The sequence below is a fragment of the Pedobacter jejuensis genome, from assembly GCF_003725795.1.
Taxonomy (GTDB): domain Bacteria; phylum Bacteroidota; class Bacteroidia; order Sphingobacteriales; family Sphingobacteriaceae; genus Pedobacter; species Pedobacter jejuensis.
In genome coordinates, this window is the sequence record NZ_RBEE01000012.1 from 57,672 (window position 1) to 288,357 (window position 230,686).

At 35.2% G+C, this 230,686-nt stretch carries 216 protein-coding genes and 5 tRNA genes (2 of these 221 only partly in view); 84 read left to right on the forward strand and 137 right to left on the reverse strand.

Annotated features, from left to right (window positions below):
• The 19 genes from D7004_RS07775 to D7004_RS07855 form a co-directional block, all read right to left on the reverse strand.
• Positions 1–226, reverse strand: partial view of a sensor histidine kinase gene (locus tag D7004_RS07775; protein ID WP_123205313.1) — the beginning only. Its footprint begins 1,127 nt before the window's first position; only the first 226 of its 1,353 coding nucleotides appear in the window; its start codon is at positions 224–226; its stop codon lies beyond the left edge, outside the window.
• Between the two features lie 293 nt (positions 227–519).
• Positions 520–810 (reverse strand): DUF3817 domain-containing protein, encoded by a 291-nt coding sequence (locus D7004_RS07780; protein WP_123205314.1) that lies wholly within the window; start codon positions 808–810, stop codon positions 520–522.
• A gap of 239 nt (positions 811–1,049) precedes the next feature.
• Entirely contained in the window at positions 1,050–1,589 is a 540-nt protein-coding gene (hscB, locus tag D7004_RS07785; RefSeq protein ID WP_123205315.1) for a Fe-S protein assembly co-chaperone HscB, read from the reverse strand.
• Positions 1,590–1,663: 74 nt separating this feature from the next.
• Positions 1,664–2,980, reverse strand: a complete 1,317-nt coding sequence (rseP, locus tag D7004_RS07790) for an RIP metalloprotease RseP (RefSeq protein ID WP_123205316.1) — start codon at positions 2,978–2,980, stop codon at positions 1,664–1,666.
• Between the two features lie 30 nt (positions 2,981–3,010).
• Positions 3,011–4,171 (reverse strand): 1-deoxy-D-xylulose-5-phosphate reductoisomerase, encoded by a 1,161-nt coding sequence (locus D7004_RS07795; RefSeq protein ID WP_123205626.1) that lies wholly within the window; start codon positions 4,169–4,171, stop codon positions 3,011–3,013.
• A 261-nt stretch (positions 4,172–4,432) separates the two neighbouring features.
• The gene (locus D7004_RS07800; RefSeq protein WP_123205317.1) at positions 4,433–4,819 is read right to left on the reverse strand and encodes a DUF6122 family protein; all 387 of its coding nucleotides are present in this window, start codon (positions 4,817–4,819) and stop codon (positions 4,433–4,435) included.
• Between the two features lie 103 nt (positions 4,820–4,922).
• A complete protein-coding gene (locus tag D7004_RS07805; RefSeq protein ID WP_123205318.1) occupies positions 4,923–6,422 on the reverse strand; it encodes a GH3 auxin-responsive promoter family protein in 1,500 nt (499 codons plus the stop codon).
• A 110-nt stretch (positions 6,423–6,532) separates the two neighbouring features.
• A complete protein-coding gene (locus tag D7004_RS07810) occupies positions 6,533–7,321 on the reverse strand; it encodes a hypothetical protein (protein ID WP_123205319.1) in 789 nt (262 codons plus the stop codon).
• Positions 7,318–8,286, reverse strand: coding sequence for a glycosyltransferase (locus D7004_RS07815; protein ID WP_123205320.1), 969 nt, complete (start codon positions 8,284–8,286; stop codon positions 7,318–7,320). Before D7004_RS07815 ends, D7004_RS07810 begins: the two co-directional genes overlap by 4 nt.
• A gap of 68 nt (positions 8,287–8,354) precedes the next feature.
• The gene (locus D7004_RS07820; RefSeq protein ID WP_123205321.1) at positions 8,355–9,308 is read right to left on the reverse strand and encodes a glycosyltransferase family 2 protein; all 954 of its coding nucleotides are present in this window, start codon (positions 9,306–9,308) and stop codon (positions 8,355–8,357) included.
• A gap of 153 nt (positions 9,309–9,461) precedes the next feature.
• Positions 9,462–9,617, reverse strand: coding sequence for a hypothetical protein (locus D7004_RS20620; RefSeq protein WP_167459445.1), 156 nt, complete (start codon positions 9,615–9,617; stop codon positions 9,462–9,464).
• Positions 9,607–10,182, reverse strand: a complete 576-nt coding sequence (locus tag D7004_RS07825; protein WP_123205322.1) for a zeta toxin family protein — start codon at positions 10,180–10,182, stop codon at positions 9,607–9,609. The genes D7004_RS20620 and D7004_RS07825 overlap by 11 nt, the downstream gene beginning before the upstream one ends.
• A 64-nt stretch (positions 10,183–10,246) precedes the next feature.
• The gene (locus D7004_RS07830) at positions 10,247–10,783 is read right to left on the reverse strand and encodes a DUF4199 domain-containing protein (protein ID WP_123205323.1); all 537 of its coding nucleotides are present in this window, start codon (positions 10,781–10,783) and stop codon (positions 10,247–10,249) included.
• 8 nt (positions 10,784–10,791) lie between these two features.
• Entirely contained in the window at positions 10,792–11,460 is a 669-nt protein-coding gene (locus D7004_RS07835) for a hypothetical protein (RefSeq protein ID WP_123205324.1), read from the reverse strand.
• 125 nt (positions 11,461–11,585) lie between these two features.
• Positions 11,586–12,842: a dihydroorotase gene (locus D7004_RS07840; RefSeq protein WP_123205325.1), complete on the reverse strand. Its 1,257-nt coding sequence runs from the start codon at positions 12,840–12,842 to the stop codon at positions 11,586–11,588.
• The gene (locus D7004_RS07845) at positions 12,839–14,878 is read right to left on the reverse strand and encodes a vWA domain-containing protein (protein WP_123205326.1); all 2,040 of its coding nucleotides are present in this window, start codon (positions 14,876–14,878) and stop codon (positions 12,839–12,841) included. The genes D7004_RS07840 and D7004_RS07845 overlap by 4 nt, the downstream gene beginning before the upstream one ends.
• Before the next feature lie 50 nt (positions 14,879–14,928).
• Complete coding sequence (locus D7004_RS20625; protein ID WP_167459446.1) at positions 14,929–15,090, reverse strand: hypothetical protein; 162 nt, start codon at positions 15,088–15,090, stop codon at positions 14,929–14,931.
• Positions 15,091–15,138: 48 nt separating this feature from the next.
• On the reverse strand, positions 15,139–15,543 hold the full coding sequence (locus tag D7004_RS07850; RefSeq protein ID WP_123205327.1) for a hypothetical protein: 405 nt from the start codon (positions 15,541–15,543) through the stop codon (positions 15,139–15,141).
• 18 nt (positions 15,544–15,561) lie between these two features.
• On the reverse strand, positions 15,562–17,034 hold the full coding sequence (locus tag D7004_RS07855; RefSeq protein WP_244214275.1) for a L,D-transpeptidase family protein: 1,473 nt from the start codon (positions 17,032–17,034) through the stop codon (positions 15,562–15,564).
• A gap of 361 nt (positions 17,035–17,395) precedes the next feature.
• Between D7004_RS07855 and hisG the strand changes: the two genes are divergently transcribed.
• The 9 genes from hisG (at position 17,396) to D7004_RS07900 (ending at position 26,009) form a co-directional block, all read left to right on the forward strand.
• A complete protein-coding gene (gene hisG / locus D7004_RS07860) occupies positions 17,396–18,247 on the forward strand; it encodes an ATP phosphoribosyltransferase (RefSeq protein ID WP_123205329.1) in 852 nt (283 codons plus the stop codon).
• A gap of 59 nt (positions 18,248–18,306) precedes the next feature.
• Complete coding sequence (hisD, locus tag D7004_RS07865; RefSeq protein ID WP_123205330.1) at positions 18,307–19,602, forward strand: histidinol dehydrogenase; 1,296 nt, start codon at positions 18,307–18,309, stop codon at positions 19,600–19,602.
• A gap of 60 nt (positions 19,603–19,662) precedes the next feature.
• Positions 19,663–20,703, forward strand: coding sequence for a histidinol-phosphate transaminase (hisC, locus tag D7004_RS07870; protein ID WP_123205331.1), 1,041 nt, complete (start codon positions 19,663–19,665; stop codon positions 20,701–20,703).
• 4 nt (positions 20,704–20,707) lie between these two features.
• Positions 20,708–21,841 carry a bifunctional histidinol-phosphatase/imidazoleglycerol-phosphate dehydratase HisB gene (hisB, locus tag D7004_RS07875; RefSeq protein WP_123205332.1) on the forward strand — a complete coding sequence of 378 codons (1,134 nt, stop codon included), beginning with the start codon at positions 20,708–20,710 and terminating at the stop codon, positions 21,839–21,841.
• 77 nt (positions 21,842–21,918) lie between these two features.
• Entirely contained in the window at positions 21,919–22,509 is a 591-nt protein-coding gene (gene hisH / locus D7004_RS07880) for an imidazole glycerol phosphate synthase subunit HisH (protein WP_123205333.1), read from the forward strand.
• A 57-nt stretch (positions 22,510–22,566) separates the two neighbouring features.
• On the forward strand, positions 22,567–23,316 hold the full coding sequence (gene hisA, locus D7004_RS07885) for a 1-(5-phosphoribosyl)-5-[(5-phosphoribosylamino)methylideneamino]imidazole-4-carboxamide isomerase (RefSeq protein ID WP_123205334.1): 750 nt from the start codon (positions 22,567–22,569) through the stop codon (positions 23,314–23,316).
• Positions 23,317–23,478: 162 nt separating this feature from the next.
• On the forward strand, positions 23,479–24,234 hold the full coding sequence (gene hisF / locus D7004_RS07890; RefSeq protein ID WP_123205335.1) for an imidazole glycerol phosphate synthase subunit HisF: 756 nt from the start codon (positions 23,479–23,481) through the stop codon (positions 24,232–24,234).
• An 89-nt stretch (positions 24,235–24,323) separates the two neighbouring features.
• Complete coding sequence (gene hisIE / locus D7004_RS07895) at positions 24,324–24,926, forward strand: bifunctional phosphoribosyl-AMP cyclohydrolase/phosphoribosyl-ATP diphosphatase HisIE (RefSeq protein ID WP_123205336.1); 603 nt, start codon at positions 24,324–24,326, stop codon at positions 24,924–24,926.
• Between the two features lie 183 nt (positions 24,927–25,109).
• Complete coding sequence (locus tag D7004_RS07900; protein WP_123205337.1) at positions 25,110–26,009, forward strand: WD40 repeat domain-containing protein; 900 nt, start codon at positions 25,110–25,112, stop codon at positions 26,007–26,009.
• Between the two features lie 96 nt (positions 26,010–26,105).
• Here D7004_RS07900 and D7004_RS07905 read toward each other — a convergent pair whose 3' ends face one another.
• The 3 genes from D7004_RS07905 to D7004_RS07915 all read right to left on the reverse strand — a co-directional run bounded on the left by D7004_RS07905 (position 26,106) and on the right by D7004_RS07915 (position 33,677).
• A complete protein-coding gene (locus D7004_RS07905) occupies positions 26,106–32,015 on the reverse strand; it encodes an alpha-2-macroglobulin family protein (RefSeq protein ID WP_167459447.1) in 5,910 nt (1,969 codons plus the stop codon).
• Positions 32,016–32,139: 124 nt separating this feature from the next.
• Positions 32,140–32,622, reverse strand: a complete 483-nt coding sequence (locus D7004_RS07910; protein ID WP_167459448.1) for a carboxypeptidase-like regulatory domain-containing protein — start codon at positions 32,620–32,622, stop codon at positions 32,140–32,142.
• A gap of 269 nt (positions 32,623–32,891) precedes the next feature.
• A complete protein-coding gene (locus tag D7004_RS07915; RefSeq protein WP_123205340.1) occupies positions 32,892–33,677 on the reverse strand; it encodes a C40 family peptidase in 786 nt (261 codons plus the stop codon).
• Positions 33,678–33,787: 110 nt separating this feature from the next.
• On the opposite strand from D7004_RS07915, the gene D7004_RS07920 reads away from it, so the two are divergent.
• Complete coding sequence (locus tag D7004_RS07920) at positions 33,788–34,240, forward strand: universal stress protein (protein ID WP_123205341.1); 453 nt, start codon at positions 33,788–33,790, stop codon at positions 34,238–34,240.
• A gap of 12 nt (positions 34,241–34,252) precedes the next feature.
• Positions 34,253–35,500: a serine hydrolase domain-containing protein gene (locus tag D7004_RS07925; RefSeq protein WP_123205342.1), complete on the forward strand. Its 1,248-nt coding sequence runs from the start codon at positions 34,253–34,255 to the stop codon at positions 35,498–35,500.
• Positions 35,501–35,566: 66 nt separating this feature from the next.
• On the opposite strand, the gene D7004_RS07930 is transcribed toward D7004_RS07925, so the two are convergent.
• A complete protein-coding gene (locus D7004_RS07930; protein WP_123205343.1) occupies positions 35,567–35,917 on the reverse strand; it encodes a 4Fe-4S dicluster domain-containing protein in 351 nt (116 codons plus the stop codon).
• A 78-nt stretch (positions 35,918–35,995) separates the two neighbouring features.
• On the opposite strand from D7004_RS07930, the gene D7004_RS07935 reads away from it, so the two are divergent.
• The 9 genes from D7004_RS07935 (at position 35,996) to D7004_RS07975 (ending at position 45,526) form a co-directional block, all read left to right on the forward strand.
• Positions 35,996–37,012 carry an acyl-CoA reductase gene (locus tag D7004_RS07935; protein WP_123205344.1) on the forward strand — a complete coding sequence of 339 codons (1,017 nt, stop codon included), beginning with the start codon at positions 35,996–35,998 and terminating at the stop codon, positions 37,010–37,012.
• An 806-nt stretch (positions 37,013–37,818) separates the two neighbouring features.
• A complete protein-coding gene (locus D7004_RS07940) occupies positions 37,819–38,022 on the forward strand; it encodes a fructose-6-phosphate aldolase (RefSeq protein WP_123205345.1) in 204 nt (67 codons plus the stop codon).
• Between the two features lies 1 nt (position 38,023).
• A complete protein-coding gene (locus D7004_RS07945) occupies positions 38,024–38,707 on the forward strand; it encodes a cell division ATP-binding protein FtsE (RefSeq protein WP_123205346.1) in 684 nt (227 codons plus the stop codon).
• Positions 38,708–38,936: 229 nt separating this feature from the next.
• The gene (locus D7004_RS07950; protein ID WP_123205627.1) at positions 38,937–39,518 is read left to right on the forward strand and encodes a nucleotide exchange factor GrpE; all 582 of its coding nucleotides are present in this window, start codon (positions 38,937–38,939) and stop codon (positions 39,516–39,518) included.
• A 157-nt stretch (positions 39,519–39,675) separates the two neighbouring features.
• On the forward strand, positions 39,676–40,839 hold the full coding sequence (gene dnaJ, locus D7004_RS07955) for a molecular chaperone DnaJ (protein WP_123205347.1): 1,164 nt from the start codon (positions 39,676–39,678) through the stop codon (positions 40,837–40,839).
• A gap of 703 nt (positions 40,840–41,542) precedes the next feature.
• Positions 41,543–42,439, forward strand: coding sequence for an ABC transporter ATP-binding protein (locus D7004_RS07960; RefSeq protein ID WP_123205348.1), 897 nt, complete (start codon positions 41,543–41,545; stop codon positions 42,437–42,439).
• Between the two features lie 3 nt (positions 42,440–42,442).
• Positions 42,443–43,783, forward strand: a complete 1,341-nt coding sequence (locus D7004_RS07965) for an ABC transporter permease (RefSeq protein ID WP_123205349.1) — start codon at positions 42,443–42,445, stop codon at positions 43,781–43,783.
• Positions 43,784–43,892: 109 nt separating this feature from the next.
• Complete coding sequence (locus tag D7004_RS07970) at positions 43,893–44,609, forward strand: SDR family NAD(P)-dependent oxidoreductase (RefSeq protein WP_123205350.1); 717 nt, start codon at positions 43,893–43,895, stop codon at positions 44,607–44,609.
• A 2-nt stretch (positions 44,610–44,611) separates the two neighbouring features.
• Positions 44,612–45,526 (forward strand): Ppx/GppA phosphatase family protein, encoded by a 915-nt coding sequence (locus D7004_RS07975; protein WP_123205351.1) that lies wholly within the window; start codon positions 44,612–44,614, stop codon positions 45,524–45,526.
• 6 nt (positions 45,527–45,532) lie between these two features.
• Here D7004_RS07975 and D7004_RS07980 read toward each other — a convergent pair whose 3' ends face one another.
• The 9 genes from D7004_RS07980 to D7004_RS08020 all read right to left on the reverse strand — a co-directional run bounded on the left by D7004_RS07980 (position 45,533) and on the right by D7004_RS08020 (position 52,634).
• Positions 45,533–46,213: a hypothetical protein gene (locus D7004_RS07980; protein WP_123205352.1), complete on the reverse strand. Its 681-nt coding sequence runs from the start codon at positions 46,211–46,213 to the stop codon at positions 45,533–45,535.
• A 57-nt stretch (positions 46,214–46,270) separates the two neighbouring features.
• Positions 46,271–46,834, reverse strand: coding sequence for a Maf family protein (locus D7004_RS07985; RefSeq protein WP_123205353.1), 564 nt, complete (start codon positions 46,832–46,834; stop codon positions 46,271–46,273).
• Positions 46,835–46,912: 78 nt separating this feature from the next.
• Positions 46,913–47,299: a hypothetical protein gene (locus tag D7004_RS07990; RefSeq protein WP_123205354.1), complete on the reverse strand. Its 387-nt coding sequence runs from the start codon at positions 47,297–47,299 to the stop codon at positions 46,913–46,915.
• Between the two features lie 172 nt (positions 47,300–47,471).
• Positions 47,472–47,999 carry a KdsC family phosphatase gene (locus tag D7004_RS07995; protein ID WP_123205355.1) on the reverse strand — a complete coding sequence of 176 codons (528 nt, stop codon included), beginning with the start codon at positions 47,997–47,999 and terminating at the stop codon, positions 47,472–47,474.
• 261 nt (positions 48,000–48,260) lie between these two features.
• Positions 48,261–48,506: a Fe-S cluster assembly protein IscX gene (gene iscX / locus D7004_RS08000; RefSeq protein ID WP_123205356.1), complete on the reverse strand. Its 246-nt coding sequence runs from the start codon at positions 48,504–48,506 to the stop codon at positions 48,261–48,263.
• A gap of 79 nt (positions 48,507–48,585) precedes the next feature.
• Positions 48,586–48,918 carry a 2Fe-2S iron-sulfur cluster-binding protein gene (locus D7004_RS08005; RefSeq protein ID WP_123205357.1) on the reverse strand — a complete coding sequence of 111 codons (333 nt, stop codon included), beginning with the start codon at positions 48,916–48,918 and terminating at the stop codon, positions 48,586–48,588.
• Positions 48,919–48,952: 34 nt separating this feature from the next.
• Positions 48,953–49,723: a Rossmann-like and DUF2520 domain-containing protein gene (locus D7004_RS08010; RefSeq protein WP_123205358.1), complete on the reverse strand. Its 771-nt coding sequence runs from the start codon at positions 49,721–49,723 to the stop codon at positions 48,953–48,955.
• A gap of 5 nt (positions 49,724–49,728) precedes the next feature.
• A complete protein-coding gene (locus D7004_RS08015) occupies positions 49,729–52,194 on the reverse strand; it encodes a heme lyase CcmF/NrfE family subunit (protein WP_123205359.1) in 2,466 nt (821 codons plus the stop codon).
• A gap of 5 nt (positions 52,195–52,199) precedes the next feature.
• Positions 52,200–52,634, reverse strand: coding sequence for a cytochrome c maturation protein CcmE domain-containing protein (locus D7004_RS08020; RefSeq protein ID WP_123205360.1), 435 nt, complete (start codon positions 52,632–52,634; stop codon positions 52,200–52,202).
• 270 nt (positions 52,635–52,904) lie between these two features.
• Between D7004_RS08020 and D7004_RS08025 the strand changes: the two genes are divergently transcribed.
• The 4 genes from D7004_RS08025 (at position 52,905) to D7004_RS08040 (ending at position 59,042) form a co-directional block, all read left to right on the forward strand.
• Complete coding sequence (locus tag D7004_RS08025) at positions 52,905–53,585, forward strand: hypothetical protein (protein WP_123205361.1); 681 nt, start codon at positions 52,905–52,907, stop codon at positions 53,583–53,585.
• Position 53,586: 1 nt separating this feature from the next.
• Positions 53,587–55,629, forward strand: a complete 2,043-nt coding sequence (locus D7004_RS08030) for a hypothetical protein (RefSeq protein ID WP_148042773.1) — start codon at positions 53,587–53,589, stop codon at positions 55,627–55,629.
• Positions 55,630–55,983: 354 nt separating this feature from the next.
• Positions 55,984–57,324, forward strand: a complete 1,341-nt coding sequence (locus tag D7004_RS08035) for a hypothetical protein (protein WP_123205363.1) — start codon at positions 55,984–55,986, stop codon at positions 57,322–57,324.
• Positions 57,325–57,431: 107 nt separating this feature from the next.
• On the forward strand, positions 57,432–59,042 hold the full coding sequence (locus D7004_RS08040; protein ID WP_123205364.1) for a Na+/H+ antiporter: 1,611 nt from the start codon (positions 57,432–57,434) through the stop codon (positions 59,040–59,042).
• 382 nt (positions 59,043–59,424) lie between these two features.
• On the opposite strand, the gene D7004_RS08045 is transcribed toward D7004_RS08040, so the two are convergent.
• The 4 genes from D7004_RS08045 to D7004_RS08060 form a co-directional block, all read right to left on the reverse strand.
• Positions 59,425–60,846, reverse strand: coding sequence for a Glu/Leu/Phe/Val family dehydrogenase (locus D7004_RS08045; RefSeq protein WP_123205365.1), 1,422 nt, complete (start codon positions 60,844–60,846; stop codon positions 59,425–59,427).
• A 133-nt stretch (positions 60,847–60,979) separates the two neighbouring features.
• A complete protein-coding gene (locus tag D7004_RS08050; protein WP_123205366.1) occupies positions 60,980–61,198 on the reverse strand; it encodes a CcmD family protein in 219 nt (72 codons plus the stop codon).
• Between the two features lie 95 nt (positions 61,199–61,293).
• The gene (ccsA, locus tag D7004_RS08055) at positions 61,294–61,962 is read right to left on the reverse strand and encodes a cytochrome c biogenesis protein CcsA (RefSeq protein WP_123205367.1); all 669 of its coding nucleotides are present in this window, start codon (positions 61,960–61,962) and stop codon (positions 61,294–61,296) included.
• Between the two features lie 485 nt (positions 61,963–62,447).
• Positions 62,448–63,113 (reverse strand): heme exporter protein CcmB, encoded by a 666-nt coding sequence (locus D7004_RS08060; RefSeq protein WP_123205368.1) that lies wholly within the window; start codon positions 63,111–63,113, stop codon positions 62,448–62,450.
• A 743-nt stretch (positions 63,114–63,856) separates the two neighbouring features.
• Between D7004_RS08060 and D7004_RS08065 the strand changes: the two genes are divergently transcribed.
• The 9 genes from D7004_RS08065 (at position 63,857) to D7004_RS08105 (ending at position 71,619) form a co-directional block, all read left to right on the forward strand.
• On the forward strand, positions 63,857–64,336 hold the full coding sequence (locus tag D7004_RS08065) for a methylated-DNA--[protein]-cysteine S-methyltransferase (RefSeq protein WP_123205369.1): 480 nt from the start codon (positions 63,857–63,859) through the stop codon (positions 64,334–64,336).
• A 1-nt stretch (position 64,337) separates the two neighbouring features.
• Entirely contained in the window at positions 64,338–64,736 is a 399-nt protein-coding gene (locus D7004_RS08070) for a cupin domain-containing protein (protein ID WP_123205370.1), read from the forward strand.
• Positions 64,737–64,802: 66 nt separating this feature from the next.
• Entirely contained in the window at positions 64,803–65,156 is a 354-nt protein-coding gene (locus D7004_RS08075; protein WP_123205371.1) for an S-adenosylmethionine decarboxylase family protein, read from the forward strand.
• Positions 65,156–66,463, forward strand: coding sequence for a DUF4178 domain-containing protein (locus D7004_RS08080; RefSeq protein ID WP_123205372.1), 1,308 nt, complete (start codon positions 65,156–65,158; stop codon positions 66,461–66,463). The genes D7004_RS08075 and D7004_RS08080 overlap by 1 nt, the downstream gene beginning before the upstream one ends.
• A gap of 182 nt (positions 66,464–66,645) precedes the next feature.
• Positions 66,646–66,870 (forward strand): DUF350 domain-containing protein, encoded by a 225-nt coding sequence (locus D7004_RS08085; protein ID WP_123205373.1) that lies wholly within the window; start codon positions 66,646–66,648, stop codon positions 66,868–66,870.
• Position 66,871: 1 nt separating this feature from the next.
• On the forward strand, positions 66,872–68,383 hold the full coding sequence (locus tag D7004_RS08090) for a polyamine aminopropyltransferase (protein ID WP_123205374.1): 1,512 nt from the start codon (positions 66,872–66,874) through the stop codon (positions 68,381–68,383).
• Positions 68,361–70,013 (forward strand): NAD(P)-binding protein, encoded by a 1,653-nt coding sequence (locus D7004_RS08095; RefSeq protein WP_123205375.1) that lies wholly within the window; start codon positions 68,361–68,363, stop codon positions 70,011–70,013. The genes D7004_RS08090 and D7004_RS08095 overlap by 23 nt, the downstream gene beginning before the upstream one ends.
• Entirely contained in the window at positions 70,000–71,064 is a 1,065-nt protein-coding gene (locus tag D7004_RS08100) for a hypothetical protein (protein WP_123205376.1), read from the forward strand. The genes D7004_RS08095 and D7004_RS08100 overlap by 14 nt, the downstream gene beginning before the upstream one ends.
• 51 nt (positions 71,065–71,115) lie before the next feature.
• Positions 71,116–71,619, forward strand: a complete 504-nt coding sequence (locus D7004_RS08105) for a lipocalin family protein (RefSeq protein WP_123205377.1) — start codon at positions 71,116–71,118, stop codon at positions 71,617–71,619.
• Here D7004_RS08105 and D7004_RS08110 read toward each other — a convergent pair.
• From D7004_RS08110 to D7004_RS08125, 4 genes are all read right to left on the reverse strand, one after another.
• Complete coding sequence (locus tag D7004_RS08110; RefSeq protein ID WP_123205378.1) at positions 71,597–72,019, reverse strand: hypothetical protein; 423 nt, start codon at positions 72,017–72,019, stop codon at positions 71,597–71,599. The genes D7004_RS08105 and D7004_RS08110 overlap by 23 nt on opposite strands.
• Before the next feature lie 197 nt (positions 72,020–72,216).
• Complete coding sequence (gene gldC, locus D7004_RS08115; protein WP_123205379.1) at positions 72,217–72,552, reverse strand: gliding motility protein GldC; 336 nt, start codon at positions 72,550–72,552, stop codon at positions 72,217–72,219.
• Positions 72,553–72,680: 128 nt separating this feature from the next.
• Positions 72,681–72,953, reverse strand: a complete 273-nt coding sequence (locus D7004_RS08120; protein WP_123205380.1) for a hypothetical protein — start codon at positions 72,951–72,953, stop codon at positions 72,681–72,683.
• Entirely contained in the window at positions 72,953–74,299 is a 1,347-nt protein-coding gene (locus tag D7004_RS08125; protein ID WP_123205381.1) for a DEAD/DEAH box helicase, read from the reverse strand. The genes D7004_RS08120 and D7004_RS08125 overlap by 1 nt, the downstream gene beginning before the upstream one ends.
• A gap of 329 nt (positions 74,300–74,628) precedes the next feature.
• Here D7004_RS08125 and D7004_RS08130 point away from each other — a divergent pair, with 329 nt between their 5' ends.
• From D7004_RS08130 to D7004_RS08145, 4 genes are read left to right on the forward strand one after another with little or no spacing between them, the layout of a single operon-like run.
• The gene (locus D7004_RS08130) at positions 74,629–75,963 is read left to right on the forward strand and encodes a dihydroorotase (protein ID WP_123205382.1); all 1,335 of its coding nucleotides are present in this window, start codon (positions 74,629–74,631) and stop codon (positions 75,961–75,963) included.
• A 32-nt stretch (positions 75,964–75,995) separates the two neighbouring features.
• Positions 75,996–76,196: a DUF2683 family protein gene (locus D7004_RS08135; protein ID WP_123205383.1), complete on the forward strand. Its 201-nt coding sequence runs from the start codon at positions 75,996–75,998 to the stop codon at positions 76,194–76,196.
• Between the two features lie 51 nt (positions 76,197–76,247).
• Positions 76,248–76,511 carry a Txe/YoeB family addiction module toxin gene (locus D7004_RS08140; protein ID WP_123205384.1) on the forward strand — a complete coding sequence of 88 codons (264 nt, stop codon included), beginning with the start codon at positions 76,248–76,250 and terminating at the stop codon, positions 76,509–76,511.
• Complete coding sequence (locus D7004_RS08145) at positions 76,511–77,584, forward strand: DUF3810 domain-containing protein (protein WP_123205385.1); 1,074 nt, start codon at positions 76,511–76,513, stop codon at positions 77,582–77,584. Before D7004_RS08140 ends, D7004_RS08145 begins: the two co-directional genes overlap by 1 nt.
• 57 nt (positions 77,585–77,641) lie before the next feature.
• Here D7004_RS08145 and miaE read toward each other — a convergent pair whose 3' ends face one another.
• Positions 77,642–78,223 carry a tRNA-(ms[2]io[6]A)-hydroxylase gene (miaE, locus tag D7004_RS08150; RefSeq protein WP_123205386.1) on the reverse strand — a complete coding sequence of 194 codons (582 nt, stop codon included), beginning with the start codon at positions 78,221–78,223 and terminating at the stop codon, positions 77,642–77,644.
• Positions 78,224–78,316: 93 nt separating this feature from the next.
• Between miaE and D7004_RS08155 the strand changes: the two genes are divergently transcribed.
• The 4 genes from D7004_RS08155 to D7004_RS08165 all read left to right on the forward strand — a co-directional run bounded on the left by D7004_RS08155 (position 78,317) and on the right by D7004_RS08165 (position 83,788).
• Positions 78,317–79,540 carry a glycosyltransferase gene (locus D7004_RS08155; protein ID WP_123205387.1) on the forward strand — a complete coding sequence of 408 codons (1,224 nt, stop codon included), beginning with the start codon at positions 78,317–78,319 and terminating at the stop codon, positions 79,538–79,540.
• A 288-nt stretch (positions 79,541–79,828) separates the two neighbouring features.
• Positions 79,829–80,083 carry a hypothetical protein gene (locus D7004_RS20485; RefSeq protein WP_167459449.1) on the forward strand — a complete coding sequence of 85 codons (255 nt, stop codon included), beginning with the start codon at positions 79,829–79,831 and terminating at the stop codon, positions 80,081–80,083.
• 421 nt (positions 80,084–80,504) lie between these two features.
• Positions 80,505–82,361, forward strand: a complete 1,857-nt coding sequence (hscA, locus tag D7004_RS08160) for a Fe-S protein assembly chaperone HscA (RefSeq protein ID WP_123205388.1) — start codon at positions 80,505–80,507, stop codon at positions 82,359–82,361.
• Between the two features lie 395 nt (positions 82,362–82,756).
• Positions 82,757–83,788 carry an LLM class flavin-dependent oxidoreductase gene (locus D7004_RS08165; protein ID WP_123205389.1) on the forward strand — a complete coding sequence of 344 codons (1,032 nt, stop codon included), beginning with the start codon at positions 82,757–82,759 and terminating at the stop codon, positions 83,786–83,788.
• A 112-nt stretch (positions 83,789–83,900) separates the two neighbouring features.
• Here D7004_RS08165 and D7004_RS08170 read toward each other — a convergent pair whose 3' ends face one another.
• A complete protein-coding gene (locus D7004_RS08170) occupies positions 83,901–84,341 on the reverse strand; it encodes a DUF4395 domain-containing protein (protein ID WP_123205390.1) in 441 nt (146 codons plus the stop codon).
• 111 nt (positions 84,342–84,452) lie between these two features.
• Here D7004_RS08170 and D7004_RS08175 point away from each other — a divergent pair, with 111 nt between their 5' ends.
• Genes D7004_RS08175 through D7004_RS08190 form a run of 4 tightly spaced genes read left to right on the forward strand, consistent with a single transcriptional unit; the run spans position 84,453 to position 89,489 of the window.
• The gene (locus D7004_RS08175) at positions 84,453–86,828 is read left to right on the forward strand and encodes a DUF2339 domain-containing protein (RefSeq protein WP_123205391.1); all 2,376 of its coding nucleotides are present in this window, start codon (positions 84,453–84,455) and stop codon (positions 86,826–86,828) included.
• Positions 86,806–88,038 carry a DUF3999 domain-containing protein gene (locus tag D7004_RS08180; RefSeq protein WP_167459450.1) on the forward strand — a complete coding sequence of 411 codons (1,233 nt, stop codon included), beginning with the start codon at positions 86,806–86,808 and terminating at the stop codon, positions 88,036–88,038. The genes D7004_RS08175 and D7004_RS08180 overlap by 23 nt, the downstream gene beginning before the upstream one ends.
• Positions 88,039–88,055: 17 nt before the next feature.
• Positions 88,056–88,508 carry a DUF1569 domain-containing protein gene (locus D7004_RS08185; protein WP_123205393.1) on the forward strand — a complete coding sequence of 151 codons (453 nt, stop codon included), beginning with the start codon at positions 88,056–88,058 and terminating at the stop codon, positions 88,506–88,508.
• A gap of 24 nt (positions 88,509–88,532) precedes the next feature.
• Positions 88,533–89,489, forward strand: a complete 957-nt coding sequence (locus D7004_RS08190) for a zinc dependent phospholipase C family protein (RefSeq protein WP_123205394.1) — start codon at positions 88,533–88,535, stop codon at positions 89,487–89,489.
• 150 nt (positions 89,490–89,639) lie between these two features.
• Here the strand turns inward: D7004_RS08190 and D7004_RS08195 are convergent, their stop codons facing one another.
• The 8 genes from D7004_RS08195 to D7004_RS08230 all read right to left on the reverse strand — a co-directional run bounded on the left by D7004_RS08195 (position 89,640) and on the right by D7004_RS08230 (position 97,292).
• Positions 89,640–90,320 (reverse strand): DedA family protein, encoded by a 681-nt coding sequence (locus D7004_RS08195; protein WP_123205395.1) that lies wholly within the window; start codon positions 90,318–90,320, stop codon positions 89,640–89,642.
• A 74-nt stretch (positions 90,321–90,394) separates the two neighbouring features.
• Entirely contained in the window at positions 90,395–91,075 is a 681-nt protein-coding gene (locus D7004_RS08200; protein ID WP_123205396.1) for a DUF4397 domain-containing protein, read from the reverse strand.
• Positions 91,076–91,141: 66 nt separating this feature from the next.
• The gene (locus tag D7004_RS08205) at positions 91,142–91,822 is read right to left on the reverse strand and encodes a DUF4397 domain-containing protein (protein ID WP_123205397.1); all 681 of its coding nucleotides are present in this window, start codon (positions 91,820–91,822) and stop codon (positions 91,142–91,144) included.
• An 81-nt stretch (positions 91,823–91,903) separates the two neighbouring features.
• Positions 91,904–93,028, reverse strand: a complete 1,125-nt coding sequence (gene dnaN / locus D7004_RS08210; RefSeq protein WP_123205398.1) for a DNA polymerase III subunit beta — start codon at positions 93,026–93,028, stop codon at positions 91,904–91,906.
• 33 nt (positions 93,029–93,061) lie between these two features.
• The gene (gldG, locus tag D7004_RS08215) at positions 93,062–94,735 is read right to left on the reverse strand and encodes a gliding motility-associated ABC transporter substrate-binding protein GldG (protein ID WP_123205399.1); all 1,674 of its coding nucleotides are present in this window, start codon (positions 94,733–94,735) and stop codon (positions 93,062–93,064) included.
• Positions 94,735–95,460, reverse strand: coding sequence for a gliding motility-associated ABC transporter permease subunit GldF (gene gldF, locus D7004_RS08220; protein ID WP_123205400.1), 726 nt, complete (start codon positions 95,458–95,460; stop codon positions 94,735–94,737). The genes gldG and gldF overlap by 1 nt, the downstream gene beginning before the upstream one ends.
• A 77-nt stretch (positions 95,461–95,537) precedes the next feature.
• Complete coding sequence (locus tag D7004_RS08225) at positions 95,538–96,245, reverse strand: ATP-binding cassette domain-containing protein (protein WP_123205401.1); 708 nt, start codon at positions 96,243–96,245, stop codon at positions 95,538–95,540.
• 126 nt (positions 96,246–96,371) lie between these two features.
• The gene (locus D7004_RS08230) at positions 96,372–97,292 is read right to left on the reverse strand and encodes a glycerophosphodiester phosphodiesterase family protein (RefSeq protein ID WP_123205402.1); all 921 of its coding nucleotides are present in this window, start codon (positions 97,290–97,292) and stop codon (positions 96,372–96,374) included.
• A 150-nt stretch (positions 97,293–97,442) separates the two neighbouring features.
• Between D7004_RS08230 and D7004_RS08235 the strand changes: the two genes are divergently transcribed.
• Positions 97,443–98,354 (forward strand): DUF58 domain-containing protein, encoded by a 912-nt coding sequence (locus tag D7004_RS08235; RefSeq protein WP_123205403.1) that lies wholly within the window; start codon positions 97,443–97,445, stop codon positions 98,352–98,354.
• Positions 98,355–98,726: 372 nt separating this feature from the next.
• Positions 98,727–100,463, forward strand: a complete 1,737-nt coding sequence (locus D7004_RS08240; RefSeq protein ID WP_123205404.1) for a thiamine pyrophosphate-dependent enzyme — start codon at positions 98,727–98,729, stop codon at positions 100,461–100,463.
• Positions 100,464–100,650: 187 nt separating this feature from the next.
• Here the strand turns inward: D7004_RS08240 and hppD are convergent, their stop codons facing one another.
• Both hppD and D7004_RS08250 read right to left on the reverse strand, forming a co-directional pair.
• Positions 100,651–101,781 carry a 4-hydroxyphenylpyruvate dioxygenase gene (gene hppD / locus D7004_RS08245; RefSeq protein WP_123205405.1) on the reverse strand — a complete coding sequence of 377 codons (1,131 nt, stop codon included), beginning with the start codon at positions 101,779–101,781 and terminating at the stop codon, positions 100,651–100,653.
• A 230-nt stretch (positions 101,782–102,011) separates the two neighbouring features.
• Positions 102,012–103,178 carry a homogentisate 1,2-dioxygenase gene (locus D7004_RS08250; RefSeq protein ID WP_123205406.1) on the reverse strand — a complete coding sequence of 389 codons (1,167 nt, stop codon included), beginning with the start codon at positions 103,176–103,178 and terminating at the stop codon, positions 102,012–102,014.
• A 380-nt stretch (positions 103,179–103,558) separates the two neighbouring features.
• On the opposite strand from D7004_RS08250, the gene D7004_RS08255 reads away from it, so the two are divergent.
• From D7004_RS08255 to D7004_RS08265, 3 genes are read left to right on the forward strand one after another with little or no spacing between them, the layout of a single operon-like run.
• Positions 103,559–104,557, forward strand: coding sequence for a fumarylacetoacetate hydrolase family protein (locus D7004_RS08255; RefSeq protein ID WP_123205407.1), 999 nt, complete (start codon positions 103,559–103,561; stop codon positions 104,555–104,557).
• Positions 104,557–105,444 (forward strand): flavin reductase family protein, encoded by an 888-nt coding sequence (locus D7004_RS08260; protein WP_123205408.1) that lies wholly within the window; start codon positions 104,557–104,559, stop codon positions 105,442–105,444. Before D7004_RS08255 ends, D7004_RS08260 begins: the two co-directional genes overlap by 1 nt.
• Positions 105,445–105,465: 21 nt before the next feature.
• Positions 105,466–106,068, forward strand: coding sequence for a YdeI/OmpD-associated family protein (locus tag D7004_RS08265; RefSeq protein WP_123205409.1), 603 nt, complete (start codon positions 105,466–105,468; stop codon positions 106,066–106,068).
• 2 nt (positions 106,069–106,070) lie between these two features.
• Here the strand turns inward: D7004_RS08265 and D7004_RS08270 are convergent, their stop codons facing one another.
• From D7004_RS08270 to dnaE, 14 genes are all read right to left on the reverse strand, one after another.
• Positions 106,071–106,619, reverse strand: coding sequence for a C40 family peptidase (locus tag D7004_RS08270; protein ID WP_123205410.1), 549 nt, complete (start codon positions 106,617–106,619; stop codon positions 106,071–106,073).
• Positions 106,620–106,741: 122 nt separating this feature from the next.
• A complete protein-coding gene (locus D7004_RS08275; RefSeq protein WP_123205411.1) occupies positions 106,742–107,116 on the reverse strand; it encodes a DUF4870 domain-containing protein in 375 nt (124 codons plus the stop codon).
• A gap of 75 nt (positions 107,117–107,191) precedes the next feature.
• On the reverse strand, positions 107,192–107,893 hold the full coding sequence (locus tag D7004_RS08280) for an SDR family oxidoreductase (protein ID WP_123205412.1): 702 nt from the start codon (positions 107,891–107,893) through the stop codon (positions 107,192–107,194).
• Between the two features lie 37 nt (positions 107,894–107,930).
• The gene (locus tag D7004_RS08285) at positions 107,931–108,293 is read right to left on the reverse strand and encodes a type II toxin-antitoxin system VapC family toxin (protein WP_123205413.1); all 363 of its coding nucleotides are present in this window, start codon (positions 108,291–108,293) and stop codon (positions 107,931–107,933) included.
• The gene (locus D7004_RS20630) at positions 108,280–108,447 is read right to left on the reverse strand and encodes a hypothetical protein (RefSeq protein ID WP_167459451.1); all 168 of its coding nucleotides are present in this window, start codon (positions 108,445–108,447) and stop codon (positions 108,280–108,282) included. Before D7004_RS20630 ends, D7004_RS08285 begins: the two co-directional genes overlap by 14 nt.
• Before the next feature lie 33 nt (positions 108,448–108,480).
• Positions 108,481–110,259, reverse strand: a complete 1,779-nt coding sequence (locus tag D7004_RS08290) for an aromatic amino acid hydroxylase (RefSeq protein WP_123205414.1) — start codon at positions 110,257–110,259, stop codon at positions 108,481–108,483.
• Positions 110,260–110,415: 156 nt separating this feature from the next.
• A complete protein-coding gene (locus tag D7004_RS08295) occupies positions 110,416–110,898 on the reverse strand; it encodes a GtrA family protein (protein WP_123205415.1) in 483 nt (160 codons plus the stop codon).
• Positions 110,899–111,046: 148 nt separating this feature from the next.
• Positions 111,047–111,736 (reverse strand): CAP domain-containing protein, encoded by a 690-nt coding sequence (locus D7004_RS08300; protein WP_123205416.1) that lies wholly within the window; start codon positions 111,734–111,736, stop codon positions 111,047–111,049.
• A 361-nt stretch (positions 111,737–112,097) separates the two neighbouring features.
• The gene (locus D7004_RS08305; protein ID WP_123205417.1) at positions 112,098–112,862 is read right to left on the reverse strand and encodes an SDR family NAD(P)-dependent oxidoreductase; all 765 of its coding nucleotides are present in this window, start codon (positions 112,860–112,862) and stop codon (positions 112,098–112,100) included.
• 87 nt (positions 112,863–112,949) lie between these two features.
• The gene (locus D7004_RS08310; RefSeq protein ID WP_123205418.1) at positions 112,950–113,357 is read right to left on the reverse strand and encodes a helix-turn-helix domain-containing protein; all 408 of its coding nucleotides are present in this window, start codon (positions 113,355–113,357) and stop codon (positions 112,950–112,952) included.
• 184 nt (positions 113,358–113,541) lie between these two features.
• A complete protein-coding gene (locus tag D7004_RS08315; protein ID WP_123205419.1) occupies positions 113,542–115,185 on the reverse strand; it encodes a glycine--tRNA ligase in 1,644 nt (547 codons plus the stop codon).
• A 192-nt stretch (positions 115,186–115,377) separates the two neighbouring features.
• Positions 115,378–116,580, reverse strand: a complete 1,203-nt coding sequence (locus D7004_RS08320) for a PQQ-dependent sugar dehydrogenase (RefSeq protein WP_123205420.1) — start codon at positions 116,578–116,580, stop codon at positions 115,378–115,380.
• A 184-nt stretch (positions 116,581–116,764) separates the two neighbouring features.
• Complete coding sequence (gene trxA / locus D7004_RS08325; RefSeq protein WP_109923776.1) at positions 116,765–117,085, reverse strand: thioredoxin; 321 nt, start codon at positions 117,083–117,085, stop codon at positions 116,765–116,767.
• 178 nt (positions 117,086–117,263) lie between these two features.
• Entirely contained in the window at positions 117,264–121,697 is a 4,434-nt protein-coding gene (gene dnaE, locus D7004_RS08330; protein ID WP_123205421.1) for a DNA polymerase III subunit alpha, read from the reverse strand.
• Positions 121,698–121,934: 237 nt separating this feature from the next.
• Here dnaE and D7004_RS08335 point away from each other — a divergent pair, with 237 nt between their 5' ends.
• On the forward strand, positions 121,935–122,969 hold the full coding sequence (locus D7004_RS08335; RefSeq protein WP_123205422.1) for a S41 family peptidase: 1,035 nt from the start codon (positions 121,935–121,937) through the stop codon (positions 122,967–122,969).
• 42 nt (positions 122,970–123,011) lie between these two features.
• Here D7004_RS08335 and D7004_RS08340 read toward each other — a convergent pair whose 3' ends face one another.
• Together D7004_RS08340 and D7004_RS08345 are read right to left on the reverse strand one after the other, a co-directional pair.
• Positions 123,012–123,464: a lipocalin family protein gene (locus tag D7004_RS08340; protein WP_123205423.1), complete on the reverse strand. Its 453-nt coding sequence runs from the start codon at positions 123,462–123,464 to the stop codon at positions 123,012–123,014.
• A gap of 24 nt (positions 123,465–123,488) precedes the next feature.
• Positions 123,489–124,034, reverse strand: coding sequence for a lipocalin family protein (locus D7004_RS08345; RefSeq protein WP_244214276.1), 546 nt, complete (start codon positions 124,032–124,034; stop codon positions 123,489–123,491).
• Between the two features lie 120 nt (positions 124,035–124,154).
• Here D7004_RS08345 and mdh point away from each other — a divergent pair, with 120 nt between their 5' ends.
• The 7 genes from mdh to D7004_RS08380 all read left to right on the forward strand — a co-directional run bounded on the left by mdh (position 124,155) and on the right by D7004_RS08380 (position 130,180).
• Entirely contained in the window at positions 124,155–125,093 is a 939-nt protein-coding gene (gene mdh / locus D7004_RS08350; RefSeq protein ID WP_123205424.1) for a malate dehydrogenase, read from the forward strand.
• Positions 125,094–125,202: 109 nt separating this feature from the next.
• Positions 125,203–125,628 (forward strand): aspartyl protease family protein, encoded by a 426-nt coding sequence (locus D7004_RS08355; protein WP_123205425.1) that lies wholly within the window; start codon positions 125,203–125,205, stop codon positions 125,626–125,628.
• 79 nt (positions 125,629–125,707) lie between these two features.
• On the forward strand, positions 125,708–126,247 hold the full coding sequence (locus D7004_RS08360; RefSeq protein ID WP_123205426.1) for an SRPBCC family protein: 540 nt from the start codon (positions 125,708–125,710) through the stop codon (positions 126,245–126,247).
• Between the two features lie 171 nt (positions 126,248–126,418).
• Positions 126,419–127,096, forward strand: coding sequence for a response regulator transcription factor (locus tag D7004_RS08365; RefSeq protein WP_123205427.1), 678 nt, complete (start codon positions 126,419–126,421; stop codon positions 127,094–127,096).
• A complete protein-coding gene (locus D7004_RS08370) occupies positions 127,096–128,448 on the forward strand; it encodes a sensor histidine kinase (RefSeq protein ID WP_123205428.1) in 1,353 nt (450 codons plus the stop codon). Before D7004_RS08365 ends, D7004_RS08370 begins: the two co-directional genes overlap by 1 nt.
• A gap of 282 nt (positions 128,449–128,730) precedes the next feature.
• Positions 128,731–129,228, forward strand: a complete 498-nt coding sequence (locus D7004_RS08375; RefSeq protein ID WP_123205429.1) for a hypothetical protein — start codon at positions 128,731–128,733, stop codon at positions 129,226–129,228.
• 25 nt (positions 129,229–129,253) lie between these two features.
• Positions 129,254–130,180, forward strand: a complete 927-nt coding sequence (locus tag D7004_RS08380; protein ID WP_123205430.1) for a bestrophin family protein — start codon at positions 129,254–129,256, stop codon at positions 130,178–130,180.
• A gap of 180 nt (positions 130,181–130,360) precedes the next feature.
• On the opposite strand, the gene D7004_RS08385 is transcribed toward D7004_RS08380, so the two are convergent.
• The 4 genes from D7004_RS08385 to gyrB all read right to left on the reverse strand — a co-directional run bounded on the left by D7004_RS08385 (position 130,361) and on the right by gyrB (position 134,140).
• Positions 130,361–131,044 (reverse strand): hypothetical protein, encoded by a 684-nt coding sequence (locus tag D7004_RS08385; protein WP_123205431.1) that lies wholly within the window; start codon positions 131,042–131,044, stop codon positions 130,361–130,363.
• Between the two features lies 1 nt (position 131,045).
• Positions 131,046–131,696: a hypothetical protein gene (locus D7004_RS08390; protein ID WP_167459452.1), complete on the reverse strand. Its 651-nt coding sequence runs from the start codon at positions 131,694–131,696 to the stop codon at positions 131,046–131,048.
• An 11-nt stretch (positions 131,697–131,707) separates the two neighbouring features.
• Entirely contained in the window at positions 131,708–132,046 is a 339-nt protein-coding gene (locus D7004_RS08395; protein WP_123205433.1) for a PadR family transcriptional regulator, read from the reverse strand.
• A gap of 135 nt (positions 132,047–132,181) precedes the next feature.
• Positions 132,182–134,140 carry a DNA topoisomerase (ATP-hydrolyzing) subunit B gene (gene gyrB, locus D7004_RS08400; protein WP_123205434.1) on the reverse strand — a complete coding sequence of 653 codons (1,959 nt, stop codon included), beginning with the start codon at positions 134,138–134,140 and terminating at the stop codon, positions 132,182–132,184.
• A 529-nt stretch (positions 134,141–134,669) separates the two neighbouring features.
• Between gyrB and D7004_RS08405 the strand changes: the two genes are divergently transcribed.
• The 3 genes from D7004_RS08405 (at position 134,670) to D7004_RS08415 (ending at position 136,646) form a co-directional block, all read left to right on the forward strand.
• Positions 134,670–135,266 carry an OmpH family outer membrane protein gene (locus D7004_RS08405; RefSeq protein ID WP_123205435.1) on the forward strand — a complete coding sequence of 199 codons (597 nt, stop codon included), beginning with the start codon at positions 134,670–134,672 and terminating at the stop codon, positions 135,264–135,266.
• Between the two features lie 68 nt (positions 135,267–135,334).
• Entirely contained in the window at positions 135,335–135,817 is a 483-nt protein-coding gene (locus tag D7004_RS08410) for a nucleoside deaminase (RefSeq protein WP_123205436.1), read from the forward strand.
• Between the two features lie 55 nt (positions 135,818–135,872).
• Entirely contained in the window at positions 135,873–136,646 is a 774-nt protein-coding gene (locus D7004_RS08415; protein ID WP_123205437.1) for an EcsC family protein, read from the forward strand.
• A gap of 28 nt (positions 136,647–136,674) precedes the next feature.
• Here D7004_RS08415 and D7004_RS08420 read toward each other — a convergent pair whose 3' ends face one another.
• Entirely contained in the window at positions 136,675–137,079 is a 405-nt protein-coding gene (locus D7004_RS08420; protein ID WP_123205438.1) for an RNA-binding S4 domain-containing protein, read from the reverse strand.
• A 175-nt stretch (positions 137,080–137,254) separates the two neighbouring features.
• On the opposite strand from D7004_RS08420, the gene D7004_RS08425 reads away from it, so the two are divergent.
• Both D7004_RS08425 and D7004_RS08430 read left to right on the forward strand, forming a co-directional pair.
• Positions 137,255–138,073, forward strand: a complete 819-nt coding sequence (locus D7004_RS08425) for a 2,3,4,5-tetrahydropyridine-2,6-dicarboxylate N-succinyltransferase (protein ID WP_123205439.1) — start codon at positions 137,255–137,257, stop codon at positions 138,071–138,073.
• Between the two features lie 15 nt (positions 138,074–138,088).
• Entirely contained in the window at positions 138,089–139,294 is a 1,206-nt protein-coding gene (locus D7004_RS08430) for a glycosyltransferase family 4 protein (RefSeq protein ID WP_123205440.1), read from the forward strand.
• Positions 139,295–139,305: 11 nt separating this feature from the next.
• On the opposite strand, the gene D7004_RS08435 is transcribed toward D7004_RS08430, so the two are convergent.
• Entirely contained in the window at positions 139,306–139,866 is a 561-nt protein-coding gene (locus D7004_RS08435; protein ID WP_123205441.1) for a DUF4136 domain-containing protein, read from the reverse strand.
• A gap of 194 nt (positions 139,867–140,060) precedes the next feature.
• Here D7004_RS08435 and D7004_RS08440 point away from each other — a divergent pair, with 194 nt between their 5' ends.
• The 4 genes from D7004_RS08440 (at position 140,061) to miaA (ending at position 143,854) form a co-directional block, all read left to right on the forward strand.
• The gene (locus tag D7004_RS08440; RefSeq protein WP_123205442.1) at positions 140,061–140,627 is read left to right on the forward strand and encodes an L-threonylcarbamoyladenylate synthase; all 567 of its coding nucleotides are present in this window, start codon (positions 140,061–140,063) and stop codon (positions 140,625–140,627) included.
• Positions 140,628–140,733: 106 nt separating this feature from the next.
• Positions 140,734–142,140 carry a CCA tRNA nucleotidyltransferase gene (locus tag D7004_RS08445; protein WP_123205443.1) on the forward strand — a complete coding sequence of 469 codons (1,407 nt, stop codon included), beginning with the start codon at positions 140,734–140,736 and terminating at the stop codon, positions 142,138–142,140.
• Between the two features lie 85 nt (positions 142,141–142,225).
• Positions 142,226–142,867, forward strand: a complete 642-nt coding sequence (locus D7004_RS08450; RefSeq protein ID WP_123205444.1) for an IS1096 element passenger TnpR family protein — start codon at positions 142,226–142,228, stop codon at positions 142,865–142,867.
• Between the two features lie 72 nt (positions 142,868–142,939).
• Complete coding sequence (miaA, locus tag D7004_RS08455; RefSeq protein WP_123205445.1) at positions 142,940–143,854, forward strand: tRNA (adenosine(37)-N6)-dimethylallyltransferase MiaA; 915 nt, start codon at positions 142,940–142,942, stop codon at positions 143,852–143,854.
• Positions 143,855–143,905: 51 nt separating this feature from the next.
• Here miaA and D7004_RS08460 read toward each other — a convergent pair whose 3' ends face one another.
• The 23 genes from D7004_RS08460 to D7004_RS08570 form a co-directional block, all read right to left on the reverse strand.
• On the reverse strand, positions 143,906–145,192 hold the full coding sequence (locus D7004_RS08460; RefSeq protein ID WP_123205629.1) for an SGNH/GDSL hydrolase family protein: 1,287 nt from the start codon (positions 145,190–145,192) through the stop codon (positions 143,906–143,908).
• Between the two features lie 11 nt (positions 145,193–145,203).
• Entirely contained in the window at positions 145,204–146,427 is a 1,224-nt protein-coding gene (locus tag D7004_RS08465) for an OmpP1/FadL family transporter (protein ID WP_123205446.1), read from the reverse strand.
• 78 nt (positions 146,428–146,505) lie between these two features.
• Entirely contained in the window at positions 146,506–146,817 is a 312-nt protein-coding gene (locus D7004_RS08470; protein ID WP_123205447.1) for a DUF3467 domain-containing protein, read from the reverse strand.
• Positions 146,818–147,090: 273 nt separating this feature from the next.
• Positions 147,091–147,354, reverse strand: coding sequence for a hypothetical protein (locus tag D7004_RS08475; protein WP_123205448.1), 264 nt, complete (start codon positions 147,352–147,354; stop codon positions 147,091–147,093).
• A gap of 93 nt (positions 147,355–147,447) precedes the next feature.
• Positions 147,448–151,734: a DNA-directed RNA polymerase subunit beta' gene (gene rpoC, locus D7004_RS08480; RefSeq protein ID WP_123205449.1), complete on the reverse strand. Its 4,287-nt coding sequence runs from the start codon at positions 151,732–151,734 to the stop codon at positions 147,448–147,450.
• A gap of 102 nt (positions 151,735–151,836) precedes the next feature.
• Entirely contained in the window at positions 151,837–155,640 is a 3,804-nt protein-coding gene (rpoB, locus tag D7004_RS08485; protein ID WP_123205450.1) for a DNA-directed RNA polymerase subunit beta, read from the reverse strand.
• Between the two features lie 157 nt (positions 155,641–155,797).
• Entirely contained in the window at positions 155,798–156,175 is a 378-nt protein-coding gene (rplL, locus tag D7004_RS08490) for a 50S ribosomal protein L7/L12 (protein ID WP_123205451.1), read from the reverse strand.
• A 63-nt stretch (positions 156,176–156,238) separates the two neighbouring features.
• The gene (gene rplJ, locus D7004_RS08495; RefSeq protein ID WP_123205452.1) at positions 156,239–156,760 is read right to left on the reverse strand and encodes a 50S ribosomal protein L10; all 522 of its coding nucleotides are present in this window, start codon (positions 156,758–156,760) and stop codon (positions 156,239–156,241) included.
• A gap of 2 nt (positions 156,761–156,762) precedes the next feature.
• On the reverse strand, positions 156,763–157,461 hold the full coding sequence (gene rplA, locus D7004_RS08500; RefSeq protein WP_123205453.1) for a 50S ribosomal protein L1: 699 nt from the start codon (positions 157,459–157,461) through the stop codon (positions 156,763–156,765).
• Positions 157,462–157,480: 19 nt separating this feature from the next.
• Complete coding sequence (rplK, locus tag D7004_RS08505) at positions 157,481–157,924, reverse strand: 50S ribosomal protein L11 (RefSeq protein ID WP_010601094.1); 444 nt, start codon at positions 157,922–157,924, stop codon at positions 157,481–157,483.
• A gap of 146 nt (positions 157,925–158,070) precedes the next feature.
• Positions 158,071–158,613: a transcription termination/antitermination protein NusG gene (gene nusG, locus D7004_RS08510; RefSeq protein ID WP_056092813.1), complete on the reverse strand. Its 543-nt coding sequence runs from the start codon at positions 158,611–158,613 to the stop codon at positions 158,071–158,073.
• 7 nt (positions 158,614–158,620) lie between these two features.
• A complete protein-coding gene (secE, locus tag D7004_RS08515; protein WP_056092816.1) occupies positions 158,621–158,818 on the reverse strand; it encodes a preprotein translocase subunit SecE in 198 nt (65 codons plus the stop codon).
• Positions 158,819–158,926: 108 nt separating this feature from the next.
• Positions 158,927–158,997, reverse strand: a tRNA-Trp gene (locus D7004_RS08520).
• Between the two features lie 102 nt (positions 158,998–159,099).
• Positions 159,100–160,287, reverse strand: coding sequence for an elongation factor Tu (tuf, locus tag D7004_RS08525; protein ID WP_123205454.1), 1,188 nt, complete (start codon positions 160,285–160,287; stop codon positions 159,100–159,102).
• Positions 160,288–160,410: 123 nt separating this feature from the next.
• A tRNA-Thr gene (locus D7004_RS08530) sits at positions 160,411–160,482 on the reverse strand.
• Positions 160,483–160,561: 79 nt separating this feature from the next.
• A tRNA-Gly gene (locus tag D7004_RS08535) sits at positions 160,562–160,634 on the reverse strand.
• Positions 160,635–160,720: 86 nt separating this feature from the next.
• Positions 160,721–160,803: transfer RNA gene (locus D7004_RS08540), tRNA-Tyr, on the reverse strand.
• Positions 160,804–160,885: 82 nt separating this feature from the next.
• Positions 160,886–160,958, reverse strand: a tRNA-Thr gene (locus D7004_RS08545).
• A gap of 230 nt (positions 160,959–161,188) precedes the next feature.
• Positions 161,189–161,536, reverse strand: coding sequence for a ribosome hibernation-promoting factor, HPF/YfiA family (gene hpf, locus D7004_RS08550; protein ID WP_123205455.1), 348 nt, complete (start codon positions 161,534–161,536; stop codon positions 161,189–161,191).
• Between the two features lie 14 nt (positions 161,537–161,550).
• Complete coding sequence (locus D7004_RS08555; protein ID WP_123205456.1) at positions 161,551–162,435, reverse strand: tyrosine-type recombinase/integrase; 885 nt, start codon at positions 162,433–162,435, stop codon at positions 161,551–161,553.
• A 140-nt stretch (positions 162,436–162,575) separates the two neighbouring features.
• Positions 162,576–162,770, reverse strand: a complete 195-nt coding sequence (gene rpsU, locus D7004_RS08560; protein ID WP_123205457.1) for a 30S ribosomal protein S21 — start codon at positions 162,768–162,770, stop codon at positions 162,576–162,578.
• Positions 162,771–162,955: 185 nt separating this feature from the next.
• On the reverse strand, positions 162,956–164,404 hold the full coding sequence (locus D7004_RS08565; protein WP_123205458.1) for a RagB/SusD family nutrient uptake outer membrane protein: 1,449 nt from the start codon (positions 164,402–164,404) through the stop codon (positions 162,956–162,958).
• A gap of 10 nt (positions 164,405–164,414) precedes the next feature.
• The gene (locus tag D7004_RS08570; RefSeq protein WP_123205630.1) at positions 164,415–167,570 is read right to left on the reverse strand and encodes a SusC/RagA family TonB-linked outer membrane protein; all 3,156 of its coding nucleotides are present in this window, start codon (positions 167,568–167,570) and stop codon (positions 164,415–164,417) included.
• A 590-nt stretch (positions 167,571–168,160) separates the two neighbouring features.
• On the opposite strand from D7004_RS08570, the gene D7004_RS08575 reads away from it, so the two are divergent.
• A complete protein-coding gene (locus D7004_RS08575) occupies positions 168,161–168,547 on the forward strand; it encodes a hypothetical protein (protein ID WP_123205459.1) in 387 nt (128 codons plus the stop codon).
• Positions 168,548–168,722: 175 nt separating this feature from the next.
• On the opposite strand, the gene D7004_RS08580 is transcribed toward D7004_RS08575, so the two are convergent.
• Together D7004_RS08580 and D7004_RS08585 are read right to left on the reverse strand one after the other, a co-directional pair.
• Positions 168,723–169,877, reverse strand: coding sequence for an acyl-CoA dehydrogenase family protein (locus D7004_RS08580; RefSeq protein WP_123205460.1), 1,155 nt, complete (start codon positions 169,875–169,877; stop codon positions 168,723–168,725).
• 248 nt (positions 169,878–170,125) lie between these two features.
• The gene (locus D7004_RS08585) at positions 170,126–171,028 is read right to left on the reverse strand and encodes a ComEA family DNA-binding protein (RefSeq protein WP_123205461.1); all 903 of its coding nucleotides are present in this window, start codon (positions 171,026–171,028) and stop codon (positions 170,126–170,128) included.
• 93 nt (positions 171,029–171,121) lie between these two features.
• Between D7004_RS08585 and D7004_RS08590 the strand changes: the two genes are divergently transcribed.
• The 3 genes from D7004_RS08590 (at position 171,122) to D7004_RS08600 (ending at position 174,999) form a co-directional block, all read left to right on the forward strand.
• Positions 171,122–172,873: a lysophospholipid acyltransferase family protein gene (locus D7004_RS08590; RefSeq protein WP_123205462.1), complete on the forward strand. Its 1,752-nt coding sequence runs from the start codon at positions 171,122–171,124 to the stop codon at positions 172,871–172,873.
• 466 nt (positions 172,874–173,339) lie between these two features.
• Positions 173,340–174,494, forward strand: coding sequence for a hypothetical protein (locus tag D7004_RS08595; protein WP_123205463.1), 1,155 nt, complete (start codon positions 173,340–173,342; stop codon positions 174,492–174,494).
• A 229-nt stretch (positions 174,495–174,723) separates the two neighbouring features.
• Positions 174,724–174,999 carry a hypothetical protein gene (locus D7004_RS08600; RefSeq protein ID WP_123205464.1) on the forward strand — a complete coding sequence of 92 codons (276 nt, stop codon included), beginning with the start codon at positions 174,724–174,726 and terminating at the stop codon, positions 174,997–174,999.
• Positions 175,000–175,009: 10 nt separating this feature from the next.
• On the opposite strand, the gene D7004_RS20635 is transcribed toward D7004_RS08600, so the two are convergent.
• Positions 175,010–175,168, reverse strand: a complete 159-nt coding sequence (locus D7004_RS20635) for a hypothetical protein (RefSeq protein WP_167459453.1) — start codon at positions 175,166–175,168, stop codon at positions 175,010–175,012.
• A 134-nt stretch (positions 175,169–175,302) separates the two neighbouring features.
• On the opposite strand from D7004_RS20635, the gene D7004_RS08605 reads away from it, so the two are divergent.
• Positions 175,303–175,608, forward strand: a complete 306-nt coding sequence (locus D7004_RS08605; protein WP_123205465.1) for a hypothetical protein — start codon at positions 175,303–175,305, stop codon at positions 175,606–175,608.
• Between the two features lie 58 nt (positions 175,609–175,666).
• On the opposite strand, the gene D7004_RS08610 is transcribed toward D7004_RS08605, so the two are convergent.
• From D7004_RS08610 to rpsT, 16 genes are all read right to left on the reverse strand, one after another.
• Positions 175,667–177,178: an Ig-like domain repeat protein gene (locus D7004_RS08610; RefSeq protein WP_123205466.1), complete on the reverse strand. Its 1,512-nt coding sequence runs from the start codon at positions 177,176–177,178 to the stop codon at positions 175,667–175,669.
• 33 nt (positions 177,179–177,211) lie between these two features.
• Positions 177,212–180,019: a TonB-dependent receptor gene (locus D7004_RS08615; protein ID WP_123205467.1), complete on the reverse strand. Its 2,808-nt coding sequence runs from the start codon at positions 180,017–180,019 to the stop codon at positions 177,212–177,214.
• Between the two features lie 111 nt (positions 180,020–180,130).
• Positions 180,131–180,646: an Mpo1 family 2-hydroxy fatty acid dioxygenase gene (locus tag D7004_RS08620; protein ID WP_123205468.1), complete on the reverse strand. Its 516-nt coding sequence runs from the start codon at positions 180,644–180,646 to the stop codon at positions 180,131–180,133.
• A 165-nt stretch (positions 180,647–180,811) separates the two neighbouring features.
• Complete coding sequence (locus D7004_RS08625) at positions 180,812–181,342, reverse strand: hypothetical protein (RefSeq protein WP_123205469.1); 531 nt, start codon at positions 181,340–181,342, stop codon at positions 180,812–180,814.
• Between the two features lie 208 nt (positions 181,343–181,550).
• Positions 181,551–183,122 carry a ribonuclease Y gene (gene rny, locus D7004_RS08630; RefSeq protein ID WP_123205470.1) on the reverse strand — a complete coding sequence of 524 codons (1,572 nt, stop codon included), beginning with the start codon at positions 183,120–183,122 and terminating at the stop codon, positions 181,551–181,553.
• Positions 183,123–183,421: 299 nt separating this feature from the next.
• Positions 183,422–183,712 (reverse strand): cell division protein ZapA, encoded by a 291-nt coding sequence (locus tag D7004_RS08635; protein ID WP_123205471.1) that lies wholly within the window; start codon positions 183,710–183,712, stop codon positions 183,422–183,424.
• Positions 183,713–183,745: 33 nt separating this feature from the next.
• The gene (locus tag D7004_RS08640) at positions 183,746–184,036 is read right to left on the reverse strand and encodes a hypothetical protein (RefSeq protein ID WP_123205472.1); all 291 of its coding nucleotides are present in this window, start codon (positions 184,034–184,036) and stop codon (positions 183,746–183,748) included.
• A 31-nt stretch (positions 184,037–184,067) separates the two neighbouring features.
• Positions 184,068–186,467 carry a phenylalanine--tRNA ligase subunit beta gene (gene pheT / locus D7004_RS08645; protein ID WP_123205473.1) on the reverse strand — a complete coding sequence of 800 codons (2,400 nt, stop codon included), beginning with the start codon at positions 186,465–186,467 and terminating at the stop codon, positions 184,068–184,070.
• Between the two features lie 584 nt (positions 186,468–187,051).
• Positions 187,052–187,246, reverse strand: a complete 195-nt coding sequence (locus D7004_RS08650) for a hypothetical protein (protein WP_123205474.1) — start codon at positions 187,244–187,246, stop codon at positions 187,052–187,054.
• A gap of 2 nt (positions 187,247–187,248) precedes the next feature.
• On the reverse strand, positions 187,249–187,434 hold the full coding sequence (locus tag D7004_RS08655; protein WP_123205475.1) for a hypothetical protein: 186 nt from the start codon (positions 187,432–187,434) through the stop codon (positions 187,249–187,251).
• Between the two features lies 1 nt (position 187,435).
• Complete coding sequence (locus tag D7004_RS08660; protein ID WP_244214277.1) at positions 187,436–188,683, reverse strand: radical SAM protein; 1,248 nt, start codon at positions 188,681–188,683, stop codon at positions 187,436–187,438.
• Entirely contained in the window at positions 188,680–188,829 is a 150-nt protein-coding gene (locus tag D7004_RS20990) for a hypothetical protein (RefSeq protein WP_244214278.1), read from the reverse strand. Before D7004_RS20990 ends, D7004_RS08660 begins: the two co-directional genes overlap by 4 nt.
• Positions 188,822–189,595: a prolipoprotein diacylglyceryl transferase gene (locus tag D7004_RS08665; RefSeq protein WP_123205476.1), complete on the reverse strand. Its 774-nt coding sequence runs from the start codon at positions 189,593–189,595 to the stop codon at positions 188,822–188,824. Before D7004_RS08665 ends, D7004_RS20990 begins: the two co-directional genes overlap by 8 nt.
• Before the next feature lie 4 nt (positions 189,596–189,599).
• Entirely contained in the window at positions 189,600–190,439 is an 840-nt protein-coding gene (locus D7004_RS08670; protein WP_123205477.1) for an endonuclease/exonuclease/phosphatase family protein, read from the reverse strand.
• A 74-nt stretch (positions 190,440–190,513) separates the two neighbouring features.
• Complete coding sequence (gene radC / locus D7004_RS08675; protein ID WP_123205478.1) at positions 190,514–191,212, reverse strand: RadC family protein; 699 nt, start codon at positions 191,210–191,212, stop codon at positions 190,514–190,516.
• Positions 191,213–191,278: 66 nt separating this feature from the next.
• Complete coding sequence (gene rpsT / locus D7004_RS08680) at positions 191,279–191,533, reverse strand: 30S ribosomal protein S20 (protein WP_123205479.1); 255 nt, start codon at positions 191,531–191,533, stop codon at positions 191,279–191,281.
• Between the two features lie 239 nt (positions 191,534–191,772).
• Here rpsT and purN point away from each other — a divergent pair, with 239 nt between their 5' ends.
• A complete protein-coding gene (gene purN, locus D7004_RS08685) occupies positions 191,773–192,351 on the forward strand; it encodes a phosphoribosylglycinamide formyltransferase (RefSeq protein ID WP_123205480.1) in 579 nt (192 codons plus the stop codon).
• A gap of 239 nt (positions 192,352–192,590) precedes the next feature.
• Here the strand turns inward: purN and D7004_RS08690 are convergent, their stop codons facing one another.
• The 13 genes from D7004_RS08690 to D7004_RS21245 all read right to left on the reverse strand — a co-directional run bounded on the left by D7004_RS08690 (position 192,591) and on the right by D7004_RS21245 (position 206,901).
• Positions 192,591–194,021 (reverse strand): P-loop NTPase fold protein, encoded by a 1,431-nt coding sequence (locus D7004_RS08690; RefSeq protein WP_123205481.1) that lies wholly within the window; start codon positions 194,019–194,021, stop codon positions 192,591–192,593.
• 587 nt (positions 194,022–194,608) lie between these two features.
• Complete coding sequence (locus D7004_RS08695; RefSeq protein ID WP_123205482.1) at positions 194,609–195,061, reverse strand: hypothetical protein; 453 nt, start codon at positions 195,059–195,061, stop codon at positions 194,609–194,611.
• Positions 195,062–195,066: 5 nt separating this feature from the next.
• Positions 195,067–195,579 (reverse strand): helix-turn-helix domain-containing protein, encoded by a 513-nt coding sequence (locus D7004_RS08700; protein WP_208646808.1) that lies wholly within the window; start codon positions 195,577–195,579, stop codon positions 195,067–195,069.
• Between the two features lie 19 nt (positions 195,580–195,598).
• Entirely contained in the window at positions 195,599–196,075 is a 477-nt protein-coding gene (locus D7004_RS08705) for a hypothetical protein (RefSeq protein ID WP_123205483.1), read from the reverse strand.
• A gap of 232 nt (positions 196,076–196,307) precedes the next feature.
• Positions 196,308–197,621, reverse strand: coding sequence for a hypothetical protein (locus tag D7004_RS08710; RefSeq protein WP_123205484.1), 1,314 nt, complete (start codon positions 197,619–197,621; stop codon positions 196,308–196,310).
• A 162-nt stretch (positions 197,622–197,783) separates the two neighbouring features.
• Positions 197,784–198,431 (reverse strand): hypothetical protein, encoded by a 648-nt coding sequence (locus D7004_RS08715; protein WP_123205485.1) that lies wholly within the window; start codon positions 198,429–198,431, stop codon positions 197,784–197,786.
• 166 nt (positions 198,432–198,597) lie between these two features.
• Positions 198,598–199,248 (reverse strand): DUF4468 domain-containing protein, encoded by a 651-nt coding sequence (locus D7004_RS08720; RefSeq protein WP_123205486.1) that lies wholly within the window; start codon positions 199,246–199,248, stop codon positions 198,598–198,600.
• Positions 199,249–199,278: 30 nt separating this feature from the next.
• Positions 199,279–200,610 carry a restriction endonuclease subunit S gene (locus tag D7004_RS20815; RefSeq protein WP_208646809.1) on the reverse strand — a complete coding sequence of 444 codons (1,332 nt, stop codon included), beginning with the start codon at positions 200,608–200,610 and terminating at the stop codon, positions 199,279–199,281.
• A complete protein-coding gene (locus D7004_RS08730) occupies positions 200,607–202,031 on the reverse strand; it encodes a class I SAM-dependent DNA methyltransferase (RefSeq protein ID WP_123205487.1) in 1,425 nt (474 codons plus the stop codon). The genes D7004_RS20815 and D7004_RS08730 overlap by 4 nt, the downstream gene beginning before the upstream one ends.
• The gene (locus D7004_RS08735) at positions 202,028–202,435 is read right to left on the reverse strand and encodes a hypothetical protein (RefSeq protein WP_123205488.1); all 408 of its coding nucleotides are present in this window, start codon (positions 202,433–202,435) and stop codon (positions 202,028–202,030) included. The genes D7004_RS08730 and D7004_RS08735 overlap by 4 nt, the downstream gene beginning before the upstream one ends.
• Before the next feature lie 8 nt (positions 202,436–202,443).
• The gene (locus tag D7004_RS08740; protein ID WP_123205489.1) at positions 202,444–204,147 is read right to left on the reverse strand and encodes a DUF262 domain-containing protein; all 1,704 of its coding nucleotides are present in this window, start codon (positions 204,145–204,147) and stop codon (positions 202,444–202,446) included.
• Between the two features lie 20 nt (positions 204,148–204,167).
• Positions 204,168–206,561, reverse strand: coding sequence for an EcoAI/FtnUII family type I restriction enzme subunit R (gene hsdR / locus D7004_RS08745; protein ID WP_123205490.1), 2,394 nt, complete (start codon positions 206,559–206,561; stop codon positions 204,168–204,170).
• Between the two features lie 199 nt (positions 206,562–206,760).
• The gene (locus D7004_RS21245) at positions 206,761–206,901 is read right to left on the reverse strand and encodes a DUF5763 domain-containing protein (RefSeq protein WP_407946538.1); all 141 of its coding nucleotides are present in this window, start codon (positions 206,899–206,901) and stop codon (positions 206,761–206,763) included.
• Between the two features lie 1,028 nt (positions 206,902–207,929).
• Here D7004_RS21245 and D7004_RS08750 point away from each other — a divergent pair.
• Positions 207,930–208,667, forward strand: a complete 738-nt coding sequence (locus D7004_RS08750; RefSeq protein ID WP_123205491.1) for a LytR/AlgR family response regulator transcription factor — start codon at positions 207,930–207,932, stop codon at positions 208,665–208,667.
• A gap of 16 nt (positions 208,668–208,683) precedes the next feature.
• Here the strand turns inward: D7004_RS08750 and D7004_RS20640 are convergent, their stop codons facing one another.
• On the reverse strand, positions 208,684–208,821 hold the full coding sequence (locus tag D7004_RS20640; RefSeq protein ID WP_167459454.1) for a hypothetical protein: 138 nt from the start codon (positions 208,819–208,821) through the stop codon (positions 208,684–208,686).
• Positions 208,822–208,898: 77 nt separating this feature from the next.
• Here D7004_RS20640 and D7004_RS08755 point away from each other — a divergent pair, with 77 nt between their 5' ends.
• On the forward strand, positions 208,899–209,627 hold the full coding sequence (locus D7004_RS08755; protein WP_123205492.1) for a histidine kinase: 729 nt from the start codon (positions 208,899–208,901) through the stop codon (positions 209,625–209,627).
• 29 nt (positions 209,628–209,656) lie between these two features.
• Complete coding sequence (locus D7004_RS08760; RefSeq protein WP_123205493.1) at positions 209,657–210,037, forward strand: LytS family sensor histidine kinase; 381 nt, start codon at positions 209,657–209,659, stop codon at positions 210,035–210,037.
• A 1,708-nt stretch (positions 210,038–211,745) separates the two neighbouring features.
• Here the strand turns inward: D7004_RS08760 and D7004_RS20645 are convergent.
• The 3 genes from D7004_RS20645 to D7004_RS21135 form a co-directional block, all read right to left on the reverse strand.
• Positions 211,746–211,901 carry a hypothetical protein gene (locus D7004_RS20645; RefSeq protein WP_167459455.1) on the reverse strand — a complete coding sequence of 52 codons (156 nt, stop codon included), beginning with the start codon at positions 211,899–211,901 and terminating at the stop codon, positions 211,746–211,748.
• Positions 211,902–211,930: 29 nt separating this feature from the next.
• Entirely contained in the window at positions 211,931–212,749 is an 819-nt protein-coding gene (locus tag D7004_RS08765) for a hypothetical protein (protein ID WP_123205494.1), read from the reverse strand.
• 919 nt (positions 212,750–213,668) lie between these two features.
• A complete protein-coding gene (locus D7004_RS21135; protein ID WP_279634738.1) occupies positions 213,669–213,800 on the reverse strand; it encodes a hypothetical protein in 132 nt (43 codons plus the stop codon).
• A gap of 913 nt (positions 213,801–214,713) precedes the next feature.
• Here D7004_RS21135 and purH point away from each other — a divergent pair.
• The 6 genes from purH to rodA all read left to right on the forward strand — a co-directional run bounded on the left by purH (position 214,714) and on the right by rodA (position 222,418).
• Positions 214,714–216,240, forward strand: coding sequence for a bifunctional phosphoribosylaminoimidazolecarboxamide formyltransferase/IMP cyclohydrolase (gene purH / locus D7004_RS08770; RefSeq protein WP_123205495.1), 1,527 nt, complete (start codon positions 214,714–214,716; stop codon positions 216,238–216,240).
• Between the two features lie 463 nt (positions 216,241–216,703).
• Complete coding sequence (locus D7004_RS08780; RefSeq protein ID WP_056092903.1) at positions 216,704–217,726, forward strand: rod shape-determining protein; 1,023 nt, start codon at positions 216,704–216,706, stop codon at positions 217,724–217,726.
• A gap of 120 nt (positions 217,727–217,846) precedes the next feature.
• Positions 217,847–218,638 (forward strand): rod shape-determining protein MreC, encoded by a 792-nt coding sequence (gene mreC / locus D7004_RS08785; protein ID WP_244214279.1) that lies wholly within the window; start codon positions 217,847–217,849, stop codon positions 218,636–218,638.
• Positions 218,635–219,150 (forward strand): rod shape-determining protein MreD, encoded by a 516-nt coding sequence (locus D7004_RS08790; RefSeq protein ID WP_123205498.1) that lies wholly within the window; start codon positions 218,635–218,637, stop codon positions 219,148–219,150. The genes mreC and D7004_RS08790 overlap by 4 nt, the downstream gene beginning before the upstream one ends.
• Positions 219,150–221,156, forward strand: coding sequence for a penicillin-binding protein 2 (mrdA, locus tag D7004_RS08795; protein ID WP_123205499.1), 2,007 nt, complete (start codon positions 219,150–219,152; stop codon positions 221,154–221,156). The genes D7004_RS08790 and mrdA overlap by 1 nt, the downstream gene beginning before the upstream one ends.
• Positions 221,153–222,418, forward strand: coding sequence for a rod shape-determining protein RodA (rodA, locus tag D7004_RS08800; protein ID WP_123205500.1), 1,266 nt, complete (start codon positions 221,153–221,155; stop codon positions 222,416–222,418). Before mrdA ends, rodA begins: the two co-directional genes overlap by 4 nt.
• 301 nt (positions 222,419–222,719) lie before the next feature.
• On the opposite strand, the gene D7004_RS08805 is transcribed toward rodA, so the two are convergent.
• Together D7004_RS08805 and D7004_RS08810 are read right to left on the reverse strand one after the other, a co-directional pair.
• On the reverse strand, positions 222,720–223,514 hold the full coding sequence (locus D7004_RS08805; RefSeq protein WP_123205501.1) for an SDR family NAD(P)-dependent oxidoreductase: 795 nt from the start codon (positions 223,512–223,514) through the stop codon (positions 222,720–222,722).
• 12 nt (positions 223,515–223,526) lie between these two features.
• Positions 223,527–224,684 (reverse strand): hypothetical protein, encoded by a 1,158-nt coding sequence (locus tag D7004_RS08810; RefSeq protein ID WP_123205502.1) that lies wholly within the window; start codon positions 224,682–224,684, stop codon positions 223,527–223,529.
• Between the two features lie 121 nt (positions 224,685–224,805).
• On the opposite strand from D7004_RS08810, the gene D7004_RS08815 reads away from it, so the two are divergent.
• Positions 224,806–225,387 (forward strand): thymidine kinase, encoded by a 582-nt coding sequence (locus tag D7004_RS08815; protein ID WP_123205503.1) that lies wholly within the window; start codon positions 224,806–224,808, stop codon positions 225,385–225,387.
• Positions 225,388–225,402: 15 nt separating this feature from the next.
• Entirely contained in the window at positions 225,403–226,209 is an 807-nt protein-coding gene (locus tag D7004_RS08820; protein WP_123205504.1) for an SDR family oxidoreductase, read from the forward strand.
• 907 nt (positions 226,210–227,116) lie between these two features.
• On the opposite strand, the gene D7004_RS08825 is transcribed toward D7004_RS08820, so the two are convergent.
• The gene (locus D7004_RS08825; protein ID WP_123205505.1) at positions 227,117–230,500 is read right to left on the reverse strand and encodes a DEAD/DEAH box helicase; all 3,384 of its coding nucleotides are present in this window, start codon (positions 230,498–230,500) and stop codon (positions 227,117–227,119) included.
• 35 nt (positions 230,501–230,535) lie between these two features.
• A protein-coding gene (locus D7004_RS08830; RefSeq protein WP_123205506.1) for an alpha/beta fold hydrolase crosses the window boundary here: on the reverse strand, positions 230,536–230,686 show its 3' portion. It continues 710 nt past the right edge of the window; the window shows 151 of its 861 coding nt (coding positions 711–861); its start codon lies beyond the right edge, outside the window — the gene reads right to left on this strand; the stop codon is at positions 230,536–230,538.

Here is a 230,686-nt window from a genome sequence, read left to right on the forward strand (position 1 = left end):
GGATGAAAAATGCACATAAAAACAATGCAGATAAAGAGCCTACATACAAACCTGCATATAAATTGTAAGGGAAGTAAATGGCTGAAAGAAAAATTAATCCTGCACTAATGGAATGGAAAATTCGGCTTTCTAATGGAAATGAATCTCTGCTGCCGATTAGATCGCTCCAAATGGTTTTATTATTTACAGACTTGAAACCGAGTACAATTGGAATAGATTTAAACATGGTTATTCTTCAAAGCCCCAACGAATTGGTGGTGGTGTAAAAATAGCTTTCTCTTTTAATACACTGCCATAAATAGAGAAAATAAATATATACAATTGTTTAGTAAATTAATTGAAAACCTTTCTTATTATTTCAACAGGTGCTATACCGAAAAATGAAACTGTTCACTCCTCCCCAAGTTTTTTAGAACAGCACGGTTTTAAGAAATATATCAGACAGATTTACATTAACCCTAACCGAAGAGATAGATCACAAAAGTATTTTAAAATAGATTTCAACCCGTTGTGATTGAGTTATAAGGAACGCTCATCTTTAAGTTTTCTATCTACAACGAAAGGCATAAATGGTAATAAGGAAGCCAAAAAGATTAAAACAGCTTTACCAAATTTCCATTTTTGCTCCTGCCATGCCATGATTAAAAACATCCCATACAATACAAAGAGTAGTCCGTGCGCCCAACCAGTATATTTAACATATAATGGTAAACCAGCCCAATATTTTAAAGGCATGGCCACAAATAATAAAAGCAGGTAGGATATACCTTCGGCAACGGCAACCTTGCGAAAAATAGAAAGAGAACTCATGTATCTGATTGTTTGTTTCGAAAGTACCTTTAACAAGCGACTCATCAAAAACTAAAAAATGATTTGACAATTGGCTGTTGGAGGATAGCGAATAAGCCAAAAATTATGGATAAACCATAGCATCCTTAGCTATAGTTGCGCCCAGTCCTAAGGCATGATGATCGCCTTTTAAGGGCTATGTTATGCTAGCATAGCTTTTAATGTAAACCTACAATTAATTTGAGCCCGAAGACATAAAGCTAAACCTTTGGAAGTCGCTCTCTAATTCTGTTAATATATTTCTGACGATAGAAAATGTCTTTAATAGAGCCAAGCAAACTTTCAGATTCAGCAGGATTTTCATCAAACTGCTTAGTAAGTTCATTTAGTTCATCATTCAATTGCTGCTCTATACCATTCACATCTTCTTTCACCTTTGCTAGTTTCTCGGCATCAGGCTCAAACTCCAAATCCATAAGTGCCTCATTTACATCCATCATCTCCATTAAAAAGGATTGAGGTAATTGATAACCTTCATCAGTTTCTACGATGCCTTTCAATTCTAAAACGTACTTTAATCTTTTTGTAGGATGGCTTAGAACCTGGTAAGCTTTATTATTTAAGGTTGATAAATCTAAAACCTCCTGTTGCTTATCATCACTTTCATTTGCATAAAAATCGGGGTGAAACTTTTTACTTAAAGCATAAAACTTTGCTTTAACCGCATTCAAATCTGGATGAAATTGAACAGGCAATTCGTAAAACTCAAAATAATCAGGAAATGATTTTTGATCAGGCATGGTGCATAAATTAAAAAGCCGCAGATGGTAGAAAGTTTATTCCATCATCTACGGCAATACTATAAAATTGATTTCTACTTACCGAATATTTTTAAAATATCGTTACCGAAAGCAAATACCATCAAGCTGATTAAAATAACAAAGCCAGCTATTTGTGCTTTTTCTAATACTTTTTCGCTTACAGGCTTACGTTGTACCATTTCAATTAAAAGGAACACCACATGTCCGCCATCTAAACCTGGTATAGGTAATAAATTCATAAAAGCTAAAGCCATAGAAATTAGTCCGGTTAAAGTCCAGAATTTAACCCAGTCAAATGTACTACCATAAACTTTTGCAATACCAATCGGACTGCTGATGTTACGGGCACTCACTTTACCGGTAATCATTTTACCAATGCCTTTCGCATTATCCATAAAAGTGCTCCAGGCCATGTTTGCACCAATTGGCAATGCAGCAAAAAATCCATAATTAATGGTTTTGCGTTTCACTTCATCAAAGTTTGGATAGTAGCCAATTGCACCAGTGGTATCAACTTGAACATTTATTAGAAGTGGTTTGCCAGCCCTTTCGATTGATAAGGCTACCATTTTACCTTTCTTTTTCATTACTAAAGGCTTAGCTTCATCTTGAAAATTAACAGGTACACCATCTATGGCTTTAATTTTATCGCCAGGTTTTACACCTGCCTTAATAGCGCCATAACCCTCCATTAAACTATCGGCAGTTGCAGTATATCTTGGCTCTACAAAAAGGCTTTTACCATCTGCAACCTTATTTAAAAAATCATCAGGTACCCTTATTTCAATGGTTTTATCTCCACGGATAACCGTTAACAAAGAATTACCCATTAAAACTTTAGAGCTTTTTAACTCTTCGAAACGAATAACCTTATTACCATTAATCGCTAAAATTTTATCACCGTTTTTTAAACCGATATCCGAAGCAACTTTACCAACCTGAATACCGTTTACCACAGCACTATTTGGGGTAAAGGTTTCGCCATATTTAAACGTTAATATCCAGAAAATGAAAATACCAACAATTATGTTCACGATAATACCACCTAACATGACGATTAAACGTTGCCAAGCTGGTTTAGAGCGGAATTCCCAAGGTTGCGCAGGCTGAGCCAATTGCTCCGTATCCATGCTCTCATCAATCATTCCGGCAATTTTAACATAGCCACCCAATGGTAACCAACCTACACCATATTCAACATCACCTTTCTTAAAACTAAAAAGTTTAAAACCCCACGCATCAAAAAACAAATAAAATTTTTCTACTTTAATTCCAAATGCCCTGGCTGCCAAAAAATGCCCCAATTCGTGTAAAATCACCAATAAAGACAATCCAAGCAGCAGTTGCCCCGCCATAATCAAACCATTCATACGCTATTATTAATATTTTTATGTTAGATGTTAAATTTTATTTTTTGTTACTAATTCGGCCGCTAAGATACGGGTATGTTTGTCAGTTTCTAAATAATCAGACAATTGTGGTTTTTCTATGAATTTAATTTCCTCCATACATTGTTCAATTACTTCACTCATTTGCAAGAAACCGATTTCATCTTTCAAAAACGATTCTACTACAATTTCATTGGCCGCATTTAAAATACAGGGCATGTTTCCACCCTTTTTTAAGGATGTAAACGCCAAATCTAAATTTCTGAAAGTTTCTAAATCTGCCTTTTGAAAGCTAAAACTTGGGTATTCCAGAAAGTTAAAACGCTTAAAATTGTTTTTTAGCCTATCGGGATAATTCAAAGCATACTGAATAGGCAATTTCATATCCGGAACACCCATTTGCGCTTTCATAGAGCCATCTGTAAACTGCACTATGGAATGAATTATAGATTGTGGGTGAACGATGACATCAATCTGATCTACAGATAAATTGAACAACCATTTTGCTTCGATAACCTCCAAACCTTTGTTCATTAAAGAAGCCGAATCAATGGTAATTTTGGCACCCATAACCCAATTTGGATGCTTTAATGCTTGTTCTTTTTTAACGTTTGCCAAGAAATTTTTATCCTTTCCAAGAAATGGTCCGCCCGAGGCCGTAAGATAAATCTTTTCAATTTCATTCTGCTCCTCGCCCACCAAACATTGAAAAATTGCAGAATGTTCAGAATCTACAGGTAAAATTTTAACCTGATGTTCTTTAGCCAACTGAGTAACCAGTTCGCCGGCCACTACCAATGTTTCTTTATTTGCCAGGGCAATATCTTTACCTGCCTTTATTGCAGCAATTGTTGGTTTTAAACCTACCGAACCCATTATAGCCGTTAAAACTATATCAATTTCTGGGTAAGCTGCAACTTCTGCTAAGGCATCTTCTCCGGCTAAAACTTTAATATTTAAGTTTGATAGCGATTCTTTAACGTATAAATATCGCGTTTCATCGCAAATCACTACATATTCAGGCTTAAATTCTTTAGCTTGTTTGATTAGTAAATCAGAATTTTTTAACGCAGATAAAACAAAAACTTTAAAAATTGATGGATTATCTCGAATTACCTCCAGTGCCTGCGTACCTATACTTCCGGTAGAACCTAAAATGGTTATGTTTTTTATAGACTGCTTTATTAATATATTGTTCAATTGATGTTCTTCCTCTCCTATTAAAAGAATTGTTAAATTGAACAATTCTATGTTATGTTTTTTTTGACTTGGCGCTATTTGATATTTATTTAACCCAGATTTCGATAGAATTCAAATGTTAAATTTTGCATTTATGTTTTACAGAAGCCATTCAGCCTCAACCTTACCAAACCAATATTTGCAGATAGCGTTTTATATTTTATTTATTAATCGTATATCTATTAATCTATTCCTTTAAATCCCTAAAGCATTTGAAACTTTAGTAAGAAGTTCAATTGCTGGTGAGTTAGAAAAGCATTGTTTACAACTAGTAAACATCATCATACAGTCTGTAAAATCTGTAAGCATGTGAAATAAAAGTCCTGCACCAATAATATTGAACGGTTTACGAAAAAACAGCAATATCACATAAATAATCATTGCATAGCATGTATGTAAAGGATGAAAATTTATACTGCATCTATTTGCTTGGAAAACTGAATTTGAAACCAGATGGTCTAAATCAACCAACATGGTAGCAATTAGTATTAAATAAACTTTCTTCCAATCCTTTCTAAAAAACCCATAAGCGATAAAAAATGGAAATCCAAAATGCAAAAAATAGTGTATAAATGTTTGCATATTATTTATTCTCAAATATTTTCCAAATCGTTTATATGCTGCGATTAATTATCGTTTTTAAGTTGCTTCAGGGAATCATGCAAACAATATAACAATAAATCAATCAAACAATATAATCTCCTAACCTATCTGCCAATTTCCTATCATTACTTAACCTTGGCACCTTATTTTGCCCACCTAGTTTCCCCTCACTTTTCATGTAATTAACAAAAGCATCTTTTTGCAAAGTACGGATAATAAGCGGTTGTAAAATGCCACCTTTTATCAAATCAAAATAGTAAATATTCTTCTTTTGCAATGCTAAATCAACCTTTTTGCTAAATGCATCCATATCTTCAGGTGGCGATGAAAATTCTACAAACCATTCATGGTAAGGTAATTTTTCTTGAAGCGGATTAACCTGAGGTGCAACTGTAAATTCCGTAATCTTTACACCTTCTTCATTAGCAACAGTTAGAAGTGCGTGCTCCACTTCTTCTCCAATAACATGTTCTCCAAAAGCAGAAATAAAGTGTTTAATTCTGCCGGTTACTACAATTTTATACGGATTTTTTGAGGTGAATTTTATGGTATCGCCAATGCTGTAACCCCATAGGCCTGCATTAGTGTTTAGTATCAGTACGTAATTCACATTTAATTCTACCTCTGCTAATGATAACCGAATAGGGTTTTCATTGTGGTATTCATCAGCCGGAATGAACTCGTAAAAAATCCCCGCATTTGCCAGTAGCAAAAGTCCTTTATCTTTTTGTGAATCCTGATAAGCAATGAATCCTTCTGAAGCGGGATAAGTCTCAATAGAATCGATTTTCTTGCCAATACTTTGCTCAATTTTCGCCCTGTATGGTTCAAAATTTACACCACCGTAAATAAATAAATTAAAGTTTTTAAAGATTTCGGCAATCTTCTTTCCTCCAGATTTTTCTGATAGTTTATCAAAATACATCTGCACCCAGGGTGGAATACCAGAAATTAATGTCATGTCTTGATGAATCGTTTCCTCAACTATTGCATCAACTTTTTCTTCCCAATCATCAATAATGTTTGTTTGGTAAGATGGCAATCTATTTTTTTGAAGATAGTTGGGTACGTGGTGTGCAACAATGCCAGACAACCGCCCTACATTAATTCCATTTTTAGTATTTAAAACTGGGCTTCCCTGTAAAAAAATCATTTTCCCGTTTACGAAATCGGCTTTACCGGTTTCGTTTATATAAGTTAAGATTGCATTTCGGGCAGCTTTAATATGCTCTGGCATCGATTCTTTCGAGAGTGGAATGTATTTTACACCCGACGTTGTACCAGAGGTTTTAGCAAAATACAACGGTTTTCCTTTCCAAAGTACATCAGCCTCGCCTGCAACAACTCTATCTACATAAGGCTTTAATCCTTCGTAATCCTGAACAGGAACATGCTTTTTAAAATCCGAATAATTTCTTATCTCTGAAAAATGATGGTCTTTTCCAAATGCGGTTTGCGCTGCATCATTAACAAGTTTTAAAAGAATTTTTTGCTGCGCCGCAACGGCATTATTCTTCCACTTGCTTATCTGCCAAACAGCAAAGGCAGCAAAAGGTTTACTTAATATAGCTTTTAAACCCATAAATAAATCCCTAAAGGATTTTTTCCTTTCTAATGTTAATGTTTAATTCTTTATTTATTGGATGCATAATATTAAACAATGTTTGAAATCCATTTTAAGCGTTTAAGCTGTTAAACGATATTATGCAAGATATCAGGATGTTCGTCTCCTTGATATTCCCCAGAAATTTTACGATAAGCTACGGTTAAAGCAACGCTTGATAATGGTACGATAATAAAAGAGCTCAAAATATTTACAATAAATGCAACTATAGGCCATTGCAAATAGTTTAGCAAAAGATAAATTAGATAACCACCACCCAAAATAACCAAAAGCAATAAAATTTTTGTGAAATTTCCTTTAGTGGTTGCTAAGCTTAACTTTATGGATTCAAAAGGCTTGCTATTTTTATCGATGATAAAGAACGGGAAAAAAGAAATCCTAAGCCAAGTGATGAAAATTGCAATAATACCAACTGAAATGGCAACATTTTTAACAATTGTAACATCCAATCCTGTGTAAATCAGCGGAAACGCTATAAGTATTACAACTAGGTAAACGCCGAAAATACATCCAACAAAATATAGCGTTGCTATTAAGAAGCGAATAATTTGTTGTCTGGTTGGTAAAGTATCTACAATTTTAACATCGTTTAATTCATCATCCATCAAATGAAAAATGTATTTAAATAGCGAAAGATTTATCGTGAAATAAAGCATGATAAAAATAAACACCATTGCAATGCTTAGAAACTTGCTAACATCTTTAATAAAAAAAGCCATTAAACTTGATGCGCTTGCTGTAATAAACATTAAAAAACACAGCGTAGCTATGGAGAAATAATGTTTTTTAGTGATGTTCCAGGCTTTCTGGATTACATCGTTAACCGCAAATGTGCTTTCTTTTAAATAGTTTATCATTGTTGCTTAAATACCACTCTTTTAAATAAATCCTGTATAAAACCTAAACCATAAGCGGTTAGTTGGATAAATGAAGAAATAATGCTCAAAAATGCAACTTTTATAGATTTATTTACCGCCCATGAATGAAAAAATATTAACAAAAAGAACAATAACAATATAAAATTACCAACAATAGCCAAAGGTTGATAAAATATATTGCAAAGTATTGTACAGATAAAGCCAATTGTAAATACGGCAGGAAAGAAATGTACCAGCTTTAATTCTTTTGGAAAGTGTTTGTAAATGTTAACTCTTGCCCGACCGAAGAAATGAAGTTGCTTGTAAAACTGACTAAAACTCGTACGCCTTTTGTGGTAAACTTTTGCTTCGGGAATTAAACCAATTCTAAAACCACTTTCGTGAATACGTATGCTGTATTCGATATCCTCTCCTAATCTGGTTAAGATGAAACCACCAACTTTTTCCCAAACCTCACGGGAAACACCCATATTAAAACTACGTGGATGAAACTGACCAACATGTTTTTTATTACCTCGAATTCCTCCAGTTGTAAATGGAGAAGTCATGGCGTAACTAATCGCCTTTTGAACAGGTGTAAAACTTTCATGTGCAGCGTCAGGACCACCGTAAGCGTCTAAATCATGTTCGTAAAGATAATTTTTAACAATTTCTAAGTAATCTGCAGGTATTAAACAATCAGAATCAAAAATTACAAAATAATCTCCTTTAGCTCTTTCAAAACCATAATTTCGAGTAAAACCTTGCCCTTCATTTGGTTTGTAGAAGTATTTTATATCAAGTTTATTTGAATAACTTTCTACTATCGATTTAGCATTATCTGTAGAACCATCTTCTATAACCAATACTTCAAACTGTAAATACGTTTGCTTTGTTAAGGTGAATAAGAGCTCATCAATTTCTTGCGGGCGATTGTAAAGCGGAATTATTATGGAGAAAAACATGGCTTGGAGCTGAAAGCGGAAAGACTAAAGACCAAAGCGCTTTTTGCTTTAAGCTTTAATCTTTAAGCTTATTTAAGTTCTTTTTCGATTAAATACTGATTTCTTTCTGGTGCGTTACGTGTAACTAATTCGGCAACAAAACCTGTTAAAAACATTTGCGAACCAACCACAATGGCAACTAAAGCGATGTAAAACAAAGGCTGATCTGTGATTTCTCTTTTGTAAGGGATGTGTGCTGCGATATGATAGAGCTTAACGCCAATCATCCACAAGGCCATAAAAGTTCCGATTAAAAAACTTAAAACCCCTAATGAACCAAAAAAGTGCATTGGTCGTTTACCAAATTTACCCACAAAAAATATAGAAAGTAAATCTAAAAAGCCATTTATAAACCTACTAAAGCCAAATTTTGTGGTGCCATACTTACGAGCTCTATGCTCTACAACCTGTTCTTCAATTTTAGTAAAACCAGCCCATTTTGCAATTACAGGAATATAACGATGCATTTCACCATAAACCTCTATTGTTTTAACCACATCGCTTCTGTAAGCTTTTAATCCACAATTGAAATCATTTAATTCGATTCCGCTCATTTTTCGGGTTGCAGCATTAAATAATTTTGTAGGTATAGTTTTGGTAATTGGGTCGTAACGTTTCTTTTTCCAGCCAGAAATTAAATCAAGCTTTTCCTCTTTAATACGACGGTATAATTCAGGTATTTCGTCAGGACTGTCTTGTAAATCGGCATCCATGGTAATGATAACATCGCCCTGAGTGACCTCGAAACCAACATTTAACGCTGCAGATTTACCGTAATTTCTTCTGAATTTAATGCCTTTAATAGCATCATTTTGAAGCTTTAAAGATTCAATAACCGTCCAGGAGTTATCCGTACTGCCATCATCAACCAAAACAATTTCATAGCTGAAGTTATGCTCTGCCATTACTTTCGCAATCCATGCGGTTAATTCTGGCAATGATTCATCTTCATTAAATAAAGGTACTACAACTGATATATCCATTTATGAGTATCAAGATTTGAGTATTGAGATTAGTATCGAGATTCAAGCATCAATACCAAATTACATCTGCTTTTAAATTAAAACGTGCAAATTTCATCAAATTAAATGATAAAACTTGCACGTTCGAAATATTTGTAAGGTATTAGTTTTTACTTAAAGTTTTATGTTTTTAGCTAGCACCTTAATAATTTTTCCCTCATCAGAAAAAACCAAGATTCCATCGTTTTTAGCTTTATAAGCTACTAGCTTTTTGAATGTTAATTTTAAGCCTGCACGTATTTTTTCGCGAAGTTCAGTATTATCTATCATTTGCTATAAGATTAAATTTTTTCCATTCAACTTGATCAAAGATAGTAATTTCATCATTTAAATTACCTTCAGCAACAAATTGCAAATTTTCTTTTGAGTTGTTAATTAATAACCAATAGTTTGAAATAGAGCTAAAATCTTTTAGATTCCTTATTCCTTTAAAATATCTTCGTTCTATAACATCAGTAGGAATATTGTGCCCACCTTCAGCAACTCTGGTTTTAACGCGTTCTATTGCCAGTTTCACATCATCCAACCAAAAAAACAAGAGCGTTACCTGATAACCTAATTCTTTCGCTCTTTTTATTGTTTGCAAGTAAGATTTTGTAGTTAGCGTTGTTTCTATAGCAAAATCCAAATTTCTACTTAATAACTCTTCAATTCTGTTTACCATAATTTTGCCGGCCTGGATTGCTACACTTTCCGGTTTAAAAGGTGATAATCCGCGGGCAATTTCATCTGCGTTTACGAATTCTTTGCAATTTAACATTTCCGGTAACACCGTAAATGATGCAGTTGTTTTTCCTGCACCATTACATCCGGAAATGATATACAAGCTTGGCATGCAGATTTATTATTAAAAAAAAACTTGAAGGGGTTTAATTAACAAACTATTTTGTGATAACAGTTTAAAATGAACGTTCCTTTTTTAGAATTGCGGCGGTGATTAAACTAATTACTAATCCAAATAATGTATATGTTATTGCAGAGCCAAAAGCTATCATGTATATCATATATTTACTCATCATCTCTATCCCTTTTACCGCTTGTTCATTATCCCCTGCGGCTTTCATTTGTGCATCAAGAATATCTTGTAATGCGCCTTTATCAACGATTCCGTAATAAAGCATCATTAATAAACCAATAAATAAACCTGAATAGGCAGCAACCTTAAAACCTGTAGAGAATGCTCTGCCATAAGTTATAAACCCTCCTAAATCCTGCTTGTGTTTATTTTGAGCGTAGTAAATTGCTAAAATGAAAGTTCCATAGGATAATATTACGGATATGCTCTTTTGCCAGATGGGTGTCTCTTCTATTTGCGCACTCATCCCTAAAAGATTCATCACAAATATTAAAGCAAAAGTATAAAGTGCAAAGGTTATTGCAACTTGAAAAGCTAAAGCATTAGGCTTTTTTTGCTCTTGTAAAATTTCTTGTTCCATGTTTAGTTTTAGTTATTTATTGTAGTTATCAATATATAAGTAGCAGAATCGAATGATTTGTTACGGCTAAACTGAATTAATTCTTTTGAAGTTTCGGCACTTCCCTCCGTATCCAGGAAAAATGCCATAAACGGAACGAATAAATCTTTCATTTCTTCGCTGATATTTAAAGTTGGGGCGGCTTTACAAATTTCTTCTACACCACCCTCAGCCAATTGCTGGTTGCTTATTAATTCTTCATAAATTTCAAACTCATCTTGAAACTCATCATCTTCCACCAATAAAAATTCCTTTAAGAAATCGCCCAATTCGGGGTCTAAATCTTCATCCTTACATTCTTTAATATAAAGTAGCAAGTTTAATAATTCTGTTCCCCTGTCAATTGTTTCTTCTTCAATATTTGCCCATTCATCACTTTCTAAATAATCTTCTTCTAGTTTTTGAACATCGCTACTGAAGAAATTTACCATCAGTAAATCGAAGAAAATTTCTCTTAACTCTTCAAACTTTGGATGCGAATCAAAAACTGCATCGAAAGCAGTGGCCTTGTCTAAAAAATTTGCGTCCAATTCAAAGGCAGCAAATAACTCAGTTTCAAAACCCTCAACATTGATGTCTGAAACTTCAGCGTATTTATTAATCGATGCGCTAAGCGCTTTTTTTACTCTATTATCCATATTTTAAAATTTAAATGAGCAAAGATAAATGAGCAAAGATGAAAGAACTTAAACCCAAATTTATCTCCAATCTTTAATAATTAGCTTTTTATATAATACGTTCTTTACTCCTTAATCCTTGTTCTTTAGTCCCTGAAGTATTGATTATTATTGTAAACCAGCGTAACTTTTCCGGTAAGTTCTTTCCCTAATAATGGACTATTTGATGATTTTGAATGATTGCTATCCGAATTGTATATCCATTTTGTATCTGCTGAGAATATAGTAAAATTAGCTGCTTGTCCTTCCTCAATCACCGGAATAATTAAATTTAGCAATTTCCTTGGGTTGACGCTTAATTTTTCTGCAATAAGATTGGCATCTAAACCTGCTTTTAACAATAATGGAAGTACTGTTTGTAGCGCAATAATGCCGTAGTGTGCAATTTCAAACTCCACATTTTTAAATTCAATTTCTTCGGGACGATGTTGCGAAGTAATGGCATCAATTGTTCCATCTTTTAGGCCGGCAATTAAAGCTTTTACATCCGTTTTACCACGTAAAGGGGGTTTAACTTTGTAATTGCTGTCAAAATCTACTAGCAAATCTTCTGTAAAAACCAAATGGTGCGCCGTAACATCACATGAAATTTGGACACCATCCTTTTTAGCTTTGCGGATTAGTGCAACTGAACCAGCTGTAGAAATATTACTGATGTGAATTTTAGTTTCATTGTATTGCGCCAGAAAAATATCTCGGGCGATATGCATTTCTTCGGCCAAGGCTGGTAAACCTTTCATTCCTAAAAGAACAGAATTTTTACTCTCATTGATTTGAGATTTTCCTGCAATGGATTTATTTTCTGGATAAACCATCAACAATGCATCAAATCCTTTTGCGTATTGCAAAGCACGACTCATAAAGCCATCATCCTGCAAAGCCCGGTCGCCATCTGAAAAAGCCACCGCCCCCGCTTGTTGCATATCAAATAATTCGGCAAGTTCTTTCGCCTCTCTATTTTGGCTAATGGCACCAACCGGATAAACATCAACTAAATTATTTTTAGCCTTATTGATGATGTATTCTACCTGCGATTTAGATTGAACCACTGGATTTGCCTGCGGTAAAAGTGCCAATCCGGTAAAACCACCAGCTTTTGCGGTTTTGGTTAAAGTGAAAATATCTTCCTTGGTTTCGTAACCTGGGTCGCCAGCTACGCAATTTAAATCGAAAAAACCTGGCGTTAAGAAAGCACCTGTTGCATCAAAAACCGTTTCATCTTTTTCGGCGGTTAATTTACCCAGGCTATTAATTATTCCATCAACTACCCTAACATCGCATTGTTGATGGTTAAATTTACTTTGCGGGTCGGCAATAGTTACGTTCTTAACAAGGAGATTCATATTGTTTTTTTAGTATTGTTAAAAAATCGGATGAGTAGAATTTCTGCTGCAATAAAAATCAGCGACAAAATTAGGCAAAGTTTCCATAAAGTTTGTCCGATTTTGTTGGCACCAGCAATTAATTTTACGGCATCTTTATCTGTATCGTAAACTTTTAAATTATTTGTTTCGGCAACATTATCAAGTTCAGCTTTGCTTAAATAATGCATATCTGATTCTGCCCTGCCGTTATCAAAACTATACACTGCTAGAAGTGAATCGGCTAGTAACAAATTGTAAAAGCCTGGTTTTTTAATTTGGTCGGCGGTATAAATTAGTGTTTTGCCGTCAACTTGTCTTACTTCGGGGATGGTTTCAAAGCTATTTGCAGTAAGCTTTAGGCTTTGGTTTTTACCCAAACTAATGCGTTTGCTTGCTAAAGTATTATCGTTACCTATGGTATAATACAGTGCGTTTTCTACACCGCTATTTAATGTTAGGCGAAACATCAAAGGTACAAAAACCGGGTGACGAGCTAAATTGCCATCGTTTGCGTTTAAGCCTGTTGATGATAAATAAACTTGCCCGTTACCTACGCCATATTTGGAGAAATACAATTTGCCGCCAGGAAGCGACAAGATGCTTTCTTTATTGGCATTATTGGTTTCTACAAAATTAAAATATCGATTTACAGTTGGCAAATCGAGATTTCTCGGAATTTCTTCGAAAACGGTTTTAAAAATTGGATGCTGTAAGTCTATCTTATCTACTCTTGCTGCCGTAGTATTTAAGCTTTGTATTTGCGGCAGCGATAATCCGCTTAAAAAGGAATTGTAAACCTGAATATCAGAATCCAAATCGGGAAATATTACGATTGAACCGCCAGTTTTTAAATATGTTTTTAGCTGTTGTGCTAAACCAGAAGATGGATTTTTTAATCCATTTAAAACGATTAAACCAAAATCGGCAAAATTACTGTAGTTAATATTGCTTTCAGCATTTTCGGTAAGTTTATAATAACTATCAGCGGCGAAAAGTGCTTTGATGTAATTCCCTGCGGTGACTCCATTGATACTCAAAACAGGCAAACTTGCATCAACTTTAAAGCTAAAAGAAAGCGAATCATCGAAAGTGACTGGGAAATCTTTTATGCTGATAACCCCCTTCTGCCATCCAGCTTTTAACCCCGAAAAATTTAAAGTATCTTTTTTAGTTTTTCCTGCCAGGATGGTTACCGAACTTAAGCCCTTTTGTTGGTTATTAATACTCAATTTTAAAGGAATATTTGTTGCTTCCTCCTCCGAATAATTTTTGAGCTGAACCACCAGTTTTTCATTAGCTCCAGGCTGGTGGTTGGGCGAAAGCATCCAAACGCTATCTACAGCAACATTTGACAAAGCTGTGGCGTTTAGTTTCAGGAAAGAATATTGAATATCGGGTTTGGTTTCTAATTTTTTAATGGGTGCAATGTTTTTCTGGAAATCGCTAATCAGAAAACTATACTGACTTGCATTACCTGATAATACATTGGCTTGTCGGTTTAAAATTTGCTGCAAATTCCTGTTTGAGGCTGAAATTTTAACATCATCCAAAGCTTTCAGAAATTCTTCTTCGTTTAATAAGCGTTGATGCTTTCCCTCAAAATCGTTTGTTAACAGCTGAAATCTATCGTTAATTCCAAATCCTTTAATTAGTTCTTTAGCCCTGCGTTTTGCCTCATCTAGTAAATTTCCATCTTTGTTAACAGCCTCCATGCTATAAGAATTATCGATGTAAACACTTACGGCATTATTTAAAGCTGTTGTTTTTTGATTGTTTAAAGGAATGTATGGTTGTGCAAAGGCGAGTACCAGGAAGATTATCGCTAAAATTCGAGCGAAAAGAATGAGTAGATTTTTTAATTTTTCTTTTGAAGAGTTTTGTTGCTCAACCTCTTTTAAAAGCTGAACATTAGAGAAATAAACCTTTTTAAATTTTCGGAAATTGAATAAATGAATAATAATCGGGATGGCAACCGATAATAGTGCGAAAAGAAAGCCTGGATACAGGAAATTCATTAAAAACCAAAGATAGAAAAAAATCAGAAGTATGGTTAAAAAAATTCTTGTTAATGTTTAACCTCTACTATCTCAATTGCTGGCTTAACATTGTTCCAAAATTTGTAAAGTGCCTCATTATCAACTAACAATTGACGTAGTCTCTCACTTGGCGTTTTAGCCAACCAAATTTTTAATTGCAAATCATTTATTTCATCGGTGGTATCTTTCACTTTTTCAATAAGTTAAATGTTCCCAATTTTAATTTGTTTATCCACTTATTAATAAGCAAAACCCGGAAATTCTATATTTACAATTTTCCAACTACCGTTTTGTAAAGCGAAATATAGCTTAAAAGGTCCGCTAATTATTTTTGATCGTTTTTCAACCACTGCCCTAAACCCAGCAACACCTTCCACAAAACCCATTCCCTTCCCACCATTTAGCAATTCAAAATTAGCATCGATGATATCATATCTACCACCAACATATTCATCGGATTTACCAAAAATTCCTTTTAATCTAGCTATAATTACATTTTTACCAACCACCTTTCCGCCGGGAAGAATAAAGAAATCGCTCAGTTCTTCGGTTATAGATTTTGATTGCTTAAACCACGAAGTGATAAACCTAATGGCACTATTTACAATATCAGCCTGGTGATTAAAGGTTGGAGTATCCTGCATGCCGCAAAGCTACATCTTCTATCTAAATTTCTTCATAGCCGTCCAAAGTTTCTCATCCATACCATAAACATCCGGGCGATATTCAATTTTATCGTTTTGAGCCCAAGCCGTAATGTAAGTGATAATCAATGGCACTTGTTTTTTCGGACCAAACCAGGCTGGTTTTAGCTGGAAAGATTTAGTCGTATCAGCCTTAGCAGCCATACGTTTTTTATACCATTTTACGTGTGTACTATCAATCGGCGGCAAATCAACTTCGGCACGTAATTTATCGTAAGTGTAACTATCGCCAACTAACTTTTCGGCAAACTCTAAAGGTTTCTCTACCCGCACACAACCATGACTAATCGCCCGGTTCGCTAAGTTAAAACCATTCTTATTGTTGGTATCATGAAGATAGATACTCGAACTATTATCGAAAATGAATTTGAACTTTCCTAATGCATTTCCTCCGCCAGAGCCTTGCTTAAATTTGAATGGTAATTTATCGCGAGAATATTTGTTCCAGTTAATGGTATTTGGCTCGTTGATTAACTTGCCTTTATAATACACATTGATATTACTGTTGGATAAATAATAACGGTCCTTTCTAGCCATCCAATAAATCTCACTTTGTGCAATACTTACCGGAATATTCCATACCGGATTGGCTTGTATAGAGTTAATTTTACTGTATAATAATGGCGTTTCGTGATTTTTAGGCTTATCATCTAAATTACCAGATTTTGCAAAGGCTTTTAACTTCTCTTCATAACCGCTTTCTCGCTTTCCACCAACGCAAACCTTCATGCTAATTACGGTGTCGGCATTATCAAACCAGGTGAGTTTAAAATCAGGAATATTTACTTGCACATAATTCTCTCCCATTTCTGGCGTTTTCCAGCGAAAACGCTCCATATTTAATAGCAAAATTCGTTTTTCAGTTTCGTTATTAGAGTTTAAATATGCAGCCTGCAAAGCTTTGTATTGTTCAGACTTTGGCTGAACGGCTTTTAAGGTATCCAATATGTTTTCGGAACTTAATAGACCAACCATTCCTGCACTATCTGGTCTACGCACTTTGATATAATATCTCGAAAAAATATTTCGGGGATTTATTACCCCATATTTTAAGTAGTTATTGTAATTTATATATGCATTTGCAGAGAGCAATTCTAATTGCGCAATGATGGGATAACTCTCGTCAACATGCTTAAATTGATTAGCTGAAAGCTGATTTAAAAGAGATTTTATTTTTTCAGTTTTAAAAATCTTAGGATTAAAACCGTGCATTTCGCTGCGTTGTAGAAATACTGTAAGGGAATCCAATTCCCCAGTGGTGTAGAATTTTGTCACCAATTTTGGCTGGTTCTTATTACTTTCATAAAAGGCCTTTATCGTTTTTGGATTGGTAAAACCAATAGATAAACTATCCATTGTTTTAGCAAAGACGCTATCATAAGCTACGGTATCAAAATCTTTGTAAATCTTGTTTTTAAAATGTTCAGACAATACTTTACCTATTTCTGGGGGAGATTTAAACCAGTTACAAGCCGAGACACAAACTATAAAAGGTATAATTAGAAAGCGAAGATTTTTCAACACGTGTAAGTTAATGCAATTAGATATAATTCTTAATTAGCAGTTATTGGCAAATTAAGTGCCATTATTTTTTGTTTTACGGTTTCAAACGCTATATTTGCCACCGCTAGTCAGCTAAAGCATTGATATTGGCAGAAATAAAGATATGAAATTAACTTTGAACCATCACTTACATTTACATCATCGCCGATAGGCGATATGATATGTTTGTTTTGTACTTCAAAACTTTTTTTCCGAAAAATTATTTCTTGTTCATTCTATATTCAATACTTTGAAAACACTAAAAATTGCTATCCAGAAATCGGGTAGGTTAAACGAAAAATCCGTAGAAATATTAAAAAATTGTGGTCTTTCTTTCGAAAACTATAAGAGTTCTTTAATATCAACCGTTCAAAATTTTCCATTAGAAATTCTTTTTCTTAGGGATGATGATATCCCAGAATACGTTCAGGATGGCATTGCCGATTTAGGAATTGTAGGAGAAAATGTGATTACCGAAACTAAAGCCAATGTCGAATATTTACAACGTTTAGGCTTTGGAAAATGCACCCTAAAAATTGCCGTTCAAACCGGTAGTGATATCCAAAAATTAGAGGATTTAAATGGTAAAGCTATTGCCACTTCTTACCCGGTAATTCTAGAAAAATTCTTAGATGAAAAAGGTATAAAATCCGATATCAGAACCATCTCCGGTTCGGTAGAAATTGGTCCGGGTTTAGGTTTAAGTGATGCGATTTTCGACATCGTTTCTACGGGCGGAACTTTAAAAAGTAATGGGCTTAAACCCTTCGCAGATGTGATGCAATCGGAGGCTGTTTTAATCGGAAATAAATCAATAATAGACAACCCTGAAGTTGCAGAATTATTGCAAAGAATTCGTTCGGTGCTCAGTGCAAAATCAAACAAATATGTAGTACTAAATGTATCGAAAGATAACCTACAAAAAGTTGTTGACTTGTTGCCTGGAGTTAAAAGTCCAACGGTAGTTCCGCTCTTCGAACCGAACTGGGTTGCTGTACATTCTGTAATTGCTGAAGAAGATTTTTGGGATAAAATTAACAGTCTTAAAGCGGCAGGTGCAGAAGGTATTTTGGTGATGCCAATAGAGAAAATCATCACCTAAATTAGGTGAAAATTGCATAAACTCATATTAACTATTAGTTAATTTAAAATTATAAAACATTGAAAGTCTATAACTATACAGGTTTATCTAAACAAAAAGTACAAGAACTCTGTTCTCGGCAAATTGAAGACGATAAATTGGTTGAAGAACGTGTTGCAGAAATCATAAATTCTGTAAAAAAAGATGGTGATAAAGCACTTTATAATTTTGCAAAAAACTTTGATAAAGTTGAATTAGAAAAACTTTATTTAGATGCAGCAGAATTAAAAGCCATTGCTGCTACCATCCCTGTTGATGCAAAAAATGCTATCGATACGGCTTATCAAAACATTAAAACTTTTCATCAGTCTCAATATAAGGTTGAAGATAAGGTAGAAACCATGCCTGGTGTGGTTTGCTGGCGAGAATCGAGAGCAATTGAGAAGGTAGGATTGTATATACCAGGCGGAACAGCAGTTTTACCAAGCACGTTTTTAATGTTAGCAACACCTGCTCTTATTGCAGGTTGTAAAGAAATAGTGGTTTGTTCACCCCCACAAAGTGATGGTAGAACTAACTGTTATTTGGCTTATTGCGCTGTTCTTTTAGGTATAGAGAAAATTTATTTGGTAGGTGGCGCACAAGCTGTTGCAGCAATGGCATTTGGTACCGAAACTGTGCCTCAAGTATATAAAATTTTTGGCCCTGGCAATCGCTACGTTACTACCGCAAAAACGATGGTACAAAATAAGGTGGCAATTGATATGCCGGCTGGTCCATCAGAGGTTTTAGTGGTAGCAGATGACACTGCCAATCCGTCATTCGTAGCTGCCGACTTACTCGCACAAGCTGAACATGGAATTGATAGTCAGGCTGTTTTGGTTTCTACTTCAAACAAAATAATATCTGAAACGTTAAAAGAAATTGACATTCAGCTTGCTAATTTGTCAAGAAGGGAAATCGCGGCTAAAGCCATCAACAATTCGTATGCTGTTTTAGTTGATGATTTAGATACTGCAATGGAATTTTCTAATGAATATGCTCCTGAACATTTGATTTTAGCAACTGAAAAATTTGAAAGTCTAATACCACTGATAATCAATGCCGGGTCGGTTTTCTTGGGAAATTTAACCCCAGAAAGCGTAGGTGATTATGCATCAGGAACAAATCATACATTACCTACAAGTGGCTTTGCTAAAGCATATTCGGGTGTTTCACTTGATGCTTTTGTTAAGAAAATAACATTTCAACATTTATCACCCAACGGCTTAAAAAATATTGGACCAACAGTAGAAGTAATAGCCGCAGCTGAAGGTTTAGATGCGCATAAAAATGCGGTTACGATTAGATTGAACAAAGTGGAAGGAATAAAGTAAAAGTTTAAGGCGCCATGCCTATCCTTTTACCTTTTACCTTTTACCTTTTACCTTTAAAAAATGGATATTAACGAATTAGTAAGAGAAAATATAAGAAACCTTAAACCATACTCAACCGCCAGAGATGAGTTTAAAGGTCAGGCATCAATATTTTTAGATGCCAATGAGAACAGTTACGGTTCTCCCCTACCCGCAAATTACAATCGCTACCCAGACCCTTTGCAACTGGATTTAAAGGATGCCATTAGTAAAATTAAAGGCGTTCCAATTGAAAATACTTTCTTGGGAAATGGTAGCGACGAAGCCATCGATTTATTATATCGTGCCTTTTGTAATCCGGGAAAAGACAATGTTATTATTTTGCCACCAACTTATGGCATGTATGAAGTTTCTGCAAACATAAATGATGTAGAAATCCGTAAAGTAAATCTGCTTCCAAACTTTCAATTAGACCTCGAAAAAATTGCAGAAACAATTGATAAAAACACTAAAATAATTTTCATTTGTTCGCCAAATAATCCGACCGGAAATTCGATAAATAGAACAGATATTGAAACCATTTTAGCCAACTTTAAAGGCATCGTTGTTATCGATGAAGCTTACATAAATTATGCTAAACAAAAGACCTTTATTCAGGAGTTAACCGAGTATGGAAACCTGGTTGTTTTGCAAACTTTTTCTAAGGCTTGGGGACTCGCCGCACTCCGTTTGGGTATGGCATTTTCATCAACAAAAGTTATCGATGTTTTGAATAAAATTAAGCCACCTTACAACATCAATCAGGCTACTCAAGACTTAGCTTTTGAGGCACTAAAAAACATCACTCAAGTAAACGAATGGATTAAAGAATCTGTATCGGAAAGAGAGCGACTTGCTGACCAGTTAAGCAACTTAAATATCGTTACAAAAGTTTATCCTTCGGATGCGAATTTTATTTTAGTTGCAGTAACCGATGCAACAAAAATTTACGATACTTTAGTGGAAGAGGGAATCATTGTTCGCGACCGCTCGAAAGTTATTTTGTGCGAGGGTTGTTTGAGGATAACGGTAGGAACCATTGAAGAAAATGATAAATTGATAACCATTCTGAAAAATTTCTAAATAGATGAAGAAAGTATTATTTATTGACCGTGACGGAACTTTAAATATCGAACCAGATGATGAACAAGTTGATAGTTTTGCTAAGCTCAAATTTTATCCACGCTCGTTATATTATCTTTCTAAAATTGCGGCAGAAATGGATTACGAATTGGTAATGGTTACCAATCAGGATGGATTAGGAACATTATCAAATCCGGAGGAAAATTTTTGGCCCATCCATAATTTTATGTTGGATACTTTTGCTGGCGAAGGTGTAAACTTTAGTGAAATTGTTATTGACAGAACTTTTGCGAGAAATAATGCTCCTACCCGCAAACCGGGCACAGCTTTGCTAACAAAATATTTTAGTAGCGACTACGATTTAAAAAATTCATACGTTATTGGAGATAGATTAAACGACGTTGTCTTGGCGAAAAACTTAGGTGCAAAAGCTATTTTCCTTCGTCAGAATGATGCGTTGGGTTCTACCGAAGCGCTAGATAAACATGAAACCTTACTTGATGTTATCGTTTTAGAAACTAAAAAATGGGAAGATATTTATAACCTGCTGAAGGCTGGAAGTAGAAAAATTAACCATGTGCGCAAAACCAATGAAACCGATATTACCATAAATTTAGATTTAGACGGAACCGGCAAAGCTAAAATCGAAACGGGCTTAAACTTTTTCGACCACATGTTAGACCAAATTGCCAGACATGGAAGTGTTGATTTAGAAATCATAGCCAAAGGAGATTTACACATTGATGAGCACCATACAATAGAAGACACCGGAATTGCCCTTGGCGAGGCTTTTGCTAAAGGCTTAGGCAATAAACTAGGCATTGAACGCTATGGTTTTTGCTTGCCAATGGATGATTGTTTAGCACAAGTTGCGATAGATTTCGGCGGAAGAAACTGGATTGTGTGGGATGCAGAATTTAAACGCGAAAAAGTTGGCGATGTGCCTACAGAGATGTTCTATCACTTCTTTAAATCTTTTAGTGATGCAGCAAAATGCAATCTAAACATAAAGGCTGAAGGTGATAATGAACATCATAAAATTGAGGCTATCTTTAAGGCTTTCGCAAAAGCAATTAAAATGGCGATTAAGCGTGATGCGGAAAAAATGGTTTTGCCAAGCACAAAAGGGCTTTTGTAAATGAACAAGGATAAATGAGCAAAGAACAATGACTAATGGTCTTTATTCTTTGTTCTTTAATCTTTAATCTTAGAAAAATGATTGGAATAATAAATTACGGAGCAGGTAACATTTTCTCTTTAACAGCCGCTTTAGATCGTTTGAAAGTCGAATATGGCATGGTAAACACAAAAGCTGACCTGGAAAAATATAGCCACATCATCATTCCGGGAGTTGGTCATGCCGGTGCTGCGATGGAAAAATTGAAAGGCACAGGATTAATTGAGGCGATTAAAAAACTTAGCAAACCTGTGCTGGGCATTTGTGTGGGCATGCAATTAATTACCGAGCACTCGGAAGAAGGAGATGCAGCGCTTCTGAGTATCGTGCCTGTGAGAACGAAAAAATTCAATAAGTCGCTGAATATCAAAATCCCACACATGGGCTGGAACGCTGTTCATCCGAAAAACAATTCGCTGTTTGAAGGTGTTGAAGATAATACACAATTTTACTTTGTGCATTCGTACTTTATTGAATATAACCCTACTTTTGATATCGCATCTGCTAATTACGGATTAAAGTTTTCGGCGGCAGTGCAAAAAGATAACTTTTATGGCGTTCAGTTCCACCCAGAAAAATCGGGCAAAGCTGGCGAACAGATACTGAAAAATTTTTCAAACCTCAATTGAGCTTTAGAAATTAAACAACGACTTTTAACTTTCAACCTTTAACTTATAACTTAAGAAATGTACATAATTCCTGCTATTGATATTTTGGATGGAAAAGTTGTTCGCCTGCGTGAGGGCGATTACAATCAGAAAACAGAATACGATGTTTCTATTGCCGAGATGATTGAAAAATATCGTTCAAATGGGACAGATTTCATCCATATTATTGATTTAAACGGTGCAAAAGGCGATTTCAGCAACCAAAAATCCTTGTTCGAAATCATCAAAAAAACCGAAATGAAGGTTCAATATGGTGGCGGAATTCGTACGATAGAGCAAGTTACTAATCTGCTTGATGCTGGCATTCACCGTGTTATTGTTGGTACACAAGCCATCACAAACCCCGATTTCCTGGCATCTTTAAGTAATGCTTTTGCCAAAAAAGAAGACTATGCAAATCGTATTGTAATTGCCATCGATGTGCTAGACGAGGTAATTAAATACTCAGGTTGGATGGAAAGTTCGCCAATCAAACTAATGGACTACGTTGATAAATGCCTTTCATTAGGTTTTTTCCGTTTCTTATGTACAGATATCAGCAAAGATGGAAAATTAGGTGGCGCTGCTGTAGATTTATATAAAAAACTACTTGAACACTCTCCAATGATAAAATTGATTGCATCAGGTGGCGTAAGTTCTATGGATGATATCTACGAATTGGCTAAATATCCAATTAGAAGTGTAGTTGTTGGAAAAGCAATTTACGAAGATAGAATTACCATCGAAGAGATAAAAGAGTGGAATTTGAGGATGCTAAGTTCGATTTAACCCAACAATTTGAATAATAATTGAAGTATTGTTAATCGGTCGTCATGCTGAATTCATTTCAGCATCTTGAATACATAAAGACTCTGAAATAAATTCAGGGTGACGATGCGCCTAGCGAACTATTAGGATAATCGTTCCTTGCAATAACGAAACCCCAAACAAATGCTGAGTAAAAGAATAATCCCCTGCCTCGATGTTAAAGACGGTCGCACGGTAAAAGGTGTAAATTTTGTTGATTTACGCGATGCGGGCGACCCGGTAGAATTAGCTGCTCAATATGCGCAGCAAGGCGCAGATGAACTGGTGTTTTTAGACATCACGGCTACACATGAGCGACGTAAAACGATGATTGAAATGGTAAAATCAGTTGCCCGGCAGTTGAATATTCCGTTTACCATTGGCGGTGGAATTACCGAACTTGCTGATGCTGAAGCTTTACTAAATGCAGGTGCAGATAAAATCAGCATCAATTCGGCCGCTGTTCGTAACCCAAAATTGATTGAAGAACTAGCAAAGGCTTTTGGTGTTCAGTTTGTAGTTTTAGCGGTTGATACTAAATTTGTTGATGGCAGAAACATGGTTCACTTAAATGGTGGCCGATTAATTACCGAACTGGAAACCGAAAACTGGATTAAACAAGCGGAAGATTTAGGAGCAGGAGAAATTTTATTAACCTCTATGGACCATGATGGGACTAAAGCTGGTTTTGATTGCGGTTTGCTTCACAAAGTAAACCAAATGATAAATATTCCAATTATTGCATCTGGTGGTGCAGGAAATATGGACCATTTTACAGAAGTATTTCAAAAAGCAAATGTTGATGCCGCGTTAGCAGCATCAGTATTTCACTACGGTGAAATTCTCATACCGGATTTGAAACAGGAATTAAAAAGAAATCAAATTCCTGTTAGGATTTAAATTTACACTCGTTTTTGCGAAGCACGAAGCAATCTATTTTGCAGGGAAGATTGGCCCATACCTCGCAGTAACTGAAAAGATTAAAATAAATGAATATCAATACATCATCTCTTGATTGGGATAAAACAGCTGGCTTATTGCCTGTAATCATCCAGGATTATAAAACTTTAGAAGTTTTAATGCTGGGTTATATGAATGCCGAAGCTTTAGAAAAAACGCAATCGGAGGGCAAAGTAACCTTCTTTTCCCGCTCGAAAAACAGACTTTGGACTAAAGGAGAAACCAGTAATAACTTCTTGTATGTGAAAGAAATTTTTGTTGATTGCGATAACGACACCATATTAATTAAAGCCGATGCTGTCGGACCAACTTGCCATACCGGTAGCCGCAGCTGTTTCAAAACAGAATTTAATCAAAACTTCATTTTTGAATTGGAGAACATCATTGATGATAGATATGCAAATCCTGTTGAAGGTTCCTACATCAACAAAATGCGTAAAAAAGGTTTGAATAAAATTGCACAAAAAGTTGGCGAAGAAGGCGTAGAAACCGTAATTGCAGCACTGGCTGAAAGCGAAGAAGAATTAATTGGAGAGGCATCAGACCTTGTTTTTCATTTATTATTTTTATTGAAAGAGAAAGGTTTATCCATTCAAGACATTGCAAAAAATTTAGAGAAAAGACATAAGTAGGCTGAGGCTAAGGTTGAGGTTAAGGCTAAGTTGAGATTGAGACAGTTTGCTTACATCTTAATCTTGGCCGTAATCTTACTATAATTCGAGTACAATATCCGTATTAGGCTCAAATCTTGATCTCAGTCTCATCCTCAACCTCAGTCTCAGCCTTAACCTCGCTCTCAACCTCAACCTTAAACCATGCTCAAACACTTAAAAACCCTTTCTGGTCATCAAAATCCTGTTTATGCTTTAGCCAATTCTGAGAGCGGCGAAACATTCTACAGCGCCGGAAATGATAAGGGTGTGGTCGAATGGTCGTTAGCGGATATGGCTTTTTTGAAGGTTAAAATGCCCGTTCAAAGTTCTGTGTATTGCTTACACCATTTTGATAATCTTTTATTTGTTGGGGAACGCAGTGGTGCATTTAGCGTTTACGATTTACATAAAGAAGAAATGGTTATTCGTGTAAATGCACACCTAAAGCCAATTTTCGACATCAAAACCGTGAAATCAAAAAACGAGTTGATTACAACTGGCGAAGATGGTACGGTTGCAGTTTGGTCGTTAACTGATTTTACAGAAATTTACCGTTTTCAGGCTGCATACGATACCGTAAGAACGATAGCAATTTCTCCAGATGAACAAGAAATTGCGCTTGGTTGCAAAGACCATCTAATTAGAATTTACAATTTAAACGATTATAGTTTAAAGCAAACGTTAGAAAGTCATTCTTTGCCTGTAACTTCTTTAGCTTATCACCCAACAGGAAAATATTTACTTTCTGGCAGTCGCGATGCACAATTAAAAATATGGAGTTTGCCGAATTACGAATTACAGCAGTCCATCACAGCACACATGTTTACGGTTTATGATATTGCATTTCATCCAGCACTCCCCTATTTTGCCACAAGTAGTCAAGATAAAAGCATTAAACTTTGGGATGCAGAAAATTTTAAGTTGTATAAAACCTTAAGTATAGAAAAATCTGGCGTCGGTCACGCCCATTCCATCAACAAAATTATTTGGAGCAATGATGGAAAGTATTTAATCTCTACAGGTGATGATAGGCAAGTGATGGTTTGGGAGATGGAAATCTAATTCCCTATTATTCTCGTCATTGCGATCTTACTAAGCAATCTCATTTTTTTATACTAGTGCAATAAGATTGCTTAGTGCCTCGCAATGACCAAATTTCTAATTTATCCCAACCATCTTCATCCCTTCTCTTCCATAAAAAACAGGGAAATACATCATTTCTGCTCTTGCTGGATTTAAAACATACGAACCAGAATACCTCGGCATTAAATCTATTTCAAAAGTATATTTTCCCTGTTTTAGTTTTGAGCAGAAGATTGATGTTTTGTTTTTAAAATACTCTCTATGTGTTTCTATACCCCAAAAATTTTGCACTTTGTTTTCGTAAGAACATCCTGCTGGAATAGGAATTTCAATCATCACATAATCTGCATCAGCTTTAACTTCTACTTCGACTTTCAGTTTTGTTAAAGTTCCTGCTTTTAATTTAGTTACAAAGCTTCCATTTTGTATTAAACTAGAATTAACTTTAAAATCCTTATCTATTTTTTGTGGTTTAGCATTTTGAAATTGCTGATAAGCGGTAAAATAAACAGCCATTTTTCCTGATTTGGCAACCTTTAAATCCGTAGGATTATTAATGGTTTTATCAAAAGGAAATTGATTTACCGTTTGTTCGTTAATTTTGATTGAGGCAGGTTCATCCTTTTTAGTTCCGGAAATTAATTCTGGCAAAATGGTTTCTAAAATCAACGAAGCTTCATAAGTATTTCGCCATTGCCCATCTTTACGCTGCTCCAAAAAGTATAATGTAATTTTCTCCAATTCATTTTCGTAACCACCAGCATTCCTCAATATTTTATATGCCAGCAATGTATTTTCAATACTGTTATCCCAAAAACGGATATTTTCTTCGCCCCAATAAATACTGCCAAACATGGTCTGCTTTTTCAGTTTAAGTAAATCTGTTAAATCGATTTGAATTCCTGCATTTTGTTTAAGCAACATCATTTCTAATATAGAATAAGTGCTTTTGTAGGATATTCTGTTTTTCACGGTCAAAAGTTCTGGAGAAATACTCTCTTCTCGTTTCCGTTCTTTTTCTAATTCCTGTTTTTCGAAAGCCAATAGCCAAGCTTTAAAATCATATTTATCATCAAGTAGTTTTAAAAGCTTTATGGTTTGCAGCTGACTATAATTAGGACTTTCTTGCATTTTAGAAATCAAGTAGCTCCGTAAAACATCTTTGTTAAGCTCTATTTTATATCCTTGTTTTTCGGCTAGCAAAAGTGCTTCAACAACATGTAAACTAATCCAGATTTCTTCGTTACTATTTTGCCACCAACCCCATGTGCCTTGCGGATTTTTAGTTTGATAGAGTTTCTTTAAAATAAAATTGATATCCTTTTCGTGGGCAAAAGTTTGGTTTAAATACTTTCTAAGCTGTTTTTCTAGCAGTAACGATTTCAATTTCGACGCCAATTGCTCATTACATAAATATTCATAATTACGCACCTTGGTCATTTCATCCAACAATGTTGGAAAAATAGAAGCTTCTGCTCTAATCGTAATTTTTCCAAGTTGCTTATCGAAACCAAAATTGATCGTGGTATCTTTAAGCAAAGCTGAAAAGTAACCTTTCGTTTCTTTCACGCCGGCTTCAAATACCGGTATTTTTCTTCGCTCGCCGTCAAAATATCCATTCTCTTGTGCCAAAGTATATTCAAAATTTAAGCTATCTTTCGAGGTCACGTTGATGCCAACCGTATCAATGTGAGAATTTTTGAACTTTACTATGCTATTCTTAAACTCTTTGCCGTTGTACAAAAATTTTCGAACTCCGCTCTCTTCTATTGGTGTATAGTTCATCAATTTGCCAATTACTTTAATGCTATCCCCAATAGTTGCAAAAAGCGGCGAAACAAAATTTGCACTTAGCGATTTAAAAGATTTAATGTTTCCTTCCGTGTAGCCTGTCTGCCTGTTTCCATTCATAGCCATAACCCGTGTTGTCCATTTGGTAATATCATCCGGAAACTTTACGGTAAACTTAGCCACACCGTTTTCATCAGTAATTAATTTTGATTGCCAAAAGCCTTCATCATTAAAATTGCTGCGCATAGTTTGTTGTTGTGCAACTGGCTCACCGGCAAGGTTGGTTGCTAAATTCCCTTTTTTGCTTTTAATGATGATTACCCCATTTGCAGCTCTAGCACCATAAATTGCAGTTGCGCTGGCATCTTTAAGGATAGTAATATCTTTTACTAAATCTTTATCCAAAACATTAATATCGCCATCAAAAGGCAATCCATCTAAAATAATTAATGGTTTTTTGTTGGGAGATAATGTTGACGAACCTCTTATTGAAATCATTGAAACTTCTTGAAGTTCTAGGCCAGCAGATTTACCTTGCAAGGCATAATTTAGCTCATCGTTAGAACTTATAGACATCGTTGCACTAGCAGTCATATTTTGTTTTCTAACCGCTCCATAACCAACTATTTCAACGCCTTTCAAATTGTTATCAATTGTATCAAGTAAAATATCTCCAACTGAGCCATTTACTATATCAAATACTTTATCGTAATATCTTGTGGTAGATATTTTTATAGCTCCCTTTTCTGGTGTTTTAAAACTAAAAAATCCTTTAGCATCGCTGATGGTTTTTATATCTAAACCTACAACCTCTACGACAATACCTGATATTGGTTTATTAGTTAGGCTAGATAAAACTCTTCCTTGCAATGTGTTTTTGAGCTCATTTTTATCAAATAAATAACTATTAAAAAAGGTTTGGATTTTTTCTGAAACATAGGTTCCACCTTCGCTACTGTAATTCCCTATTTTAGGCGTAGATTTTATAATACTATCCATTTTTGTGCTGAAAGCATCGGCTGCTGCAATTTTTAAGAAATTCCATTTGTAATAATTTGCACCATTTGCTTTTATATTGATACCATCTGCAATAAAATAGCTGTTATCCTTTAATAAAAACAGGATTTTGTATTTGCCGCTATCCAATACATCTGTATTTATTTCACCTTTATGAATGCGCAAATAGTTGGCTTGGTTAGTTTTATAAATGAATAGATTTTTAACGTATGGGATGTGGTTTGTAAAGGCAGTATCAATGTCATACCTCAACTTGCCTGTACCTTTGTGTCCGATTAAACTTGCATTGTAGAAAAGTTGTGTTGTTCTACTTCTCAAATCCATAAAATCTAACCAAATTTTATCAATTTCATTCTTTTTTACAGCATATTCATCGGCAAATTTTGTATTGCCATTGCCTGTATATGCAGATAGTTTAGTATCAAAAGCATATTTTGTGGCATTTGATTTTTGTTTGATTAATCCTGGTTCAAAAGTATAGGTGTAACTCGTTTCTTTGGTAAAAGATTGTTTGAATTTTTCATTATCGAAAACTAGGGCATTTTCTCTTATTGGGCCAATTAACAATGGATTTTCTGGGCGATTATTAGGGTTAATCAGTAACCGAGTTTCAGAAGTGGCAGCCGAGATAGTAGGTTTTTGGAGCGCAAAATTATTGGTAACCTTAAGCATGTAATTATCCAATTCCTGGCTTTCGGATGCACTAAGAATAGTTGGCTTGCTTACCGTAACCAAAGCATTAGTGGTATCTGCCAACACGCTGAAAATTGTTTTTTTACCGGCGGTGATGTTGTAATTTTTTAATGTTATCAGTTTATCCGCAGTGCGGATTTTAAAATCGTGAAAACCTGGTTTTACCACAAAAGAGTAACGCTGTAATTGTTGCGCCTGATTAAAAAACACAGGAATATTATCAATATAAACAATGTTAGCAGGTAAAATGGCACCATCAAAAACCACAAAAGGCGCAACCTGTGTGGTGGTATCATTAGCGCTTTCAATTACATTATAAATTGGTTCGGGATGCATAAACCTAAAATACTCAATGGTATCTAACCCTAAGTTTTTGCTCCATTTAGTCCAAGCCATCTGGTCTAAAATGGTACTAACACTGCCGTTGGCTTCGTCAGCCTCAACCTTTATTTTATTGGATTTGTGCACCAAATATTTCCTTCCCATGTACGGCAATCTAACATTCGGAATATCCTTAAATTTGGATGTGAAAGCTTGTGCCGTTACATCTGTTTCGGGTACAGGTTTGCGGTTAATATCTGTAACCTTGACTAACATATTCACCTTTTGCCCAGGATAAACCATATCCGGCGCAATCAATTTTAAATTTAACTGGTAAGGATTGTAAAATGTGCTTACTTCCCTTGTTTCTTCATCTCCATCCCAAAAATAATTGATGCGTATATGGCTAGCTTTTCGGCTATCGTTTTTTATCAGCGTATCTAAATTATTAGTGTAACCTCTTAAAAAGACTTTATTATCTGCAAAAATAGTGTACCAAAAAGGCACTTTATATTCGTTAATAACCACCACACGCAAACTATCTTTATTTTGTACGGCGTTAATTTGCAGTTCGGGTTTTAATGATGTGATATAAATGGTTGCAGTATCTTTTGGGGTTTGTATTTCGATGTATTCGGCTCTATAATCGGTCTTTGCCATATAAGGCAAGGTAATATTTTGCGAATTGATCACTACATCATCTTCTGCATAGCTAATTATTTTAGCTAGTTGACTTTCGCTTTTACCATTTACCAAATAGTTGATAACCAAACTGTCTTTTCTAAATTCAGATTTTATTTCAATTGGTTTAACGGCCTTCTTCGAACTCTTCCAATCGTTATAGGTTAGAGATTTAGAAGCCGTTCTCACTTCGTTGTTACTGTTTAAGAATTTCGCATCTAAATTAAACCTAAGGTTCGCTTTGGGAAAAATATCAGTAGGAAGAACAAGTTTAGTTTCGCCAACAGGATCTAGCGTGATAGTCTTTTGCCAAAGTGTATCAGGTACAAAAACCTTTTTATCGGTATAATAACTTATATCACCAGTAGTTAATGTAAGTTCTACTCTACCATCAGGCACTGCCAATTCATTTTCGTCGGTTGCTTTAAAATAAACAGTAATTAAACTATCTTTTGTTTGCTCATTTCTATCTGTTCGTAGCGAAAAATCAAGTGATTTAAGTTCATAATCTTCATAACGGAAATTATTGCTGATGCGAAGCGCTTTCCTCGGCTTTTTAGACTTTTCTTCCAAACTAACACCATAATTTCTATCCAGCTTTAGGCTTAAACTATCTGCAAGCACGAAACTATATTCGTAACCCCCATTTTTGTATGGGTTGATGGTAGCTAATATTTTTTTAGCACCATCAGTTTGTAAAATCACATCTGCCGCTCTGTTTTTGATGTTTCCGCCGTTGGCATTAATAATAAAAGCTTTAAATTTTACAGTATCGAGCGGCTTATACATCGGTTTGCTAAAAACCATGTAGCCCGAAAACAATGGTTTAACACTTCTTTTCTTTTTAAAAACCGATTTAAACGGTTGCCAAAAATATTTTGTCGGGAACGAATAAGCTACTTTTTTAAAGAAAGACCAGTCTTCCCTATCATCATCATAGTAATTGTTATCAGCAACATCGTACTCAAAGAAATTACTTATCCCATCGTGCACCACTTTAATAACACCTTCTTCTTTTGGTTTGCCAGCTTCTTTGGTATACGTACTTCTATATAGTTTCGCTTTAGCATCATATTGAGCTCGTTTTTTACCGTCAATTTCTACAAAAGCACTAGTAATTAGGTTTCCTTTTACATCTGTTATGTAAAACTGAAAATCCTTTTCGTTATTAATAAATTGTAGTAAAACATTGTTTTCGCAATGTAAACTCGAATTGATAGCACCTCCGCTGGCATTTACAAGCAGGTAATTTCCGTAAGGTAAATCGGTCTTTTTGTAATCTTTGTAATAATCAGGGCTGATTAAAGTGTGGTAAAAACTATCATTAGCTTTTTTCTTATTTAAAACGCTAACAACCTCGTTGTCATTAATTTTATAAACAAATGTAGCATCGCTGGCTTGTTTGCTTTTAGATAATTTGTTTTGACTGAAACCTTTATAAGTGAAAACAAAAAGAGTGATGAGCATTAAAAGTATCTTCATTATTATAAACTGATTTGGAATTTGTTCTAAATACTCCATTCATAAATGAGTGGAGCAATGGCGGGATGTTTATCTTATCAGGGATGATAAGCAAATAATGATTTTGGAGATGGATTATAATGTTTTAAGCATTAAGAAAGCGACTAACCCTATTTAAAAAAGTTGGTGTCTTTATCACCCCGAAACCACCTAAAATACTATATTTCATTTTCATGGTGATGGTAAGGGGTTCAGTTTTTTTTAGATTTATTTTAAAATTCTGGCTTTCAAATCCTATATAAATACATTCTAGCATCAGTCCATTTTTGAAGCGGTTTTTGTTTACTCTGATTTCGAAATTTCCATCCTTATCGGTAACTGTAGCAACGGTTGTTCCCTTTATTCTCACACGTCCACCAATTATTGGCAAACTTTCATCACTATCAATAACTTTTCCTTTTATGGTGATAGAATCATTTTCGAGTGGCGAAACACTTTTTTCGATTGCAAACTTCTTTGCATCGGTTTGATGTGTTGGATAAGATTTATTGATTGCGCCACTTAACTTCGGAATACTTAAAAAGGCAACTAATGAGGCAGCAATTAAACTTGGCTTAAATCTATCCATCGAAAAGATGGGTTTTATCTCAATTAACCGATTAATTTGTTCGGGTTTAAACCTTCCGCAGCTAAGGCCTTGATTTTTAGTTAGCCAAATTTTTAAATCGTGATCAGAAAATTGGGTAAAATCAATAACAGACTTTTGGCATGAACTGCAAAATCGGCCGATCTCATTAGCTTGCATGTTTAACCATTTTTTATTACAAGGATTGTTAATTGAAATTTTAACGGAGGTTGCCATAGAATCAGTTTTATACCATGATGCAACTTTAATGCTTATTCCACAAAACGCTTTATAATTCTAAGTTTATGGCTGTAAACGCCCAATTCTCTATTAAAAATCCCTTGGTCATCAATAGGGTCGATTTTTACTTTTGCTGAAGAATGAATAATCTCATTCGGACCTAGCATAATACCAACATGGGTGATTTTTCCCTCGGCATTATCAAAAAATGCTACATCGCCAGGTTTACATTCAGCTAAAAAACCTACTAATTCTCCTTGCTCCGCTTGCTGAGATGCATCTCTGTTTAATTTAATGTTAAGCATTTTAAAAACAGCTTGTACAAAGCCAGAACAATCTAAACCGAATAAGTTTCTACCTCCCCACAGGTACGGAATATTTTGAAAAAATTTAGCTGTTGATTCAACTTCTGCTTTGAAATTGGCTTTTGAACTATCGTGAGGTATAAAATTTAATTTGAACTTTTCCTTACCAGCATAACAATATCCATCGGCTAAATATGGCAAATTGCTGGCCGGGCTTAAATGATACAAGCTTCCATCAGTTGCTGTTAAAGTATTATCGAAATTTAAAGGTGATAGGAATTTGCAATCTTGCATTTCAATAAATTCCTGCTGTGTTATAGGGGCCAGCTGCCTAAAATCCATCCAACCTTCGTAACCGTCATAACCATTCTGTATTAGCCACCATCGCTCTTCTTTCTGAATAATTTCAACATGTTCGCCAAAAAGTAGCTGCGAAACAATTTCTGCTTTATCAGATGCGCTTGCCCTTAAAGGTGCGACTGCAACTCTGCAAATACCGTATTGATTTTCCATTTTGATTATTGGCACAATTCTGAGGTAAACTTAAGAAATTCCAGTAAGCGACTAACATTTTGATTGCAATTTTGTTAATTTTATGAAGATAAAAACTAAATCTCCTTACCATGAACTTTAAGAAAATACTAATAGCCGTTGATAATAGCACTTGCTCTGAAAAAGCGGCTAAAGCAGGTTACGAAATTGCAGTCAAATTTGATGCAGAAGTTGCACTGGTTAACATCATTGAGCCTATACCAGCAAACGTTAATCCTGATTTAACCCTTGCTCCTGTTTTTTTAGAGACTTATGATAATAGCGATGAAAACAGTCACGTACTATTAAAGGAAATGGAAAACAAATTTTCTGGCGGAATTAAAACTACCTACCTATGTGTAGTTGATACTGCAGCTCATGGTATAATTCAACAATCTGATGAATGGGGTTCTGATTTAATTGTAATCGGCACTTATGGCAGAACAGGTTTATACCACTTTTTAATGGGCAGTGTTGCGGAGCATGTGGCCAGAAAATCGGCTTGCCCGGTGCTAATTATTCCAAACAAAAGCGATATCGATTAATCAATATCGTTCATGAAAAAGATTATATATTCAAATATCCTTATTGCTTTCCTTATTTGGAGTTCAGCAGTTGCGCAAACTACTCAACAAAAAGTTTCAATTGTTGAGCTTTCAAAAATAGATGCTTTATTTAAAGAGTATTTAAGCAAAGGATGGATTAAAGGCATTACCGCGAACATTGCTGTTGATGGTAAAACTGTGTATAATAAAGCCTTCGGTAATAATTTGAACAGACCGTTGAAAACCGATGATATTTTAAGAATTGCCTCGCAAACTAAAGCTGTTACTTGTACTGCTGTGATGATTTTATTTGATGAAGGTAAATTTAAATTGGATGATCCGATTTCGAATTACATTCCAGCTTTTAAAAATCCAAAAGTATTAGATAAGTTTAATCCTTCTGATTCGAGCTATACTACAAAACCAGCAAATCACGAAGTTACCATCAGAGAATTACTCACCCATACTTCCGGGCTTGGCTATGCCCAAATTGGATCTCCGGAGATGAATGCGATATATGCAAAAGCGGGCATCGAAGCCGGTTTTGTTATTCATAAAAAACTTTTAGAAACAGAAATCAATAAATTGGGAGCCTTACCGCTTGCAAATCAACCTGGAGAAAGCTGGCATTATAGCCTAAGCATGGATGTTTTAGGTAGATTGGTTGAAGTAGCTTCAGGTTTAAGCTTAGATAGTTTTTTTAAGCAAAGAATTTTTGTGCCACTTAATATGGTTGATACGTATTTCGCACTTCCTAAAAGTAAACAGAATAGATTAGCCACTGTTTATACAGAAGACGAAAAAACACATCAGGTAAAAGTTTGGAAAGATGGTACTTTTCCAGGAGCAACAATTAATTATCCAATTAATGAAAACGGTTATTTCGCTGGCGGAGCGGGCTTGGTTTCCACCTCAAAAGATTATGGAGTTTTTCTGCAAATGTTACTGAATGGTGGCACGTATAATGGGAAAAGAATACTTTCGGAAAACAGCGTTAATTTAATGACTACCAACCAAATAGGAAGCATTCCTTTCGGAGATAATACATTTGGTTTAGGATTTGAAGTTGTGACTGCAAAAGGAGCGAAAAATTCTAATAAAAGCGTTGGCTCCTACAGTTGGGGAGGTTTCTTTGGTTCCAATTTCTGGGTAGATCCAAAAAAGAAAATTGTTGCTCAAATTTATGTTCAGCAGTGGCCATTTTCTCACGGCGAAATTGCCGGAAAATTTCACTCGATAATTTACAAAGCCATTAATTAGCTGTAAAAAATAAAGTCCCGATTTGCATCGGGACTTAAATATTATAAAAATTGTTATTCTAAAAGTTTAATTTTCTTGATGTAACCAGGCTTTTTTCGCTAACAATTCTTCTTCTGTTTCACGGATATCTTCATCATCTACACAACAATCTACCGGGCAAACCGCGGCACATTGAGGTTCATCATGAAATCCCTTACATTCTGTACATTTATCCGATACGATATAATAAACCTCATCAGAAACTGCTTCTTGCGATGCATCAGCTTCAATTTGTTGATTACCAAAATCAATAATTCCGTTTAAATTGGTACCGTCAGAAAAACGCCAAGCTGTACCGGCATCATATATTGCGTTGTTAGGACATTCTGGTTCGCAAGCCCCACAATTTATACATTCGTCTGTTATTTTAATCGCCATGTTTTCGTCTAATTCTTTTGCTTAGTTTACCTTTGCGCTGCAAATATAGCACTTAATCATTTAATAATAATTCTAAATATGTCAGTTTTAAATATAGATAAAGTAATTATTGCCTATAAACGTTTGGGCAAAGCGCTTTCCAATCCTACTGATATTTTAGAAAATTCTATCATTTCTGCTCAAAACAGTAACGCCTGGTTCACGGAAGAAAATGTAAGAAAATCAGTTTCATCTTTCGCAGAAATGCTTAACGATAATGATATTGACGAGTGGTTTAAATCGATTAAATTTAGTAATTCGCCAAAAAAAATTGGGTTAATCCTTGCGGGTAACATCCCCATGGTTGGGCTACACGATGTTTTGACCGTTCTGGCAACTGGAAATATTGCACTAATAAAGCTTTCTTCATCAGATGATAAATTAATCAAAACCATCATCTCAGAACTTATAAATACAGAAACTGGTTTCGAAGATAGAATAGAATACGTAGAACGATTAAAAGATTTTGATGCCGTTATTGCTACAGGAAGCAATAATTCATCCCGATATTTTGATTACTATTTTGGTAAAGTTCCAAACATCATCAGGAAAAACAGAAATAGTGTGGCTGTATTAAATGGAGATGAATCATTTGATGATATCCAGAATTTAGGTGCTGATATATTTGATTACTTTGGATTAGGCTGCAGAAATGTTTCTAAAATTTATTATCCAAAAGGTTACGATATTGCAAAATTTTATGAAGGCATAGAAAGCTTTCAGCCTACAATAAATCACTTTAAATACAACAACAATTACGATTACAACAAATCTATATATCTAGTAAATACCGCAAAACATTTTGATAATGGCTTTTTATTACTAAAAGAAGATGAAAGTTTGGCTTCACCATTGGCTGTTTTATTTTATGAAGAATATAACGAATTAAAGGAGGTTGAGGAAAAACTTAAAGATAAATCTGCACAAATTCAATGCGTAATCACAAATTCTCCATTGAATTTGAAAACATATGGTTTTGGGCAAAGTCAACACCCTAAGCTTTGGGATTATGCTGATGATGTAAATACCGTTGAGTTTTTGAATGAGTTGATTTAAGTAGTACTAACTCTTAGAAACCTAAGTTTGATTTGAACTTAATATTTTGCTGTGTTTATCGCCGTATTGCTTGTAAGACACGTCTTGCTGAATTTAATTCGGCATCTTTCCTGCAAAATAGACCCTGAAATGAATTCAGGGTAACGTTATATAAAAAAGCAGCTTATTACTAATGTGATGGATAATTAACAATCCAAATCAGGTTTAAAGGATGTTTTAATTGCACTATCCTTTCATTCTAAACCTGGCAGGAGCGGCAGCCCCGAATTTCTTCAATGAGGGCTACAGCGAATGACAGGACTGCTATTCCCGATGAAAAACCGTACGTTCATTTCCAAAAAAAACCTACTCTTTTAGATTTATAATTATTTAAACGACATTAAAAGTTGAGAATCACTTATTAATAATCTAAAAAAAATTTTTGGAAATTTAGGGTTATATGCGCTTGGAGGTTTTCAGCCCCGCTCACGCTTCTGCTCCCGATGAAAAATCGGTAGCATCTCGCTTCGATCGGGTTTAGATACAAAGCTTTGACGCCGTTGGAAACAATTTAAATAGCTTATAGAACCTGAATTTGATTCTTAAACTTAACAGGCCTGCTATTTTATCGCCGTATTGGTGAATATATTTCAACATATTTCCTGCAAAATTGACCCTGAAATGAATTCAAGGTGACGTTAACTAAAAAAGCAGCTTCAATAATATGAAAGAAAATAAAAATCGAACTAACAAGCAACTCACATTGCATCTACGCTTTGGCTTTTTTACCTTTCAGCTTTCAGCTTAAATAGCTATTTTTGGACACAATGTATATCATTAAAGTTAAAGGCATAGCCAAAATTCCCGATTATGTTCAGCTTAGAGACGATAAGTTTACGCTACTAGCTTACTTTAGAGTAGATAGACCCGATAAATCGCTTGTTAAACTTGGTTTAGGCGATAAGCAAGAATATATAATGGAAATGGTTAAAGATTTGCCCTTCGGACAAATCGCAAAATTAGAAATATAACATGGCAGAAAACGCAGTAATTCATTTAAGCAATGTTGATGTTTTTCAACAAAAACACTTAGTATTATCAAACGTAAATTTACATATAGAAAAAGGTGAATTCGTGTTCTTAATTGGTCAAACCGGTTCTGGTAAAAGTAGTTTGCTTAAAATTTTATACGGCGATTTGCACATTGGTAACGGAAACGGAGATATTGTAGGTTTCGATTTAAAAAACTTAAAAGAGAATCAGGTTCCGTTTTTACGACGTAAATTGGGTGTTGTTTTTCAGGATTTCCAGTTACTAACCGACCGTACAATAGAAAAAAACTTAGAATTTGTTTTGAAAGCCACAGGCTGGAAAGATGCAAATCTAATTAATGAGCGCATAAAAGATGTTTTAGATAAAGTTGGTTTACGCTCTAAAATTAAAAAAATGCCTCACGAAATTTCAGGTGGAGAGCAACAACGTATTGTAATTGCCCGGGCTTTACTAAACGACCCTGAAATCATTCTTGCAGATGAACCTACTGGAAATCTCGATCCTGAAACATCAGAAGGAATTGTTACGCTTTTAAAACAGATAAGCCAAAACGGTACGGCCGTTTTAATGGCTACACACGATTATCAAATCATAAGAACTTATCCTTCACGAATTATTAAATGCGAAAATGGAATCGTGATTGAAGATGCTCAAATAGCTTAATAGAATTACGATTTTAGATTGACATTATACCAAATCTATAAATCTAAAATCGTAATTACTCTTCTATTAATCAAAATTCCCCTTTCCTGCCAAAATCGTAAATCAACAATCGGCAATTGTACGTCTGCTGTCAAACTGATCAGTTAAATGATTACAATTCTGCCAGCTTGGCTGATTTCTGTTTATGGCAAAATTGTTGCGATTACCACAAAAAATTCAGCTTAATATTATGTTCAATAAGAAGAAAAATAACGATACAGAAGAAAATATAATGAATACTGAAAATTCAGCAGAAAATACTGAGGCTCAAAACTTAGAAAATTCTGAAGCTCCTGAAACTGTAGAACAAGTAGAAGAGCAAACTGCTGAAGAAAAATTACAAGCTGAAGTTCAACAACTTAACGATAAATATTTACGTTTATATGCCGAATTCGATAACTACAAACGCCGTACTCAAAAAGAACGTGTAGAGTTGTTACAAACAGCAGGCAAAGATGTTATTGTATCCCTTTTGCCTGTATTGGATGATTTTGACAGGGCTTTGAAAGCAATGGATACAGCTGCAGATGTTGCTCCAGTTAAAGAAGGTATTTTGTTGGTGAGCACAAAACTAAAAAATACACTAGCCCAAAAGGGTCTTAAAGATGTAGAAAGCATCAATAAAGATTTCAATACTGATTTTCACGAAGCTATAACCAATATCCCTGCACCAAATGATGCATTAAAAGGAAAAGTTATTGACGAGGTTGAAAAAGGCTACACATTAAATGATAATGTCATCCGCTTTGCGAAAGTTGTAGTAGGAGCATAACTAATTTTGAATGTGAAAATGAGTGATTGATTAGTTCATTCTCTAATTCAATCCTTCAAAATTCAATCATTAAAACAATTAGTAAATAAAAAGATACAGAATGATGAAATTCGAAAATTCATCAATCATTCAAAATTCAATCATTCTATAAATAGAGATGAGTAAAAGAGACTATTATGATGTATTAGGCGTAAATAAAAGCGCCCCGGCAGATGAGATTAAAAAAGCTTATCGTAAAATGGCCATTAAATATCACCCTGATAAAAACCCTGGTGATAAGGCTGCAGAAGATATGTTTAAGGAAGCTGCCGAAGCTTATGAAGTGCTAAGTAATCCAGAGAAAAAACAGCGTTACGATCAATTTGGTCATGCTGGTGTGGGAAGCAGTGCTTCTGGCGGTTATGGCGGCGGAAATATGAACATGGATGATATCTTCAGTAATTTCGGAGATATTTTTGGTGGTCATAATCCATTCGAAAGCTTTTTTGGTGGCGGAGGCGGAGGTCAGCAACGTGGTGGTCGCCGTGTAGCTAAAGGCTCTAATTTGCGCATAAAAGTTAAATTAACTTTAGAAGAAATTGCTCACGGTGCTGAAAAGAAAATAAAAGTAAATAAACTAATTGCCTGCAAAACATGTGATGGAACCGGTGCAAAAGATAAATCATCAGTAAGCACTTGTGGTACATGTGGCGGAAGCGGTCAGGTTCGAAGAGTTACAAACACCATTTTAGGGCAAATGCAAACTGCATCTACATGCCCTACTTGTAATGGTAGTGGACAACAAATTACGGCTAAATGTAATGTTTGTCATGGTGATGGCGTTGTTCGTGGCGAAGAAACCATAACCATAAATATACCTGCAGGTGTTAGCGAAGGCATGCAATTGAGCATGAGTGGTAAAGGAAATGCAGCACCAAATGGTGGCATTCCGGGAGATTTAATTATTTTAATTGAAGAAACTGTCCACGAAACTTTAAAACGCGAAGGAAATAATATTGTTTACGATTTACATTTAAGCTTTGCAGATGCAGCTTTAGGTATAAGCATTGAAGTACCAACCATTGATGGTAAAGCAAAAATTAAAATCGACCCAGGAACACAAAGCGGAAAATTATTGCGCTTAAAAGGTAAAGGTTTACCTGAAGTTAATTCGTACCAAAGAGGTGATGAAATTATTCACATCAACGTTTGGACACCAAAAGCTTTAAGCAGCGAAGAACGCAGTATTTTAGAAAAACTACGCGATTCTGCTAATTTCAAACCACAACCTGGTAAAAATGAAAAAAGCTTTTTTGATAGAATGAAAGAGTATTTTGAATAAAAAAATATCAATATAATAAATGAAAACCGATGCTTTGGCATCGGTTTTTTTATTGGAATCTATTTTAAACTTTAGACTATAAGAACAAAATGCTTTTAAAATTCAAATCACATTTCCCATTTTTATTCTTAATGCCTTAATGGTCTACAGAAATAAATATCCCTTATAATCACATTTCCCGAGTTACTCTTAATGCCTTAATGGTCTGAAAGAAATAAATATCCTGATAACCACATTTCCCGATTTACTCTTAATGCCTTAATGGTCTGAAAGAAATAAATATCCTTATAATCACATTTCCCGATTTACTCTTAATGCCTTAATGGTCTAAAAGAAATAAATATCCACTATAATTACATTTCCCGATTTATTCTTAATGCCTTAATGGTCTAAAATAAGTAAATATCCCTTATAATTACATTTTCCAATTTATTCTTAATGCCTTAATGGTCTGAAAGAAATAAATATCAGTTATAATCACATTTCCCGATTTATTCTTATGCCTCATGGTCTAAAAGAAATAAATATCACTTATAATCACATTTCCCGAGTTACTCTTAATGCCTTAATGGTCTAAAAGAAAAACAAAAAATTATCAATTTATCAAACTATGTAGTCAACAAAATCAAAAGAATAAAATTTATAAATTTATCACTGTAACCTTTAGTCCTTTTTAACGACTAATAAACAAACGAAATTAACTATGCTTAGCGTCAAAAATATTGTTAAACAATATGCAAACCATCGTGCACTCGATGATGTAAGTTTAGAAGTAGAACGCGGTAAAATCTTCGGGCTTTTGGGTCCAAACGGTGCAGGAAAAACATCATTAATAAGAATTATAACTCAAATAACTGCGCCCGATAGTGGTGAAGTTATCTTCAATGGAAAAAAACTAAACTCCAATCACATCAACCAAATTGGTTACTTACCAGAAGAACGTGGTTTGTACAAAAAAATGGAAATCGGAGAGCAAATTCTTTATCTCTCTAAACTTAAAGGATTGAGTACAGCCGAAGCAACAACCAGAATAAAATTTTGGTTCGAAAAGTTTGATATGGGCGGTTGGTGGAATAAAAAAGTTGAAGACTTGAGCAAAGGCATGCAGCAGAAGGTTCAGTTTGTTGCCACAATCTTGCACAACCCCGAATTAATTATACTCGATGAACCTTTTTCTGGTTTCGACCCGGTAAATGCAGATTTAATTAAAAACGAAATACTGGAATTAAATGCAAAGGGTACAACATTTATCTTTTCTACCCATAGAATGGAAAGCGTTGAAGAACTGTGCGATAATATTGCCTTAATCGATAAATCAAAGAAAATTTTAGATGGTTCCGTTGATGATATCAAAGCAAGTTATAGAAACAATACCTATCAAATTGAATATAGCGGAGCAGCAGATTTAGTGAACTTAGAGTTGTTTGATGTTATTGAACACAATGATATAAAAGAGGGGAAATGCCTAAAATTTAAGCTCAAAGGTGACGCATCTGTTAATCAAGTTTTAGCATTTTTGCTTCCGCAGGTTCGCATAAATCATTTAAAAGAAGTGATACCAAGTATGAATGATATTTTTATTGAACGTGTTAAAAAGTAAGCCATGAATAAAATTTTACTGATTATAAAGAGAGAATATTTATCAAGGGTTAAGAAAAAATCGTTCATTATTATGACGTTTTTAACACCACTGATTATTGCAGGCTTTTATGGATTAATTATCTATTTTTCGATAAAAGGAATAAATGATAAAACAGATACCATTGCCGTTGTTAACCAGAATAAAACATTAACAGAAAAACTAACTTCTAATAAAAACGTAACGTTCGAATATGTAGATCAATCGTTTGAAAGTCTCAAAAAAAATCTAAGCAAAAGCAAATTTGATTACGTTTTATTACTTCCTGATTTTAATGTAGATAATCCAAAAGGAATTCAGCTAATTGGGAAAAAACAAGCAGGCTTATCATTAGATGGCAAAATTTCAGATTCTATTGAAGATTTAATTAGAGATTATAAATTAAAAAAATCAGGAATTTCACAAGCCGATTTGGATAACCTGAAAAGCAAAGTAACCATCGATACAAAAAAGATTGGTGATACCGGCGAAGAAGAAAATAGCAGTGCCGGTGCAAGTACAATCATCGCATTTGTTGCCGGTGTATTGATGTTTATGTTTATTATGCTTTATGGTGTACAAGTTATGCGTGGAGTTATCGAAGAAAAAACAAGCAGAATCATTGAAATTATGATTTCTTCAGTAAAGCCTTTTCAATTGATGATGGGTAAAATTATAGGCATTGCAATGGTTGGATTAACGCAATTTTTACTTTGGATTGTACTCACATTTTCTATCTCTGCATTGGTTGTTGGTGTTTTTGTAAGTAAAGATGATGCTAAAAAAATCGTTGCTTCGAGTTCAAAAGTCTCTACTGGTAATCCTGCTGCACAGCAAATACAAGCAGCTGCAATAAACGATGGTCCACTTGGTAACGTTAAAAAAAGTATAGAAAACCTCGATTTCGGAAAAATTATAACCGTATTTATTTTCTACTTTTTAGGCGGCTATCTCTTCTACAGCGCACTATATGCAGCAATTGGCTCAGCTGTTGATAGTGAAACCGAAACCCAACAATTTATGATGCCGGTAATGATGCCACTCCTTTTAGGTTATGCACTATCGTTAAGCGTAGTTACGAATGATCCCTATGGAAGTGTTGCCTTTTGGCTTTCAATGATACCTTTTACCTCTCCTATTGCAATGGTTGTGCGCTTGCCTTATGGCGTGCCTGGTTGGGAATTAGCTTTATCAATGGGTATTTTGATAATAGGTTTTATTGGTACAGTTTGGTTTGCGGCAAGAATTTACCGAGTTGGTATTTTATTGTATGGAAAAAAAGCTAGCTTTAAAGAAATGATAAAATGGTTTTGGTATAAAAACTGAGCTTTGCAGTAGAATTAATGATTTCTCTTATCTGTGTTAAGCTTAATTTATCATTCGAACCATCGTAAATCTACTTTTTAATTAGTATAACAACCTCATCCCTCTTATTTTGAAAAAGGTTTTAATCATTGGTGCAACTTCTGGCATGGGCAAGTCGCTTGCAATTCAAATGTCGGCTAAGGGCTATACGGTTGGTATAACCGGCAAACGCCAAACCTTGCTTAATGAGATAGAAAATTTAAATCCCACAAAGATATTTGGTTCTTGTTTCGATGTGAATGATGAATTTGAATTGGTTGAAAATCTAAATGATTTAATTTACAGACTTGGCGGATTAGATATATTAATTTACAGCGCAGGATATGGCGAAATAAATGAAAATCTTGATAATTTAATAGAGCAGGATACTATAAGAACAAATGTCCGATCATTTACAAATGTGATAACCTTTGCGTTCGATTATTTCCAGTTACAAGGTTCCGGACAAATTGCTGCAATTACATCTGTAGCTGGTTTACGAGGAAATGATAAAGCCCCTGCCTACAGTGCTTCAAAAGCTTACCAAATTAATTATCTGGAAGGCTTAGCAATGAAAGCCAGGAAAATGAAAATTCCTATTAACATTCTGGATATCAGACCAGGCTATGTAGATACAGCTATGGCAAAAGGCGATAACCTGTTTTGGGTTACTACTGTAAAAAAAGCTGCGAAACAGATTATTGATGGAATAGAACATAAGAAGGAAGTAATTTATGTAAGCAAAAGGTGGCGGATATTTGCGTGGATATTTAAAATTATACCTCGATATTTGGGTGAAAAACTATAAATATGCGCTTTGCTATCATCGACTTAGGAACAAACACTTTCCATTTGCTTATTGCAGAATCAACTGATAAAAATTTTAAAGTTCTATTTAAAACCAATATGCCTGTTAAACTTGGCGAAGGTAAAATAAATGATAATCAAATTATTCCCGCAGCATTTGAACGAGGCATAAATGCTTTGAAAGATTTTCGAAAAATTATTACAGAATACAATGTTGATAAGGTAAGAGCCACTGCTACATCTGCAGTGAGAAGTGCCGAAAATGGAAAAAAATTTGTTTTGGCAGCTCGAGAAGAAGCCAATATTGCTATAGAAATTATATCTGGCGATGAAGAAGCTACTCTAATTTATGAAGGTGTAAAATTAAGTGGCGCAATTAAAGATTGTTCTTTAATTATGGATATTGGAGGAGGTAGCGTAGAGTTTATCCTTTGCGATAGCGAAAAATTAATCTGGAAAAAAAGTTATAACATTGGTGCAGCACGGCTAATGCAACAATATTTTAAGTCAGACCCAATTAGCGATGAAGAGAAAAACTTAATTCTCGCAAAAGTTCAAAATGAGCTTCTCGATTTGTTCGAGGTTTGCGAAAAACATCAACCCAAAGTGCTTATCGGTTCGGCAGGTGCATTCGAAACATTTGCCGAATTGATAATAAAAAAATATAATTATCCAGTTAATGTTAGCGAAGCAAAAACTTATGACTTTAACTTTGATGAATATATCTCAATTACTTTAAAGCTAATAAATTCTACCCACGCAGAAAGAGCAGCTATGCCTGGAATGATTTCTTTACGAGTTGACATGTGCGTTGTTGCAGCACTTTTGGCAAATTATACCATGGGCAGATTGAAAATCAATCAATTAACTTTATCTACCTATGATTTAAAAATGGGTGTATTGGCTAGTTTGTTGTAAAATGTATTAAGATTTTTTTGGCACATACATCATCCTCCCTAAAATCATCGATTGCATCTTTGCTGGATAATAATTTTGCTGCTTTGAGGTATTGAAATTCAATTTTAGTTCCGTAACATAATCAGATTCCTTGATGATTACAACATTTGATTTACGATCAAAGTTGTCATCCAGTTTAAACTCATAGCGACCATTTTTATCAGTTACTGCTGTATAGTTTGTGTTCTTAATCTGCAATTTTAATCCTGCAGCAGGTTTATTATCTCCAAAAAAAACATATCCATAAAACACACGATTGAGTGATGGTTTTTCGTCTTTTAAATTGGGTTTTACATCAGATAATGAAATTGAATTAGGATACTTTACAGGTACAGCAGCATTAACATCCTGTATAAAAATACTCGCCCCAATGGCCAGAACACCTAAATACTTCATCCAATTTCTATTTGAAGGAACAGCAATCAAATAGTAGTTTAATTGATTAAGTTGATTTTGAGACAATCTTCCGCAAATTTCGGTTTTTGAATTGGCTAGCGTGCTAATAATTTCAGCATTGCTGTAGTTTGAAAAATCTATCACACATTTATTGCAAGAAACACAAAACTTATCCTGGTTTTGGCTTTCCATTTCATCCCAGTTTTGCAAACATGGTTCCTGTATTGTAACTTCAAATTGTGTGGTTTTCATAATTTTTATTTTAAATCATGATGAAGCAATTAGGGAAATTCCACAAAGTGATGAAGATTAAATAAATTTTTGTAACTCTTTATATAGCTTTTCCGTAGGTAAGCCCATTACATTTGTGTAAGAACCATTAATTTTTTCGACAACAACATTGCCCCACCAATCCTGTACACCATAGCTTCCAGCTTTATCGTATGGCTTAAAATTATCTATGTAGAAATCAATTTCTTCACTGGTTACTACTCTGCAAATGACTTCCGTTACATCATAAAAAGAATATAATTTGCTGCCCTTTACAATGGTTACACCTGTATAAACCTCATGTGCCGAGCCAGACAACTTCTGCAACATCTGTTGCGCATGTAATCTATCATTTGGCTTACCCAAAATTTCTCCATCGATTGCAACTATTGTATCGGCAGTTATAACAATTTCATTTTCAGCCTTAAACGCTTTAGCCTTTTTTTCTGAAATGTAAACCGAAATTTCTGCTGGATTTAAACCTTCTGGATAACTTTCATCAACATCTTTCAATTCGACTTTGAAGTTCAAGCCCATTAATTTTAAAAGTTCTTGCCTTCGTGGAGATTTAGAAGCAAGTATAATTGGTGTATTAAATAGCATTTTTAAAAATTTCTGCTAAAATAACAAAAGCGACATAAAGCCGCTTTTGTTATTAAAAATATTATTGTATAAAATCAATTATTGGCCGCCACCATTCATACGGGCTTCCATTGCTTTTTTACGTTCTTCTAACATGGTTTTAAATGCTGGTTTTTGCTCGTCGGTTAACACGGCTTCAATTTTTGTATTGGTTTCAGCATTCATTTTTGTCATTTTTTCTCTCATGCCAGACATATCATCTCCAGCTGCTTCTCTAGCTTTGGTCATTTCTGCATTTTGAGCAGTATAAATCGCCATTACTTTTGTTTTTTGATCTTCAGTAAGCTTTAACTTTTCTACCAATTGATCAGTACTTCTTTTTGCTCTTTCTTCTGGTGTTCCGCCCATACGACCGCCACCTTGTTGTGCACTTGCGTAAGTTATTACAGAGAATAACAACGCACAAATCATCATTAATTTTTTCATGTTTTTGTTTTTTTTTGATAGATAGACATTAATCTATATATCTGTTTTTAGGGTAAATTTTTTGAAGTATTGGAATGAAGAATAATCATAAAGTTTAATTACGAAACGTAACTTAACTGTTGCAATTATCATCAATTGCATTCTACTCAACCCAGAAAAAATTTATTGTGATTTATTTACCCGAATCGGCAGCAATTGGATTTTCATCAAGCCACTTACCCTGCACTTTCATTACTTTTTCAATAATATCTCGAGCAGCGGTTTTACCACCATTAAACGGCGATATGAACTCTGAAATTTCTTTTATCTCTTCTACAGCATCAGCAGGGCATGTTGGTAACCCAACTAGTTTCATAACCTTTAAATCAGGAATATCATCTCCCATGTAAAGAACTTCTGAAGCATCAATATTCCTATCCGCAATATATTGATTGAATATTTCTACTTTATCGCCAGCAGCTAAAAAAACGTCGGTGATACCTAAATTATGAAAGCGTTTAGCCATCGCAATTCCATCGCCGCCAGAAATGATACAAACATGATAACCTCGTTTGACAGCCAATTGCATTGCATAGCCATCTTTGATGTTAAAAGTGCGCAACGATTGTCCGTTATCCATAACCTGAACAGAACCATCTGTTAAAACGCCATCAACATCGAAAATAAAAGTTGTTATGTTTTTTAGCTTTTGGAGAAACATGTGTGTTGCAAGATATATATTATGGGGTTGTGTTTTAGGCGTTGTCAGTTATACGAGGTGAGTTATGTGTAAAATTTATCGATTAAAGATTATAAAATTCTTATTCAAAGTAAACCAAATGTTATATGTCTATGCCTTATCTTCAACAAATCGCGATCAACCTCGACCCCAATCTTAGCCTCGATCCCAATCTTAGCCTCAATCTCAATCTCAATCTCAACCTCAACCTTGACCTCAATCTCAGCCTTTATCTACCTCAACCTAATCCTGATTATCTCTCCACTCGTAGCACCATGCGGTTTGAATTTGTTCCAAGTGACCTTCATTACTTTCTTCGCGGGTGCCTTTAAAGTTTGGCAATTGTAATACCCACTCTAATAAATCTGTAAAACGGATTCTGTATATTTTAGTTTCACCAAATTCATCACCAAATTTCTCATATAAAGACATCGCAATATCTTCGTAATCATTCCAGTAAATTGGTAAATCAAATTTATCGTTGTTCATGTTTTGTTAGTGTTGTTGATTTGTTAAAAATTGAAATTTCAAATGGTTCTCTGATTTCAGATTAAAGATTTCTGAATTTTTAGTGTCCCATAAAATCAGATTGGTCAGGAATGGTAACTTCAATATCGCCATCAATAACCACACATTGGCAACCTAAACGAGAAGTAATTCTTGGTCTAACCGCTCTATCTATAAAATCTTCTTCCTTATCCGAAATTTCTTCAAGGCTATCCATACCTTTAGTTACGTAAACATGGCAAGTACTACAGCCGCAAACACCACCGCAGTTGTGCTGCAACTCAATTCCATTATCCAGACAAACATCCAAAACAGATTCTCCCGCAGCAATAGGTAATTCTATTGATTGATGATCTGCTTCTTCAAAATTTATTTTAAGTTTAAAAATGCTCATAATTATTGTGCAAAAGTAATAAGCAAACCGACAATTATACTATTTTGTGAGATAATTTAATGCTATTGCTTAAGGTTATGTAAATTTCCTGCAGTTTAGGCAGGTCTGCAAGCATGTTTAAATGCTTATTAATTGTGTTATCATCATTCCTTACAGCCGGACCAGTTTGTACATTTTCTGGTAAATCATTTAAAATTTTATCGGCAGTTTCGGTAATTAATGGTTTAATAATATCGAAATCTATGTTATTATTTAATAAAATTTGGTTTGCCATGGCATACATGTGGTTTGTAAAATTACATGCAAAAACTGCCGCCAAATGCAACACTCTCCTTTGCTCGCTATCAATTGTATAAACCCTAGAACTGAGTTTATGAGCGATATTTTTTAGGATGTCGAGCTGCTTTGCATCTGTAGCTTCTATACAAACAGGGATATTAGCGAAATCAACATCTTTAGTTTTAGAGAAAGTTTGCAGCGGATAAAAAACACCGACATGCTTTAATTCAGATGACAGAACTTTAATATCTGTGCTACCAGAGGTATGAACAACTAAACCATCAATATCATTAAATTCTTTTGCAATTTCACTTATTGCATCATCTTTAACACAGATAATATACAAATCCGCCAATCGATTGATCTTTGATATATTGCTAATCGGTTCTGCTTGAATTCTTTTAGCTAATGTTTCTGCGTTATTTAAGTTTAAACTAAAAACCTGTACAATTTCTTCACCTGCAGCTTTTAATGCCAAAGAAAGATGGGTAGCAACATTACCAGAACCTATTATAACAATCTTCATCAGATTTAAGCCGTTTTAGCTTCCTTTTGTCGTCTAAAAATCGACAATAAGAAACCTATAACCATTATAATTGTACCGGCCCAATATAAGTTGATGTAAGGAAATTCAATTGCTTTAAAAACTATCCAATCTTTTGCCTGCTGTGGTTTTTCAAAGATTTGCAACTCTACTTTCTTTTCATCAGGCAAAACCCTTGAAAAACGGAATTTCAAATCCAACTCATCAACTTTACGTACAAAATCAAATGTGTTGTTTCCTTTAATTAGAAAAATAGGTTCGGTATTGTAAATTTTACCACTAGCATTAATTTCCAAAGGCAATCCAACTGCAAAATCTCCTTTTCCTAATGCTAAATCTTTAGCAGTGGGTTTGTTATTCAATGCTTTAACCGTTACAATTCCACTCGAAGTATGAATGGTATCTCCCGTAGATACTTTAACAATTCGCGGCGCTTTATAATTTTCATCATCAGAATGACCTTCATGATCATCATGAGCTGTTTGTTTAATCGCAGCACTGGTGATGTGGGTATAAACATCGTATGTTAAATAATGCTTAGTATCGGGAGAAGCAATTAATCCCATCTTTTCATTATCCTGAACGTGTGGATGTAGATTAAAATCTTCTTTCAGCTTTCCTTCTTTATCGTAAACTTTAAAGTTTAGCGCATAAATCGTATTTGGTGCCTCCACCGTATCGCTAACATAAGTTACTGTGTACTTACCCATTTTTTTAGGTTCGTTTTTATACAGCATAATGTTTTCTCCAGGCTTTTCGGTTTTCTCGAAATCTTTTACCGGGATAAAGTTATTTGCATTGATAGATAAAGGCTTATTAGTGGCTGCAGAGATTAATGCACCCAAAATTAAAAATGCAAAACCAATGTGCGCAATGGCAGAACCTGCTAATTTTACTTTACCACCAAATGCCTGATATAAAATATTTGCGTTTGATATCACTGCAAAAATGCAACTAAACGTCATTAAAATATACATGGTATTGGTGTAAATACCAGTAATGTAAACCAAACCACCAGTTAATACAATGGCGAATAAAATTGCCGAAATCAAACTGCTGTAAAACTTACGAGGATCAGTTCGTTTGTATTTTAAATATTGAGAAAAACCTGATATTAAAGTAATTAGGACAGCAAATGGCGCTTGCCATTGATTATAATACCTTACAGCATCAATTGGTGGAGAAAATTTTGTACCAAAAGCCTTATTAAATACCGGAACAGAAGTAGAAAATATCACCTGAATACATGCTACGGTTACAACTAATGCACCAATAAACATCCAAAATTCACGAGAGTAAGTTTCTTCATCTTTAGTTGTAATAGGCAATTCTTTCCATCTTTTTACAATTAGGTAAATTGCTAAAACTGCGAATACAACATTGTAAAGGATAAGGTGCCCAAACATTCCCATATCGGTAAACGAGTGAACTGATGTATCGCCTAAAATTCCACTTCGGGTTAAAAATGATGCATAAAGCACAAGTAGAAAGCTTAAAAAAACCAAGGCAATAGCTGTGAAATAAGCATGACCGGTATTTTTATATGCAATCATTACGTGTACGGCACCAATTAATGTTAACCACGGAATTAATGAAGCATTTTCTACTGGATCCCATGCCCAAAAGCCACCGAAGTTTAATGCTTCATAAGCCCAAAACGAACCCATTATAATTCCTGTACCTAAAACCATTACCGCAAAAAGCGTCCACGGCATAGCAGGCTTAATCCATTCTTTATAACGTTTTTGCCATAAACCAGCAATACCGTAAGCAAACGGAACTACCATACTGGCAAAGCCCAAAAATAATGTAGGTGGGTGAATTACCATCCAGTAGTTTTGTAATAATGGGTTTAATCCCCTACCATCAGTAATAAATTTAAGGTAATTTTTGAAGTTTTCCGGGTTTGCGAAAACAACAGGAGCCATTGATTTTAAGTCAAGTGATTCTCTTAATAAGATGAAAGGAGAACTTCCTATACGTTCACCGAAAATTTCGACGCCTAAAATCATTGAGGTTAAAAACACTTGCGAAAAAGCCACAACGGTCATAACCGGGCGCTCCCAAGTTTTAGCCTTCCAAATAAGTAAAGCCCCTAAAAACGATTGCCAAAAAGCCCAAAGCCAGAAACTTCCCTCCTGACCTTCCCAAAAAGCTGAGATAATATAATAAATAGGTAGTTCTTTAGAAGAGTGCCAGTAAACATAGCTGTATTCATTATAGTGGCCTAGTACAAGGTAAAATAATGTAACGCCAATACCAATTATGCTAAACCAATTTACAAGAAATCCAATTCTACCAAGGTTTCTCCAAGATTTATCTTCTAAATTTTCTTTGCGACTAGCATAAAAATATGCAATTGTTGATAGTAACGAAGCACAAAACGCCAACACAATAAAAAACTGCCCGATTTTACCCGGCAACAGGTTTTCCCCTACAAATTGAATATCCATTAAAATTAATTATATTTTTTCTCGCCGTTTACACCAACTTCATCAACCTTACCATCTTTGTTAATTTCAACTAAATTATCGTTGTATTTAGATGGGCATTTCATTAAAATTTTAGACGCGTAGAATTTATCATTATTCATTTTACCGATTAGAACCAACTTTTCAGATTTTTCAAAATCCTGAGGTTTGGTGCCGCTGTAAATTACTTCACGGATTTCGCCTTTTTCATCTTTCATAAAGAAAGAAAAGTGATTAGCATCTTTAAAAGCATCATAATAAGTACCTTTAGATTTATCCCAATAACCCATTACATGCTCTTCCTTTTCTGAAGCTGAAGCCTCTTTAAAATTTGAATACGTATCGGTATTAGCATTTAAGCTGAATAAAATTCCAATTGAAATTGCAATTGTGATTAGTCCGATTATTGCACTTTTTTTCATATCCTGTATTATTGTAAAAGCTGGCAACAAAGATAGAAAAATAGGCTTAGCGAACGCTCGTTTACATTTTTCTTGTCTTTATATTGACAATTAGCTGATAGCTTTATAGATGTGAAATTTATTTGATTGTTATAAGAATAGGTTCTAAAAATTTTCATCAATAAATTCTTCACTTTATAAAAATCGAAGTTTAATTCTTAAGTTTGAGCCTTCAACAAGTCAATCCTTTTTTTATTACATCTCCAAGTAAACCAATTAAATTGGATTAATATGAACCTTAAGCAGTTCTACAAGCTTTTATTATTTGCATTTTTAGTACCTGTTTTCAGTTCTTGTTTCGAAGTTGTGGAGGAAATTTCCATGCGCAATAACGGAACGGGCGATGTTGTACTTACTATAAATTTAAGCCAGAGTAAAACTAAAGTTGCTTCGGTAATGCTGTTGGATAGTGTGCAAGGTTATAAAGTGCCTAGTAAACAGAAAATACAGCAAGAGTTGGCTGAAGCTGTTGCCTATCTTAAAAAATCGGAAGGAATAAGCAATGTTAAAAGCACTGCCGATTTTAATAATTACATCGCAACCATAAGTTTTACCTTTAAGGATGTTTCGAATATCAATAACATTACTAAAAACATTTTAACGCAGCAAAAAATTAAAGCTACCAATACTTCATCCTACAGCTTCAACAAAACCACCAAAACATTTAGCAGGAAATATCAGGCTGTTGGAACTGCAAAAACAGAATTTAATAAATTAAAAAGTAAAGATAAGGCCGTTTTTAATGGCGCAACTTACACCAGCATTTATCGCTTCGAATCGCCTGTGGCAAGTACAAGCAATCCATCGTCAAAGCTTTCAAAATCGAGCAAAGCAGTAATGTTAAAAAGTAATATAACCGATTTAATCAACGGAAAAATGAATGTTTCCAATCAAATACAACTATCAAAATAAAATGAAAAACATCTTAATTGCAATCTCTCTACTATTTCTTGCCAAATTTACATACGCTCAAGATTTAGTCAAAAAAATTCCGGCAAATGCATTTACCGTGGCCACTATAAAAGGTGATAATGTTTTCAAATTAATGTTTGTTAAAGATTTTAACGAATCGTTTGTAGTCAAAAAGTTGTTAACTGAAACATCAAAATCGCTGGATAAAGAATTTACGAGCATAGAAGACTTCGGAATTAATCTGGAGAAAAACATGTACTATTTTAATCAGTTAAGCGACAGTATAACCTACAACTGTTTCTTGATTCCGTTAAAAAACGCAGCAAAATTCGAAAGCCTGATTAACGATAAGGACAAGAAATTTAAAACCGAGGGTGCAATTAAAACTATGATTTTGCCTGATAGTACAAGCATCATCAAATGGAATAATGACATGATGTATTTTATTACCGGCAGCATCAGGAGTTCATTTTTTGCTGATTCAACTAATTCTGCCAGGTATGGAATTAAAGAAATTAGATACCAAAATAACTATGATGATGTTGCTATAGCTGATAGCGCAATGGTTGCAGTAGATTCTACTATGGTTGTAACAGCTGAGCCTGCTATTGAGGAAGTGATTGCTCCGCCGGTAGTAAAAGCTAAAACATATAAAAATGCATCGGCTAAAAAAACTTCTGCTAAAAACAAGAATAAAAAGCAACCCGCAAAGAAAAAGGCTGCTGTAAAACCAAAAAGAAATAAAGTAGTAGAAGAAATTGAAATTGGAGATTTGCCTATAACCGGAGAACGTAATGACGTGGATAGTGCTGTTGCAGCTATTCAAAATGCAAATGGTGACGAACAATACGATGATTATCAAAAAAAGAGGACCGAACAAGATGCTAAAAAGAAACAGCTGGTCTTTGTATGGATGACTGCACAAGCGGATAAAATCTTCAATACCAGTTACGAATCGATAGAAAATAACAAATCATACGCTGCAAGTTTAGATGATAAGGCCATTGCAGAAGTTTGGGTTTCGAGTCTACAAGACGTTTATAATTCAATCGTACCAGAATTTGGCACTTATGGCAAAACTGGTTTAATGCAAGGTTACGGCAGCTTAAATGCCAAACTTTTTATGGATAAAACAAGTTTCCGCATCTCCACCGGATTGGAGTTGGCGAAAGACCAAGCAGATGCCTACAAAAAAATCATGAACAGAAAGTTGAATAAAAACTTTTTGAAATACATTGATAGCGAAAAAGCAATTGGTTTTATGGGCTATTCTATCGATACCAAAGCTTATCTAGAAGAATTCCCTAAACTAATGAAACAAACTTATGGTGCTTTTCTTGGCGCTAGAATGGACGAAGAAATAGAATTAGGAACGGATTTATTTTCACTTTTATTGGATGAAGAAGCTGTTAGCAAGGTAGTTAAGGGCGACGCATTATTTGTTATAAATGGTTTGAACACAAAAGAAGTTACCTTTACAAGCTACGAGTATGATGATGATTACAACCGAAAAGAAGTAACCAAAACTAAAAATGAAACTCTGCCCGATTTCCTGTTTATGTTTTCTTCTGAAGACAACCGCCTGATGAATAAATTGATTAAATACGGCATAAATAAAAATTATGTGAGTGTTAACGAAAACATTTACAAAATTGAAGAGAAGAAAAGTCCGATTGATATTTACTTTATGATAAAAGACGGCATTGTATTTTTCGGAAATTCATTAGCTGAAATGCAAGGCATTAGCAATAATACTTACAAGGCATCTATTAGTAAAACACACAAAAATTTGCTTGCGAAAAATAACTTCAGCTTTTTGTTTAACGCTAAAAATTTAGTTGGTAAAGTACCAAATGATGAAATTGGTGGCGAGGAAACTGCGAAAAAATTTAATGAAACCTTGGGCAAGATGGGCAATGTTTACATGAAATCTAACCCAATTAAAGGCAATCTGGTATCGGCAGATATTAGTGCAGAAATACCAAATGGCCATGAAAACGCATTGAAGTATCTATTTTCGTTGATTGAAAATGCAGCTAAATAGTTTTGCTTTTAACTAAAGCGATTTGCCGCGGAAACACTAATAAACTATTTAAAATATATTTACTTATGAGATTGCTTCGTACCTCGCAATGACGACCGCCATACCGTCATTGCGAGGTACGAAGCAATCTCAGACAAATATAATTTCATTAAATTTAAACTGCTTCTAACTTCAGAAAAAAGACTCAAGATTTATTGTGATTTTCTGCTATTCTGTGGCAAAAAAACTCTCTGGAATTATAACTAAAGAAACGCAAAATAAATATTTGCCACGGAAACACGGAATTCACGGAGTTATGAGCAGGGTTTTTATTCTGCGATTCTGCGGCAAAAAATATCTGTGACAACATTAACTATGAAGAGATTTTTAAAAATAATAGTACTAATCATAATTCTGCTGCTGGTTTTCTTTGTTGGGACATTTAAATACAGGCAATACAAAGCCAATCAGGTAGCTATTCCAAAAAATGCGACGGCATTAATAAAAATCAGTGTGGATGAAATTTATAAAAGCCTGGCATTGAACATGATTTCTAACGCCGGTTATTATTTAAAAACTGACACCACATTAAAAAAAAATAAAGCAAATAAATTTGATTTTGGATTAAAAATACCTGCAAGTATTTATTTATACACCATAGAAAATCAAACACAAACAACTGTTTTTTCGCGATTTGAAATTGATGATTTTCAAGAATTTTCTAATTTCATTAAGCAAACTTTAAAACTTAACATCACTAAAACTTCTGACTATTATCTAGCTAAAAACAGCTTTGCTAAATTCAATATACTTTTTAATAAGCAATATGCAGCCATAGCATTGTCTACACAAACAGATAATCTTGAACCCATTTTGAGAGATATTTTAAACCAAAAAGAATTCATACAAATTGGAGATAGCAAATTTAACTCGCTAAAAAATGCTACAAATCATATTGCTTACGCGGCAAAAGAATTAACGGGTTCGGTTGATTTTGAAGATGGCGCAATAAATTTTGCACATGAGTTTTCATCGAATGGAATTGTGCCAACTGCTACATCAACGCATAAGCCATTTAATGAAACCAGTGCAATCAAATTTTATTTAAATGCCGATTTTAAAGCGGATAATGAGAAAACTTTAAAGCTAAAAAATTTCAATTTACAGCGAGATAGTTTATTGAAGTATTATAAAGGAAGTTTAGATTTTGAGTGGATAAACTCTACCCAACAAACTGATTCGGTGATAACTTACGAATACAACGATGATTTTGAAAAGGTTGAAAAAGTAACCATGCAGAAACGAGATGTTCCGAATATTCTTTTGAGTATTGATGCCGATGCAAACGGATTAAAAAAATATTTAAGCCAGCAAAACATCATTAACACAGATAGTGGATTGGTGAACAAAGCAATCTTTCCACTCTATAAAGTATTTATTGGTGGCGATGATAAACAACTCGTTTTCGCTACGAAAAAAACTGAATCAATCAACACCAAAAAAATTGCTACAGATAATTTCGCGTCATTAATGGTCGATTTTACTAAATTGAATAAGCAAATTAACATTCCGGTTTTCAGCAGTTATACCAAAAATTTAACTCGATTGAATGCTAATGGAAAATTTACAGGTAATGATAAAATAAAGGTAGATGGTAAACTTGAATTGGTTAACAAGAACATCAATGCGCTTTATCAATTATTAAAAAACTTTTAGGGCTATTTTTAAATCACGATTGCAAGTTCTCCGCACATAACAATCCATCTAATTTTTATAAATTTAATTTGTTAAAATAATACCATTTCACCAAACATATTGATTTAATGCTACACGATAACCTTATTTTAATCCTCATTTTACTACTTGGCGTAACGCTTTTGGTTATGGTTGGTCAGAAATTGAAGATTTCTTACCCTATATTTTTAGTAATTGCTGGTTTAATTATTGGTTTCATTCCGGGAATTCCGCATATAAAAATCGACCCAGAAATTGTCTTTTTGCTGTTTTTACCACCCTTGCTTTATGAGTCTGCATGGTTTACCTCTTGGAAAAACTTTTGGGAATACAAAGGTGCCATCTTTTTAATGGCCGTTGGTTTAGTGTTTATTACCTCGGTTGCGGTTGCCTATGCCTCAGTAGCTTTTATTCCCGGTTTTACTCTAGCACTGGGATTTTTGTTAGGCGGGATTATTTCACCACCTGATGCAGTAGCAGCCGCAGCAGTGCTTAAAGGCGTAAAAATACCTAAAATGGTTACGGCACTTTTAGAAGGTGAAAGTTTAGTTAATGATGCATCCAGTTTAATTGTATTTAAGTTTGCTTTGGCAACTGTTGTTACCGGAACCTTCGTAATGCATGTTGCTGTGGTAGATTTTCTGACGGTTGCAATAGGTGGTATTATAGTTGGTTTGGCAATCGGTGCGATATTTTATGTCATTCATCGTTGGTTGCCTACAACCGAAAATATTGATACTGTTTTGACACTGCTTACCCCCTATTTCATGTATATCGTTGCCGAACATTTTAAAACATCGGGGGTTATGGCGGTGGTTTCTGGTGGATTATTGCTATCCAGTCAATCGCACATTATTTTAACTTCCAACTCCAGGGTAAAAGCAGTTTCGGTATGGTCGGCTGTGACTTTTATGCTTAACGGCGTGGTGTTTATTTTAATTGGTTTGGCTTTACCAGATATTGTAAATGGTTTGGGCGATGAATATCCAATTGCAAAAGCGATTGGCTATGGTGTGGGAATTACGTTCCTGGCATTGCTTGTACGCTTTTTGTGGTTGTTTTCGACTGCAAGAATTACCATGTTGTTTAATAAAAGAACCAGAGTCCGATACCAAGGTATGACTTGGCATTCTTCGATGGTGATAGTTTATGCCGGTATGCGGGGTGTGGTTTCTCTAGCTGCAGCGCTTTCCATTCCGGTGATGATTTCTGAACAGATTCCATTTCCACTAAGAAACCTTATTCTTTTTATCACTTTTGTTGTCATATTTATCACGCTTGTGCTTCAGGGATTAACCTTGCCATTGGTTGTGAAATTATTGAAAATACCTGAAATGAAACACAAGCTTAGCGAGCAGGAACAGACCAATCAAATTAAGCTGAAACTTATCGACATTTCATTAGATAAATTAAAAGCCGACTATCAATATCAATGTACGCACAATGAATTGATGGTTAACTTAAAATCCGAGCTTCAACATTCGCTTGCCGAGAAAAAAGACACCATACAAGCATTTAAAAAAGGTGATATTGACAAGCGGGATTTAAAAGCTTACCATGAAATTATGGTTGATTTAATTAAAGTTCAGCGTGATGAACTACACCATTTAAAAAGTAATAAAGATTTTGATGATGACATTATTAGAAAAGAAGAATGGCGCCTCGATTTAGAGGAATTAAGCATTACATCTTCAGATTAACTTAGCTCATCAACTTTCACTCATTTACTTTGACTTAGTGAACATGCTAAACAAACCCTTGTACCTAAACCCGATTGAAATGAAAAGCCCCAATATTTCATTGGGCTTGTAATGAAAAGCGGGGCCAACCCACTACTATTAAAACAGGACCGTTCATTTCCAAAAAAAAATCCTTGCATCTAAAATTAAGTGATTGTAATTTTCTGTTTAGATTGCTTCGTGCCTCGCAATGACGATGAAGTGAATAATTTGCCTTTTAGTAAATGAAACAAACGAAAATCCCAAAAAAAAATCCTTGCAAACTTTACATCTACAAGGATTTTATTATTTATCTATTGAGGGGAAAAGCCTTAAACCTTTCACCTTTATTCCTTCAACCTTATTAAGGCCAAACACCTAAATTCATATAAGAAACGGCTATTTTATCAATTGAATTGACAAAAGCAGCAGTTCTTAAAGTCTGAGTTGCAGGCTTATTCTTCAAGGTTTCACGAATTTCGTGATAAGAATGAATCATAGTATCTTCTAAACCAGAGTTTACCAATTCCATTTCTGATGCACCTTTAACAATCATTAAGCGATGCTCTGGAAGGATAGTTTTTCCAGTTAAATTTTCTAAAGTAGCAATTAAATTTGCGTTTGAATTGGCCGCATAACGGTTTTCCATACGTCCGAATGCTACGTGAGAAAGGTTTTTTAACCATTCGAAATAGGAAACGGTAACACCACCAGCATTGCAGTACATATCTGGAATAATGATACCACCCATTTCTGTAAAAATAGCCTCAGCCTCTGGCGTTGTTGGTCCGTTTGCACCTTCAGCAATAATTTTTGCTTTAATGTTGCGGATGTTAAGTTCGGTAAACTGGTTTTCTAGAGCGGCCGGAACAAGAATATCGCAATCTTGCTCTAAACCTTCCATCGAGTTTTTAAAATCAGTAGCACCAGGGAAACCTAAAATTGAACCCGTATTTTTACGGTGAGCAAAAACCTCATCAACATTTAAGCCGTTTGGATTGTAAATTGCGCCTTCATATTCGCATAAACCAACGATTGTTGCTCCGAATTCTGCAAGGAATTTAGCCGAGTGGTAGCCCACGTTACCTAAACCTTGAACAATAACGCGTTTATCGCCTAAACCAGCTTTTAAACCAATTTTAGCCATATCTTCGGCAACATCCACACATTCGCGTACAGAATAAGCAACACCGCGACCAGTAGCTTCTTTTCTACCACGAATACCGTGTAAAGCAATTGGTTTACCGGTTACACAGCCTAGCGCATCTAGCTGACCAGGATTCATGGTCATATAAGTATCTGCAATCCAGCTCATTTCACGTTCGCCCGAGCCATAATCTGGTGCAGGAACATCAATACCAGGACCGATAAAATTTTTCTTGATTAATTCTGTGGTGTAACGACGGGTAATCGTTTCAAGCTCAGCTACACTATATTGTTTGGTGTTGATTTTGATACCGCCTTTTGCACCGCCGAATGGCACGTTTACGATAGCACATTTGTATGTCATTAGGGCTGCAAGTGCCATTACTTCATCTTCGTTAACCATTTCGCTGTAACGAATACCGCCTTTGGTTGGACTCATGTGATGCGAATGCTCTACACGCCATGCATCAATAACTTCAAAACCGTTTCCTCTGCGAATTGGAAATTGAAAACGATACACACTATTACATGCTTTAATCTGGTTCAATAAACCCTCCGGATGATTGGTGAATTGAGCCGCACTGTCAAAGTTCTTGCATACATCAGCAAAAAACTTGTTCTCGTCTGCTAGATTAGCCATTATTTATTTTTTATGAATTTAGTATGCCGCAAAATTGCCTAAAAAAACTGCATATATCCAAATGAAAAAATACTTAGTGTATGGCCAACACTACTTGATTTAGTAAAGAAAAACAGCTTTAAACTGTTTAAACTTAGTTTTTAGTCGGGTTTTCTTTTTCTATTTTTTTTAATCTTTTATCGATAGAAAATAGATATGCCAGCAAACCGAACAAAATGATGACAATACAGGCTACAACAACATAGATTTTGCCATCGGTACGCATTTTATCGGCCATTTCTACACCATTGTCTTGTGCAAATAATTGTACCGTTACAAGTGTTAAAATTAGTGAGAAAAGTATTTTTTTCATGTTGTTTTTTTGTTTGTTAGGTGTTTGGTTTTTTGGATGCCTTAGATAGAATAACGAAATTCAATCTTTGCTCTTTGTTCCTTAATCTTTGTTCTTTAATCCTTGTTTGCTTGCACTTTGTTTTCTAGTGAACGTAATCTGAAACGGATGGTGTAAACCCAGTAACCGATTAATATCCATCCTAAACAAGCCGGATAAAATACCATACGCATGCGGCTATCTAAATCGTAACTATTAAAACCTGGATTGCCGCCATTGCCTGGATGCAAAGAATCTTTTAATCGTGGTAAAACGAAAAGTAAAACCACCATCATTGGAAAAGCGAAGATGTTATAAATAGCCGAAATTTTAGCTCTTTTTTGTTCTTCATCTATCGAGTTGCGAAGAATTAAATAAGCGAAATAAAGTAAAACGGATATGGCCGCAAAATTCTGTTTCGGGTCGAAACTCCAAAAATCGCCCCAGGTAAATTTTGCCCAAATGGCTCCGGTTACCAAACCTAAAAGTCCGAAAATGATGCCGGCATTTACACTTTCTACTGCTTTCATATCATCAATTTCACTTTTAGAGCTCAGCGTTTTAATGCTGTAAAAAACAGAGATAGAAAACAATACAATCATTGCAAACCACATGGGTACATGGAAATACAAATTCCTGATAGATTCATTTAAAATAGGCAAACGCGGAACACCAAGCAATAATCCTGCAATTGCAGTATAAATTACAAGAACTGAACCTAAGATTTTCCACCAAGTTTTATTCATACGTATATAATTTTGAATGAGTGATTTTTGAATGAGTGAATGTTTACCCTCAATTCCAATAACCAACCGTTTTATATTTTAATTTTGAATGAGTGAGTTTTGAATGAGTGAATGTTTACCCTCAATTCCAATAACCAACCGTTTTATATTTTAATTTTGAATGAGTGAGTTTTAAATGAGTGAATGTTTACCCTCAATTCCAATAACCAACCATTTTATATTTTAATTTTGAATGAGTGAGTTTTGAATGAGTGAATGTTTACTCTCAATTCCAATAACCAATCATTTTATACTTTAATTTTGAATGAGTGAATTTTGAATGAGTGAATGTTTACCCTCAATTCCAATAACCAATCATTTTATATTTTAATTTTGAATGAGTGAATTTTGATTGATTGCATTCCATTCAATCCTTCACTAATTCAAAATTCAATCATTTCTCAAGCTATATCAATTCACTCATTCTATAATTCAATCATTCCAATTTAATCCCGCCAAAGGTAAGGAAATAACAATAAAGAGGTTGCAACGGTAAGTACATTTACCAAAAGTAACATCCCAATTTCATCGTAGCTATTCTCCCAGGGCAAGCCGTCGACCGCATTTTTAGCCAGTTTGATTAATAATATCAGTACAGGAATGATGATGGGAAAACTTAAAATCGCCATAAGCATACCACCATTTCCAGCCTTACTTGCAATAGCTGAAACCATAGTAAAAACCGTTGAAAAACTGATACTGCCAATAATTACCGCAACATAATAAAGCAACAAATCTGGTGGTGTAAAAGAATCAAAAACTAATGTATAAAAACCTAATGCAATGGTGGTTAAAGCCAGCATCAATAAAATATTATAAACAGTTTTTGAAATTAATATTGCCGCCGGACTAGCCAAAATATAATTGTAAAGCTGCTGACCTTTAGTTTCTTGCAAAAAACTTTTTGATACTCCGTTTATAGATGCAAAAAGCATGATTACCCAAAATAAGGCGTTCCAGGTTAATTTATCGCCAAGACTTACAAAAGATAAATAGCAGGTAAAAATGGTAGAAACTACATACAACAATATCCCGTTGATGGTATATTTTGAGCGCCACTCTAACAGTACTTCCTTGTGGATTAAATATTTAACCTCTTTGGCCAGTTGCATAACCGCAAAGATACTTTTATTGATAAATAATTGAAGTTAAAATTGTTGGATTGTTGTAATATTGTTTAGTAGTAATGGTTTGCCACATAGATAATTTAACCACAGATAAACAAGGATGCTGATGAAAAATTTTGTCTCCGAAGATAATAAATCACAGATAAAAAGGATAAACACAGATGCTGGTGAAAAATTTTGTCTCCGAAGATGATTAACCACAGATAAAAAGGATAAACACGGATGCTGGTGAAAAATTTTGTCTCCGAAGATAATTCACCACAGATGAAAAGGATAACACAGGTGCTGATGAAAAATTTTGTCTCCGAAGATAATAAATCACAGATAAAAAGGATAAACACAGATGCTGGTGAAAAATTTAGTCTCCGAAGATAATTTAACCACAGATAAAAAGGATAAACACGGATGCTGGTGAAAAAATTTTGTCTCCGAAGATAATTCACCACAGATAAAAAAGATAAACACGGATGCTGGTGAAAAATTTGTCTCCGAAGATAATTAACCACAGATAAAAAAGATAAACACAGATGCTGATGAAAAATTTTGCTACGGAACACAGATGTCGTTGAAAAATAGATTATAAAAATATTTAGCATCCAAATTCCGTGGATTCTGTGTTTCTGTGGCAAAAACTATAAGTAACCATGAATATTTCAAGAATCAATTATATAAATAGCTCAACAATATCAAGCCGTGGATAAAATATTTCTGTGGCAAAAAATAATTTCATGAATTACGCATCATCTATAATATCGCCAATTGGAAAAATTACTGTCTTTGCAGAAGATGATTTCATCACGGAAATTACTTTTTCCGAAAAAGCTATCGATAAAATCGAAGAAAGTGCTTTAACCAAAACGGTGGCAACTCAATTAGAAGATTATTTCAGAGGCGATTTAAAGGATTTCGATTTTCCAATAAAACAGAAAGGAACGCAATTTCAGCAAGAAGTCTGGCAAAATTTACTAACCATTCCTTATGGCGAAACCACTTCTTACGCCAAGTTTTCTGCGCATCATCCATTAGCCATTCGGGCGATAGCAGCAGCAAATGGCAAAAACAACATTGCCATTGTGGTTCCTTGTCACCGGGTTATTGGTAGTGGCGGTAAATTAGTTGGTTATGCTGGTGGTTTATGGCGAAAACAATGGTTATTGCAACATGAAAGAGAAATTTCTCAAAAAGGACAAACAGAATTAAAATTTTAATATGAATACTTCAACAGAAAAAGCCGATACACCTAGCTATTTAAAAGCTATCCATTTATTTAATACAAAAAACGGCGATTGTGATTTTGAAACTGGCAAAATCCCTGTAAAACAACACATTAAAGCCAGCTATTTTTTCTCAAAAACGGATGTTTCGACACTCGAAAACATTTCTCACCCGGCTCCAAGAAGACAATTCGTGATTACCATAAAAGGAAAACTGAAATTTACAGTTAGCAGCGGAAAAACGTTCATCATCGAGCCTGGGACAATTTTAATAGCCAATGATACGAAAGGCATTGGTCACACCTGGGAAATTGTAGATGGTGATGAATGGGAAAGAATTTACATTCCTTTGGAAGAAAATGATGAAGATTATTTTACGGCCGACGAATTATAAATTTATTTTCTCAAGCCTTTTACGGGTTAAAAAAATTTATAATTTTGAATTATACTAAACGCTCAAATGAACTATAATCCGGGGTTACATATTTTATCAGAATTTACAACTGATAACAACGAACAACTCTCTTCCTTTGATGATTGTAAAAGTCTATTCAACCAGTTAATAGCTGAAAATGGCTTAGAAAAGGTTGGAGAAGTTTATCATGATTTTCCCAATGGCGGTTTTACTGCAGTTATTTGCTTAACCGAATCTCATTTATCAATCCATACATGGCCGGAATTTAAACTGGCAACATTTGATATTTTTTTATCAAACTACCAAAAAGACAATACTAAAAAAGTTAAAGCCATTTATAGTGCCGTATTAAGTTTTTTTGATGGTGAAGAAATAAAGAAAACTGAAATTGTTCGCTAATGGAAAAACCGACAAAATCATTTTTCAAATTATCAGCAACTATTGATTGCCCTGTTTGCAAGCAGAGTATCGTTGTATATGATTTGCCAAAAAGCGAGTACATTGTATGTGATTCCTGTTTCTCTTACCTAAACATTATTGACGAACATACTTCGCGTTTAAACAAACAACTTACTAAACCCGAAAAAACTCCTATTCTAAAACTTGGCAGCACCGCCAACATCCAAGACACTGATTTCAAGTTAATTGCTTATCTCGAAAAAAGGGAGGCTGGAACAATTTACCACTGGCGGGAGTACATTTTAACAAGTTTAGATAAAGGCTATATCACTATATCAGAATTTGATGGTCATTGGAATTTAATAGGTGGTAAAGATTTTATTGTCGATTTTAAGGAGCCAATTTCGCATGGAACAACCGTAGGCTATAAAGATGTAGAGTATACACTGTTTAACAAGTACACGCCAATGGTTACTGCCATGCTTGGCGAAGTTGATTGGGATGTTGTTAACGAAAAAGTTAAAGCAACTGAATATATTGCACCACCTTATATGGTTGTTGCAGAAAATATTGATAACGCTAAAGATTACTATATCGCTGAATATTTAGAGCCTGAAACGATAGCAGAAATATTTGGCATTGACAAGAATCTACTACCAGAGAGAATTGGCATTGGAGCTAACCAGCCATCTAAATACTATGACAGATGGACATCATCATTACAAATGACAGGAATTGCGATTGTACTCGTTCTGCTTATACATTTGTTGCTAGGATTACTAAAACCTGAAAAAGAACTCTTAAATAATGATTTCTTAATCAGCCACAATAACACGCAAGATGTTAATGAATTTAAATCTTTTATTACCCCATCATTCGCGGTAGAGGACGAGTCATCTAACATATCATTCGAAATTGCATCGGCTGTTGATAATAATTGGCTGGAAACCACAATTGTTTTGGTTAACGAAAATGATAACCGAACTTGGGAAGTAAGCAAGGGCATCGAATATTACCATGGTTATGAAGAAGGCGAAAGTTGGAGTGAAGGCTCGACTAAAGAGTCTATCCTTTTATCAGAAATACCCAAAGGGAAATACCACTTGAATGTTTATCCATCATCAGGAGATATAAACAGAAACAACCTTTATATTAAAGCTACAAGTAATGTTACCATGTGGCGTAACACCCTCATAACAATCTTCCTGCTATGCATTTACCCTGCTATTTGCTGGTACATAATGCGAAACTTTGAAAAACGCAGATGGAATAACAGCGACTATTCACCTTTTGTAAATGAAGAATAAATGAATCTAAAACCTATTAAATATTATCTTTTTGTCATCCTGATACTAATCGGTTTTTACGGCTATAGTGGCTTAACCGGCCTGGCATTTTATAAAGATAGCGTAGAGAAAAACACAGAGTTCAATGGTAACAGGACTAACTCCGGTCACATAAATAGATTTTATCATAAATAAGAAACAATATGACTTTAAATGAATTAATCAGCATGAAGTACATCGTCGCCTCTTTGGTTTATTCCATAATAGGAATAATTGTACTTTTTTTAGCTTTCTGGATTATAGAAAAAATTACGCCTGAAAATATTTGGAAAGAAATTTTAGAAAAGCAAAATATGGCATTAGCGGTAGTTTTTGCAGCTTTTATTATTGCTATAGCGCTTATCATAAGCTCGGCCATACACAGTTAACATGAATAAAAAGCTTCCGGCACTTTTATTAATTTCTGTATTCGTTGTAGCAACTTGTGGATTAATTTACGAGCTGATTGCTGGTACACTTGCCAGTTATTTACTTGGCGATTCGGTAACCCAATTCTCTACAATAATTGGCGTATATCTTTTCTCAATGGGAATAGGCTCTTGGATTTCCAAGTATTTTGAAAAAAATATTCTTTCATGGTTCATTCAGATTGAAATTTTGGTCGGTTTAGTTGGAGGTTTTAGTTCAACAGTTCTATTCTTAGTTTTTGAAAGCATTGCGTCCTTTCGGATTGTGCTATACGGTTTTGTAAGCTTAACCGGTATTTTGGTTGGGTTAGAAATTCCATTGCTTATGCGGATTTTGAAAGACCGCTACGAGTTTAAAGATTTGGTTTCAAAAGTATTTACATTTGATTATATCGGTGCGCTGCTTGCGTCTCTAATTTTCCCGTTACTATTAATTCCGCATTTAGGTTTGGTAAAAACAGCGTACATGTTCGGCATGTTAAATGTTGCGGTAGCACTAATCGTTTGCGTAAGTTTCAAAAAAGAGATAAGAGCCTCAAAATACCTGCAAAGCACTTCAATTTTAAGTATTATTATTCTCCTAATTGGTTTTGTTTATGCAGATAAAATAACAAGTTTTTCGGAAAGCCAAACCTATAGTGATACCATTATTTACTCGAAAAGCACACCTTATCAACGAATAATTTTGACGAAGAAAAACAAGGTTTTAAGGCTTTTCTTAAATGGGAATCTGCAATTTAGTTCTGATGATGAATACAGATATCATGAGGCCTTAGTTCACCCAGGGCTTCAGGCATTACCTTATGCAAAACATGTTTTGGTAATGGGTGGCGGTGATGGACTCGCCGTTCGGGAAATCCTTAAATACCCCAACATCGATTCTATAACCCTTGTAGATTTGGATAAAGGCATGACTGGTCTATTTCAATCTAATAAAATGCTTTTGGATATAAATAAAAATGCGCTATTATCGAAAAAAGTAAAAGTAATTAACGCTGATGCATTTAGCTGGATTAAAGCACAGCACAAAAAGTTTGATTTTATCGTAATCGATTTTCCGGACCCGTCAAATTATGCCGTTGGCAAATTATACACAAATTCCTTTTATAAACTGGTCAAAGGTATTTTATCACCCAGGGGCTTAATGGTTGTTCAATCAACTTCACCATATGTCGCACCAAAATCTTTCTGGACAGTTAATAAAACATTAGAAAGTGTTGGTTTAAAAACCATTCCATACCACAATTATGTTCCGTCCTTCGGAGAATGGGGTTATATCATAGCGACCGAACCTGAAAATCCGTACAAAAAACCTCAAAATTATATTCCGGGACTAAAATTTGTTTCAAAAGAAAGTGTAGATCTGATGCTTTTTTTTCCAAAGGATATGGCAAAAGTTGAAACAGAGGTGAATAAATTAAATAACCAAATTCTAGTAAAATACTTCGAAGATGAGTGGGCAAACGTCTTATAAAGCTGATTTATCTACTTATTTAAAAAGACGCTCGTTTTTATTAAGCGTCGGTTTAATCACGGGAGGGATTTTCTTAAACGGTTGCTTATCGAAAATCAAATCCAAATACAATATTAAGGGAAGCCTGAACGGACCCAATGCAAAAGCTGGTCATATACTGCGTGATAAGGTTAAATTACCCGAAGCCACAGTTTTTAGGAAAGTAAAAATTTTAATCGTTGGTAGTGGGATTTCAGGCTTATCGGCTGCAAGGTGGCTTCAAAAGAATGGCGAAAAAGATTTCGAAGTTCTTGAACTGGAAAACCATCCGGGTGGAAATTCGCATTATGGAACCAACAAAACATCCTCCTATCCGGTCGGTGCCCATTACATCACAGTGGCCAACAATGATGATGATTTGCTTATTGATTTTTTGAAAGAGATAAACGTAATCACTCATTTTGAAAACAATATACCCTATTACAACGATTACTTTTTAACGTTCGAGCCGGAAGAAAGATTATTGATAAATGGTGAATGGCAAGATGGGTTAATACCTGATTTTGGTGTACCAGAGGAAGATAAACATCAAATTAAAGAATTTTTGGCATTTGTAAACAAACTGAAAAACACAAAGGGAAATGACGGAAAATTTCTATTCAATATCCCGATAAGTTCTTCTTCCACAGACAAAATCTACCGGGAACTAGACAAAATAACATTTAAAAAGTATCTTGAAGAAAAAGGTTACACTTCAAAATACTTGCTTTGGTACTTAAATTATGCTTGTAAAGATGATTATGGTCAAAAGTTAGATAAAATTTCTGCCTGGGCCGGATTACACTACTTTGCATCGAGAAGAGGAAATGCTGCAAATGCAGAACAAAATGCCATTTTAACCTGGCCGGAGGGAAACGGATGGATAATGAAACAACTTGCCGGCAAGCTTAAGGAACATATCAAAACATCTACTTTATGCTACAATATTAACCTGATGGAAAATGGAAATATTCTGGCAACAGTTTATAATCCTGATACCAATATTACCGAAAATATTGAAGCCGAAAAAATCATTTTATCATCACCTCAATTCATAAATAACCGCTTGCTAAAAAATTTGCAAAGGCTTATTGATTATAGCACTTTCAGCTATTCTCCATGGCTAATTGCAAATATTACCATTAATGAATTGCCACAATCTAAGGGCAGAGCTTTGTGCTGGGATAACGTAGCATATAATACAGCTTCAGTTGGTTATGTAAATTCAGCACAGCAGCATTTAAAAATTTCGGAGGATAAAAAAGTTATTACCTATTACTTACCATTGTGTGATTTTGAACCAACCGTGGCCAGACTTGCTGCATATTCAAGAAACTATGAGCAGTGGCTGGATATTGTAATTCCTGAACTGGAAGTCATACATCCTGAAATAACACAGGCGATTGAAAACATAGATTTTTGGGTGTGGGGACATGGGATGATTGCGCCAACAAAAAACTTTATATGGAGTGAGAACTTAGAAAAAGCAAGAGCTCCAATCGAGAATAAAATTTTCTTCGCACACAGTGATTTGAGCGGAATATCAATCTTTGAGGAAGCCTTTCATCAAGGAATAAAAGCAGCAAAACAAATTTTAGATGGAGGAAAATAGAGAGAATCAACCTTGGTTAAATTCTGCGCTTAGCGACATTATTTTTATTTTATCGCCGGCATTTTTTTCTTTATTGTTAGTACTTATTTTCCCGGAAAAATTTCAAAACTCCAAAAATTTCCCACTAGCATATTGGGTGTTTTTAATTGTTTTTATTGATGTTGCCCATGTTTACAGTACCCTTTACAGAACATATTTTAATGCTGAAAACTTGAGAAAACAAAGTGCATTACTCATCACCATTCCAATACTTTGTTATATTATCGGCGTTATTATTTATCAATTCAACGGCCAATGGTTCTGGCGGATATTGGCGTATCTAGCTGTGTATCATTTCATAAGGCAACAATATGGATTTATGCGCCTGTATTCGAGAAAAGAAAAACACAACCAGCTAATAACTTTGATAGATAAAGTCGCAATTTACACCGCAACATTATACCCTTTAATTTATTGGCACCTCAGCAGTACAAGAAATTTCAATTGGTTTGTAGATGGTGATTTTTTCACATTCCAGAACGACAGCATCCTTAAAATATCTGGCTATGCATATATTTCAATAATTACCATTTATATTTTTAAAGAATTGACGATAATCGTCCGTGAGAGAAAGTTAAATATCCCTAGAAATCTAATTATTCTTGGAACTTTTTTGTCTTGGTACTTTGGTATTGTTTACTTCAATGGTGATATGGCTTTTACAACATTAAACGTCATTTCTCATGGAATTCCTTATATGGCTCTTATATGGTTTTTCGAGAAAAAGAAACTCAAAAAAGTTGGTTTTAAAAGTAAACTGATGCAACTATGTTTTGGCAACTTTGGAATATTTTATTTTATTGTCATACTAATTACATTGGCTTACCTTGAAGAAGGACTTTGGGACGGTTTGATATGGAAGGAGCATCAATCTGTTTTTAAACCGTTTTCATCACTACCTAAAGTTACAGGAAATGAATTATTATCTTTATTAGTGCCACTTTTAGCATTGCCACAAGCTACACACTATGTTCTTGACGGTTTTATCTGGAGAACAAAAAACCAATTCTAAAAAAACTATTTATTTAATCGTATCGTAAATAACATCAAACCCATTGATGTTATGAAAACGATTTGCTCCATCCTATTGGTTCTTTTTAGCTTTATTCCGGCAGATAAAAATTTGCCTGTTAGCAAGTTAGACTTAAAAAAATATTCTGGAACCTGGTATTCATTATATTCTATACCAACAATTTTTGACAAAGGTAGCAGAGAAACTACTACAAAATATACCTTAAATAAAGATGGCTATTACAGTGTTTTGACCACTTATAAAAAACCTAAAGATGAAAAGGTGTACTCCAGAAATTCAAAAATGTTTCCATCAGAAGAAGGAAATAACGGTGAACTTCAAGCGCAGTTTGTTTGGCCAATTAAGGTAGATTATTGGATTATAGAACTGGCTGAAGATTATTCTTATGTTGTAGTTGGCCATCCAGACCATAAATTTTTATTCATCATGAGTCGCAGTAAAAGCATGCCAAAGAAAACCCATGATGAAATCGTTGCCCGTTGCAAGGCAAAGGGATATGAGGTAAATAAGCTTACTTCACAATTTGGCCAATAGTTTGGTTGGTGATTTTTTCGCCTCGCTTTGTACTAAAGAGCATAAATAACACACCAACTAAAAACACAATCCACCCCCACTGAAAATGAACAACCTTGCCGATTAATTTATTGGCAAAGCCATATTTGGTATAATTATTTGCTGTAAAATATACCGCAATAACCGCTAGAATATACCAAATAGCCATTACAAAACTGATAAATCTAAATGCTCCTGCTTTTCTAATAAATAAAAAGAGCACAGCGATTGCAATTATTGCATAGGTTATGATAAATAAACGGGCATCAGATTGATAGAGGTTCCAATTGCCTTTAATCGGCACTTTCAACATTGGGCAAAAGCTTGCGATGATACAAAGTAAAACACCCAAAAAGGCTCTGAATTTATTTAAGATTAACATTTTGATTTACGATTTTTCCTGCGATTTGATTACACTAATTTCAAGATTACACAGATTTTGATTAATAATATTTCTGAATTGACAATAGTTTATAGCTAACTTACCTAACCACATTTTTTCGGACTTCGGACTTCGGACTTCGGACTTCGGACTTCGGACTTCGGACTTCGGACAAATGACTAATGACTAATGAACCACTACTGTCCCTCAACAATCCCCATTTTATCGGCGAAATGAGCGCAATAATCGCGTAAATCTTCAACAATTAAGGTTTCGTTTGTTGCTTTTAAAAAGCTATCGGCCATGGTTTGTAAAGTTTCGTAGAAGAAACGTTTCATTTCATCAACCGGCATATCTTTTGTCCAAAGGTCTATTTTTAAAGTGTTTTTATAGTTATGGTCCCAAACCGATAAAAACATTGCTTTTGCTGGCACTTTATCTGCATTTCCAGAATCTGTACTTTCCCAAAGAATGTTATCGGGATTATTGCCCTCATCTAACTCAACTGTTATTTTTATTTCTGCTTTTTTCATTTTTCAAAATTGACTCTACCAACAAATTTGATTAAGATTTATCGATTTATTTTTACGATTGCAAAGATGCTTAATTTTTAAATTGATTATACCACTGAAATGATTACTCCAGTTTTTTTACCTGTCGATTACGCTAGCTTTTGAATGATTACCATCAAAATTGCCGTGAGCACTATAAAAATCGATTCTATCATCCAAATCCTTTTTAAATCTTTCAGCGTAAAACGAAAAATTAAATCGGTAATAAAAGTAACCAAAATTAAACAGCCTAGAATCATGAGGTAAAAACCACTCATATCAATTTGTCGTGGTGCGCTAACTTTTTCGGCAAATAAATTTACCACCACCAAACCGAGCGCTATTGCCCCAACAATATTTAAAGGCGTAATCCTTAACCTCATTACTTTTTCTTATCGAATTTCTTCCCTTTTTTAAACGATTTAATTTCTTTTCCAGCCTTTGCTTTTGCCTTTTCTCTGGCTTTTTTATCTATCGCAGCCGCATGTTTTTTCTCGTGGAAAGCACCTAAAAACGTTGGGTCATCTTTACGTTTCTGTAAATCTATTTCCTTGGCTATATGCTGGCGTTCTTCGTAAGGTGTTTCATCAATATAAACGCCCTCCGGAATTTCTGCAACCGGAATATATTGGCGAATTAGTTTCTCAATTTTACGGATGTAATATTTTTCTGCATCGGTGGCAAAAGTAATGGCATCGCCTTTGGCAAAAGCCCTACCCGTACGCCCGATTCTGTGCACATAATCCTCAATAATTATTGGTACATCGAAGTTAATTACGTGGCTCACATCACTCACGTCGATGCCTCTGCTGGCCACATCCGTAGCCACCAAAACACGGATATTACCTTCCTTAAAGCTATTTATAGAGTTAATTCTGGTATTTTGTCCCTTATTTGCGTGTATCACACGAACATTATCTGCACCGTATCTACGCTCAATAAAACTGAAAATATTATCGGCAACCGTTTTGGTTTTACAGAAAATAATCAGGCGACTAAAAGTCTCATCATTTTTCAATAAATGCTGTAATAAATTAATCTTCGTTTTAAAATTCGGAACGTAATACAACGCTTGCGTAACATTTGCAGCAGGTGTAGCTTGTGCCGATGCCTCAATCACCAACGGATTATTTAAGAAATCGCCAGCAATTTTTTGCACCAATTCACTCATCGTTGCCGAGAAGAGTAAGTTTTGGCGTTTCCGCGGCACAATTTCTAAAATTCTATGGATAGACCCAATAAAGCCCATATCCATCATTTTATCGGCCTCATCCAACACCAAAAACTTTAAACTTTGAGTGTTGATATCACCATCTAAATACAAATCGAGGAATCTGCCGGGCGTTGCGATTAAAATATCTACTCCTTTTGCAATTTGTTCTTTCTGTGTTTTCGGACCAATGCCACCAAAAATTACCAGCGAGCGTAAATCGGTATAAGTAGAAAATAATTTTACTTGCTCGGCAATTTGCATCGCCAATTCGCGTGTTGGCGATAAAATCAAAGCTCTCGGATTATCGCCTTGAGCGTATTTCAATTGCATTAAAATTGGCAAAACAAAAGCCGCAGTTTTACCGGTCCCTGTTTCTGCGATACCGAAAATATCTTGTCCAGATAACACTGGTGCAATTGCTTTTTCCTGTATTGGCGTGGCAACGGTGTAACCTGCATCGGCAACTGCATTTAAAATTTGCCTATTTAACTTAAATTCTTCAAACGATTTTGCCATAGCGCACAAAGATAGGTTTTTTAAGCTGAAGGCTAAAAGCTTAAAGACCAAAGCTAAAGCGCTGAAAACTTAAATGCTCTTAAGTTTCTTATATGGTTTCTCTTTTTTTGAAAAGCAATTCCAGTAATTCTTGGGTTACAGCAGCCCTGCCATCCGCTTTACTCCGATGATAACCGAAAGGGTTACCTCTACGTGCTCGCTCCTGTCAGGTTTATTTAACATAAAACAGTACAATAAACATCCTTTCCACCTTTTATCTGCCTAAAACTAATCTGTTATTTCTCAAATCTCATATCTAACTTCTCAAATCTATTTTTAACTTTGAAACCATGAATTCTTACCTGATAAAAGCCGCCACAATTGTAAACGAGGGACAACAAATTGTTGCTGATATATTAATTAAAGATGGATTTATAGCAAAGATTGGTCAAAATCTTTCTGCTCCCGATGCTACTGAAATTAACGCCGAAGGGCAATACCTTTTACCAGGAATGATAGATGACCAGGTGCATTTTCGCGAGCCGGGTTTAACACATAAAGCTGATATTTTTACCGAAAGCATGGCCGCTGTTGCTGGTGGGATTACTTCTTTTATGGAAATGCCCAACACCGTTCCAAATACTTTAACGCAAGCATTATTAGCCGATAAATATAAAATAGCAGCAGAAACTTCACTAGCCAATTACTCGTTTTATATGGGTGCCAGCAACGATAATATCGACGAGGTTTTAAAAACTGACCCAAAAAACGTTTGCGGAATTAAGGTTTTCATGGGTTCATCAACGGGAAATATGTTGGTTGATAATGAAAAAACTTTAGAAAATATTTTCAGTAAAGCACCAATCTTGGTTGCAACACACTGCGAAGACGAGGCAACCATTCGCCATAACCTTGCAGAATTTAAAGCAAAATACAATGACGAGTTAACAATCGATATGCATCCATTAATTCGTAGCGCAGAAGCTTGTTATAAATCCTCATCATTAGCGGTTGAGTTGGCTAAACGTTACCAAACCCGATTACATATTTTACACATTTCTACCGCAAAAGAAATTGCTTTGTTTGATAATTCTATACCTCTTAAAGATAAAAAAATTACAGCCGAGGCTTGTATTCATCACCTCTGGTTTAATGATAAAGATTATGCTGCTAAAGGAAATTTCATCAAATGGAATCCGGCTGTTAAAACAGAAGATGACCAGAAAGGTGTTCTCGCCGGTGTGTTAAATGATAATATTGATGTTATCGCTACCGACCATGCGCCACATACATTAGAGGAAAAAAATCAGCCTTATTCGCAAGCACCATCCGGCGGTCCATTGGTTCAACACGCTTTACCTGCCTTACTGGAAATGCATTTGCAAGGCAAAATTTCACTCGAAAAAATAGTTGAAAAAACTGCCCATAACGTAGTCATTTGCTTTGATATCGAAAAACGTGGTTTCATTCGCGAGGGTTATTGGGCAGATTTAGTTTTGGTTGATTTAAAAGATTCATGGAAAGTAACCAAGCTTAACAATTTTTACAAATGCGGATGGAGTCCTTTTGATGGCGATACCTTCCAGGCAAGCATAACCCACACTTTTGTATCGGGAAATTTGGCCTACCAAAAAGGCAGATTCACAACCGACCAGATTGGCAAACGACTAACTTTTGCAAGATAGAATTGTTATATTTGTTTATTAAGCAATATCACATGGAAACATTAATCATACATCCAAAAAACGAAGAACAAGCTACAGCTTTAAAAGCTGTTATGAAAGCTTTGGAAATTGATTTTGAAACAGAAGAAAGTCCTTATAATCCAGAATTTGTCAATAAGGTGCTTAAGGGAGTAAATGCAAGAAAGGCTGGCAAACCTGGTCAAAAAATCGAAATTCAAGACATTTGGAAATAGTAAAATAAATATCCCTAATTTATTGCATCCCGATTTAAACCAGTTATCGGCATGCATATAGAATTACATGAACAAGCAATTGTTGATTTTGAATTTTGGAAAAAATCTGGGAATAAAGCAATTCTTAAAAAGATTGAACAATTACTTTTTGCCATTCAAGAAAAACCTTTTGCTGGCATTGGAAAGCCAGAACAATTAAAATACCAGTTATCTGGTCAATGGTCAAGAAGAATAAATGATGAGCATAGGATAATTTATGATATTGTCGATGGTATATTACATATTTATTCATTAAGAGGTCATTATAAATATTAATGATAACTCGTCCCACATTCCTCAAATCTACCATTCTAATCAGTATTTCTATTCTGATTTACATCTTAGGTTTATTGCCCTCCCTCATTCAAAAATATTATTCGACGGGTATTTATCCATATATATCTTCTTCTCTACGATTCATTTCCTCCATCTTCCCTTTTGCCATTGGCGATATGGTTTATGCGCTTCTAATCGGATTCGTACTTTATAAAACCTTCAGATTTTACAAAAACAGAAAATCGCTACATAGAAAACACAGGATACTTATTCCATTACAAATTTTAAACTTCTTTTTGATTTTATACATCATCTTCAAAATGGTTTGGGGTTTAAATTACAGTCGACCAAGTGTAAGTGAAGAATTAGGTATTGGAAATGAAAAATATACGGTTAAAGAATTGGTTTTGCTTGGCGATTACTTTGTTAAAAAGACCAATGCTTTAAAGTTAAAACTTCCAAAAACACCAATATACAGTATTAACGATTTAGAAGTCAATTCGACAAAAGCTTATAATTTGATGGAGCAAAAAAATGCTTTATTCACTTATAAAAATCCATGTTTAAAAGCGGTCTTAAATTCATGGATAATCAGTAAAGTTGGCATTGAGGGTTATTATGCACCCTTAACAGGCGAGGCAAACATGAATATGAATCTTCCTGATTTTGTTAAACCCTATGTTTCTTGCCATGAAATTGCACACCAATTGGGTATTTCTTATGAAGATGAAGCCAATCTTTTGGGTTATTTAACTGCTAGAAATAGTCCTGATTTGAATTACCAATATTCTGCCAATTACGAAATGTTAAGGTACATTTTGTTCGAAATTAGAATGAAATCTCCTGACGATTACAAAATACTTCATGATAAATTATCCGCCGGTGTTTTAGCAGATTTTAAAACAGAAAAAGAATTTTGGCGGAAATACAATGGAGAAATGTTCGGCTATATGGATGCCGCATTTGACAGCTTTTTAAAATTGAATAACCAGAAAAAAGGAATCGACAGCTATCAGGATATTGTGATTTGGTTGTGGAATATACATAAGAAAGAGTTGGCAGCTTTCAATTAACAGTTTTCAGTTTGCTATCGCCTAATGCAAGCTGAAAATTATCAACTGAAAACTGACTTACCCATGTATCGCCTCTCGCTTGCCGAAACTCTGTATGAGCTCGCCTTCAAAATCTAACCATTCTTTCCATCGTTTATCTACATCAACATCAACCGAATATTTTCGGGCAAAATTTAAAAACGTAGTGTAGTGACCAGCTTCTGAAACCATTAATTCGTGGTAAAATTTCGCCAATGCTTCATCTTTAATATTCAGTGATAACACGCGGAAGCGTTCACAACTTCTAGCCTCAATCATTGCAGCAAACAAAAGCCTATCAATAAAAGCTTGGTTACGGCTACCATCCTTCTTGCTAAATTTAACCAGGCGACCAACATAATCGTCTTTTCGCTCTCTGCTCAAAGTATAACCACGTTGCTTAATGATATCAATTACCATTTGAAAATGTTGCATTTCTTCAATTGCAATGGCGGTTAATTCTTCCACCAAATCCTGATGTTCAGAGTTTTGAGTGATTAAAGTAATTGCATTTGTAGCCGCTTTTTGTTCGCACCAGGCATGGTCTGATAAAATTTCTTCTAAGTTCGATTCCGCAATATCTGCCCAACGTGGGTCGGTTAATAGTTTTAATCCTAACATCTGGTAATTCCTAATGATTGCAAAATTAAGAATTTCTTGCACAGCCCGCGATTTAAATCATGGCTTATGTTTATTTTGCAGAAATTTTAAACGATGAATGCAAAAAAGTTATTGATTATTGGATTAGTTTGGCCTGAGCCTACCTCTTCGGCGGCGGGCACACGAATGATTCAATTGGTTGATTTGTTTTTGCAAAAGGGATATCAAATTACTTTTGCCTCAGCTGCATCGAAAAGCGTTTTTAGCTTTGATTTTGCTGGTAGAAACGTAGCTGAACAAGAAATCAAACTCAATGATGAAAGTTTCAATTCATTTTTAAAAGTTTGCAATCCGGATATTGTGCTTTTCGACCGTTTTATGGTTGAAGAACAATACGGTTGGCGTGTGCAACAGGAATGCCCAAATGCTTTACGAATTTTAGATACCGAAGATTTACACTTTCTACGTGTTGCCCGCCAACAAAGTGATAAAAAAAGCCAAGGTTTAAATTTATTTTCAGATACCGCAAAGCGGGAAATTGCGTCAATTTTACGTTGTGATTTATCACTAATCATTTCAGAAGTAGAAATGGAAATCCTGAAAGAAAAGTTTAACATCAATCATTCGTTGCTTTATTATTTGCCTTTTTTGGAAAGAGAAATCACTCTAGAACTAGTTAATAACTGGGTTTCCTTCGAAGAGCGGGCTGATTTTATTTTTATCGGCAATTTTCTTCACAAACCGAATTGGAACACTGTTCAAACTTTAAAAACTAAAATCTGGCCAGCGCTCAGGAAAAAACTTCCGAATGCGAGTATGCATATTTATGGTTCTTATGTATCGCAAAAAGTTCTGCAATTGGAAAATAAAAATGAAAAATTCTTTATTCGCGGTAGGGCTAAAAATGCACAAGAAACCATTGCGAAACATAGGATTTTACTTGCTCCTATTCAGTTTGGCGCTGGTGTAAAGGGAAAATTTATTGATGCTATGCAAACAGGTACGCCATCTGTAACCACAGAAATTGGCGCTGAGGCAATGAAAGGCGCTTTAGATTGGAATGGTTTTATTGAAGATGATTTGGAAGCATTCGTTAACAAAGCTGCAATTTTATATGAGGATAAAACTGAATGGCTTTTTGCTCAAAAAAATGGAATTCAAATCATTAACCAACGATATTCTGCTCAGCACTTTATAGATGATTTTATTACAATTATTGAAAATCTTGATTTAACAATTCATCGCCAAAAGAATTTTTATGGGCAAATTTTAAATCATCATACGGTCCAAAGCACCAAATATATGTCGTTGTGGATTGAGGAGAAGAATAGGAAATAGTCCGAAGTATTTATACCGAAGCCAGAGGATATAGTTTGTCTTGGCCAGACGGGCCTTTTTCTTTTTCTTAATAAAAAGAAACAAAAATCAAGCCTTGCATCTGATTTTGTAAAAATTCGCCAAATCGTTATTACAATAATTTGAGGCCTGCCCCAACACTCTTTCCATCTCGGCTGCAAATTATTTGGTTAAGTGGTTTATTGAAAATTTGTGGAAACGATTTAACGCTTTTTCCTAAAATCATATGTTATGCCCTTACGTACTTCGCAAAGTTTTTGCAAATCATTAATGGCAATATTCCCCTCAATTATCAATAACAGCATCTATTTCAAGTGCTGGTTTATCCCCAAAAGCATCTCCACTTCATTAATAAACCTGATTGTCGGGGAAAGCCCAGACTTTTTCTGTTTGGCTTGTACCAAAAGCAGGACTACAGGTACCGAAGAATTACCGAAGCGCTCATTTTCTGACCAGGATTTTAGGATTTTCAGGATAAGGCAGGATTTACAGGGATTATTAGATTTTTGGATTAGAAAGGATTAAAAACTATTCGCTAACGATTCTGGTCATCCGACTTACCGAAGTTCTCCAATTAGCCTATATTGTCTTCCGACTTCGGTCATCCGACTTTCCGACTTTCTCCAATTAGCCTATATTGTCTTCCGACTTCGGTCATCCGACTTTCCGACTTTCTCCAACTTGCCTATATTATCTTCCGACTTCGGTCATCCGACTTTCCGACTTTCTCCAACTTGCCTATATTATCTTCCGACTTCGGTCATCTGACTTTCCGACTCTCTCCAATTAGCCTATATTGTCTTCCAACTTCGGTCATCCGACTTTCCGACTTTCTCCAACTTGCCTTTATTATCTTCCGACTTCGATCATCCGACTTTCCGACTTTCTTTACAACATTAAAACATTTCAACCTAAAACATTGCAACAATCTCCGTAAATTCGCCGCATGGCAAAAATATCAATTAACCTTGCTACAGGTTCGTTTCAAAAGGAAGAAATTATAGTCGGAATAGATTTAGGTACCACAAACAGTTTGGTTGCTTTCATTAATCCCGATAAAAATCCACAGGTTATAAACGATGCCGGGAAGGGATTATTGGTGCCATCAGTGGTGTATTTTAATAAGCAAAACGAAGCCATTGTGGGCAACGAGGCGAAAGAATTCTTAACTACCGACCCTGCAAATACGATTTTTTCGGTTAAAAGATTACTTGGGCGCTCTTACAAAGATGTGGCCGACCATGCAGCTATTTTTTCCTACAAAATTATTGATGATGATACCGATGCCTTAGTCAAAATTCAGGCTGGCGACCGCTTTTACACGCCCATTGAGCTATCTGCAGAGATTTTAAAAGAGCTAAAAGCGAGAGCCGAACACGCTTTGAAAACACCTGTAAACCGTGCTGTAATTACGGTTCCGGCATATTTTAACGATAGCCAGCGGCAAGCAACACGCGATGCAGGTAAGCTTGCAGGCTTAGATGTAATGCGAATTGTGAACGAACCAACCGCTGCAAGTCTGGCTTATGGCATTGGCTTAGACCCATCACAACAAAAAACCATTGCTGTTTACGATTTGGGCGGCGGTACTTTTGATGTGTCGATTCTGCAAATTCAGAATGGAATTTTTGAGGTTTTGGCAACCAATGGCAATACATATTTGGGTGGAGATGATTTCGACCGTGCCATTTTAAACTATTGGCTGGAGAAAAATAATCTGGATATTAATACCGTTGCGCAAGATAATATTTTGATGCAAACCTTGCGCTTAAAAGCCGAGGCAGCCAAAAAAGCCTTATCAACGCAAAATTTATACAACGAAAAAGTTGGTGAAATTTGGTGCACACTGGATAAACAAACTTTCGAACAACTGATTGCTGCCAAGGTCGAAGAAACCATTACCGCCTGCAAAAACGCAATGAAAGATGCCGATTTAACCGCTACAGATATTGATGAGGTAATTTTGGTTGGCGGCTCTACACGCACACCTTTTGTTAAGCAACAGGTCGAAAATTTCTTCGGCAAAACACCACAAGATAATATCAATCCCGATGAGGTTGTAGCACTTGGTGCTGCCATTCAGGCGGATATTTTAGCAGGAAACCGCTCTGATATTTTGCTTCTTGATGTAACGCCACTTTCACTGGGCATCGAAACTATGGGTGGTTTAATGGATGTAATTATTGCCCGCAACAGCAAAGTTCCGACAAAAGCTGGTCGCCAATATACCACTTCGATTGATGGGCAGGTTAACATGAAAATTTCTGTTTATCAGGGCGAACGCGATTTGGTTAAAGAGAATCGTAAGCTTGCCGAGTTCGATTTGAAGGGAATTCCGGCCATGCCTGCGGGTTTACCGAAAGTAGATATAAATTTCTTGCTTAACGCCGATGGAATTTTAACGGTTCAGGCCATTGAATTACGTTCTGGCGTGAAACAGGAAATCGAAATTACACCAAGTTATGGTTTAAGCGATGAAACGGTAGAGAAAATGTTGATTGACAGCATTACCAACGCCAAAAGTGATGTAGAACAACGCATGCTTATTGAAGCACGTAGCGAAGGCGAACAGCTGCTTTACACCGCTGAGCGTTTCATCGAAAAACATGCTGAACATTTAACTACTGAAGAAATTGCAGAAACTAAAATTCATATCGAGGCTTTAAAAACTGCTTTAACAACGCAAGAAAAAGACACAATTTTGAAGAAAGCAGATGAGTTAAATGAGTTTACTCGCCCATTTGCCGAGCGTGTGATGGATGCTGCGATATCGACAGCGATGAAGGGGAAAAAGATAGAGTAAGGAGGTTGAGATTGAGGCTGAGGCTGAGGTTAAGATTGAGGCTGAGATATTAGTTATATTTATGCTATTGAGCTTATATGAACTTATATTCCTTATATGGTGAAAATTAAATAAAAATATTTGGAAAGCACTGTCACAGCTAATCGGTTCCAATAGCCCCGCTTTTGTTTCTGCCGATAGAAAAAATCGGCATCCACGGCAATCGGGTTTATTTTACTCTGGTACACCTAAAAAACTTAAGCTGTATGATGCAAATTACAATTTGCAATTACCTGCAAACTTGTTTTGTAATTGACCATTAATTCAGGTAATCTAATTACAAACTCATTTCTTACCATACATCAAAAATTCTGTTCTGCTAACCGCTTACCTTTGATTTATAAATTTTAATAATTATGGAACTAGGCATTGGCATGTTCGGCGATTTGCAAATCAACGCAAAAGGAGAAATTCAATCCGCCCAACAAAGACTTCAGGAAATTATCGAAGAAATTAAATTGATGGACGAAGTGGGCTTAGATTTTTATGGAATCGGTGAACACCACCGTCCAGATTATGCAGTTTCAAGTCCTGAAATCATTTTAGCCGCAGCAGCTACAGTTACCAAAAACATTAAACTAAGCAGCGCTGTCTCGGTTTTGAGTTCATCAGACCCGGTTAAACTTTATCAAAATTTTGCAACCATCGATTTAATTTCCAACGGCAGAGCCGAATTAATGGCTGGTCGCGGAAGCTTTATAGAGTCATTTCCATTATTTGGTTATAACTTACAAGACTACGATGAACTTTACGAAGAAAAATTAGCGTTACTTTTAAAAATCAATAAAGAACCAAAACTAAATTGGAAAGGTAAATTCCGACCAGAATTGGTTAATCAGGAAGTTTTACCACGAGCCGTTAACGATAATTTAAAAATTTGGGTTGCTGTTGGTGGCACACCTGAATCAGTAGAACGAGCAGGAAGATTAGGTTTGCCGGTTATGTTCGCCATCATTGGCGGGCAACCCATTCAATTTAAACCACTTTTTGATTATTATAAAAAGGTTTATCAGGCTTATGGTCATGATATGAATAAATTTGAAGTTGGTGTACACATGCATTCGCTATTTGGAGAAAGCAATCAGGAAATTGCCGATTACTACTACCCACTTTATTCAGCACAAATGAATAGAATTGGTCGTTCGCGTGGTTGGGCGCCTTACCAGCGCAGTCAATTTGATGCCGGGATTGATAAAAATGGTGCCTTAATTATCGGCGACACAAATCAATCAGTAGATAAAATTTTAGCTATGCAAGAAACGTTTGGTTTAACCCGCTTTTCGGCACATATGGATGTTGGCGGACCATCGCACGCTGCAATGATGAAGTCGATTGAGATTTTTGGAACTCAGATTGCCCCAAAAGTTAGAGTAGCTTTGAAGAAATAATTTTTAGTTTTCATGTTGAGCTTCCCGAAGATTCGGGACAAATCGTCGAAACATTATCTTCAAGGTCTTCGAAAAAGTCAGACTGATAATTGAATTAAAAAAACCAAAACACTTAAGCTTTATTCCTTTTCAACACTTGCAAAAAGGTATAAACATAGCAGCCAACACAGATGGCGAAAAGACTTTCCAGCAAGGCAAAAACAGTCATGATTAGCGTTAACATCATAGCCAATTTGTAGAAACTTAACAAGAACATTGCGGTAATCAACAAGCAAAATACAAAGCCTAAAGTTGCAGCAAACTTTTTGGGAGCTAAATCTTTCATTTGAGGTTTTAAAGATAAAGCGTTAGAAATTCGGATGGCTACAAATTTCAGCAAACTATATTTTCCTGAACCAAATGCTCTTGCAGCAAAATCAAAAGACAATAATACAATTGCCCAATAATTTGAAAATGAGATACTACAAATTGCCAATATTGCAACCATAAAGGCTACAATTCTCACAACATTTTCATTCACTCTTTCTGCTGATATTGGGCAAGATAATTCCATAATTTATTTTTGTAAAGATATTGAATTGTTGCCATCAATAAAATATTTTCCTTAACCTTGTAGAATTCATTCCTATATTTAATATCATAAATTACGCATCAACAATATAGAATGGATAATTCCGAACAGTTAAACCTGCTTTTAATTAAGCTGGAGAATTTATTACTTAGACAACAAGGTTTCGAAGCTGAAATTGAAGCTTTAAAACAGCAAGTTAGAGCGCTCCAATCTGGAACAACTCACATTATTGAAGCGCAAAAAGTGCCTCCGGTAGTAATTGCACCGCCACCTAGAAATACGCCTCCTAATGCTGTTGCTCAAAACTCGGCAGCGCCAAATTCTGTTCCAAGTCCATTTCAACCACGAGTAAACCAACCGCAAAGCAATTTTGCAGATACGTTTAAACGTGAAAACATGGTTAAATCCGATTTCGAAAAATTTATCGGAGAAAATTTAATTAGTAAAATCGGAATCCTGATTTTAATTCTTGGTGTGTGCATTGGTGCAAAATACGCTATCGACCATGATATGATTAGTCCGCTGACTAGGATAGTTTTAGGCTATGCAGTTGGTGCGGGTTTAATGGCTTTTGCCATCAAATTAAAAGAGAAATATGAAAATTTTTCGGCGGTTTTAGTCAGCGGTGCAATTGCCATAATGTACTTTATTACCTATGCAGCCTACGATTTTTATTCGCTCATTCCCCAGGCCTTAGCATTTATTTTGATGGTCGTTTTTACATCGTTTACCGTTGTAGCAGCTATAAAATACAATAAACAGGTTATCGCTCATATCGGTTTAGTTGGTGCGTATGCAGTTCCATTTTTACTAAGCGATGGCTCGGGAAAAGTTGGAGTGCTATTTTCTTATATGGCCATTATTAACATAGGGATTTTAATTTTAAGTTTCAAGAAATACTGGAAACCTTTGTTTTATGCATCCTTTGGTTTAACCTGGGTAATTTTTGTTTCATGGCGAATGGACTTGGGTTCAGACAATAAATTCTTTGGATTATCATTACTATTTTCGACCATATTCTTCCTCACATTTTACATTACCAACCTCGCTTATAAGGTAACCCGAAAAGAAATTTTTGGCTTCAGCGATGTGGTTATTCTACTTTTAAATTCATTCATTTACTACGGAATCGGTTATTTCATCCTTGCAGAAAACAAGAATAGCGTAGAATTATTAGGCTTGTTTACACTAGCCAATGCCATTATCCACTTTGTGGTAAGTTTAATTATCTATAAAAAAGAACTAGCCGATAAAAACCTGTTCTACCTGATTTTGGCTATGGTATTAACATTTATCACTATCGCTATACCTGTGCAACTTAATGGCGGTTGGGTAACCATATTTTGGACGGTTGAGGCCGCTGTGTTGTTTTATTTGGCTCGAATTAAAAACATTACGATTTATGAGAAGCTATCTTTTCCATTGATTTTTCTGGCATTTTTTAGTCTGCTACAAGATTGGACCAGCTACTTTGATTACTATGGCAATGATTCAGCTATCACACCAATATTAAATGTTGGTTTTTTAAGCTCTTGTATTTTCATCGGATGTTTTATCTGGATGTTTAGCGTGAGCAAAAACAAAACCGAAAAACCTGCCGAGTGGCCATGGATGAGGCAGATTTTGAGTTACGCTATTCCATCAATCTTGCTTTTAACGGTTTATGTAACCTTTAGATTAGAGATTTCTAAATACTTCGATAACCTGATACAATCGACAAGAGTTACGCTGCATCAAAGAATTGGTACTGATGAACCAAACTACGAGTTCAACTACAATTACGAAACACTTAAAACTGCCTGGATTTACATATATACACTATTTTTTGCTTCAATATTAACCTATTTCAATATTAAAAAATTGAAGAATAGCGAACTTGCAATTGCAAATTTGACCATCAATTTATTAGTTGTGGTGCTATTCTTAACCCACGGACTTTATACTTTAAGCGAGCTTAGAGATAATTACTTATTTCCAGATAGCAGATATTTCACAATCAGTGCTTTCAATATTGGCATCAGATATATCTCAATGGTCTTTTTTGCATTGCTGATTGTTCAATGTTATCAACTACAAAAATCCGCATTACTTAAAAAGGATTTTAAAACCATGTTCGATTATCTACTTTATATTTCCATTTTGTGGATTATCAGTAGTGAATTGATTAACGTTTTAGAATTATCAGGCACCCAAGAAAGTTATAAATTAGGTTTGAGCATCCTTTGGGGTAGTTATTCTTTATTCTTAATTGGTATAGGTTTAGCAAAAAACAAAAAACACTTACGTATTGGTGCAATGGTATTGTTTGGCATTACTTTAATTAAGCTCTTCTTTTACGATATCTATTCTTTAGGTACAATTGCCAAAACCATCGTTTTTGTATCGTTAGGTGTGCTTTTGCTCATCATTTCATTCCTTTATAACAAGTATAAACATTTAATTATTGATGATGTTAAAGTTGAAGATTAACCTGCTTTTATTGCTTTTACTAATTATTATTGCCGCAAAAGCACAAACTAATACTTACAAATTTAAACGGGATATAGCCGGCGTAAATTCTGTTTGGCATAGCATGAAACTGCCCGACCAATTGTATAAAAATGCGAATGCTGGTTTTGAAGATTTAAGAATTTTCGGTATCAACGGGAAAGATACCATTGAGGTTCCCTACCTTCTAAAGCAACGAGGTGATAAGACTGATAATAAAGAGATTGCCTTTAAACAAATTAATCAGAGTTCAAATCCAAACGGATATTATTACACTTTTCAATCTGACGCAGCTATCACGATTAACCAAATTAATTTGTCTTTCAAACAAGATAATTTCGATTGGCAAATAACACTCGATGGAAGTAACGATAATCTAACATGGTTTTCAATCTTAAAAGATTACCGTATTCTTTCTATCAAAAATAATGATACGAATTATCAGTTTACCAAGTTGAGTTTCCCAAATTCTAACTATAAGTATTTCAGAGTTGCCTTGAAAAGCCCTGTTCAGCCTGAATTATTGGAAGCAAAAATTTCGAAAACCGATACCATAAAAGGAATCTATCAAGATGTAAAATATAAAACTTTTGTAGTCAAAAACGATGCGGTTAACAAAGAAACAGTTATTGATGTTACTTTAGAAAATGCTGTTCCAATAGCTTATCTGAAATTAAATGCCCAAAGTGATTTTGATTTCTATCGTTCGATTAAAATTGAGTATGCAACCGATAGTTTCAAAACCGATAAAGGCATACAATACAATTATGCCAATCTTTTTGAAGGCACAATTAGTTCATTGGAGAAACCCGAATATCATTTCGAAAATACCATCACATCAAGATTAAAAATTACCATTCAGAATAACGATAACAAACCACTCCGCTTAAGCGGGTTGGAACTTAAAGGGAATGTTTATGAAATCATCGTACGTTTCGATAATCCGACATATAATTACGCCTTATATTATGGAAATGAAAAAGTAACATCGCCAAGTTACGAAATTGAGAAATTCGAAAATGAAATTCCTGCCATTTTAACTTCTGTAGCTATTGGCCAAGAACAACAAAATCCTGCATACTCTATCAAAACCGAAAAACCATTATTCGAAAATAAAACTTGGCTTTGGGTTTTAATGGCTGTAATTATAGCATTGTTAGGTTGGTTTTCATTTAAAATGTTGAGGAATTAGAATTAAATTAAAAAAACATGAAAAATATTTTTCAAGCCGAAATAACCAGTGAAGTTATTGATAGAATCAATAAACTTACACCTACCACAACTCCATTGTGGGGCAAAATGAGTGTTTCACAAATGCTGGCTCATTGCAATGTGAGCTACGAATTGGTTTACGATAATATTTATCCAAAGCCAGGAGCATTTATGAAATTCATTTTAAAAAACTTAGTAAAAAGCAAAGTTGTTAGTGAAAAACCTTATCCTGAAAGCAGTCAAACTGCACCTCAATTTATTATCAAGGATGAAAAAGAATTTGAAAAAGAGAAACAACGATTAATAGAATACATCAATAAAACACAACAGTTAGGCGAAAATCATTTTGATGGCAAAGAATCGCATTCATTTGGCAAGCTTACAAAATCAGAGTGGAACAATATGTTTTATAAACACTTAGACCACCATTTAAATCAATTTGGAGTTTAAAAACTCAAGAATAAATTCTCAATCATGAAAAGATTAACGATGTTCATTGCGTTAATCATCCCACTTTTTGTTTGTACTTCTTGGGGATTCTTTGCACATCAGAGAATCAATAACCTGGCGATATTTACTTTGCCATCGGGCATGATAGGTTTCTACAAAAAGAACATTAAATACATCACCGAACACGCTGTCGACCCGGACAAACGAAGGTATGCAGATACATTAGAAGCTCCTCGTCATTATTTAGATGTAGAAAATTATGAAAATTCCATAGATAGCATCCCTGAAAAATACAATGATGCTTTATCTAAATACGGGCAAAAACATTTAAATGCGAATGGCATTGTTCCCTGGCAAATTCAGCGGACTTACTATAGTTTAGTAAAGGCATTTACAAACAGAGATTCAATTAAAATTTTAAAGTATTCTGCAGATTTAGGTCATTACATTGGCGACGCACACGTTCCATTGCACACCACCGCCAACCATAACGGACAACTAACAAACCAGGTTGGCATCCATGCATTTTGGGAAAGTCGTTTACCTGAATTATTTTCTACCGGTTATAATTTCATTGTTGGTAAAGCTAATTATATTGAAAACCCATTGAAAGAGGCTTGGAAGATTGTTAAACACACAAATGGCTTGGTTGACACAGTCATTACTTTTGAGGCACAGCTGTCAAAATCTTTTCCATCAGATAAAAAATATAGTTTTTCCGAAAGAAATAACACCGTTTTAAAGCAATACTCTTTGGCTTACGCTACAGCTTATCACAATAAAATGGAGAAAATGGTTGAAAGGCAAATGCGTTCTGCCATATTAGAAATTGGTTCTTTCTGGTATTCTGCCTGGGTTGATGCAGGGCAACCTGAACTTAAAAATCTAATACGAATCGAACCAGATGAAACTGAAAAGAAACTAGAAACTGATGTGGAAATGAAATATCAAAACGGAAAACCTATAGGAAGAGAGTTGTAAAGAGCCAAAATTTTCATTATTGCACTGTAACCCAGAGCTTCCACAAGTAGTTTTAGGAATAACAGTGGAACGTTTCGACAACTTGTCCCGAATCTTCGCGAAGCTCAATGAACCAACACAAAAAAATCTTATAAGATCATTTATTAAATCCTATTTAGAATCTTCGCTTTCTATAATTTCTTCTATCTTTTTTGGTTCCATTCTGCTTTTAACTGCTGCCCAAATTGCGGGCACGAAAGTTACAACAGCAATAAAAAGTATAACCAATTCAAAGTTATTTTTGATGATAGGAATTTGTCCTAAAAGATAACCTCCTAGCAATAATGCAACAATCCATGCCACACCACCAATGATATTGTAATAGGTAAATTTACCGAATGGCATTTTCGCTATACCCGCTACAAAAGGTGCAATGGTTCTAAAAATTGGGAGAAACCTACTTAGCATAATCGCTTTACCACCGTGTTTCTCAAAAAATTCGTGAGATTGATGATAATATTTCAGCTTTAAAATTTTATTATCTTCTTTAAATACACCAGAACCCAAAACAGTACCCAGCTTATAATTTAGCGTATTCCCGGCGATGGCAGCAACAATTAATATGAGCAGCATTAACCAAATGTTTAAGCCTGTATTGCCACCAGCAATTAGTGCGCCTGCTGCGAAAAGCAAAGAATCTCCAGGTAAAAAAGGGGTTACAACGAAGCCTGTTTCAGCAAATATGATTAAGAATAAAATGAGGTAAGTCCAAGTCTGATAATCGCGAATGATTTCTGCTAAGTGAACATCTATGTGGGCTATAAAATCCCAAAGTTGTTGTAGTAATTCCAATGTTTTTAATTTTATGCAAAAGTAGGAATATCAAACTGATAAAAAGACTATTCCAGATTTATAAGTTATTTAATTTAGTTGTTAACAATCAAACGAGTCTTAAGTTTTCCAACATCATTCCCTTTGTTTACACCATCGATAACAATTGTGTACGTTTTGCCTTTATAAAAATTTGTAGAGGGAATGGTATCAACATCAGATGAACCAACCAGATTAAGATACAGTTCTGAATTTTCCCCCGTTGGCATTTTAATATACCCATTTGTTTCGCCATTGCCCAATGTGATGGAAAAACTGGATGATTTATTTGTTATCGCCACTTTCGAGGGTAATGTAAAACCAGCATTAATAAAAAATAATCTAGATGCCGAAGTATCAGGTGTTAAATCATCTTCCAAAACTTTCAAAACTGAATCCTTTGCCGTTGTTTTTGAATAGAATACCGAATAGTTTTTCCCTACTTCTAAAGTTTTTTTTACTGTATCGTTACTTAACTGGGTTGCAGTGTTCTTAGAAATAATGGTATATTCCTTATTACCAAATGTTACAATATAATCACTATTAGCATCATAATTAATACCAGTTGATACACGAACGCCATTCAAATAAAAATCCTGCGCAACTCCATCTACTACATTAAAGAACCGAACTTTTGTATCTAATTCAAAATTATCATTTTTTACGCATGCCATCATTAAACAAATAGCGCCCATAAAAATGAATATCTTGAAAAACTGAGATGGTTTAATTTTCATACATTTTATAATAACTACCGGCAAAGATAAACTTTGTAAGTTAATGATAAACGAATATCTGCTTTACTAATTATCTAAAATAATATGAGGTTCTAACGTTGCCGCTGTAAGTCCGCTGAACCAAATGGTATAAATTTTCCCTGGCAATAAATCAGATGCTGAAACGGTTTTTACCGAACCCGAGCCAACTACATTGCACCTTAAAGCAGCACCCGAATCAACATTAAAATAATTTGAATCTTCTTTAAATAATAATGCATTTATAAATGGAGAACCTGCCTGTATGCTAACGTTTATACCAGCAGCGAAAAATGGGGTTAAGTTAATAAACCTAACCTTTGCGGTTGATAAATCTGCGTTGCTCAGGTTATCTTCATAATTTATAATTTGCTTATTACCATTTCTATCTGCCACTAAAAAGGCACTATATGTGATGGATGGCGTAAAATTTAAGCTGGTATTTGTATTTATATTGTTGCTCCCAACATAACTTAAATTTCTGTTGCCTGAAGGAATTTTAATGTATCCGCTAGTTTCTCCAAATGCCAATGGAGCGGTTGTTAGCTTTTCATTATCCATAAAAACTTCTTGCTTTATTTCGGGTTCAACGGCATTAATAAGCTTAATCTTGGCTTGGCCCTGCACAATAACATCGGGTTCGTTCTTGCTACAAGAAATTAGAGTTAGGCTAAAAATAAATAGAATAGGCAGGAAAGTGTTTGAGACACGTTTTGTAAAGATTTTCATAGGTAGTTGTATTTGGCAATAAACAAAATGGCTTGGTCAAAAACCAAGCCATTGTTCTATGAAAACTAAAATAATAGTAGTTTAATAACTGTTGTTAAGCATTACCGGCATTACCAACATTAAAACGTCTTCATTTTCGTCATTTGTTTGAGGAATTAACAATCCGGCTCTGTTTGGTGTAGAAAGTTCTAAAGTAACTTCATCGCCGCTTAAATTGCTAAGCATTTCTATTAAAAAACGGGCATTAAAACCTATTTCCAAATCTTCACCATCGTATTGGCAACTCAAGCGCTCGTGTGCTTCGTTAGCAAAATCTAAATCTTCTGATGAAATATTTAATTCACTACCATTTATTTTTAAACGAACCTGATGCGTAGTTTTATTTGCAAAAATTACAACTCTACGAAGGGTATTTAAAAATAAGCTTCTATCGATTACCAATTTATTTGGATTGTTTTGAGGAATAACTGCCTCATAATCAGGATAGCGCTCGTCTATTAAACGACACACTAGGTTTATATTTTCAAATTTAAAAAATGCACTTGTAGCATTATAATCTACAGAAACATTAATATCGGTTGAAGGCAAAGCGGCTTTCAAAAGCGTTAAAGCTTTCTTTGGCAAAATGAATGAAGTTGCTTTATCAGCTTTGCTATCCATGCGGCGATAACGCACCAATTTATGTGCATCAGTTGCAACAAAAGTAATGTGCTGAGGCGATAATTGGCAATACACACCTGTCATTGCCGGGCGAAGTTCATCATTACTTACAGCAAAAATTGTTTTGGTAATGGCTTCTGTTAAAACCGAAGCAGGCAAACTTACTGAAGATGCGTTTTCTACAACAGGAATTTTAGGAAAATCATCACCGTTTTCACCACTTAATTTATATTTACCATCTCCTGCGCTTATTTCTATTGCAAATGTGGTATCATCAATATTAAAAGCGATTGGTTGGTCGGGTAATGTTTTAAGCGTATCTAATAAAATTTTAGATGGAACCGCAACTTTGCCTTCCTCTTTCGATTCAACGGCTAAAGCAGTAGTCATACTGGTTTGTAAATCAGTAGCTGAAATGGTTAAATTACCATCTTTTATTTCGAAAAGAAAATTCTCTAATATGGGTAAAACTGTACTGCTGCTAGATGCACCATTTACAGTTTGCAAATGTTTTAATAAAGTTGATGTGGATACAATAAATCTCATAATATCAATTAGTCTTCTTCAAAAATATAAAAATTATTTCGCGTACCTGTGCTTACGGTAATAATGTTGAAAAATCGCGAAGGATATCAACAATAGCAAGGGTACAACAATATTTATGATTTGCCACTTTGTTTTTTCAATTTTAACCTTTGCCTTATCTAATAATCTGATTTTAACCTCTTTATTACGCAATACAATTAAATTATCATCATCAGCAAAGTAATCGGCAATGTTTAATAACAACGCCTTGTTACCATAGGTACGTTGGGTAAATCTATCAAAACCTAATGGAAGCGGTGAATTATCTTTCGGTACCACCTGATTTTTAAAAATATCGCCATCACCTATTACCACCATTTTACTGGGTTTATTTACGGTTGCAGTTGTAAATGCTGTGGTTATTCCAGATGGCAAAGGCCTGGCTGCAAATACTGAAGGGAAGCTACCTTCGAGCAATATACCTGCACTTTGCAATGGATTTTGCATAGTTGCCGGATCAGGTTGTTCGGCTACCATTTGCAATGAAAACAATTTAGGCACGTTAAAAACTTTGTTAAATCCTGATGTTGTTAAAATATATGTTTTCTTTACACCCTTAGAGCCGATGGTATCAACAGTACTTGGAAATTCTGATTTTATTCCATCTAAGTTTTTAACCAGACTGGCCGAAGTATCTGGCAATAAAATTGGATAATAGATCCACGGCACTAAATTAATTTGTGGCTGACCACCAACATTGCCAGTTGATACCGGAATTTCTGCAGCATTTTTATCGGCAATAACGTTGTAATTAATTCTGGCACCGTACATAAAAAGCATGTCATCAAGGTTGAGGTTTTTATTGATAACCATCTGTTTACCACTTCCTCGTAAGCTATCTAATTCTGCTGAAACCTGATCTATACTCCACAATACCCTTCCTCCATTCATTACAAAATAGTTTATTTTATACTTTTCTGTTTCTGAAAATGCTGTTTGCGGCTTAACCACAACCATTATTTTGAGCTTATCTAAACCAGCTTTATCGATGGTATTTAAATCTACACGACCAACTTCATAGCTGTTTGCCAAACTATGCATTGCATCATAAAGTTGTAAATCATTAGGTTCTCCATTAGCTTCTGTAAAACCAATCCGCGGATTACTGCCATTAATTACTTTTTTAATGCTTGAGGTGAAGGTATACTCCAGGTTTTCAATTGAATGATTAATGTTATCTTCATAACTTCCACCAACATCCATATTTTGAAGCAACTTTACAGGCATCTGCCTACCATTGCTTTCAATCATTGCCATCGGATAAACCAATTTCTGCGTTAAGCCACTTTCGGATTTCACCGTTAAATTTGTTGCCTCTATTCCTTGCTGATAAAGATTATTGATTACCGTATCCTGGTCTGCAGCATTTAATCCTTCCAAAGGATCTACAAATACAATTTTCAAATCCGACTTTGAGTATGCTTTATAATCGCTTAATATATCTTTAACAGAACTTTGCAACCTTTTAAATGCAGCTGGCAACTCGCCATTTAAAAATACCGTAATTACTATTGGCTTTTCTGTACGTTTAAGCAGATTTTTGGTTTTATCACTCAGGGTAAATCGCTTATCTGCAGTAAAATCAAAGCGATGGAAAAGGTATTTACCACCAACATTCAGGAGTAGCAGAGCCAAAACAAAAAATAAAATTTTAATCCACCTATTCATTATCGCTTCCCTCCCATTGCTAGTTTTGTAAATAATAAAAACAGGGTTGCAAAACTTACGAAATAGATTAAGTCGCGGGTATCTAAAACGCCTCTGCTAATCGATTGATAATGTTGATTGATGCCAAATGAAGAAATTGTGGTTTCGAAATTTTGCATAGCAAAGATCTGACTTGAATAATCAAATCCTAAGTAAGCAAACGCACATAAGGCAGCTGAAATTGCGAAAGCAATAACTTGGTTTTTGGTTAATGCTGATGCAAAAATGCCAATGGATGTGTATGCAGCACCCAATAAAAACAAACCTAAATATGAGCCAATTACTGCTCCAGAATCTATGTTTCCTTCGGGATAGCCCAATTTCGAAATTGAATAATAATAAATTGTAGTTGGAATTAAAGCGAAGAGCACCAAAACCAAACATGCCAAATATTTAGCTGTTACAATTTGCCAAAGCGTAATGGGTTTTGTTATTAAAAGCTCGTAAGTTCCTTCACGCCTTTCTTCGGCAAAAGAACGCATGGTAATGGCCGGAATTAAAAACATAAATAAATACGGAACCAGGCTGAAGAAACCGCTAAGTTCTGCATAACCATAATCCAGCAAAGAGGTATCAGGAAAAAACCAAAGCAACAGACCTGAAACCAATATAAATACACCAATGGTTATATAAGCAACCATTGAACTTAAAAAACTAAATAATTCGCGTTTAAATACTGCGTACATAGGATATTAAATGCCGAAGATAACTAAATATTGATGCATATAATTGAGTTTGTAAAGCGATTGATTAGTAGCTTAAATTATGCAGTCAGCTTTCTAAAAATATTTTCTAATGAATCTTGATTATTATTCAACTTAATCCCTTCAATTGTATCATTTGCCACAATTTTACCTTTATTAATGATGATGATATCATCACAGATGGCCTCAACTTCTTGCATAATATGTGTAGAAATGATAACGGTTTTATTTTTGCCCAACTCTTTTATTAAAGCCCGAATATCTACCAGTTGATTTGGATCCAACCCAGACGTTGGTTCATCTAAAATTAAAACCTCAGGATTGTGAATAATCGCCTGAGCTAAACCAACTCTCTGACGATAACCTTTTGAAAGCATGCCGATTTTTTTATGCTGCTCGGGCGTTAAGCCTACCATTTTTATTACTTCATCAACGCGATATGATAAATTTTTTAGCTGATAAGTTTGTCCTACAAAGTTTAAAAACTCCTTCACATACATTTCTGTGTAAAGTGGCGTGTTTTCAGGAAGATAGCCAATATGTTTTTTTGCCTCCATGGATTGCGTTGAAATATCATAGTTTGAAATTTCAGCATTACCAGATGTTGGCGCTAAATAACCTGTTAGCATACGCATGGTTGTTGATTTCCCTGCACCGTTCGGACCTAAGAAACCTAAAATCCGTCCAGGTTTAGCTTCAAAACTAATAGCATCTACTGCTTTTTGCTTATCGTAATGTTTGGAGAGATTTTTAACAGAAATACTCATTGTGTAATTTATAACTATGTCGTTATTGTGTCGTATCAAACAATCCTATCACAATCGATATTATCGTCGAGCATCAATATTGCTTTTACATCGCAATTGCATGATGGTAAAGTTAAGTCTGCTAATCTAATTAATGTACGCTGAACTTATCTTTTTATTATACCTAAATTTATCGAGCTGTTCAGCGGCTTGCCCAATATTATCTGATGATAAAATATCGGCGCCATTGTTCACCAAATGATAGTAAACGTTTTTAGCAGGATTTGTGATTGAACTCTTATCAATGTTACCCATTGTCCCTAAAATAGTTGTAATTCCTTTGTTGTGAAGATACTCGTATAACTCCTTATCAGGTGCAGCAACACCGACAAAAGCCACAATTCGATTATTCGGAATGCCCAAACCATTTAGTCTCTTTAACTCTGCCTTTTTTTGCACAGATGCAGAAATCATTAAATCTGGAGCCAAACGATGAACTTCTTGAGCTTGATTTGCCGAATAGGTAATGATGATGGAATTGCTTTCTACTTTATATTGTTTTACTTTTTCAATCACTTTTGCATAAGAAACACCCTTTTTTAAATCGATGGTTAAAAGCACTTTACCTTTGCTCCAGCTCAAAACACTATCCAAAGTTGGTATTTTAAAATTAGTTTCTTTACCATCATTGTCTTTTAAGTTAAAGGCTTTCAATTCTTCATAAGTGTAATTGCCAATTGGTCCTGTGCCGGTTGAAGTTCTATCCAGCTTATCATCATGCATTATTACCAAAACCGAATCTTTACTGTAAGCAATATCAAACTCGATTACCATTGGGTTATAGGTAGTTGCATTATCAAATGTTTCAATACAGTTTTCAGGAAAACCAGGCATTGGTCCGCCGCGATGTGCGCTTACTAACGGAAAACGATTATCTGGCGACCACTTTAAGAACTGATATAATTCTCCGGTTTTGTTAAATTTAATATAGTGATGAACTTTTTCTTCTTGCTTACACGAGGTAAAAATGATTACAAAACCGAGAAAAAGTAAATGATAAAATTTCATGGTTCAAAAATAGGAAAAATGGATGATGTAAGATGGAATTCTAGGGAAGAAACTTCTAATTTTTCACCATCAAAAATTACCTAACGGTACATCAAGCAATAATTAAATCGCCATTTTTTAACAGTTAATGTTTTTTATTAGCTTTACAGTATGCAGGCAATTAATTATGAAAACGAAACCAGTTACGGCAATTTAGAATTACTAGCTCAGCAGGTGGTAGAAGGTTTTATAACAGGTTTGCATAAAAGCCCTTTTCATGGTTTTTCTGTCGAATTTGCTGAGCATCGCCAATACAATACCGGAGATAACGTTAAAAATATCGATTGGAAATTATTTGCCAAAACGGATAAACTTTACAGTAAAAGATTTGAAGAAGAAACAAACTTGCGTTGTCAATTTGTGATAGATGTTTCATCTTCAATGTATTTTCCTGAGCCTAAAAATAACAAACTCACTTTTTCCATTCAGGCTTCAGCATCTTTAATGTATTTGCTAAAGAAACAAAGAGATGCCTTCGGCTTAAGTTTATTTGCCGAAGAAATTTTGATGAATTCGCCTGCAAAATCAACAACTGTTCATCAAAAATATTTATTCAGCCAGCTTGAAAACTTACTGCAAAAACCGAAAGTAAATGCTAAAACCAATTTAAGTGAAGCTTTGCACCAGGTTTCTGAATTTATTCATAAACGTTCGCTAGTAATAATTTTTAGCGATTTGTTCAACGCACAAAGCAATAACACTGATGATTTTTTTGATGCTTTGCAACATCTAAAGTTTAATAAGCATGAAGTTGTAGTTTTCAATGTGGTTGATAAATCAAAAGAAGTAGATTTTAATTTCGACAATCGCCCACATCAATTTATAGATATGGAGACTGGAGAAATGATTAAAGTTCACACCAATCAGGTAAAGGAAACTTACAAAGCCGCTGTATCTAATTACCGACAACAGATTGCGTTAAAATGTGCTCAATATAAAATTGATTTAATTGATGCAGACATTAATGAAGGCTTTTATCCGATTTTGCAGGCATATTTAATTAAACGGCAAAAGTTGGGTTAGTTTGATTTATATTGGTTATGATCAATTAATGATTGGCACAAAAAAACCTCATGTATTTTGCAATACATGAGGTATCAGATAAGGGTAACCGGAAAACTAAAAAACTAATTATGAGTTTTTAGAATTTAACAAAACGGAAATCGCTTCTTGTGTTTTGTTATTTCAAAGGTGCGTTTCAATTATGAAGTTTTAGTGAAGAAGTGTGTTGTACAATTTATTGTTTAAACCTTTCAAGACTATTCGTCTGATGTAAGTCAGGATTTTAATTAAGTGTTCTAATAATCCAATCCCGCAAAACAATAAACTCTGTTTTTCTATTTATAAATTAAGGTTTAATCATATTGTTTAGGCCCTAATTTTAAACTTATTGTTATGGGTAAAAATGTTGCAGAGCAATTGGTGGAAATGCTGGTTGAAGTTGGCGTAAAAAGAATATACGCTGTTACTGGCGATAGCCTTAATTATTTTAATGATGCTGTAAGAAGAAATGGCAACATTAAATGGATTCATGTTCGTAACGAAGAAGCAGGTGCATTTGCTGCAGCTGCAGAAAGTGAGCTTGATGGAATTGCCTGCTGTGCAGGTAGTTGCGGTCCAGGGCATGTACATTTAATTAATGGGTTGTATGATGCACACCGTTCTCATGTACCAGTAATTGCCATCGCTTCTACCATACCAACAACTGAGTTTGGTACAGATTTCTTCCAGGAAACCAATACCATAAAGTTATTTGATGATTGTAGTTATTACAATCAGGTTGCTACAACGGCAGAACAAGCTCCAAGAATGTTTCAAACGGCTATGCAGCATGCTATCCATAAAAAAGGTGTGGCCGTGTTTGGTTTACCTGGAGATGTTGCAGAACTGGATGCCGTAGAAAGTACAACCTCCATGCAGCTTTTCAGAAATAATCCGGTAATCCGCCCGGCTGATGATGAATTGGTAGAATTGTCTAAAATTCTTAATTCAGAAAAGAAGGTAATGCTGTATTGCGGAATCGGTGCCGCCGATGCACATGATGAAGTTGTGGCGTTAGCTGCTAAATTAAAAGCACCTGTAGGATTTTCTTTCCGTGGAAAAATGGGCATTCAGTATAGCAATCCTTATGAAGTAGGAATGACTGGGCTTTTAGGTCAACCATCAGGTTATCATGCCATGCATGAAGCAGATGTTATCCTGCTGTTGGGAACGGATTTTCCCTATGTTAATTTTATGCCGGTAAAAAATAAGATTATCCAAATTGATGAAAAACCTGAACGGTTAGGCAGAAGAGCAAAACTTACAATGGGTTTATGTGGCAATATTTCTGATTCGATACAAGCATTATTACCGTTGCTAGATGAAAAACAGGATAGTAGTTATTTAAATGCACAACTTGATTTTTATAAAAAGGTAAAAGAGAATCAACAGGTTTATGTTAAAGATAATGGGGAGGAAGATAAAATTCAACCAGAATTTGTTGCTGAAACCATAAATAGATTAGCCAATAAAGATGCAATTTTTACGGTTGATACCGGAATGTGCTGTGTTTGGGGTGCTCGATTTATAGAGGCAACAGGCGAGCGAAAAATGCTAGGTTCTTTTAATCATGGCTCTATGGCTAACGCAATGCCTATGGCTATTGGTGCAGCATTATCTCATCCAGAAAAGCAAGTAATTGCACTTTGTGGCGATGGTGGATTATCAATGCTTTTGGGCGATTTAGCAACCATTAAACAATACAATTTACCCATAAAATTAATTGTTTTCAATAATAGAGCATTAGGAATGGTGAAATTAGAAATGGAAGTAGATGGTTTACCTGATAGCGAAACAGATATGGTAAACCCTGATTTTGCTTTGGTTGCGCAAGCAATGGGTTTTAAAGGATTAACCATATCAAACCCTGATGATGTAGAAAATGCAATTGCAAATGCTTTTGCAGATAATGGTCCGGTATTGCTGAATATTATGACAAACCCTAACGCCTTGGCAATGCCCCCAAAAATTGAATGGGCTCAAATTAAAGGCATGACAGAATCTATGGCTAAATTGATGCTTGGTGGAAAAATGAATGAAGTGTTTGATACAATTAAATCAAACTATAAACATTTGGGAGAAGTTTTATAAACTACCTATTTTAGCGAATATAAATTTTGCCACAAAAACAAAGATTCCAGGATGAAAATGCTCCGTGAAAATCTGCGTTTCTGTGGCATATTTTTTTTACAGGTACATCTTTTGCCAAAGAAACACTGAAAACACAGAAGAAAAATTTGATTTACATGAAAATCTGCGTTTCTATAGCAAAATTAATTTATAAATTTCCTCTCAGCTCTTGCTCGCGTTCTAAAGATTCAAATAACGCTTTAAAATTTCCTGCTCCAAAACTTTGTGCACCTTTTCGTTGAATAATTTCGAAGAACAATGTAGGTCTGTCTTCAATTGGTTTAGTAAAGATTTGCAATAAATAACCTTCCTCATCGCAATCAACCAAAATACCTAAATCTTCTAAAATTTTAATTTCTTCATCAATCTTACCAACACGTTGCGGCATCATATCGTAATAAGCTTCTGGTGGCGCACTTAAAAATTCAACTCCTCTAGATTTTAATTCTTTAACGGTTTGAACTATATCTTTTGTTGCAACTGCAATATGCTGAACGCCTTCACCTTCATAATATTCTAAATACTCTTCAATTTGCGATTTCTTCTTGCCTTCAGCAGGTTCATTAATCGGGAATTTAGAAAATCCGTTTCCATTACTCATCACCTTACTCATTAATGCAGAATATTCGGTATTAATTTGTTTATCATCAAACGATAAAATATTTACGAAACCCATCACATCTTCGTACCATTTCACGGCTTCATTCATACGGTTCCATCCAACATTCCCTACACAATGATCTACGTATAACAAACCTGCATCACTTGGCTGATAATCACTTTCCCAAACCCGATAACCTGGTAAAAATGCACCAGAGTAATTTTTTCGCTCAACAAACATGTGAACGGTTTCACCATAAGTGTAAATTCCACTTAACTTAACTTCACCAAATTCATCGGTTAATGTTTGTGGCTCTTGGTAAGGTTTAGCACCTCTTTTTGTGGTTTCTTCAAAAGCACTATAAGCGTCATCAACCCAAAGTGCCAAAACTTTAACACCATCACCATGTTTTTTAACATGCTCAGAAATAGGATGCTCTGATTTTAATGCTGTTGTTAAAATCAATCTGATTTTTCCTTGTTGCAAAACATAAGATGCCCTATCTCTAACACCAGTTTCCGGACCTGCATAAGCTAAGCTTTGAAAGCCAAAAGCAGTTTTATAATAGTGAGCCGCCTGCTTAGCATTGCCAACATAAAATTCTATATAATCTGTTCCATTTATTGGCAGAAAATCTTGTGCCTTCGATATTTTTTCTGCAAATGTTAGTGTTTCCATTTTGTATTTGTTGTAAAGTTTGAATGTTTAAAATTGAAATGTTTTAACACTTCAATTCTATAAATGCTTAATTCAATTAATCTGATAATTTGTTTTATTACCTCAACCTATAAATCCTTGAATCGATTTAATCCTAATAGCACTGTTTTATCACCTTAATCTTATAATCCTAAAATCTTATTTATCCTTGTACTACCCCATATAATCCTAAAATCTTATTAATCCTGGTACTATTCCACATTAACCTGCCAACTTTTATGATAGTTTTCATCCTCGATATCCAAAGCATCTTGCGTTAGCATTAATGGTTTAAATGGATCAATCATTACAGCAAGTTCATCTGTTTTTTCTTTACCGATAGATTTCTCTACTGTACCCGGATGCGGTCCGTGAGGAATACCTCCAGGATGGAGCGTAATCTGACCTTTTACTACGCTTTTTCTACTCATAAAATCACCATCAACATAATAAAGCACCTCATCACTATCCACATTGCTGTGGTTGTATGGCGCAGGGATAGAATCTGGATGGTAATCGTACTTGCGGGGAACAAAAGAACATACTACGAAATTATGTCCTTCAAAGGTTTGATGAACTGGTGGCGGTTGGTGTAAGCGGCCAGTTATTGGTTCAAAATCGTGTATCGAAAATGCGTATGGATAGTGATAACCATCCCAACCTACATAATCAAATGGGTGTGTACCATAAGTATAGGGATAAATTAGTCCTTGTTTTTTAATGAGTACCTTAAAATCTCCATACTCATCATGCGTTTGAAGATTTTCTGGCAATCTTAAATCACGTTCGCAATATGGCGAATGTTCCATCAACTGACCAAACTGATTTAAATATCTTTTAGGTGGCCTTAGCGGACTAAAACTTTCTACAATAAACAATCGGTTTTCTTCTGTATCAAACTCCAATTGATAAATAGTACCTCTGGGGATGATAAGATAATCGCCATAAGCAAATTTTATTTCTCCAAAACCCGTTTTTAGTTTACCGGAGCCTTCATGCACAAAAATCATTTCATCAGCCTGACTATTTTTATAGAAATAATCCGTCATTGATTTTCTTGGTGCAGCCAAAACGATGTGTAAATCGCTGTTCACCAAAACTGGTTTACGGCTTTGCAAATAATCATCCTCAGGCTTAATTTTAAAACCAATTAAGCTGGTATGTTTTAAATGTTTTTCTCTGGCAATTTTAGGCTCAACGCTATACGGTTCACCCAGATGCTTTACAATTGTTGGCGGATGGCAGTGATAAACAAGTGAATAAAGGCTAGAAAAACCTTCCGTTGAAACCAATTCCTCGGCGTATAAATTTCCATCGGGTTTACGAAAAACCGTATGTCGCTTTGCAGGAATTTGCCCCAATTTATGATAAACAGGCATAATTATTTATGTTACGGTTAGAAGAAAATCTTTAAGAAAGAACAATTAAAACGGCAATGCGTTTCAATTAATAGAAATTACAGAGAATATTGAGCCATGATTAATTTCGATAGCATTTTATAACGACGTGCAGCAATTGCATCGTTTACAAGATTGATATGTAATGCTTTTAAAATCATGGATTTGATGTTGCTAAAGTAAGCAATTTATTTAAAAGATGATTTTAGATTTTTAAAAAAAAATAATTCATAGTTTTAATATAATGCTATTGATTAGCTTTACAGCGTATTTTAACCAAATTATACGAACCCGAAATAATCAGAATTTTTATTTTAATTATTTCGGCTCCATCTGAATACTAAAAATAAAATTTAAAAAAGATGAAATTAGTATCATACAAAACCGAAGACCGCGAGCATCTTGGCGTTTATATAAACGGCCACATTTATAACTTAAATAGCTGCGATAAATTACTTCCCGACAACATGAATGAATTTTTACAGGGAGGTGATGTGTTAATGGAAAGAGCTAAAAAAGTTGATACCCAAATAAAAGATGGAAGTTTGGAAGCGAAGGAAGAAATTTTTTATGAAATTTTGGCTCCGGTTCCACATCCTACTAGCTGTAGAGATGGTTACGCTTTCAGCCAGCATGTAGCAGCCGCCCGCAGAAATAGAAAAGTAGATATGATTCCGCAGTTTGATGAATATCCAATATTTTATTTTACTAATCATAACGCCATTCAAGGTACAGGAGATATTGAATGCATGCCTGACCATTTTGAAAAACTAGATTTTGAACTCGAACTTGCCATAGTAATTGGTAAAAAAGGCAGAAACATCACCGCTGCAGAAGCTGATGAATATATTGCCGGGTTTATGGTTATGAATGATATGAGTGCAAGGACACTGCAAATGGAAGAAATGCTGTTAAATCTTGGTCCGGCAAAAGGAAAAGATTTTTCTACAGTTATTGGGCCGTGGTTGGTTACGCCAGATGAACTTGAACAATATAAAGTAGCCCCAAAAGATGGACACACAGGCAATGCTTATAATTTAAAGATGACTTGTCGTGTAAATGGAATAGAAGTGTCAAAAGGAAATGCTGCTGATATGGATTGGACTTTTGCCGAAATTATTGAACGTTGTGCTTATGGAGTTGATATTTTACCGGGCGATGTAATCGGTTCAGGAACTGTTGGAACAGGTTGCTTTCTGGAGTTAAATGGTACTGGCATGCTAAACGACCCGAATTATAAAAGCCAATGGTTACAACCAGATGATGTTGTAGAAATGGAAATTACAGGCTTAGGTGCGCTAACAAATACCATTATAAAAGCAAATACAGAATTTTCGATTTTAGGTTTGAAGAAGAAATAATGTTAACCTTAAAAACGTCCGATTTATCTGCTGTTCAATTGCAAGATTATTTACAATACGCTATTGCTCCTCGCCCAATATGCTTTGCTTCTACAATTGATAGTGAAGGCCACGTTAATTTAAGCCCTTTTAGCTTTTTTAACATGTTTAGTACCAAACCACCGATTTGCATTTTTTCTCCGGCTAGGCGTGTTCGCGATAATACCACAAAGCATACACTCGAGAATGTTCTTCAAGTAAAAGAATGCGTAATTAATATTGTGAATTACGACATGGTTCAGCAAATGAGTTTGGCTAGCACTGAATATGCAAAGGGTGTGAATGAATTTGAAAAGGCAGGTTTTACGATGTTAAAATCGGAAATTGTTAGTCCGCCAAGAGTAGCCGAAGCACCTGTACAATTTGAATGCGTTATTAATGAGGTTATCCCTTTGGGTGAAAATCATGGTGCCGGCAATTTAGTTCTGGCCGAAATTAAACTCATTCATATTAACGAACAAATCTTGGATGAAAACGGAAAAATAGATCAGCAAAAGATAGATTTAGTTGCCCGTTTAGGAGGAGATTGGTATTGCCGTGTTACTTCAGAAAATTTATTTAAAGTTGCAAAACCACTAACTACGCTGGGTATTGGAATAGATAGTTTACCAAAATCCGTCCGATTATCTACCGTATTAACAGGTAATGATTTGGGCAAATTAGGAAACGTAGAGAAGTTGCCAAATATTGAAGAAGTTGATTCAATAATCAATTTGCCAGCTGTAAAAGAAGTTTTAGACGCCACGATAGGTGATGCTTTTAACCGAGAGCGAGAACTGCATGAATTGGCAAAGGTTTATTTAAGTAGCGGCGATATAGAGCTTGCTTTAAAAATAGTTTTAATTTAAGTTTAGGTATAACAACCCAAAATGAATACAACTGCTGCCGTAGATCAATACATCTCGAATTCAAAAGAATTTGCTATTCCTATTTTAGAACATTTAAGGAAACTGATACATCAAGCCGATACCAGAATTGAAGAAAAAATAAAATGGAGCATGCCTTTTTTTGAATATAAAGGAACTGTTTGCCATTTTGCAGCCTTTAAAAATCACTGTGTTATGGGCTTTTGGAAGGCTTCATTAATGAATGATGACTATCATATATTCCAAAAAAGTTCAGATGCTATGGGCTGGTTAGGAGAAATTAAATCATTTGCAGATTTACCCGATGATGATATCATAATTGCCTACGTACAACAAGCCATTGAGCTAAATGAAGCGGGAATAAAATTGCCGACCAAAGAAAAATCCGCATCGAAGGAATTAGAAGTTCCACAATATTTTATAGATGCACTTCAAGAAGATCCAGCAGCGATGGCAACCTTCCAAAATTTTAGTTATTCGAATAAAAAAGAATATGTAGAATGGTTGTTAGATGCAAAAACCGAAGCTACCAGACTAAAGCGCCTTGATACAGCTGTAGAATGGATTTCGGAAGGTAAAACTAGAATGTGGAAGTATAAAAAGTAAGATTACAGAATACTCACAATCTTCATAAAACGGCTTTTATAATGACCGTTAAATTCTGTTATGGTTACACTATGAGCCTTACCTGAAGAAGCGTGAATGAACTTTATCCCTGAATCATCAATTGAATAAACGATACCGACATGACCGATTCTCCTCACTTTAGAGTTGCTTCCGGTAAAAATTAAAACATCTCCAACTTTAGCGTTTTCAATGCTTGTTTCGGTTCCTGTTGCGCTAAATTCTCTTGAAGAACGTGGTACTTTAAATCCAAAATTACTAAAAACATAACTCACAAAACCAGAACAATCAAACCCAACTTTTGGATTGCTTGTTGCATATCGGTAAGGAATACCTAACATACTTTTTGCAAAATCGATAAGGCTCGTAGAATTGGTTGAATTAGAAATTTTTAGAGGTTTCTCAGAGGTTTTAGGAAGATTAGCAACTAAAGTTTTTACTAATTCTTGGTATTGAATGGGTAGTGTTGTTTGTGCTTTTCCTGCAGTAGCAGACAAAATGAAAAACGAAATTACGATTAATATTTTCTTCATATGTTGATGCCAAAGATAGAAATTTTTCTTTAAAACGGGTTGATTGTTGAAAAATCGTATAAAAGTAAAGCCCAAAAACCGTTTAAGTTTTTGGGCAATAAGTTTACAATAGACTATAATTTTTAAATATTCGGGAACATAGCTTCGGCTTTTTCTCCTATAAATGGGATTGGTTTTTTTTGCCCTTGAATAGCGCCAATTAAACCAATTAGCCATAATATAAATAAAACTACATATAGAATGGAGAACAGATAGTACAATGTAGGTGACGCCGTAGCAAATAATACAATCCTTTGAATGATGTTCAACCCAACATAAATTAAATTGATTAAAAGAGATTGCTTAAGGTGAAAACTTCCTAACGAAGTTTTTTTGTCTTTGTGCAATGCAAAATAGGCAATTAACCATCCAATAATTGTAATGTAGCTGACTATACTTGCCGTTTTACCATCTTCAACTTGGATTGGATTTGTTTGATAGGGATTGTTTGTTTCCATAGGGTTTGATTATTTGATTGATTATCAATACCCTAAATAACGAAGAATTTATAGAAATTTATAATTTTTATTCAATTATGGAGTAGTAACTGCTACAGGCAAAATCTTGCCATTAAAAAATTTATGACCAGTTTTTGCAAAATCTGCTACATATTTACCCATTTCAAAAGCCATAACCGGACTTTGGTATCCAGGAAAAGCAGTTTCGAGCATTTCTGTTTGTGCCGAGCCTAATGCCAAACAATTTACTTTTATCCCTGTATCAGCCAACTCAAATGCTAAACATTCGGTTAAAGTATGCAGAGCTGCCTTACTCGCAGAATAGGCAGATAGACCTGGAAATTTTACGCTACCTTGAAAACCACCCATACTACCAATATTAACAATATGGCTCCCTGCTTGCATTAAAGGAATTGCATTTTGTATCATTCGGAAATGCGAAATCACATTGCTTTGTAGCATCTCACCCAAATCCTCTTCTGTAGTTTCTAAAAATGGTTTGTTTATGAGCGAGCCTGCATTGTTTATCAAAATATCAATGCTGCCCAATCGTTCTTTTAAGAAAGGAATCAATGCGGCATAGTCATCGTTTACAATATCAAATTCTACTGGTAAAAGTGTACAGTCTGGATTGATACTTCTAGCAATTTCTAAAAGTTTGCGAAGTTTTTCAGCAGACCGGGCAATAGCTACTATTTTATTATCGTTATGTAAGCTAAACTCTAAAGCGGTTTCAAAACCTATACCGCTGCTAGCGCCAGTAATTATAATGTTCATCTGTTTGGGGTTAGTATTTAGTCGCTAAGAAATTAGATTAAATCAATATTAATTCTATATCAGCTACTGAAGCAAAACCTTTATCGGAAGTGACTAAAGGCATTTGTAGGAACTTTGCGGTTGCAGCTATGATAGCGTCAGGTGTTTTTATTTTATAATTTTGCCTTAGAGTTATTGCGATATTTTTTATTTCTGAGTTTAGTTCAATAATTACACAATCAGCTAAAAGGGCTTCTAGGCTTAACTTATCTTTTTTATTAAGTAAGTGCCAACCTAATAATTCAATCTCTGAAATTACTGAAACGATTGCAGTGCCATCTAAAAACGGTTCTGTCTTTTCTAAACCCTCATGTACATTGATAAGAAAATTAGTATCAGCAACAAAACTAAATAAACTCATTTCTTATTTCTTTCTGATAACTTAATCCGTCCAAGCCGCGTTGAAGCTTGCCAAAATGTTTGCGCAAAGTTTTTTTTGAAGAACCTTCCGATATTTTTTTTATTGCAGCTTGTACCTTTTCTTTGGTAACAGGTGTTTGAATTTCTATTATCATAATCAAATTTAATCAATTAAAATTAATTTCTAATTAATCTATTATCAGTTGCGAAACAGGATTTTTAATAACATGTAACCCATCATTAATTAATTTAGTGTGTTCGGGTTCTCGTCCGGCTTTCATTTCCAAATAAATTAATAATTCCTTTTCGAATTGATGGTAGATTTTTTTATGATAAACAAGTTCTAAAATTTCTAATGCGCATAGCCAATCCTGCCTATGGCTGGTTTTTAATTGCTCAAAAATTTGATTTAACTTCTCCATTCCTTGGCTACCCGCTCTAATTTCTCTAACGGTTTTATATAGATTGTGTAGTTCAAGCGTTTTCTTATCGTATGAAATTTTATGTGTTTTGGCATTACTTATTAAAGTGATTTCTTCATACGCATCTTTATCAGCTGCCCCATTAAAAACCGAAATTATTTTCTCACCAATCGCCATATCATATACACCCCAATCTGGCTGAAATAATATATTCCCATTACTTTCCTTTACTGTACAATCTGTAAAAGCAATTAAAATCAGTTTATCATTTTTAATTAAAATATCTTTTACGATACCTTTAACATTAATGCCGCTTTCAAATGTTAAATCTGCAATTTCGCCTATAAAAATACCGATGGTTTTAAGTTCTTCCAAGGAATAATCTTCAAACGGTTTATTACCACTTTTTAATTTACCTACTGGCGATGAAAAACCATCTTTATGATAATCCTTGCCATGCCCTTCTAATTGTTTTCCTTCAAACGCCAAAGCCGACGGACCTGTAGTTTTGATAAAAGTTACATCATCATTTGCACTAACACCAACATCTGTAAAAACACCACTCACTTGTAAACCAGAACTGTAAACGGCAGTTGCAACATTTTTACAACTAATCGCTTTCATAATGCTTTCTGTTCCACCTCTCCTAAATGCCATAGTATCAGCAAATTGCTCTAATACATCGATAAGGTTTTGAAAGGTTTCGGTAACAAAAAGCTGTGGCTGTGTTTTAGTTATATCATAAGGGTAATTAACTGTGTACATATTATACCACAGTTTTTTTACATCATTTTGCATACATGATGCACTTTCTCCAATGGAAGAAAGTAAACCGGCACCGTATATTTTTGGGTTCTCCAAGGTTCCTATCAAGCCATATTCTACTGTCCACCAATGTAAGCGACCCAATAATGCCATTTCTGAAGGCTCGCCCATATTTTCGCTAATGTACCGAAGTTCCTTTTCTGCTTTTGCAATTTGAACTTCATCAGAATCTATCGCCTCTTTTAAAATAGATAATTTTCTAATGGCTTCATAAAGCTCAAAATCCTTTGCCGAGAACATTGCTTTTGCACCAATTGAGCCGAAATAACTTAAGTAATTGTTGTAATCGGTATCTGCGATAATGGGTGCATGACCGGCACTTTCATGAATGATATCTGGCGCTGGAGTGTATTCAATATGATTGATTTGGCGTATATCTGCAGCAATTACTAAAACCCGATATGCCTGGTATTCCATAAAAGCTGCAGGTGGTATAAAACCGTCAACAGTTACAGCACCCCACCCTATTCTACCAAGATTATCATTCATGGTTTGCAAATCGGGTATGTATTCTATACTTAAACCAGCACTTTGTAAGCCCTTAATGTATGGATAGTACGCTACATTTTTCAAGTAACTATAATTCTGGCGCATAACATAACGCCACACGGCCTGATCTACAGGTGTATATTTCTCGTAATTTTGGGCAACGATGAATTGCTTTAAATGCCTAGGTAATTTTGCTACCTGCGCATTATTAAAATCATTAAAATTGCTCATTCAGTATTATAAAAAGTTAGATGCGTGCTAAGTTAGGTGGTTGAATTTACCTAAACAAGAAAGCCCTTCTATAAATTAACAGGGTGAAGTAAATATAGTTTTGAGAACTAAAGTTTTCCTGCCACAGAAATAAAATACCTATGTAATGTTGCGTAACTATTTTTTGATTTTTTTTACGCTAAATGTAAAATAATGCTGATATAAATAGCTAAAACCCGCAATCAATACCGATACAACTACCTTAGAAACAGTTGGATAGATACCTAATATTTCGATGAAGAATTTCTGCATAGCAAAAGTCAACAAGATATTAACGAGATTTAAATTTAAAAATCGGAGCAACTGGATGTGTGCCTTAACCTCACTATGTGTAAAAATAACATACCTGTTTAATAAAAAACTGTAAGGTATTACAACCAAAAAATCTACTGCTAAAGCGGCAGTTTCTCTCTTTAATGAGAAAAGGTTAAAATCAATATCTTCAGCATGAAAAAGATAATGGAAAGCAAGATAATAAACTACGTTTCCTAACAACCAGGTACTCCCACCAGTTGCTAAATACCTGAAGTTGTGTTGAGAAATAAATCCTTTAAATGGTGGGTAAAAAAAATCTATAAAGGCTAAAATCGCTTTGCGCATTTGCGTACTAATTTTTTGGGCAGTTGGATGAAGTTAATATGCTCTACGCTTAGTGTCTGTAAAGTTTATCGGCAAAGATAATTTTTTGACCTAACAAATAAGTGTGTATTTACAAAATGTTTCTTAAACAACTTTAATAGAAATCATTTTATGGAATACGATTGGCTGAAAACATGGGTTGCGCAACAAAATCGATAACGGCACACCACGAATAAGATGGATGACGCTGAATACTTACACCAACTGTATTGAATTTATATTTTTGGTCGAGTAGGTTTAACCTGTGACCAAGAGCAGGAACCCCACAATCTAGCAACAGGTGACAAACAATATCCAGACTATTTGAATATCCAAAATCTATATTCTCACTCATTGGCTTATTTGGGAAATATTTAGCTAAACGTTGACTAAACTTAGTACCGTTACTACTTTCATGCGTATCTAAATTATTTTTGTTTAAGTCTGTTGCATGCGCTCGGCTTAATGAAGCTAATTGTTCATCAGGATAAAATAGCGGGAGATTTTTAACTTTAATTTGTTTAAGCAGTGATAGATAATATGAATTGGTTTTGGTAAGCTTTAGGTCATTGTAGTTGCGGTATTTTTTAACTTTTTCGTTGTAATTATCAATATAATCTTGCAGAAAAGTATAATAGAATTTCTCTCCATCAATGCGAATTAAATTCATGTAGAGAATGATGTTTTTTTCTTCGTTGGTTAAATAATTAGCGTTCCCTGCTGTGTTGGCCTTTTTAAATTCGGAATCTGTCCAGCTTTGCGCACAAACTGCAAGATTAACAACAATTAAGAAAAGAAAACAAATAGCAAAACGATTCATTAACAAGTTTTAATGGATAACGCCGATTAAAATGTTTTATTTCCTAATTCCAATGATATAGATAGTTTGTTTCATAACCTGATTTCGATTATTAATTACCCTTCACATTATTAATAAGCTGCTTTTTTTTTAGTTTACGTCACCTTGAATTTATTTCAGGGTCTTATTTGCAGGAAAGATGCTGAAATAAATTCAGCAAGACGTATCGTACAAGCAATACGCCGATAAAACAGCAAAATATTAAGCTTAAGAATCGAATGCCGATTAATAGATAGAAAATTGAAAATTTATATTGCCACACCAAGTTTATTGAAAATTCATTTCGACAATCTCAATGTGGCAATACAGGTAGCCAGGAAAACTAGATAAACATTCCGCCGGAAGCCTCAATGCGTTGTGCGTTAATCCATCTGGCTTCTTCTGTACAAAGAAATGCCACAACCGGGCCAATATCATCAGGTAAACCTACGCGACCTAATGACGTTTGTGATGCAATCATTTTATTTAAACCTTCATTATCTCTCACTGCTCCTCCCCCAAAATCGGTTTCAATTGCACCTGGTGCAACAATATTTACATTAATACCTCTTGCGCCAAGTTCTTTTGCCTGGTATTTGGTTAACGTTTCCATAGCACCTTTCATTGATGCATAAGCTGCATAACCTGGTAAAGCAAAACGAGCCAACCCGCTTGAAACGTTTACAATTCCGCCACCATCATTCATCAATGGCAATGCTTTTTGGGTTAAAAAGAATGGACCTTTATATTGAATATTTACTAAAGTATCGAATTGCTCTTCGCTAGTTTCGGCAAAAGATGCATGGATGCCAATACCTGCATTATTAACCAGATAATCAAATTTATCAGCATTGAAAACTGATTTTAGAAGGGATTCAACTTCACTAAAAAAGGCATCGAATGTTTTGCTGTTCGCCACATCCAACTGTAAAGCGGCTGCATTTACGCCAATTTCTTGCAGTTCTTTAACGGTCTCATCTGCATCAGTTTTTTTAGATTGATAGGTAAGTATAACATTTAGGCCTTTTTTGGCTAAATGAATCGCGGCATTTTTTCCTAATCCACGGCTGCCACCGGTTACCAGAACAATTTTATTTTGTGTTTCCATTTTTGTTTTTATTTGATAAACAAAGTTATGTGGAAACCCGATGTAAAAATGGTGATAGCTTAAGTAAAAATGGTGAGTACTTAAGTTTTATATGGTGACAATTTCCTTTTTTTGGACTAACGACTGGAAATAGGCCTCCCGATATTGTTTCGGTGTTTGACCGGAAAAATGTTTAAAAAACTTGGTGAAGTTGGATGGGTCGTACGTTAAGGTTCTGGCAATTTCTGCAATCGGCGTACTCACATTTTGCAACATTGATTTCGAAATTTCCATCAGCCGCTCTTCAAAAAAGTAACAAGGTGAATGGCCGGTTGCTGATTTTATAGTGTTGCTGAAATGTGTAGGATGGACATGTAATAATGCAGCGAAATCTCTAACCTCAAACATTTCAGTTGCCCTGCCAGATACAATGTCATCAAGATGTTTATCCAGTTCTTTTAAATAATCTGCAGCAATTTCATGTTGGCGAGCAAAGAATTTTTGAGGAATGTTCATATTGATGGTTTGAAATTTAATCAAATGTAAGGATTAAGAAATTTTATTTTTGTTAATAATTAAATGTTCTAGGTGTCTAAGGTGGTAAATTATATTTAATCACAAAAAAAAGCCGCTGGCTATAAACCCGCGGCTAAATAATATTATTAATAGATGCTGAACCAATTTCAGCATGACGAATTTTTTAAGTTAAAAGCGTTTTCCAGCTAACAGCTTTACCAATAATATCGCCTAAATCGGCAATGGCAACACGTTCCTGTTCCATGCTATCGCGATGGCGGATGGTAACTGTATTATCTTCCAAACTTTGGTGGTCAATTGTTAAACAGAAAGGTGTTCCAATTGCATCCTGACGGCGATAGCGTTTACCAATTGCATCTTTCTCTTCATAAATACAATTGAAATCGAATTTCAAAGTATCAATAATTTCTCGAGCCTTTTCTGGCAAACCATCCTTTTTAGTTAAAGGGAAAACGGCTACTTTGTAAGGAGCTAAAGCCGGGTGTAAACGCAATAACGTACGGCTATCCTGTTTATCCTCGGTGCTTAAATCTTGTTCCTCAAATGCATTAATCATTGTAAGCAAAAACATACGGTCTAACCCAATTGAAGTTTCAATAACGTATGGCACATAGTTGCCGTAAGGCTTGCCATCTTCGTTTAAATCGTTATCGAAATACTGTAATTTCTTACCAGAAAACTCCTGATGTTGTGTTAAATCGAAATCGGTTCTGCTGTGAATACCTTCAACTTCTTTAAATCCGAACGGGAATTCGAACTCAATGTCTGTTGCAGCGTTAGCGTAATGCGCTAATTTAACATGGTCGTGGTAACGGTATTTTTCTGGAGCAGTGCCCAAAGCTTTATGCCATTTCAAACGAGCTTCTTTCCAGTACTCAAACCATTTTTTATCCTCACCCGGGCGAACGAAAAATTGCATTTCCATTTGTTCAAATTCACGCATACGCATGATAAACTGGCGGGCTATTACTTCGTTTCTAAATGCTTTACCAATCTGTGCAATACCGAAAGGAATTTTCATTCTTCCCGATTTTTGAACATTTAAAAAGTTTACAAAAATACCTTGTGCCGTCTCCGGACGAAGATAAACTTCATCGCTACCTTCAGCCATTGCGCCAAACTGTGTACTAAACATCAGGTTAAACTGGCGAACATCTGTCCAGTTAGAGGTTTTTGAAATTGGGCAAATTACCTTGTAATCAACGATTAAATCTTTAAGTTGTGCCAAGTTTTCAGATTTTAGCGCAAGGTTCATTTCTACCTCGAGTGCCAAACCTTTCTTAACAAATCTCCAGCTTGCCTCTTCAATAAAAGGATATTTAGCAACTTCTAAGATACCATCTTCATCTTTAAAACTAGGTACCCAGCTTGCTTGTCCTTCATCGCTCAACCCTAAAATTTCTTGTTGAAATTCTTCAAATTTAGCTTTGTTTTCTGCCGAGAAATTAGCCAATTCAGCATAAAGTTCATCAATTTTATTTTCTAGTAACTGGTCGGCACGGTAACGTTTTTTCGAATCTTTATTATCAATCATCGGGTCGTTAAAACCATCCACATGTCCGCTAGCTTTCCAAACTTTTGGGTGCATAAAAATTGCAGAATCAATTCCAACAATGTTTTCATGCATTTGTACCATGGCCTTCCACCAGTACGATTTAATATTATTTTTCAATTCGGCACCCAATTGGCCGTAATCGTAAACGGCACTTAAGCCATCGTATATTTCGCTGCTTTGAAATACGAAACCGTATTCTTTAGCGTGTGATATTACATTTTTAAATTGTTCGTCGTTATTCTTTTGAGCCATAATGCTGGCAAAGATAATAAATAAGGTAAAAGGTTTTGACTAGGATTTTAAGGATTGTTGGATTTTAGGATTTTGGAGATTAAATAAAGTGATTAAATATTCTTTAGTGCATAGCAATCAAAGCTTATTAAAAGTTTTATCTAGAATGTTGAATATCTAGATTAAATGTCTTTATAGTATATCAATCGAAGCTTATTTCTTTGCTATTTTATAAAGTTTTCCATTATCGGTTACCGAATAAAGCGCTCCATCTTTTTCAACCATGTCGCGGAAACGTTCGCCTTTTCCTTCTAATAATCTTTCTTCACCGATAACTTTATTGTCTTTTAACACCAATCGAATAATGTGAGAGCCACCTAGACCACCAACAAAAAGATTTCCTTTCCATTCGGGAATTGCGGTGCCATTGTAAAAAGCAATACAACCAGGAGAAATGCTCGGATTCCAAAAGTAAACGGGTTGTTCCATGCCTTCTTTTTGCTGAATGGCATCACCAACCGCTTTACCACTATACTCTGTACCATAAGTAATTATTGGCCAGCCATAGTTTTTTCCTGGTTTGATAAGATTAACCTCATCACCTCCTTTTGGTCCGAATTCTGCTTCCCATAAATCTCCAGTTTGAGGATTAATGGCTAAACCATCAGGATTACGTAAACCTAATGCATAAATTTCCGGTCTGGCGTCTGCTTTACCAGCAAAAGGTCCGTTTGGAACTGGCTTACCATCTTTAGTCAAATGAAGAATTTTACCAAGAGAGGAATTTAGATATTGAGCCTGAATACGAATATCGCTACCCGAACGTTCGCCTGTACTTACAAATAAATAGCCATCCTTATCAAAAACGATCCTTGAACCATATTGCAATTTACCTCCATAAGATGGTGTGGCCCGATAAATTACAGTTTGATTTTCTAAAGCAGTTTCATTTGCTGAGAGCTTTCCTTTAGCAATCGCCAACAAAACACCCTTATCTTGTGGCTCTGAATAAGCGTAATAAACCATTCTATTTTTTGCAAAATCGGGGTCTAATGTTACATCAAGCAACCCACCTTGTCCTGATGGATCAACCTTTGGTAAGCCGGTAATCGTTTTGCTTAACGTACCATCGGCGCCAAGTATTACCATTGTACCTTTCTTTTGAGTGATTAAAAAACCGCCATTCGGTAAAACAGAAATTGCCCATGGATTTTCCAATTTCTCGTTAATAACAGTAATGTTTAATGGAGTATTTGTTTTTACGCTTCCAATCCGGGTTTGGCCTTCAAATGCTGGCTTATAATCTGCTGATGGCTGATTGGTTTCTACAGGATTTTGTGCCGAAACAGGATTCGCAAGCATTAAACTGATTGAAAACCCTGCTATTCCTAATGTTTTGTTGGTGAATGTGTTCATAGGTGATGATAAATTTTAAACTAAAGAACAAAAATATTATCGCAATAAAAAACCCGATTTCTATAAATGAACTCGGGTTTTAAATATGTTACAAGAGATAGAAAGATTATTTAATCAGCCACTAAGGATAAGATTCTAAAAATTTAGATACCTTAAACCTTCGGCCTTATAACTTTCTACCTTATTAAGCCAATTGCTTGTTTAATTTCTCAGCCAATACTGATTTTGGAACAGCACCAACTTGTTTATCAACAACTTGACCATCTTTAAAGTATAATAAAGCAGGAATGTTACGGATACCAAACTGCATTGAAATTTGCGGATTGTTATCTACGTTAACTTTACCAACGATAGCTTTGCCGTCATATTCTTTCGCGATTTCTTCTACTACTGGACCAACCATGCGACAAGGGCCACACCATTCTGCCCAAAAATCTACTAATACGGGTTTATCTGATTTTAATACAAGCTCCTCGAAGTTTGCATCTGTGATTTCTAATGCCATAATTATTTTTTTATGTTCAAATATATGTATTCAATTGTAATGCCAACGATAATGTATTGCCAATTTGACATTAGTTAAACGCTTTTGCCGCTACTATCACTCTAAACTTGTTTACAGTCTTCTCTTCAAAAAAGATGCTGAAATAAATTCAGCATGACGGATAGCGGTGCCTTCTAGCTTAATTAAGCTTATAATTCACAACATTCAAACCTACCAATTGTTCTAAGAATTTGTTGTTCGGATTAATTTTTAAGTTTTTTGAAGGTAAATCTAACATTATCTGTTTTTCGCTATCAAAAACGGCGAAATTTAACTGGCAGTTTTGCTGCTCAGAGTTTGCCTTATTGTCTGCTAAAATCGCTTCAATCTGACGCATCAAATCATCATTTACTCTTTCGATAGGAACCTGAATGGTAATGCTTTTAGTTAATTTATCCCTCAACTCAGACATCAAATTAATCGAAGTGATTTTAAACTCCCAATCACCAGCTTTGCCGAAACGTTCACCTACCCTGCCCCTAATCTGTAAGAAATATCCTTCCGTTAAAAAAGATTTAAACTTTAAAAAATCCTCTCCAAACAAGGCCATTTCCGATGCATCTTCGTAATCTTCAAAAACAAAAGTACCAAAGGGTTTACCGGTTTTTGTAATTCTTTGCGATGCCGTTACCACTAAACCACCAACGCATAATTCGCGGTTTTTAAGCTTTTCAAATTCTGCCAGAACATCTTCGTTTGTATCGCCCATCCGAACTTTATTGATGATGCTTAATTGCCGAACACCATGAGTACAAAATTTATCAAGTTCTAGTTTGTAGTTATCTAATGGATGGCCAGAAAGAAAAATTCCGATGGCATCTTTCTCATATTTAAGCCTGTCCATTAACGCCCATTCTGGCGCCACAGGTAATGTTGGCTCCAAAATCATATCTGCTTTTGAACCTCCAAATAATGAGCCTTGTGAGGTGCTTTCATTATTTTGAAAATCATTGGCGTATTTAATAATCTTCTCAATACCATTCATTTTATCGTTCGGACCTATGTAAAAATACTGAGCCCTATGACCGCCAAAAGCATCGAAAGCGCCGCTATAAACAAAACTTTCGTAAGCTTTTTTATTTACGATTCTGGTGTTAGAACGTTTCGCAAAATCGTAAACCGTGGCATAAGGTCCGTTTTCCAAACGTTCTTCAATAATACTTTCTACTGCCTTTTCGCCAACACCTTTAACTGCCGACATGCCAAAACGTACCTCACCTTTCGCATTTACGGAAAATTTTAAATCAGATTCGTTAACATCAGGACCTAAAACAACAACTCCCATTTGGCGACATTCTTCCATAAAGAAAGCAACTTGTTTTATATCGCTCATGTTATTTGAGAGCACCGCAGCCATATATTCTGCCGGATAATGTGCTTTTAAATAGGCTGTTTGGTAAGCAATCCAGGCATAACATGTAGAGTGGGATTTGTTAAATGCATAAGAAGCAAAAGCTTCCCAATCCTTCCAGATTTTTTCTAGAGTTGCTGCATCATGTCCTTTTTCAGCTGCTTGCTTTACAAACTTTGGTTTCATTTTATCCAGAACATCCTTTTGCTTTTTACCCATTGCTTTACGCAAAACATCGGCCTCGCCTTTGGTAAAACCTGCTAACTTTTGCGATAAAAGCATCACCTGCTCTTGATAAACTGTAATACCGTAGGTTTCTTTCAGATATTCTTCACAAGCATCTAAATCGTATTTTATTTCTTCCTCACCATTTTTACGCTTAACAAAACTTGGAATATATTCCATTGGTCCTGGGCGATACAAGGCGTTCATGGCAATTAAATCATCAAAAACAGTTGGTTTCAACTCTTTCATATATTTCTGCATACCTGGACTTTCGTACTGAAAAATCCCAATGGTTTCGCCTCGCTGAAAGAGTTCGTAAGTCAAAACGTCATCGATTGGAAAAGTATCTGGGTCGAGAGAAATATCGTGTCTTTTTTTAACCAGTTTTACAGTATCCTTAATAAGCGTTAGGGTTTTCAAGCCCAAAAAATCCATTTTTAATAATCCGGCACTTTCTACTACCGAGTTATCAAATTGGGTAACATATAAATCAGAATCCTTAGCTGTAGCAACAGGAACAAAGTTTGTGATATCGCTTGGTGTTATAATTACACCACAGGCATGAATACCAGTATTTCTTAAAGAGCCTTCTAAAACCTGAGCTTGTTGTATGGTTTCGCCACTTAAATCTTTTGCAAGCCCCATCGCTTTCAACTCTTGAACCCGTTCGTATTCATCCGGGCGTAAAGCATCTTTTAAAGCTTTTTCATCAAGGTTAAAGATTTTAGCCAGCTTCATATTTGGAATCAGTTTGGCTATTTTATCAGCTTCAAACAAAGGCAAATCCAAAACCCTTGCGGTATCCCGAATGGATGATTTGGCAGCCATTGTTCCATAAGTAATAATTTGGGCGACCTGACTTGAACCGTATTTATTGATAACATATTCCATTACACGCCCGCGACCTTCATCATCAAAATCGATATCGATATCGGGCATTGAAACCCTATCGGGATTTAAGAAACGCTCAAAAAGCAGGTCATATTTTAGTGGGTCGATATTGGTAATCCACAAGCAATAAGCAACTACCGAACCTGCCGCCGAACCACGACCAGGACCAACAGAAACATCTCTCCTTCTGGCTTCGGCAATAAAATCCTGTACAATTAAGAAATAACCCGGGTAACCTGTTTTCTCAATTGTAGCCAATTCAAAATCCAACCTATCAGTTATTTCGGGCGTTAAAGTAGCATAACGTTTTTTTGCACCTTCGTATGTAAGGTACCGTAAGAATTTATTTTCACCACGCTTTCCTCCGTCCGCTTCATCTTCTGCTACCAAAAATTCTTCAGGAATATCAAACTTTGGCAACAGAACTTCTCGGGCAAGCTGGTAACTTTCAATTTTATCAACAATTTCCTGAATGTTTAAAATAGCTTCGGGCAAATCAGCGAAAAGTGCCTTCATCTCATCAGGAGATTTAAAATAATATTCTTGGTTTGGTAAACCATAACGGTAACCGCGACCACGCCCAATAGGAGTTGCCTGTTTTTCGCCATCTTTTACGCAAAGCAAAATATCATGCGCATTGGCATCCTTTTTATTTATGTAATATGTGTTGTTTGTAGCTACTAACTTTACATCATGCTTTTTAGCCAAAGAAATTAAAGAAGTATTTACTCTGGTTTCATCTTCCTGATTGTGGCGCATGACCTCCACATAAAAATCAGCTCCAAATTGAGTTTTCCACCAAAGCAATGCTTCTTCTGCCTGGTTTTCACCCATGTTTAAAATTTTGTTAGCTATCTCTCCCGAAAGGTTTCCAGATAGCACAATAATATCATCTTTATATTGCTCTACAACAGTTCTATCAATCCGCGGAACATAATAAAAGCCTTTTGTATAAGCGATGGACGACATTTTTGCCAGGTTATGATAGCCTTTTTTATTCTTCGCTAAAAAAACCATTTGGTAACCATTATCTTTCGAAGTTCTATTCAGATGGTCATCGCAAACAAAAAATTCTACACCGATTATAGGTGTCATTATTACCTCGGTTGGTCTTTCACCAGCTTCTATAGCTGCTGCATTTTTGGCTTCTGCAGCTTTGTTATGATTTAAAACGTTTGAAACAAAATGAAAAGCACCCATCATATTTGCATGGTCTGTCATGGCAACTGCAGGCATTTTCTGTGCTGCCGCAGCTTTTACCAAATCTGGAATGCTTATGGTACTTTGTAAAACCGAAAACTGTGTATGGTTGTGTAGATGAACAAATGTTGCTGCTGCAAGTTCTTGTTTATTTTCTGCAAGTTCTTGTTTGGATACACCACCACCTTCTGATTGCTGCAAACGCTTGCGAATTGCATCAGAAGCTGATTTTAGATTAACATGCGGGATACCAAAACTAGGGATTGACGCAGGGTTTACCTCACGAAAACGTGGGAAATATGCTACATCTACCTGTAATTCTTCTTTGGTAAATACTTCCTTTTTAATTAATTCTAAAAAACAGCGTGTGGTTGCTTCCACATCGGCAGTAGCATTGTGCGCCTCATTAAAAGGAACGCCAAAAAGGTAAGCGTGCAATTCTGTTAAGGTTGGCAATTTGAACTTACCCCCACGCCCACCAGGCAACTTTAGCAAGCTTGCCGTAATTTCGGTACAGGTATCTAAAACAGGCATTTCTGCAAGGCGATTTTCTATACCAAAACGGTAAAATTCGCTACCCATGATGTTTACGTCAAAACCAACATTCTGGCCAACAATAAATTTTGATTTCGATAATACTGTGTTAAATTTTTCTAAAACTTCGGATAATGGAATGCCCTGTTCTTCTGCCAGTTCTGTAGAAATACCGTGAATTCGCTCTGCATCATACGGAATGTTAAAACCTTCAGGCTTAACTAAATAATCCTGATGCTCCACCATCTTTCCCATCTCATCGTGAAGTTGCCAGGCAATTTGAATACAACGTGGCCAGTTATCGGTATCGGTAATTGGCGCATTGTAATTACGAGGCAAGCCAGTGGTTTCAGTATCAAAAATTAAATACATATTTTGCGGTAAAGGATTAGCCGTATAGAAAATTTACGGTTCTTCAAAAATAGCAAATTTGAGAGGTGGATTTGTCAAATTTTATCAACAAAAAATGCAAAATAACAGCATTGATATCGTAAGTTTTAAGTGTTATATATTAGCGGATATAATTTAATTATCCATGAAATTTTTTAACATTTGCAACCATTATTGGAATAAACTCGTCTTTACTTTAACAATTAATCTTTGAAATAGATGAAGAGAATATTAGCCGTAATTTTTGTATTGAGTTTATCCCTTACTGCGGATGCACAAAAAAAGATAACACCGCAAGACAGTATTAAAATATTTTATGATAACCTTTTCTCAACCCTAAAAAGTGGATATCTACACAAGCAAACCATCAACTGGAAATTAATAGAATCGCAAACTGAGCAGGATTTAAGGCAATACAATACTTTTCAAAGCTCCCTGCTTGAAATTAAAAAACTATTTGATAAAATAGGGGCTACACACTGCAATGTATACTACAAACAAAATAAGTATTCTGCCACAGTGAAAAATATTTTAAAGGAGGATTATAGTGAGCAATGGAAAAAGAAGTATGATACCAAACCAGCGTTTGAAGTAAAAGTGATTAATGAAAAATATGGCTATATATTAATCCCCGCAATGTTGTCTTTTGATATAGGCGCAAAGAATATTCATAATATAGCACAGCCGTTATACAACAAAATAGCTGCTTTTAAAGCTGAAAATAATATTGAAGGCTGGATAATCGACTTGCGATTTAACATCGGTGGCAATTCATGGCCTATGCTGCTTGCGCTATATGACTTTTTAGGTGACAATGATATCGGTGGCTCACTAAATGAAGATAAAAAGCAAGAAAGTAAGCTTAGATTAGATAAAGGAAAATTAATTGAGAAATCAAAAATGGTATCTTTTATCAATCCGATTGGCGAATTGTTGGATAAAAAAAAAGTGAGTATTTTAACAGGCATATTTACAGCAAGTTCGGGTGAAGTTGTTGCATTGGCGTTTAAAGGCAGACCAAACACCAATTTTATTGGGGAAAATACTTACGGGGCAACCACAGGAAACATTGCCTGTAAGTTGCCTTTTAATATTACAATGGCGCTAACAACCTCATATGATAGCGATAGAAATGGGAACTATTATGAAAAAATTGTACCCGATATTCGTGTATCTAAGCAAGATAATTTTGATAATTTATCGCTTGATAAAAACATTCAACAGGGAATAGAATTTATCGATAAGAAAGAATAGAAACCAAACTGTCGATTTCATTCTCTTATCGAATTATATCTATTAAAAATGCTCCTGACTTACCAATTCACTAACATCGTAGCCTTTAAGTCTGCATCTTTCGATAATATGGACCAATAAATCTGCTTCCATTTTAGGTTCGCGGGCCATAATAAAAAGATATTCTTTATCGGGATGCCCAACAACAACGTAGCTGTAATCATCTGCCAGTTCAATTATCCAGTAACCTATTTTAAATGGCCACAAAAATTGAGCTTTCATATCTCCATCAGCTTTCTCATCCTCAAAGAATAATTTTGATGTAATGGATTTCTCCTCATCTTTACCTTCTTTGCGATAGGTAGTTAAGACATCAAAATGATCATCTTCTGTTAAAGTATATGTTTCTGTAGTTTGTTTCCAGTTTTTGTCCATCAAGGTTGGAATTGAATATAAAGAATACCATTTTCCCTCAAAAGCCTTTAAATCAATATTTGAAATAGGTTTATTTTCCATAGTAGTTAATTTAAATTGGTTCTATTAATTATGTTCCTGACTTACCAGTTTATCAACATCATATCCACTCTTTCTGCACCTTTCAATTATGGCAGCCATCAAGCTTTTATCTATGGTGGGTTTTCTGCTCATTATAAATAAATATTTCTTGTCTTGATGACCGATAACCACATAACTGTAATCATCTGGCAATTCAAGCACAAAATAACTGATTTTGAATGGCCACAAAAACTGAGCTTTCATGTCGCCATCAGGCTTATCGGCATAAAAGAATAATTTGGATTTTATAGATTGCTCTTCCGGATTTCCAATTTTATAATATGTTGTAAAAACATCAAAGCGATTATGTTTTAATGTATAATTTTCAATTGTTTTGCGCCATTTCTTATCTAAAGCTGTTGGAATGCTAGTAAGCGAATACCACTTTCCCTGAAATTTTTTAAAATCGATCTTATCAACAGGCTTATTATCCATATTGGAATTTTTATAATGATTTTTGAAAGATGTTAAAACTGAAATTGAAGTCAAAAGCGTTAACATGTATAGAAATAAGATTTTTCTCGATTTCATAATTTTATTTCAACTATTAACAGTTGGGTAATTATAAAGTTTTGAAAAGGGTTTTTTAACCCTATATTTATTTTTAACTTCGATATAATTAACGAACAGCAAAACCAAAAATAAGAAAATATGAAAGTAACGGTTGTAGGTGCGGGCGCAGTTGGCGCAACATGCGCAGATAATATTGCCCGTAAAGAATTAGCGAATGAACTTGTTCTGTTAGATATTAAAGAAGGCTTTGCCGAAGGTAAAGCCATTGATATGATGCAAACAGCTACACTTTTGGGTTTTGATACAAAAATTACTGGTGTAACAAACGATTACAGCAAAACTGCAGGCTCTGATGTGGTCGTAATTACTTCGGGTTTGCCACGTAAGCCAGGGATGACGCGAGAAGAATTAATCGGAATAAATGCCGGCATTGTTAAAGGTGTTGCCGAAAACATTTTAAAATACTCTCCAGAAACCATTATTATCGTTATCAGTAACCCGATGGATACGATGACCTATTTGGCTTTAAAATCGTTAGGCTTACCAAAAAACCGAATTATTGGCATGGGCGGAACTTTAGATAGTTCTCGATTTAAGTTCTATTTATCACAGGCATTAAATTGCAACCCGAGTGATTTGCAAGGCTTTGTTATTGGTGGCCATGGCGATACAACTATGATTCCATTAACGCGTTTGGCTACTTATCAAAGCTTACCGGTTAGCAATTTATTAGATAAAGCAACGCTGGATAAAGTTGCTGCAGATACCATGGTTGGCGGTGCAACTTTAACAGGTTTAATCGGTACATCTGCATGGTATGCTCCTGGAGCAGCTGGAGCAGCACTTGTTGAAGCAATTTTACGCGATGAGAAAAAATTATTTACCTGCTGTGTTTCGTTAGAAGGCGAATACGGTCAGCAAGATATTTGTTTAGGTGTTCCTGTAATTATTGGCCGCAATGGCTGGGAAAAAATTATAGATTTTAAATTAACCGATGAAGAACAGACTGCTTTTAATAAAAGCGCTGATGCCGTTAGAAACATGAATAGCGTGTTGGCAGATATGAAATTGGTGTAATAAAATTAATCATCTTAAACACCTATAAAAATTTAGCCACCTAAAACACCTAATAAAAACCTCATACATCAAATAGAAATACTAAGATGTCTTAGGTGGTAAAAATAGAATGAAATCAATCAAAATTCCATTAAAACTTATAAACTTACAAGACGATGGTTTCCACCTTTTGGTGGAAATTGTTGTTTTTAAGCAAAAGCATTTCGTTGTATTAGATACGGGAGCATCACGAAGTGTTTTCGACAAATCTTTGATAGAGCAGCATCTTTCCGAAACTTTACACGTATCGGATGAGATAAATGCGGCTACACTCTTTACAACTACTACAACTATCCAGGCTACCATTCCAGAAGTCAAAATAGGCTCGCTAAAGATTAAAAATTATGAAACTGTTGCTATCGATTTGCAATCGGTTACGGAAACTTACCGGCAATTTGGGCATCCACCAATTTCGGGAATAATCGGGGGAGATATTTTAATGCAATACAAAGCGGTAATTAACTATGATAAATTAACGCTCAAATTGTACAAGTAAGTGCAATTCAAATCAAACCAATTAACATTATGATTTAAAGAGGTTTATGTTTAAATTTAGATAACCAAATAAATTTAATATGAGAATCTTAAAAATTTTATTGGGAATTATTGTGGTATTGGCTATAATAATTCTTGTAGGCGGGATGTTCTTGCCCAAAACCTATTCAGTATCTAGATCATCAACAATTAACGCTCCCGATAGCGTTATTTACAAAAACATTGCTGATTTTAACGAATTTTATAAATGGAATCCATGGGCCAAAATGGAACCTACTGCAAAAGTATCATTTGCTGGCACACCAGAACAGCCAGAACATTTATATGCTTGGGTTGGAAAAGAAATTGGTTCAGGACAAATGAAAATTATAAAAGTAGAACCAAACAAACAGGTTGATATCGATTTACTATTTAAAGAACCTTTCGAAAGCCATGCAGATACAAAATTTGACATCCAACCGGAAGGAAATGGGAACAAAGTTACCTGGACAATGAGTGGCGAAAATAACTTAATAAGTAAATGGATGTGCTTGATTATGGGCGGAATGGACAAAATGATTGGAAAAGACTTTGAAAGCGGTTTAGCCAGTTTGAAGGAAAAATCTGAGAAAGAAATTTAAGTTTCATTATACCTAAATGCAAAGCTTCCTAATTAATTTTAAGAAGCTTTTTTGTTTGGTTCCCTTGATAAAAAAACAATTATGTCGGCATTACGTTAAAAAAACAGTTAAATTGAGTTTTCTTAAATTAAGATTTTGAATTACCCTATTTTTTAAATTATTTGCCATCAGATGAATTTACTGCTTGTAGAAGACGAACCGAATGTAGTTTCTGTGGTTTCGAGAGGTTTAACCGACGAAGGTTTTAACGTTAGTGTAGCACCTGATGGATTAATTGGTAAGCAAATGGCATTAGAAAATCACTTTGATTTAATTATGCTGGATATTATGTTGCCCGGAATTAATGGACTTGAGCTTTGCAAAATAATTAAGGAGCAAAAGCCAAATACACCAATTATTATGTTAACGGCTTTAGGTACAACAGAAAATATTGTAAACGGATTGGATAATGGAGCGGATGATTATCTCATTAAACCTTTTAAATTTGCTGAACTTTTCGCCAGAATAAGGACCTTATTAAGGAGATACGGTGGAATAGTATCGCTAGATCAGATTATAACCATTGCCGATTTACAAATTAATGTCAGCGCAAAAACGGTTAAACGCAATCAAAAAGAAATTGTATTAACAGCCACAGAATATCGCTTGCTCGAATTTATGGCGAAAAATAAATCAAAAATCCTATCGCGAATTGATATTTTAGAAAGTGTTTGGGATATCGATTTTAATCTTGGGACTAATGTTGTTGATGTTTATGTAAATTACCTACGTAAAAAGATAGATAAAAACTCCGAGCATAAGCTTATACATACAGCCGTTGGTTTAGGCTATGTTTTAAAAGAAAGATAATGGAAATCGCGAAAAAGATTACCTTACTTTTTGCCATATTATCAGCCGTAATTATTTCATTGTTGAGTGGCTTTGTTTGGTATTTTTCTAACGATTTCGCATTCGAAGATTTTTACAAGCGTTTGGAGGCAAGAGTAAATATCGCTGCTCAAATTAAACTTTATGAAGATGATAATAATGATGTTTATGCCAAAATGCGTAACCAATATTTGGAGCGCTTGCCGGCAGAAAGGGAATTCATTATCGAAGCAGGAAAGCCTGAAATAAAAGTAGATAGAGTTTTACCGCGAAGTTTTTATGATAGAATAAATGCTGGTTTTACAGCACGATACCGTGCAGATAACCATTTCTATGCTGGTAAATATTTTAAAAATCCGCAAAAAGGCTACATTGTTATTGTCTCAGCAAACGATCCTGTCGGTTTCCGAGAATTAAAAGATTTACAAAAAATCCTTATTATAGGTTTTTTTCTCTCCGTTATTTTGTCATTTTTAGTTGGTTGGAAATTTTCAAATTACATGCTTATGCCTTTAAGAAATGTAATTAAAAGTGTTAAAAAAATAAAAGCAGAAAATTTACACATGCGTTTAGATGTTAAAGATGGCAGCGATGAAATGTCGCAACTGGCTCAAACGTTTAACAATATGCTTAATCGCTTAGAAACCGCTTTCGAAACTCAAAACAATTTTATAAGCAATGCTTCACATGAGTTGAGGACACCATTAACCATTATTAGCGGTGAGGTTGAACTGGCCATGAAAGCCAAAGATGATTCGGAAAAACAACACAATGCTTTACTAAAAATTAAAGATGAATCTGAGCGACTAAACACCATTTTAACCAGTTTATTAGGTTTAGCGCAATCGGGCTTTAACGGCAAAAACCAACCTTGGGAAATGGTTCGAATGGATGAACTACTTTGGGAAATAAAAGATGCAGTAAATCAAGTTCATCCTAATAGTAAGATAGAGATAGATTTTAGCACCTTACCAGATGATGAAGATTTAATAACGTTAAGGGTTAACAAAAATCTAATTAAACTAGCAATCACAAATGTGGTAAGCAATGCATGCAAATATTCTGATTATAAACCTGTTACCATAACGCTCGAAAGTAAAACCAATTTATTATCTATAGCCATTACCGACCAGGGAATAGGTATTCCTGAATCAGATATCCAGCATATTTTTGAACCTTTTTACCGTGCTTCGAATACCAATAAATTTAAAGGATACGGTGTGGGTTTACCTTTATCACTAAACATTATCCGGCTCCATAGAGGAAGCATCGCAATTAAATCAAAAGAAGGAATTGGTACAGAAATCAAAATCATTTTACCTATTAAGGGGTAGTTGGGTTTTTGGTTTGTTGGTTGGTTAGTTGCTTGGTTTGTTGGTTGCTTGGTTTTTTAGATACACCTAAAACAGATTCTTATCCTTACTCTTTGCTCCTTCATCCTTGATCTTCCATATTCCATATTCCATTCCCCATCATCCATTCCCCATCATCCATCATCCATAATCCCATCTTCCATCCTAATTCTAATCAAATTTTAATCTCACTCTTATTTCGCTGTAATATCATTGGCTTAAACTTGTATAAATAATTAATCTATTTATTTAAAAACATAAGCTATGAAAACAGTATTAATCCCTACCGACTTCAATTTAGAAAGCACAAAAGCAATTGATGCACTAGTTCAAAATCTAGAGGGCGAAAAACTAAACTTAATATTTGTTCATGCATTTAAACTTTCAGATTCTATTACTGATATGCTTATGCTTAGTCGAAGAAGCCGCGATTATGAAAACGTGAGTGACGAGTTTTATTCCCTTCTAAATGAATATAAAAATAAATATCAAGGCAATATTAACACCATTGGTATAGAATATTTTTATGGTAGCACCGTTGCAGCCTTTAAAAATTTTTTAGAAGCCTTTGATGTAGATGCAATTGCCTTTTTAAAAGATTATAAGTTCACTCCAATCAATAAGTACAGCATCAACCCAAAATATTTGGGTGAACGCTCTGGTTGTAAGGTGCTTAATCTAAATGTTATGAAAGTACATCCTTCAGAGAATCTTATTGAAACAAAAATTTACGAGGCAGAAATGCAAGAAGTAAATGCGTAATTAATCACCCTTTAATTTAAATATCATGCTGTTACGAAATAATGTTCCGCTCACTTATATATTCGGAAAAATCAAAAAAGAATTGCTTTTTGTAATTGCTTATTCAGTTGGTATCGTAATTCTATATCAGAATTTTCACGTTACCCGAATATCAATTCCTGTTGCTGTACCAGCTTTACTAGGGACAATCATATCCCTTTTACTTGCGTTTCGTTCCAACCAGGCTTATGATAGATGGTGGGAAGCTAGAATTTTATGGGGAGCAATTGTTAACGATTCCAGATCCATCGCCCGCCAAATATTATCTTTTGTAGATAATCCATACAATCAAGATGATATTGAGCAGTTTAAAGCACAATTTATTAAACGCCAAATTGCCTGGTGTTTCGCTTTAAGTCAGGCTTTAAGAGGTTTTAGCCCTAGAAAAGGATTAGAAGAGTACCTAACTCCTGAACAAATGGCTTTTATAAAGAACCGTAAAAATGTTACTACAACTTTATTGGAGTTGCATGGAATGGATTTAAAGAAAGCTTTGCAAGAAGGCTTGATTAACAAATATCAACAGATAGAAATCGATAAAACAATATCTGCACTATGTAACCATATGGGGGGTTCTGAACGGATTAAGAACACGGTTTTCCCGGTAACTTATAGCAAATACATTAGCATGTCTATCCATTTATTTATTGTTTTATTGCCTTTCGGTTTAATAGAATACTTTGGATATATGGAAGTGCCTTTAGTTGTTGCAATTGCCGCGTTTTTTTTACTGGTTGAAAAAATGGCTGTTCATTTACAAGATCCATTCGAAAACAAACCAACTGATACCCCGACAACGACGATTTGCAGAACGATAGAAAGAGATTTATGCCAGATGTTGGATGATAATAAATTATATGAAGATAAGCCTCAAACGGAATTGGCTCCAGTTGGGTCTTATTATATCTTATAAAACAAAGGTCTTTGATTTTTAGTAGAAACCTGCTTTTGCAGGTGGTTAGTTAAATCCGTGAATCTGAAATCTGGATGGATTTTAGATTCTGGAAGTTTGATAGTTGACTTTAATAATTATCAATTTTAAAACAAAAAACCTCTTCAAGTTTTAACTTGACAGAGGTTTTTATTTTATATCTTACCTTAAAGCTAACTTATATTTTTGCATTAATATTTTACTTTCAGCAATTCCAATTCTAGCTGTTTTAATTGCTGAAAAAATGTAAATAAAAAACAAGCTGATTAAGGTTGGCATGAAAAGCAAATTAATATCCATATTCTGAAAAAAAAGTGGCGTTTTGAGATCATTGAAGGCACTTGCAAAACAGACAAATACGCTTAAAGCTGAAAGATAAATAGCAGAGGATTTGCATGCTAAGTAGTTCTTTAGGTAATAAGTTTTAAAATATTGAACATACAATACTACATTTAATGAAATCATTACAATTATAAATATTGGATAAATTAACTCCGTGAGTTGGGTAAAATATTGAATTTTATATAGTAAGAAAAACGCCAGGCAAGTAATTGGAAAATACTTAAAATTGAAAAAAACAACTACGTTGCTCAATAATATTTTTTTGTATCTTCTGTGCAACATTTTAGTAATGCTATCTTCAAGGCTACTAAAACCTAAAAGGCCAAAAGATTTGTGTGTTTCATTTAAAGCATCATCAAATTTCAACTCCGGATTATTAGTCATATATTCTTCAACTTGAGAGGCAACATGATCCAAAATTTCCATTTGAACATCTATATAGGTGAATCCTTTTTTGCTAATGAATTCTCTTATTTGTGCCAGTTGTTGGTTTGAAAGTTTCATACTAAATAGCTAAAACATTAAGTTTTTGATTGTAAATTTTAATGAAAGTTCTTGCGTATAAACTACCAAAAAAGAATAATGTCAGAGCTAAAATCAACTTGGAATCAACGCTTATATCAAATAGTCCATCCTTTGATATAAAAACGGACAAAAATGAGTTTATTAAAACAAGTCCAAAGGAACATAAATACCCTAAGAAATTATCTAATATAGAATATCTAAGAAATTTCAATCTATTAGCTACAATTTTGTAAAACCCAAATAAGCAAATAATCGAAAGTGATAGTTGAATAGCAACTAACATGGACCCCAGATTAAATGGTTGATTCTTTTTTCCAAAATATATTATAATACATAAAGCAAAAATCATGGCATTGTTCAAAATACCTGGATAACTAAATGAGCTAAGCATCTCACTTCTGAAATATGAAATATACTTCTTATTAAGCTGTTTCTGATAATTGGTTTCGGTTAACTGAATATTTTTGAAACCGCCGAAATCTCGATTTATAATTATCGCAACATGATTTAAACAATAAACTTCATCACTATCATTTAGAGCATTAATAATATGGTCGTAGAGTTCGTAATAGGTTTCTCTATACTTTACAGCAGTAGAAATATAATCACTAATCTCCTGCCTTTGTTCCATTGTTAATTCCATTAAAAACTAGGTTTCAGGTTTAATAGTAGTTGCAGATGAGCAATAAAATCTTTGGCATCCTGAAGTTTGTTAATAACTTCCTTTTCTCCATCCTTAGATAAAGCATAGTATTTCCGCACTCTGTTATCTACAACTTCGGTAGTAGTTTCTAGTAAACCATCAGCTTCCAACTTATGCAAGGCTGGATATAGAGCGCCTTCTTTTAGCATTAATTCTCCCTGTGTTATTGCTTTTACTTTCTGCGTAATTTCATAACCATACATCCTTTCATTTTCTACCAAAAGATTTAAGATTATCGTTTGCAAAGTGCCTTTAAATAATTCATTATTAACTGTCATGAATCAAATATATAAATTTTAACATACATAAGAAAGCGATGTATATAAATTTTAAAATAAAAAAAACCTCTTCAAGTTTTAACTTGACAGAGGTTTTTATTTTCATTCACTTTCAGCTTTAGTCTTTCAGCTTTTTTAAGCATCAATTTTCGCATATTTCGCATTACGCTCAATAAATTCTCTACGTGGTGCAACTTCATCGCCCATTAACATAGAAAAAGTATGGTCGCATTCTGCAGCGCTTTCTATAGTTGCTTGTAATAGTGTTCTGGTTGCCGGGTTTAAAGTAGTATCCCAAAGTTGCTCTGCATTCATCTCACCTAAACCTTTGTAGCGTTGGATGTGAACACTATCTTCTTTACCATTTCCTTTAATTCGTTGTACAGCCGCATCACGTTCTGTATCGTTCCAGCAATATTCAAATTCCTTACCTTTTTTAACCTGATAAAGTGGTGGAGATGCAATATAAACATAACCAGCTTCAATTAAAGCCCTCATGTAACGATAGAAGAATGTCAAAATCAAGGTTGTAATGTGACTACCATCAATATCAGCATCCGTCATGATTACGATTTTGTGGTAACGTAATTTCGTCATGTTCAAAGCCTTATCATCTTCTGGCGTACCTATGCTTACACCAATTGCCGTAAACATATTTTTAATCTCGTCGTTCTCGTAAATCTTATGTTCCATGGCCTTTTCAACGTTCAAAATCTTACCTTTTAACGGTAAAATTGCTTGAATGTTTCTATCACGACCCTGCTTAGCTGTTCCACCCGCGGAATCTCCCTCAACCAAATAAATTTCACATTTTACAGGATCGCTATCAGCACAATCGGCAAGTTTACCAGGTAAACCCGAACCACCCATTACACTCTTACGTTGAACCATTTCGCGTGCTTTACGAGCAGCAGCACGAGCAGTAGCAGCTAAAATAACTTTATTAACAATCATTTTAGCTTCTTTCGGATTTTCTTCCAAATAAGCTCCTAATGCTTCACCAACAGCAATATCAACCGCACCCATAACCTCGGTATTACCCAATTTGGTTTTCGTTTGACCTTCGAACTGCGGCTCTTGCACCTTTACAGAAACAACAGCGGTTAAACCTTCTCTAAAGTCATCACCGGTAATTTCCATTTTCAGGTTTTTTAACAATCCCGATTTATCTGCATAACTTTTTAAAGTACGTGTTAAACCCCTACGGAAACCTGCAATGTGCGTTCCACCTTCATGCGTATTAATGTTGTTTACGTATGAGTGAACGTTTTCAGAGTAACTATCATTATACTGAAAAGCCAATTCAACCGGAACACCATTTTTAATTCCATCGATATAAATTGGTTCTGGCAAGAAAGATGCACGGGTTCCATCTAAAAATGTAACAAACTCTTTTAAACCACCTTCTGATTGAAAAACTTCTGAAAGAAAATTTCCATCTTCTAAAGTTTCACGCTCATCTGTTAAGGTTAATTTAATACCCTTATTTAAAAAAGCCAATTCGCGTAAGCGACTAGCCAATGTATCGTACTTATATTCAGTTGTTTGGGTGAAAATTGTAGGATCCGGACTAAAAGTTACAATCGTACCGCGTTTATCAGTAGTACCTGTTTCCTTAACATCGTATAAAGGTTTACCAATATTGTATTCCTGCATCCATATTTTGCCTTCACGATGCACTTCGGCTGTTAAATGTGTTGATAATGCGTTAACGCAACTTACACCAACACCGTGTAAACCACCAGAAACTTTGTAAGTATCTTTATCAAATTTACCACCTGCGTGTAAAACCGTCATTACGATTTCTAATGCAGATTTGTTTTCTTTTGTGTTAATTCCGGTTGGAATACCACGACCATTATCTTCAACTCTAATCGAGTTTCCTTCTAAAATTCTTACGTCGATTGTATCTGCATGACCAGCCAAAGCTTCATCAATAGAGTTATCTACAACCTCGTAAACCAAATGGTGTAAACCTTTAACACCAGTATCACCTATATACATTGAAGGGCGCTTACGCACCGCTTGCAAACCTTCTAAAACCTGTATATTATCTGCCGAATAATTTGACTTTAAATCTTGTTCTTCGCTCATATTTTATTTAAACATAATAAGAATCAAAAATACGGAAATTTCGGCAATAAAACTAATATGTGGATAAGTTTTGGAACCAACACTAACTAAGCATAAATAGCCTTCATGGCAGTTTAAATGATGTTTTGGAAAGCAAAACCTGTGTTTCAATTAGATGTTAGTCCCGCTTTTCATTACAAGGCCCGATGAAGAATCGGGCGCTTTTCATTTCAATCTGGTTTAAATAACTAAATCTTTCGCTTTTAGGCTAATTCTGCACCCTGCAACTGCAAATTTTAGCATGGACTGCGCCACCTAAACCCGACAAGAGCGAACACGTAGCATCAGCCTTTGGCTGAAATGCGAAGTAAAGCGGCTGGCGGGAATACCGTTAAAATGAACTTCAGCATCTGCTTTTCAAATAATATATAAATGTAAAGCTTCGTTAACTTAAACTGTAAACAATTACTATATAAAAGTTTATGCCCTAAAAGTATTTATTGCATACTTAATTATCATTTTTATCTTTGCTGAAATTTATTAAATAATAATGGAAAGAAGAACCTTCAAAACCTTTGGTTTATTTGCTACTGCAGCTTTAATAACTGCTTTTTCTGCATGCCAAAACAAAGACGCTAAAACAACTGAAACTAAAAAGACAGATAGTACCACAGCTGTTTCTGCTGATGAAAAAATCGTATTTGTAAATTCGGATTCGTTATTAACTAAATACGATTACTATAAAGACTTAAAAGTAAAGTTTGAAAGTAAATCGAAAAGTGCACAAGCAGATATGCAGGCTAAAACTCAGGCTTTTCAAAGAGAAGTTGCTCAATATCAACAAACTGCAGGTTCTTTAGCTGCTGATGTTCGTAAATCAACAGAGGAGCGTTTGGGACGTAAACAACAAGAATTACAAACATACCAGCAAAATGCAGGTGGTGCTTTACAAAATGAGCAAGCTGCAGAAAATGAAAAATTATACGATAAAGTTGCTACTTATTTAAAAGGATATGCAAAAGAAAAAGGCTATAAAATGGTTTTAACGTACTCTAAAGGTAATAGTGCAATTTTATTTGCTGATGAAAGTTTAGATGTTACATCTGAAGTTATTAAAGGCTTAAACGCAGATTACACTAAAAAATAAGAATCTTCAAAATCACATAATAGAAATGCCCTGAACAATCGGGGCATTTTTTTTGTTTAAAATTAAGCATGGAAAACATTGAACAACATAAAGAGTTTATGCAGATAGCCGTTAAGCTATCCATACAAAACGTAACTGAGCATATTGGCGGTCCGTTTGGTGCCGTAATTGTAAAAGACGGAAAAGTTATAGCTCAATCGGCTAATAAAGTAACCACTACAAACGACCCAACTGCCCATGCAGAAATTTCGGCAATAAGATTGGCTTGTGAAGAACTCAATACTTTTGATTTAAATGGTTGTACCATATACACCAGTTGCGAACCTTGCCCAATGTGCTTAGGAGCAATTTATTGGTCGAGAATTAAAACCATTTATTATGCCAATACCAAAGCAGATGCCGCACACATTGGCTTTGACGATAAATTTATTTATGAAGAATTGGAAAAACCGATGGAGCAACGAACACTTCCAATTATCCAGTTAATGAGAGATGAAGCAATAGAGGCGTTTAAGCTGTGGGAACATTCACCTATGCGAATTGAGTATTAGATTCAAAATTATTGAAACAAAAGTTCTTTATTAAAATCTAACTATTAAAAACAGCATGACTTATAATCAAAAAATAACCAACGAATTGGAATTTTGGAAGTATAAAACCTTAAAAAAGCCATCTCTTTTTAATAAAGTTACAGATAAAGTTCAAAAGAAAATTAATAGCTACATTCCTGATAAAATGCATGAGGGAATAACTGTGGCAATAAAGCAGATGGTTAAAGCTGTACTTTTCGGCTCTACCTTCACCACATCAAAACCCATAGCCGATTTGACGCTAATGCATCGGGAAGCATTAATTAAACAGAAGATAGATGGGTATAAAAAAACCGGGGCTACAGAGGGCGGAATTACCGGTGCAGGTGGATTTTTAATGAGCCTTGCAGATTTCCCTTTGTTACTCGGCATTAAAATGAAAATGCTTTTTGATATCGCTGCTTTGTACGGTTATGATGTTAAGGATTATCGCGAACGCTTATTTATGCTGCATATTTTTCAACTGGCATTTTCTAGCAAGGAAGAAAGCAAGAATGTTTTTTTAAAGATGGAAAATTGGGACAACACAGCCCATTTGCTACCTACAGACATTAATAAATTTGACTGGCTAACTTTTCAACAGCAATATCGCGATTACATCGACTTAGCAAAACTTGCACAAATGTTGCCATTCGTGGGCGCCGCTGTAGGTGCTATTGCCAATTATAAACTGATAGAAAGATTAGGCAAAACAGCTATGATGAGTTACAGAATGAGATATTTTAATTTACAGTATGCAGGTATTAATACCCAACCAAAAGAAGTTCATCAGCTAAAAACTGAGGACTGAAATCGAGAATTGAAAACTGAAAACTGCATTAGTCATCGTCATCCTCAAATAAACCACCAATTAAATCATCAGTTTCCCTTCTATCCTTTTTAGTCGGTCTTCCAGTTCCCCTATCCCGCTTTAAATTTGGCGAATGAAATGCAGATTTAAAAGCATGCGTTTCTTCAACTGGTGTTAAATCTTTATACTTGGTTAAAGCCGTTGGCGAATCTGTTCTGTTGTATGAAAATTCTACAACCTCAATTATTTTCTTCTCAATACCTTTCGATACCGAATAAACCTCACCTATTTTTACAATTGCAGATGGTTTAATGTTTTGCCCTTTCAGTTTAACTCTACCTGCTTTGCAAGCATCTGTTGCCAAACTTCTGGTTTTAAAAAGCCTAATCGCCCACAAATATTTATCTATCCTAAGTTTTTCTGTCTCTGCCATTAGTGGTTGGTTATTTAATCTATTGTAATTAAACTAATCGTAAATTATTCTGTTTGTAATAAAATTCAAAAAGATTAAAAACCAAAGTTAAGCAACCATACCTCAAAAAACCAAACGCCCAAAAAACTAAAAAACCAAAAATTTTAAGTTATTTTGCGTAAAATTTAAAAACAACATGTATTCAGATTTAAAGAAATTAATTGAAGCCGCTTGGGAAGATAGAACCCTTTTACAATATAGCAATTATTGCGAAGCCATCGAAGCCGTAATTATGGGATTAGATAAAGGCGAAATTCGTGTTGCTGAACCGGTTTTAAACTCTTGGGGCATTAATGAGTGGGTAAAAAAAGCTGTAATATTATACTTCCCGATTCGTGAGATGAAAGAAATTAAAAGCGGTCCTTTTGTTTACCACGATAAAATGGATTTAAAAACCGACTATAAAACAACTGGTGTGCGTGTTGTACCAATGGCAAGTGCTCGTTATGGTTCGTTTTTAGCTAAAGGCGTAATTATGATGCCATCTTATGTAAATATTGGCGCTTACGTTGATGAAGGTACCATGGTAGATACCTGGGCAACTGTAGGTTCATGTGCGCAAATTGGTAAGCGTGTACATTTAAGTGGTGGTGTTGGCATTGGTGGCGTTTTAGAACCAGTTCAAGCAGCTCCTGTTATTATAGAGGATGATTGTTTCTTAGGCTCTAGAGCAATTGTTGTTGAAGGCGTTAAATTAGAAAAAGAAGTAGTTTTAGGTGCTAATGTTGTATTAACAGCTTCAACTAAAATTATTGATGTAACCGGACCAACACCTATCGAATATAAAGGTATTGTGCCAGCTCGCTCTGTTGTAATTCCTGGTAGTTATACCAAAAAATTCCCAGCTGGAGATTATCAAGTTCCTTGCGCTTTAATCATTGGTAAACGTAAAGAAAGTACAGACAAAAAAACTTCGCTTAACGATGCGTTGAGAGAGAATAATGTAGCTGTTTAAGCTAAAAGCACAGAGGTGAAAGCTGAAAGCGAAGAGCAAATTACAAAAGCCGAAAGCGCTAAACTTGAGCAATCAAGCTTTGGTCTTTCGGCTTTGAGCTTTAAGCTAAAAATCGGCTTTGATGGTAAGCGGGCAGCAAACAATTTAACAGGCCTGGGTAATTATAGCCGCTCTTTAATAGAAGCTTTGGCTAAGCAATTTCCTGAAAACGAATACTTGGTTTACTCGCCAAAAGTAAAATCTGCCAAACAAATTGATTCATTTTTATCAAATGAAAATGTCACTTTAAAACTTCCGCAAAGTGGTAACTTTTTATGGAGAAGCCTTAATATTTTAAAAGATTTAGCTAAAGATAATGTACAGCTATATCATGGTTTAAGTCATGAAATTCCCTTTGCCATTCAACATACCAGGATTAAATCTGTAGTAACCATTCACGATTTAATTTTTCTTCGCTATCCGCAGTACTACAGTTTTATAGATAGAAAACTTTACAAATGGAAAAGTATATCGGCTTGTAAACGGGCAGATAAAATTATCGCCATAAGTGAAAAAACGAAAGCAGATGTGGTCGAATTCTACGGCGTAAATGCAGATAAGATTGAAGTCATTTATCAAAGCTGCGATGATAGTTTTAAAAAACCTTTTGATACAGCAACTTTAAGTAGAATTAAAGCAAAGTATAAACTGCCAGAAAAATTTATTCTTAATGTAGGAACCATTGAAGAAAGAAAAAACCTGAAGCTAATCGTTCAGGCATTAAAGGATGTTAACGAAGATTATAAATTGGTTGTCATTGGTAAAAAGACAACTTATTTTAAAGTCGTTAAACAGGAAATTGAACGACTAGAACTTCAGAAAAGAGTAATCTTTCTTGAAAATATCCCTTTTGCAGATTTACCTGGAATTTATCAAATGGCAAACTTATTTGTTTATCCATCATTTTATGAAGGTTTCGGCATTCCTATTATCGAGGCTTTGTATTCAGGCATTCCTACAATTGCAGCAACTGGATCTTGTTTGGAAGAAGCCGGCGGACCAGATAGCATTTATATTAATCCAAATCACAAGGATGAATTGGCTTTGGAGATAAATAAAGTTCTGGAATCACCTATTTTACAAAAAGAGATGAAAGCAAAAGGGCTGGAATTTGTTCAAAAATTCAACAGCCCTTTGGTAACTCAACAATTAATGAATTGTTATAAAAATATTCTAGCCTAAATATTACTTAATTATTTAGTAACCATCGTTTTGGTTGGATACTGAGCTAAAATTTCTTTTACTCCAGTATTCAAACGCTCTTCTCTTTTGTTAAAGCTACCTAAATTAAATCCAGAACCTTGACCATGCCAGAACAATATCTTCTTTGCAGGATCTAAGAAATCGATAATAATTGTGCCTTCGATGTATTGATTAGCAAAGGTTGAGCCTCCCCAGCCTCCCCAACCACCTCGCCAGCCCCAGCCGCCACCCCAACCCCAGCCACCGTAATAGCCAGGACCGTAAAAATCTGTTCTTTCACGGGCAACAACTACTAAATTAACAAGTAAATCCGGACTGGTAGATTTGGTGAAACCTTTTGCATTCATTTGAGTTTCTACTGCTGCCATTAATCTTCTTTTATCAAGATTATTCAGCTTAACCTTTGCTATCCCCTTATCATAAAAATTATAAGTTTTATAGCTGCTTAAATCAACATCCTTATCAAAATCGGATGCGGTGCGGAGTGACGAACACCCTGCTAATGCAATTACTACCGTAAATAGCATTAATAGTTTTTGGAATGTTTTCATTTATAATGTGTTTTGTGTTTAATAACCTATATAAAAATACCTTTTTTTAATCTGAAAGTCAAATAATAAGCTCATTTTTTACACTCAGATTGTTAATGTACAACGCTCGAAAAAAGCCTTTGTTTTACCTCAAATGTTAAATATTAGAGCCATTAGGAGATTTAACATATTGTTTTAAAAACTACCTTTGTGTTATGCTTAGAGTAGAAATTAACAAAGCTTTAGAAACGCTTAAATCTGGTGGTGTAATCTTATATCCTACTGACACCATTTGGGGCTTAGGATGTGATGCAACCAACCCTGATGCGGTAGATAAATTACTAAAAATTAAAAACCGTCCGAAAGAGAAAAGTTTAATAATTCTTTTAGATAACGATAATAAGATCCAAAGCTACATTGATGAAGTTCCTGAAGTGGCTTATGATTTAATTGAATACGCAGAAAACCCGCTTACCATTATATTTTCTGGCGCAAAAAACTTAGCTGCCAATGTAATAAACGAAGATGGAAGCGTTGGGATTAGGGTTGTGAAACATGATTTCTGTACTGCACTTATTCAACGATTTCGCAAACCAATCGTTTCTACTTCGGCAAATTTAAGTGGCGAACCATCTCCAAAATACTTTGATGATGTAAATCCTCAAATTACAGAAGCGGTTGATTATATAGTAGATTTTGAGCAGCAAGACCGAACCGTAAGAAAACCATCAACAATTATGAAACTTTCACCTGGTGGTCAATTTGAGTTTATTCGTAAGTAATTTTGCTATTTTTGCATTTCAGTTTGGTAAAGGATTTTAGTTGATCTATTTTTTTTTATAAAAAATAATACACTACCAATTTGAGCAAATAGCCTTGATACAATTAATGCAACAACATTTACAAAATCCGATTTTTAAAACTTTATCGACCATCGCCGATAAAAACCAAACTGAAGCTTACGTCATCGGCGGCTTTGTTCGCGATTTATTTCTGAATCGACCATCAAAAGATATTGACGTTGTAGTTGTTGGTAGTGGGATAGATTATGCGGAAGCGGTCGGAAAAAAACTAAATACAAAAGTTGCCGTATTTAAAAATTTCGGAACGGCGAACATTAAATTTCAAGATTTAGAGATTGAATTTGTGGGTGCGAGGAAAGAATCCTATCGCTTAGAATCAAGAAAACCTATTGTTGAAGATGGAACCCTAGAAGATGACCAACTTCGCAGAGATTTTACCATAAACGCACTTGCCATTAATTTAAACGCGAACAATTTCGGTCAGCTTTTAGATCCCTTCGATGGGATTCAAGATTTAGAAAAGAAAATAATTCGAACGCCGCTCAATCCTGAAGTAACCTTTTCAGATGATCCGCTTCGAATGATGCGGGCAATTAGATTTGCATCGCAATTAAATTTTACAATTGATGAAGCGGCAATAAATGCAATTAAAACCCAAAAAGAGCGCATTAATATTGTATCAAAAGAGCGAATAACTGATGAAATAAACAAAATCATATTATCGCAAAAACCTTCAATTGGCTTTAAACTCCTTTTCGATACGGGATTACTACACATAATTTTCCCTCAAATGGCACAACTCTATGGCGTCGATGTAATTAAAGGTAAAGGCCATAAAGATAATTTTTACCACACACTTGAAGTTTTAGATAACATTTGTGCTGATACCGATGATTTATGGTTACGCTGGGCAGCAATTTTACACGACATAGCCAAACCTGCGACTAAACGTTTTGAGGAAGGACATGGATGGACCTTTCACGGACATGAAGATAAAGGTGCACGAATGGTTCCAAAAATCTTTACACAATTAAAGTTGCCGCTAAATGAGAAGATGAAATTTGTGCAAAAGCTGGTACAACTACATTTAAGACCTATAGTTTTAGCTCAGGATATCGTAACAGATTCCGCCGTTCGTCGCTTACTCTTCGATGCTGGTGAAGAAATAGAAAGCTTAACGTTGCTTTGCAATGCCGACGTTACCACTAAAAACGAATATAAGAAAACAAAATACCGCAGTAATTTCGAATTGGTTAAACAGAAACTAAAAGATGTTGAAGAACGAGATAAAATAAGAAATTGGCAACCTCCCATCACAGGAAATGATATTATGGAAACTTTTGCACTAGAAGCAGGAAAAGAAGTTGGACTAATAAAAACGGCTATTCGTGAAGCAATTTTAGAAGGAGAGATAACAAACGATTATAATGAAGCGTTTAACTTTATGATAAATATGGCGAAACAAATGGGTTTAAATCCTGTTAATAGATAATTTGTAATCAAAAACAACTTTTTGTATCAGATACTGTTTTGCGATAAACAAATTAACTTTATTTTTACAGCACCAATTAACAATAATGGCAATTTATAAATTTAAAATTACTTTCGAAGATTTTGACGATGTAGTGAGAGAGATCGACATTAAATCTAACCAGACCTTTGAAGATTTGCACAGAGCAATTCATAAATCTACTGGATATAATGCAGAAAAATCTTCATCATTTTATGTAAGCACCGATAATTGGCTAAAAGGTGATGAAATTGCTTATTTACCTAGCGAACGTAAAAAAGACAGAGTAGTTTTAATGGAAAACTCTAAATTAAGTGGATTTATTGAAGATCCTCATCAAAAATTCTATTACACTTACAATTTCGATCGCCCATTTGATTTTCATGTAGAACTTGTTAAAATTATTTTGGATGCTGATCCAAATATTCAATATCCATTTTTAGCAAAAAGTTCTGGCGAAGCACCAAAAATTTTAACACCTAACAGTCCATCCATAGTCGATCCCGGAATTGCGGCTCCTAGCGAATTTGATTTCCTGAATGAATTAAATTTTGTTCCTGAAGATACAGATGAATTAGAAGCAATGGGCGAGATGGGAATTAATGAGGAAGAGCATGATGAAGATGATGAAACTGAAGTAGCAGACGAATTTGATGAATTTTCAGACAGCGAAGGTTTCGAAGAAGACACCCATAAAGACGATTACTAAATTTTATATTTAGCTTAAAAAATATGAACTGTCGAATTTAATATTCGACAGTTTTTTTTATACCTTAACCATATGCCAGAAAGCCAAAAATCTAAAACATTAATCGTGATCGTTGGCCCAACCGCAATAGGCAAGACTGCTTTGGCAATTGAGGTGGCAAAGCATTTCAACACAGAAATTATTTCTGCAGATTCTCGCCAGTTTTTTAAGGAAATGGAAGTTGGAACTGCAAAACCGAGTTTAACTGAATTAGCGGCTGTAAAACACCATTTTATTAATTCTCATACAGTAGAAGAACTTTTTAGCACAGGCGATTTTGAAATAGAAGCTTTGAAAGTTATCGATACGATCTTCGAAAACCACGATTTAGCTGTAATGGTCGGTGGCTCAGGTCTTTACATTAACGCAGTAATTAATGGTTTAGATGAAATGCCAGAAATTGACCTTGAAATCAGAGCAACACTAAATAAGCAATTTGAAGAAGAAGGTTTAGAGGCAATTCAGACTCAGCTAAAAAGTTATGACCCAGAGTATTTTGATAAAGTAGATCAGAACAATCCGCAGCGAATGATTAGAGGATTGGAAGTATTTCTTTCAACAGGAAAAAAACTATCATCGATGCTTTCTGCTACAAAAAAAGAAAGACCATTCAATATCATTAAAATTGCTCTTAACACAGATAGAGCGAAACTTTATGATAGAATTAATCAACGGGTTGATGCTATGGTAAACCAAGGATTGCTGGAGGAGGTAAAATCATTAGTGCAATACCGAAATTACAATGCCCTAAATACAGTTGGTTACAGTGAGTTATTTGAATATCTTGATGGAAAAATTTCTTTTGATGATGCCATTTCATCCATTAAACAGAATACCAGAAGATTTGCAAAACGACAATTAACCTGGTTTAGGCGAGATGAAGAGATTACCTGGTTTGAACCTGATGAAGTTGAGCAGGTTATTGAATTAATTGATAAAAATATTTGAATGAAAAAGGCCCTGAAATAATCAAGGCCTTTTCAATTTTAAAAATAATTTCTAGTTAGGAAATTTCACCCCCCTGTATTGCGTAATATCAACCGTAGGAATGTTCGAACCATACTTTCCATTAATGGCATCAATAAAAACATTTGCAATAACTGCGTTTCCACGTGGCGTCAAGTGAACACCATCTAAAGAGAAAGCGCCTCCCGTGATAAAGGCTGAATTAATACCAACACCTTGTAGAACGATTCCCGTTTTAACTTGGTTTAGGTAAGTATAAGTATCTGCAATGGCTAAACCTTTGCTATCTGCTAATGATTTTATCGTGCTATTGTAGCTCAAAACATAATCTTTAATCCTCGCAATTTCGTCTTTATCTAAAACCCAGTTGTTTGCTATCGGATTTAAAGGGTGTAAACCATAAGGCAAACCTGAAGCATTTGGAACACCAAATAAACCTGCAGATTGAAATGGCAAACGAATTAAATCTTCCGCAGTTGCAGTCCTTACCGCTCCTGCTCCTGTTTGGATATAAATTGCAGCAGCCGCAGGATTAATTGCTTTAGCTGCATTTAATAATGCCGCCACGGTTACCGTATTAAAATAAGGGATCGAGGTTACATCTGGAATGGTAGCTACAACACCTTTTTGTCCACCTGCGGTTAATGTATTCACTAAATTGGAATATAAAAGCGCAAAAGTAGATTTATCAGTTAAAACATTTGTTGCATCTGTTGTTACACCGCCATTTGTTGCGTAGCCTAAAGCATCGTTATTACCCAACCAAAGAGAGAAAAATGTATGATTTCTACCTTGAATAAACTGGAAGTAACTTACCGTTCCAACCTGTGTATCTGATAACAAACGCTCCAGGTAAGGGTTTGCAGCACCAAATGGAGCAGCAAATGCCAAATCAACACGCATACCAGGTATACCTAAATTCTGTACCTCTCCGGTGTATTTTGTTAACCTTCCTGATGCATCCCTAACTGCAAGATTATTGGTTACAGGAGTTAAAGTTGGCGTTCCATTTACTAGTGCTGATAATGTCAAATAACCAGAACCATTTGCTTGAGCATCTGTAAAAAATGGAGAAGTAAAACTTCCACCTCCAACAGTAGTCATCTGTGCTGCAATAAGGTTTGGATAAGCAACTTTTTGTCCTTCAAGATATAAGCCACCATCAGCAAAACCTGATGTTAATGAATTACCAACCGCAATGTATTTGCTAAAGTTTGCTTGCCCTGCTGAGGTACCTGCAACTGCGTCAATTTCTGGTTTACAAGATGCTGCAAAAAGAATTACAGCCGCTAAAAAACTATTTAATATATATTTTTTCATTTTCGATGCTCCTACCATTTATAAGTTAATGAAATACCTGGTGCATAAACCAAAGTTTTGAAAGTACCATCTAAGCCAGTTTCAATATTTTTTTGTTTACGCGATTTAACGTCTTCAAAGAAGAAGGATGCATTAACTTCAAATTTAGATGTCACGGAATAACCTGCACCAGCACTTAAAATGTAACGATCTGCATCCGGTGCTTCTGGTGTAACATATCCATTTTGAACAGGAGTAAATGCATAACCAACACCTGCTCTTAAAGCCAACTTATCTGATGCCTGATGATTGATACCTAATTTAAATGAAGAACCATCACGATAATTACGGGCTGATTTTGTATCGGCAAGTGCGGAAGTATTTGTAGCATAATCAAAAGCTAAATCCTGATAGATATGCCATTGTACCCAACTGGCATCAAATGCCAATAAAGTACTTTTTGATAAGGGAATACCAATGCCTAAGGTAGTTGTTGCGGGTAATGGCAATTCTGCATTAAAAGTATTTCCAGCAGGAAATGATGTTCTTAATGAATTAGGCACGTCAAATTCTGCCGAACCACCTTCTAATTTTGTTATCACTTTTGATTTGTGAACAATTGCAAAAGTGATATCACTTAGCGTTTTAATGTAAATACCTGCGTTCCAACCGTAGCCTTTTCCGGTTCCATCCAAAGTCACTTTACCAGAACGACCATCAGGGTAGTTTACTGGGAGCGCTCTCTGTAAATTAACATCGCCATGATTATAAACAAAACCAGCTCCTATACCAATCTGGTCGGTAATTTTAATACTTAATGTTGGTTGTACATAAATTGCCTTTAAATTTAAAGATGTAAGTGCATATTTGCCAGACCAGTTATCTCCCCAATCTACCAAACCACCAAAAGGTGTATAAACACCCAAACCCAACTTCCATTTGTTCGATTTTGGACCCCAAACTGCATAGAATTCAAATGGAGGTGCGATTTTATTTTTAACATCTTCGGTTACATTAGACCCCGTTCGCTGAAATGCAGATTTAAATAGTAATGGATTTACTCCGGCTGAGATAGAATTCTTTTCTAGAAAACTAACCGCACCAGGATTAAAGAATACTGAAGCTTCATCTAACGCTAATGCAGAACCTGCTCCAGCCATACCAATTTGTTTCTGTCCCTGTAAATTAACTTGAAAACCCTGCCCAAAAACCCATAAAGGGGCGGATAATATTACGCTCAATAAAATTTTTTTCATCTATATATGGTTATATAACAAATATATATTATGCTAACATAGCAATCAAATATTTGTAAGGAATTATTAAAATAAATATTATGCCTGCGCAGTTGGTCCGCCGAAGCCCATTGGAAATGGAGGTTCTTCTTGAGTCTTAATCCGCCCATTAACAGCTTCGAATTTTAGAATATTATCTTCTAAAGCAGACAACAATCGCTTGGCATGTTCAGGAGTTAAAATAATTCTAGATTTTACTTTAGCTTTTGGCAATCCAGGCATTACTCTGATAAAATCTAATACAAACTCCGTATTTGAATGTGTTATGATTGCTAAGTTTGAAAAAATCCCTTCAGCAATTTCTTCTGATAGCTCTATATTTAATTGGTTTTCGTTTTGTTGTTCTTCCATAATGTGTCAAAAATAAAAAATTCCGCTATGTATTAGCGGAAGTAAATGTAATCTTCTGTAACCTGATTTCGATTATTAAATATTCCTAAATATTATTAGTAAGCTACTTTTTTTTAGTTAATGTCACCCTGAATTTATTTCAGGGTCTTATTTGCAGGAAAGATGCTGAAATAAATTAAGCAAGACGTTTCGTACAAGCAATACGACGATAAAACAGCAAAATATTAAGTTTAAGAATCGAGCTCAGGTTTCTATAATAAGTTGTCTATATTTCTATTTGATCATAAAATTAATAATACCAAATACTGAACAAACTATAGCTAAAAATTGAATAAGACCTACCAAATAAATTGATTTGGAAAGTTCAGATTTTACTTGCAAGATATATTTCTTTGTATTAGCAATATCCTCTTTTGTAGCTAAAATCTCTCGTTTGTTCTCAACTTCAGCTTGTACAAATGAAACTAACTGTTCCGCTTCAGCTTCACCTAACTTCGCTTTTAATATTTGAAAAAGTTGTATTTCTGTAACGCTCATTCGGTAATATTTTTAATAAAATTACAAAATCTATTCCAAACAAAAAAGTCCTCCACTTTGGGTGGAGGACTAAATTTTAAATGTATTAAAAAATTATGCTTCTACTTCTTCTTGTTTTGAAGCTAATAATTTATCGTACTCTTCTTGAGAACCAACAATGATTCTTTCGTAACCACGTACACCTGTTCCTGAAGGAATTAAGTGTCCAACAATTACGTTTTCTTTCAAGCCTAACATGTTATCACGTTTACCTGCAATTGCTGCTTCATTTAATACTTTCGTAGTTTCCTGGAACGATGCCGCAGAAATGAACGATTTAGTACCTAATGACGCTCTTGTGATACCTTGTAAGATAGAACTCGCTGTAGCTGGTCTTGCATCTCTAACCGTAATCTGTTTCAAATCTTTACGTTTCAATTGAGAATTTTCGTCTCTTAATCTACGTAATGATACGATTTGACCTGGTTTGAAATCAGTTGAATCACCTGCATCTTCAACAACTTTCTTATCGTACATTGCATCATTCTCGTCAGCAAAATCCCAACGGTCAACTGCATTGTTTTCTAAGAAAATAGTATCACCCGGATCTTCAATGTGAACTTTCTGCATCATTTGGTGAACAATTACCTCAAAATGCTTATCATTAATTTTCACACCTTGTAAACGGTAAACCTCTTGAATACCATTTACTAAGTATTCTTGAACCGCTGCCGGACCTTTAATTGATAAGATATCTGCTGGAGAAATTGAACCATCTGATAAAGGCATACCTGCTTTCACAAAGTCATTATCCTGTACAAGGATGTGTTTAGACAATGGAACTAGGTATTTTTTAACTTCACCATCTTTAGATTCGATTGTAATCTCACGATTACCACGTTTAACACCACCTAAAGTTACAACACCATCAATCTCAGTTACTACAGCTGGGTTTGAAGGATTACGAGCCTCAAATAATTCCGTTACACGAGGCAAACCACCTGTAATATCTCGGGTTTTACCAGTTGCACGAGGAATTTTAGCTATAATCTGACCAGTTTGAATGGTTTCACCTTCATCAACTGAAACGTGAGCACCTACCGGAATGTTATATCCTTTAATAAATTCGCCTTTCTTATCAACGATTTGTACGGATGGATTTTTAGTTTTATCACGTGTATCGATAATCACTTTTTCACGGTGACCAGTTTGCTCATCTGATTCTTCACGGAAAGTAACACCTTCTATAATTGCATCAAACTGTGCTTTACCGGCAAATTCTGAAAGAATAACCGCGTTGTATGGATCCCATGAACAAATTTTATCGCCTTTAGAAAGTTTATCACCTTCTTTAACGAATAAGAATGCACCGTAAGGAATGTTATTTGTTACAATGATTCTTCCGCTTCCTGGCTCAACAATCTTGAATTCACCTGAACGGCCTAATACAACTTGTACAATACCGTCTTCTGTTTTTGTATCAACAGTACGGATATTTTCAAATTCGATAACACCATCAAACTTAGCAACGATGTTTGATTCTGCAGCAATGTTTGATGCAGTACCACCCACGTGGAATGTACGAAGTGTTAACTGTGTACCTGGCTCACCGATTGATTGAGCTGCAATTACACCAACTGCCTCTCCTCTTTGAACACGTTTTCCAGATGCTAAGTTACGACCATAACATAATGCACAAACACCTCTCTTATTCTCGCAAGTTAATACCGAACGAATTTCGATACCTTCTAATGGAGACTCTTCGATTAGTTTAGCTACATCTTCGTTAATGTCTTCACCAGCACTTACTAATAATGTATTATCTAATGGATTATAAACATCGTGCAATGAAGTACGACCTAAAATCCTGTCATATAATGGCTCAACGATATCTTCCTGATCTTTCAATGCTGTTGTGTACATACCTCTTAAGGTACCACAATCAACAGAATTAACAATCATATCCTGAGCAACATCATGCAAACGACGCGTTAAGTAACCCGCGTCAGCTGTTTTTAACGCCGTATCTGCCAAACCTTTACGAGCACCGTGAGTAGAGATAAAGTACTCTAATACCGATAAGCCTTCTTTAAAGTTTGATAAAATCGGGTTTTCAATGATATCACCACCTGAACCTGATTTTTGAGGTTTCGCCATCAAACCACGCATTCCGCAAAGCTGACGAATCTGCTCTTTCGAACCACGTGCACCTGAATCAAGCATCATGTAAACTGAGTTAAATCCTTGGTTATCTGACGATAACTGAGTCATAACGAAAGTAGTTAACCTGTTGTTGATACGGGTCCAGATATCGATAATCTGGTTGTAACGCTCGTTGTTGGTAATGAAACCCATGTTATAGTTGTTTCTTACCTCTTCAACTTCAGCAGCTGCTTGTTCTAATAATGTATGTTTCTCTACAGGAATATTAACATCTTGTAAATTAAATGATAAACCTCCTTGGAAAGCCATACGGAATCCTAATTCTTTGATATCATCTAAGAACTGAGAAGAACGAGCCATACCAGTCATTTTCACTACTTCACCAATAATATCTCTTAAAGATTTTTTGGTTAATAATTCATTGATATAACCAACTTCTTCAGGAACCATTTGGTTGAATAACACTCTACCAACAGTAGTTTCAGTTAATTTATTAACGATAGAGCCATCAGCTTGTTTAACATTTACCCTTACTTTAATAAAGGCATGCAAGTCTAATTCTTTTTCGTTGTAAGCAATGATAACTTCTTCCGGAGAATAGAAATTTGAATCCTGTCCTTTTACAACACGAGTTTCATCAGTTCTACGGCCTTTAGTAATATAATAAAGACCCAAAACCATATCCTGAGATGGTACTGTAATTGGCGTACCGTTTGCAGGGTTTAAAATGTTATGTGCTGCCAACATCAATACCTGGGCTTCCAAAATTGCTGCGTTACCTAGTGGTAAGTGGACAGCCATCTGGTCACCATCAAAATCGGCGTTGAATGCAGTACAAACTAGTGGATGTAATTGGATTGCTTTTCCTTCAATTAATTTTGGCTGGAAAGCCTGAATACCTAATCTGTGTAAGGTTGGTGCACGGTTTAATAATACCGGGTGACCTTTCAATACATTTTCTAAGATATCCCAAACCAATGGATCTTTTCTATCAACGATTTTCTTTGCAGATTTAACTGTTTTTACAACTCCACGCTCAATCATCTTGCGAATAATGAACGGTTTGTAAAGCTCAGCAGCCATATCTTTAGGAATACCACACTCGTGTAATTTAAGGCTAGGCCCTACAACAATTACCGAACGAGCTGAATAATCCACACGTTTACCTAATAAATTCTGACGGAAACGACCTTGTTTACCTTTCAAGATATCTGAAAGTGATTTCAAAGCACGGTTACCTTCAGTTTTTACCGCGTTAACTTTACGTGAGTTATCGAATAATGAATCTACAGCTTCCTGCAACATACGTTTCTCGTTACGTAAAATTACCTCTGGTGCTTTAATCTCGATCAAACGTTTTAAACGGTTGTTACGGATAATTACACGACGGTATAAATCATTTAAATCTGAAGTAGCAAAACGACCACCTTCTAATGGTACCAATGGACGTAATTCTGGTGGAATAACCGGAACGATTTTAACAATCATCCATTCAGGACGATTCTCAATACGCGTATTAGCACCACGGAAAGCTTCAACAACTTGTAAGCGTTTTAAAGCCTCATTTTTACGTTGTTGAGATGTTTCGTTAGCAGCTTGGTGACGTAAATCGTAAGATAAAGTATCTAAGTTAATACGTTTTAATAAATCTTCTAATGCTTCAGCACCCATTTTGGCGATGAATTTATTAGGATCTTTATCATCAAGATATTGATTTTCTTTAGGTAATTTATCTAAAATATCTAAATATTCTTCTTCCGTTAAGAAGTCCATATAATTGATACCTTCTTCAGCCATTAAACCTGCCTGAATTACTGCATAACGCTCGTAATAGATAATTAAATCTAATTTTTTAGTAGGTAAACCTAATAAATAACCGATTTTGTTAGGTAAAGAACGGAAATACCAGATATGCGCTACAGGAACCACCAATGCGATGTGACCCATACGCTCTCTACGTACTTTCTTTTCAGTTACTTCAACACCACAACGATCGCAAACAATACCCTTATAACGGATACGCTTATATTTACCGCAATGACATTCATAATCTTTTACCGGACCAAAAATACGCTCGCAAAACAAACCATCACGTTCAGGTTTGTAAGTACGATAGTTAATGGTTTCCGGTTTCAACACCTCACCGCTTGAACGTTCCAGAATAATTTCCGGAGACGATAAGCTAATCGTGATTGATGTGAAATTGCTTTTTAATTTATTATCCTTTTTGTAAGACATATCTCTTGTATAAGGTTAAAGCTCAAAGCTTAAAGCTCAAAGCTAAAGACTGTGCAGTTAAGCTTTCATCTTTTTGCTTTCAGCTTTCAGCTTTTAGCTTAGTTAATCTAACGTAATATCTAAACCTAAACCGCGTAACTCATGTACCAATACATTAAATGATTCTGGCACACCTGGTGTTGGTAGGTTTTCACCTTTAACAATGGCTTCGTAAGTTTTGGCTCTTCCGATAACATCATCCGATTTAACGGTTAATATCTCTTGAAGAATATTAGCAGCACCGAATGCCTCTAATGCCCAAACCTCCATCTCACCAAAACGCTGACCACCGAATTGAGCTTTACCACCCAATGGTTGTTGTGTAATTAATGAGTATGGTCCGATTGAACGGGCGTGCATCTTATCATCAACCATGTGACCTAATTTTAACATGTAGATAATACCTACAGTTGTGGTCTGATCGAAACGCTCACCTGTTAAACCATTGTATAAGTAAGTTTTCCCTGAAGCAGGAACTCCCGCTTTAGCAATCCACTCTTCTACCTCAGTATGTGTAGCACCATCAAAAATTGGAGTTGCAAACTTAACACCTAATTCCTGACCGGCCCACGCTAAAATAGTTTCATAAATCTGACCAAGGTTCATACGTGAAGGTACACCCAGCGGGTTCAACACGATATCAACCGGAGTACCATCAGCTAAGAAAGGCATATCTTCGTCACGTACAATACGTGCAACAATACCTTTATTACCGTGGCGACCCGCCATTTTATCACCTACTTTTAACTTACGTTTTTTAGCAACATAAACTTTTGCCATTTGTACAATACCCGATGGAAGCTCATCACCTACACTTATCGCAAATTTATCGCGTTTGTAAGCTCCTAGTTCTTCGTTAACACGGATACCGTAGTTGTGAAGCAATAATTTAATCATCTCATTTTTATCCTCATCAGTAGTCCACTTGTTAGGGCTGATGTGAGTAAACTCAAGATCGGCTAAAATTTTCTGAGTAAATTTAGCGCCTTTAGCAACCAATAATTCTTTATAAATATTAAATACACCTTGAGATGTTTTGCCATTTACAATAGTGAATAATTTATCAACTAATTCTGCTTTTAATTTCTCAGTGATATTTGTATATCCTTTGTCTAATTTCTCAATTGCCGATTTCTCTTCAGCTTTTGTAGTTTTCTTAGCACGGCTGAATAATTTAGTATCAATTACCACACCTTGGATTGAAGGAGGAGTTTTTAAAGACGCATCTTTAACATCACCCGCTTTATCACCAAAAATTGCACGTAGTAATTTCTCTTCAGGTGATGGATCCGATTCTCCTTTTGGAGTAATCTTACCAATTAAAATATCACCTTCTTTTACATCAGCACCAACACGAATAATACCATTTTCATCAAGGTCTTTAGTAGCCTCTTCAGAAACGTTAGGGATATCTGGTGTTAATTCCTCTTCTCCACGTTTAGTATCACGTACTTCTAATTCAAACTCTTCAATATGTAATGAAGTGAAAACGTCATCACGAACAATACGTTCGTTAATTACAATCGCATCCTCAAAATTGAAACCTTGCCAAGGCATGAAAGCCACTTTCAAGTTTCTACCTAACGCTAATTCACCATTTTGAGTTGCATAACCTTCGCAAAGCACTTGTCCTTTTGTAACTTTCTGACCTTTCTTAACGATTGGTTTTAAGTTGATACAAGTATTTTGGTTGGTTTTTTTGAACTTAATTAAACGGTAAGTTTTGCTATCACCTTCAAATGAAACCAAACGATCATCTTCGTTACGGTCATATTTAATGGTAATTTCGTTAGCATCAACATATTCTACAACACCGTTACCTTCTGCGTTGATCAAAGTTCTTGAGTCACGAGCAACGCGACCTTCTAAACCTGTACCTACAATTGGGGCTTCAGGACGTAACAATGGTACGGCCTGACGTTGCATGTTCGATCCCATCAAAGCCCTGTTCGCATCATCATGTTCTAAGAACGGAATCAACGAAGCTGCAATTGATGTAATCTGGTTTGGTGCAACGTCCATTAAGTCTAATTTCTCAGGCTCAATAATCGGGAAGTCACCCTCGTAACGTGCTTTAACACGTGGCGTGGTAAATACACCTTTATCATCATATTCTGCATTAGCCTGAGCGATGGTTTTACCATCTTCATCCTCAGCAGATAAATAAATAACGTCCGAGTCAACAATAACTTTACCATCTTCAACACGTTTGTATGGTGTTTCAATGAAACCTAAATTATTGATTTTTGCATGCACACAAAGTGATGAAATTAAACCAATGTTTGGTCCCTCTGGAGTTTCAATGGTACATAAACGACCATAGTGAGTATAATGCACATCACGAACCTCGAAACCGGCACGCTCACGTGATAAACCACCTGGACCTAAAGCCGATAAACGGCGTTTATGCGTAATCTCTGCCAATGGATTTGTTTGATCCATGAACTGAGATAATTGGTTTGTACCAAAGAAAGAGTTAATAACCGATGATAACGTACGGGCGTTAATTAAATCAGTTGGTGTAAAAACCTCATTATCACGAATGTTCATACGCTCACGGATTGTTCTGGCCATACGAGCCAAACCAACACCAAATTGTGCGTACAACTGCTCACCTACCGTACGTACACGACGGTTAGATAAGTGATCAATATCATCCACTTCTTCTTTTGAGTTGATCAACTTGATCAAGTATTTAACAATGGCGATAATATCCGCTTTCGTTAAAACTTTAACCTCATCAGGGGTATTCATTTTTAATTTACGGTTGATGCGGTAACGACCAACATCACCTAAATCGTAACGTTTATCCGAGAAGAATAAACGATCAATGATACCACGAGCTGTTTCCTCATCAGGTGGTTCTGCGTTACGCAAAGCACGATAGATGTTTTCTACAGCTTCTTTTTCAGAGTTTGAGGTATCTTTTTGTAATGTATTATATATAATGGTATAATCAGCCTGACTTGCGCCATCTTCTTTTGATAAGATGATGCTTTTTACGCCAGCCTCGATAACCATATCAATGTGTTCGTCTTCTAAAACGGTTTCTCTTTCAAGAATCACTTCATTACGGTCGATAGAAACTACTTCACCTGTATCTTCATCTACAAAATCTTCAACCCATTTCTTCAATACTCTTGCTGCCAGTTTACGACCGATGTATTTCTTTAAACCTGATTTACTAACTTTTACTTCGTCAGCAAGATCAAAAAGTTCTAAGATATCTTTATCAGAATCGTAACCGATAGCACGTAATAAAGTGGTAACCGGGAATTTTTTCTTACGATCGATATATGCATACATCACGTTATTAACGTCTGTAGCAAACTCGATCCATGAGCCTTTGAAAGGAATAACACGTGCCGAGTACAATTTGGTTCCGTTAGTGTGACGGCTTTGGCCGAAGAACACACCTGGAGAACGGTGTAATTGCGAAACGATAACACGTTCTGCACCGTTGATAACAAATGTACCTTTTGGTGTCATATACGGGATAGTACCTAAGTACACATCCTGAATAATGGTTTCAAAATCTTCATGTTCAACATCGTTACAAGAAAGCTTAAGCTTTGCTTTTAATGGAACATTGTAGGTTAATCCACGCTCAATACACTCGTGTATATCGTAACGTGGCGGATCAACAAAATAATCAAGAAACTCTAAAACGAAGATATTTCTTGAATCTGTTATTGGAAAGTTTTCAGCAAACACTTTAAACAAACCCTCGCTAGAGCGATCGTCTGATGTGGTATCTATCTGGAAAAATTCTCTGAATGATTGCAATTGCACATCCAGAAAATCCGGATAGTCTATAATGTGCTTACTAGTTGCAAAATTTACTCTTTGTTCGACTGTCTTTGCCAATGGACTAAAAGATTTTAGTTTAAGAATAAACTATTTGTTTGGTTCGGGTTTGAAACGTTCTCATTAACCAAGCAAAATGAGATGTTTATAAACAGGTAAAGACACCAACATTTTCAGTCGGTGTCTAATACATTTTTAGCTTAGCTAAATTAAGTAATTACTTAACTTCAACTACTGCTCCAGCTTCTTCTAATTGTTTTTTAAGAGCTTCTGCTTCGTCTTTAGTAACACCAGTTTTTAATTCTTTTGGTGCTCCATCAACTAAGTCTTTTGCTTCTTTCAAACCAAGACCTGTTAAGTCTTTTACAAGTTTAACAACTGCTAATTTAGCGCCACCAGCTTCTTTAAGAATTACATCGAAAGATGTTTTTTCTGCAGCAGCAGCAGGTGCATCACCACCAGCAGCAGGACCAGCAACTACAGCAGCAGCTGCAGGCTCGATACCATACTCGTCTTTTAAGATTTGAGCTAATTCGTTAACTTCTTTAACGGTTAAGTTTACTAATTGCTCAGCAAACGATTTTAAATCTGCCATTTTATTAAGATTTTAAAAATTTACGTAAAATAATTTTGTTTAATTGCGAACTTAAGGTGTTCGTTAACCTTCTCTTTCTTGTAGAGTTTTAACAATTCCTGCAATTTTGCCTCCGCTTGATTTAAGCGCAGAAACAACATTTTTAGCTGGTGATTGTAATAATCCAATGATATCGCCAATAAGCTCTTCTCTCGATTTTAAGCTTACTAAGTTATTCAATTGGTCATCGCCAACATAAACTGATGAATCTATATATGCTGCTTTAAGCAATGGTTTATCAGATGTTCTTCTCAAAGTTTTAATCAGCTTAGCCGGAGCGTTTGCTGTTTTTGAGAATAATAATGATGATGAACCTTTAAGGGCTTCGTATATCTCTGATGCATCGCCATCTAAACCTTCAATCGCTTTGCGAATTAAAGAGTTTTTAGCAACTTTCATAATGATATCACCTTCAAAACATTTGCGTCGGATATTATTAACCTGCTCAACAGAAAGGCTAGAGGTATCAGCAATGTAAAAATTGCCATACTCCTGCATTTGTCCTTGTAGTTCTGCAACTACTTCGTTTTTTTCTTCTCTGTTCATGATTAAATCCCCGCTACTGATTTGGTTTCAATTGCAATTCCAGGACTCATTGTAGAAGACACGTGAATGCTTTTAAAATAAGTTCCTTTTGCAGCAGATGGTTTCAATTTAGAAATTACAGAGATAATCTCCATTGCATTTTCATAAATTTTATCTGCCGGGAATGATACTTTCCCTATTGAAGCGTGTATAATACCGCTTTTGTCTACTTTAAAATCAATTTTACCTGCTTTAACCTCAGTTACAGCTTTACCAACATCGTTAGTTACTGTACCTGATTTTGGGTTAGGCATTAAGTTCCTTGGACCTAAAACACGGCCTAATTTACCTACCTTAGCCATACAAGCTGGTGTAGTGATAATAATGTCTACATCGGTCCAACCACCTTCAATTTTAGCCACATATTCGTCTAAACCTACGAAGTCTGCGCCGGCTGCTTTTGCTTCTTCTTCCTTATCAGGAGTTACTAAAGCTAAAACACGTACAGTTTTACCTGTTCCGTGTGGTAAAGTAGCAATACCACGTACCATTTGATTGGCTTTACGTGGATCTACACCTAAAGAAACATCAATATCAACTGATGCATCAAATTTAGTAGTAGTGATTTCTTTTACCAAAGCAGCAGCAGCCTGTAAAGTATAAGCTTTACCAGCTTCTATTTTAGCATGTGCCTTTTTTTGATTTTTAGTTAATTTCGCCACTGTTGTAAACTGTTTTTAATTAATTATTCCAGGGTGCGTCACCAGAAACGGTGATTCCCATACTGCGTGCTGTACCGGCAACCATACTCATTGCAGATTCGATTGTAAATGCATTTAAATCAGGCATTTTATCTTCAGCAATAACTTTAATCTGGTCCCAGGTCACCGATCCAACTTTTTTACGGTTTGGCTCAGCAGAACCACTCTGTAATTTAGTAGCATCTTTTAACTGGATGGCTACAGGAGGGGTTTTGATGATGAAATCGAATGACTTATCAGCATAAACAGTAATTACAACTGGCAATACTTTACCTGCTTTATCTTGGGTACGAGCGTTGTACTGTTTGCAAAACTCCATGATGTTAACACCTTTAGCACCTAATGCAGGTCCTACTGGTGGCGATGGATTTGCAGCTCCGCCTTTGATCTGTAATTTGATCATTGCACTGACTTCTTTTGCCATTTTGTGTTTTTTGTTTATTTAAAACTCAATGTTAAATATTGGAAGCATGTAACATTTAATTTCCTAGACGGTTCTATACAAAACCAAAAGGACTGCAAAGATATGGATAATCTTGCAGTCCTACAATATATTTTGTAAAATAAATTTTACTCTTTCTCTACTTGCATGTAGTTAAGTTCTAATGGCGTTTTACGACCAAAAATCTTAACCATAACTTTTAATTTTTTCTTCTCTTCGTTAACTTCTTCAATAACTCCGGTGAAGCCATTAAAAGGTCCATCCATAACTTTGATGTTTTCGCCAACGTAGAAAGGCACATTCATCATCTCACCTTGTTCACTCATTTCATCAACCTTACCTAAAATACGGTTAACTTCTGCCTGGCGCATTGGGATTGGATTACCAGCTTTATCACCTAAAAATCCGATAACACTATTTATTCCTTTTATGATGTGTTCTAATTCACCATCTAAAGTTGCTTCGATTAATACATATCCAGGATAAAAATTACGCTCTTTTGCAATTTTCTTTCCGTCTTTCATTTGGTAATATTTCTCCATAGGGATTAAAACCTGAGGAACCAAATGTGAAAAACCTAAACGACTAATTTCAGCATCAATGTACTGCTTTACCTTTTTTTCTTTACCGCTTACAGCTCTTACAACATACCACTTTAAAAGATCGCTCATTAGTATATTAGTTAGAAAGTGATTTGTAAAAAGTATCTAAAACGAAAACTGAACCTTTATCCATTGCAAATATGATTAATGCAATAATTAAAGAGGCTACTAAAACAAGAACCGCAGAATTTTGAAGTTCTCCCCAGGTAGGCCATGTAACCTTCTGAGTCATTTCATCGTACGATTCTTTTATAAATTGAACTACTTTAGCCATATCAAAATTATTGAATGAGAGAATGAAGAAATGTTTGAGTGATAAAATCTGGAGATAGCCTTTCAAATTCAATCATTCATTCATTTCAAAAATCAATCATTATTTAAGCACGGGAACAAGGATTCGAACCCTGATCAAAGGTTTTGGAGACCTCTATTCTACCGTTGAACTATTCCCGTGTAGAAGTTAAAAGCATAAAGCTAATGGGTTAAACCTGTTGCTTTATGCTTATAACTTTATTCAGGAAAACTTTCAGCTTTTGCCTTAAGCTTTCCCTATTTTTATTTTACTATTTCAGTTACCTGACCAGCACCTACAGTTCTACCACCCTCACGGATTGCGAAACGTAAACCTTTTTCCATTGCGATTGCATTGATCAATTTCACAGAAATTGTAACGTTATCACCTGGCATTACCATTTCAGTACCTTCTGCTAATGAAATTTCACCAGTAACATCTGTTGTACGGAAATAGAATTGTGGACGGTATTTGTTGAAGAATGGAGTGTGACGACCACCTTCTGCTTTTGATAATACATAGATCTCAGCCTTGAAATCAGTGTGTGGAGTTACTGAACCTGGTTTACAGATTACCATACCACGACGGATATCAGTTTTCTCAATACCACGTAATAATAAACCAACGTTATCACCAGCTTCACCGTAATCTAAAATTTTACGGAACATCTCAACACCAGTAACTGTAGATTTTAAGTTCTCAGCACCCATACCTAAGATTTCAACTGGATCACCAGAGTTGATTACACCACGCTCAATACGACCAGTTGCAACAGTACCACGACCAGTAATCGAGAATACATCTTCAACAGGCATTAAGAATGGAAGTTCAGTTAAACGTGGAGGAATTGGAATGTAGCTATCTACAGCATCCATTAATTCCATAATTTTTCCAACCCATTTAGCATCACCGTTCAAACCACCTAAAGCAGAACCTTGAATAACAGGAATATCATCACCAGGGAAATCGTAGAACGATAATAATTCACGAACTTCCATTTCTACTAATTCTAATAATTCAGGATCATCAACCATATCCACTTTGTTCATGAATACAACTAATGAAGGTACACCAACCTGACGAGCCAATAAGATGTGCTCACGAGTTTGTGGCATTGGACCATCAGTAGCAGCAACAACGATAATAGCACCATCCATTTGAGCCGCACCTGTAACCATGTTTTTAACATAATCCGCGTGACCTGGACAATCTACGTGTGCGTAGTGACGGTTTGCAGTTGAATACTCAACGTGCGCAGTATTAATAGTAATACCTCTTTCTTTTTCCTCAGGAGCTGAGTCAATTGAATCGAATGAACGTGCCTCAGATAAACCTGCATCAGCTAAAACTTTTGTAATAGCTGCTGTTAAAGTTGTTTTACCGTGATCGACGTGACCGATGGTACCGATGTTTAAGTGCGGTTTACTACGGTCAAATTTTTCTTTTGCCATTTTATTTATAACTAATTAGTAGGTTAACTTTTTATTATTTTTATTTATTGTTTTGATGCAATGCAACACAAAAAACCTTGCCCATTCTGTTTGTAACAGATTTAACAAAGCTTAATTTACCTGAGCCAACTATGGGAATTGAACCCATGACCTCTTCCTTACCAAGGAAGTGCTCTACCGCTGAGCTAAGTCGGCTTTTTAGTTTTCAGTAACCAATTTTCAGTTTTCAGTTCAAACTGCAAACTGTTAACCACCAACTGCTCACTCTTTATAGAGCGGAAGACGAGGTTCGAACTCGCGACCTATAGCTTGGAAGGCTATCGCTCTACCAACTGAGCTACTTCCGCTTTTTAATGATTGATTGAGTGAATTATATAATGAGTGAATGTAACCATTCTATCATTCAAAATTTAATCATTCTTACACTAATTCGTGGGGAGAGAAGGATTCGAACCTTCGAAATCTTGCGATAACAGAGTTACAGTCTGTCCCATTTGGCCGCTCTGGAATCTCCCCATCTTTTTGTTTACGAAATAATGATTCACAAATTAAGACTTTTCAATCGATAATCGTCAATCTATAATCTAAAACAAAAAAGAGCCTCCTATCGGAATCGAACCAATGACCTACTGATTACAAGTCAGTTGCTCTACCAGCTGAGCTAAGGAGGCTTTTGTTTATGTTCTATGCCTAAAAAATTGATTTTTCAACCAATTAAATGGGTATTTCACAAATTATTAAACTTTCATAGAACAAACCAATTCTTTATTTGAGGAAACCCCCTTTCCGAATTGGAATGCAAATCTACACAATTATATTTCTATTCAAAATAATTTTAAAAAAAAATAAGCAGGCTTATAAACCTGCTTATTTTTAATATAATTTTAAAAGAAATAGTTGCTTAGTAATCAGATATTTCGCTTTCGATTAATACTGATTTTTGTTCACTAATTTTTTTTCTTGTTTTTTCTTTATGCTTGGTAATTTGCTTCCTTAACGATTCAATTGCCAAATCTGTTGCCTCTTCAAATGATTTACATTGTTCTTTTGCAAATAAGGTTCCACCTGGCACAATAAGCTTTATCTCACTAATCTTGTTAGCCTCGTTATCTACATTTTCTAACTTTAAATACACTTCACCACTAATAATCTGGTCAAAAAACTGATCGAGCTTATTAGCCTTCTTCTGTATAAAATCTAACAATTTACTGTCTGCACTGAAGTGGATTGATTGAACTCCGATTTTCATTTTTCCTCCTTTTTTTATGCCTTTGGATGGGCTTGTTTATAAATTGACTTTAATCTTTCGATTGAATTGTGTGTGTAAACCTGTGTGGCAGCTAGACTTGCATGTCCTAAAAGCTGTTTAATCGCGTTTAAATCAGCACCAGCATTTAATAAACTGGTTGCGTAACTGTGTCGCAATACATGCGGACTCTTCTTAATACTAGTAGAAACCAATGCTAAATTAGAGCTCACGATGCGATAGATCAACTTTGGATAACCTTTAGCGCCAGTATTAGTAACGATTAAATAAGATTGAATGTTGCTGAAGTTTTGCAACTTTTTTAGTTCAACATAGCTATTTATTTGATTAATAAGCTCTTTATTTATTGGGATTATTCGTTCTTTATTTCTCTTACCTAAAACCTTAACCGTTCCCGAATAAAAATCTACATCAGTTTCTTTAAGCTGTATAAGTTCATCCAAACGCATTCCCGTACCGAATAATAATTCGATAACCAAATGATCTCTAACCGACTTAAAGCTATCATCAAAATGAACATCAGAATCTAACAGGCTGTCTAGTTTTTTTGATTCGACAAAATTTGGTAACCGTTTTGGAATTTTCGGTGCCTTTATTAAAAGCATTGGGTTTTGTGGAATTTTACCTTCGCGATGTAAAAATTTATAAAAACTTCTTAAGGCTGAAATTTTTCGATTGATGGTGCTCTCTATTGATTTATCTTCCAATAAATGAACCATGAAACTCCTGATGTGTGTGTGCTTAACGGATAAAAAATCTAAATCAATTTCTTTTTTCAGAAAAATCTTAAACTGATTTAAATCTGCTTCGTAAGCAGTTATGGTATGCGCAGATGAGCGTTTCTCGTGAGATAAATATGTAAGAAAACTTTTTAATAACACGTAGTATGTATTAATCCTGCACTAAGAATGAAGTTACTAATAGTTTTAATATTAAGAAATTATTAACAACAAATTTTTTCAAAAAAAAATGCCTTCAGGAAAAATCCTGAAGGCATTAATTAAATTTATATTTTAAACAACTATACAGTTGTATCTAAATTCATGTTTTGAATGTAAACAGCATGTTTAATTTCAGTACGACGGGCTACAGATTTTTTCTCGTATGCCTGACGGCTACGTAGTTCTCTCAATACACCAGTTTTCTCAAACTTTTTCTTGAAACGTTTAAGGGCTTTATCTAATGATTCGCCGTCTTTAATGTTGATAATGATCATAACGCTGAAATACCTCCTCTCGTGGTTTTTTAATTCGTCCTTATTGTAAGGGATGCAAATGTAAGTAAATAATTGAAAATGAGAAAGATTTTTATAAAATAGTTTATTAAAGCGTTACAGATTACCAAAACTAAAAATGCCCCGAAATAATTCGAGGCATTAAGGTATAAATGAAATATGTTATTTTAGTTATCAGTCATTAACCTATTGTATAAAAGTTCTGATTGAGATATAGGAAAAATGTATCTTCTGTCGCTAGCAGGCACTGCAGAAACAGTTCCCTTTGCTGGCAAATCTAAGCCTAGTCTCAATAAATCAGGACTTCTTAAGCCTTCTCCCAAAAATTCGATATTTCTTTCTTTCAAGAAAGCATCAAATAGTGCTTGAGGTGTTGCAAAATTAGCTGCAGTAAATGTTGTAGTGGCATCAGAACGTTGTCTTACGGCATTTAATAAGCTAATTGCTCTTGCATCTATCGAATTTGTACTTCTGGCAATTGCCTCACCTAAGCTTAGTAAAACTTCTGCATAACGAATTACAGGAACGTAATCGCTGTAAGGTGAACTAGGGAATTTCGCCATCAGTTGACTAGGAACGTTTGCAACCGTTGCTGACGTTATTAATGCTCTTCTCGCATCAGTTGTTTTCCAACCCGCATCTGCAACAATTCCTGCATCATTTAACTTATACTCCCTAACTGAAAAAAAGTATGAGCCAAGCGCATTTTGACCGCCAACAATGTCCGCACCTACAGTCATCGGAGAAGACAATATAGATTCCGTTGTTGTATAAGGCGTTTTGTATACATTGGCAACATTTGCCTGCAATGCATTTGCTACCCCAGTGGTCGCGGTGTAAGGTGCGCTTGAACTAACTATCTTATTTGCTTCAGTTATAACATCGGTATAGCGTTGCATACTCAAATATACTCTAGTTTTAAAAGCGATTGCAGTGTTGCGATGTCCTCTTACTGTATTATCATAAGCAGCAGTGTAACTTAATGGTAAAGCGGCCTCTGCATCATTTAGATCTGCTAAAATCTGCGTGTAAATCTGTCCAACTGTACTTCTTGCTAAATCATAATCTCCAGCGCCAGAGTTACCTTTTAATCGTAAAGGAAGTCCTGGTTTACTTCCATTGCCATCCCAATAAGGCCTTGCATATAATTGCAGTAAGCTATAATATGCTATAGCTCTAACCATCTTTGCTTCACCAACATAATTTGCCGCTAATGCAGTTCCAACGGTTGCCGCTCCACCTGCCGCCATACCATCTATAAACAAGTTACAACGGTTAATAACTGAATATGCAGCATTCCAAAAGCCAGTTACTTCCTGGGCATTATTTGATGTTGTAAAATTCCAAACCTGGTAAGCAGTTACCGCATTTGTTGTTAAGTTAATATAATTGTCTGCACGTACTTCGTTGTAAACGATGTAACGTCCGCCATAAAAATCATTAGCTTTTAACCCGGAGTAAATTCCAAGCACCTGGGCTTTAATTCTGTCTGGTGTACTAAAAGAGGATTCAAAATCCACAGCATTTACCGACTTAGGATTTAAGCTCGACTCCTTTCTGCAAGATGTTGCCATAACGGCAGCCAATACTAGAGTATATATAATTTTTCTTTTCATGTTAATAATCTTAAAATTTGAAGTTTAACCCTGCTGTAAATACTCGTCCGTTTGCTACTGAGTTACGCTCAATACCCTGCGATCCGTTTGCACCGCCATTTGAAGAAACCTCAGGATCTGTTCCATTATACTTAGTAAGAATAATTAAATTTTGTCCGCTAACATAAATTCTGGCACTTGTAATTTTTAATTTTGCAAGTAAGCTGTTTGGAAGTGTGTAACCCAAAGAGATATCCCTTAATTTGATAAAATCCCCTTTGTAAACATTAATATCTAAAGGAACCGCTGAACCATTTGACATGTTATCGCCGGCAACAACTCTGGGAACCGAAGTGATTTGACCTGGAGTAGTCCAGCGATTTAAGATATCTACAGAGTTGTTCCAAAAACGTTGATCCATGATTGAAGCCTGGGTACCATTATAAATGTAAAAGCCTGCCTGATAAGTGATTGTTAAACCCATATCGAAGTTTTTATATCTAAAGTTATTGATAAAACCACCATAGAATTTAGGCTGTGAATTACCATATACGGTTTGGTCAGAAGCACTTATTCCTGGCGCTATTGTTCCATCTTCATATCTCCAGCGGCTAGCTACCGGAGAGCTGTGATCATACAACATTTTCCTGCCGTTCGCAGCAATAAAAATCCTGCGACCTGTAGCCGGATCTACACCAGCTGTTCTTACTACATATATCATTCCCAAAGAGCCTCCAACTTTTGAGATACTTGCAGTTTCCAGTCCCGAAGTTGCTGTGGTAAACTGGTCGATTGTTGGCGTTAATGAAGTAATTAAGTTCTTATTGTAAGTAAAATTAAATGATGGTGTCCAACTAAAATCTTTTGTATTAATTGCCTGAGCATTTACCGTAAACTCAAATCCTTTATTATACATTGAACCTATATTCAAGGCTGGATTATTAGGTAATCCAGCCGATGGAGCTTGCTGAACATTGTATATCAAGCCATCTATATTGTTTTTATAGTAAGCTGTTTCAAATGTGATTTTATCACTTAAAATACCGAAATTGATACCAACATCTAGTTTCTTACTAGTTTCCCATCCAATAATTGAGTTACCAGACTGACTGAAATTCAAAGTTGGTGCTCCACCAAATAACCCAGCGCTGTAATAAGAATTTGGTGCATAGTCGTTTAAACCGTTGAAGTTACCCACTTCACCATAACTTCCTCTAAAGCGGAAACTACTGAATACTTTTCCGATGCCGCTGTTTTTCCAGAAATCTTCTTGAGCAATTTCATAGCCAGCACCCACACTGTAAAATGTTCCGGCTTTTTTATCAGGACCAAATGCAGAATATTCATCCTGACGCAAAGTAGCATTCAAAATGTATTTCTTTTTGAAATCGTAGCTCAAACGTCCAAAAATAGAGAATAAATAGTTTTCGCCATACCCTGTACCTGGATTTAAAGTATTTGTGAATTGCGCATAACCTGCTGTGTAATCATTAAATGCCTGATCAGATAAACCAGTTCTTGTTGCTCCGAAAAAACGGTTTTTTGTACTCTGTTGCTCCGTACCAACAAGTAATGAAAAACTATGCACTTCATTAAAGGTTCTGTCAGCTTGAGCAGTTGTTGTCCAAACCCAACGCTTGTTTTGGCTGTAACTTAATGTTGCAGATCCGGCGTTTGCTGGCGTTGCATTATAACCATCGCCATTAAACGGATTTGCAAATGAATCATTGTTAGAGAATAGATAATCTATTCCGTAAACACTTCTTAAAGTAACCCATGAAACGGGCTTGTACTGAACATAAGCATTAGACTGAATTCTATTTAAATAGTTGTAAGATCTATCCAGATCAATTTGAACAACCGGATTGTAAAAACCAACTTGAGAAACCTTATTATTCATTAATCCTAAGTTATTTCCAGTTAAATTATACCCACCGGTATTTGAATATGGAGATACATTGGGTGCATTAACCAATGCAACACGACCCAAACCTGCTGTTGAAAATGCCTGACCAGATAATGAGCCAGAACTAATTACTGCTAAATTTTCCTCATTAGCATACTGTAATTTTGCACCTACACTTAATTTCTGACTTATTTTATGGTCAACATTAAATATAGCACCCAATCTTTTGTAATCATTTTTTACAATGATACCTTGTTGGTCAGTATAATTCACAGACATATAATATGTTGTGGATTCTGAACCACCCGAAACACTCAATGAATTAGTGTAAGAAACGCCCTGACGATAAGCATAATCGTACCAGTTTGTATTAATTGGCTGGCCATCTGGTCCGTTTGTTAATGCATAAGCATTTGTAGCTGCATTGAATGTACCAGCATTTCGCAAACCTTCATTCTTAATATCAGTGTATTGAAAAGCATCCATCATATCTGGCAAACGCTGAACATTTGTCAACCCTGCCCAACCGTCGTACGTAACAACTGTTTTACCGGATTTACCTTTTTTAGTAGTAATTACAACCACACCATTGGCTGCACGGCTACCATAAATAGCTGTAGCAGCTGCGTCTTTTAGGATGTCCATGCTCTCAATATCATTAGGATTGATACTTGCTAAAGCATTACCCGCAGCATTAGATCCACTGGCATCTCCAGTAAAGGTTGCAACACCATCGATTATAATTAAGGGATATGAACTTAAAGAGATTGAATTTGTTCCCCTGATACGGAATACAGGTGGGTTATTCAATACTCCGTTAGGAATAGAAATTTGAACGCCGGCTGCTTTACCACCCAAAGCCTGGTCAAAGCTTTGTACAGGTCTGTTTGCTACCATATCTCCTTTTATCGAGGTAATTGAACCCACCAGGTCACGTTTCTTAACAGTACCATAGCCGGTAACAACTACATCATTCAATGTATTACTATCTTCATCCATCGCAGCATTAACAGTACCAGATGATGATACAGAAACTGTTTTGCTTACATAGCCAAGAAAACGAAATGTTAAAGAATTGGTGTTGTTTGGCACCGAAATATTATAAATACCATCTGCACCGGTTTGCGCTGCAATTCTTGCACCTGGTACAACAACAGAAACACCGGGTAGAGGAAGTCCATCTTTTGTTGATGTTACTTTTCCTGTAATCTTCTTTTGTTGTGCATGTACCGAAATGCTTAACACAATTAGAAGGAACAAAACGAGTAGTTTTTCTTTCATACTTTTTAGTTTTAGGGTAATTTGATTAATTATTAATGAGGAAATCGTATTATATATAAGATCAATCCTAAAAAAAATCAATAAAAGCCCATTAAAAAGCTTTGACTTCAAGAAAAATTCACTCCGGGTCTGATTTTTTACAAATTCTACATCAAAACGTAGTTTTTTTATCAAACAAAGTATAAATACTTGATAAAATACGTCAAAATATTAAAATAAGTTTGTTTAGTTTTTGATTTTATAAAAAAACAAAATAAAAATCATAAAAAAAAATAAAAATTATATTTAATTGATAAATATTAAACAATAAATCTACCATATATTGATTTTAACTAAATAACAATTTAGTTTTTGACTTAAAATCAATAAAAAATAGTAATAATTTAATTTTTTAGGTAAAAAAATATACCAAACAGTAAAATTCATCTAGAAATTTTGCTAAAAGCTGAAAATCCAAGCTAAAATCTTTAAATCTGCGTGAAAAGCATGCAAAAAATAAATAATCTGTAACCAATAAAAATTATTGATTTTTTAAAACAACTTTATACTTTGTTTTATTACATTTAAATAAAAAATCAATAAATAACAAAATGACTACAGGTAAAAAAACAATCTCAATTATTATAGTTATAGCAATACTAATAGTTGCTGCCTTGGCTTATTATAGATATTTCTTCGTTTTCGGAGAAGGTGTTAAAGCTGGTGAGTTGAATTATGTGGTAAAAAAGGGATACTTATTTAAAACCTATGAAGGTAAATTAATTCAAAGCGGTATAAAATCCAGACAAACAGGAACACTACAGAACAATGAGTTCGAGTTTTCTATTGCAAATGAAGAAATAGCACAGAAAATGATGGCAAATAGTGGCAAATTTTACGAATTACATTATAAAGAATATAAAAGTACGTTGCCATGGAGAGGATTCTCGGTGTATGTTGTAGACGAGATTGTTTCTTCTAAAGACATGCCACAATAGTTTCTTAAAGGTTATTAGTCAATCGTTCTTCGTTTTAGGCTTATAAACAATCATTTTTGCTAATAATTTTCTGAAACAAAAAGACATAAAAAAATCCGGAGGCTTTTAAGCCATCCGGATTACTCATAATATATTTGGTTTTTAATAAGGTTGAAAGCGGAAGATTTAAACCCTTCTACTTTGATAATATTTCCCTAGCGATAACAATCTTTTGTATTTCTGATGTGCCCTCGCCTATTGTACACAATTTGCTATCACGATAAAACTTTTCTACCGGAAAATCTTTGGTGTAGCCATATCCCCCAAAAATCTGAACCGCTTCTGTTGAAACCCTTACAGCAACTTCCGATGAAAAATATTTAGCCATTGCCGATTCTTTAGTCATGGGCAAATGCCTGTTTTTCAAATCTGCCGCCTGGCGTATCAATAATTCTGCTGCTTCAATATCAGTAGCCATATCTGCAAGCTTAAAACTAATGGCCTGAAAGCTGGAGATTGGTTGCCCAAACTGCTGACGTTGTTTTGAGTAAGATACTGATGCATCAAATGCACCTTTGGCAATACCCAAACCTAATGCAGCGATGGAAATTCTCCCACCATCTAAAATTTTCATTGCCTGTTTAAAGCCATCACCAATATTACCAAGCAAATTTGCTTTCGGAACTCGGCAATTATCAAAAATCATTTCCGTAGTTTCTGATGCCCTCATGCCTAGTTTGTTCTCCTTTTTACCGGCAGAAAAACCTGGCGTTCCACGCTCTACAACTATTGCAGAAATTCCTTTCGAACTTCCCTGCTCGCCGGTACGTACCATAACTACAGCTACATCTCCACTTTTACCATGTGTAATCCAGTTCTTTGCACCGTTAATAATATAATCATCGCCATCTTCAACGGCGGTAGTCATCATTCTTAAAGCATCCGAACCTGTGTTAGCTTCTGTTAATCCCCATGCGCCAATCCACTCGGCAGTTGCTAATTTTGGCAACCACTTTTGTTTTTGTTCTTCATTACCAAAAGCTAAAATGTGCCCGGTACACAAAGAATTATGAGCTGCTAAGGATAAACCGATGGAGCCACAAACTCTTGATACTTCAACAATTACATCAACATATTCCTGGTAGCCCAAACCCGAACCACCATATTCTTCTGGCACTAAAACACCCATCAGTCCAAGTTCCCCCAATTGCTTAAACAATTCTACAGGAAAAGTTTGTGCTTCATCCCACTCCATTATATTCGGGCGAATGTGTTTTTCAGCAAAATCCTTTACCATCGCCTTAACATTTACCTGGGTTTCAGTCTCTGAAAAATTATAGCTTACGCTCATTAATTATCTATTTTTTATGGTTAGAAATGGCAATGATAAACATTTATTTGATAGTTATTTACCAATAAATATTTGTCAAATTGCAGAACGAAATGGTATTTGGTTCAATTCGTTTGAATCTTAATTTTAGACATTGATAAACCTCAAAAAAGAATAATAATTTTATTTTAAGTAAATATTTAAATAAAACTTAATGGAGTGAGTTTTAATGCTGAATACGGATTTAAAGGATAGTTTAATGGTGCTTCCTAAAAAGATAGATATGGAATTATTTTATCTAAAACCTGCGGTGTAAGTATCGCAACTTTCTTTAAATCGTTTATGCTATTATAATTACCATGCTGTTTTCTATACTGGATAATGGCATTAATTTGTTTAAAAGATAAATAAGGCGACGCTTTAAGCGCATTAAAGTCAGCAGTATTTATATTTATAGTTCTTATCGCTGATGGATTGATTGCTATTTGGTCTTTTATCTCGTTGTATTTTATCGAATCTAAACCATAAACTTCCTTCAGTTGCTCCTTTTTATAGAAACCGCCCAAACGCTCCCTGTATTTTAAAATTCGTGTTGCAAAAGCCGGTTCAATACCCTTAATTTGGTCGAGGCTAGCAGAATCTGCTTGATTAATTTCTACAACAACTGGCGCTCGCTTAACATATTCCTTTTTCTCGTATTGAAAATCTTTCTTTGCAAACGTTTCATTTTGATTTTCAATTTCAACATATGGCAATAGTTTATTGTACATTTCTGGGGATATGGTGTACATCCTTTTCAAATCTTCAGCTTTGTAAAATTTGCCTCCCCTATTTCTATAATTCACAATAGATTGAGCCTGTTTTGGTGATAGCCCTAATGATTCCCAACCTGCCGCATCAATTGTATTTGGGTCGAATTTGAATAATTTTGAAGGTGCTTTCTTATAAGAATAGTTTTCAATTCTATCACGATTGTATTGAAACTTTTCCTCATCTGAAATGCTAATCTTTTGAATGGAAGCCAGTGTGCTTGGGTCATCTTTTAAAACCGGCTTATAGGAAGATATTAACAATGGCGTCGCTTTCAATAACACAATAATTATAATAAGAAGCAACAAACCGTTAAATTCTCCTTTACTAAAATCAAAGTATTTGTTTAGCCAAATTCTCATATGCGATATGACATGTGTATTATAAATATAAATCTTATTTTTGGAATTGCAAAACACTTGCTGTTCGGCATATCAACAAGCTAATTAATTTTTATGAAGATTATTACTACCTCAGAATTTGCTAAGGCGACTAAGATAGATAAATTAGGGGTTCCGGGTTTGGCGGGTTTGATGATGGAAATCATGAAACTGAACGACATTAATGATGTTTTCTCTCAAAATCAGCACTTCAATGGTTTGGAGTTTGTAGATAAAATTTTAGAAACCATTGGCGTTACCATTGATTTTGATGAAGATGAATTAAATAGCATACCTAAAACCGGTCCATTCATTGCAATAGCAAATCATCCTTACGGCGGTGTTGAGGGTTTAGCTTTGGTGAAGCTTTTATGTACCGTTCGGCCAGATGCGAAGGTGATGGTTAATTTTATTTTAAAGAAAATTCCGAATTTAGATGAGTTTTTTGTTGCCGTAAATCCTTTCGAAAATGTACAACATTCATCCAGCATAAGTGGGTTAAAAACAACTTTCGATTTATTACGTAGTGGTACACCAATTGGTATTTTCCCTGCTGGTGAAGTGTCAACTTTTAAATTAGATGCACAGCAAGTAACAGATAGAATGTGGCATCCTGTGGTTGGTAAATTAATAGCAAAAGCAAAAGTACCGGTTGTGCCAATTTATTTCCATGGCAATAACGGGGTTTTCTTTAACATTCTAAGTTTCATCCACCCCACCCTTCGTACGGCGAAATTACCTTCTGAGTTTTTAAATAAACATGGAAGAACAATTCGTGTTAGAATAGGAAAAGCCATTGCACTCGACGAAATTTCACACATGAATAAAAGCAATAAGCTTATGGACTTTTTACGAGCCCGTACTTATGCTTTGGGTGTTGGATTAGACACGGAGAAAAAGCTTTTCAACCCGCTTAAATTATTCAAGATTAAAAAGAAACCGGCAGAAATCATTGAAGAAACATCTCGTAACTTAATAAAAGATGAGGTAGCTACATTAGAAGATTTCAAAGTATGGACAGAAAAGCACTACGAAGTTTATATTGTTCCAACCTTAAAAATCCCTAATATTTTACGGGAAATTGGCCGCCTGCGTGAAATTACTTTCCGCGAAGTAGGCGAAGGAACCAATAAAAAAATTGATTTAGACAATTATGATATTTACTATAACCACCTTTTTATTTGGGATAAGGATTTAGAAAATATTGTTGGCGCTTATAGAATAGGTAAAGGCGATGAAATTTTAGAAAGCATGGGCCGTCGTGGTTTTTACCTTTCGGAACTGTTTAAAATTAAAGATCAATTCTATCCAATGCTTAGGCAAGGAATTGAGCTTGGCCGTTCGTGGATAAGAAAAGAATATCAAGGCAAGCCACTACCCTTATTTTTACTTTGGAAAGGAATATTAAAATATTTAATCGATAATCCACAATACCGATACATGTTTGGCCCGGTAAGCATCAGCAATAATTTTTCTAAATTTAGTAAAGCACTAATTGTTGATTACATTACCAAAAATCATTTCGATTATGAGATGGCAAAATACGTTAAACCACGCAACAAATTTAAAGCCGATTTATTGCCTATTTCAACCGATACATTGGTAGATAGCAGCGATTCGTTTAAAGATTTAGATAGTATTATTGGTGATATTGAAAATTCGCATATTAAAGTACCGGTCTTATTAAGGCAGTACATGAATATCAATGCAAAAATTATTTCTTTTAATATAGACCCAAAATTTTCTGATTGCCTTGATGGCTTTCTGTTGGTTGATACGCATAACATACCACCAGAAATGTTAGAAAAATTAGGTAAAAATTTATAGCTTAAAATAGAAAAACCCGGATATCCACCCGGGTTTTTTCTTATCAACTAACCTAAACTTTATAAATACTAACCAAATATTTATGATGCAAATATGAGGTTATGGCATTATCTAAATATTAACTGTATGTTATAAAATCAACGATTTACATTTAACATCAGTAACAAGGATAATTAAAGGAAATGCAGAATTTAACTTCTGCAAATCCTTTTACTCATTCGCTCACCTAGATATACGCATAATTTATATCTGTAGTTTTTGATATTTTGTAAAATTTAAATTTATAAAAGCTAAAACCTAGCAATTCAATTCTATATTAAATCAGCGTTAGGCGTAAATCAACTCTTAACATAAATAAATTGTTAATTTATTATTAATAATATGTAAATTTAATATTACCAAATATAATGCATTGAAAAAGTGGGCGAATACATATTCTTTAACCGTGGCTTTATGTTTTATCATAATGCTATCATTTACAACAGCAAAGGCCCAAAACCATGCTTTCGATTTTTTTGATGGCACTTTCAATTTCTCTGCAGATAGTTCCATTGTTGTAAACTCTTCTCCAAATGCTTCTGCCGAAACTATAAATAGTTTTTACTCAGAAATTAGCAAGGGAAATTATCAACCGATAGTTTCAGCTTTAACGAGCTATAAAGAAAAGTACAAACTTAATGACTGGATTTATTATCAGTTAATTCGTAAAACAGCAGAGGAGATAAGTCCGAAGGCAGAAAATTATAGCCGATATACGCTATACAAATGGTTTTTATTAAGTAAATGTGGTTATGATGCCCGACTTGCCGTGGGCAACGGACAAATAATTTTTTATGTAAGAAACGATGAAGATATAAGTGATATCCCTTTCTTTATGATTAATGATAAAAAATATATGTGCCTTAATTACCACGATTATGGCAAATTATTTAAACAAGCTAATACCTATAAACCAGTAAATATTTTAGTTCCTGAAGCCAAAAATTCTTTTTCATATAAGGTAACCAGAATGCCGGATTTTAATCCAGATAGATATGTAGAAAAAGCAATTGACTTTAGTTACAAGCAAAAAGTTTATCACTTTAAGCTAAAAGTTAATAACGATGTTAAAGCAATTTTTGCCAATTATCCTGGCGTTGATTTTGAAACTTATTTTAATATCCCACTCAGCAGAGAAACGCATAGCTCGTTGATACCCATGCTAAAAGATAACCTGAAAGGCATGGAGCAAAAGAGAGGTGTAGATTATTTAATGAGGTTTACCCGGTATGCCTTTTTGTATGAGAACGACGAAGAAAATTTTGGTAAAGAAAAACGTTTATCGCCTGAAGAAACCTTACTTACAAAATATAGTGATTGCGACGACCGGGCTGCTTTATTTTTTTATCTGGTAAAAGAAATTTATAACCTGCCAATGGTTGCCATTTTATATCCAACACATTTAACCATGGCTGTAAGTTTCGATAAGCCGGTGAAAGGAGATTATTTGCTATACAATGGCAGAAGATACGCCTTCTGTGAACCAACACCGCAAGCTACAGACTTAAAAATAGGGCAACTATCTGCTCAATTAAAAAATGTAAACTATACTATAGTGTACAATTATTTACCCAATAAATAAAGCCTTTTTACATATTAAATTAATGTTAACTTAATGTTATTAAATAATTAATAGCATTAAAGTTTGTCTATTTAAACTAATTTAGATTCTGTTTAGATATGGTTTGCCAATGCTTTAAATGTAATTTGCATTTTCAGAGGAGATGATAAAATGCTTAATAACTCACACCAGCAAGCTTTTATTTAGGAACCAAAAACCATTTAATCTCTATTAATTAAAATTGAAGTATATGATTCCTGTAATTTACACCATTTTAAAAGAATATTTCACAGAGATACACGCCAATCCGGTTAAAGCCAGAATCATGTCTCCGGTAAATAAAGAGGATATTTTCGTATTCCAAACCAGTTTGTTTTACAAGAACCACAACAGTAGTGATGCCCATGAGCCATCTGCATCGTTTACATCTTTTGCAACGGCAGAAAGACATCTGTTACAATACCTTGAAGAATTTCAAAGTGCATTAGATATGGGAGGAAGCGCTTCTGCAGGCTCGCTTATCTAACAAAAACCGTTTAAGTTTTGTCGCCCTTGTGCTTTTCGGGATTTAGTTCTTCCTGAATAATATCTTGCTCAAACTCCTTTTCATCTTTATTATTTCTTCGCAAAAATAAAATAAGCAGGATGATTAAAACAACAACCACAACTGCAATAATAATATAATCTATATTCATAACAATCGATTTTTGTTTTGATTAAAGGTATAGCTAAATAATTTGCTTGTTAACACTTATCCTACAGTTAACATAATCATAATATTAATTTAACTTTCTGAAATTTTATCTTTGGGAAAATCACGTCCAGCAAAATGAAGAAGAATAAATCCAAGTCGAAAAAGCAATCGGCAAGCAAAAAGATACGTAAAGAAATAGAAGCAAAATTAACAAGTGCCTTTAACGAAGTTGTGGGAAACTACGGAAAATCAAAAAAAGCAGATAAAGTTATCGAACGATTTGCGAAACAGCTTTCCAAAAAAATAAACATTTCCACTAAAGAAGATTCAATCGCACCTTTTATTAAAGAAGAAGTTATAGTTGCTAAAAGTGAAAAAGCATTACCTGTAAAACCAATTGCTAAAAAAGCAAAGCCTGCAGTTACAGAATTAAGCGAATAATAAAACAAAAAAAAGCCGGAATGTTCGTTCCGGCTTTTTTTTGCAATATTGTATTTGATTAATAAACGTTTGTTTGTGGGGTGAAATTTGCCCAACCTGCAGTCCAGTCTGTTGTTCCGAAAGCACCACGGTGTGTTACAACATCAAAGCCAGTTAAACCTGTAAAGTTTGCGCCAGCTAATAATATAGAACCTGTATTTAATGTAAATTTAGGTGTAGCGCCTAAGTCGAAAATGCTACCATCAATTCCTAAATCACCCCATTTTGGATACGTTTCATTTGCAAAAGCAGCAGTTTTGAACCAAACATCAATGGTTTGAGCACCAACATTACCAGTCGATTTAGTTTCAACACCTATAGGATTTGGAAAAGTGGTAGTACCACCAGTTCCATAACCGTTAGCTCCCCAACCATCAACACCTGCAAGTACATTGTTTTTCAACACCAATTCGCCATTTGCAGCGTTTGCTAATGTAGTTGCTCCATCAATAAACAAACCATTAGGGTAAGCTGTAAATACAGAGTTGTATATTTTAATTTTGTTATTTCTTCTCAAATGCATTGCATTTTGGAATTGAGTTGAAATGGTTTTAGTTGCATCTTTCTTCGGACCGATAATAGTAACGTTTGAAAATTGTGGTGATGTATATGGCGTAACATTTGTACTTGAAGCATCATTATCAACCTCAAAACCATTCGAACCCGATTGATCGGCTGAATTAGCGTCACGAATACCCACAGCAAACTGAACTGTACCACGGAATCCAAAATCAACATCGAAATCATCATCCAAACCACGGTATGCAATTAAATGTTTTGCATTTACGGTTCCACCAAACCATTCAAAAGCATCATCTAAACCATAAGAACATTGTACATAGTCGATTACAGTTCCTGAACCTATAGAACCCATTGTTAAAGAGTTAACTTCTTGATTTGGAAAAACTGGCGTACCAGCATAATCAATTCTAACATATTTTAAAATACCAGAATTATCAGCATCATTTGTACCTCCATGCCATCCTTCGTAAGCACCTTCTAGTTCTGCTTCGCCACCAGCTTGGTTATTTGAAGCTTTTCCACATAAAACAACACCACCCCAATCTCCTGGCTCGCGTAAACCTGCAGAACGTTCCGAAGTAAAAATAATTGGAGCAGATGCAGTACCTTCTGCAATAATTTTATTTCCTCTTTGTACTACTAAAGTGCCTTTGGTTTCTCTATCACCAATAATTACAGTACCAGCTTCAATTGTTAAAGTAACACCTTCAACTGCAGCTAATCCTGCTTTATTTTTCACATCTCTACCAACTCTTACAAATCCGTTAAGTCTGTAAATATTATCTTTTGTCCATCTGGTATTAACTGTAATACTACCAGTCGCTACTTCAACGATAGGTTTAACAGGTGTTGTACCTGTTCCTGTACCTGCATTACTTCCAGCTTCATTATATTCAATGATGGTAGTTTTTTTACATGAACTAAAAATTAATGTCCCTGCCAAAACAAAAACTAGTGTTTTTAGGGCGTTAGTACCAAATTTTGGCTTGTAAAGCTTTGTCATATTCATTTTTTTATTTTTTATGTCTTTTATGGAGTTTTGTTAAAATAATTTGTAAGAAAGGGTTAAGCCAACCTGGCGACCACTTTTAAATTGAACGGTTACCTGGTCAACTGATTTATCAAAAGTGCCATCTTGATTTCCATCTTGCATTAAGGTGAAGTTTTGATTTAGCAAATCGTTAAAGTTGGCTTTTAAAGAAAGTTTATTGGTGAAATTTTTCGTTACCACTAAATCAATCACATTCCTAGGCATTTCATAGATATCTCTGATTAAATCAGTACCCACAAATGCGATACGCTTGCCGGCAACGTTATACAATAAATTAACCTGAAACTTTGATTTAATGTTGTTGTAAAATATAGCAGTGTTGATGATGTATGGCGATTGACCTTGCATCGGGCGATTATTCGATTGTCCAAAAGCACTGGCACCATCAAATTCTACCTTACTGTTTATATAGGATGCATTTACCAAAAGAGTAATGTCATTTAAAAATTTAGAGGAACTTAAACCCGCCAAAGATTTACGCATTTCTAATTCTACACCTATATTTCTAACATTTTGAGCATTACTGAAATTAAAAGATTGAGCATTAGATCCAGGAACAGCAGTCATCTCTATCGCATCTTTAAACTTTTTGTAAAAACCTGAGATACTAATCAACTCACTCGTTGATGGATAGAACTCATATTTTAAATCATAGTTATCTATCTTGGCCGTTTTTAAATCACGGTTACCCGAGATGTTAAAATTTTGGTCGAAATCATAGAATGAAAATGGTGCTATCTCTCTAAATTCTGGTCTGTTTAGCGTTTTACCATAAGCCAATCTTAAAAGAGATTTTTCAGTTATGTTATACTGAACATTTGCAGATGGAAGAACTCTGGTGATATCGTTATTTACATTTACCGGTCCGCCAGCATCAAAACTATTTAGTTTTTGAACGTTGTTTTCAACTCTTGCTCCGGCTACGATTGTAAACTTCTCTTTGTAAGGCAAAACAAAATTTGCAAAACCAGCTAACAATCTGTTTGAAGCATCATAATTATCATACGGATTAGATTTCTCATCCAATCTGATTCCTGTAGTGGTATTAATGTTTTTCCAGTCGAAAAGTTCTTCAATGGTTCCTTTTAATAAAGATTGGTCAAACGTTAATGAATTCGCTCTTACATAACCAATATTTCTGGATGAGAAAGTTCTTTGCTTATCTTCATAATAACCACCAACTTTTACCGAAGGTTTAAATCCTTCTGATTTTGGAGCCAAAGCCTGCTCAACATTAAATGCACCGGTTTTAATGTCTTCATTCATTTTTGAATAAAATCTTCCTAAAAACTCTGGTTGAGCACCACCGGTTGGAACGAAAATATTAAATGTTCCATCGCCATTATCTAAAGTTCTGTAACGAGAATAATCTGGCTGATCTCTAAATGATTTACTGTAACCCGCAACCCAGTCAAACTTTGTGGTTTCATTATTAAATTTATGAATACCCGATAATTGGCCTGAGTAAATACCACGATAAAGCACGTTCGATGCGAAATTGGCGTAGGCTTGCTGCTTTTCTGCACCTACACGACTCACGTATTGAGAAGTACTTAATTGGTTATATAAGTTTTTAAATTCGAATGTGTTGTTATTATCTAATTTGAATGCCCAGTTGTGTACAATACCTAAACGCACATTGTATGTATATTGATCATCATTGTAACGGTAGTTTTCTTCAGCGATTTTAGAAACTGGATCATAAACCTCATAATTCCCTCTAAACACAGCATTATTTGTTTTGCTATTGCTGTACGTAATGGCTGTAATGTTACCTAATAACTTATTATTGATGTTAAAACGTTTACTGCCATAAATGTTTAATTTCTGATCTAAATTGGCAGTATTCTCATCTGGAACCCAGTTATTTCTTAGCGCATGTCCTGCTGCATTAAGCTTACTGGCATTAACGGCATTTAAATTTGAAGGAAAATTAACCGGTAAATCGTTATCTCCTGTATTAAAGCCTGTGAAATATAAACTACCGGTATTGGTTCTTTTAAAGTTTTTAAAGGTTGCATTTTCACGGTAACTTGTTCCATAATCGATGGTTAATCTATCGTCATCAGGGATACTTTTTAGAAAAACCTTCACTACACCACCGGCAAAGTCTGCAGGGATATCAGCTGATGGACTTTTATAAACCAATACTCTGTCTATTTGATTACTTGGAATTAAATCGAACGAGAAAGACCTTACATCTGTTTCTAAACTTGGAGCCGTTACATTATTAAGCTGAACATTATTATAACGTTCTGATAAACCACGAATGTTGATAAAACGATTGTCAACTATAGTAATACCCGGAACACGTTTAACAACCTGGGCAGCATCGGTATCGCCAGACCTTTGAATCGTTTGCGATGATACGCCGTTAGCTATTGATTGTGATTTTTTTAATTCTGCCAGTAAAGAAACCTCAGTTCCTGTTTTTCTGGTTCCCGTAATTACAACATCATTTAATGTAGATAAATCATCTTCCATTATAACATTAATGGTTGTGGTTTGTCCAGCGGTTACAATTACATTCGGGATAACTTGCTTTTTGAAGGAAATGAAAGAGAAACTTATTCTGTATGTTCCTGGTTTTACCGTATTTAAAACATAATTTCCTTCTGCATCACTTGTTGTACCAATAGAAGTTCCTTCGATTAATACAGATAAACCAACCAATGTCTGACCCGTAGTTTTATCTGTTATTTTACCTGAAATTTTACCGGTTTGCGCATAAGAAGCTATGCTTAAAAATAAAATCAGCATCGTAAATGCTGCGCCCTTAAAAGTAGTGAGTAAGTTCAATTTGCCTGTATTTAATTTTAGGCAAAGCTATTACCACAATGTTAGCTGTATGTTAGATGTTAATTAAGCTTTGTTTAGCTAAAGGTTAATTTAATGTGATCAACGTTAAGACTAGTACTTAATACCTGCTTTCTTGCAAATGAAATGCAATAACCAAATCGGGCCTATTAACAGGAACTTAACATCATCTAAAAACGATGGTTTTTTACCTTCGATTTTATGACCAATGAATTGTCCAATCCAGGCTCCAACAAAAATAATCAGGCAAATTAACCAAACTGCCGGACCGCCATTTTTCTCCAATTGCTCTAAAGAAACAATTCCCCAGCTCATTAAAATAATTACGAGCAACATCATGTATGATAACACAGGAGAAAGACGATAATAATAATAAACAGAAAATGCAATCAGAAAAGAAGCCCAGTTTACAAAACCGTTATACTTCCCTAAAAACCCAAGATGCGGAAAAGGTATTGACCAAACCAAACCCAATAAGCTAAAGATGATTAACGGAACGCAAATCCAATGAATAACCTCGTTGGTTTCATTATTGTGGCTTTCCTGGTATTTATCAAAATAAATATCAACCGGGCGCTTAATTTCAGTTTTTATGGTTTGCTTGCTCATTATGTAAAAATAAAAAAAGCGATGGAATATCCATCGCTTCATTTTCATTTATATTATATGTTTTAAAAACCTATAAGGTTTATATTTCGGCTTGAATGCTTGAAATTTTTTCATCGCTTTTGCGGGAGCATTGACCAACGATGGAAAAATAATTTACTTCTGAATTTATATACCAGTTGGATCCAATGTAAAATATTGTTTAATCCTAATGGTATCTCTATAAGCTGATGGCGTTATCGAGCCAAGATATAACTGACCATCAAGTAACCATTTTGGCACTCCAAAAGATGTTGAGGTCTTAATTCCTTTAAAGCTACCACCAACAATTTTTACTCCAATGGTATTACATGACGTGCATGGGTTAGCAAATTTTACTTCGCCTGCTAAAACTTGTTTGTTAGTTAGACTGAACTGTGTAACATTCATCGGTATCCGCATGTAAACATACTTGGCATAGTTTCCATAACCTAATAAGGCACTATATTTAAAAACCTTGTAACTTCCTTTTTTAAGATTTAAAAAAAAGGGTTCGCCAAAATCTGCAGCATCATGATACAAATAGGTACAATTGAAATCTTTCGGACAAGTAGTTAAATTGTTAGTATCGATTTCAATTTTTTCATCATTACTATTTTTTTTACAACTAATGCTGAACATCACAATCATTAACAAAGAGAGATTTAATATTTTTTTCATATTGATGTTTTTACTCTTAAACGCACCTTGTTAATCAAACGCTACATACCAAAACAATAATACAGCTTGATGAAAAAATTAGTCAATAAAAAAGCGATGGAATTTCCATCGCTTTAAATTTTGTTTATTTCATGCATCGTCATGCTGAATTTAGTTCAGCATCATATCATAAAGACTCTGAAATAAATTCAGAGTGACGACTCAACAATTATTTCGCAAAAGCTACCGAACGGGTTTCCCGGATTACGGTAACCTTAATCTGACCAGGATACGTCATTTCCGTTTGAATGCGGGTTGAAATATCTGCCGCTAATAATTCTGCCTGAGCATCTGTAATTCTTTCGCTTTCTACAATCACACGTAGTTCTCTACCAGCCTGAATGGCAAAAGTTTTCTCTACACCTGGATACGAAAGTGCAAGCTCTTCTAAATCTTTCAAACGCTTAATGTAGCTTTCAACAACTTCTCTACGAGCACCAGGACGAGCGCCTGAAATCGCATCACAAGCCTGAATAATTGGCGAAATCATCGAAGTCATCTCGATTTCATCGTGGTGAGCACCAATTGCATTACATATTTCTGGATGTTCTTTATATTTTTCGGCCAATTGCATACCTAAAATTGCGTGAGGCAATTCAGGATTATCATCAGGCACTTTACCAATATCATGAAGCAAACCAGCACGCTTAGCCATCTTCGCATTCAAGCCCAATTCTGCTGCCATTGTGGCGCAGAAATTAGCTACCTCACGCGAGTGATGTAAAAGATTTTGTCCGTATGATGAGCGGTAACGCATACGTCCAACCATACGAATTAGTTCAGGATGTAAACCGTGGATACCTAAATCGATAACAGTACGTTCGCCGATTTCAACGATTTCATCTTCAATTTGCTTTTTAGTTTTGGCAACAATCTCCTCAATACGAGCCGGATGGATACGACCATCAGTAACCAAACGATGTAAAGCCAAACGGGCAATCTCTCTTCTAACCGGGTCGAAACCGGATAGGATTATGGCTTCAGGTGTATCATCTACAATAATTTCTATACCAGTAGCAGCTTCTAAAGCACGTATATTTCTTCCTTCTCTACCAATAACGCGACCTTTAATTTCATCACTTTCGATATGAAAGATTGATACGGAGTTTTCTATAGCAGCTTCTGTCGCCGTACGTTGAATGGTTTGGATAACTACTTTTTTCGCTTCCTTACTTGCAGTTAACTTAGCTTCATCAACGATATCTTTGATTTGAATCATAGCCTGGGTACGGGCTACTTCTTTAAGGTTTTCTACCAACTGATTTTTAGCTTCTTCAGCAGATAAACCAGCAATTGACTCTAACTGGGTTAGGTGTTGATTTTTTAAAACTTCAACTTCATCCTGTTTTTTAATCGCTAGTTCAGTTTGTTTTTCCAGATGAACTTTTTGTTTATCCAGTTCAGCTTCCTTTTTATTAAAGTTTTCCATGCGTTGATTTACCGATTGCTCTTTTTGCTTTATGGTATTTTCACGCTGGTTAATGTTGTTGTTTTTAGCATTTACTTCTTGTTCATGCTCCGCTTTCATTTGCAAAAACTTTTCTTTTGCTTCTAAAAGTTTATTCTTTTTTAAAATTTCTGCATTGTTCTCTGCATCTTTTAAAATCTTTTTAACCTTGCTCTGTGCAGCAATTTCCTGCTGTTTAAGTAAGCTGCGCAGTAAAAATCTGCCTACTACTATACCGATACCTAAGCCTGCTATTACGGCGAATATGTATCCTAAAATTTCCGTTATCTCCATTTTGTTTTTTAAGTAAAAAAAACCGCGACTAATTTTTTAAAGTCTCATACATTTTAAACCTCAACTAAGCATAATTGGGATTTAAGCCATTTTCAGGTGCCATAGCAGATGAAATACGCCCTCTTAACCCCATAGATATTGAAGTGTTAAGTTTTATAAAATTTGAAACTCAAAAAACTAGCCGCGGCTATGTTTTTATGCTAATTTATAATAAGTTGTCGTCATACTGAATCAATTCAGCACCTTATAATCAGATTATGGCTTGCGCCATAACAACGAATACTTAAAAAGAACGTACCCTATTTTGCAAAGAAATCGTTTAATAAAACATCCAATTCTTCAACTTTATCAGCAACAGCAGTATCTTGGTTTTGCACCTTATTTTCAGTTCTTAATACCGCAGTTGCGTAATGCAAAACTGCCATAGAAAGAAGATCCTGCTTATCTCTAACCGCATAATTATCCTGATAATCTTTTATGCGCTCATTGATCATTTTTGCTGCCCGTCTCACAATTTCTTCCTCTTCCACATTTACCTTTAATGGATAAATACGGTCGGAAATGGTTATTTTAATCGAGATTTCTCCCATTGTTTAGCTTAGTTTCTGATTTTGCCTCATCACTTATTTTTTAAGCAATGCGATACTCTTATCAATCTCCCGCACAAAATCGTTAATTTTTTGTTTAATATCAAGCGACTTTTCACTTGCGCCCTCAATACTTTTAGCAATTTTAGTAACCTTGAGCTTCTCTTCCAGATCAATATGTTTGCTTTTCGAAGTATCAAGCGCAACTTTTAACGATTGATTTTCAAGCTTTAATAAATCATTTTCTTCCTGCAAAGCATTACACAACTCAATAATGCGAGCCGTTTTTTGTAATACTTTATCTAATTGATCTGCAACAGAAGCCATGAATATATTTCTAAAAATACGAATTTAAATTTTATTTCCTAATTTCTGCCCCTGCCTGCCCTATTAAATTGGCAATTAGTTTCGACATGGTATTTTCTATTTGCTTATCGGTAAGGGTTTGCTCTTCATCCTGCAAAATAAAATTCAAAGCATAAGATTTCTTCCCTTCAGGTAATTTATCTCCTTCGTAAACATCAAAAACACCAACTTCCTTTATCAGCTTTTTATCGGTTTTAAAGGCAATTCCCTTTAAAGTATCGAAGCTTACATTTTTATCGATTAACATAGAAAGATCTCTTCTAACCTGTGGGTATTTAGAAACTTCCTTATTTACGATTTTATTTTTCTTTACAATATCAAGCAGTGCAGCCCAATCAAAATCTGCATAAAAAACTTCTGCATTTACATCTGCCTGCTTTCTATCTGCTTTAGATACCGCACCAAAACTTACTAAAGCCCTATCTCCTCTAAAATATTTGATGCCATAAGCAAAATTTTCATCTTGCAGCACATCGCTTTGATAGGATGAAATCCCTAAACGTGAGATTATAGCATCAACCGCAGCTTTTAAATTATAAAATGTGGCCGATTTCGCATTTTGGTTCCACTGCTCACGCTCTTTACCACCAGATATCAGCAACAATAATCGAGGGCGTTCTACATACTTTTCATTTATTAAATGGTACGTTTTACCAAATTCGTAAAACTTAACATCAGCATTTTTACGATTCTGGTTATAAGCAACACTTTCCAATGCAGGCATTAATAAATTTTGGCGCATCACATTTAAATCGCTACTCAAAGGATTTAAAATAAATACAGCTTCATCTAAGTTTTTTGAATAAGCAGATTTCGTTAATGAATTACACATAATTTCAGCATAACCATTAGCAGTAAGCATATCGGCGATCGCATTTTGTGTATTCTCTTTATCTGGTTTAGATGTGTTGGCCAGCGATGCATTAATTTTAGTTGGGATTGCAATATTGTTATACCCATAAATCCTCAATACTTCTTCGGTAATATCGCATTCGCGGGTAACATCAACCTTAAATGATGGAACTCTTAAAGCCAAAGTATCATCTGATGTATTGGTTGCCGAAATCCCCAAAGCAGTGATGATATGTTTAATTTCTGCAGACGGAATATTTGCCCCAATCAGTTTATTTATATTTTTATAACTTACCTCGAACTCGAAGGGTTTAATATGGCTTGGATAGATATCAGATACAGATGAAGATATTTCACCACCTGCTATTTCCTTTATTAAAATGGCAGCATGTTTTAATGCAGTAACGGTAATTTCAGGGTCAGTACCACGCTCAAAACGGAACGAAGCATCAGTTTTCAACCCATGTCGTTTCGATGTTTTACGAACCGAAACCGAATTGAAATACGCACTTTCTAGAAATATGTTTTTTGTATTGGCATCAACGCCCGATGTTTTACCGCCAAAAACGCCGGCAATACACATTGGAGCTTCGGCATTGCAAATCATTAGGTCTTCTGAACTTAATTTACGCTCAACATCATCAAGGGTTAAGAAAGGAGTTCCTTCATTTACCTTTTTAACGATTACCTTTTTTCCGGCAATTTTATCGGCGTCGAAGGCGTGTAAAGGCTGACCTAAACCATGCAACACGAAATTGGTAACATCTACGACGTTATTAATTGGTCTTAAACCAATCACCTTTAATTTATCTTTAAGCCAATCTGGAGATTCCTGAACAGCAACTCCTGAAATGGTTAAGCTGCTATAACGCGGACAAGCTTCAACATCTTCAACCTCAACCGGAATAACTAAATTTTCGTTATCAACTTTGAATGATGATAAATCAGGCATTTCATATTCACTTCTAAAATAAGCGGCCAAATCTCTAGCCACACCTAAGTGAGAAGCTGCATCAGCACGGTTTGGTGTTAATCCGATTTCAAAAACGAAATCATCATCCATTTTAAAATGTTCTTTTGCTAGAATCCCAATTTGGGTTTCTGAAGGTAGAATCATAATGCCATCGTGAGATTTCCCTAAACCGATTTCATCTTCAGCGCAAATCATTCCTTGCGATGCTTCCCCTCTTATCTTCGATTCTTTGATTTTAAAAGGCTCACCTTCTAAAGGATACACTGTCGTTCCAACGGTTGCAACAACAACTTTTTGTCCGGCAGCAACATTTGGCGCACCACAAACAATTTGAAGGTTTTCCTTAGCACCTACATTTACTGTTGTTACCCTCAAACGATCGGCATTTGGATGTTGTACACAAGTTAAAACCTCGCCAATAACCAAGCCCTCCAAGCCACCGATAACAGGCTGAACTTTATCAACACTTTCTACTTCTAAACCAACATCGGTTAAGATTAAAGAAAGTTCTGCAGGCGTTTTATCTATTTTAACGAATTGCTTAAGCCAATTATATGATATTTTCATTTATTGAGGTTTGAGATTTAAGATAACAGATTTGAGACACACTGTGTAACAATCCACTTCCCGAAAACTTATAAAATGCAAAGATATTATTTAAACCGTAAAGCAGGAACCTAAACGAGAAAACTTGATGTAATAAAAAATTCCGTCATCGACTGTATTGTAACGAAAAGCATCAGATGATTATTTCCCACAGATTACGGTGATTTACGCAAAAAAATCTGCGAGTATCTGCGGGGGATTTTTTTTTACCTATTGCATAATCAGATGAATGACCCAAAAACACAGTTTTATTATTGCCCGCAGATTACGCTGATCTGCGCAGAAAAAGATCTGCGAGTATCTGCGGCATCTGCGGGAAAAATCTATTTTTCACCTCGCATATAATCAGCTGGATGATGCCAATAATAAAGTACCACAATATTATTGCCCGCAGATTACGCTGATCTACGCAGAAAAAGATATGCGAATACCTGTGTGATATGCGGGGGAAAAATTTAATGCATGGCTATGGCTCGTGAAAAGACTACCATCGCTAAGCTTTTCGTCGTTCTTGGTTCTTGCTAGAAATAAATATCCTATTTAGCCTAATGACCAATACTTAGATTAGAAAGTATCACAGCACATGCTCCAGCACCAACAACCACCAAGATTACCGACGCAATAATTAATTTTAAGGCAGGTTTTACCGGTTGGTTTTTTACAGACTTCATAATGAGCTGAACTATCCCAATGGTGAAAAGTACACCAACCAACAGCCAGTAAATAACAAAAATTTCCATAGCTAACCGTTTGCTAAAAGAACAGCACAGGCTCCAAGTCCTATTACAACCATAATAACAGATGCAATAAGTAATTTTAAACCCGGCTTTACCGATGTATTATTGGATGAGCTAACAATCATCATGATAATGCCAGTTACGAATAACACTACAATTGCCAACCCATAAAGTAATAGTAGAATTATCATATCAATTCATATTTAGTTTAGCTCTTATGGCATCTATTTTATTATCACGATAAAAAATATTCATCGTTTCAAAAGGAACAATTTTATATTTCTCACTAACAATGTGTACACAAGATTTTTTTACCGCCCGAACATCGAAATCAAGCGCATCCATAAAATTCATGATAATAATACGAAAAAGATTATCGTAACTCAGGCTATCTGATTTGACCCTTGGCAAACAACACATCAATTCACCAAAAGTATCTTCGGCGCAATCTACAGAAACACCCGTGCTAAATAAATTAAGCATGTGCTCTTTTAGTTTTTCATCATGCTCAAATACAATGGTATTTTTTGAGTTGTTTAATAAATCTTCCGGATTGATTAAGTGCGTCATAGGTATAACATCGTCCCCAATTTTTAAGGCATAAGCCATACAAAGTGCATCAGGGTTACATGGAACGGGTATTAAATCCTGAGGTGTAAAGGTTGGGTACTGCTCGTATATCTTTCTTCTTACTTCGGTTAATGTAATTCTTCCTGCCTGGTCGTTATAATCGTCATTTCTGCCGGCAACCTGTGTTGGCTGAAAAGTTACTCCACGAACACATTTTTGCTTGGTAGCATAATCAATGATATCGCCAATTTCTCCATCATTTAACCCCTTTTGCAAGGTCACTACCAGCGTAGTTGATACATTAAATTGGTTCAGGTTATCAATGGCTTTTCTACGGACTTCGGTTAAATCTTCCCCACGCAATTTCGTAAGCACATCGGCATTGAAACTGTCAAATTGCAAATAGATTTCGAAATCGGGCATGTAGCTTGCCAGTTTGGCTACAAAATTTAGGTCTTTAGCGATTCTAATACCATTCGTATTCACCATTAAATGCTTAATAGGTTTCGTTTTTGCCAAATCCAGGATTGCAAAAAAGTCAGGATGAACGGTTGGTTCCCCGCCTGATAACTGAACCACATCGGGTTCACCTTCATTTGCAACCACGGCATCCAGCATACGCTCAATTTCCTCTAACGTTCTGTGCCGGCCATAGTTTGGCGATGACATGGCGTAACAGGTTGGGCAGGCCAGATTACACCTGTCGGTAACTTCTATAACGGTTAAGCAAGAATGCTGCTCGTGGTCGGTGCATAAACCACAATCATACGGACAACCATAATGTACTTTGGTGTTAAACTTCAATGGCATTTCTGATTGCTTATTATAATTTCTGATTTGCTTGTAATACTCCACATCATCCGCAATCATAACTTTACTATCACCATGGGTTTTACAATTTTAAGCATAAAAACCTTTGCATCCTGAAATACAATTTTTGCATCGCACAGCATCAGGCATTCTGGACAAAGGCTTTTTGTGTAATCGTAGTAAACGTAATCTCTGGTATTAGCCATATTCTTGTACTTGATTGGTAAATGCGGCAGTTGCTATTCTGCTAATGAATTTATAATAATAAATAAAAATAAACAATGCCGACCAATGTATGCTGCTTAAATTTAGAAATAAAGGTGGATAAGGTTTTATAAACTCAACCAAAAAGCGAAAGAAAAAATACAAAACCATAAACAGTTTAAAACGATCGCCATTGATCATATTTTTTCTTTTAAGCGATTGAAATATGAATAGCAGTAAAATAAGAAATAGCATTTCATAAAGCATTATCGGATGCCTTTTGATGCCATCGCCTAAATCCATACCCATAAAAAAGCTGGTGGGGATGCCATAAGTTGGTTCATCAATACCCATCGAAAAGCAGCCTAGCCTGCCAATAAGTAGTGCAATGATAATTGGCACCACATACAAATCGCCGGATGCGATTTTAACACCAATGATTTTTTTTATCAATTCTACACCAAACAAACCACCTAGCAAACCACCAACAATGGTTTTGCTTTGGTAAAGTGTTAAAAATGTAATTTGATTTAATGTTGAAGGCGTTTCTAAAACAGCAATAACCCTCGAGCCAATTAAAGCCCCAAGCATTGCTCCCAGCATAATCCACAACCGGTTCTCATCGGTAATTGGATCTTGAATTCCCTTTTTTAGATAATAATATACCCGAACACCAATAATGAATGCAAGGGTTTCGAATAGGTAATGGTAATGATAATGATTACCAAACAATTGAAACTGGAAAGGAAATAAGTGGTTAGTATTCAAATAATTACTTAAAGTATAGCCTTACAAAAACTGGTAAGTGGTCAGAATAATATCTTTTATCTTTACTATCACTAAGTACAGCAAACTTTTGAACTTTTAAGCTATTATTTACAAAAATATAATCGATTCTGTTTTTCAACTCGCTGTTAAAATCAAATGCGTTAAATGTTCCCGCCGGACCATAAGGTGCTTCTACAGATACTTCCTTAGCATCTTGCAGAAAAGATTTTATAGTAGCTATGGCTTCCGTTTCTGGTGTTACATTTAAATCTCCGGTGTAAACTACAGGCAACTTTGGCGCAATTTGCTGTATTTTTTGCTTTATTAATTTAGCAGATTCAATCCTGGCTTGTACACCAACATGATCGTAGTGCGTATTGAAAACAATAAATTCTTTTTTATTTAAGTTATCGTAAAGTTTAACCCAGGTACAAACTCTTGGCAAAACCGCATCCCAACCTTTTGAAGGTACATTAGGCGTTTCTGACAACCAAAAAGTGCCTCCATCCTTTTTATTAAATCTGGTTTTATCATAAAATATTGCCGAAAACTCACCTTTACGTTTACCATCATCCCGGCCAACACCTTGACTGGCGAAATTTGTATTTTCACTTAAAGCATCAAACTGATCGGCTAAGGCTTCCTGTACGCAAAGAATATCAGCATCATAAAATTTCACCAATGCTTTAACATTTTCTTTACGGTTTGGCCAGGCATTAACACCATCTCCAGGATTATTATAACGAACATTGTAGGTTATAATGTTGATGGGTGTTTCTTTTTTTTGGGCGAAAGAAGCGCTTGTTATAAGCAAACAGGTTATAAAATTTAATAGAGTTTTCATTTGGCCAAATTACAAAAATGTTTAGCTCCAATATTGATTTAAGGTTAAGTAACAATTGTTTTATTAATTACAACTTACATCAAACCTTCGTCTTTATAACTAAAAAATTCCCTGTCGGTAAAAATTAAATGATCTACAATTTTCAACTCCAGCATATTTCCAGCGGCTATTAAATTCCTGGTTAGTTTGTTATCGCTTTCACTGGGTTTTAAATTTCCGGATGGGTGGTTATGCGCAAGAATAATATAAGCCGCACTATTTTCAATTGCAACTTTGAAGATGATTTTCGGATCGACTACCGTAGCTGCTTGTCCGCCTTTACTAATAAGATGCTTGCCCATAATTTTATTGGCACTGTTCAGCAACAATATCCAGAACTCTTCATGGTTAAGGTGGGCAAAAGTATGTTGAAGGTATTTATACACATCGGTTGAAGCGGTTACCTGTACCAACTCTTCCTCTACGTTTTCTTTTCTTCTAAGTCCCAATTCAAGCGCTGCCACAATAGAAATTGCTTTCGCTTCGCCAATGCCTTTAAACTTAGATAAATCGGTGATGGATGCCCTACCGAGTTTGGTTAGGTTATTTTCGTAGTAGCTGAGGATGCGCTTACTTAAATCTACAGCAGTTTCATTTTTATTGCCCGAGCCAATGAGGATAGCAATAAGTTCGGCATCGGTTAAAAACCTTCGCCCGTTAAGCAGAAGCTTTTCTCTTGGCCGGTCTTCTTCGGCCCAAAGTTTTATGCCTATTTTTTGATCGTAATTTGCCATTTTTTTGGATAAAAAAAAGGCATCCCAACTTTTGGTTGGGATGCCTTCTACTAATATCGTAAAAAATTAGCTTAAACCGTTAACGAATTTCGTTAATTTTGATTTATTGTTAGCTGCTTTGTTTTTGTGGATAACGTTTTTCTTTGCTAAACGATCTAGCATAGAGATTACTTTAGGCAATAAATCTGAAGCAGTTTTTTTATCTTCTGCAGCACGTAGTCTTTTGATAAAAGTACGTGTAGTTTTAGCCTGATATCTGTTACGTAAACGTTTTGTAGCGTTTGCTCTAATTCTTTTTAATGAAGATTTATGATTTGCCATTGTAATTTAGCCTTTATTTTTTCTTATTCGTTTCCTTTAATTCGGGTTGCAAATATAGGATTAATGTTTTTAAATTACAAAACACTTTCATTTTTTTTGAAGATTTTTTTTATCCGCTTAAATGCAGCACAAATGTAAGCTAAAAATTATGATGTACACAACCAAAATTTAATTAGAAAAAACACCAGCATTTAAGAATAGCTACTTAAAAATGCTATTTTTGGAGAAACAGAATTTGAGTGAAAAAACGAATAGCCATCTTTGCTTCGGGTTCGGGCTCTAACGCCCAAAAACTTATGGAGCACTTTAAACGCAGTGCCGATACAGAAATTTCTTTGGTGTTGACCAATAATCCCGATGCTTATGTTTTACAAAGAGCAGATAATTTCGAAATCCCTAGTCATATTTTTGATAAAAACGAATTTTACAAAACCGATGAGGTTATCGATTTACTCAAAAATCTTGATATAGATTTTATCGTGCTTGCCGGATTTTTATGGCTTATTCCAAAAAATTTAATTGATGCCTATCCCGGAAGAATCGTAAACATACACCCGGCTATTCTTCCAAAATTTGGTGGCAAAGGCATGTATGGCGACAATGTTCACAACGCTGTTATGGCAGCCGGCGAAACAGAAGGTGGTATCACCATACATTATGTAGATGAACATTATGATGAAGGGGAATACATTTACCAGGCTAAATATAAAATCGATAAAAACGATAATTTAGAAATGGTTAAGTTTAAAGGACAACAACTGGAACATTTACATTATCCAAGAATCATAGAGAGCCTGGTGAAGAAGATAAAGAAATAGGCTTATTATTAGCCTGTAAGCATTTCTCTAATGCCTACCGCAGCAAGCAATCATAATTTTTGGTAGATCATCACTTTTTCTACCAGAAATACCAACATAGACTGAACCTCTTTTGACATTAATCGAAGCGTAGACCGAATAATTTGATGCCTTGCAAATAGCAAAAAGGCTTTCAGTTGGCTTTACATGGAAAAAGCTTTTTCATTTGTAGTTATCAAGTTGTGAGAAAATAATTGATTTTACAGGTCTGTAATATTTTTCTGAAATTGTGAGAGACAATAACCTGCTAACAGAAAAAAATCTCTTGCAGAAATAGTTTCATCTTTAACTCTAAAACTAAGTTTTCTTGACATTGATTGCTTGAAAGGGTTAATCTCGAATAATTTACCATCAACCTTAAATTCAAAAATTTCATTTTCTTTTTTTTCTTTAAATTCTGGCAAATACGAAATTACCTCTAAAAATGGAACTGAAAAATTGGAATACATGAATTCATAATTTCTTACACCTTGAAAAACTTGATTTAAGCCAAGGGGATCATCTTCAATACGAGTAAAAGTCGACTTTATTAAAGTTGGATTAGCAACATAGTATTTAATTAGCGTATATATTGGATAAATATCCAGATGATATAAATTAGATTGATACCTATCAATATAGCTATCAATACTATAATGCAGTACATTCTCTTTTACTAAATCTCTTAAGTTTAGTATATTTATATTCACAAGGTTTGCAAGAAGATAGACAGCTAATAGCTTAGTGTTATCACTGCTATTTTGAAGCAAAGGCAGTTTACCGCCTGTTCCTTCAAGTGTAACATAAATCCTTGATAAAAACCCATTTAAATTCGTGTATAATTCTTTTGATGGATTGAAGTAGAATATATCTTTAGAGCTCAATTTAGAAATATAACCACTAAAACTTTCGCTCGAACCAAAGCGGTGTGCATACATTGTCTTTAGATTATTAACATCTGCTACAAATATAATTTTATCAAACCCGAACTTATTTTCGTTAGTATGGTGATCTATATGTGCCCTAAAAATTGAAATCAGCCTAAATAGATGCTCGGGATCTATTGTATCTAAATCATCGACTATCAGTACTACGTTCTTTTTAAAATTACAGAGTTTTTCTTTAATTACTGAAGTAATAAAGTCTTCATACTCATAACCTTTTAATGAATCTACTTCATTGCCGAAATCCAAAACACTTAAGAGTGGGTTGCTTAAATTATTCTTAATTTTTGAAAATTTGTCAATAGATGTTTTAAATATTCCTTGAAGGTCATCAAGTTTTTTACCTGTTTTCGAAAAAAGATTAAGAACCTTTTTAACAGCACCATCTGCCGTCTGTGAGAGTGCATATGTGTATTGCAAAAGACTATCAACATCTTCGCTCTTAAAGCAGCCTAAGCTTATTAGCTCTAAAATGATATCATATTTTAATATTTCGTAGATATCTGTATTACTGTGTAAAGTATAATTTACTGGATAAATGTGAGTGAAAATTGTATCTGAGTTTTCGGCTGCAAAATCTCTTAAAAAAGTTGTTTTACCAGAACCAAATGCTCCAGAAAATAAGATTTGTTTATTATTTACATCAGCAAACTCATTAGCAAACTTATTTTCTAATTGCTGGAACTTTAATTTATTGAAATCGCTCATACGTGCATTCTAAACAATATTTAATCAGCTTTCCTTTTTTTCATCGTGCCATACCTAAAATACCATTTAAATAAAAGATTATTGTGTTAACCAAACTTGAAAATATCACCAATCTTAGCACACAAAGTTGGCTCGCTGAGAAAAAGTACTCTATAACATTTTAATAATCGAACCCATTTTGGAATTTCAGAATATTCAAATGCTGCAGAAAGTTGCTACGCTAAACTATTTCCTATTTTTCCAATGATTTTTAAATCGACTTTACGGATATTTCAATTAAACAAAGACAATAGGCTAATGTTATTCTACTTACATATGTCTCAACGATTTTCAACGTACCCAAAAGTTCATTGAATTCTTTATCTTCTGGAAAGAATTCTAAGAATATTTTCTGACAATGTACCTAAAAAAGCTCTTCCAAAAGTTCCAATTGACCTATCGTTTGATTTATCATATGCAAAGAGTTTTTAGAACTATCTTAATGCATAGTTTGCATCCATTATCTATATAAAACTTCCCTACAATAATATTGATATTACTACTGCTAGGTTAAATATGAATATGTTTTAGAGCTAAAAGCAAGACTTTTAATGACTTTTAACAGCACCTTCCATTAACTGTGTTCCGGTAACTATTGGCAACAAAATGTTTTCTATACAAGTTTTAGCAGAATTTGAATAGATAATCCCTCTCAAAGTTGAGTAACTTAAATTAGAACAGGTAAGAAAAATCTCTGAAACAATTTCACCCTCTTCGTCTAACAAATCCTTTAAATTATTATACTGGTAATAAAAGTCATAAGAAAATACAGCAACTTGAGCATGCAGTTTTTTACCTTTATTTAAATCAATGGAAACTGAAAGTTCTATTTTAATAGCATCTTCTGCTAGGTTGAACATTGGCGTCATTTCTAATTGAAAACTAGCAGTAGGCTTTTTTATATCCATCAAAACAGGATCGTTCACAATACTTTTTGTTTTCGGAATAATCTGAGTAACAGAAAGTTTCGATATATCTATTTTGGGTTTTTTAATTTTCATGACACTTAGCTTATTGCTTTTTCAATATTCTTGAAATCACTTTTATGTAGGTTGGCTGGCGAAAAATTTGCCTTTTCTTGTTCGGTAGCCGATTTACAAATTACTCCAGAAGCACCGACACATAGTGACGAAACTTCTTTTTCACTATAATTCTCAAAATGTGTGTGGCTAATTTTCTTTAACTCGACCAATTTTGAAATAATCGCCTTAAAAATGTGGATGCTATCTATCGCCTTTTCAATTTGAACTTCTGCTCCTGGTATTTGATAGATAGGCTCACCTATTGCTAAAGAGATTTTTGTTAGTGTTTGTTGGGTAAAATTATGACCACCACTTAGCCATTTGCTAATTTCAGATTCCCTCTTCTGAAGCTTTTGAGCAAGATTTTTTTGTGATATTTTGTGTTTCTTTAAAAGGTATGCTATCCGGTTAGACAGCGCAAAAGAGTCGTCTATAAGTGCTTTATCTTCTACACTTATTTCGCTTCTTAGCTGTTCCATTAATGGATTTTTTAACATATATGTTGGTTGTTTTTGGTTAAATGAAAAATTCTAATTTTCCAGTAATTTGCTTATTAGCGATGGACAGTTTTCCTTTGATTATAAGCTGCTTAATTTTTTCGTCTATTGTCTGAAGAAGAATTACAAACTTATGTAGTTCTGGCTCTTCCTGGTAGGTTCTCGTTTCCTTTAAACCTCCGTTTCCCAATATCACAACACTAGTTCCGTATCTTAAACAATAAAGCCGGTAATTTGATTTAACTATATAGTGACGAGGCAGCTCCCATACATTATCTTTAAATTTGCCTGCTGGACGGAAAAACCTTTCTTCGGCTCCAAACTCTCCGATTTTTGCGAATTGATGAGCAATTTTCTGTAAGTCGTCTCGTTTTTCATCTTTGATAAGCTTATTGGCGAATTTCATCATTTCACATTCATCATCATCTATACGAATAGAAAATAGATTACATGCATTATGTTCTTCAAATGGAATAATGGTTATTTTTTTCTTCACTTATAAGTTAAGTTTTCAAAGATAATTATCAATTTGATATTACCAAGCTATATTATATAAAAATTACACTAAGCACTTAAAACTAAGCAAGTTTTTGATTATTCGTATTTTTTTTTGCAAAAAAATAACTTCCTTTTGAATGTTAATATTTGATTTAAGATTTCGGTTTGCCTAAAAAGGAAAGCATCTTTTTTCTTTAAATGAGTTGAGTTTTGAGAGCATAATTTTATTACTATTTTCCTGTACTAGTTATTTTTGATATTGCATTTGCCAGCGATTCTAAATCTTTTGAATTAATACTTGAAAGATTCAATTCCCTAGTTTTCTCTCTTTGCCTTAAAGGGTCTTGCAGAATTTCCTTCAACATGTTTTGAACCATTGAACCGTAGTCATCTTTATCGTGTTTCTTTAACTCCTCTGCGAAAGCAATAAAGGATTTACTTAGAACTGTTTTATAAGCATAATCTTCAATTAAATTCTTTTGTTTATTATATTGAGTTGCACAAAAAGTCGCTGCTACAACACATAGTGACATTAAGCTTACCCTACCAAGAAGAGAATATAAATCATGCTTTTCAATTATAAGAAAACAAATTCCTATACCTAATGCTGAGATTACAAACAAAATTGCTCCAACGGCCCACCCAGTTAAAACTTTTCCTTCAACAGCCTTAGTATGCTTTTCTTGAAAGGCTGCACTCATTCCTTCCGCAGTTTTATATTCAAGTGCTTTTTTAGCAGAATCTATTAAACCTTTTGATTCTTTAAGGATTTTAACTTGTTCTTCTTTATATTTTGCTAATTTTATTTCATAGTCTTTTGAGAGGGAGTTTTGTTTATCAAGATCTTTTTCCCTATCTGTTATTTTCGCCAAAAAATCTAAAATCGTTGTTTTATGATTTTCAATCAATGATAGGTGACCTGCTGACTTCTCTTCAATTTCTTCTATATTTTCAAGCGTAGCGTCAGCTTCTGTAATTGTCTCCTTCAATTCCAGAATCTTTTTGTCAAAGGTTTCTAAATTTTCGTCATACAGTTTTAAACTCTCATCAAATTCTAATTTCGATGCCTCAATTTCTAACTTTGATTTATCGGCAAGTTCTGCACTTTTTTTTGCAGTTACTAGGAGCTCTTCAATTTCGGAATACTTAATCTTTAAAAGATCAAACTGTTGATGAAATTCTGCAAAGTATTCTTTATTAGTCCTTAAATTATATTGTCTTAAGACAGTTTTTATTGCCTCTAGATGGGTTATTACATAACTAAAATTCGAACTGTCTAAATAGGTTTTTAAATTTTGAAAATTTGCCGCTAAGTTTGTACGTTCAGAACTAGTAGATAAACGAATAAAAATATTTGGATGATTGGTGAGAAATTTTAAATCAGAAACCACACTTTTTATCCCATCTACCAAGCCTTTCAAAGTGTACTCTCCCTCTGGGCCAAAAGTATTGTCGAAAGTGTGACCTTGATTCTTAAGTATGCTTAATAAATCAGATGTTTCAAATAAATTATTTTCTATTGTAATGATTGAAGGTGGTTTCATTTAAGCGTTTTTATTGTTAATTACATTTTATATAGTAGCTTCCTCTTCACCCTCCAAAGCCTCTTTAAAACTTGTTTCAATAATTGCTCATGTAGCATTTGGCTTAGTTTTAAATTAATAAAGGTATAACGGATCTTTTTGTATGATAACTTGTTAATTGCTTTAGAAACCTCTCTCTTTGTTTCTTTTACAATCTCCCATAGCACTTTTACCATTTTCAGCTTCGTTCATTGCTTTTTTAGCAAAACTTTCAATTTCACTTGGATCAGTTTCATTATAGCCCTTTTTAGCATAGCTATACCCATCGCTAGCTGAAGATCTTGCATCGTCGCAACTTACATCATCTGCATCACTTTCTGCATCTTCGAAATAAGACATTGCTTTTTTTAAATATTCACTAGCAATTTCTACATCTTCAGAACTCAAATATGCTTTTCTAGCATAATTATAAGCTTCATCAAAATTGCTTGTCACAAACTCTTTTCCAGGCGCTCGGATACTGTCATTCACATCATTTGGAAAAAAAGTTTCATCACTTTTTTTAACTTCGACCCCATCAGTTGTAATTCTAGTTACAGTGACAGATCCATCACCATTATATTTTTTCTCTTCTGTTGTAATTGGTTCATGCCTTTGAGGCAACACCGAACTTGCCTGTGAATCATTATTAGCAGGAGCATTTACAGGTGTTTCTGCATAGTTAGTCGGCTCGGTTTCAGATGATATTTTATTCTCTGAACTTTCACTACTAGTGCATGAAAATAGCAATAGTGTTAGAATTGAGAGTATTGTTAATTTAAATTTTATCATGTTACGAATGTTTTTTATTTGCTTAATTTTTACTTTAGTTAAATACTTGCTACCTCCAATGCCTCAATTAAAATTTACTGCAATAATTAATCATTTTGCAAATGGCTTTGCTTAATATAATTCTTAAAAAAAGCTGTACCAAATAACGCTACAGCTCGACTGAGAACTAAAAATCAGTATCTAACTTCTTACTCATTTCTTTTTGTACGAGATTGAAGGTAACAAGCATTTTATCGTTTAAAGTTTTAAGCACCCTCATACGTTGGCGTTTATTACCTTGCTTATTATTAGCTAAAGTTGAGACTGGAACGGCATTGCCTTGAAAGTCTGAATAGGTTTTATACCTTGAAGCTTGCCCATATGAGAACTGGGGAACTTCCATTTTAATTTTATACTTACCATCTTTTACGATAATGGATAGCAATGCATTAAAATTATATTGATCTGTAACAGGATTATTTGTAGCCAAGGCACTAAAAGCCGTCATATCACTGATGTCGTAAAAATTATTGATACTGCAGATACCCGATTCGGCATCGTAGTTTGAAGTACCCATTTTACTATTTGTGAAGGTTTTCTGAATAGCCAACTTTGCTCTGGAGAAAAGTTCTTTTTGACTTACATTTGGTATCTCGATTACCGTTTCTACATACACCACATCATCTTTAAGTGGCAAATAATCTCCCAAAGCAACAGTATCAGCTACTTTTGCACCGTTACGTTGTGTGCTCCAGGTAATGGCATCTTGGGCATACACATTAACACTAAAAAACAAGGCTCCTAGAGCCAGAGAGAACATTAATTTAGATTTTTTCATTTTTCTTTATTTGTTTAATTTATAATTTATTTAAATACTTACTTCTTCCCTGGCCTCCAAAGCCTCTTTTAAAACCTGTTGTAACAATTGCTCATTTTGTAATTGGCTTTGTTTTATACTATTCTCTAAATCATCGCAGGTTTTCATTAATTCATCAAGTTTTGCTACAATTTGGTTTTGAATTAATATGGATGGGAGCGGAACTTTTATATTTTGAGCTTGAGTTACAGAAATATTTGCCTGTCCAGCAACTCCTTTTGTATCAATAGAGTTTATGGCACTCATCTCATTTAAATACCAAAAAACAAACCAATTCATTTCTTTGTACAAAGGTCTAATTAGTACAGCTGCCTGATTAAAATTACATTCTGTTAATTCTTCAGGTATCACTGCAATTTTTCCTAAAGGAGGACCAACAATGTTCATTATGATATCCCCAGGAAAGGCTCTACATCTTTTAAGCTGCCCATTATGAACTTCTTCTTTAATGTATTGTGGTTTAAAGTGAAAATCTATTTTCTGTTTCCTTAAATTATACATCTTTAAATACGGAATTCCACTCTCAACAAAATCATCCTTCGAAGGAGTACTTCCACTAGTAATGTATGCTATCTCTCCCAACCTACACCAAACCCAATTATTTGGTATTTCAAAAGGAATTTCTTCTGGTTTAATAGGTGGTAATTCTTTTTCTTTCTTTAACTTTTTATCTTTTATCAACTGTGCTTTTTCGGCTTTAATACGAGCTAAAAGTTGTTGACCTGTCTCTTGGTTTTCGACAGGTTCAGACTGACAAAGTTTACCTTGCATAGCTTCTGATAAAAAAGCTTGGCGTAGTTGTTTAACTAAAAAAAGTTGGTTGTTTAATTCGTTTGGAATTCCTAAATCAACTATTTTATCTGATAATTCAATAAATTTATTTTGTTCTTCTAATGTTAGATTTGGAATTTCAACTTTCAAACAGAGCTGATCGGGAGTTAAATACTTTCTATTTGTAGTGCCTGAGGAAAGGTGCGTTATGTATGAATGGAAAAACTCAAAAGAAAACAATTTCTCTAAAAACTTAGGATTAAAATTTTCTAAATCAATCTTAGCAAGTGCCATATTCGTAGAAGCTAAACTACCAACATGTTCTTTTTTAGTAATCCCAAATGCACCATTTTTTGTATCAACTTTGCACCACATTAAGAAGTTTTCTTCAATAACTTGATACTTCTTCATTTTAAGATTGACCCCAATCTCTGTACGTCTATTTACTATCCCTTTTCCGTATGATTGTACACCAGCAATCGTATAGGTTTTATCATCAGCAATATTAATTGTTTTCGCAAACCCCATTTTTATAGCTTTCCCTAAACTCATTTAACCGCCTCCTTTAAACTCGCTAACAATGAATTACTTTTATCAAAAGACTGGTGCAGCATTTCCATTAATTCGGCACTGCTGTAATTGTGGCTTTCTTCTGCTTTGGTTGGGTTTTTGATATCTAAATCGTAATTTCTATCAATAATGGTTTGTATATCTACTTTCCAAGCAATATCGCTTTCTTGGCGGTTGGTCCACCAGGTTTTAATCGGGTCAAACTCTTTTGTTTGTATGGTTTTGGTTTTGCTGTAAGATTTTTGTCCTTCGGGTAGGCGGTGTTCATAATACCAAACTTCTTTGGTGGGTGTGCCTTTATCAAAAAACAATAAATTGGTAGCTACGGTAGCATAAGGTTGGAAAACAGAATTAGGCAAACGCACGATTGTATGCAGGTTGCATTCTTCTAACAATTTTTGGCGCACACGTTGTTTTACACCTTCGCCAGTAAGCGAGCCATCGGGCAATACAATACCTGCCCTGCCGTTTTGCTTTAGCAAATGGATCATTAAAATCAAAAATAAGTCGGCACTTTCTTTGGTTCTAAAATTTTGCGGAAAGTTGTTTTCGTTATTGTTGGCTACAATACCCCCAAAAGGCGGGTTGGCTAAAATGATGTTAACACGGTCTTTTTCTTTGTATTCGCTAAGTGGTTGGTCTAAACTATCCCGATAGGTAATGTTAGGCAGTTCAATATCATGTAATATTAAATTGGTGGTTGCTAATAAATAAGGTAGAGGTTTATATTCCCACCCTATAATATCGTTTTGTATTTGGTTACGTTCTTCTACACTATTAGCTTGCAATTTTAAATGCTCGATAGCAGATGTTAAATATCCACCAGTACCACAAGCAGGGTCTAAAATCTTTTCGCCCAATTGTGGGTTAATGATATCGGTAATGAATTGGGTAATGGCTCTTGGTGTATAAAACTCACCACTCTTACCTGCACTTTGTAAGTCTTTTAAAATGGCTTCGTACATATCGCCAAAAGCATGACGGTCTTTGGCTTTGTTAAAATCGATTTCGTTAAGTTTGTTCAACACCTTGCGAATATTGATACCGCTCTTCATGTAATTGTTGTTGCCATCAAAAACTTCGTGTACTAAAATGGCTCTTTTGTTGGCGGTACTGATATCGATGTTACGCAAAGCAGGGAAAAGTTTACGGTCTACAAATTCTTGTAGTTCATCGCCAGTAATGCCTTCATCGTCGGCTGCCCAACTATCCCATTGGTATTCGGTTGGTATTGGCGAAACGTAGTCGTCATTTAAAACTTCCAGCTCTTTATCCTTATCACAGAAAATTTTAAGGAATAACATCCACCCTAACTGCTCCACTCGTTGTGCATCGCCATTTAGACCATTATCTTGCCACATGATTTGGCGGATGCTACTAATTACTCCTGATATGTTACTCATTTATTTTTGTACTCCGTTTTTATTTTTCCGTATTTATATTCTTCATGATGCCACATCCATGTTAAAAAATCATGCCCGACATTTTTCCATTTGCCTTTTTTAAACTCGAAACCATAGTTGTTGTGTTGTTCGTCACCGTTAAATTTAAAAGCCAAATGCAACAAGTCTTTATCTTTCAGTTCTATATCAAAATCAAAAACATTTCCTTCATTTAATAATTTTAGCAAAGTATCTTCATTCAGCCCAACATCTACCGATGGATTAAAATAAGGCATTATAACTTCGCCAAGCACTATATCGCTCTTGCCTTTTACGAAGCGATTCAAAATCCAATAATTTTTCAGCTTAGTAACATCTTTAGTATTACCAGTGCAGAGTTTTACCTTATTGGATATGGTGCACATTAAGATATCTATTTTATAACAACATTATTAAAGTTCCATTTATCTAAAGCAAAATTATCTACTATAGCTAAATGTCTATTATCGATAGCATCTTTATCCCACAATGGTTCTGCTTCATCTCTAACAAACTTTTTTATTTCTGCTTGTTGATTAAATAGGGGATTCTGATTGTAACTCATTATCTTCTCCTTGAACGGCTTATTACCTATTGACTTATTATGGGTTTCAGAAATCAACAGAAGATTGCCGAGGCAATTTATATATTCGTTTTCGAAATCTTCATTATACCTGTTTCTTGAATTGGTTTCGTATCCATGAGCAATTTTTTTGTTGTCAGGTGGAGTTTGTGGACTTATGTGTTCAATATTAACAGACTCTATTTCAACTCCTTCAACAACATATCCTTTATTTTGAATATGGTTTTCATATTTCCCAAGTATGTAATGAATAGTAGGATTTTGATACATATAACCGTTAAGTACTTCTTTTACTTTTTCATCTCCCCAATACCAGGTTTCATTAAACTTATTTCTAAAATGTTCTTTCAGGTTCAATAGATCACCATTAAAACTTAATAGTATTTCATTGATTCTACTTAAAAAATCAGCTCTGCTACTAACTAATTTATATCTAAAAGTAACAATCTCTAGAATATGATATAGGCTATTTAGTCTTGTGCTATCACCTTCAAAAAACTTGTAACCTTTAATTATGAATGGATATGCAAACCTGGGAATCGTTAAACGTCGTAAATCATTTAGATATTTAAGATTAGACTTTTCCATTTTTTTTATATTGTCAAATGAAATACAAAGCTCTTTTACAAATTCCCTCATCCATAATATTCGATTCTTTGATTTTAGATATACTTCTTTAATATCCTCAATTGTTCTGTATGGAAAACCCTTAATATATGCATTGCAATGATAAATCAGCACACTATCCTCATCTAAACTAGTTATATCATTTATAACTAAATAAATAGACTTAAAAATATCGGCAATGTATTCAACGTTATTTTGTGTTTCATCAGCTGGACTATTGATATACATTTGATACATGAAATAAGACTTCAATTTCTCCATATTAGTCAAATCCTTTCCCCTATTATTCTGTAATTCGAACATCAGGGCAGAGTCTGCTTTACTATTAAGTTCAATAGAGGTTATTTCGGTAGTTTCTAGTAAATCAATAATTTTTAAAAGGTCACCGGTACTTACAGTGCCAAGCTCTTTCTTAAAGTATTTTTTAGCGTCGTTTATTCTATTTTGCGAAGGGGAGGAAAGTTGAAATTTGTTGTGACCATCTATTATAAGTGTCTCAAAACACGCTCTATCATAATCTACTGTCCTTAATTTAACATTTCCACCATTTTTTAGATAAATTGTTTTTTTCTGCAGAATGTCGAAATCTGGCGAATCTGACAAATCTCTTTCTGATAAAACATCTAGTATAGATCGCATGAATATAACTATAGTTGTCAATCTTTGCTGCCCATCTATTATCTCGTACTCTATATCTTTTTTTATTGTTTCCAGTAGAATATTTCCATAGAAATATCCATTTTCTCCTTGAATTTGCTCCTTTAAATCAGAAAGGAAAATAGGCAAATTTTTGTTATCCCAAGAATAGGCTCTTTGATAAACAGGAATAATAAAATGCTTTTGGGAACTATCGAAAAGCCCCAAAATGGTGGTTTGTTTAAATTGCATAAATGAGTGCGTTAAATTGATTAAGCTATTTGATATAATTGATTTTCTAATTCTTTAATTGCTTTTAAATAATTTGGCTTACCGCCAAAGCTCTGTATAATCTCTAATGCCGAACCATAAGAAGCAACCGGATTTACTTTTAGCACTTCCATACTTTCTATGTTTTCGATACCTTCATCAGCATACTTATCTAACAAGGCATTTAGCACCTTGCGAGCTTGTTCGCCATATTTGGTGAAGTAATTTCTCTTCTTTACATTATTGGCTCGTTCTTTACGAGTTAGCGGCTCTTGCTCAAAAGCGACGTGACAAATGATATCAAATAAATCGCAATCTCGATTTACTGCTTCCAACAAAGCATCAACAGGAACGCCCTGCTCTGCCAACTCATTAATCAACACCTCTTTTTTATCTGCAGCATTCCATACCGTTAAAAATTCTTCTAAACTGTGGAATTTGTTTTGTAACATTTCTTTAGAATAATCATGCAAATTAACGGTGATCGGCTTTCCATCTTTATTAAAATGTAATTCTCTACTTACCAAAACCGAAACATCAACCCCATTGATTATAATTTTCTCTCTTTTGCTTTTTTTGTATTCTTCTGCTGGCTCTCTAACGGTAGGCGGTTCTTTTGGTGTAAGCTGTTCGGTAATATTCTCTCCACTTAATTCATCAATAATTGGTGTGGTATCTTCATCTTCTTCATCAATGATGTTTCCTAAATCGGCATCTTGGGGTAATGGCTTCACACGAATTGGATCTCCATCAAAATCTTTGTCTGCAAATTTATCCGTTGCGTTTCTAAAATCCATGATGGTAAAATAGAGTTTACCGTGTTCTTCATCTATCCTTGTTCCTCGACCAATAATTTGTTTGAATTTGGTCATCGAGCCAATTTCTGCATCTAATACAATTACTTTACAAGTTTTTGCATCAACGCCAGTAGTCATTAATTCTGAAGTGGTAGCTATTACCGGATAAACCGCCTCCGGATCGATAAAATTATCGAGCTCACGTTTGCCTTCATCATTATCGCCAGTAATACGCATGATGTATTTGTGGTTTTTGGATACCAAATCACTATTCTGATTGGCCAAAGCAGAGCGCATCCTTTCGGCATGATCTATATCTCTGCAAAACACAATTGTTTTTGCAAAGCGATCATACCCTTTTAAAAACTCCGTAATTTTTGAAGCCACCAACTCAGTACGTTCTTCGATAATCATGGTACGGTCGAAGTCTTTACGGTTGTAAATTTTGTCTTCTACTTCGTTACCATCAATATCTGTTTTACCCATTTCTGGTCGATAACCTTCTAAATCTACATTTAAGCCGATGCGTACCACACGATAAGGCGCTAAAAAACCATCATCAATACCTTGCTTTAAACTATAGGTGTAAATAGGCTCGCCAAAATATTCGCTGTTGCTGGTGGTGTCACTTTCTTTTGGTGTAGCTGTTAAGCCAATTTGAGTGGCTGCTTTAAAATAAGACAGAACTTCACGCCATGCACTATCCTCTCTTGCACTACCACGGTGACACTCATCAATAATTATTAAATCAAAAAACTCTGGAGTAAACTGTTTGAAGATATTTTTTTCTTCTTCGCTGCCCGTTAAGCCTTGATAAATGGCTAAATAAATTTCATAACTTTTATCTACTTGGCGTTTTTTGATAACCGTCATTTTATCTTTAAAATGCTTAAAATCTCCTCTTTTAGTTTGATCTATTAAAGAGTTACGATCTGCAAGAAATAAGATACGTTTTTTGGTCTTCGATTTCCATAAACGATAAGCAATTTGAAAAGCAGTATAAGTTTTACCTGTACCGGTAGCCATTACCAAAAGAATTCTATTTTGACCTGCTGCAATAGCCTCCAAAGTTCTATTAATGGCATTTTGCTGGTAATATCTTGGTCGCCTACCAGAGCCGTCGAAAAAATAATCTTGCTCAACTATTTGTTCGGCTTTTGCTGTAACTATCCCTTTATGTAATTTATATTTTTCCCAAAGTGATTCGGGTGATGGAAATTGATCAAGGTTAAGTTCTTGTTCAATTTTGATTTCGTTTGTTTTATCATGAAATAGAAAGCCATCACCATTTGAACTAAAGACAAAGGGAATATCTAAAATTTGAGCATACTCCAATGCCTGCTGCATTCCAGAGCCAACTGAATGTTTATTATCCTTGGCTTCAATAATCGCAATTGGAATATTTGGTTTGTAATAGAGAATATAGTCCGCTCTTTTTCTAGTTCCACGTGTGGTTAATCTTCCTTTAACATAGATCTTTCCATCAGTAAAAGAAACCTCTTCTAGGTATTGAGTTAGTTTATTCCAGCCTGCATCTTCGATGGCGGGAGAAATAAATTTAGTACAAATATCACGTTCTGAGAGAAGCTTTTTAGACATTTAATAATCTTATTTTCCGAAATTAGAAATTTAATCTGAATATTCTTAAATATGCTTAACATGTAATTCAATAAATGATTACTTAAAATATGATAATATAAGGAAATTCTAAGATAAAAACGGTAAACCGTAAATCACAAATTAAATGCATTGAATGAGTAAATCTAACTTATGTTGACTTCCTTGAATAGCGAAAACTTTATTTCCCATGCTGCCAGCAATACCCACTTCCATTCCCACTCCTTTTACAACGACTACCCTTTTTAGTCAGCGCCTTACACTGCCCAACATAAGTAGAAGCTTTACTACTGCTTTTAGGGCTAGAAGTAAATGTACGGATGGCCTTCGCTGAACTGGATGAGCAAACACCACAGCTTCCGCCAGCGCTACAATGTTTACAGGCACTACAATTGGAGCAGGCTGCACAAGGACTATAACCATAACAGGTAGAAACAGGTGGTTTGGGTTTAGACTTTTTTGGCGTGAGATTAAAAAGACTAAGACTGAGCAAGATGTAGAGGAGCGTTTTCAAGAATAGGGTTTTTAGATTATTTATAAATCAGGCAAATTTTTAAACGAAAAGCAATAATGTTTAAAAGTAATTTTGAATCTGTAAGGTAGTGGCTAAAAGTAATTTCGGCTAAGGTATTAAACGAGGCCTAACCAAGATTAGGGTAATCCATAAAATTCGATGTAGGCAGTGCCTAAACTCGAAACTCATTTCTGAAATTTTCGCACCAACCTGCTTTGATAAAGCATCAAACAGCTCATCTACTGTTTGAAGCTTCCTCGTTAAATTGCGGTTTTGAGAGCGCTATCAAATGCGGGAATCATTTTTAAAACTATTCAGCTTCGTACAAATGCTATTGAAGAAATAACTTCGCAGCAGCCCAGTCTTAAGTTTTCAGCAAAACACTTCTTTTAATTTGCTATGTTATGTATTTGGTTAGTGTCGATAAATTATCATATCAACAGTCAAATTTAGCAAGGCTTTTTTCAACCATCAGGCACTTTACACAGAACGGTCTGTTTTCGGTATAAACAGGTAAATTTTCTTTACAGCACGTTGCTGATTGCGAATGATTTCTTCGTATCAATACAGGATTTTCGTCCAATTAACCCATATCTAGACTCAAAACAAAGACAGCAATACAACAAAATATTTTATCTTGCGTATTAGATGAATAGTTTTCACTTAAAATGTTTTGTTTCAACAATTAAAAAGAAAAAATTGTCACAGAAACAGCGACTGAGAATTTGAACAAATAAAATTTCACGGCTTTATAAAGCAGATTCGGTACAAAAGCTTCGGTTTTCGTTACGAAAAGGCGTAATTTCGTGATAAATAAATTACCCTCTTTTAAATACATGATAAGATGCATTGCCATAGATGATCAGCTAAGCTCGCTTCAGGGTTTGGAAAAGTACATCTTAGATACACCAAATATGCGTCTGGTTAATTCTTATACCGATCCGGTATTGGCTTTGAAAGAGCTTTCAAGGGCAGAGCCTGTCGATCTGATTTTTATGGACATCAACATGCCGCAGATTTCCGGTCTAGAGCTTGCTCACGCGATAAGAGGGAAATCCAGGAAATTAATATTTACCACATCCCATAAAGAATATGCTTTCGAAGCTTATGAGGCTGAAGGTGATGCATACCTGCCCAAACCATACAGCTATGCAAAGTTTCTGGTAACCATTACCCGGCTTTTCGGCAACGACTACGAAGCTTCCGAAAACAATCTGGCAAACAGCGAAAGCTTTTTAGTTAAAAACAAAGAGGAAGACCATCGTGCAATTATGGTAAAATATGCCGATATCATTGCCTTCGAAAGTTTTCACAACTACGTTAAAATTCATACCGATAAAAAAATAATCATAGCATACCTGAGTTTAAAAGATGTGAGAGAACAGTTAAACATTAGTAAACAATTTATACAATTACATAGAGCTTATATCATTTCTATACCACACATACAGCATATCGAGGGGCAAAGAATTACACTTACCAATCAGTTAAGTTTTAACGTGGGCGATATCTACATAAATGAGTTTAAAGAATTTTACAACGAGCGGGTAATTATAAGCAGCCGCAAAAAATAGCGGCTGCTTATTTTGGCTATTGCCCTAAACCAGGAACGGTAGATGTTGCAGTTAAAGTGGCGCTGGTTCCGGTAGGATCAGTTTCAAATGAATTGAACAATGATTTTTTTTTGAATACAAAAATGGTCCTTTTGATTAGCTTTTGAGTCTTCATAATTTTCTTTTTTTCGAAAACTAGAAGCCACTGGCAGCTGAAGAATCAAGGTTTACATAGATGGTGTAATTTTCTTTATGAATAGCTTAACAGGTCCATTTCAGATTTTTAGTAGCATGCTTAAAAAGTACCAGATACATTTAATTGCCTGGGCGGTATTTATATTTTGGGAGTCAGTTATCATCGGTTTAATCTATGGTCAGTTCGGCAATTTCAGTAACTATGCCATCCACTATACCCTCAATATTTCCATCTTCTATGTACATGCGCATGTGCTGATGTTGAGCCTGAAAAATCCGAAACAGGCTTTTTGGAAACTACCGGTTTTTATGTTTTTAGAAACAATATTTTTTGTCGGATTGATTTATGGTGTGGATACCCTTTTGTTTAAATACACACATGTATTCAGTAAAGAAATGGGTGAACCCCTAACCAGAGCATTGACCGTACTTTGGAGATGCTTATTTTTTATGTTCTTCGGAACCGGTTACTATTTTTTAATCAGCTTTATCAATACGAAAGCCGAAAAAGAGCGCATTGAAAGGCAGCGTTTCAGGATTCTTTTAGAAAAGGAAAAAACCGAAAAAGAGCTCGTACAATCAAGAAATGCATTCTTAAAAGCACAGATTAACCCACATCTATTGTTTAATACGCTTGAATTTGTGTACCAGAAATTCAAACACCACTCGCAGAAAGATGCAGAAGCAATGCTTTACCTTGCTGATATCATGCGTATGCTGCCTCCTCCAATGATACGGGCGAATACATCAATCTGGGCGAGGAGATTACGCAATGCGCAAATTTAATTCACTTGCACGAGTTAACTAATCCCTGCATGAATCTTGAATTAGCTTACGCACCGGATACGACAGAACTTAGCTTTATTCCCCTTGTACTAATTACCGTATTGGAAAACATGATTAAGCACGGCGACTTGTCTGGTTCTGCCGGTCATTCAAGTTTAGATATCTTCATCGATGATAATAACTTAATAATAGCAAGCAGAAATAAAATACTATCCACGCCACCAAGCTATGGCTTAAGTTCAGGCTTAGATAACATCAAAAACCGTCTTGCATTTGCTTATGGTAACGATTATAGTTTAGAACATTTTATAGATGAGGATAATTATTTCGAATTAACAATTAAGGTAAGGATAACAGCTATCAAGCAGAATCAAATCTCGTCAGAAATTTCTTCGATGGTTAGCAATTAATCTATGGTGCTTCCTTGCACCTTTTATATTTTTAGCAATATATCTTTTTATTGAATTCAGAATTGACTGTTTAAAAAATCTCACGTTATACTGCAATACAGATGAAAATTCCAAATCATTACAACATTGATAATAAATTATTCTTAAAACCTCGTTACTGGCATCTCTTGGGATTGAAGGCGTTCTTCGGTAAGACCTGATTTTAATGAAGGGAACTCAAGCAAATCGTTCAAAAACTCCCAACAAAGTTATTTGAACTTTGGATTTCTCTCACAGGTCATTGAATCCCTCTCTTCAAGGAGAGGGACAGCACAACACTAGCCAAAACAGAAACTTTAATAGGGTGAGGTAAAGGTCAATTGCAAAATTTAATTTATTAAAGTCACCCTGAATTTATTTCAGGGACTTTATTTCCAGGAAAGATGCTGAAATAAATTCAGCAGATCGTTCAAAAACTCCCAACAAAGTTATTTGAACTTTGGATTTCTCTCACAGGTCATTAAATCCCTCTCTTCAAGGAGAGGGACAGCACAACACTAGCCAAAACAGAAACTTTAATAGGGTGAGGTAAAATCAATTGCAAAATTTAATTTATTAACGTCACCCTGAATTTATTTCAGGGTCTTATTTGCCAGGAAAGATGCTGAAATAAATTCAGCAAGAAATATCGTATAAACAATACGGCAATAAAAGAAAACGTATTAAGTATAAGAATCCAATTCAGGTTACAAAGATTTCTCGGCTACGCTCGAAATGACGTCGTATATTCCCGTCATCTCGATTGGAGCGCAGCGGAATAGAGAGATCTGTGACCAATAGTTTTGCTAATTGTAAATCTGAATTCGTTTATTATTTTTCCTTCACAGAATTAATAAGCTGCTTTTTTTAGTTAACGTCAAGTCGGTCTCATAAATACAAAATGTCATTCTGAGCCTGTCGAAGAACTTTCGAAAACTGCCTTTTAGGGGCGTTTCGACAAGCTCAACGTGACAAAATTCAAGATAGCCACTCCATGGTCGGCGTCCTTACAGATCACGATAAGTTATATTATTTATCCTTCACATTATTAATAAGCTGCTTTCTTTAGTTAACGTCACCCTGAATTTATTTCAGGGTCTTATTTGCAGGAAAGATGCCGCAATCCATTCAGCAAGACGTATCGTATAAACAATACGGCAATAAAAGAAAACGTATTAAGTATAAGAATCGAATTCAGGTTACAAAGATTTCTCGGCTACGCTCGAAATGACGTCGTATATTCCCGTCATCTCAATTGGAGCGCAGCAGAATAGAGAGATCTGTGACCAATAGTTTTGCTAATTGTAAATCTGAATTCGTTCATTAATTTTCCTTTACATTATTAATAAGCTGCTTTTTTTTTAGTTAACGTCAAGTCGGTTTCATAAATACAAAATGTCATTTTGAGCCTGTCGAAGAAATTTCGAAAACTGCCTTTTTGGGGGCGTTTCGACAAACTCAACGTGACAAAATTCAAGATAGCCACTCCATGGTCGGTGTCCTTACAGACCACAATAAGTTATATTATTTTTCCTTCACAGTATTAATAAGCTGCTTTTTTTAGTTAACGTCACCCTGAATTTATTTCAGGGTCTTATCTGCCAGGAAAGATGCTGAAATCAATACAGCAAGACGTGTCGTATAAACAATATGGTGATAAAAGAAAACGTATTAAGTATAAGAATCGAATTCAGGTTATAAGGGTATTCTGGCTTTGCCAAATAATTCTGCTATTTACGTATTTTTCAACCACAAATAAAAAACCTTTATGAGAAGGAAGAATTTCATCTATCAAAATCCATTTTTCAGCAGTAATTCGGAAATCCCGAACTACTGTTTCTTCCATACAATAGTAAAATGCAATTACGCCAAAATTTATCCCTCCCCCAATTCCCAGCTCAAACCAGATTGCGCTTCTTCTAATGGCACTGCCTCTTCCTTAATCGGCTCAGTAAATACAACTTCCACACCATCTTTGATATGATAACAATGGCTAATTTGGCAGGCAAAATAACGGCGATCTTCTTTCCTAAACTGTTCCTGTAAATAACAGATGCCAATGGCTACCAGTAAAATCCGCTCGCCTTGTTGCGCTACGGGTACATGGAGTTTAGCACCAGGGAAATGAACTTGACTAAAGGCAACTTTCAAGTCATTTACTTTCAGAATTTCGTAAGCGCCGTCGTGTACATTCCAATCGAATACCATTACCTGCATAACGAAGGCATCAGATTGCGGTGCGGTTTTTACCAAATGTTTCAATTCAATTTTAGGGAATACGAGTTCAATCAAACCATCTGGTGCCCATGAAACCTTTGGCTGATGAAGCAAGAGCCGGTCTAATCGGGTATCAGCATTAAACTCAAATCCCTCAATTAATTTTAGATTTCCGTCAAACAGTTTTTTATTTCCCGCAGCTGAATTTGGAATCGTGTTAAAAACCGAAGTGATCCTTTTAGTTAGTCTGCTAGCGAGATCACCATAGCCATAAGCCTTTACCATTGGCGCAAAAGCTTTGCGGATATAGGCTGCATTTCTGCTGGCTTCGCCAAAATCTTTAGCGCTTTTTTTACTGTTTTCAGAAAGTTGATGCGTGCCAGATTTACGCCTTACAACGTCTTTCTTGCCTCTCCGATAAAAAATAAGATCTCCCACCTGGCCGGAAAATCTAACAATCCCATTTAATGTAGCCATAATTGATTATATTTGATTTAACCAAGGGATTGATCAATCCAATATACCAAATTTTTCCATTTATTTTCAGCCGTCTAATCCGTAACAGGTCCGACTCAAGTCCATGTGCAGTCCGTGTTTCCGCTATGTTCGCTTGTACCCTACTTCCAGAATGCTTCCGAAATGCTTCGGCACTACTTCACCCAAGGCAATGCAATACCTAAGCTGGTATGATGCGCTCATCCTGGTATAGTTTAGCTCGCAAACTGGTCTGAAACAAACATGTGCTAAGAATTTACAGAAGATGAGCCGAACGAAACCAGAGCGAAGGACTGTGACTAAATAGATTGCCACGGCTGGTGAAGAACCAACCTCGCAATGACGACTTTGGGATGGGAAGGTTTCCAACGGGCAGATGGGGTCTGCACCCTGCTCTACGGAACAGGAAATGACGGAAAGAGAAAACATTATAGCCTTTGCATTAAGATTCCCGCATACGCGAGAATGACGACTTCGGAATTATACAAGTTTCTGCACCCTGCTACCCGGCATAGGAGCTGATGGAAGGGTAAAACGTTAAAGCCTACGCACAAACTTTCATAAACCACAGCACAAGGCATCGCGTTCTTCCCGACCTTTCGTCGGGACTTGTGATGCCGCAATAAAAGCTTTGACGATTTTATCCGACATCAGTTCCAAACCTTGATTTTTGTTTCTTTTTATCAAGAAAAAGAAAAAAGCCTTTCGGTGGCTAACCGAACACAGCCAGAGCGGAGGACTGTAACTAAACAGATTGCCACGGTTGGTGAAGAACCAACCTCGCAATGACGACTTAGGGATGGGAAGGTGCTTCGACAGGCTCAGCATGACAAATCTGAGCGACTGGTCCTGCACCCTGCTATCCGGCATAGGAACTGATGGAAGGGTAAAACGTTAAAGCTTATGCAAAAACTTTCATAAACCACAGCACAAGGCAGCGCGTCCTGCCCGATTTTTCACCGGGCGCTTGCGCTGCCGCAATGAAAGTTTCGACGAGGATAGCCGACATCAGATCCAAGCCTTGATTATTCATTAGTCACTGCTGTTTTTAATTGCATTCATGAGCTCGCAGAAATGCTCGGTTTTTGGTTACCTTTTTATCAAGAAAAAGGTAAGAGCCCCTCGGCGGCGGTTAGCCGATGCAAGCCAGAGCGAAGGACCGTAACTAAACAGATTGCCACGGTTGGTGAAGAACAGGCTTCGCAATGACGACTTAGGGATTAGACAAGTTTCTGCACCTTGCTACCCTTCCCATTTAAGGGGAAGATAAAACGTTATAGCCTTTGAATTAAGATTCCCGCATACGCGAGAATGACGACTTTTGGATTAGACAAGTTTCTGCACCCTGCTATCCGGCATAGCAGATTTTGGTAGCGGAAAGCGGTGAAATCTTTGTAGAACCTTTCAACCTGCACAAACAAGGAAATTTGCAGCTGATTGGGTTTGTGTGAAGGACAAGCCTAAAATTACCGCTAATAAGATTGAGCCTGCTTTACGCAACAAAAGATGCAGGCCTTGATTTTTTGCTTCTTTTTTATCAAGAAAAAAGAAGGAGCCCCCTCGGCGGCGGTGAGCCGAAAAAAGCCAGAGCGAAGGAATTAATATAAACAGATTGCCACAGCCTGTGAAAAACAGGCTTCGCAATGACGACTTTGGGATAGGAATTTATCAAGAAAAAGGTAAGAGACCCTCGGCGGCGGCGAGCCGAAGCAATCCAGAGCGAAAAACTTAATATAAACAGATTGCCACAGCCTGTGAAAAACAGGCTTCGCAATGACGACTTTGGGATAGGAAGTTATCAAGAAAAAAGAAGGAGCCCCTCGGCGGCGATGAGCCGAACAAATGCCTGCAATGACAACCATCTCATACAATCGTTTTTTTCCCTGTTAACATAACAAAAAAACCACCCTATTTTACTACCTTTGCGGCTCAAAATTTACAGTAGAATGAGTGACTCGATTAAGATTAAAAATGCTTTAATTTCAGTATATTATAAAGATGGTTTAGCGCCATTGGTAAAATTATTAGCCGCTCAGGGCGTACAGCTGTTTTCTACAGGTGGAACCGAGCAATTTATTAAAGATTTAGATCTGCCTGTTACTGCCGTTGAAGATTTAACAGGCTACCCATCTATATTAGGCGGACGAGTAAAAACCTTACACCCAAAAGTATTTGGAGGCATTTTAAACCGCCGTGGTTTAGATGGAGATAAACAACAAATTGCAGAATACGAAATTCCTGAAATTGACCTGGTAATTGTTGATTTATATCCTTTTGAAGAAACCATAAAAGCTGGCGGAACTGCTGATGAAATCATCGAGAAAATAGATATTGGTGGCATTTCTTTAATCCGTGCTGCCGCTAAAAACTTCAACGATGTAGTTATCATTGCTTCAAAAAATGATTACCCTACTTTGCAGGCGCAGTTGGAAGCTCAAAATGGCGAAACAACTTTAGCACAACGTAAAAGCTTTGCCAAAACTGCTTTCCACACATCATCTCACTACGATACTGCGATATTTAACTATTTCAATGCTGAAGAACCTCTTGATGTTTTCAAGCAAAGTGTAAATACATCTAAAACCTTGCGCTATGGTGAAAACCCACACCAAGGTGGTAAATTTTATGGCGATTTAGATGCCATGTTTACCAAATTGAATGGAAAAGAACTTTCTTACAACAATCTGGTAGATGTTGATGCTGCTGTTGCTTTAATTGATGAATTCGAAGACCCAACTTTTGCCATTTTAAAACATACAAACGCTTGCGGAATTGCATCTCGCCCAACGGTTAAACAAGCCTGGTTAGATGCATTGGCTTGCGACCCGGTATCTGCCTTTGGTGGCGTTTTAATTACTAATGTTGAAGTGGATTTAGCAACCGCAGAAGAGATTAACAATTTATTTTTTGAGGTGCTGATTGCGCCTTCATACCAACCTGAGGCTGTTGAGTTATTCAGCAAAAAGAAAAACCGTGTGATTTTGCAACGTAATGATGTTGAATTAAGCAAAAAACAATTCAAAACATTATTGAACGGGGTGATTGAGCAGGATAAAGATTTGATTATCGAAGGTCCGGAGCAAATGGTTACCGTAACCGAAAAAACACCAACAGCGCAGGAATTAAAAGACTTATATTTTGCAAATAAAATTGTAAAACATACAAAATCGAACACCATTGTTTTGGTAAAAGATGATGTTTTAATTGCAAGTGGCGTAGGACAAACATCGCGTGTTGATGCATTAAAACAAGCGATTGAAAAAGCTGCAGCATTTGGCTTTAGCGTTAAAGGAAGCTCGATGGCATCTGATGCATTTTTCCCTTTTCCTGATTGTGTTGAGATTGCTGCCGAAGCAGGAATTACTGCAGTTTTACAACCTGGTGGATCGATTAAAGATGCTGATTCTGTTGCAAAAGCGAATGAAAAAGGCATTGCAATGGTAACAACTGGCATTAGACATTTTAAACACTAGTTGTTTGGGTGATTAGGTGTTTGGTTGGTTGGGTGTTTGGCTGAAGGCTTTCGAGGTTGAAGGTGAAAGGTAGAAGGTTTAAGGTAGAGCGTTTCCCCCTCGTCGTCATTGCGAGGAACGAAGCAATCTCCATTCATTTCCAATACAAAGATTAAATATTTAAAACGTTGCTTTAGGCAATTTGCTACGTAAATAGTAGCAGTAACCGAAGTAAAATAAACCCGATAGTAGAGAAATATTTTTGTTGCAACAACTAAGTTCAACTACAAACTTTAACAAAAATATGAAACGGATAGCGGGACTGTTTAAACCGAAGAATTACTGGTTTTGATTTTCTTATCATTTTAATTACAACTAATTCGATTAAAATGAACAATGAAAATAAAACTTAAAACAATAAAAAAGCTATTTTTACATTAGGAATAGTATAGATTTAACAAAATTAAAATAACGAACCTTATACATGGGATTATTTAACTGGTTTACGCAAGAAGTTGCCATCGATTTGGGAACAGCGAATACCCTAATTATACATAACGATAAAGTGGTTGTAGATGAACCATCAATTGTTGCTTTTGACCGTACTACAAACAAAGTTATCGCCATTGGTCGCCAGGCGATGCAAATGGAGGGTAAAACCCACGATAACATTAAAACCGTTCGACCGTTGAAAGATGGTGTAATTGCCGATTTTAACGCTGCAGAAGCGATGATTAAAGGCATGATTCGTATGCTAAACGGTGGTAAAGGCTGGATGTTCCCGTCTTTACGTATGGTAATTTGTATTCCATCGGGCATTACAGAGGTAGAGAAACGTGCTGTACGAGATTCGGCTGAAATCGCTGGCGCTAAAGAGGTTTACCTCATTCATGAACCAATGGCCGCAGCGGTTGGTATTGGTATTGATGTGGAAGAACCAATGGGAAACATGATTATTGATATTGGTGGCGGTACTACTGAAATTGCGGTTATCGCATTATCGGGTATTGTTTGCGACCAATCCATCCGCGTTGCGGGAGATAATTTTGATTCGGATATTGTAAATTACATCCGTCGCCAGCATAACATTATGATTGGAGACAGAACAGCCGAGAAAATTAAAATTGAAGTTGGAGCCGCTTTACCAGAATTACAGGATGCTCCTGCTGATTTCGCGGTTCAGGGTCGTGATTTAATGACTGGCGTACCAAAACAAATTACCGTTTCATATACTGAAATTGCACATTGTTTAGATAAATCCATTTCGAAAATTGAAGAGGCAATTTTAAAAGCTTTAGAGATAACGCCACCAGAACTTTCTGCTGATATTTACCAGACCGGTATTTATTTAACAGGTGGTGGTGCTTTGTTAAGAGGTTTGGATAAACGTGTTGCTGCCAAAACAAAGCTACCAGTTCACGTTGCAGAAGACCCATTACGTGCAGTTGTACGTGGTACCGGTATCGCACTAAAAAACATCGGAACATATAAATTCTTAATGCAATAACTAACATGGATAAGGTAGGATGGAAAATGAAACTAAGCCATTTCCCATCTTCCATTTCCCATTTTACCTCTTGATATGCGTAACCTTTGGATTTTCATAAGCAGATACAACGCATTTTTCTTGTTTTTTATCTTTTTTTTAATTGGTGTTTACCTTACCGTTAAAAATAATGCATACCAACGAAGCGCAACATTAAATTCAACCAATGAGGTTGTTGGCACAGCCTACGAAAGATTAAATGTTTTTAAGCGATATTTAAACTTAGGCGTGGTTAATGATAGTCTTGCGTCAGAAAACGCTAAACTCAAAACTAAACTGTTGGCGCTTACCACCGTAGATTCTACCAAAGAAGTACAGGTTATTGATACGGTTACCAACCAACAATACACCTATTTAGCCGCAAAGGTTGTTAAAAACTCTATTACCTTACGAAATAATGTAATGACGATTAACAAAGGTACACTCGATGGAATAGAAACCGGAATGGCGGTGATATCTCCACAAAGAGGCGTTGTTGGTTTTATTAGAGATGTTTCAGCGCATTTGGCTACCATCCAATCTTTACTGCATAAAGACACTAAAATTAGCGTTGTAATTAAAAAAGATAACGCATTAGGCTCTTTGGTTTGGGGCGATAATAACTTCGATATCAGAAAGGCATTTATAAAGGAAGTTCCTAACCATATAAAAATGAATGTTGGTGATACGGTCGTAACTTCAGGTTTTGGTCAGTTTCCGGAAGGTATTTTAGTTGGAAAACTCAGCAAAACCAATATTGCAACAAATGATAATTTTCTATCGGCAGAGTTAAATTTATTTAATGATTTTAGCACCTTGCAATACGTTTATGTAATAAAGAACAAACTGGCAAAAGAACAACAACTTTTAGAAACCCCTGTTAAAGCCAAATGAATAGCAGACTAATCATAGTAAATGTTTTCAGGTGGCTAATCCTACTTTTTGTGCAAATTTTCTTGCTTAAAAACATGGGCTTTTACGATTTATCAACGCCATTTGTATACGTGTTATTTTTGTTGCTCCTGCCCTTCGGTATACCAAACATTTTGTTGTATGTATTGGCTTTTGGTACAGGTTTAACACTCGATGCTTTTTATGATACCATGGGGGTTCATGCTACAGCTTGTGTGGTTTTAGCCTTTGTTAGAATATCATTTATAACAGTAAGTTTAAATAAAGATGCGATTGACGACCCAGAACCATCATTAAGTTACATGGGTTTTCAATGGTTTGCTCTTTATGCTTTTTTGTGTGTAATAACACATCACCTGGTATTATTCTTTTTAGAAACATTTAGGCTAACAGAAATTGGTTATACCTTAATGAGATGCGGCTTAAGTTGTATCTTTACGCTCCTATTAATCTTACTGGTAGAGTTTATTTTCTATAAAAGAACATCTCGTTAATGGAGCAATTATTTAATCGAAAGTATATCATTCAGGGTTTGTTTATTGTTATTGCCATAATTTTATTGGCGAAATTATTCTACATTCAAATTGTAAGCGATAAAGCTTTTGTTGCGGCTGAAAGTAACGTGCTTAAGAAAAAGTTTAAATACCCGGCTCGCGGTGCAATTCTTGACCGAAAAATGAGGGTAATTGTTCAAAACGAACCCGTGTACGATTTGATGGTTATTCCTAATGAAGTTAAATCTTTTGATACCCTGGCCCTAGCAAATGCACTCGATATTTCAGTAGAGGAAGTCCGAAAAAACATGCGGAAGGCTAAATTAAAATCCAATTACCAAGCCACTCCGTTTTCCAAACAAATTTCGGTTCAAAGTTACGCCCGCCTGCAAGAAATTATGTATCGTTTCCCTGGCTTTTCTACTCAGGATAGAACAATAAGACATTACCCGGATAGTGTCGGCGGACAACTTTTCGGTTATGTTAAAGAAGTAGATAGCGCAGATATAGCCCGTTCAGAAGGTTTCTACCGCCCTGGTGATTATAAAGGCAAAAGCGGTTTAGAACGTTCTTATGAGGAAATGTTACGTGGAGAAAAAGGCGTTATCAATACCGTTTATGACGCTAAAAACATCCCGCAAGGCAGCTATGCCGACGGTAAATATGATATCAATGCAGTTTCTGGAGAAAGATTAATCTCGGGGATAGATATAGAGGTGCAAAAACTTGGCGAACAACTGATGAACAATAAAGTTGGTGCTATTGTTGCCATCGAACCAGCATCTGGAGAGATTTTAGCAATGGTAAGTAGCCCCGGTTACGATCCAAACTTACTGGTTGGTAAAAGTCAGGGCAATAATTACATGAACCTGATTGGTAATCCTTACCGCCCATCGCTTGTAAGACCAATACAAGGGTATTATCCTCCGGGTTCCGCTTTTAAACCAATTGATGCTTTAATCGGATTGCAAGAAGGTGTTATCGATCCAAATACAACATTTTTTTGTCCGCATTATTACCAAGCCGGTAACCGCAGAATTAAATGTGAGCATTTTGATGGTTCCATAAGTTTAAGAAGAGGCATTGCCCGTTCTTGTAACACTTATTTCTGCTACGTTTTTCAAAAGCTGATTACCAAAAATGGCATGAAAAACCAGCGTTTGACTTATCAGGATTGGAGGGATAAAGTTGCCAAATTTGGTTTTGGAGATAAGCTTGGAGTCGATTTGCCTTTTGAACAAAAAGGATATTTCTATAATTCAGACCACTACGATAAGATTTATGGAAAGCGATGGGGATATACAAATGTAATTTCGCAAGCCATTGGCCAGGGTGAGATAACCGCAACGCCATTACAAATTGCAAATGCAATGGCTGTGATTGCAAATCGCGGCTACTACATCAAGCCACACTTAATAAAAGCCATGGGCGATAAATTGCTTGTGAAGAAAGAATATGTAACTAAAAATTACGTAGGCATAGATTTAAAACATTTTGAACCTGTTATTGATGGCATGCAGGATGCAGTAAATACCGCTTGGGGAACAGCCATTTTATCTAGGATCCCGGATATCATTTTATGTGGTAAAACCGGTACCGTTCAAAATTCGAGAGGAAAAAATCACTCCGTATTTATTGGGTTTGCACCCAGAGATAATCCAAAAATTGCGATTGCCGTAATTGTAGAAAATGCAGGTTTCGGAAGTACCTACGCTGCACCTATTGCCAGTTATATGGTAGAGAAATATTTAAAAGGTGCCATAAGTGGAAATAGAATAGCGCAAGCGGAGTGGATGAAAAATCAAAACCTCCTGCCATTGCTTATTGATAAAACCAAGAAAGCAAAGCTTACCAAAGCCGACAGTTTAATTATAAGAAAAACAGATTCTATTAAGCGCATTAACGATAGTTTAAAATTAAAAGCCGTCACCGCTAAACGCCCACTTTCGGCTCAGCTGGTAAAGAAACCTATAATTGCAACCAAACCCGAATCCAATAAAAGATGATACAGCAACAGGGCAACAGGTTTTTTTTCAATGTAGATTGGATTACGGTATTAATTTACATAGCGCTTTGTGTAATCGGATTTACAAATATCTACGCATCTGTACCACACAATGATGCGAATGCAGCATTTGATTTTAGTAGTAATTATGGCAAGCAACTCATCTATGTAATTTCAGGCTTAATTTTAGGCTTGTCCTTATTATTGTTTGATGGTCGCCTTTTTAACGTATTTGCCCCCTTTATATACGGTGGAACTTTGGTGCTGCTAGTTGTTGTATTGTTTATCGGAAGAAATGTTGGTGGTAATCAAGCCTGGATTCCGATAGGTTCGTTTAGGTTACAGCCGTCGGAGTTTGCTAAATTCGGTACGGCATTATTACTGGCCAGATATGTAAGTACCTTCAATCCAAAATTTAGAGATTTTAAGTCGATTTTTATTGCCGGAATTATTGTAGCCGCTCCCTTGCTTTTAATTATGCTTCAGCCAGATACGGGTTCTGCATTGGTATTTTTAGCCTTTATGTTTCCCTTGTACCGCGAAGGTTTATCAGGTTACTTTTTGCTGATATTTCTGGGTATGATTGTATTATTTGTTGCCGATTTCCTGGTACCAACTGCAGCACTAATTATAATTTTAATTGCAATCGGCGGACTTTTTATTTATGCCAACCGGCGAAAACAAAAGCTGATTATCACGACCGTATTCGTTACCTTAATTGCTATCGCCTATCTTTTTCTGATTAAAATAGCCTATGAAAAGGTTTTGGCACCACACCAACGCAGCCGGATTGAACTGATGCTTGGTTTAAAAACAGATAATAAAGGGGCGGGTTATAATGTGATACAATCGCAAATTGCCATTGGCTCGGGGCAATTAACTGGGCGTGGTTATTTACAAGGCACACAAACTAAATATGGCTATGTTCCTGAAAAAACTACCGATTTTATATTCTCTGTTATTGGAGAAGAGTGGGGCTTTTTAGGTTGTTCGGTTGTAATTGCCTTATATATTTTTCTACTGCTTAGATTAGTTAACCTGGCAGAACGGCAGCGGTCAACGTTTTCCAGAGTGTATGGTTACAGTGTTGCCTGCATTCTATTCTTTCACATTTTTATTAATATCGGGATGACGATTGGAATCATCCCCGTAATCGGGATTCCACTGCCTTTAATCAGTTATGGCGGTTCATCGTTATGGAGTTTCACCATATTGATTTTCATCTTCCTAAAACTTGATTCAAACAGAATGGGCTTTATTTAAGTTCTGTTGCGGGTTTTCTGTTGCGGATTGCCTGCCAAAATACCTCTAAACTTTGTATAATTTGTCTGCGAAATACTCAACTCTTTTGTTGCGGGTTTTCTGTTGCGGGTTGCCTGTCAAAATGGATATAATTATTGTTTTTAGCTCCAATAGTGGATTTAAGCTTGCACACAGTCAATTGTCAAGTAATAACAGGCAACTGAAAACCAAATCTACTCCTTGGTCTGTGTCCTCACAGACCAAAATAGTGATTTAATTGTCTGTTGAGACACAAACCATGACAAAAACAAAATAGGTTTATTTAAAGAATAGAGCGAACTAAGCCACCTTCTACCCTAATTGCTGCACCGTTTGTTCCTGATGCAAGTGGACTAACGTAATATGTTACCGTATTTGCAATTTCCTGTACATCTAAAAACCTTTTCAAAAGTGATGTGGGTCTCATATTTTTGAAAAAATCCGTTCCAACTTCAGCAACGGAAAGATTTCCTGATTTTGCTAAATCTTCTATGAAGCCGCCAACACCTTTAGATTTCGTTGGGCCTGGTAAAATAGAATTAACCGTTACCTGCGTACCTTTTGTTAATTCTGCCAATCCGCGACTAACCGCAAGCTGGGCAGTCTTGGTCATTCCATAATGAATCATTTCATCAGGAATAAAAACAGCAGATTCACTTGATATAAAGATTATTCGTCCCCAACCTTTCTTCAACATTTGAGGAAAAAGATGACGGGATAAACGGATACCACTCATAACATTCACTTCAAAAAATCTAAACCAATCTTCGTCAGAAATTTCTTCAAAAGCCTTAGGTTCAAAAATGCCGGCATTATTAATTAGTATATCAATTTCGGGAAGTCTGGCAATAAGCGAATCAACTTCTTTAGATTTGGAAAAGTCAGCAGCTATTCCACTTACGCTTTGAGTACCAGAAATATTTTGGAGCAATTTAACCGCAGCATCTACACTTTCTTCACTTCTACCATTGATAATAACATTAACACCTTCTTTTAACAAGCTTTCGGCTATCGCGAAACCTATTCCTGCGGTAGAACCACTTATAAAAGCCGTTTTATTTTTTAACTGTAAATCCATAATTTCTACTTACTAACTAAATCTTCTATTCAACAATTCGTAAAACTGATCAACAGTTGATTGTTTATTGGCCCAGTTGTATTTCGTAGCATAATTCTTTTGCAAGAAGCCATCGGCGGCTTCAAAATTTGGCATTTTGTTTACGATATCCAATGCTTCAGAGTAGGCCATGTTGTAGCCGCTAAACAAATCCTTTATAAACAAAAGTTTCTCGTTTAAATTTATGGCTTGCTTTAAATCTAAAATGGGCGCTTTCTCCACTTCATTCTGAGCTGCATTTGTTTTCGCAAGCAAATCATTTAAAGAAGGTGCAGGTTTACTCTGAATGTTTTGTTCAACCATTGGTTTAACCGGAACTGCTTCAGGAATAAAGGCTGGGCGATCTTCAACAGGTGGTGAGATGATATCATCATCATAATTATTTACATCTTCTACTTCCTTAGGTTCTTCCTCCGGTTGCTCATGTAAAGATTCAACCTCGGGATGATTTACAGCATATTCCTCATCATGAGATATCAAAAATGGCTCTGGTCCTATTTCATCTTCAAGGGCGGCAACTGGTTCATAGGTGTCAGTGTCCTGTTCCTTATCATGAATTCTCTTTTTTTGCGCCAGGATTTCCTCTTCCTCTTTACTTAAAACTCTATCGAAAATTTCATTTGTTGGTTTTTCTTCGTAATCAAATTTATCATCATTACTATGGCTACCTAAAACAAATTCGAAGCTATTAGAATCCTGGTCGGGCTTAAAAAAGTTATGTTCTAATATTTTTTCAGCAGTTTCTTCGCGTATATGTTCCTCCTCCAAAATTTCTTCTTCAGGCTGAAGGTCAATTCTTTCTTCCTCCTCTTCTGCAGCAACGATTTCTTCCAGTTCAGAAGGCTGAAAAGATTCACTTTCTGGCTTATAGCTTTGTACTTCAGGCAATACAATTGTATTTTGCTCTTCTAACAAAAACCCTGTATTCGTTTCAGCAGGTTTATCCTCTACCAAAGCATTTAACTTTTTTACAATTTTAACATGATCCGAAAGAAAATCGGCGTTAGCCAGAAAAAGTTCAACTTCTAATTCATTTAACTTTTCAGGGTTCTGAGCCAAAAATTGGTATTGCTCATTAAGCTCAGTCAAAATACTACCAATCTTTCTAAAAATATCTTGTTGGTTCATCATAAATTATTAAACGAATTTTTTGGTGATTTATGTTGGTAACTATGTATTCAAAAATAACACATAATTATGATATTTGTTCGGTTTATAAATTAAAGAAAGATAGGGCAAACGATATATTAGCATGTTATTTAGCGAACAAAATTTTAGGAGAAGAGGCGAATTTTCGGGAAGTATAGAGGTTGTTTGCGGCTCTATGTTTTCCGGGAAGACGGAAGAGTTAATCCGCAGACTAAAAAGGGCGCAAATTGCTAAGCTAAATGTCGAAATTTTTAAGCCCCGTACCGATACGCGTTACCACGAAAGTGCAGTAGTTTCTCACGACCTAAATTCGATAAATTCTACACCTGTTGATAGCGCTTCGGCAATTTTATTGTTGGGTACAAATACGCAAGTTGTTGGGATAGATGAGGCACAGTTCTTTGATAACGAATTACCAGATGTTTGCAATAAACTAGCGATGAAAGGCATCAGGGTAATTGTTGCTGGCTTGGATATGGATTTTTCAGGTAAACCCTTCGGACCAATGCCCGCTTTGATGGCAATTGCCGAACATGTTACCAAAGTAAATGCAGTTTGTGTTTGCTGTGGTAATCCGGCATTGTATAGTTACAGAACCGTTTCCGATGAATCTACCTTACTTTTAGGTGAAAAAGAAAGCTACGAGCCTCGTTGCAGGGCTTGCTATAATGTTGAAAAAGGTTAATTAGTTCAATAGTATATGGATTTATTAAAAGAAATTAAAACCGTTTCCATTTTAGGCTGTGGATGGTTCGGTTTCGCTTTAGCCAAATCTCTAATTTCGAGTGGATTTGATGTAAAAGGTTCTACCACAACGCCTGAAAAATTGAGAACGCTTAGTGCTGAAAAAATAGAACCCTACTTAATAAACTTCACCGCCGATAGCGTTTTGACAAATGAGCGTTTCTTACGAACGGATGTATTATTTATTTGTATCCCACCAAAACGGAACTCGGCAGAATTAAACGATTACCCTGAGAAGATAGAATCGATTTTAGAAGCTTCTGAAAACAAAGCTCGTAAGGTGATAATGATTAGCTCTACAAGTGTATTTGGTGATGAAAATAAAATTGTAAATGAAGATAGTGAAACCAATTCCGACACAGATTCTGGTAAGGTTGTATTAGCTGCAGAACAAATTTTTAGGTCTTTACGCCCGAACGACTACACCATTATCCGCTTCGCGGGATTAATTGGACCTGATAGAAATCCTGGAAGGTTTTTTGCCGGTAAAAGCAATGTGCCAAACGGTTTAGCTCCTGTTAACTTAATCCATCAACAAGATGCGATAGGAATTGCCATTTCTATTTTGGAAAAGCAAGCCTTCGGTAGAATTTATAATGCCTGTTCACCAACACATCCCACCAAAAAAGATTTTTATACCAAAGCTGCAAGAGAAGCCGGTTTAAAAGAGCCTACATTTCTTGATGAAAAAACAAGCTGGAAAATTGTAGAAAGTTTAAATGTTCCTGAGTTTTTGGGATATCAGTTTCAGGTGACGATTTAATATAGTTTATTATGATCTGTAAGGACACAGACCATGGAGTGGCTGTTTTATCCCCGAATTGCTTGTACAACACGTCTTGCTGAATTTATTTCAGCATCTTTCCTGCAAATAAGACCCTGAAATAAATTCAGGGTGACGCTAACTAAAAAAAAGCAGCTTATTAATAATGTGAAGGGAAATTAATATAACTTATTGTGGTCTGTGAGGACACAGATCATGGAGTGACTATTTTATTGCCGTATTGCTTGTAAGACACCTCTTGCTGAATTTATTTCAGAATCTTTCCTGGAAATAAGACCCTGAAATAAATTCAGGGTGACGTAAACTACAAAAAGCAGCTTATTGATGATATGAAGGAAAAATAATAAACGAATTCAGATTTACAATTAGCAAAACTATTGGTCAAAGATCTCTCTATTCCGCCGCGCTCCAATCGAGATGACGGGAATATACGACGTCATTTCGAGCGTATAGCCGAGAAATCTTTGTAATCTGAATTCGATTCTTATACTTTATACGTTTTCTTTTATCGCCATATTGTTTACACGACACCTCTTGCTGAATTTATTTCAGCATCTTTCCTTCGCAAATAAGACCCTGAAATAAATTCAGGGTGACGTTAACTAAAAAAAGCAGCTTATTAATAATGTGAAGGAAAAATAATACAACTTATTGTGGTCTGTGAGGACACAGACCACTGTGTGGCTATTTTATCTCCGCATTGCTTGTACGATACGTCTTGCTGAATTTATTTCAGCATCTTTCCTGCAAATAAGACCCTGAAATAAATTCAGGGTGACGTTATCTAAAAAAAACAGGTTATTAATAGTATGAAGGAAAGTTAATATAACTTGTTATAGTTTGTGAGAACCCAGACTATGGAGTGGAACCTAAGCTAAAATAATGTTTAACTCAATAAACCCAGCAACTCTTTTTTAGTTAAGTTTTTAAACAATCCGCCTTCACTTTGAATTAAATCTTTTACCAAATCCTTTTTAACCGCCTGTAATTTCATTATTTTTTCTTCAATCGTATCCGGGCAAATTAAATGAACAGCCATTACATTTTTGTGCTGCCCTATGCGGTAAGCTCTATCGATTGCCTGATTTTCAACCGCAGGATTCCACCATGGGTCAACTAAATAAACATAATCTGCTTCGGTTAAATTTAAACCTATTCCACCGGCTTTTAAACTGATTAAAAATACAGGAATGTCCTTGCTGTTTTGAAATGATTGCACAACCTCCTGCCTGTTTTTAGTCTGCCCGGTAAGGTATTCGTATTGTATTCCCTTAATTTCCAGCTGTTTCTTAATTAAATCAAGCATGCTTACAAATTGCGAGAATACCAGTATTTTGTGGCTATCGGCCTTCAATTCAATTTGCTCAATCAACACATCAATTTTTGATGAGGCCTGTATGTAAGATTTTCCATCGGCAAGCAAAGCGGCTGAATTGCAGATTTGCCTTAATCTGGTTATGCTTTTTAACACATGCATGGCGTTTTTGGGCAAATCATCTTCAGTTTTATTCATGATATAATCCTGAATTTCCTTTTTGTTGGCTTCGTAAACCTCACGCTGCTCCTCTCCCATTTCGCAGTATAAAATAATTTCAGTTTTATCTGGCAATTCTTTGGCAACTTCTTCTTTGGTTCTCCTCAAAATAAAAGGGCGAATTTTTTTCTGTAATTCTGTAGCTCTTTTACTGTCTTTAAATTGGTCAATCGGTGTCGAATACAAATCTGCAAACTGCTGTTTGCTACCAAATAAGCCCGGACAAGCGAACGACAACTGTCCGTACAAATCAAAAGTATTGTTTTCTACAGGCGTTCCGGTTAAGGCTACTTTATTTCTGGATTGCAGCATCCTTACAGTTTTATAACGCTGCGATTCCGGGTTTTTAATGTTCTGTGATTCATCCAGAAAAATATAATTAAAATGAAAATCTTTCAGATATCGAATGTCGGAAAGCAAGGTTCCGTAAGAGGTTAAGATGATTTCAAAATCATCAAAAGTATCTGTCCTTTTTATCCGGTCGCTACCATAAATTGTTTTCACGTTAATGGATGGGGCGAATTTCTCAACCTCTGCTTTCCAATTAAATATCAAGGAAGCAGGCACAACAACGAGATTTACATTGTGCTTAACTTTCTCTCGTTGCGTTAAAATAAAAGCAATAATCTGAATCGTTTTTCCAAGCCCCATATCATCTGCCAATATCGACCCAAAATTAAAATCATCTAAAAAGTTCAACCGATTTACACCATCTATTTGGTATTGCCGAAGCGTTGCCTGCAACGTTTTCGGAATCGTAATCTCCTTAATAGCATCATTCCCTTCAAACTTCTGCTTAAAACTTTTCAGCTCATCCCGAACGCTTCCATTAAGCATTGCATCTTCATATAAATCGCTTATCGAAGCATATTTTATTTTATGGGTAAGCAAAGTATCATCAACAATTTCGCCGGCGGTAAAGTAATCTGTAAATTTCGCAATCCAATCTTCGGGCAAAATGCCCTGTGTTCCATCATCGAGCGTTACAAATTTGCTCTTATTTCTAATGGATTTATGAAGATGTTTTAAAGCAACATTCTGCTTGCCAAACTTTACTTTCACCTTGGTTTCAAACCAATCGGTTCCGCTTAATACTTCAATATTGATTTCAGCTTTATGAGGGTTAAGCTTATTGTTTTTAAGATGATTGAAACCTAAAATATGAATACCTTTACTCCGCCAGGCTTCAAAAGCATCAAGAAACCACAATTCCTCTAAAAAGCGTTTGCGATGCAAGTAAAAAGAATCGTTGGTTTCCTGTTCATAAAAGAAAGGGTGTTGGCGAATAATTTCTCCCGTAAACTGTAATTCTTCTTCTTCATTGCGGTGAAGCGTGAACAGATTACCCAACTTATCTTGAGCCTGAATTTTATTTTTTGAAAGGACCGGAATTTCTAGATTTCCGTAACGCATTACCGGTGTAATCAAAATAAAATCTTCTGATTCGGAAAGATAGATAAGCTTTTCGATTTCCAAATCGAATCCTTTTTCTTCCATTTGCTTAGGCGTTGCTGGTCGCAGATAGGAATAATCTACATGAATATTGCCTTCCAATTGAATCAGGATATTTTTCTGAAACGCTGGATATTTGCTTTTATGAATGATTAGCCTGTTACTCTGTTTGATGAAGAAACCGATAACTTTTACCAAATCGGCCCTGGCTAACAAATAAAGCTGATCTTTAAGTTGAACAAAATAGTTATATCGGATAAAAAGGTTATCGAGCGAATAGGAGTTTCCCTTTATAATTAGTCTGCCGCTAATTTCAAAGAAATCATCCTTTTGATTAACGGTTAAGTGCAAATCAACATCTAAAATGTGCAACTGAACAGGAACTACAGATGTAGCCTGGATATTTGGAGATATCTTTGCATCATGTAAATATGCAGGAATGTTAAGCGGATTTTTTACAATCGCCTTTAATGCCGCCAACTCAACCTCTACTTGTTCTGTAGCAAAGTTGTTTTGAAATTTTGCAATGCCGCTATAATATTTAAGTTCAGAACTCTCTTCTGTATTAAAAATTAAATCTGCAGGATTTATGCTTTTAAAAGGATTTTTTGGCTTACCACTTTTGGTTATTTTCGCCTCAAAAAGTTCGATATTTAAGTTGTTGTAGTATCGGTGCTGACCGAGCACCAAAATTAAATTGCTTGTATCAAGCGCAGCAGCTACAGGTATTTTTTGTTTATCCGGTAGTAAGGCTAATTCAAGATTTTGTTTTGCTTCTGCATTGAAGGCCTGCAAAGAAGCCATTTTTGGTTTGATAATTAAGGTGTCGTTTTCTATCTTAAGATTAAAAAGCGCATCAAAATTATCTTCATTATCTAAGCCATAATCAGCCGCAATTTTTTTTAGTTTTTGGCGACGAAGATTTTCATCAAAAAAAATCAATAAATCTGGCCGTTGTAAAATATTGTACAAAACCTGGGCTTGGTGCTCGCAAAGTTTATTTTTTGGTGCATCGCATCTGCAAGACAGTTTTACCGAACTAGAATTTTGTTGAACCTGTACAATCGGAAAAAATGCTGAAGATGTTTCATAACTAAATGCTCCGAAATCTATCTGCAATTGTTCAGGAACAATACTGTAAAACCCTTTGGTATCGGTATTAATGTGTTGATTTAAATGTTTTAGAATAACTACAGTGCTTAGGTTTTTCAGGTTAAAATCCTTTAAAACATAATCGTAAGGGTTAAGTTCATGCGTTTCCAAGCTTGAGTTCTCTTCTTTCATTTATTGCAATATAATCAGAAAATGAAGGAACAAAATCAGATGGTAGATTTTATTTTTGCTACCACATCAGCAATTACTTCAGGCGATTTTAAAATTTTATAATGTCCGGCACCTTCATAAGTCTTCGCCTCGATTGTCTGGTTTTTATCAAGAAATGGTTTTAAATAAGCATAAGGTGAAATGTGG

Coding starts and splice junctions, on each gene's coding strand:
- D7004_RS08755 (WP_123205492.1), top strand. CDS start 208,899: ATGAATAGCTTAACAGGTCCATTTCAGATTTTTAGTAGCATGCTTAAA.
- D7004_RS08660 (WP_244214277.1), bottom strand. CDS start 188,683: ATGATTGCGGATGATGTGGAGTATTACAAGCAAATCAGAAATTATAAT.
- D7004_RS08710 (WP_123205484.1), bottom strand. CDS start 197,621: ATGAAACCACCTTCAATCATTACAATAGAAAATAATTTATTTGAAACA.
- D7004_RS07820 (WP_123205321.1), bottom strand. CDS start 9,308: ATGGATATATCAGTTGTAGTACCTTTATTTAATGAAGATGAATCATTG.
- D7004_RS07815 (WP_123205320.1), bottom strand. CDS start 8,286: ATGTTTTTCTCCATAATAATTCCGCTTTACAATCGCCCGCAAGAAATT.
- D7004_RS08025 (WP_123205361.1), top strand. CDS start 52,905: ATGAACCTTAAGCAGTTCTACAAGCTTTTATTATTTGCATTTTTAGTA.
- D7004_RS08425 (WP_123205439.1), top strand. CDS start 137,255: ATGTATTCAGATTTAAAGAAATTAATTGAAGCCGCTTGGGAAGATAGA.
- D7004_RS08780 (WP_056092903.1), top strand. CDS start 216,704: ATGGGATTATTTAACTGGTTTACGCAAGAAGTTGCCATCGATTTGGGA.
- D7004_RS08740 (WP_123205489.1), bottom strand. CDS start 204,147: ATGCAATTTAAACAAACCACCATTTTGGGGCTTTTCGATAGTTCCCAA.
- D7004_RS08365 (WP_123205427.1), top strand. CDS start 126,419: ATGAATTTACTGCTTGTAGAAGACGAACCGAATGTAGTTTCTGTGGTT.
- D7004_RS08200 (WP_123205396.1), bottom strand. CDS start 91,075: ATGAAAATTAAACCATCTCAGTTTTTCAAGATATTCATTTTTATGGGC.
- D7004_RS08110 (WP_123205378.1), bottom strand. CDS start 72,019: ATGTTAATCTTAAATAAATTCAGAGCCTTTTTGGGTGTTTTACTTTGT.
- rplK (WP_010601094.1), bottom strand. CDS start 157,924: ATGGCAAAAGAAGTCAGTGCAATGATCAAATTACAGATCAAAGGCGGA.
- D7004_RS08095 (WP_123205375.1), top strand. CDS start 68,361: ATGAGTGGGCAAACGTCTTATAAAGCTGATTTATCTACTTATTTAAAA.
- D7004_RS08190 (WP_123205394.1), top strand. CDS start 88,533: ATGAAAAGATTAACGATGTTCATTGCGTTAATCATCCCACTTTTTGTT.
- D7004_RS08310 (WP_123205418.1), bottom strand. CDS start 113,357: ATGAACATTCCTCAAAAATTCTTTGCTCGCCAACATGAAATTGCTGCA.
- D7004_RS07985 (WP_123205353.1), bottom strand. CDS start 46,834: ATGCTATTTAATACACCAATTATACTTGCTTCTAAATCTCCACGAAGG.
- D7004_RS08315 (WP_123205419.1), bottom strand. CDS start 115,185: ATGGCTCAAAAGAATAACGACGAACAATTTAAAAATGTAATATCACAC.
- D7004_RS08065 (WP_123205369.1), top strand. CDS start 63,857: ATGAATTACGCATCATCTATAATATCGCCAATTGGAAAAATTACTGTC.
- D7004_RS08670 (WP_123205477.1), bottom strand. CDS start 190,439: ATGAAAACTCTATTAAATTTTATAACCTGTTTGCTTATAACAAGCGCT.
- D7004_RS07905 (WP_167459447.1), bottom strand. CDS start 32,015: ATGAAGATACTTTTAATGCTCATCACTCTTTTTGTTTTCACTTATAAA.
- purH (WP_123205495.1), top strand. CDS start 214,714: ATGAGTGACTCGATTAAGATTAAAAATGCTTTAATTTCAGTATATTAT.
- D7004_RS07845 (WP_123205326.1), bottom strand. CDS start 14,878: ATGAATTTCCTGTATCCAGGCTTTCTTTTCGCACTATTATCGGTTGCC.
- D7004_RS08620 (WP_123205468.1), bottom strand. CDS start 180,646: ATGAGCAAGCAAACCATAAAAACTGAAATTAAGCGCCCGGTTGATATT.
- D7004_RS08105 (WP_123205377.1), top strand. CDS start 71,116: ATGAAAACGATTTGCTCCATCCTATTGGTTCTTTTTAGCTTTATTCCG.
- D7004_RS08595 (WP_123205463.1), top strand. CDS start 173,340: ATGCTATCATTTACAACAGCAAAGGCCCAAAACCATGCTTTCGATTTT.
- D7004_RS08825 (WP_123205505.1), bottom strand. CDS start 230,500: ATGAAAGAAGAGAACTCAAGCTTGGAAACGCATGAACTTAACCCTTAC.
- gyrB (WP_123205434.1), bottom strand. CDS start 134,140: ATGAGCGAAGAACAAGATTTAAAGTCAAATTATTCGGCAGATAATATA.
- rpoC (WP_123205449.1), bottom strand. CDS start 151,734: ATGTCTTACAAAAAGGATAATAAATTAAAAAGCAATTTCACATCAATC.
- D7004_RS08610 (WP_123205466.1), bottom strand. CDS start 177,178: ATGAATATGACAAAGCTTTACAAGCCAAAATTTGGTACTAACGCCCTA.
- trxA (WP_109923776.1), bottom strand. CDS start 117,085: ATGGCATTAGAAATCACAGATGCAAACTTCGAGGAGCTTGTATTAAAA.
- D7004_RS20640 (WP_167459454.1), bottom strand. CDS start 208,821: ATGAAGACTCAAAAGCTAATCAAAAGGACCATTTTTGTATTCAAAAAA.
- rpsT (WP_123205479.1), bottom strand. CDS start 191,533: ATGGCAAATCATAAATCTTCATTAAAAAGAATTAGAGCAAACGCTACA.
- hisF (WP_123205335.1), top strand. CDS start 23,479: ATGCTGAGTAAAAGAATAATCCCCTGCCTCGATGTTAAAGACGGTCGC.
- D7004_RS07995 (WP_123205355.1), bottom strand. CDS start 47,999: ATGTTTCTCCAAAAGCTAAAAAACATAACAACTTTTATTTTCGATGTT.
- D7004_RS08460 (WP_123205629.1), bottom strand. CDS start 145,192: ATGAAAAAATATATATTAAATAGTTTTTTAGCGGCTGTAATTCTTTTT.
- D7004_RS08145 (WP_123205385.1), top strand. CDS start 76,511: ATGATAACTCGTCCCACATTCCTCAAATCTACCATTCTAATCAGTATT.
- D7004_RS08405 (WP_123205435.1), top strand. CDS start 134,670: ATGGAAAGAAGAACCTTCAAAACCTTTGGTTTATTTGCTACTGCAGCT.
- D7004_RS08445 (WP_123205443.1), top strand. CDS start 140,734: ATGCAACAACATTTACAAAATCCGATTTTTAAAACTTTATCGACCATC.
- D7004_RS07835 (WP_123205324.1), bottom strand. CDS start 11,460: ATGGATAATAGAGTAAAAAAAGCGCTTAGCGCATCGATTAATAAATAC.
- D7004_RS08605 (WP_123205465.1), top strand. CDS start 175,303: ATGAAGAAGAATAAATCCAAGTCGAAAAAGCAATCGGCAAGCAAAAAG.
- D7004_RS07900 (WP_123205337.1), top strand. CDS start 25,110: ATGCTCAAACACTTAAAAACCCTTTCTGGTCATCAAAATCCTGTTTAT.
- D7004_RS08580 (WP_123205460.1), bottom strand. CDS start 169,877: ATGAGCGTAAGCTATAATTTTTCAGAGACTGAAACCCAGGTAAATGTT.
- D7004_RS08715 (WP_123205485.1), bottom strand. CDS start 198,431: ATGATAAAATTTAAATTAACAATACTCTCAATTCTAACACTATTGCTA.
- D7004_RS08090 (WP_123205374.1), top strand. CDS start 66,872: ATGAATAAAAAGCTTCCGGCACTTTTATTAATTTCTGTATTCGTTGTA.
- ccsA (WP_123205367.1), bottom strand. CDS start 61,962: ATGAATAAAACTTGGTGGAAAATCTTAGGTTCAGTTCTTGTAATTTAT.
- hisA (WP_123205334.1), top strand. CDS start 22,567: ATGTACATAATTCCTGCTATTGATATTTTGGATGGAAAAGTTGTTCGC.
- D7004_RS08655 (WP_123205475.1), bottom strand. CDS start 187,434: ATGATAATTCTACTATTACTTTATGGGTTGGCAATTGTAGTGTTATTC.
- D7004_RS08790 (WP_123205498.1), top strand. CDS start 218,635: ATGAATAGCAGACTAATCATAGTAAATGTTTTCAGGTGGCTAATCCTA.
- nusG (WP_056092813.1), bottom strand. CDS start 158,613: ATGAGCGATCTTTTAAAGTGGTATGTTGTAAGAGCTGTAAGCGGTAAA.
- tuf (WP_123205454.1), bottom strand. CDS start 160,287: ATGGCAAAAGAAAAATTTGACCGTAGTAAACCGCACTTAAACATCGGT.
- D7004_RS07805 (WP_123205318.1), bottom strand. CDS start 6,422: ATGGGTTTAAAAGCTATATTAAGTAAACCTTTTGCTGCCTTTGCTGTT.
- hsdR (WP_123205490.1), bottom strand. CDS start 206,561: ATGTCTAAAAAGCTTCTCTCAGAACGTGATATTTGTACTAAATTTATT.
- D7004_RS08370 (WP_123205428.1), top strand. CDS start 127,096: ATGGAAATCGCGAAAAAGATTACCTTACTTTTTGCCATATTATCAGCC.
- hisB (WP_123205332.1), top strand. CDS start 20,708: ATGAAGAAAGTATTATTTATTGACCGTGACGGAACTTTAAATATCGAA.
- D7004_RS08005 (WP_123205357.1), bottom strand. CDS start 48,918: ATGAGCATTTTTAAACTTAAAATAAATTTTGAAGAAGCAGATCATCAA.
- D7004_RS07840 (WP_123205325.1), bottom strand. CDS start 12,842: ATGAATCTCCTTGTTAAGAACGTAACTATTGCCGACCCGCAAAGTAAA.
- D7004_RS07930 (WP_123205343.1), bottom strand. CDS start 35,917: ATGGCGATTAAAATAACAGACGAATGTATAAATTGTGGGGCTTGCGAA.
- mdh (WP_123205424.1), top strand. CDS start 124,155: ATGAAAGTAACGGTTGTAGGTGCGGGCGCAGTTGGCGCAACATGCGCA.
- D7004_RS08070 (WP_123205370.1), top strand. CDS start 64,338: ATGAATACTTCAACAGAAAAAGCCGATACACCTAGCTATTTAAAAGCT.
- D7004_RS07850 (WP_123205327.1), bottom strand. CDS start 15,543: ATGCAGGATACTCCAACCTTTAATCACCAGGCTGATATTGTAAATAGT.
- D7004_RS08320 (WP_123205420.1), bottom strand. CDS start 116,580: ATGAACACATTCACCAACAAAACATTAGGAATAGCAGGGTTTTCAATC.
- D7004_RS08465 (WP_123205446.1), bottom strand. CDS start 146,427: ATGAAAAAAATTTTATTGAGCGTAATATTATCCGCCCCTTTATGGGTT.
- D7004_RS08805 (WP_123205501.1), bottom strand. CDS start 223,514: ATGGATTTACAGTTAAAAAATAAAACGGCTTTTATAAGTGGTTCTACC.
- D7004_RS07830 (WP_123205323.1), bottom strand. CDS start 10,783: ATGGAACAAGAAATTTTACAAGAGCAAAAAAAGCCTAATGCTTTAGCT.
- D7004_RS08575 (WP_123205459.1), top strand. CDS start 168,161: ATGACTACAGGTAAAAAAACAATCTCAATTATTATAGTTATAGCAATA.
- D7004_RS08355 (WP_123205425.1), top strand. CDS start 125,203: ATGAAATCAATCAAAATTCCATTAAAACTTATAAACTTACAAGACGAT.
- D7004_RS08085 (WP_123205373.1), top strand. CDS start 66,646: ATGACTTTAAATGAATTAATCAGCATGAAGTACATCGTCGCCTCTTTG.
- D7004_RS08035 (WP_123205363.1), top strand. CDS start 55,984: ATGAAGAGATTTTTAAAAATAATAGTACTAATCATAATTCTGCTGCTG.
- D7004_RS08650 (WP_123205474.1), bottom strand. CDS start 187,246: ATGGAAATTTTTGTTATTTACTGGCTGTTGGTTGGTGTACTTTTCACC.
- D7004_RS08270 (WP_123205410.1), bottom strand. CDS start 106,619: ATGAAGAAAATATTAATCGTAATTTCGTTTTTCATTTTGTCTGCTACT.
- D7004_RS08060 (WP_123205368.1), bottom strand. CDS start 63,113: ATGCAACTGGCCAAAGAGGTTAAATATTTAATCCACAAGGAAGTACTG.
- hpf (WP_123205455.1), bottom strand. CDS start 161,536: ATGAAAATCGGAGTTCAATCAATCCACTTCAGTGCAGACAGTAAATTG.
- D7004_RS20645 (WP_167459455.1), bottom strand. CDS start 211,901: ATGGAAGAAACAGTAGTTCGGGATTTCCGAATTACTGCTGAAAAATGG.
- D7004_RS07935 (WP_123205344.1), top strand. CDS start 35,996: ATGTCAGTTTTAAATATAGATAAAGTAATTATTGCCTATAAACGTTTG.
- D7004_RS08590 (WP_123205462.1), top strand. CDS start 171,122: ATGAAGATTATTACTACCTCAGAATTTGCTAAGGCGACTAAGATAGAT.
- D7004_RS08415 (WP_123205437.1), top strand. CDS start 135,873: ATGACTTATAATCAAAAAATAACCAACGAATTGGAATTTTGGAAGTAT.
- D7004_RS08280 (WP_123205412.1), bottom strand. CDS start 107,893: ATGAACATTATAATTACTGGCGCTAGCAGCGGTATAGGTTTTGAAACC.
- D7004_RS08285 (WP_123205413.1), bottom strand. CDS start 108,293: ATGAGTTTATTTAGTTTTGTTGCTGATACTAATTTTCTTATCAATGTA.
- gldF (WP_123205400.1), bottom strand. CDS start 95,460: ATGTACGCAGTATTTAAACGCGAATTATTTAGTTTTTTAAGTTCAATG.
- D7004_RS08250 (WP_123205406.1), bottom strand. CDS start 103,178: ATGCCTGTTTATCATAAATTGGGGCAAATTCCTGCAAAGCGACATACG.
- D7004_RS07960 (WP_123205348.1), top strand. CDS start 41,543: ATGCTTAGCGTCAAAAATATTGTTAAACAATATGCAAACCATCGTGCA.
- radC (WP_123205478.1), bottom strand. CDS start 191,212: ATGGCAAATTACGATCAAAAAATAGGCATAAAACTTTGGGCCGAAGAA.
- hisH (WP_123205333.1), top strand. CDS start 21,919: ATGATTGGAATAATAAATTACGGAGCAGGTAACATTTTCTCTTTAACA.
- D7004_RS08275 (WP_123205411.1), bottom strand. CDS start 107,116: ATGGAAACAAACAATCCCTATCAAACAAATCCAATCCAAGTTGAAGAT.
- rodA (WP_123205500.1), top strand. CDS start 221,153: ATGATACAGCAACAGGGCAACAGGTTTTTTTTCAATGTAGATTGGATT.
- D7004_RS08205 (WP_123205397.1), bottom strand. CDS start 91,822: ATGAAAATCTTTACAAAACGTGTCTCAAACACTTTCCTGCCTATTCTA.
- D7004_RS08810 (WP_123205502.1), bottom strand. CDS start 224,684: ATGATGAACCAACAAGATATTTTTAGAAAGATTGGTAGTATTTTGACT.
- D7004_RS08175 (WP_123205391.1), top strand. CDS start 84,453: ATGGATAATTCCGAACAGTTAAACCTGCTTTTAATTAAGCTGGAGAAT.
- D7004_RS08135 (WP_123205383.1), top strand. CDS start 75,996: ATGGAAACATTAATCATACATCCAAAAAACGAAGAACAAGCTACAGCT.
- pheT (WP_123205473.1), bottom strand. CDS start 186,467: ATGAAAATATCATATAATTGGCTTAAGCAATTCGTTAAAATAGATAAA.
- D7004_RS07810 (WP_123205319.1), bottom strand. CDS start 7,321: ATGATAAACTATTTAAAAGAAAGCACATTTGCGGTTAACGATGTAATC.
- D7004_RS08695 (WP_123205482.1), bottom strand. CDS start 195,061: ATGAAAATTAAAAAACCCAAAATAGATATATCGAAACTTTCTGTTACT.
- D7004_RS07825 (WP_123205322.1), bottom strand. CDS start 10,182: ATGCCAAGCTTGTATATCATTTCCGGATGTAATGGTGCAGGAAAAACA.
- D7004_RS08255 (WP_123205407.1), top strand. CDS start 103,559: ATGAAATTAGTATCATACAAAACCGAAGACCGCGAGCATCTTGGCGTT.
- dnaJ (WP_123205347.1), top strand. CDS start 39,676: ATGAGTAAAAGAGACTATTATGATGTATTAGGCGTAAATAAAAGCGCC.
- D7004_RS08050 (WP_123205366.1), bottom strand. CDS start 61,198: ATGAAAAAAATACTTTTCTCACTAATTTTAACACTTGTAACGGTACAA.
- D7004_RS20815 (WP_208646809.1), bottom strand. CDS start 200,610: ATGAGTTTAGGGAAAGCTATAAAAATGGGGTTTGCGAAAACAATTAAT.
- D7004_RS08375 (WP_123205429.1), top strand. CDS start 128,731: ATGAAAACAGTATTAATCCCTACCGACTTCAATTTAGAAAGCACAAAA.
- D7004_RS08390 (WP_167459452.1), bottom strand. CDS start 131,696: ATGGAACAAAGGCAGGAGATTAGTGATTATATTTCTACTGCTGTAAAG.
- D7004_RS07945 (WP_123205346.1), top strand. CDS start 38,024: ATGGCAGAAAACGCAGTAATTCATTTAAGCAATGTTGATGTTTTTCAA.
- D7004_RS07800 (WP_123205317.1), bottom strand. CDS start 4,819: ATGCAAACATTTATACACTATTTTTTGCATTTTGGATTTCCATTTTTT.
- rseP (WP_123205316.1), bottom strand. CDS start 2,980: ATGAATGGTTTGATTATGGCGGGGCAACTGCTGCTTGGATTGTCTTTA.
- D7004_RS08040 (WP_123205364.1), top strand. CDS start 57,432: ATGCTACACGATAACCTTATTTTAATCCTCATTTTACTACTTGGCGTA.
- D7004_RS08130 (WP_123205382.1), top strand. CDS start 74,629: ATGAATTCTTACCTGATAAAAGCCGCCACAATTGTAAACGAGGGACAA.
- hppD (WP_123205405.1), bottom strand. CDS start 101,781: ATGGAAACACTAACATTTGCAGAAAAAATATCGAAGGCACAAGATTTT.
- D7004_RS08730 (WP_123205487.1), bottom strand. CDS start 202,031: ATGAGTAACATATCAGGAGTAATTAGTAGCATCCGCCAAATCATGTGG.
- D7004_RS08020 (WP_123205360.1), bottom strand. CDS start 52,634: ATGAAAAAAAGTGCAATAATCGGACTAATCACAATTGCAATTTCAATT.
- D7004_RS07910 (WP_167459448.1), bottom strand. CDS start 32,622: ATGGATAGATTTAAGCCAAGTTTAATTGCTGCCTCATTAGTTGCCTTT.
- D7004_RS08305 (WP_123205417.1), bottom strand. CDS start 112,862: ATGGAAACACAAAATAAAATTGTTCTGGTAACCGGTGGCAGCCGTGGA.
- D7004_RS08225 (WP_123205401.1), bottom strand. CDS start 96,245: ATGAGTATTTCTGTTAAAAATCTCTCCAAACATTACGATAAGCAAAAA.
- D7004_RS08380 (WP_123205430.1), top strand. CDS start 129,254: ATGCTGTTACGAAATAATGTTCCGCTCACTTATATATTCGGAAAAATC.
- D7004_RS07940 (WP_123205345.1), top strand. CDS start 37,819: ATGTATATCATTAAAGTTAAAGGCATAGCCAAAATTCCCGATTATGTT.
- D7004_RS08760 (WP_123205493.1), top strand. CDS start 209,657: ATGAATCTTGAATTAGCTTACGCACCGGATACGACAGAACTTAGCTTT.
- D7004_RS07965 (WP_123205349.1), top strand. CDS start 42,443: ATGAATAAAATTTTACTGATTATAAAGAGAGAATATTTATCAAGGGTT.
- D7004_RS08240 (WP_123205404.1), top strand. CDS start 98,727: ATGGGTAAAAATGTTGCAGAGCAATTGGTGGAAATGCTGGTTGAAGTT.
- D7004_RS08570 (WP_123205630.1), bottom strand. CDS start 167,570: ATGAAAGAAAAACTACTCGTTTTGTTCCTTCTAATTGTGTTAAGCATT.
- hscA (WP_123205388.1), top strand. CDS start 80,505: ATGGCAAAAATATCAATTAACCTTGCTACAGGTTCGTTTCAAAAGGAA.
- D7004_RS20990 (WP_244214278.1), bottom strand. CDS start 188,829: ATGGCTAATACCAGAGATTACGTTTACTACGATTACACAAAAAGCCTT.
- D7004_RS08700 (WP_208646808.1), bottom strand. CDS start 195,579: ATGTTAAAAAATCCATTAATGGAACAGCTAAGAAGCGAAATAAGTGTA.
- D7004_RS08470 (WP_123205447.1), bottom strand. CDS start 146,817: ATGGAAGAACAACAAAACGAAAACCAATTAAATATAGAGCTATCAGAA.
- D7004_RS08345 (WP_244214276.1), bottom strand. CDS start 124,034: ATGAAATCGAGAAAAATCTTATTTCTATACATGTTAACGCTTTTGACT.
- D7004_RS07920 (WP_123205341.1), top strand. CDS start 33,788: ATGAACTTTAAGAAAATACTAATAGCCGTTGATAATAGCACTTGCTCT.
- D7004_RS07975 (WP_123205351.1), top strand. CDS start 44,612: ATGCGCTTTGCTATCATCGACTTAGGAACAAACACTTTCCATTTGCTT.
- D7004_RS08565 (WP_123205458.1), bottom strand. CDS start 164,404: ATGAAAAGAAAAATTATATATACTCTAGTATTGGCTGCCGTTATGGCA.
- D7004_RS07780 (WP_123205314.1), bottom strand. CDS start 810: ATGAGTTCTCTTTCTATTTTTCGCAAGGTTGCCGTTGCCGAAGGTATA.
- D7004_RS08635 (WP_123205471.1), bottom strand. CDS start 183,712: ATGGGAGAAATCTCGATTAAAATAACCATTTCCGACCGTATTTATCCA.
- D7004_RS08360 (WP_123205426.1), top strand. CDS start 125,708: ATGAGAATCTTAAAAATTTTATTGGGAATTATTGTGGTATTGGCTATA.
- gldC (WP_123205379.1), bottom strand. CDS start 72,552: ATGAAAAAAGCAGAAATAAAAATAACAGTTGAGTTAGATGAGGGCAAT.
- D7004_RS08820 (WP_123205504.1), top strand. CDS start 225,403: ATGGATTTATTAAAAGAAATTAAAACCGTTTCCATTTTAGGCTGTGGA.
- hisIE (WP_123205336.1), top strand. CDS start 24,324: ATGAATATCAATACATCATCTCTTGATTGGGATAAAACAGCTGGCTTA.
- D7004_RS07950 (WP_123205627.1), top strand. CDS start 38,937: ATGTTCAATAAGAAGAAAAATAACGATACAGAAGAAAATATAATGAAT.
- D7004_RS08120 (WP_123205380.1), bottom strand. CDS start 72,953: ATGAGGTTAAGGATTACGCCTTTAAATATTGTTGGGGCAATAGCGCTC.
- D7004_RS08290 (WP_123205414.1), bottom strand. CDS start 110,259: ATGAGCAATTTTAATGATTTTAATAATGCGCAGGTAGCAAAATTACCT.
- rplL (WP_123205451.1), bottom strand. CDS start 156,175: ATGGCAGATTTAAAATCGTTTGCTGAGCAATTAGTAAACTTAACCGTT.
- D7004_RS20485 (WP_167459449.1), top strand. CDS start 79,829: ATGGCAATATTCCCCTCAATTATCAATAACAGCATCTATTTCAAGTGC.
- D7004_RS08410 (WP_123205436.1), top strand. CDS start 135,335: ATGGAAAACATTGAACAACATAAAGAGTTTATGCAGATAGCCGTTAAG.
- D7004_RS20620 (WP_167459445.1), bottom strand. CDS start 9,617: ATGATAGATAATACTGAACTTCGCGAAAAAATACGTGCAGGCTTAAAA.
- D7004_RS08300 (WP_123205416.1), bottom strand. CDS start 111,736: ATGAATCGTTTTGCTATTTGTTTTCTTTTCTTAATTGTTGTTAATCTT.
- secE (WP_056092816.1), bottom strand. CDS start 158,818: ATGGCTAAAGTAGTTCAATTTATAAAAGAATCGTACGATGAAATGACT.
- rny (WP_123205470.1), bottom strand. CDS start 183,122: ATGGAGATAACGGAAATTTTAGGATACATATTCGCCGTAATAGCAGGC.
- D7004_RS08625 (WP_123205469.1), bottom strand. CDS start 181,342: ATGAAAAAAATATTAAATCTCTCTTTGTTAATGATTGTGATGTTCAGC.
- D7004_RS08585 (WP_123205461.1), bottom strand. CDS start 171,028: ATGAGAATTTGGCTAAACAAATACTTTGATTTTAGTAAAGGAGAATTT.
- D7004_RS08440 (WP_123205442.1), top strand. CDS start 140,061: ATGCTTAGAGTAGAAATTAACAAAGCTTTAGAAACGCTTAAATCTGGT.
- hscB (WP_123205315.1), bottom strand. CDS start 1,589: ATGCCTGATCAAAAATCATTTCCTGATTATTTTGAGTTTTACGAATTG.
- D7004_RS07915 (WP_123205340.1), bottom strand. CDS start 33,677: ATGGAAAATCAATACGGTATTTGCAGAGTTGCAGTCGCACCTTTAAGG.
- D7004_RS08735 (WP_123205488.1), bottom strand. CDS start 202,435: ATGTGCACCATATCCAATAAGGTAAAACTCTGCACTGGTAATACTAAA.
- D7004_RS08075 (WP_123205371.1), top strand. CDS start 64,803: ATGAACTATAATCCGGGGTTACATATTTTATCAGAATTTACAACTGAT.
- D7004_RS07990 (WP_123205354.1), bottom strand. CDS start 47,299: ATGAAAAAATTAATGATGATTTGTGCGTTGTTATTCTCTGTAATAACT.
- D7004_RS08125 (WP_123205381.1), bottom strand. CDS start 74,299: ATGGCAAAATCGTTTGAAGAATTTAAGTTAAATAGGCAAATTTTAAAT.
- D7004_RS08475 (WP_123205448.1), bottom strand. CDS start 147,354: ATGAGCGTTACAGAAATACAACTTTTTCAAATATTAAAAGCGAAGTTA.
- D7004_RS08015 (WP_123205359.1), bottom strand. CDS start 52,194: ATGGATATTCAATTTGTAGGGGAAAACCTGTTGCCGGGTAAAATCGGG.
- D7004_RS08155 (WP_123205387.1), top strand. CDS start 78,317: ATGAATGCAAAAAAGTTATTGATTATTGGATTAGTTTGGCCTGAGCCT.
- D7004_RS08640 (WP_123205472.1), bottom strand. CDS start 184,036: ATGGCTTCTGTTGCAGATCAATTAGATAAAGTATTACAAAAAACGGCT.
- D7004_RS08185 (WP_123205393.1), top strand. CDS start 88,056: ATGAAAAATATTTTTCAAGCCGAAATAACCAGTGAAGTTATTGATAGA.
- D7004_RS08340 (WP_123205423.1), bottom strand. CDS start 123,464: ATGGAAAATAAACCTATTTCAAATATTGATTTAAAGGCTTTTGAGGGA.
- D7004_RS20630 (WP_167459451.1), bottom strand. CDS start 108,447: ATGATAATAGAAATTCAAACACCTGTTACCAAAGAAAAGGTACAAGCT.
- D7004_RS08045 (WP_123205365.1), bottom strand. CDS start 60,846: ATGGCTAATCTAGCAGACGAGAACAAGTTTTTTGCTGATGTATGCAAG.
- D7004_RS08180 (WP_167459450.1), top strand. CDS start 86,806: ATGATGTTAAAGTTGAAGATTAACCTGCTTTTATTGCTTTTACTAATT.
- D7004_RS08435 (WP_123205441.1), bottom strand. CDS start 139,866: ATGAAAACATTCCAAAAACTATTAATGCTATTTACGGTAGTAATTGCA.
- D7004_RS08335 (WP_123205422.1), top strand. CDS start 121,935: ATGAAGAGAATATTAGCCGTAATTTTTGTATTGAGTTTATCCCTTACT.
- hisC (WP_123205331.1), top strand. CDS start 19,663: ATGGATATTAACGAATTAGTAAGAGAAAATATAAGAAACCTTAAACCA.
- D7004_RS08600 (WP_123205464.1), top strand. CDS start 174,724: ATGATTCCTGTAATTTACACCATTTTAAAAGAATATTTCACAGAGATA.
- D7004_RS08690 (WP_123205481.1), bottom strand. CDS start 194,021: ATGAGCGATTTCAATAAATTAAAGTTCCAGCAATTAGAAAATAAGTTT.
- miaE (WP_123205386.1), bottom strand. CDS start 78,223: ATGTTAGGATTAAAACTATTAACCGACCCACGTTGGGCAGATATTGCG.
- D7004_RS08815 (WP_123205503.1), top strand. CDS start 224,806: ATGTTATTTAGCGAACAAAATTTTAGGAGAAGAGGCGAATTTTCGGGA.
- D7004_RS08080 (WP_123205372.1), top strand. CDS start 65,156: ATGGAAAAACCGACAAAATCATTTTTCAAATTATCAGCAACTATTGAT.
- D7004_RS08265 (WP_123205409.1), top strand. CDS start 105,466: ATGAATACAACTGCTGCCGTAGATCAATACATCTCGAATTCAAAAGAA.
- D7004_RS08165 (WP_123205389.1), top strand. CDS start 82,757: ATGGAACTAGGCATTGGCATGTTCGGCGATTTGCAAATCAACGCAAAA.
- D7004_RS07980 (WP_123205352.1), bottom strand. CDS start 46,213: ATGAAAACCACACAATTTGAAGTTACAATACAGGAACCATGTTTGCAA.
- D7004_RS08720 (WP_123205486.1), bottom strand. CDS start 199,248: ATGAAAAAATCTAAATTAATGTTCTCTCTGGCTCTAGGAGCCTTGTTT.
- D7004_RS08750 (WP_123205491.1), top strand. CDS start 207,930: ATGATAAGATGCATTGCCATAGATGATCAGCTAAGCTCGCTTCAGGGT.
- D7004_RS20635 (WP_167459453.1), bottom strand. CDS start 175,168: ATGAATATAGATTATATTATTATTGCAGTTGTGGTTGTTGTTTTAATC.
- D7004_RS07925 (WP_123205342.1), top strand. CDS start 34,253: ATGAAAAAGATTATATATTCAAATATCCTTATTGCTTTCCTTATTTGG.
- D7004_RS08295 (WP_123205415.1), bottom strand. CDS start 110,898: ATGCGCAAAGCGATTTTAGCCTTTATAGATTTTTTTTACCCACCATTT.
- D7004_RS08260 (WP_123205408.1), top strand. CDS start 104,557: ATGTTAACCTTAAAAACGTCCGATTTATCTGCTGTTCAATTGCAAGAT.
- iscX (WP_123205356.1), bottom strand. CDS start 48,506: ATGAACAACGATAAATTTGATTTACCAATTTACTGGAATGATTACGAA.
- rpsU (WP_123205457.1), bottom strand. CDS start 162,770: ATGATCATTATCAACATTAAAGACGGCGAATCATTAGATAAAGCCCTT.
- dnaN (WP_123205398.1), bottom strand. CDS start 93,028: ATGAGATTTATTGTATCCACATCAACTTTATTAAAACATTTGCAAACT.
- D7004_RS08010 (WP_123205358.1), bottom strand. CDS start 49,723: ATGAAGATTGTTATAATAGGTTCTGGTAATGTTGCTACCCATCTTTCT.
- rplJ (WP_123205452.1), bottom strand. CDS start 156,760: ATGAACAGAGAAGAAAAAAACGAAGTAGTTGCAGAACTACAAGGACAA.
- miaA (WP_123205445.1), top strand. CDS start 142,940: ATGCCAGAAAGCCAAAAATCTAAAACATTAATCGTGATCGTTGGCCCA.
- D7004_RS21135 (WP_279634738.1), bottom strand. CDS start 213,800: ATGAATAATCAAGGCTTGGATCTGATGTCGGCTATCCTCGTCGAAACT.
- D7004_RS08450 (WP_123205444.1), top strand. CDS start 142,226: ATGGCAATTTATAAATTTAAAATTACTTTCGAAGATTTTGACGATGTA.
- D7004_RS08395 (WP_123205433.1), bottom strand. CDS start 132,046: ATGACAGTTAATAATGAATTATTTAAAGGCACTTTGCAAACGATAATC.
- D7004_RS08765 (WP_123205494.1), bottom strand. CDS start 212,749: ATGGCTACATTAAATGGGATTGTTAGATTTTCCGGCCAGGTGGGAGAT.
- mrdA (WP_123205499.1), top strand. CDS start 219,150: ATGGAGCAATTATTTAATCGAAAGTATATCATTCAGGGTTTGTTTATT.
- D7004_RS08030 (WP_148042773.1), top strand. CDS start 53,587: ATGAAAAACATCTTAATTGCAATCTCTCTACTATTTCTTGCCAAATTT.
- dnaE (WP_123205421.1), bottom strand. CDS start 121,697: ATGTATTTAATTTTTGATACTGAAACCACTGGCTTGCCTCGTAATTAC.
- D7004_RS08385 (WP_123205431.1), bottom strand. CDS start 131,044: ATGAAACTTTCAAACCAACAACTGGCACAAATAAGAGAATTCATTAGC.
- D7004_RS08170 (WP_123205390.1), bottom strand. CDS start 84,341: ATGGAATTATCTTGCCCAATATCAGCAGAAAGAGTGAATGAAAATGTT.
- gldG (WP_123205399.1), bottom strand. CDS start 94,735: ATGAATAGGTGGATTAAAATTTTATTTTTTGTTTTGGCTCTGCTACTC.
- D7004_RS08100 (WP_123205376.1), top strand. CDS start 70,000: ATGGAGGAAAATAGAGAGAATCAACCTTGGTTAAATTCTGCGCTTAGC.
- D7004_RS08230 (WP_123205402.1), bottom strand. CDS start 97,292: ATGAAATTTTATCATTTACTTTTTCTCGGTTTTGTAATCATTTTTACC.
- D7004_RS08420 (WP_123205438.1), bottom strand. CDS start 137,079: ATGGCAGAGACAGAAAAACTTAGGATAGATAAATATTTGTGGGCGATT.
- D7004_RS08235 (WP_123205403.1), top strand. CDS start 97,443: ATGCAGGCAATTAATTATGAAAACGAAACCAGTTACGGCAATTTAGAA.
- D7004_RS08140 (WP_123205384.1), top strand. CDS start 76,248: ATGCATATAGAATTACATGAACAAGCAATTGTTGATTTTGAATTTTGG.